Origin of the sequence: Neobacillus niacini, from assembly GCF_023715415.1 — a bacterium.
Taxonomy (GTDB): domain Bacteria; phylum Bacillota; class Bacilli; order Bacillales; family Cytobacillaceae; genus Neobacillus; species Neobacillus niacini_C.
This window is the reverse complement of sequence record NZ_JAMBOB010000004.1, coordinates 57672-288357: the sequence shown is the minus strand read 5'-3', so window position 1 is coordinate 288357 and position 230686 is coordinate 57672. Positions and strand designations below refer to the sequence as shown.

The window sequence follows — 230686 nt, the reverse complement described above, 5'->3', positions numbered from 1 at the left end:
AGATGACATGAAGTTTGTTATTGCTACAAACAATTATCGTGCTTCTTCTCCAATCGTTAATCCAGGCGGAGCTAAGACAATTTACGCATCTGCTGATGAAAGCCGTCAGGTAGTAATGAATTATATTATCAACAATAAGGTAATTAACCCTTCTGCGGATCAGAACTGGAAATTAGCTTCATTGAATGCAAATGTTGACTTAACATTTGAATCAAGTCCATCTGCGAAAACTTTTGCAGAGCAAACAAATAATATTAAGTATGTTGAAACATTAGAGTCTGGGTATGCAAAATACACATTAAAAAACCCAATCGATGTACAACTTTTAGGTATCAATGACTTCCATGGTCAACTAGATACGTTTAGTTCAAGCCTTAATGCAGGTGGAGCTGAATATTTGGCAGCACACTTAAAGCAGCGTGAAGCAACAAACCCTGCTAATACCTTAATGGTTCATGTTGGTGATTCAGTAGGAGCAAGCTCTCCTGTTTCAGCTCTTATCCAAGACGAACCTACAATTGAAATCCTAAACAAAATTGGTTTCGATGTAGGAACGCTTGGAAACCATGAATTTGATGAAGGTGTAAAAGAGATGATGCGCCTAATCAATGGTGGCGCACATCCAGCAACAGAGGCAAAGTACGGGGTATTTGAAGGTGCGAGTTTCCCGTATGTTTCAGCTAACGTTGTTGATGAAACAACAAACGAACCGATTTTAAATCCATATGTAATCAAAGAAGTAAGTGGTGTTCAAATTGGATTTATTGGTGTTACCTATAGTGATACGCCAACAATTGTTACGCCTAGTGGTGTAGCAGGTGTTAAATTCCTTGATGAAGCTGAATCTATTAATAAATATACGAAAGAGCTTAAAGCAAAAGGTGTAGAATCCATTGTTGTTCTTGCGCATAACGCAGTGAAATCAAATACTGATGGCTCAAGTCCTACTGAAGAACTAGTTGATATTGCCAATTTAGTAGATGATGAAGTGGATGTCATTTATGGTGGACATAACCATCAATATGCGAATACTGTAGTGGATGGTAAGTTACTTGTTCAATCTTATGCTTCAGGAACTGCTTTCTCAGATGTAGATTTAACAATTGACCCTGTTACAAAAGATGTCATAACGAAAAAAGCTGAGGTGGTAAATGCAGTCCGTACAATTACTCCAGATGCTGAAATTAAAGCATTGGTTGAAGGCTATTCTGCCGATGTTGCTCCAATTCTTAATGAGGTAATTGGAAATGCACCTGAAGGAATTAGCAGAACAGAAAATGCGGACGGTGAATCACCAATGGGTAACCTCATTGCTGACTCTATGATAGAGCAAACGGGTACTGACTTTGCTTTCATGAATCCAGGAGGAATCCGTGCTGAAATCACGCCAGGAGAAATCCTTTGGAAAGAAGCTTTTACTGTTCAGCCATTTGGTAATGATCTAGTTACAATGACATTAACAGGTGCTCAAATTAAAACATTGTTTGAGCAACAGTGGGGTTCTAAGCCAAGAATCCTTAAGATTGCTGGTTTAAAAGTTAGCTATGATGATTCAAAAGAAAAAGGCAGCCGTATGGTTTCTATTAAGAAGACTGATGGTACAGATCTCGTAGACACCCAAGAGTACACAGTAACAGTTAATAACTTCATGGCAGATGGCGGAGATGAGCTGTCTATCTTGAAGGAGGGCAAAAACCGTGTTACTCATGTAACGGATTTAGATGCATTAATCAATTTCATTAAAAAGTATGAAACCATTAATCCTAAAAACGAAGGCCGTATTACCAAAGTGAATAAATAACCTTGAGCCAAAAAAGGGCAGACTCATAAATTTGAGTCTGCTCTTTTTTTTTGTTTAGGAACTTATCGTGCCTTGATTTTCCAGTTTCACTGAATAAGATAGGTTTTTGAAAGTTATACTCAAATGTAACAATTATTTAACTTTATAGTTACAGAAATTTAATCAAGTAGTAAAATAGACTTTTGGGATAAATCCATGTCTATTTTTTTTCCAAAACAAGCAAATGAGTTACTAAATATTCAAAGAATGTCTCTTTGCGCTTTGGAAGAATAGGGCGAGAATAAAAATCTGATAACCAGGTACATCTTTGAAAACAATAACCCTGATGGGCAACCGCCATTTGGTCAAATGAGAGAGGTAGAAAAATGACGAAAATTTGGAGAAGGATCACGATTAGTCTTATCGTTTTAGTTTCATTAGTTTTTATTGGTTTATGGATGAAGCCTCACTTCATTAATAAACCAATCAACAATACGCCGAATAAAGTTGGTTCAGTAGAACCTTCTAAACCCTCACAGGATCAACTCTTATTAAACAAAGATTTTAATGTAATTGCGTTTTCTAAGAATCATCAGTTGAAACTTGAGAAGGTAGAAAAAAAGACAATGTATGGTGTACATGATGAAAGATATTTTCTTACAATCGAGAAAAGTGCAAATGAGGAAGCCGGATCCGCTATAGTTACTTTTCGTAAGGTCCCAACGAATGACGTATTTGTTTTCGTCCACGTTGATTCAGAAAACGCAAACATAAATCTTACGCTGCAACAAAGTTTTTCAGGGAATTCGTATGAAAAAAGGGAGCTAGATCTACCTACTTCCGAAGTATATCCTAACAGAAAAGAATATACTGATCCGACTTCCAACAACTTTACGTATCTAGAATTTAATGATAAGGATAAGAAGAGCGGCAGTGTTTTTATTGGAGGTCAATATTTATTTAAAAAACTAACACATACCTATCCAGATACGGGAAGGACAAGTACCGTGTATGGGCTTTTATCGGAAGACAGAGACTTCAAATATGAACAAAATAACAATCATTACAATTTTTCTTTAACAACCAATGCTAACCAAAGTTCAGGAGAATCGTGGTATTTGATGAGTCGCACTCCATTATTTAATAATGAAGACGAATTTACATTGGCCCAGAATATTGGAATTGATGAATACAAATGGCTTACCCCAACGGATGTGATTTCAAAAGGTGTCGATTCGATTTTTCCTAAACCAGAAATTGGCTTTGCCCGTTCATTAGTCCGACAAAGTGCTAAAAAATCAATCATTGCCTTTGAAGACATAAATAATCGATTCTTCGAGAATATTAACTGGAATTCGTTTGTTCAGCTCGAACAAATTAGAGACACTGATGGATTATGGTATTCTAACTATACAAGTACATGGTTAGAATCAACATATGGTATTCGAACACATTATGTTGATTCTAGACATAATGATAATCTGATTCGAGCTCAGGATAGAAGAGCGAAGAACCTTGGGATTACTGAGTACAAAGATAGTTATAAAGTATATGCCGATTTCCTCAATAATAAAATGGATGAAGGCTTTGTTATTAAAACAGTGAATGGAAAATTTCTTGTCGATTATTATTCAGACGAAAGTCTTACGCACGTTTCATTAAATCATGCGTTAAGTTTAATGAATTATTTATACTATGCATTCCAAAAATCCTCAGATGAAAAATACCTAATAGCGGCAGATCAAATGTATCAAGCCTTAAAGGATACGGGGGAAGCCTGGATTAATCCTGAGGGGAATTTATTTTACCAGTTAAACCTGGATGGGACCTATCAAGACAATGATTATAAATTGGTAACTTATTACGACCTTTTATATACAAGGAAGCTGTTACAAGAAATCAAAGGAGAAACAAGTCCAATCATTGAAAAGTTAATCGATAGTAAAATAAATTACCTTGAAAAAGCGGGCGTCGACATTAACGTTGATATGGAAAAAATTGAAGATTACGTTGGAATAATTGAGTAAGATTTTTGGAGGTCAGACAACGGTCTGACCTTTACTTGTGTTTATGGAAATTATTTATTTCTAGACCTGTTGATAACCTTCACCTGAGTCGTGATTTAAGTAACGTTTGAGATTTTGTTCCTAGAAAGAAAACAGCCTAAGGTGTTCTTTTTACAAATATTTTGATATCATTTAAAGGGTTGAAGTATATCGATGTTAACTCGGTGCATTGAATATCCATATGGAGGTTTATATGAAGAACCAGATAAAGGTAATGACAGTATTTGGAACCAGACCTGAAGCTATTAAGATGGCGCCATTAGTAAAAGAATTAGCAAAAAATGATGATAAAATAGAATCCATTGTGGCTGTTACGGCACAGCATAGAGAAATGCTGGATCAGGTGTTGAAAATATTTGATATCCAACCTGATTATGATTTAAATATCATGAAGGATCGTCAATCCCTGATTGATGTAACGACTAGAAGCTTGGATGGATTAAATAAAGTATTTCAAGAGGTTAAGCCTGATATTGTGCTAGTACATGGTGATACAACCACTACCTTTGTAGCCAGCCTAGCCGCTTTTTATAACTCTATCCCGATTGGGCATGTTGAAGCGGGCCTCCGGACATGGAATAAATATTCCCCTTATCCTGAAGAGATGAACAGGCAGCTTACGGGAGTTTTAGCAGACTTGCATTTTTCGCCAACAAGTCAATCAAGAGAAAATCTTCTAACTGAAAATAAGCCGGAAGAATCCATCTTTGTTACAGGAAACACGGCTATTGATGCCTTGAAAACAACGGTAAAAACCAGTTATTCTCACCCTGTTCTTGATAAGCTTGGGGATGACCGATTGGTATTAATGACGGCACACCGTCGTGAAAACACAGGAAAGCCAATGGAGAATATGTTCCGTGCGATAAGAAGGTTAGTAGAAGAGCACGAGGATATTCAGGTGGTTTATCCCGTACATATGAACCCCGTTGTTCGAGAAATTGCGAATAGAATACTTGGAGAAAATAATCGTATCCATTTAATCGAGCCGTTAGATGTAATCGATTTTCATAATTTCGCCTCTAGAGCTTATATCATTCTAACAGATTCTGGCGGCGTCCAAGAGGAAGCACCGTCACTGGGAGTTCCGGTCCTCGTGTTAAGAGATACAACTGAGCGTCCTGAAGGGGTAAAAGCAGGAACATTAAAGCTTGCTGGTACCGAAGAGGAAACCATCTTCCAGCTTGCGAATGAATTATTATCAGATAAAGTAGCTCATGATTTGATGGCGAAAGCTTCAAACCCATATGGTGATGGACTAGCTTCGAAGAGAATTGTGGAAGCGATTCTTTACCACTTTAAACATACTGATGAAAAACCAATGTCCTTTGGAGGTTTTTAGAAACCTGCTTATGAAAGTTAACTCTAAGTATTACAGGGTTGGCTTTCTTTGCGTTTGGAGCACACTGAAGGGTATACTAATAAAAAAATTATTTAAAGGGGTTGTCCTATGAATGAAGGGTATCAATCATCTGGTTTCCAACATAAAACCTTCTAAAAGTGGATTATTATTAGCTTTAACAGCCAGCGCATTTTCTCTATTCACCCTCATAATAATAGAAGTCATACACAGAGGTTCGTTTGCCGCATTTTTTAATTGGGCAGATGAAAGTACCGTATCTTTTGTGATGACATTTTTATTCCTCTTCTTTTTAGTAGGGGCGCTGTTTTTTTTACCCACAATCCTTTTTATTTCCCTTATAGCAATAGAAGTTATTTTTTGGTTTATTTTATCCCTTGGAAGCTTTATTAAGTACCAATTAAGAGGAGAGTTTTTCACACCAGCAGATTTATATGCCCTAAATGAAGGGGCAGATATTTCTACATTAATGAACGATTTAATTAGCTGGAAAGAGATCGTTGGTTTTGTGGTCACGTTACTCCTTCTTGTCGTTTTCAGCCTTTTCTTTATTCGTTTTAAAAAGAGGGTAGCTTTTCGTAAGCGGTTCATTTTTTCTGTTATTTCTATTATTGGTTTAGCCATTATTAGTACGCAGCCGTCATTATTCACGTTTAGAAGCTTTTCAAAAAATGTGCCGACAGTTGAAAGCTATAATAAATTTGGCTTTATTGGAGCCTATTTAACATTGGTAGAGAAAACGAATATTGCAGTCCCGGATAATTACGATAAAGAAGAAATCAATAAAATTGTTAAAAGAGTGACGGAGACATCGACCGAGGATGTAGTAGACCCAGATTTTCAACCCAATATTATTGTGGTCCTTGCAGAAGCGATGTGGGATCCATTATTGTTGAAGAATGCGAACTTTAAAGAAGACCCGCTGCCATACTTCCGGTCATTAATGGAGAATTATTCCTCTGGGAGCATGGTGACCCATGTGTATGGCGGAGGCACGTTTAATACGGAACTAGAAGTTTTGTCAGGGCTATCAACGCGTTTTTCTCCTGAAGAGATTTACTATAATCAAGTGAATCGGCCGATTGATTCTTTAGCGTATGTACTAAGAAAGCAAGGCTATCATGCCACGGCTATACATAACTTTAAAAATTGGTATTATACCCGTAGAGATATCTATGAGCGGATTGGTTTTGAAAGATTTTTCAGTATGGAATTTTTCAATAATCCAAGTTATATTGGCCCCTATATCGATGATAGAATATTGATGCAACAGGCTCTGGAAGAATTACAAAAAACAAAGGGTCCAGATTTTTTAAATGTGGTTACGGTAGCGAGCCATGGTCCCTATAATGATATTCGTTATAAGGATTTACCAATATTAGCAACAAGCGATAGGAAGATGACAGAGTTATCTAAATATATCCTTAACCTTTATACCAATTTGTTAAAAGACTTAGATGACTCCATTCGTCTTTTATTTGAAGGTGTAAAGGAAATCGATGAGCCCACAATGGTTGTTATCTATGGAGATCATTTACCGTTTTTAGGAGAAGAATATGCGGTTTATCGGGAATTAGATTACTTCCAGGGTGATTTAAACAATTACCAGGAATACAAAAAAATGTATCAAACACCATTATTGGTTTGGGATAATTTCGGAGGAGAAACGAAAAAAGAAGATTTAAGGATGACTCCTAACTTTTTAGGATCCTATATATTGGCCCATGCCAAAAAGGAAATGTCACCGATCTTCAGCCTCAGCCGTGATCTCTATCAACAGGGGAAAACTGTTATTCCAAAACAGACTTTTTATAAGCAAGAAGGAGTGAAAGAAGCAGAGTTAAAAGATTATCAACTACTTCATTATGATGTCATAAGGGGAAGACAGTATAGCTACGCTAACAGAAAACTTAAACCATTTGAGGGTTATGTACTAGGAAATGGTAAAATAAAAATCAATTCGGTTCAGGTTGAAAAAAACCAAAAAGGAACATATAGCTTAGAAATCCACGGTGAGAATTTTGTTTCTGGATCAACCATCTTTATTGATGGGAAAAAGAAAAAGGTCAAATTCACAAATGAGAACGAAATCTCAACGACGATAAAAGGAGATTCAATCAGTGACTCGTCATCCCATGAAGTTCGTGTTGCCGTACTTGACGATGATGGAAAAACCGTCATAGAAGAATCAAATTCGAAGACAATAAAATTAAAATAAAAAAAAGAGGCTTTCTTTATTAGAAAGTCTCTTTCTCATCCTTTGTGGAGGCCAATTGTTTCACTAAGAAATTCTCTACTTGCGCTAATAATTTTTCATTATTAGCTCTAAGTGTTTCAGCTGTTTGTACATAGTTTTGAGAGGCAAACTGTTTAACCATCCAATCATTCGTATCCATAAAGTAATGTGAGCCATCCATGTAGTTAGTTACGTTGAAGGTAATTTTACTCTCAGCTTGAAAATCATGAATCACCACGTTTTTTAAATCTTTAACTTGGTTATAAATGTATTCCTTCATCTTTAAGCGGTCTATAAATGCTTGTTGGCTGCGATTATAGTTAAAAATATGGTATGTGATTGGATAGGGCGTGTAGTACAGTGTAAATGCCTGTTCTGGATGTTGTTTGATTGCAGGTAAAATATTTACATCAAAGTTATCTTTCATTTTTTGAAAAGATACTTCTTTAGGAACAGGATTATTATTTTTCTTTGTTTGAGTCTCTTTATATTTCTCTGTAGTCATGGCTGGAATACCAAAACCAAATTTATAAACATTGTATGGCGTACGCAGAGGCTGGTTTTGCTTTTTAGCCTCGAGTCGATCAAAGTAGATTTCTCCAGCGTAATAACTGAAAAGGTATTTAAAGTCATCCAGAGGATAGGTATTGTATAAATAGGTTGGGAAAGTACCTGATTCCTCGTTTACGCGATCTAGGTCACCATGAAGGGAATCGAAATCAAGATCCCAATAAACGTTCTTTAGGTTTTTGTGTGTCGCATTGGCTAGTTGATAAATATAACTTTGTTCCTTTGCCGAGGAAGCAGATAAAGCTGCATTAAAACTTTTGACATTAAGTTTTCGATCAATCAATGTTTCATTGAAATTTTGACTCATCGAGGGTCCGATGAAAATGGTGTCGTAATCTAAATTTTTTATAAAGGCTGGCAGTTGGTAACGCCCATTTACACTGTAATAATGACTTTCTTTCTTTAAATGATAGTAGCCTAGAGGGTCTATCTGATAAATTAAAAATGAATAAAGACCAGAAAAGATTAGTGTGGATGCCAGTAAATAAATTAAGAACTTTTTATAACCCATCAAGCGTACTCCTTATGTTTTAGAAATTGAAATATAAAAATTCACTTACTTTCGATAGTGATAGAATAGATGCCACTGTTATTATGGATAGGACAATGACTTTCCCAACGTTCATGTTAAACTCATTCATTCGTTCCATTGTATTTTTAGAGAATATAACGATGACTAAAAAGGCCAACAAAACTATTGAGTACTTTAATATATCTGGGCTGGTGTATAGTATTTCAACATTGATACCAATATTGAAGGGCAGTATTTTATTGATTGCATTTGCGATTGATGGGAACTCAATACCGTTAAGTCCAATCATTCCTTTCAGAATTGATAAAGCTTGGCTCATCGTTTCTGATCTAAAAAGGACCCAGGCTGAATTAACAAATAGAAAAGTAAGGAGCCAGGCCGTCCATTTAGGAAGACTGATATTTGTCGTTTTCCAAGCACGATAAATCATTGAGGCTAATCCATGGAGTACACCCCAGACAACAAACGTCCATCCTGCACCATGCCAAATTCCGCTAATGAAAAAAATAATAAAAATGTTAAAATAGGTACGATATTTTCCAACCCGACTTCCGCCCAGAGGAAAGTAAATATATTGTGTCAAGAATCGGTTTAAGGTTATATGCCATCTGCGCCAGAAATCTTGAATGTTTAGTGCCTTATAAGGCGAATTAAAGTTTAGTGGAAGTTTAATATTGAATAGCAGTGCAGCACCAATGGCCATGTCGCAATATCCACTAAAATCAAAATATAATTGCATCGTATACGAAAGTGAAGTAATCCAACTTTCAAAAAAGGATAGAGCTCTTTCAGCCCCGTAGCCCATGTTGGCTACAGTTGCAAAATTGTCAGCAATTAATACTTTTTTTCCAAGCCCTAGAATGAATATATAGGTCCCTAAGGCAAAGTTTCTTGCGTGTAACCTAGCATTATCATTCTCCTCAAATTGCGGCATCATTTCTTTGTGATGAACAATGGGTCCTGCAATTAATTGTGGAAAAAAAGTAACAAATAAGCAGTACTCAAAAAATCGATAATGCCTAGTTTCTCCTTTATAGGAATCAACAATAAAAGCTATTTGCTGAAAGGTGAAAAAGCTTATTCCAAGTGGTAAGATTATTTGTTGAAGGATAATATCTTTATCGATAAGATAATTTAAATTGTTAATAAAGAAATTTGTATACTTATAATAACCCAATAAGGAAACATTAAATAATATCCCAAGTGTTAACAAAAGCTTTTTGTGGTTTTCAAACCTAAGCATTAATTTACTAAATCCGAAGTTAATAATGATTGAACTGATAATTAGGTATAAATATTTTGGTGTCCAATAACCATAGAAAAATAATGACGCTAATACTAACCAGATCATTTTGGTATGAAGAGAAGTCTTTCTTAGTACGAAAAAATATCCAATAATCACGATTGGAAGGAAAATAAAGATAAATTCATAGGAATTAAATAGCACCCAAAGCACCTCAGTAATGATTAATAGTATATATATTCTACTCTAATTAATGAGCTTAATTAATTGAGCGAAAATTGTCAAATGGTGCTTTAGGTAAGTGTAGGTTATTGGTATAATAATTTGAATGATATCCCGTTAAAAACACTCTCTTGAATAGTTTCAAAAAGAGGAAAGGTTGGAATAAGAAATGAAAAATGTGAAAAAAGCAATAATTCCAGCTGCTGGACTTGGAACAAGATTTTTACCAGCGACGAAGGCAATGCCCAAAGAAATGCTGCCAATAGTTGATAAACCAACGATTCAATATATTGTGGAAGAAGCGATTGAATCTGGAATTGAAGACATCATCATTGTTACCGGAAAAGGCAAAAGGTCTATTGAGGATCATTTTGATAATGCATTTGAACTTGAACAAACGTTATTGGAAAAAGAAAAGTTCGAGTTATTGGAAACGGTTCAGGAAGTATCAAAAATGGTTGATATTCACTATATTAGACAAAAAGAACCAAAAGGCCTTGGACATGCGGTCTGGTGTGCACGTAATTTTATTGGAAATGAACCGTTCGCCGTTTTACTTGGGGACGATATCGTACAAGCAGAAACTCCTTGTTTGAAACAATTGATTAATGAGTATGACAGAACTCATTCTTCTGTCATTGGGGTTAAACAAGTCCCAGAAGATGAAACGGATCGGTATGGAATCATCGACCCTATTGATCAGTTTGATCGGTCATTCCAGGTTAGGAACTTTGTGGAAAAACCAAAAAAAGGCACTGCACCATCTAATTTAGCCATTATCGGAAGATATATTTTCACACCGGAAATTTTCTTGTTCTTAGAAAAACAAGAAATTGGAGCCGGTGGTGAGATTCAGCTGACAGATGCCATACAAAAACTAAACCAGATTCAGCGTGTGTTTGCCTATGAGTTTGAAGGGAAAAGATACGATGTTGGGGATAAGCTTGGGTTTATTGAAACAACGATTGAATTTGCTCTTCAAAAAGAAGAGCTGCGGGATGATTTACTAAAATTTATGTCAAAAATGCTTGAAAAGTAATGATAGAGTAAATGAAGATTTTAATTTGATTTAAGACAGGAGTGAGTTTCCCTTATGGCAATTTTAGTAACAGGCGGGGCCGGATATATTGGTACCCATACTTGTGTCGAATTATTAAATAGTGGTTATGAGATTGTGGTTTTAGATAATCTCTTAAATAGTAAACCAGAAGCGTTGAAACGAGTTAAAGAGTTAACAGGTAAAGATTTTAAATTTTACGAAGTGGATTTACTGGAACGAGTTAAGGTTGAAGAAGTGTTTGCGGAAAATAACATAGAGGCTGTTATCCATTTTGCTGGACTCAAGGCAGTAGGAGAGTCTGTTTCTATACCTCTTCATTATTATCATAATAATATCACTGGCACACTGATTCTATGTGAAGTCATGAATAAGTTCGGAGTGAAAAATCTAGTATTCAGTTCTTCTGCAACCGTTTATGGTATGCCTGAACGGATGCCGATTTCAGAGGAGGATCCACTCAGTGCAACCAACCCGTATGGTAGCACGAAGCTAATGATTGAGCAAATCCTACGTGATTTATATGTATCCGACGCATCTTGGAGTATTGCATTACTTCGCTATTTTAACCCTATTGGTGCCCATGAAAGCGGGCGAATTGGGGAAGATCCTAATGGTATCCCTAATAATTTAATGCCATTCATCACACAAGTCGCTGTAGGCAAGCTTGAGAAGCTGCGTGTTTTTGGAAATGAATATCCAACCGTTGACGGCACTGGAGTACGTGATTATATACATGTTGTCGACTTGGCTAAAGGTCATCTAAAAGCCCTTGAAAAAGTAACAGGAGCAAGCGGAGTAGAGGCTTATAACCTTGGTACAGGAAATGGCTATAGTGTTTTAGAGATGGTAAGGGCATTTGAAAAAGCTTCTGGAATCAACATTCCATATCAAATTGTAGATAATAGACCAGGGGATATTGCTGTTTGTTACGCTGATTCAACGAAAGCGAAAACGGACCTTGGCTGGACAGCTGAAAAAGGGATTGAAGAAATGTGCAGGGATTCGTGGAAATGGCAAAGTGAAAATCCAAATGGATATGGTAAGTAAATAGTAATAAATAATTTAGAGGGCCTTCCTAATTTTTCTAATGGGAAGGCTTTACTTTGGAGAATAATACATTTTTGTTAGATTTATATGTTGTATTGGGGGATTAGAATGTTTAACATGATAAAAGTTTTTTCATCATTTGCCATTTTTTGCTTCATTATTTTGATTTTTCATGATCGGGTTGCTTCAGCCGAACAGATTAGGATATCTGGCGGGGACAGATATGAAACAGCGGCTAATATCTCTAAAGCAGGGTGGGAAACAGCAGAAACAGTAGTTTTAGCACAGGGGTTGGATTTCCCGGATGCCTTAGCTAGTGTTCCTATGGCCAAAAAATATAATGCACCTATTTTGCTAACGCGGACTGAGGCACTTCCGTCAGTAACAATAGAGGAAATTAAAAGGTTAAGAGTTAGAAATGTCATTATTTTGGGTGGTCCATTGGCTGTTTCTATGAATATTGAAGAATATTTAATGAATACCTTGAATCTCACTGTAAAGAGAATCGGTGGAAAAACCCGTTATAAAACGGCCGAAGCCATTGCTGCCGAAATGGGTCAATATAATCAGGTTTTCATTGTTGATGCGAATAACTTTCCAGATGCCTTAGCTATAGCACCTTATGCAGCCATTACAGGTTCCCCAATCCTCCTAACAAAGTCTGATTTCTTACCTGTGGAAATAAAACAGGCTGCCCAAAAGGCAGAGAAGCGGTATGTAATTGGGGGGGAAGTTGCCGTAAATGACGCAATCCTGTCAGAATTAAATGCGGAGAGAATTGCTGGTGAAAATCGTTATGATACATCGGCAAAAATTCTACATACTTTTTATCAAATACAGCCTCATCTTTATTTTGCTACTGGGGCAGAGTTTGCAGATGCTTTAGCTGGGTCGGCTTTAGCCGCTAAAAATGAGAGTGGTGTAGCTCTTGTAAGACCGAACGCAATTCCTGCTGAACTTCAAGACAGCTTTAAAAATTATCAGTTTTCGAAAACATTTGTCTTAGGTGGTACTCAAGCAATCCAACAGGAAACAGCAGTCGAATTGGATAAGCAGGTCATTTATGAAATTACTGATCGAAGCAAACCAATTATTTTTTATATTCCTCATTCTGATGATGAATTGTTAGCTGCTGGTGCAGGCATTGACAATTTTCTTAACCGTGGATTTGATGTGAAAGTTGTCCTTTTGACGAAGGGGAAGGCTTCTGCGGTTTATAATCAGTTACTTTCTCAATTCCCAGATATGACCCTAGAGGAATTTGGAGAAGCAAGAGTCACAGAGTTTAAAGATTCACTTTCAAGATTAGAAGTGAAAGAGAATAATATATTTGTATATGATTTTCCAGATTCCGAACTAACAGAAGAGGATGTAACAAGTGTCATATTGGATTTTGAAAATCGGTTTCCTAATGCTGAGCACAGGGCCTTTTCATTTGAAGATATTAATAATGACCATCGTGCAATAGGAATCGCTTTAAACGACTTATATTGGAGTGGGAAAGTTAAAAATGCCCGTTTTTATATCTCCCCTTATTTTGATAATCGTTTCATTAAGGGTTTTTATATTAAACCTATTAATAGAAGTAAAGTGATTGATGCCATATTTGCATACAAACTTTTTAACCCCGAGGAAGGCAGATATTCAATAGGTTATCGATCTGTTCCATATATGTTTAATCAATTGGAGGAAAACCCAATTAGTAAGGTTCATTTGCCAGACAAAAACTATATTAGTAGTGAAAGTTAATAATTAGTAATTTCTATGTAAAATATAGAAAAATTTGTAGAAATTACTGTTATAATGTAATAGTCTAAAAATTTTTGTAGAAGTGTGGGAAGGAGTTCGGAATGAATCAAAAGATTTATAGTTTTATAGGAATGTGCATCTTATTCGCTATTTTCCTTTTTCCAGCAGGTGTTTTTGCAGAAAAGATGGTCGTTATTGACCCCGGTCATGGCGGTAAATTCACTGGTACCTGTGGATATACAAAGGAAAGTGGAAAGGACCTTTGTGAAAGGGATGTCAATTTATCCGTAGGATTGAAGGTAAGAGAAGTGCTTAAATCCTCCGGTATTAAAGTATTTATGACACGTGATGCGGATGTTGGGTTTGCCTCCAATTCTGGCGATGACCTCAAAGCTAGAACGAATCTTGCTAACGGATTTGTTAAAGGCAATAACGATAATAGTATTTTTATTTCCATACATCATAATGCTTCACCAACAAGCCCCTATGTAAAGGGCTATGAAACCTATTACTATGATTATCATAACTTGGATCCAATGTATCCATATGATCCACTCCAGGTAAAATACTTAAATGATAGTAAACGATTTGCAGAGGTTATTCACCCAACTGTAGTAAATGCACTTGGATTAATGGATAGAAAAATCCATAATGATCAAAGTTTTTATGTTATTCGCAATACACAAATGCCTTCAGTATTAGTTGAACTTGGGTATATGACCAATCGAGAGGAAGAGAGCAGGATAAAAACAACTGCTTATCAGCAGCAAGCTGCACAAGCACTAGCAAACTCGATAATTTCTTATTTTAAAGTGTTTGAGGTATACCAAGATAATAATAAAAAGGCTACCTACAAAACGAAAAATGAAGCGGTAAATTATGCACAGACACTTAACGGTAACGTAAGAGTGTTTGATAAAGATACACAGCAGGATGTTTGGGAAAATAGTAACTTTGAAGCCTATCACAAATCAGAAGGGCTATTAAAAAGTTTTGCTACTGAACAGCAGGCAATCGCTTATGCAGCTGGTTATGCAAATACAAGAGTAGTAGAGAAGGCAACTGGTGAAACCCTTTGGGCAAATTTCTTTACACAAAGATATATTGTCCAAGATCAAGCAGGAAATAACACCTCGTTCTTTGATTTCAATAAAGCCATTTCGTTTGCAAAAACGAAACAACCGGCAAGAGTGGTTAGAGCCAATACAAACGATGTTATCTGGACAAGTTTTGCAAATGAACAGATAACAAGAAATCTTCAATCTACTAGATTAGAAGGTGCAACACGCTACTTAACATCCGTTTCTATCTCAAAGATGTTACATCCAAATGGCTTTGCTGCAAATTCGGATAAAACCGTTATTTTAACGACAGGAGCAGAACCTGCTGATGCCCTATCGGCTGGTCCATTATCTGCCACTTACGGACAAGCACCGATACTGTTAAATAATAGCAGCAGCTTACTTCCTGAAGTAAAAGATGAACTTAAACGTCTAGGGACAGCAAAGGTCATCATTATCGGAGGACCGATAGCCATTTCTCCTAACGTAGAAGATGCGATTATCTCTCTAGGTATTGATACAGAGAGAATATCTGGTCAAACACGCGTAGAAACAAATCAACGTATTGTTGAAAAGTTAGGTTCCGTTGAGGGAGTATTTGTTGCATCAGCTAGAAGTTTCCCTGATGCATTAGCTTCAGCACCAATCGCAGCTGCTAATAATTGGGCTATCGTGTTAACGGAGCAAAACAATATTTCAGCTGAAGCATTAAACTATCTAAAGGGTAAGAAAACAGTGATTCTTGGAGGACCAGTTGTAGTTTCTGATTCTATTCAAAATCAACTAGTCCAACAAAATGGCACTCAAAATGTAGTTAGACTTGCGGGTTCAAACCGTTACGAAACTCTGGCAAGTATCTTATGGTATTTTAAAGACCAAATGAAATCCGATACGATTAATATTGCTACTGGGGCAAACTTCCCGGATGCGTTAACGGCAGCACCGCTATCCATTCAGAATAAAGCTCCACTTATTCTATTAGGCAGCGGATTATACAAGAATGTAGAATCTTTCCTTTTCCAATACACAGAGGAAAACTTAATCAAGCGGGTTAACGTAATTGGCGGCCCTCTTGCTGTACCACAATCATTAGAATCTGTGATTGTAAATAAAGCAAAATAAGAAGCGAACTCTCCTTGAGTTTGCTTTCTTTTTAGAAAGGAGAAAAAATGATTAGGGTTTTAATCACTGTACTTCTGCTAGTAGGAAGTATTGCGGGCTGTTCACTATTTAATAAAGAAGAAAAGAATAATAGTGAAGAAAAACTAGTGGAATCGAAAAGCCAAGCTGAGGTAGAAAAAAAGGATGAAAAGAAGGATGAAAAAAAGGGTGAAAAGAAGGATTCCGTTGTGAGTCCAGAGTCCGCTAATGATGGTTTAAAGGTTTATCGTCCTAAGGTCGGAGTAAAAAAGATTTTTATTGATCATGAAAATGTTCCATCTCTTACAGAAGAAGTAGTTTTTGATAATGGGGACTATGTTCAGAGCATCATTACAATTGGCCAATCAGCAAGTGTTGTTATTTATAAATGGACAGAAAATGAAATCTCTATTGTAGAGACCATAAAAAATCCAGATGATCCTGATAAGAACTATCTCGAAGGTACCAATGAAGGTACCAATGAAGGAACCAAACAAGAAGTGATGATTTCAAAGATAGATACTTTAGAGGCAGATTGGAAAATTATTAGTCAGAATCAAAGTGTTCAGACACCTTATCAAACCTTTACTAACGTCTATGTGATTCAAAAAATCACAAATGAGGTAGAAGGTGCAGAAACAATATATACCAATTACATTGCACCTGGTATTGGACTGATAAAAGAAACCTTCGAAGTAACTGGTGATCAAGGGTATTCCGCAGAATCCATGCTTCAAAAAATAGAAGAATAGTAAATAGGGAAATCTTACATTCTTCTTGTCTATTGCTGAAATATGTAAATCTATGTATCATATTGTCTAGTAAGTTATTACTATTTCATTTTTATTGGGGGAGAATAAATGAAAAAAGCTATGTTAGGATTTCTTCTATTGCTGCTTTTATTTCCGTTAGCTGTATCCCCGGAAAGAGCAAGTGCAAACAGTGAAGGACCTATTGTATCGGTTAAACTAAACAATTATTTAGGACTACAAAAAAGTATCCAAGTAACTATAAATGGTAAGTACATTGTCGAAGGTGATACAAATACGAATCTCCTTTCTAATCAAAATTTTACTGTGCGTATCGAAAATGGTTCGTTAGCACTATATAAAGATAATAGTCTTGTAAAAAGTTATGGGACTTCTTTTACAATCAGTCCAGAGCAATACGAAAGTCATTACGTTTCAGTAAATGGCAGAAAATATCTGGGTAATATGCAATTTACGGTAACTAATAATTCCATTCAATCTATCAATAAGCTCCCGCTTGAAGATTATTTAAAGGGTGTTGTTCCTTATGAAATGCCAGCTGGCTGGAACGTTGAAGCTTTAAAGGCTCAAACTGTTGCTGCGAGAACGTATGCACTAGCCAGAATTAATAATGTTATTGATGACACGATTTCGTATCAGGTTTATGGCGGTTATATATGGAATAGTCCTGATTATGTAAATTCCAATAAAGCTGTAGAGGAAACAAGAGGACAAGTCCTTAGGTACAACGGTAATTTGATTTCGGCTGTTTACTCATCTAGCAATGGCGGACAAACTGAGTCAAATTCAAACTATTGGGGATCCGCTTATGTGCCTTATTTACCTTCTAAGCCTGATCCATATGATCCACAAATTGCGTGGAAACTTTCAGTTAATAAACAACAATTCTCAACAAATGGTTTAGATTTAGTAAATCCGGGCGCATGGTGGTCAAAGGTTTCTGAGAATCCTAATGACCAGCAGGTAATAAACAATATTAAGAGTTATATTAACAATTATTATTATCCAAATGCACAAATAAAAATCGTTTCCGTTCCTAAGCTTGAAATTACTGAGAAAAATCCTGAAAATGGAAAATCAACAAAAGGGTCTTTAGTTGTTAATTATTATATGAAAAATGCTGATGGCAGTTATGTGATGAATCCAGGCAGTCAGTTACCGGAAAACTATTCCGTAACTTTAGCAGGGAAATCTCGTTATGATACAAGCACAGCAATTGCAAATCAAGGCTGGAGCCAATCTGACGCTGTCGTTCTTGGTCGAGGCGATATACCAATTGATGCCTTGACAGGAACAGTTTTAGCTAAAAAATATAACTCACCATTATTATTAACAGCATCAAATAATGTACCTCAATCCGTTTTAGAAAAAATCAAATCGTTAAAACCATCCACTGTTTATGTATTAGGTGGAAAGCTTGCTATATCTGATGATGTTATCGCACAAATTGAGGAAACCGGGACAAAAGTTAACCGGATTTCCGGTAATACAAGATATCAAACAGCTGTGAAAATTGCTGAACAGATAACGGGTTCAACAGAGCTTATTATTACCAGCGGCAGCAGTGAATCTCCAGATGCTTTATCCATTGCCTCCTATGCGGCAAAAAATCAGATTCCGATATTGGTTACATCATCAAACGGTTTGTCAGAAGATGTTAAGAACTATATAAGGGATCACCAAATTAGTAAAGCATATGTAATTGGAGGAACAATTGCCGTTTCGGAAAATGTTGTGACTGAAATGAAAGCTCTTGGTATAAGCAACATTGAAAGAATTGCTGGGGAGAAACGCTATGATACGAGTGTTGAAATTGCTAAGAGATTTAACTTTGATTTAAATAATGTATTCTTTGCAAACGGAGATTTATTTATTGACGCCTTACCGGGGGCTGCATTAGCTGCCCAGTATAATGCGCCGGTCATTCTTACACAGAAGGATACATTTTCAACCGCTCCAAAAGCGTGGTTGAAAGGCTTATCTGTAAGACCAAAGGTATTCTACCTTGGTGGACCAATTGCCATTACCGAAAAGACTAGAGCGGAAATAAAAAATACCTTCCTAGGTGACATTAAATTATTTACTCTCGAAAAAGAGAATGTAGGTATTGGAACTCTTCGTTCTATTCTTGGGGGAGCATTGTTTAAAAGCTATCATATTTCAAGTGTAGTTAATAATGAAACAACAGTTACCATTAATGGTAAAGGGTATGGCCACGGTGTTGGGATGAGTCAGTACGGAGCAAAAGCAATGGCTGACAAACAAAAATCCTATACAGAAATTCTGAATTTCTATTACCCAGGAACAACTTTAACTAAATAGTAATTTGCGGGATACAGTGGATATTTTCATACTGTATCCCTTTTTATTATTAAACAATTAAGGGCAATAATATCTTACAATATGTTCTAGTATGAAATACTGTCGGAGGGCGACAAAATTCGATATAATGGAAAATAGGCTAAAATGTAATTTTGAAGGGAAGACATACTTGTGATAAATAAAATATGTGTGGTAGGTCTAGGCTATATTGGTCTTCCAACAGCAGTGATGTTTGCGAATCATGGTAAAGTAGTCCATGGAGTAGATATTAATGAAGAAATAGTAAATAAAATCAATCGAAAACAATTGCATATAGAGGAAAAAGGATTAAAGGAAAAGTTAGTAGAGGCAATTGATCAAAAACATTTAACGGTTTCAACTAAGCCAGAGGAAGCAGATGTCTTTATCATTGCAGTTCCTTCGCCAATCAAGAATGATAAAACAGCAAATCTTAGCTATGTGGAAAAAGCAACAGAAGCAATCGTTCCTTATCTGCAAAAAGGTAATTTGGTTATCCTAGAATCAACTGTACCTCCATTAACGGTTGAAAAAGTCATGCTGCCAGTTCTAGAGAAAACAAACTTAGAAATCGGAAGAGAACTTTTTGTTGCTCACTCTCCAGAAAGAGTTATCCCGGGGAAAGTTTTTGAAGAACTGATAAATAATGATAGAATAATCGGAGGGATTAATGAGAAATCCTCTGAACTAGCGGTTGAACTATATCGAACTTTTGTTGTGGGGAATATTCATATAACCGATGCAAAAACCGCTGAGTTAGTAAAGGTAATTGAAAATACCTACCGTGATGTAAATATCGCATTTGCAAATGAACTAGCTAGAATTTGTGATAATCTTAACATTAATGTTTGGGAAGCCATTAAGCTTGCCAACTACCACCCAAGAGTCAACATTCATAGCCCAGGGCCTGGAGTCGGCGGTCACTGTATTGCTGTTGATCCATGGTTTTTAGTAGAGCTCCAGCCAGAGACCGCAAAAATAATTGGGGTAGCTAGGAATATTAATGATTCCATGCCGCATTATACAACGAATAAAGTAATATCTATTATCGATCAACAATCTATTCAGCACGGGAAAGTGGCTGTTTTAGGTTTATCCTATAAAGCTGATATTGATGATACCAGGGAAAGTCCTTCACTAGATGTAATGAGAGCGCTGGAGGAACAAAAAATAGAATACAGTGTATTCGACCCTCATATTAAAGAACAAATTTTTATGAAGCAAACGAAAACGATCGAGGAAGCAGTAGAACATGCTGATTTGATTTTAATTATGACCAATCATCAAGAATTTAAAAAGTTGAATCCAGAAAGCCTTAAGGATAAAATGAGAACGAAAATAATTTATGATACGAAAAAGTGTATCGATGAAGATAAATGGAAGCAAGCTGGATTTGAGGTATACTTTCTGGGTGATTCAAGCTCAAATTAAACCAACGCTTACCATTTAGACAGGTGGTTCTAATGAAAGAAAATCTCCTAGGCGTTAATGTAAATAATGAAACCTATGAACAGATAACAGAAAAACTTTTAGACAGGATACGTCATAATAAAAAATCATTTATTGTCGCGATTAATCCAGAAAAGATTATGAAGGCTCAAAGTGATGCTAAATTATTGGAGCTTCTCAATAAAGCCGATTTTCAAATCCCAGATGGCGTAGGTATTATCCTCGCTTCGAAATTAAAAGGAGGGAAAATACGTCAACGGGTAACGGGTATTGACCTAATGATGCACCTTTGTGAGGCTTTCGCGAAGAATAATAAATCCATTTTCCTTTATGGCGGCCAGCCAGGTGTTGCCGAAAAGGCGTGTGAATGTCTAAAGATACTCTATCCAGATATTAATATTACTGGCGTCTTGAACGGTTATGAAAAGGATGAACAAATCATCAGAAATACTATCAATACTGCAAATCCTGATATTGTGTTTGTTGCTCTTGGCAGTCCTGTACAGGAATATTGGATTGTGAACAATATGGATCATCTCTCAGCCCAAGTGTTCCAGGGGGTAGGTGGTTCGTTTGATGTCATTTCTGGCCGTGTGAAGCGGGCACCATCGGCCTTTAGAAAACTTGGTTTGGAATGGCTGTACCGCCTTTTAAAAGAACCCGTCAGGTGGAAACGTCAAACCATTCTTCCTAAATTTTTAATTAAGGCACTTAAGGAATAATACTATGTCAAAATTGAAGATTTCTGTCATACTGCTCCTGTTATCAACATTGGTTCTAAAATTTTCAAGTATGATCCGGGATTTAGTCATTTCTGGGCTTTATGGAGATTCCTATATGGCGGATGCTTATTTTGCATCGATGACCATTCCTAATACGATCATTCTTTTTTTGTTAACCGGATTGAAGGATGCCTTTCTTCCTAGCTATTATAAATTCGATGTGCTGGGAAAAGGCTTCTCTCATCAGACTAATATCATAAAGAGTACTTTTCTATTCTCGATTGCCATTGCATTTATTGGGACAATTTTGTCCCCTTTTTTAGTTGACCTGCTTTATCCTGATTTTAGTAACTATCAGTACGGGACAAGTATCGCTCAATGGACGATTGCGTTATATTTTCTCTCTGTCGTTTTTGTTGGAGTAAATGCCATCTATGAAGGGTATTTTGATGCTAAGAAAAAGTTTTCTATTTCTACTTTTTCTCAAACCATTGTAGTATTGGTAACGGTTTTGTTTGCACTTTTATTCCACCGGCCATGGGGGATTTATTCCGTACCAATTGGCTATCTTGTAGGGACTATTCTTTCTTTTATCTTGAAGCTCCTAATCATTTCACCAAAGAAATTTCTCTTATGGAAACAAAGAATCGACTGGAAAGAGGTAAATGAATTTTATCTTATTTTCCTGCCAGTTAGGATTACCATTGCCGTTGGACAAATTAATCTGTCTGTTAACATGCTCTTTGCTGCAGGGATGGGTGAAGGTGTGGTATCCAACTTAAACTATGCGTTCAGGCTCATAAGTATCCCGCAGGCCATTTTCGGGGTTACCATTGCCACAATTATCTTTCCTATTTTGGCACAGGCAAAGGCAGAAAACAATCACGATTTGTTTAAACGCGGGATTGAACGGGGCTTGTCTGTTATGCTTTTATTACTTGCTCCGACCATTTCAGGAATGGTCTTATTGATAGAGCCTATTATTCGGATCGTGTACGAACGTGGTGCATTCACTGAGAGTGCAACCATGCTTACCTCGGAATATTCGTTGTTTTATATGGGGTCGGTTTTCTTTTATAGTATTCAAGCTGTCATCGCAAAAGGCTTTTATACATTAGAAAAGGGCCACTATATCATGAGGATTGGACTTCTATCGATTGTTATTAATATTCTATCAAATTATCTATTATCAAAGGTTATGGGGCCAGAAGGATTAGCACTGTCTGCATCCATCGTTGGTTTTATTTATTCTACTCTTACATTTACAACACTTTACCGGATATCTGGTGGTTTTGATTTGAAATACTTATCAAAAGAAGTTGGGAAAATTGGATTGGCGACCTTAGTGATGGTGCTTTTATTAATAGGGATAGAACACTATTTAGGCCTCTCTAAGTTAGGGGATATTCCCAATATCTTAATTAACACGGTTATTGGCGGGCTGGTTTTTGCAGGCGTCTTAGTTGTATTAAGATCTTCCACCTTTTTTGATACCATTTCTATTAAGAGAAGGAAACAATAAGGAACCTATCGACCTTACGATGGAGGCAAGTATTTTACTTGCCTCTTGTTTTATAAAAACGCAAAATATAAAAAAATCGGGTGACAGACATTGAGGAAAAACCGTGTGTTGATCATAAGTAATATGTATCCAAGTGAAAATTCACCTACCTTTGGCATCTTCGTCAAAAATCAAGTAGAGGCCTTAGTAAAAGAGGGGATTCAGGTTGATGTTCTTGCGATTACAAATGCAAGCACAAAAAAACAGGATGTTATTCGTAAATATTTATCATGGCTTTTTAGAGGAATCTTTCTTCTATTCAGAGGGTATCAGTACCAGACCGTTCATGCTCATTACGTTTTCCCTTCAGGATTAATAGGCTTGTTTTTCAAGCTAGTATGGAAGTCGAAATTAGTTGTTACTGCGCATGGCGGGGATATAGATAAAATGGCCAAAAAAAACCGCCTCATTCAAAAGGTCACCACGTTTATTCTAAAAAGGTCAGATTTTGTTATAGCAGTGGGGCAGAGGTTATATCAAGAAATACAGGACCATTATAAGGTAGAATCCAAAAAGCTGCTACTACTTTCGATGGGAGTAAATCGTAACATCTTTAGAAAAGTAGCAAACAAAGAGAAAATGAAGTCTAAATTGAAGATTAATAAAAGTAACCCTATTATCCTTTTCGTCGGGAATATTACTCGTAATAAAGGATTAATTGACTTAATAAAAGCGTTCGCCCTAGTAAAAAAACAAATTGTTCAGGCCGAACTACATATCATTGGTTCAGCGAAGAATAAACCTTTTGTTGAGGAACTTACTTCCATCATAAAAGAAGACTCGTTAGTAGGCATTACCTTCCACGAACCTAAGCCTCAGCATGAAATAGCAGAGTGGATGAATGCAGCAGATATCTTTGTTCTGCCTTCTTATATAGAGGGATTTGGACTGGTAGCACTAGAAGCAATGGCGTGCGGCGCACCAGTGGTGGCAAGTAATGTAGGAGGCCTCTCCTACTTACTAAATAACGGCAGTGGAATCCTCATTCCCCCATCCAACAGCAGTGCCCTGTCAGAAGGAATCAGCCAAGTCCTTAATAAAAAGGAAATAAGAGACATGCTCATTCAAAATGGATTAAAAAGAGCAGAAGAACACGATCAAAAAAATATCATAAACAAACTAAAAGAAATTTATCAAACAAAATAGTTTAGTAATGGTGCTAGGATTAATTTTGGAGCTCCAATCAACAGACCTCAGCCAAAAAAAGCGAAAAGAATTTCTTAACTAAGAATTCTTTTCGCTTTTTATATGATTAAGACTTTGAACGCCTGCGTTTAATCTCGTTCATAATTAACCCATCTTTTAATAAAATCTCAAACAAAATAACGAATGTAATATAGACAAGAACGCCCGCTGCTACTTGTAAAACAGTAGTAAAAATCGACGAACCAAGTGATACACCAATCCATCTTACTACCCCGTACATAATACCTCCAGAAACGAGGTAATACAACGTCTTGGGCATTACCTTTAAGATATGAATATCTTTCCTTACAAAGTACATCTGCGCAAGGGTAACGGCTATTTCCGCAGCCAATGTACCTATTGCTGCTCCTATTGCACCATAAGGTTTAATGAGAATAAAATTTACGATTAAGTTTACGATCGCCCCGACATACAAGGTACTAGTATATTGTTTCATTTTTCCTAATGGAACTAAATACTGTGTTCCAAATACACCACTCCACGCCATTAGAAAAATAGCAGGGCTTAAAATGATTAATACATTAGCACTTAATGTAAACTCTTCCCCCATATACCAAGGAACAAATTCCTGTGCCACACCAGCTAATCCGAACATAATCGGAATCGCTAAAAGGGTGGTAAACTCCAATGATTTTCTGATATATTCATTTGCTTTATCCAGGTCGCCTTTGCCAAACGTATTTGCCATCCGAGGGAGCATTACGATACCTAATGAAGTGACAATCGCTAATGCTATTTTTAGGATTTTATCTGCATAGTCATAAATTCCGACTTCACTAGTTGTTGATAAATAACCAAGCATCGTTTTATTTAATATAAAATAGACTTGTGTTGCGATTTGTGGCAAAAAATAAACAATCGTTGGTTTAAAATGTGAAAAGACCGACTGAAAGGAAATGGAAACAGGGACCACATGTGGTTTAACGTAATACCATAGAACCATGGATCCTAAGAAGAGAGAAAGCCCCATAATAATCGTATAAAGGGTTAAATCACTAGTATCCTTTACAAATAAAAAGATAGCGATTAGACTCAATACCTTGAAAAAGATATTTCTGGTCACAATCTTTTTAAAATCTTCCAAACCGCTAAAGAACCAGGAACAGTCCAAAATAGTTGCTAGAAGTGCAATTCCCTGCAGCAAAGCAATTAATTTATACTCTTCGAAAAAGTAGAATACAAAGACTAAATACAAGGATAGAGAGATGAACGAAAAAAATAATTGCAGAAGAAAAATGCTAAAAAAGGTTCTGCTTAATTCCTTTTTATTATCTCTGGCTATTGCAACCATCTTATTGCCATATGTTCCGATACCAAGCATGGCCAGTAACATGAAGTATTGCACAATGGAATTTGTATAGGCATATATTCCAACACCTTCTGGTTTAAGAACCCGTGAGATGTAGGGGACGGTTATCAATGGCAAAGCCATATTTAACACTTGATAGGCAAGGTTATATAAATAATTTTTTTTAATACTCAAGGATGATCACCTTATTGAACAGCATTTACTGTAGGATTATTTTTTATTGATTTTTCATTTGTTTTGTTAAGATTTTGTATTTAATGAGTTCATTAAATTTCCTGATATGGTATTTTGAAATCAGTAGACTTTTTACTAATTTAGATAATCCGTTAAGATATTGACCTTCCTTCACTTGTCCAACACCTTGGTGGAAAATATCCTCAGCTTCACTATACCTTTGTTTCTCACCAGTTTTTATTTGACCTTCAACTTTGTTTATTTCGTCCTTCACATAGGAATAATCATCTAATTTATTTTTCATATATAGTTTTATTAATTTTCGTGAAATAATAAATTGTTCAAAATTATTACTTTTGGAAATACCGGTGCTTCTCATTCTGTACAATAACAAATTTTCATTTAATTTTCCGATTTTGAAACCTTTAGATAAGGCACGAAGTGAAAAATCATAGTCCTCGCTGTAAGGGATGTCTCTATAGCCGCCAAGCTTCGTATAGACCTCTCTTTTTAAAAACCAAGTTGGATGAAGAGAGATATTCCAGATGCCCATGACCTTTTTAATTTCTTCAGGGGTAAAAGCATTATTATCCCACTCATACTGTTTTTTGTCATTCTCATCGATGACAATCATGCCAGAAAACACAAAATCCAGATTCTTTTCTTCTAAATAACTCTTTTCCTTGCTGAGTCTTTCAGGATCGGAAATATCATCTGCATCCATCCGAGCCACATATTTTCCATTACAATGCTCTAAAGCAGTATTTAAACTTTTTACTAACCCCATATTTTTCGGGTTGGGGATAATTTTTATTCGCGAATCTTTCTTCTGATAATCCTCCAGTAGTAACTTTAATTGCTCATTTTCAGGGTTATCCAACACAATGAGGAATTCAAAGTGACTATAGGTTTGATTCAATATTGAATCGATACATTTCTCTAACCAATCAGGTTCTTCATTGTAGGTACTCATAATAACTGAGACTAAATCTCCCATATTTACCCCTCCTTATAAAAGTGATCTAAACTTCAAATACCCTAACGATCTATTAACTCTTCAATTTCTTCAAGAATCCGCTTTATGTCGAAAAAACTCCTGCGAGTAAGAGCAAGTTCTCCATATTGTTTTCTTTCATCACCGTTTAATAAGAACTGTTTCACGCCTTGATATAGACCTTCCTCAGAATTCTCAACAATCATACCATAACTTCCATTATCTAATAGTTCTACTGGACCGCTGCATCTTGTCGATAATACTGGTTTTCCAAGTATTAAAGCTTCTGCCACAACCAGAGGTAAGCCTTCAGCTCGTGAAGAGCTTACATATAAATCTGCTGCCGCTACATACTTATAGGGATTACTTTGAAAACCAAGAAAATGAACGCTAGTTGAGACCTCGGATTGCCGGCATTGCTGCAGCAGTGATTCTTTCTCTTCGCCTTCCCCGATTAATACAAGATCATGTTCAATCCCTTCTTTAATCAGTCGGGCATGAACGTTTATTAATCGATCGAAGCCTTTTGCCTTGATTAATCTTCCAACTGAACAAACGGTTACTTTTTTGTATTCGATTTTTTCCTCTTTCGCTTTGGCGATTATATCCTCTGCGTCAATTGGGTTATAAATAACACTATGATTCCCTTGGAGCTGGAGAGTAGTCTCGAACCCCTCCCGAGAATCATTTGAGACAAACACGATATCATTAAATTTTTTGTATTGCTGTTTTTCTTCCTCATCACTTTTATAATAATGAACGGTCCAATGGTGATTAGAAAAGTCAGTGTGAACCCAGGCGATTTTTTTTGAAGCAGGATTCGTCGAGCCGGAAATTAACTTTGTTGTACAGCCTTCTAGAAAGGCGATCTCAACATCATAGGTTTCCTTTACATATTTCTTGTAAATTATCTCTGCTGGGAAATACTTAAATAGTTTATAAATAATTTTTCTTAATAAAGTGCTCTTAGGATTGAAAAGATAATTGATTTTCACGTGAGGAGGAACTTCCTTTAAATAAACCCCTTCATTAAATAGTAACAATAATGTAACACGGTATTTGTTCTTATCTAAATTTTTCAAGAGGTTAATAAGGACTTTTTCAGCCCCGCCCCCTCCTAAATTATCTATGGCGATTAATAATTTCTTCATTTATATCCCTTTCCACCAATACAAGATAAAGAGACCCTCTAAACGATTGAGGTGTCTCAATATAATAAATGTATGCAGTTATTTGTTTAGTTTATTGAATTTGATTTCCTATTTTCCAATAACTGATAGGCATAACCGAGAACAATGAAATAATATAGCATAAATACGTCATTTTCTAGAATATTGTAAACGACAGCACTTGTCACACCGCCAAAAAGGAAAAAGAGAAGTAATGGGGAAATAATTGTTCCTTTTCGTAATGCCCATGTCATTCTAAATATACAATAAATAAACAAAGCTACTAAAGCTACTCCAATAATTCCTGTTTCGGCCAAAAGCTGAATGTATTGGTTATCAGAATAAAAATTCCATGCTATTTCATAATCTTTATATATAGGTGAAGAGTAGGTTTGAGTTGCAGATCCACCAAAAGTAGCAAAACCATGGCCCATGATTGGCTTATCTTTAAATACTTCTATTGCTTTTTTGACATAATATACGCGGCCATCTGCATTACTTAGTTCGATATTTTCCTCTGATAATGCTTCTTTAAAACGGTTCAAACCGCCATTTTTTCCTTTTCCGGTACTCTTCTCTCCATCGGTTTCGCTTGGTGCTTTTTCCACAATGACATGTTTATCCATATAATCTGTTAGAGACGCTACGGCAAAGAATGTAATCATCGATGCAGCAACAAGTATGATGACCGACTTGAAATGGTGAATTTTGCGATTAACAATAATATAAGCAATTAAGAATGCTGCGACTGCTAGAACTGCACCCCTTGAGTACGTTAAAAGGAATACAGAGAGCATTAATGTCATTCCGATATAAATGAAAATTTTCGGCTTGCCTTTTGTGATAGCTAATAAATAAAAGCTAACTAAAAATGCAATTAATAAGTAAAGAGCAAGTTCATTTGGACCACTGATTAAGCCATAAATACGTACTTTATTCGTAGGTGATAAATTCATATTTGCCCATAACTCAGGTAAAAGAAGGGTTCTTACAGATATCTTTTCTACTAGTCCATGGATCGATAATACAACCGCTGTAATAAAGGTCGTTAAAGCAAAGTCTCGTATATCCTTCTCGCCAATGTTCAATCTCTTCACAATATAATATAGAAGGAAAAAGACTAGGAATGCTCGTACCTGCATGATAATGGCTATCATTGAAACACCCGTTAGTAAGGCAGAAAGTATTCCAACTACGAGAAAGAGGATATAGGAAATCTCTAGTAAGTTAAATCGGAATAAATTCCGAATATTATTCCTCTGATTATAAATTACCTTTAGAAGAAGGAAAAATATCAGTATGTCCGCGATAAATTTAAATCCGCTATTATACACAATTAAAAATGGCCGAATGGGGACAAATACAATTAAAAAGAGAAGGGCGACTTTTTCATCATAAAATACTACTGCAGCTAAAAGCAGGCAAATAACGATGCCGATAATTGAATTAGGAATAAATAATCCTATGATTACAAGAAAAACTCCTATTAAGATGGATAGAAATCGATTAGATATGATAGTCATTAATAGTACCTCATTTATTTATTATCTTCATTTTCTAAATTGTAAATAGCTAATGTTTGATTTAACATCTTATCAAAGGTCAGGTTTTTTAGAAAAAAGTCCTTCCCGTTATTGGCAATCTTTTTTGCAAAGACCTCATCTTCTAATACCCTAAAGATACTGTCAGCCAGGGCATTTTCGTCGCCATAAGGGACCAAAAGTCCTGTTTCATTATGTCTAATAATCTCAGGTAATCCGCCCACATTGGTTGAAATAACTGGTTTTTCATAGGCCAATGCTTCTATTGCAACAAAGGGAAATGCTTCGTTTTCTGATGGCAAAACAATTAAATCACTATTGATATACACAGTATCCATATTATTTACGAAACCTAGGAAGTTAATGTTAGATAATAGATTTAAATCGTTTGCTAATAAATTTAGTTCATCCTTTAATGGGCCGTCTCCAACGATATTTAACTTCCATTTCAAATGGGGGTTGTTATTTTTTAACTTTGCTAAGCTCTGAAATAGAAATTTATGCCCCTTTTCCTCACTCAAACGACCAATAACAGAGAGGATTTTCTCATTACTTGTTACTCTTTTCGAAGTGTCCACTTTTGGCACTTTTATTCCATTATATATAACCGTAATTTTTTCTTCAGGTATGCCCTTTTGTAATAGTTCCATTTTAATAAAGTTCGCCACTGATATTACCCTATGGTTTAATCTAATCATAGAGCGGTTTAAAATTTTAAATAAAGCAGGCATTGGAACATTGACATGATAGGTCCAAATTACGTTAACCTTAGCACCCATTAATTTTGCTAGCAGTGCAATGTAATTTTCTCTTAAAAATTGAGCATGTATGTAATGAACACCCTCCAGTTGGCAAATTTTCTTTATCTTCCTTGCTGCTTTTAAGTCAAATGGCCCGTTCATGGTAACTTGGTAGGATGGTAAGCCCAATTCTTTAAATTTGTCTAAAAATGGACCATTTTCAGAGTAAACAAAAACACATCGGTCTTTTCCAAGAGCAGATATTAAATTTAAAACATATTTCTCTGTTCCCCCATCACCAGGATAGTTGAGGATATACATAATTTTTTTCATGCTGGATATCAATCCCTTTATGTGCAAGTTAGGTGTATAAAGGTTACAATTCATAAAGATGTTTAACGCTTAAAGTATATTTTATGGAAGGTAACACGTCAAATACAACCGCTTAACTACCATCTATACATAATATATAGACTACGCTTAAACTCTTTTCAGTTCAAACATATTTGTCATTAATAACCCAATAGAATATAATGATTTCTGGAGAACTATTAAAAAGGGCATTTCATGTAACCAGTTTTATAACTGTATGGAGTATTTGGAGATGAAATAATGAAAGAAGAAAAACATAAAGTAAAAATATTGAATGTTTTTTTTAATCATATAACCAAAAGTGTATTAGTGAATAAATTAGTTGATAAAATTTCACAGAATCAAAAAACATTTTTAGTTACCGCAAATCCTGAAATTATTATGTATGCGAATACTGATCAAAATTATTTTTCTGTTGTCAAAAATGCGGATTATACGATTCCTGATGGGATTGGAGTCATTATTGCTTCAAAGATGATTGGTGACCCGCTTTCTGAAAGAATTGCTGGTTATGATTTGTTGGTAGAACTATTAAAGGTTGGGAATGAAAAAGGTTGGTCTGCCTATTTTTTAGGAGCCAAAAAGGAAGTAGTAGATAAGGCAGTACATAATGTGAAGATAAATTATCCTCACCTTACTATAGCTGGTTGGAATGATGGATATTTTGATTGGAATTCTTCCGCCATTTCTGACGAGATTAAGGAAAAGAAACCAGACTTAATTTTTGTTGCCTTGGGATTCCCAAAACAGGAAATTTGGATTTCGGAAAATATTGAGTCCTTTGAAAAGGGACTTTTTATGGGGGTCGGAGGAAGTTTTGATGTCCTTGCTGGTGAAGTAAAAAGGGCCCCGCTTGTTTGGCAGAAAATGAATATCGAGTGGTTATTTCGATTGATTCAGCAGCCAAGCAGATGGAAACGAATGTTGGTTTTGCCTCAATTTGTTTATAAAGTATTTGTTGAAAAGTATGTAAAGAAATCGTATGAGTAATCTTAGGAGCGAACAACGAATGAAAGTGCTGCATCTTAATGCTGGAAATGAAACAGGCGGTGGAATGGTCCATATTTTATCCCTGCTAAATCAATTCAATCGCGAAGAGTTTTATTTAGGGCTGCTTGAACATGGGACTTTTGAGACGAAAGCAAAGGAAATGGGAGTAAATACTCTCGTTTTTGGACAAACCTCCCGCTATGATTTAACTGTGCTTTTTAAAATTATCCAGTATATTAAGAAGAATAAAATCGATATTATTCATACTCACGGAGCCAGGGCTAATTTATATGGATATTTTATTCGGATGGTTACCAAGGCAGTTTGGATGACTACCGTTCACAGTGATCCAAGAAATGACTTCTTGGGACGCGGTCTAAAAGGGAATCTTTTTACTAAGTTAAATCTTGCCGTTTTAAAAAAACCAGATCATTATTTTGCCATTTCTAAGCGTTTTGCCAAAATGATGGGTGATTTTGGTGTTCAACAAAATAAAATTACCACCATTTTAAATGGAATTGATTTTGACAAAAAAAGCACAAATAAAATTTCGTATGAAGAGTTGAAACTAAACCCTCAGGATTTCGTCATATTAATGGTAGCACGTTTTGACCCAGTAAAAAGACATGAATTGGCAATTTTAGCAATGGAAAAAGTGTTAAAGAAATATCCTTCCGCAAAGCTCCTCTTTGTAGGAGATGGACCTGCTCGCGAACCAATGGAAGCGTTGGTGAAAAAAATGAATCTAACGGAAAGTGTACGGTTCTTAGGACATCGGGAAAACGTTGAGGCCTTTTATAATCTTTGTGATATCACACTCCTAACGTCTAAAACAGAAAGTTTCCCGTTAGTGCTTCTAGAATCCTCCAAGGAAAAGACAACGGTCATTACGACTGATGTCGGCGGTGTTAAGGATATGATACCCAATCAATCATTCGGTTTTGTATTAAGTGATGATAAGGTAGTGGATATCAGCAATGCTATTATGGCTGCGATTGAATTAAAAGAGGATGGAAAATTGAAGGAAATGGGAGAAAAATTCTTTACCTTTACATCCCAGAATTTCTCGATTCAATCCACAGCTGATAGTATTTACCAGACATATACGAAGTTTGTTCACGAATAATTGTTTCTTTCAATAAAAGTGTGTGCTATAATCCAATATGGTACATTCTTTATCAAAAATCTACTAATATAGACATATAACGAGTTTGCGGAGGGGCCTGTATGTTGTATTTTTCATTGATTATTAGTTTCATAGCGGCAATACTCCTAACACCAATTGTGAAAAGATTAGCATTTAAAATTGGTGCCACAGATAAACCGAATACTCGTAAAGTTCATCAGAAGATAATGCCTAGGCTAGGTGGTTTAGCGATATTTTTAAGTTTCCTTATTGGAATATTAATTCTACAGCCGCACTACGAGTTGCATTGGGAAATTATACTTGGCAGCTTAATTATTATAGTAACTGGAATTGTAGATGATATTAAGGAGATTTCACCGAAGCTTAAATTATCTGGACAGATACTTGCAGCATTTATCGTAGTTGTTTTGGGTGATTTGAACGTTGAATTTATTAATTTACCTTTCGGTGGTCAAATAAACTTTGGGTTCTTCAGTATCCCGCTTACAATGATTTGGATTATTGGGATTACGAATGCAATCAATCTCATTGATGGACTAGACGGACTTGCTGGCGGAGTTTCTACGATTGCCTTGTTAACCATTGCAGGAATGGCAGCGGTTATGGGAAATCCTTATGTGACAATGATAGCACTTATTGCGGCCGTATCTACACTTGGATTCCTTATTTTCAATTTCTACCCAGCAAAAATATTTATGGGAGATACAGGAGCATTGTTCCTTGGCTATCTCATTGGCGTATTATCACTTTTAGGATTCAAAGGTGTTACGTTTATCTCATTAATCATTCCAATTATTATTTTGGGAGTTCCAATTTCAGATACGTTCTTTGCGATTATTAGAAGATTAGTAAATAAGCAGCCTTTGTCTGCGCCAGATAAATCACATTTACATCACTGTCTATTAAAATCTGGTTTTTCACATCGTCAAACGGTTATATTAATCTACTTAATGGCTGCTATTTTTGGTCTTGCAGCTTTCATTTTCTCGCAGGCTACCGTTTGGGGATCATTAATTATGATACTAACGTTAGTTGTCATTATTGAAATAATAGTTGAAAAGATTGGCTTAATTCGCGATGATTATCAGCCTTTGATTAAGTTCTTAAAGGGGATAAAACCTGTTAATGCTAAGAATAGATAACCTACTAGTCTAAGAAACTATTTATGTTTCTTAGACTTTTTTTATGTGATTGGAAAGTTTATCATGGTGAATTACCGAATATTACTATCCTAATTTTGTTTTTGTTTTGATTATAATGGACAAGATATTTAGTAAGGAGGGTGTTCATGATTTTTTTTACCTTACTAATATGCTTTATGATTTCCATTCTAATAACACCTCTGGTTAAAAAATTAGCCTACAAAATACGAGCAACAGATAGACCGAATAAAAGAAAGGTCCATCAGACTATAATGCCTCGACTAGGCGGTTTAGCCATTTATATCGCTTTTTTAGCAGGGGTCCTTTTATTACAACCTGAAAATCCATTTGCGGCTTCTATCATGATTGGCAGTGGAATTATTGTTATTTCTGGAATTCTCGACGATATTTATGAGTTATCTGCAAAAATAAAACTCCTGGCACAAATTGTTGCTGCAGCTATTATTGTTCTTTATGGCGGATTACAAATTACCTTTATTAATTTGCCATTTGGCGGTCTTTTTGAGTTTGGTTACCTTAGTATCCCATTTACCTTTCTTTGGATTATCGGTATAACGAATGCCATTAATCTAATAGATGGTTTAGACGGACTTGCTGGTGGTGTATCCTCGATTGCCTTAGTAGCAATATCAGGTATGGCGTTTATCATGGGAAACCTATATGTTGTGACGATAGGATCTATCCTTCTGGTAAGTACGATTGGCTTCCTTTACCACAATTTTTATCCTGCTAAAATCTTTATGGGCGATACAGGGGCTTTGTTTTTAGGATTCATGATATCGGTGTTATCACTCTTAGGATTTAAAAACATTACCTTTGTTTCATTTATCGTACCAATTATTATCCTTGGAGTACCAATATCAGATACTATTTTTGCCATTCTTCGCAGAATTATTAATAAGCAGCCACTATCATCACCTGATAAGTCTCACCTGCATCATTGTTTACTCCGGCTAGGTTATTCGCATAGAGAAACTGTGCTAATCATCTATGCAATGGCCGCATTATTTGGTGTAGTAGCTGTTGTGTTTTCACAAGCAAAGCTTTGGGGAGCAATGTTATTAGGTTCTGTATTATTATTCTTCATAGAAATAATTGCAGAAAAGATCGGCTTATTCGGAAGAGAATTTAACCCTTTATTAAAATTATTAAGGAACTTTCGTTTTTCTTTCGATAAAAATCGGAAAAAGGTTTAATCAATAGGATTGGAAAATGGGAATGATGCTGCAAATCACCTCCCATTTTTTGTTTGTTGTAAAACAAGTTAATAAAAAGAAAAAACCTGTATAGAATAAATCTATACAGGTAGAAATTGAGGATTATTCTGTTCCATTTTCGGCTAAATTATTATCTGTATCAGCTGCAGTCAAATCAGTTGTGTTTCCATTTAAATGAGTTTGAAGCATCAGCTTAACATTTTCTAAGGATTGTTCGTCTAGTTGATAATAATATGCTTCATTGATAGTGGAGTCGCTTCCTTCAAGAGCCAATGTTTCAAAGTTTAGGTTCTTATCGTTAATTACATAATTCACAAATGATTTCATATTATTAAAAGTAAGATTCGTCTCCATGTTGCTACCGACTGCACTAATAATACCAGATAGTTTTGTTAGAGAATTGATCGATGTTCCTTTTTTAATGATTGCTTTTAAAATTTCTTGTTGGCGCAGGCCTCTATAAATATCACTATCTTGGTGACGTGTCCTTGCAAGTGCTAACGTTTCTTCACCATTCAGCGTTTGGAGTCCAGGCTTCAGTGTAATCGCATCTGCAAGGTCTTTAGAATCCTGTTCAGTAATTAAATATGGCACTTCTACTTCGACACCGTCTATGGCGTCCACGACATCAATAAAGGCGTCAAAATTCATTTTCACATAATAATCAATGGGAATATCTAAAACTTCTTGAACTGTTTCAATCGCAAGATCTGTTCCTCCAATTGCATGAGCTGCGTTAATTCTGGTTTTATTCTTTTTCCCAGGAATTTTAACGTAGGAATCACGAGGGATACTTAGTAACTTAACAGAGTTATCATCTTTATTAAAGGTAACGACCATTAATGCATCAGATCTTGTTCCTGTGCCAAATTTACGGGTTTCGCTGTCATCAACACCAATTAATAGAAGAGAGACATTATCCATGATTGGATCAACCTTTTCTTCCCTCTTTTGTGTGACTGTTTCCATCGGTTTATAGGACTCATTTACAACCGACTCAGCTTTTTTATATAAAAAGGTTCCGTAGGCAACCGTACTTAATGAAATAACGACTAATGGTACTAGAATCCACGTAAGGACACGCTTTTTCCTTTTTTTCCTTTTATTTTGTTTTCTTATGGTTCTAATATCTTGAGACATAAAGGTTATCTCCTTTTTTTATATCAACATTTATATTCTATTCATAGCTGAGTTACATTTTACTATTTTTTACTGGTTTAGTAAATTGTAATTTTTTGTAGATTTATGACATACCTTTAGATCAATTGATTTTTGCTTCTAAATAGACGTTTTCACCTTTTATAAAGTTACAATTTGCATTTGTTAAATCAACCACCCAATTCATGAACTCATCCACTTGCACTTCATCAACATATACCTCAAAGATAACCTTTTCGAGGTAATGAATGTCTTTAATGGTGTATGATGACGCCCTAAGTTCCTTTTCTATTTTCCCAATCCATGTATAGTCAACAGTCACATGAACGATTTGAACAAGCCTTCTTTCGACAATACCGCCAGTATTTAAGCCTTCCGAAGTCGCCTTCCCATACGCACGAATCAATCCGCCAGCCCCTAGTTTAACCCCTCCAAAGTAGCGGGTAATGACGACTACGGTATCCTTCAGTTTCCTTTTTTTCAGCACCTCAAGAATTGGTACGCCAGCAGTCCCACTGGGTTCACCGTCATCATTGGCTTTTTGAATTTGATCATGTTCACCAATGATATAAGCAGAACAATTATGGGAGGCATCCCAATATTTTTTCTTAAGTGTTTGAATAAATTCCTGGGCCTCTGCTTCCGTTTCAGTTCTTTTGATATGGGCAATAAATCGTGATTTTTGAATATTTATTTCATGTTCACATGCTTCCTTTTTAACCGTGAAATACCGAGATAGCATAGTTCTCCCTCCATAACTTCCTTTTAGATAATATAAAAAAAACATTGGTGTAATATAACTTTAATATAGAAGTAATTTTCCCGTGGTATAATAAATAATGTTTCAATGGTGTAAAATCTATTTTTTTACTATAGTAGTTTAGCTATCAAATATTATACTACTTATGGACTAGAAAGTTGGGAAAATTTCATGTTTAATGCATAGATATAGTAAAAAATTCCAATATGCGTTAAACTTGAAAAAAGGTCTCTGGAGGAGAGCATGGCGAAAATTCAGAAGATTAATGTGAAATCAATTGATGAAATCCGTGAAGAGATGATTGAAACTGTCACAAGCAGTAAAAGCGATATCTTTCAAATAAGTGAGCAATGCCGAAAAGATTACGATAATATGACAAATGAACTAAGAACCATTAGAGATATGATGGTGAAGCTGTTAGCTGAAGAGGAACGCCTTGAAGAACAGGTACTTAAGGCGAGGTTAACACTATCAGAGCTTAGTATGAATTTTAAAGACTATTCTGAAGCTGAAGTCAGGGAAGCATATGAAAAAGCACATCAGCTGCAAATGGACCTGTCCATTAATTGGCAGTACAAAAAACAGCTATTGGAAAAGCGAGCAGACCTCGAGCGCAGGTTATTGGGGCTCGATGAAACGATAGACCGTGCTGACCAGCTTATTTCTCAGATATCAGTAGTGATGAATTATCTAATGAGTGACCTGAAGCTTATGGGTGAAGAATTACAGAATGCAAAGGCAAAACAAGACTTTGGTTTGAAAATTATCGAGGCCCAAGAGGAAGAAAGAAAAAGGCTATCAAGAGATATTCACGACGGTCCGGCACAAATGTTGGCAAATGTGATTATGAGATCTGATTTAGTGGACCGTGTCTATCGTGAGCAAGGACCTGAGGAAGCCTTTAAGGAGATTGGCAGCTTCAAAAAAATGGTCCGCGCCGCTCTTTATGAGGTCAGGAGAATTATTTATGACCTTCGTCCGATGGCTCTTGATGATTTAGGCCTAGTTCCGACCCTCAGAAAATATCTTCAAACCATCGAAGAATATCATAACAAGTCGAAAATTGAATTTACTAACATTGGTTTAGAACGCAGGCTTCCAGTGAAATATGAAGTGGCACTATTTCGTTTGATTCAAGAATCAGTGCAAAATGCACTAAAGCATGCAAATGCCTGTGGAATACAAGTAAGGCTTGAAATGACAAAGAATGAGCTAACCGTTCTCATTAAGGATAATGGGGTAGGTTTCGATACCACCCAAAAAAAGCCCGAGTCATTTGGGATTATCGGAATGAGAGAACGGGTAGAGCTGCTTGAAGGAAATATTGCGTTTGAATCTAAAATAGGAAAAGGAACTTCTGTTTTTATCGTGGTTCCAATACCGTCTTAATACAAAAATAAAACGATTTTATGCGGAGCAGGAGGGGAAATAAATGATGACTAAGATTGCAATTATCGATGACCATCAGCTATTTAGAGAAGGGGTTAAACGAATTCTTGAATTCGAAAAGGCATTTCAGGTTGTTGCCGAAGGTGATGACGGAAGTGATGCGGTAACCATTGTTAATGCTTATAAACCGGATGTAGTGATTATGGATATTAATATGCCTCAGATGAACGGGATTGAGGCTACACGTGAATTATCAGAGAAGTTTCCAGATACAAAAATTATTATCTTATCTATCCATGATGATGAAAACTATGTTACTCATGCACTTCAAACAGGTGCAAGAGGGTATTTGCTAAAGGAAATGGACGCTGACGCATTGATTGAGGCAGTCCGTGTAGTGGCTGAGGGCGGATGTTACTTACACCCAAAGGTAACTCATAACCTAGTAAATGAATACCGCAAGCTGACAGCAGGACGTTCAGGCGGCGGTGCTTTTGTTCAAACACTTGAATTGCGTCGTCCGTTACATCTGTTAACGCGCCGGGAATGTGAAGTATTACAAATGCTGGCTGATGGAAAAAGTAACCGTGGAATTGGTGAAGCTTTATTTATCAGTGAAAAAACAGTGAAAAACCACGTGAGTAACATTTTACAAAAAATGAACGTTAATGACCGTACGCAAGCGGTTGTTACGGCAATTAAAAACGGCTGGGTTGAAGTTCGTTAATATAAGATTTACATGAGGGCACGCGACTTGGATATGGGCGTGCCCTCTATTTTTTTTATTGTTTTTCAGATAGAATAGAACAAAACATAGTTTAAGGATGGTTTCAATATGAAAACGGCCGTTGTAAGTGATAGTACAGCATACATACCGAAAGAAATACGCGAAAAATGGAATATACATATGATCCCGCTAAATGTCATTTTTGGCAATGAGGCTTATCAGGAAGAAGTTGATATTACAGCAGAACAATTTTATATGCAAGTGAAGGAGAAGGAACTTCCAACCACCTCACAGCCTCCGATTGGCCAGTATGTGGAGTTGTTTGAAACATTGTCTAAAGACTATGACGCTGTCATTAGTATTCACCTTTCTAGTGGTATCAGTGGCACATTTGCTGGTGCTGTCACAGCTAGTACGATGGTAGAAAATATCAAGGTGTATCCATTTGATACAGAGGTTAGCTGTATGCCACAAGGCTTATATGCTATTGAAGCAGCCAAAATGGCTCAAGACGGCGTCGAAACAGAGAAGATTATGTCACGCCTTGAGGAACTGAAAAAAACTGCACGTGCCTATTTTATGGTGGATGACCTTTCTCATTTACAACGAGGCGGCCGTCTATCAAGCGCCCAAGCGATTATTGGCAGTCTGCTGCAAGTGAAACCACTCCTACACTTTGAAAACAAGGTCATCGTTCCCTTTGAAAAAATCCGCACTCGGAAAAAGGCAATGAAACGAATTGCCGACCTATTAGGAGAAGACGCCGCTTCAGGTGAACCCTATCAAGCTGTTATTATCCATGCCAACCGCAAGGAAGAGGCAGTGGAATGGCAATCTGAGCTTGAAAGCTTGTATCCAAATGTAGAATTCTCGCTCAGCTACTTCGGCCCCGTCATAGGTACACACCTAGGAGAAGGTGCCATGGGTCTTGGCTGGATGAAAAAATAAACTTTATTAATTGGGAGCTAGGCAAGAGCCTGGCTCTTTCTCTAGTTAAAATCATTCGACATCTTGCAGGAATTTTGGCACATCGTGTAGAAATGTTACTGAAATAAAAAGGGAGTGATCATGTATTGTTTACTAATAAAACAAAAAAACGAATCTACTATCAACCTGTGAAGGGATGTTATTCCCATGCGTTTTTACATTAAGGATAAATACTTGGTGCCTCATTTAGGAGAAGGCTCTCTTCCAATCTCCAAAATTCAAACCATTCCACAGCCACCATTAAACCCTGACTTTTCCTTCAACCCAGACCTTCAACTTCTTCTTACCGGTAAACAGCTCATACTTGATGACCTGCCTTTCCCTCACGATGAAATCCAAAAACATTATGAAAATGGTTATGTTACCTATCGAAAAGGAATGGAATATAACAGAAGTCAACCTACCTGTTCTCGGTGCGGCAACAATAAAGAAAATTGGTTTGCTCAATTTCCCTGCTCGCGGTGTGGAGAAATCTGTCATTATTGCCGTAAATGCTTGATGATGGGGAGAATCAGCGCTTGTACCCCTTTACTTGGCTGGAATGGACCAGCTCCAGAACAACCTTTGCCGAAAACTATCCTTGAGTGGAAAGGGAGGTTATCGGAGGGGCAGCAAGCAGCATCCAATCAGGTAGTTCATGCGGTGGAGTCCAATAAAGAGCTGCTCGTTTGGGCAGTCTGTGGTGCAGGGAAAACGGAAGTTCTTTTTGAAGGAACTGAATCAGCACTCACAGCGAGAAAGAGAGTCTGTATCGCCACACCCCGAACCGATGTTGTCCTTGAATTAACGCCCAGACTGAAAGCTGCCTTTCCGGGAATTACGGTTGCTTCCCTATATGGAGGGAGCGAGGACCGCCATCTTTACGCACCGCTGACGATTGCGACTACCCACCAGCTGCTCCGTTTTTACCATGCCTTCGATACGGTTATTTTAGATGAAGTCGATGCCTTTCCTTATACAGTGGAGGAATCGCTTCAATATGCCGCAGTACAGGCAAGGAAGCCGGAATCGGCAATGATTTACCTAACAGCGACCCCAAATGAAAAATGGCAAAGAGAGTGCCGCACAGGAAAACGAGCCTTCACCACAATCCCAGCTAGATTCCATCGTCACCCACTGCCTGTACCTCACTTTACATGGTGTGGCAACTGGCAAAAGCAATTGAAAAAAGAAAAGCTGCCAGCAAATATCCTCCACTGGGTAAAAGAACGACTTAAAAACAAAAAACAAGCATTGCTTTTTTTTCCTCATATAGGACTAATGGAAAAATTTCTGCCCATCCTACGACAATTAACTCCCAATATAGAGGCTGTTCATGCCGAGGATCCAGACCGGAAAGAAAAGGTTCAAAAAATGCGAAACAAAGAAATTCCTTTATTACTGACCACAACAATTTTAGAACGAGGTGTTACCTTTTCCAATATTGATGTTGCCGTTATCGGTGCTGAGGATAATATTTTTGCAGAAAGTGCTCTTGTTCAAATTGCAGGGAGAGCTGGAAGGAGCAAGGATTATCCCAAAGGTGTGGTGACATTTTTTCATTATGGAAAAACAGAGGAAATGATAAAGGCGCGAAAACAAATTACAGCAATGAACCAAGAAGGAACCAGAAGGGGGCTACTTGATTCATGAAACTCTTCCCCGAGGCTCAATGTTTAATTTGTCATGAAAAAATCATACCTGTCATTGGGTGGACAGAAATCTTTTCAGAGGAAAAAGAGCTCATTATTTGCTCCATTTGTAAGAATAAATTCGAAAGGGTGGAAGGAGAAAAATGTAAGCTGTGCAGCCGCCCTTTTCAATTTTTAGAAGAAAATTTTCGTCGTGGAGATTTGTGTTATGACTGTGAACGGTGGGAGGAGGACATTGAATGGCATGGATATCTTCATGCAAATCATTCTATTTTCCTCTACAATGATTTTTTTAAGGAGGTTATGGCAAACTATAAATTCCGCGGTGATTATGTCTTGGCAAAAATATTTGCTAATTGTGTAAAGGGATTTCTGAAAAGGATACAGTCAGATTTGCTTGTGCCTATTCCATTAAGTGATGAGCGGCTCTATGAGCGCGGGTTTAATCAAGCTGAGGCACTAATTGTGGAGTCAGGATTTACCCCAGCTAAGCCTCTAACTCGTATACATTTGGAAAAACAATCAAAAAAATCACGATCGGAGCGAATTCATATTCCGCAGGTTTTTCAGATTAATTCCCAAGTTGAAATAATAGGAAAGGAAATCTTGTTAATCGATGATATTTATACAACTGGTTCCACTCTTAGGCATGCTGCCAAGCTATTAAAAGAATCGGGAGCAGAAAGGGTACAATCCTTAACACTCGCACGATGACCTTCATTGGGAGCGTTCATTATTTTTACACTTTTGCAGGCTATTGTAAGACATAAAAGTGGTAATTTGGCCCTAACCATAATAGACTTAAGGTGTAAGGACTATTAAATAAGCATAATTTGTATAGAAATTGGTTATCACTATTCCCCCTGTGATTTTGTCAAAATTTCGACAAAATTTTTATTCTGATTTAGCAGGATAATCATAGGGTAAAATAGAAATGTATTTACATAGGAATATAAAGGAGGAGTCCACAAATGAATTATAACGTTCGTGGTGAAAACATTGAGGTAACTCCAGCAATTAGAGAGTATGTTGAGAAGAAAATTTCTAAATTGGAACGATATTTCACTGAAGCACCTGAAGCAAATGTAAATGTGAATTTAAGATTCAATCAAGATAAAACTTCTAAAGTAGAGGTAACCATTCCTCTGCCAAATCTAGTTCTTCGTGCAGAAGAAACAAATGTGGATATGTATGCTGGCATTGACTTGATTTCAGACAAGCTTGAGCGTCAAATCCGTAAGCATAAAACAAAGGTTAATCGTAAATTCCGTGAAAAAGGTGATTTCCCGGTTACGTTTGCAACTTCTGAAAACGCAGAAGTGCTAGAGCAGGATGAAGACGATTTAGAACTAGTTCGTACGAAGCGCTTTGACCTTAAGCCTATGGACAGTGAAGAAGCGATTCTACAAATGAACCTGTTAGGACACAGCTTCTACGTGTTTAACAACGCTGACACGAACCGTACAAATGTAGTTTACAAGCGTAAAGATGGAAGATACGGTTTAATTGAAACACATTAATAATATTCAAAACGCAGTTTTCGAGAAATCGGAGCTGCGTTTTTTCTGAAATGAAGGAGGTTTTTTATGACATTTTCAATCGTAGGCTTTGACCCAATCGAAAAAGAATGGGGCATTGCTGTTCAATCAAAATTTTTAGCTGTTGGTGCAGTGGTACCTTGGGCAAAGGCGGGGGCAGGAGCGGTCGCAACCCAATCTTACGCTAATACCGCATATGGCCCGAAAGCACTAGAATTAATGGAACAGGGGAAGTCTGCACAGGAAACACTCGAACTGTTAGTAGCTGAAGATCCAGATAGAGAAATGCGTCAGGTCGGTTTGATTGATGCCTCAGGAAATCCAGCGTCCTTCACTGGGAAAGCTTGCTATGATTGGGCTGGAGGGGTGACTGGAAGCCACTTTGCTGCCCAGGGTAATATTTTGGTGGATGAAGAAACCGTACAAGCAATGGCGCGAGTATTCACAGAAACCAAAGGAACGCTCGCAGAGAGGCTGTTAGCTGCGTTAGATGCAGGGCAAGAAGCTGGGGGAGATAGCAGAGGTAAGCAGTCTGCTGCGCTGTATATTGTTAAAGAAAAAGGCGGCTACGGCGGGTTTAATGACCGTTATATTGATTTAAGGGTTGATGACCATCCAGATCCAATAAAAGAGTTGATTCGAATCTATCAGCTTCAGCAATTATACTTTGCACCCTCAAACCCTGAACGAATTGCATCGATTGAAGGTGAAGTTAAAGAGGATTTGATTCATCATTTGTCTAGATTATCCTATCTTAGCGGTGAGACTCCGAGCAAGGAAGAAATATTCAAGGCACTGACAGCATATATTCACACTGAAAACTTCGAAATGAGAGAACAAAGCGTTGGTTTTATAGACTTAGAAATTCTTGAATATATGAAAAAGTCATAATAAGCTACCTCCTATGCAGATAGGAGGTTTTTTATGACAAAAACCCTATTTATATAATGGTAATATTGTAAATTAATTGAAATATAGTATAATAGTTGTAAATTTGAGAAAATGGGGGTAGGTAAATAGTGGGAAAGGCGTATTTAAAAGTAGCAACTGTTTATTTTACAATTGGGGTTTTGGCCGGTTTAACAATGGGAATTATTCATGATTTCCGTTTTACATCCGTACACGCCCATGTTAATTTACTTGGCTGGGTATCTATGGCATTATTCGGACTTATTTATCACTTTTATCCAAAGGCAGCAAATTCAAAACTAGCAAAAACTCAATTCTGGTTACACAATATTGGGGTGCCTGTCATGTTAGGCGGGATTGCGCTTCAAGTATTGGGTGTTTCCGCAGCTCTTGCACCAACAATTATTGGTTCAATCGCAGTGGTTCTAGGCGTTATTTTATTTATGGTCAATGTATTTAAGTATGTAGGAAAAGATTCAAGCTACAATTCAGATAATAACGTATCACTTTAAAAACATTATGCGCCGATGATTTCTCTTGGAGATCATCGGTGCATTTTTTATTACCAATCATATTCACCTTCCTTTTTCACGTCTGTTTTTGAAAAATAAAGAGGAGAATACGCTTTGAAGAAGGTCTGAGAACCCTCCATTACAAATCCTGCTGCAAAGGTTGGGTCCTGTGTCTGCCATTTGCCGTTTATCTTTACTTCATTCCATGCATGGCCCTCTCCAAAAACCACCTTTGCTTCAATTCCTTTAGCTCGATGCAGAGCCGCATTCAGTCTGGCGAATCCCATGCACATTGCCAGTTTAGAATGAAGAACCTCAACGGCATCAGGATGATCAAGATAGAAATATTCATTATTGATTAAGGTATCCATGTCATAGGTGATATTTTGGGCGACCCAGGTGAAGATTGCTTTTGATTGTTCCAAAGTGCTATCCTTCCCCGCAGTTAAACTTTTGGCAAGTTCTACTATTTGAGGGTTCTCGCTCTGAATGGGCTGACTTGGCAGCAGATAGGGACTTTTCTCTGCAAGCTCAATCAATGTGTTAGCAAATACATTTCGGTACGGATTGATATCCGTTCTAACTAGGCTTATTTTTGAGGATAGAGGCCCCACGAGACTGATGGTAGTCGGTAAAATCCCTAATGCAACGACAATCATTAATAAAAGCAAAAAAACTTTTCTCAACGCGCTCTGCCTCCTGCCAACTAAAATTAAAAAATCAACTATAAAACTAATAATAATTTTAATATTCAAATTATTCAAACATAAAGCTTGAATAATGAAATATTTACGTATAATCCATCCTAATCCGTCAAAAATGGTACTATTAATTTAATGATATTAGATACATAGAGGAAGAGAGGGCGAGAAGTGATGACAGAGGCTATTGGTCGGAATGAACCTTGTCCATGTGGGAGTGGAAAAAAGTATAAGAAATGCTGTGGCGTTAGGGAAGCTGTCTCGATTACACATGTAATTGAAAGTGAAATTGATGATCTTCAAAAGAAACTGCTTCACTTTGCACTTAATTACTATGAAAATGAAATATTTGATGGCTTTGAGGAATATCAAGATTACTTCGATATTGAAGAGGACGAGCGCCAGTTTTATGAATTTGTTTACACAATCTGGTTCTCACTATTTAATACATTGGAAGATGGGGAAACCATTTTAGAACACTTTATTACTGCAGAGGTTGGGAAAATTAAACGCCCAAAATTGAAACAGATTCTTCAATCATGGACCGAAGCTAGAACGATTGCAGGCGAAATAGTAAGTGTGGAAGATAATTCACTTATAGTGGCAGATGGATTTACCGCTGAAAAATATGAGGTAATTTTAATAAATAAACAAAAGGCCTTTGAAGCAGGATCATTTTTTATCGGTATTCTTCTGCCATTTGATCAAAAGTATGTCTTTTTTCCGGCGCCATTCGATTTGCCGGAATTACCAGTCAATCAAGCAAAAGACTTTATAGAGACAAAAAGTAGAGATGCTGGTTATCATTCACCGCAAGAATTTTTAATTGAGTATTTTATGGAGATAATGAAAGACCTTACTAGGATTGGCGGTATGGTTGATATTGATAGTATGGAGTGGCAAAAGCCAGTATATAAGGAAGTGGCAGAGCTATTAAAGAGAAAGCTTGAGTCACTAGATGAAATGCCCTCTACTGTCGATATAGGCATTATTCTGTGGTTTAAATTTTGTGAAAAAAAGCAAAAGAATATTCGAAAACCGAATCTATATGCAGCCTCTATGCATTATTTACTCACATTGTTTAACCATATGGTTTCCCCGCTTACCCAAAAGGAAACCGCTAAGCTATATGATGTAGCTGTAGGCTCCCTTTCTACTACATATGCAGAATTGGATGACATATTAGAGGAAGATATTAGATCGATTATTGACATGTCATATGAAGAAGAAAATGAAAAGCCATTAATGACGATGCCAGTTAAATCACTCCAGGGACCGATGCCGACAGAACAAGCTATGCAGGAAGTATTGGCAGAAATCCAAGATGGAAATTTTGAAACAATCGATGAAATAAATGAATTTTTGAAAAAGAAGCTCCTTAACCCTGCTCCTATAAAGGAACCGAAAACGAATAAGGAACGTGCTCAAAGATTGATATACGATGCAATGGAAGTACAAGGAGCTAAACGGTATAAACTTGCTGAAGAAGCACTAAGCATAGATCCTAATTGTGTCGATGCCTATGTTATTCTTGCAGAAAATGCTTCAACCCCTGAAGAAGCTATGGTGTTATCTAAAAAAGGAATGGAAATTGGGCAAAAAGTACTTGGAAAAGCATTTTTCAAGGAAAACGGAGGTCATTTTTGGGGGATGCTTGAAACAAGACCATACATGCGTGCCAAGGCAAATTATGCAGAAACTCTATATGAATTAGAACTAGAAGTAGTGGCAATAAAAGAATACGAGGAACTTCTTGAACTTAATCCAACTGATAACCAAGGTATACGGTATAGGTTGTTTCCGATTTATTTGGAAACAGGTAATTTGGTAAAAGCAGAAAAGTTGTTGACACAGTACGAAGAGACAACAGCACATGGACTATATAATACGCTTTTACTCGATTTATATAAAAATGGTTTTAGTTCAAAAGCTGTTAAGTTATTAAAGGATGCAAAAAAGGAAAATATTTATGTGGTTTCATACCTTACAGGGAAAAAACAAATTCCTATGTATCTTCCAGACCATTACGGCTGGGGAGATGAAAACGAAGCTATCATCTATGTAGATGAACATCTCCCCTTATGGGAGAAGATAGAAGGTTTACAGGAGTGGCTGAAGAAACATTAGTCGAGAGGGGGAATCCTCTCGATTTTTTTAGGTTTATTGTGACCAATAACAGAAGTGAGTATGAATTTGGGTAACTATAGGAGGCATATAGTGACCGAAAGTTGAGGTGGTTAGGAGTTTGGGTAACTATAGGAGTCTTATAACGATGGAAGTAAACTGCTAGAAAATGAAGAGGAGGAATACAAACAAATTAAAGTGTTCAAAGAAGTTATAGAGTGACGATTCGGTTTACATGGGGGGAAGGGGAATGCAAAGAATCATTTTTTGTATTTATTTATTATTTACAAGTTTTTCGATTGGAAGTATACAAGTAGCAGCGACTAGTTGGGTCGTATTAGAACCGCAAGAAGTAGTTAGTAGGGCTGAGGTTGTAGTAATAGGGAAATACGACTTTTCAAGCAATACTGTCCCAGGAGGGGGGCAATCCATATTTGATGGTGTTAAGTTTGAGGTAACAAAGGTTTACAAAGGTGAAAACATACCATCCACCATTACCGCAGGAATCGATAATTTCGATAATGGCTGGGTGGATGAATTTCAACAGAAAGGAGGAGAAATGCTGCTTTTTTTAGAAAAAAAGGATTCAAAATTCCTGACACCAGTGGGCGGCCCTAATGGAATGATTCAAATTAACAATGGGCAGGTTATAGACCACGAAGAAAAAATTAGAATCTTTTATGATAACTATCTGAAAAAGGAACCGAAGGAGCCCCTATCCGAAGAAATAAATCTTGAGGGAAGTAACAATCATATTCCGAAAGAGGAAAAACAAGCATTTCCAATCCAGATTTTATTGTTAGGAATAGGAGTTTTGTTTCTTATACTATTCGGGGTTATTCGTTATAGAAATAGAAATTAGCGGAAGAGGATTGACCTAGCGCCGGTCCTCTATTATTATATTCAAGGTTTTGATTACCGCTAAGCAGAATATGTACCTTAAAGGGAATCAAAAACTTACTTTGATTACCGTTAAGCAGCATATTTAGCTTTGAAGGGAGTCAAAGACGAGCTTTGGTTACCACTAAGCAACATTTTCATCTTTCAAGGTAATCAAAAATATTTTGAGTACCTCTAGCCACGAATTTCTTCTATGAAGGGAATCAAAGTTCTCCTAAGAAAAGTCAAATAGGAAAGTAAAAAGGGCTAGCAAAATTTGCCGGCCCTTCAATTTATTCTATTTCCCTGCGCCATGGCAGTTTTTATATTTTTTCCCGCTTCCACAATAACATGGATCATTGCGGCCAATGTCGATTTGGTTTACTTTTGGTTTCTTCTTAACGGCTTCTCCGTCTTCTTTCGGATTGACAGCCTGGCCTTTTGCGACTTCTTGGCGCTCAAGATTGTTTCTGATTTCAGCCTTCATGATATACATAGAGGCTTCTTCTTCAATCGAGAGAATCATTGACTCGAACATCGCGAAGCCTTCATGCTGGTATTCACGAAGCGGGTCAATCTGTCCGTAGGCACGTAGATGAATCCCTTGGCGAAGCTGGTCCATCGCATCGATGTGGTCAATCCACTTGCTATCAACCGCACGCAGCGTAACGACCTTTTCGAATTCACGCATTTGCTCTGGAGAAAGAATTTGTTCTTTTTCGCTGTAACGTTCCTTCACCTTTGCGAAAATAGTATCGCTGATTTCCTCAGGATCCTTACCGCTGATTTGCTCAAGCGTAATGTCTCCTTCATGAAGGAGATTTGCATTTACATAATCGATAATGCCGTGCAAGTTCCATTCTTCTTCATCCTCATGCTTATTCGCATGGGCGTCAACATTTCGCTGGATCGTAGAAAGAATCATTTTTTCTACAATTTCACGCAGGTTTTCTGATTCTAATACTTCGTCACGCTGTGTATAGATGATTTCCCGCTGTTGACGAAGAACATCATCATATTGTAAAAGCTGCTTACGGGCATCAAAGTTATTGCCCTCTACACGTTTTTGTGCAGATTCAACCGCTTTTGAAACCATTTTACTTTGAATAGGCTGAGAATCATCCATACCCAGTCTTTCCATCATTGCTTTCATGTTATCAGAACCGAAACGGCGCATTAGTTCATCTTCCATCGATAAGTAGAACTGGGTTACCCCAGGGTCTCCCTGACGTCCGGAACGTCCACGCAGCTGGTTATCAATCCGTCGGCTTTCGTGGCGCTCTGTACCAATAACTGCAAGACCGCCCAACTCAATAACACCTTCACCAAGTTTGATGTCCGTACCACGACCTGCCATGTTCGTTGCGATTGTAACAGAGCCTTTATGACCTGCTTCAGCAATAATTTCTGCTTCACGTTCATGGTTTTTCGCGTTTAAGACATTATGCTTGACCCCTTTTTTCGACAAATACTTCGAGATCAATTCAGATGTTTCAATAGCGACCGTACCAACAAGTACAGGCTGCCCTTTTTGATTGCGCTGAGCAATATCCTCGACAACCGCACGGAATTTACCATCCATAGAAGAATAAATTAAATCTGCACGATCATCACGAGAGATAGGTCTATTCGTCGGAATAACAATAACGTTCATATTATAAATGTTGCGGAACTCTTCTTCTTCTGTTTTCGCCGTACCCGTCATACCTGCAAGCTTTTCATACATTCTAAAGTAGTTTTGGAAGGTAATCGTCGCCATTGTCATACTTTCGTTTTGTACTTCTAGGCCTTCTTTTGCCTCAATTGCCTGATGGAGCCCTTCACTATAGCGGCGGCCCTTCATGAGACGACCAGTAAATTGGTCAACGATAATAATTTCACCATCTTGAACAACATAGTCAATATCCAGGTGCATGCTGACATTTGCCTTAAGGGCCTGGTTAATATGATGGTTCAACGTAACATGAGACATATCAAAAAGATTTTCTATTCCAAAAGCACGTTCTGATTTACTGATGCCTTCCTCAGTCAGCATAACGCCTTTTGTTTTCTCATCATAGGTATAATCGGTATCTTTTGTCAGTGTTCGAACAAATGCGTTTGCTTGAATATAAAGAACAGCAGACTTCTGGGCAGATCCAGAAATAATCAATGGTGTACGCGCTTCATCAATTAAAATCGAGTCAACCTCGTCAATTACTGCATAAAACAGTGGACGCTGTACTTTTTGTTCCTTATAGAGGACCATGTTATCGCGTAAATAATCGAAACCAAATTCATTGTTTGTCCCATATGTAATGTCACAAGCATAGGCTTCTTGTTTTTCTTCCTTAGACATACTGTTTAAGTTTAACCCAACAGTTAGTCCAAGAAATTGATAGAGTTGTCCCATTTCGTTAGCATCACGGCTTGCCAAATATTCATTGACTGTAACAACGTGAACACCTTTCCCAGAAAGGGCATTCAAATAAACCGGCATGGTAGCGGTTAAGGTTTTACCTTCACCTGTCTTCATCTCCGAAATATTCCCCTCATGAAGAGAAATCCCTCCCATTAACTGAACATGGTACGGATATAAGCCAAGCACACGGCGGGCACCTTCACGGACGACTGCAAAGGCTTCTACAAGTAAATCATCTAGTGATTCCCCTTTTTGGTAGCGAAGCTTAAACTCTTCAGTTTTTTCACGGAGCTGATCGTCGCTAAGTTTTTCCGTTTCAGCAGCTAACACGTCAATTTGTTTCGCCATTTTGTCCAGCCGTTTTAGCTCGCGCTTATTGAGGTCGAACACTTTATTTAAAATCCCCATCATATGATGAAACGCTCCTTTATATCTGATTTATCCTACTAAATAAATTCGCTCTAAATTACTGAAAATCCTATCAAAAATACACTTAAATATCCTTTATATCTTACCACTTCCATTTTAGGGTGACAACATTGTTACCGTTATAGCCACATTTTAAAAAAATGAACTTTCTGGTCTATCCGTTTGAGGAAAACCTATTTTATCAAAATTGTCAATTTTTTGTATGCAATCTAGTTCCTAAATAATCAATAAAACTAGTAGTGAAAGTGAATAAATATTTCTATTTATGTATAAAAATTAATTTCTATACACATTTACAATCTGTGTGTGGTAATAACCCAAACCTTTAATTATCAACGTTTACAAGTTGTTTTTAGGAAGAAGGTCCTGGAGAGCCACTATGAAAAAATATTCACAAATTGTACATTGGAAAATACTTTTGCAATGTTAGATACTACCATTAGAGAGGTTAAACTTAGATAAATAGAGAGAGAGAAAAATCAAAAATGGGAAGGGTGAGTCATGTGGCTTTTTGGGGGAAGAAAAATAAAGAGAAACCCGAATCTAGAGAGAGTAAAAAGAAGCCTGGACTATTTCGTAGACTTTGGCAGAAATTTAGAGACATAGACTGGAAGGACCCAGTTACAAGATGGAAAGCATTATTTGTCGCCCTAATCGGGTCTATTGTTATTTTTGGGGGAGGATACGGAGTAATTTCTTTCACCAACTCTCCATCATTCTGCTCTAGCTGTCATGAAATGGCGCCAGAAGTAACAACTTTTACAGCAAGCGCTCACAGTGAAATTACCTGTGTTCAGTGTCACATCAAACCTGGATTTATTAACATGATGACCCACAAAGTTATTTCATTAAAAGAAGTATATCACCATGTAATGGGGATACCGGAACAAATCGTTCAAACTGAGCATGAAGCAGTTTCAGATGAAAACTGCTTACAGTGTCACTCTAAGAATCGTCTTGTTTCAGCATCCGGTGACTTAATTGTTAACCATAAAGGACACATAGAAGAAGGTGTCCCGTGTATAAGCTGTCATGCGGGAGTAGCACATGCGAAAATCGCAGCACGCGGAATCAATACAGAAGAAGTTCGAGGGCACTGGACAGATGAAGTTGCCCAACAAATGATGGAAAAGAAATACTTGGCTCCAAACATGGGAACATGTATTGACTGTCACGATAAAGTTAATAACGGTGAAAAGCCATGGCAGGATGTAGCTTATCTAGTGCCGCCAAATCCAGAGCATCTTGAAGCAGCAGCTAAGGAAACTTCAAATGAAGTAAAGCATGATGCAAAAACTGAGGAAGAAGCAAAAGAAGCGGTAGCTGAACATGACGAAAAGACACAAAAGATTATCCTTGAAGCACTTGGAAAGCAACAGAATGACGTTAAGCTTTCAATGGCATGTGAAACTTGCCATGAACAAGTAAAAATTCCAGAAGATCATAAAGTCGCAGATTGGAATCAAAATCACGGCACTAATGCACTTAATAAACTTGATCAGTGCGTAGACTGTCACCAAGATTCAAAATGGTTTAGAGATATACCAAAAGAAGACTTAATCTCTCTGCTAAAAATGGCAGAGGTTACTGAAGCAGATAAAGATCATCATTATCAACCAAATATTACTGTCGTAAGAGAACAGTCAAGAATCAATAAATTCTGTAGTGCTTGCCACTCTGAACGACCTAATAGTCACGGTGAAAGTGATCAGTACTTAACCTCACATGCAAACAATGCGAAAACCGCAGAACAAAAAGCAGAATGCTTCGTCTGCCATGATCGTGAAGAGCCAAAAACTGACTCAACAGATGTTAAAGCACCAACCGATGTTTATTGTCAATACTGCCACAGAACTGGCTTTAAAGATGATGTGAAAAACTAAGAATAATACTCTGGAGGGACGCCTTTTATGGATGAAGAACAAAAACAGCTGTCGAACCCTCCCCGTTCTCGCCTTAGATTATATAAATTAATGACACTAACAGTGTTGTTTCTAGCCCTTTTCTTCTCCCTCGGAGCGTTCGGGCTAGAAGCAACGTCAAGCTCTAAGTTCTGTTCATCATGTCATGAGATGCAACCTGAATATTATACGTGGAAGGCTTCCTCGCATAGTGAAGTTGATTGTGTTAATTGTCATACGGAACCAGGGATTAAGCAGACAGCGAAAGATAAAGTAGATTTAATTGTAAAGGCAGTAAAGAAAAACTATAACGAAAGTGCTGCACCAATACGTATGCCAAAAGAAATTCCAGATAGTGCATGTGAAAAGTGCCACAATGTTAATCAGCGGGAATTCACTGTTTCGGGAGATATCATTATTCCTCATGATAAACACAAAGACAAAGACATCGAATGTATTCAATGCCATAACGGTGTTGTTCATGGTGAAATTGCTGACCGAAAAATGACCTATCAAACGGATTATGGCAAATGGGATAGTAAAACGGGTGCTATGGCGATGTCGGATTTGAAATTCACCAGCCCAGACATGGATACTTGTATTGATTGCCACAAAGCTCGCAAAGTAACTACTGAATGTTCAGCGTGTCATTCAACTGGAATGGTACCAAAGAGCCATATAAAAGAGGACTTTAAATTAAAAACCCATGGAAAGCAAGCAGTTGAAGAATTAGAAGAGTGTCATCAATGTCATAAAGACATGTCAACAGAGTCGCTGGAAGGATACGATGAAGTATCGGTCTTAACGAGTTTCCTTAATGAAGAAAAACCACAATCAACACAAAAAAACCATTTTGACTACGCAAGAGATAATACTTTTTGCCAAGACTGCCATAACAAGCGTCCGGCAAGTCATGACAGTAAATTCTTTGGCAACCATGGATCCGTTGCAAATAAAAATCAAGAATCATGTCAAGCATGCCACGATGTGAAAAAGTCAAGTAATCCTGGCGAAAATCAAGTGAATTGCTCATCATGCCATCCAAGTAAACATAGTCAAAAGCAAAATTGGAAGGTAAACCATCCTATTTCATTAGATGGTGTAAAGAAACCGTCTGAGACATGCTACACATGTCATGTTGAAAAAAGCTGTAAAACCTGTCATAAGTAATACCGTATATTTTACCCATTACACTACTAAATACCTTTGATTTGGAGCTTTATAGGATTTTTCCATTTCCAACAAATCTATCTGAGGTTATTCAGAAAAAACTAATGAAATTCGAGGTGGATATATATGGAGGCCAGAGAGCTGCCAATCAATCCAGAACCGGAAAAGAGCGAAAGAACAAAAAATCTAAAGGAAAGGAATAAGTATTTTACGAAATTACAAGCTTTTATCCTAATAGCCGCTACTTTAATCGTATGTGTAGGCGGAGGCTATTATATAAGCGATCAATATTTATGGTCCAGTAAAGACCAGGATAGGATTGAGGAACAACTAGATTACTATAAAAACTTAGTAGATGCAGAACCTAATAATCCAGAGCACCGAGTAAATTTAGGTTACACCTATTTTGTAACAGGTGACAACGAAGAAGCTATTAAACAAATGAAAATGGCCACGGATCTCGATAAGAAATACTTTGGTGCCTATTTTAATTTAGGACTTGTGTATATCGATGAAGAAAGATTCAACGATGCTTTAAAGCAGGCACAAAAAGCAGTCGAATTAGGACCAAAGAATTTCAAAGCACATTTATTGTTGGGTATGGTATATCGTGAATTAGATATGTATAAAGATGCCACAGTGTCGCTTAGAGAAGCTCTTACATTAAATAAAACAAACACTGATGTTATCACTGAAATTGGCAGAGTAGAAGAAGATCAAGGCAATTATAAAGAGGCAGAGAAATTTTTCAAAGAGTCTTTAAGCTATGATCCACTATATAAACCTGCTTCTGAAGGATTAGAGAGAATTGCTGGCAAAGACAACAAATAGAAGGAGTTGACCACATTTGAAAAAGAGAAATGTTTATTTAATTATGAGTAGTATTGTGGCACTTTCCGTTGCCTTTTTTGCAGCAATCTATTTCTTAAATTTAGAATCTAAAATAAAACCGATAGTTGCAAAAGTGGATCAAGGCGGAACGCCGGTTTTTACAAATGCTTTATATGGAGACTTCAACCAACCCCTTTCTAAACCAATGGACGTAACAAAAATTGATGAATTAATTTATGTAAGTGATACAAGCAATAAGCAAGTGCAGGTTTTTGACCAATCTGGTACCCCTATTTTGAAATTTGGAAAAGAAGGTACAAAAGAAGGCGAATTTAAATTTCCCTATGGAATTGCAGGCGATAAGGAAGGAAACATTTATGTAGCCGACCTATACAATGCAAATATTTCTATATTTGATTCAAAAGGCAAGTTTATTAAATACTTTGATGATAAGGAAAAAGCCCTCAAATCACCTGGAGGGTTACGCATAGTGAATAATAAGCTATATGTTACGGATATCAAAGCAAATAAAGTGTATGTCTTTAATCTAGATGGAAAGAAAGTAATGGAAATTGGCGGCCCTGGTGCTGATGAAGGGAAATTCATTGCACCGAATGCAGTAACGGTAGATGATGATGATCGAATTTATATTACAGATTCAGGAAATAATAGAGTTCAAATTTTTGATAAAGATGGAAAGTTTATCAAAATTATTAATGGATCAGAGGATGGAAAAGGCGCATCTACCTTCCTAAATCCAAGAGGAGTCGCTGTCGATTCAAAAGGGAATGTTTATGTAGTAAATAATCTTGCACATAATATTTCAGCTTTTGATAAGGATGGAAAACCATTATTTGAATTAGGTGGAATGGGAACTGAAAATGACAAGCTTTACCTTCCAAATGGTCTGTTTATCGACGATAGAGACACATTATTTGTGACAGATACAATCAATCAAAGGGTATCGGTTTTTTATTAATTCTCCTATCTTCTGAAGGAGGTGATTGCAGTAATAACTAGTCACGCATTTATTCAACAAGGAAAATCAGAAAGTAAAAAGAGAGAGAAAAAGAGAGAGAAACCTTGGGAGGTTTTAAGAAATGAGCAAGTTAAAAATTAGCTTTTCCACTTTGTTAATGCTTATTTTAGTAGGTATGTTTGCTACTTTTGCTTCTGCAGAAGGGGAATTCAGCCCTACTTCTACTCACCCAGCAGAGGTGAAGGATGCAGATGGTAATGTCACTGGCATTTTTGTTGGAGATGTTGATAACTTTGGTAACCAAAGTACACACAGAACACATGGTAACTTCCAAAATAACACAAACTCATGTGCGAACTGTCATAGTACGCATAATGGGGAAGATGCAATGTTGTTAATGAAAGAAGGCGAGTACGATCTTTGTATGTCATGCCATGATGGAACAATGGGCTTTTATGATGTTACAGAGGCAAGCGGCGCAGGAACTTTTGACGATTCACACTTAAGTTCTTCTATGCACAATGTTGATTCAGGAATACTAGTTGGAAGTGCTCCTGGTAAATATCTTAATACTTCCACTGCTGAGTTGGAATGTTCTAGCTGTCATAACCCACATGGTTCAGCAAATGATCGATTATTAAAAGAAACTATTGTCGGAACAACTCCTTTTGCTTTTAACCCTACAACAAAAGTACCTGTTCCAGTTGGCACTAAAACTATCAATCTTGCATTTACAGAAGATCTGGATTTTGCAGAAATTAACGCAGTAACAGGGACTGGTGGTTTGAAAATTACAGAATCAATTGGACCAAAAGATAGTCTTGATAAACAATACTATTCTCAATTTTGTGGAGCATGTCACGATGATTATTTAGCAAAGAGATCTTCGGGCCGACCTAGTAATGCAGCAAAAACAGATACACATGATTACCTGTATTCACATACGACTAACTCTACTTCTACAGGAAGAAACTGTGCGGCCTGTCACTATGCCCACGGAACAGATGTAACAACCATGGTTGATGCACTAGGAAATAAAGTAGCTGACTATACTAAGTCGGTTGAAGATGGCGGAAAAGGCTGGGAACAAGCAAAAGCTGAATCCTACATGAAAGATGTAAGTGCTAAAGGTTCTGCATTGAAGAAATACACAAACATGTCAGTATGTTTTGCTTGTCACGCAACTAGTATTACAAATCAAATTGACCCAACTTTAATCGGTCCAGATGGCCGTTTTATTGGCAGAGGAAAAATTAGATAACAATTAACAAGCAAATAGTAGAAATGTTTATTTTTAACAAGGTAGCAATTGTTTTATTGTTACCTTGTTTTAAATGATTTCGATCACCATAAAAATGTTTGATAAATTGTTCAAATTGCCTAAGACAGAAACAACCCCAGATGGTTTGTTTCTGATAACATATTCTTTTTTTAAACCACAGAAATTCACTAGATATATTAATGATCCTTTAAGGGGGTGGTCAGAAGAGAAAAATCATAATCTGTTTTATATTACATTAAAAGAGAGAAAAAGAGAGAGAAGAAATTTGGGAGGTTTTTAGAAATGAGCAAGTTGAAAATTAGCTTTTCTGCTTTGTTAATGCTTATTTTAGTAGGTATGTTTGCTACTTTTGCAGCTGCAGAAGAACCGCCATTTACACCTACATCAACTAACCCGGCACCTGGTATTAATGTTGGGGATGTTGATAACTTTGGTAACCAAAATACACATAAGACCCACGGTAATTTCCAAAATAACACTAACTCTTGTGCTAACTGTCATAGTACGCACAACGGAGAAGACGCAATGTTGTTAATGAAGGCCGGTGAATATGAACTTTGTATGTCTTGTCATGACGGAACAATGGGATTCTATGATGTTACAGCAGCAAGTGGCGCTGGAGTCTTTAATACATCACATGAAGATGCTACTATGCACAATGTGAGTTCCAACTTGGCAATCGGAAGTGCACCTGGAGCTGCAGTTAATACTTCTACTGCTGAACTAGAATGTTCAAGCTGTCATAACCCACACGGTTCTGCTAATGATCGTTTATTGAATGAAACTGTATTAGGTAAATCATATTCTTACGATGTTACCGGAAAGATGGGTTCATCACATGGGCCAAGCTTTACTAAAGATACCGCCAGCCCTATTCTTTTGGGACAACAAGCTATTAAGCTAGTACTAAAAGAAGATCCAGCATTTGCAGAAATCAACAATGCAACAGGACTTTCTGGATTAAAGATTACAAAATCAATGGGTCCTGATGGAGCAAGAGACAGAATGAACTACAGCAACTTCTGTTCAGTATGTCATGATAATTACTTAGCATCAAGAACAGCTAAGAAGCCAAATCTTGATAATAATGGTAAAGAAGAAGGAGTTTATACACATACTACCAACAGCCATAAAGGCGGTAGAAACTGTGCTTCTTGTCACTACGCCCACGGAACTGATAACACTACATTGATGGACTCATCAGGAAGAACAGCTACTGAGTTAGTTGCAGATGGAGTTATCACAGCAGATAAAGCCGAAAGCTACATCAAGGATGTAAGTGTAAAAGGATCTGCCCTCAAGAAATTCACTAATATGTCTGTATGTTTCTCATGTCACGCAGGAGAAGGTGAAAGCTTAGGCGGACCAGATTCAGCCGGCAAAAATGCAGCTGGCGCACCTGATACTCCACTTTACAAGTACACTGCACCAGATGGTTCACAACCTGGATGGGATGGAAATAACTGGAGAACAGCAACTTACGATCCTGCATTTGCTGAGGAACTTCAACATATAATCGAAGCGTATGATGCCAAATATGGTAATTAAGAACTAATTTTCAAAACAAGGAAACAACAACACTAGTTGTTGTTCCTTGTTTTAATATAGTTAAAGAACGGGTTTCAAATAATACTAAGTGAAATTATGAACATGTAAAAATAAGAGATCATTAAAATCGAATAATAACAAAAATGACCCAACTTACTCCCACTGGTTCGTTTTTGATAGATAGAGTAATTTAAACAGAATGAAGGTTCTAGAGAGAGAAGGATATAATTCCTACCGTTAGGGGGTGGTTAATAAAAGAAGTATTATATTAGATTTTTAACCACATTAAAAAGAGAGAAAAAGAGAGAAAGAAATTTGGGAGGTTTTTTAGAAATGAGAAAGTTTAAAATCGGCTTTTCGGCTTTATTAATGCTTATTTTAGTATGCATGTTTGCTACTTTTGCTTCTGCAGAAGAGTTCCCACCACCTAATGTTGGAGAAATTGATAATTTCGGAAATCAGAATACTCATAAAACTCATGGTAATTTCCAAAACAACACAAACTCTTGTGCAAACTGTCATAGTACGCACAACGGGGAAGATGAAATGTTGTTAATGAAGAGTGGAGAAAAAGAACTTTGTATGTCATGCCATGATGGTACAATGGGCTTCTATGACGTTACTGCAGATAGTGAAGCTGGTGTAATTGATTCTCATGAAATGAGTGCTTCTATGCACGATGTTGATTCAGAATTAGCAGTAAAAGCGGCTCCTGGTGCATTAAAGAATACAACTACTGCTACATTTGAATGCTCAAGCTGTCATAATCCACACGGTTCAGCTAACGACCGTATATTAAATGAAACAGTTGCTGGAAAAACGTATGCTAATACTTACAAGGTAACAATTGTTGGCTATACTGAGACGATTGAAAAAACTCCACTTGCTGTAGGAAATAAAGCAATTAAACTTGATTTAGTAGAAGATCCTGATTATGCAGAAATCAACAATAGTACTTCTTTGTCTGGTTTAAAAATAACTAAATCAAAAGGTATTTATAATGCTGCAACTGCTGAAGTAACAAAAGAACAAATGTATAACTACAAATTGAATTACTCTGAATTCTGTGCAGCCTGCCATGACGACTACTTGAAAAATAGAGAACATGGACCTAGAGAAGCTAAAACGGCTGATGGTCATGACTTATATACACATACAACAAACAGCACTAAAGCAGGTAGAAGCTGTACAGCATGTCACTATGCTCACGGTACTGATATTAACTTATTACGAGACACTGCTGGTAAAACAATTGCTGATTTGCAAAAGCCAGTTGATCAAGGCGGTAAAGCTTGGACTGAAGATCAGGCTAAAGCTTACATGAAAGATGTGAGTAAAGATGGTTCTGACTTAAAGAGATTCACAAACATGGCTTCATGTTGGGCTTGTCACCAATCAACACATGCTATTGTAAATACTCCAGGTACAAGCACATATCCAGCTTCTGGAGCAGTCCCTGGTGGAGATTATTCTGGAAAAGCTTTAATCAAGTAATAAAAAATGCTAACAAATAGCCTCACTACTTGTTAGCCAAAACAAATTCCATATTAAACAAGGTGACAATATCACTATTGTTACCTTGTTTTATTATTGCACCTAGTCAAAAAAATGTCAAAAAACGTTAACTTAACGACGATAATTAATGTTAATTCAGTTGATATAATTAAATAAAAAAAGCTTATTTTCTTTTTAAGCAAATAGAAAAGGATGAATAACGTGAAACGGATGAACTTCAAACGGAAATTAATTGCATGCATTGTCATATGGAGCGTTATATTTGGTTCCCTCCTTTCCTATTCACCTGAAACACAAGTTTTTTCGGCAACTGGTGTACCAGAATTAACACTGATAACTCCTGTTAGAGAAGCAGTGTTAGAAGTTTCAAAGGTTGAGTTGAATGCAAGAATATCAGATGATTTAACTGCTCCAGATAAACTTTTAGTAAAGATTTTTGAGCACACTAATGATTCAGAGCAGCCCATTGATATTACGAATGTTGGAACGCTTAATCTTAATTCCAAGGAACAATACGCGGAGTTTTTTTATACCAAGGAATTTAGCGAAGGTGTTCATAAGCTAACCTTTGTAGTTACTGATGGAGATGGCTTAAGCACTAGTTTAGAGACATCATTTACTGTTCAACTCTCTGTAAACGACCAGAAGATAGAGAGCCCTGTATCAACTGAAAATACTGATACAACATCAACTCAATCATCCACTGGAGGAATTGAGTCAACCGAGAACTCTGTTGTGACAAGTGCCTTAGGTGTAACAAATATTAGTACGCGGGCATACATGGTAAATATGTATCTAATTCCACAGGGTTCAGAAGATCAATATCAGGCCGACAACGACAAGGTTCCTAACAGCTATCTTCTTGCTGAAGATATGACAAGGGTACCTTTGGATTATAAGATTTTATTAGATATCAGAAGTGCTGAAGCATTCAACCCTACACAACCTTTAATAACTATTTTTGGAGATAGTACGGGGAAAGAAAAACTGGTAAAGACGATTGATTTAGATGGTGGAATCAAATCTTATATTTATACCTTTACACCGGATAAAGAGTTGCTTGACCCAGCTAAATCGTACTTTGTTTATCTAAATCCAAATTTACTTGTTCCAAGGTTTCTTAAATTCACGACTGTGGGTGCAAATTATGAAAGTTACCAATTTGAAGGTGCCAAAGGGAACGAGGTTAGAGAGAAGGACTATATACATGGTCCATATTCGATTGTAACCAATACATGTGCTTTCTGTCATAGCACTCATAATGGAAGCAATCTTACTCTTGAGGGCGGTAAATTTGGAACTGATACAAATAATTTGTGTATGGCTTGTCATGATGGAACGAATGGTTCACCTAAGCTAGAAACCAGCACTTCTACCAATAAGCATAATCAAGATTCAAGTGTTTCTTGTTCAAGTTGCCATGACCCGCATAATCCAGGGACGAAAGAAAATCCAAATAGTTTCCACCCTAATAAGGCTGATGATGCGAACATTAATCCTTTCTTAACCTATAAAAAAGCCAGCACTGCAACAGGTGAAACAAATGATTTTTCATTATGTTTTAGCTGTCATAACGGTATAGCAAAGGATAAAAACGGTAATCTAATCTCAAATATTGAAAAATATTATAAAGATGAAACCTACACTGCCCAATCAGGTCATAATATTACAGCAACAAATGATAGTGGTAGTCAGTTAAATGGACAAATTCCATGTGCAGAATGTCATGAAACCCATGGATCTAAGAACATCAAGATGTTACGTGGAAACTTAGGGAATATTAAACTAGATGATACTAACCTTTTATATGAGTCTAAGAGTGAAAATTGGGATGCAACAGAAGAACGTAATTTCTGCTTAAAGTGCCACAACAACACAACAGAAATTTATGGTAAAACGGGTTCACTCAAAAATAAAAATGATGCGGGAGAGACTATAATAGGGCATCAAGCTGATGATGTTCAGAGCTGTTCTTCTTGTCACGGTGGTGAAACTAAGTCATATATTGACGCAGCCCACGCTCCTACAAAAGGGATTCATGTTCCAAAGCAAATTATTCCATAGAGAAAACGAGAGGAAATTTCCTCTCGTTTTCATTTTTGTGGATAAGTAGATGATTAAATATTAAAACACTGAAAATTGTAGATAAGTCCTGTCGAATTTGTATATATGTGGATAGAATAATTATATTTTCAAAAAAGTCATGTAGATAACTAAACTTATCCACATGAAAATCGTGTTTATTGAATCTATCTTCAACTTACTGTTGATAAGTTGTGTTATCCACAACATTTAATATAGTTTAGCTTTTGACATTTTAGCTTAAAAAAGTTCAGTTTTGAAATTTCCCCTCTTTACAGGCTATAATGGAAAAGGAACAAACGAACGACTGAGACATAGACTACAAACAGACGTAATTTTTATAGAGGTGACGAAAATGGAATTAGCAGAAATTCGAAATGAACTTGAAAAATCAGCTAAGAAATTAGTGGACTTTAGGGGGTCTCTTTGACCTTGAAAATAAGGAAGCGCGCATAGCTGAACTGGATGACCAAATGCTTCATCCTGATTTCTGGAATGACCAAGAGAAGGCCCAAACCGTTATTAGTGAAGCTAATGCCTTAAAGGATCAGGTAAATGAGTTTAGTGACTTATTTGAAACATTTGAGAATCTTGAAGTAAGCTATGAGCTTGTAAAAGAAGAAAGTGATGCGGAACTCCAAGCAGAGCTTGAGGAAGAGTTAATTAAACTGACCTCAAGATTAAATGAATTTGAACTCCAGCTGCTGCTAAGTGAAGAATACGATAAACATAATGCGATTTTAGAGCTGCACCCAGGTGCTGGCGGGACAGAGTCACAGGACTGGGGCTCGATGCTACTTCGTATGTACACACGTTGGGCAGAGAAAAAGGGCTTTAAGGTTGAAACACTTGATTATCTGCCTGGTGATGAAGCGGGGATAAAAAGTGTAACCCTGGCGATAAGAGGTCATAACGCATACGGTTATTTAAAGGCGGAAAAAGGCGTACATCGTTTAGTCAGGATTTCACCATTTGATGCTTCTGGCCGCCGTCATACCTCCTTTGTATCCTGTGAGGTTATGCCTGAATTTAATGATGAAATTGAAATCGAAATCCGTACTGAGGATCTAAAAATAGATACGTATCGTGCGAGCGGTGCAGGTGGACAGCATATCAATACCACTGATTCAGCTGTGAGGATTACCCATATGCCAACGGGGGTTGTCGTTACCTGTCAGAATGAGCGCTCACAGATTAAGAACCGTGAGGCTGCGATGAAAATGTTGAAAGCCAAACTGTATCAACGTGAAATCGAACAACAGGAAAAAGAGCTACTAGAAATTCGCGGTGAACAAAAGGAAATCGGCTGGGGAAGCCAAATTCGCTCCTACGTCTTCCACCCTTACTCTATGGTAAAGGATCATCGGACGAGTGCGGAGAGCGGAAACGTTCAGGGTGTTATGGATGGAGATTTGGATCCATTTATTGATGCTTACCTGCGTTCTAGAATTTCATAATCTATATTAAAAGCCTTTGCCCTATGAGTGGCAAAGGCTTTACTATTTGGACTTTTTACCGCTCATGGTGGGATGATTGAGGATTTTGTGGAGAGCTAGTTACTCTGATATTATGTCTACCTTTTTCCACTTAGTTCCTCAGAAACCAATTCAAACATTCTATCGTGATGGTCGAGTTTTCCTTCTATATGCCTAAAATGGCTCCTGAAATCAGTAGCGTTATTTTCGACAGTTTCCTGAAGAGATTCAATTTTCGATTCAACATGATCAAATCGAATGTCAATCTTATTAAATCGTTGATCCATAGCATTAAATCGATTATCCATAGCATCAAACCGTGAATCCATTACATCAAACCGCTTATCAATAGCATCAAACTTTTTATCAATAGCATCAAACTTTTTATCAATTGCTTCAAAACGATGACCCATTTTTTCAAACTGTTTATTCATTTGCTCCATCATTTTCATTAATTGCTGCTCCATGTTTTCACCTCCTCTATTCGACAATTATACCATTTTTAAAATAAATAATCGTATTCTTAGAATTCCTCATGAAAACTATTCTAATGACAAATACTAAATAATATTTAATCCTTTAATGCGTTATCTCAATCCCATTTACAGCAAATTATTGCCATGCTATACTCACTTTCGGTTGAGGTTTGAAAATATAGCAAAAAGGTAATATAAGAGGGGAATTGCACTATGAATAAAAGAAAAAGTAACCAGACTGCACCTAGATTTGAAAGTGCTTTAGAATACATAAACGTTATCGTTGGATCAGCGATTATTGCGCTTGCCTTTAATGTTTTTCTGCTGCCGAATCAAATTGCTTCAGGAGGCGTCAGCGGAATTAGTACGATATTATTAAGCGTGCTCGGATGGGAACCTGCTTATGTACAGTGGGCGTTTAATATTCCATTGTTCATAGCTGGAGTTATTCTACTAGGGAAACAATTTGGGGTTAAAACCCTTGTCGGTACATTATTCTTACCTTTTGTTGTTTTCTTAACAAAGGATATTGAACCGTGGACGAATGACGCCTTACTGAGTGCTTTGTTTGGCGGGATAGCAGTAGGTCTTGGGCTTGGAATTGTTTTTAGAGGAAATGCTTCAACAGGCGGAACCGACTTAGCGGCACAAATTATTACAAAGTATACCGGGCTAACACTAGGAACGAGTGTTGTGCTGATTGATGGACTTATCGTCATTACAGCTGCTCTTGTGTTCGATATTGAACGAGGCTTATATGCACTTATTGCTTTATATGTAACAAGTAAAACGATAGATTTGGTTCAGGTTGGTTTTGGCAGGTCAAAAACAGCAATGATTATTACGAATAAGCAAGAGGAAGTCCGCGCTGGAATTCTTAATAAAATCGACCGAGGCGTCACAAAACTATCCGCATATGGCGGTTTCACCGATAATGAACGTCCTGTACTTATGTGTGTCGTTGATCAACGTGAGTTCACAAAATTGAAACAATTGGTTAAAACCCTTGATCCGACTGCATTTGTCGTCGTTATGGATGCTTCTGAAGTCCTGGGTGAAGGTTTCAAAAGGGCGTAAGACTGTTATACTATTTTCGTATGGTAATTTTTTCATTAAGGGGGAGAAACTATGAAGAAAAAACTTCTAACGATGTTATTAGGAACAGCTCTTGTTATGGGGCTTGCTGCATGTGGCGGCGGGGACGACGAGGGTGGCGACACAGCACAAGCTGGGGATGCTGAGAAAGTTTATTCACAAAAATGCTCAAGCTGCCATGGCGGTGACTTAAAGGGTGGTATGGGACCTGACCTGACTGCTGTTGGCGCTAGCAAATCAAAGGATGAAATCGCTGCTATCATCAAAGATGGTACGAATGGTGGAATGCCAGCCGGTCTTATTGAAGGCGATGACCTTAATAAGGTTGCAGATTGGCTTTCAACTAAAAAATAAAGAATGTAAACGTTCTGTGGTTTTTGGCAGAACGTTTTTTATTTTTACAAAAACTTAATATTTTTATAGAAAAATTATGATTTTGTCGAAAAATATAGGATATATATAACAGTTTATGTAGGTTTTGAAAAGAAACTGTAATATTTTTACCGCTTTTATTACGTGTATAGAATGTTATAATGGATTTATGCGAAATCCTGCAGTATTTTGTCTAGGATTTTGTTTTCGTGCAAGAAAATAAGCGGTTAATGTCGAATCTTATTGTTTCGAAACTAACTTATAAAGGTGATCTAAAATGATAGAATTGCAGGATGTGTTCAAGAAGTACCCAAATGGGGTTACTGCCATAAATGGTATAGACGTGCGGATTAACCAAGGAGAGTTTGTCTATGTGGTTGGTCCAAGTGGTGCAGGGAAATCTACGTTCATTAAAATGATGTATCGTGAGGAAGTTCCAACCTCAGGTACAATTACAATGAATGGTGTTAACCTGGCTAAATTAAAGAATAAAAAGGTTCCTATTTTCAGACGGAATCTTGGTGTGGTCTTTCAAGACTTTAAATTACTACCTATGAAAACTGTATATGAGAATGTAGCTTTTGCACTTGAGGTTATTGAAGCCCAGCCGAAATACATCAAGAAGCGTGTAATGGAAGTCCTGGACCTTGTTAACCTTAAGCATAAAGCTAGAATGCTTCCAACAGAGTTATCTGGAGGCGAGCAGCAGCGTGTTTCGATTGCCCGTTCGATTGTTAATTCACCAAAGGTAGTAATAGCAGACGAACCTACAGGCAACCTTGATCCAGAGACATCTTGGGAAATCATGAATATCTTTGAAGAAATTAATAATAGGGGTACTACGATTGTAATGGCTACCCATAATCGTGAAATCGTCAATACCATTAAACATCGGGTAATTGCGATTGAGGCAGGTAAAATAGCACGTGATGAACAAAGAGGTGATTACGGTTATGAAAATTAGAACTCTTGGCCGTCATGCGCGTGAAAGCTTTAAGAGTATTGGAAGAAATGGCTGGATGACGTTTGCCTCAGTAAGTGCTGTTACGGTAACGCTCATTTTAGTTGGTGTCTTTTTCGTTATTATGATGAATCTCAATAAAGTGGCACAGACCATAGAAGAGGACGTGCAAATTCGCGTTCACATCGATGTTGCAGCAAATGATGAGGATCAACAAAAGTTAAAAAGTGCGATTGAAAATATCTCAGAAGTACAAAGTGTGAAATTTTCATCCAAGGAGCAAGAGCTTAAAGATTTAATAAAGAGCATGGGGGAAGATGGACAAGCATTTAAACTTTTCGAGCAAGACAATCCACTTAACGATGTATTTATCGTAAAAACGAAAAAGCCACAAGATACAATGAATTCCGCAAAGGAAATTGGCAAGCTAGAGTATGTTACGAAGGCTGTATACGGTAAGGGAACAGTTGAAAAATTATTTAACTTTATCAAAGCCAGCCGAAATGTAGGAATTGTATTAATAGCAGGATTATTTTTCACTGCTGTATTCTTAATATCTAATACGATTAAAATTACGATTATTGCAAGGCGTAGAGAAATTAAAATTATGAGACTGGTAGGAGCAACGAATAACTTTATTAGGTGGCCATTCTTCTTAGAAGGATTATGGCTTGGCATCCTTGGTGCCATCCTGCCAATTATTCTTATATCGATTGCATACTATAACGCTTATGAATATCTAGCACCAAAGTTAATAGGGAATTTCATTCAAATTCTTCCATATAGCCCCTTTATGTATCAGGTTTCTGGACTTCTTCTATTAATGGGAGGCTTAATCGGAGTTTGGGGCAGTGTGATGTCAGTTAGAAAGTTCTTAAAGGTTTAATTTTGTCAGGAAGGGCAGTGTAAAATGTCCTTCCTGATTTAAATAGTAGGGAGATAACGATTTTCCCTTACATAAATGTATAAGTGGGGAGGAGAACTAGGTCTTGAATAAATCATTTGTAACGTTTGCTGTTGCAGGAACATTCATTGTAAGCAGTATTTTTGGAGGAATCGCAGAAGCGGCTTCTATTTCAAGCTTACAAAAACAGCAACAAGATATTCAACAGAAAAATTCAGAATTATCTTCTGATATCAATACTGCAGATCAACAGATTAATAGTTTGAATGCACAGCAGGCTGATGTTAAAGAAGAAATGACTCGTATTGATTTATCAATTGGTGAAACACATAAAAAAATAAGAGAGAAAACTGCTAAACTCGAAGAAACAAAGGTAGAAATTACTAGACTCCAAGAAGAAATTAAGGTGACAAAAGAGCGAATTGATAAGCGAAATGAGCTTTTGAAAGATCGTGCTCGAAATTATCAAAAAACAGGTGGAATGGTCAGTTATCTTGACGTGTTAATGGGTTCAAAGAACTTTAGTGATTTTATTGACCGAGCAAGTGCTGTGGCAACAATCATGCAGGCAGACCAGGATATTCTAGCGCAACATGAAGCGGATAAAAAAAGTCTCGAGGAGAATCAAGCCAAGCTGGAAGTAGAGCTAGCAAGTGTTCAAACCATGCTGGCTGACCTAGAGAAAATGAACCAACAATTGAATGCGCAGAGAGCTGAAAAGGATAGGTTATTAGCTACTCTAGAAGAGCAGGAAGATGAAATTCATGAGCATAAAATGGAGCTTCAGGAAGAGGCACAAATTCTAGCGGGACAATCAGCAGCCATTCAAAAAGCCATTGAGCTTGAACAACAACGCCAAGCAGCTGCGGCTGCGGAAGCTAAAGCAGCCGCCGAAGCAGCAACCGCAGCAGCCGCTGCTGCGAACAACAATAATGCTGGATCTGGCAGTGGTGGAGGGGAGAGTACCCCGACACCACCGTCTCCACCTGTCTCTAGTGGAGCATTCACAATGCCAGCGAATGGTACTTTTACATCAGGTTTTGCTCCTAGATGGGGCTCATTCCACTATGGTATAGATATAGCTAATCGTGCAGCAAATGTACCAATTTGGGCAGCAGCTGATGGTGTTGTTATACAATCCTACTATTCTAGCAGTTATGGGAATGTTATTTTTATCGCTCATTCTGTTAATGGACAAACGTATACAACGGTTTCTGCACATATGGAAGCGAGATTGGTCAGCTCAGGAGCAGTTGTAAAAAAGGGCCAGCAAATTGGAATTATGGGTAACACCGGTGATTCAACGGGTAAACATTTACATTTTGAACTTCATAGAGGGCAATGGAATGGCAGTAAGAGTAATGCAATTAATCCTGTGGGAATTGTGCCAATGCCGTAAAATATCTAAGGGAAGAAGCCATGCTTCTTCCCTTTCTTATGGTTAAAAAACGTTATAAGGGGACCTCCATATTTCTGGCATAACTCGTCCATTCCTTACATAATAGTTAATAAACACAGCGGGAAAGAGACTCATTTTTAATTGAAGCTGCACATGAGGGGGAACAGGATGAAAAGTAAGTGGATTGCCCTGTTGATGGTGGGTTCGCTTCTTACGGGAGCGGGGGGCACATATGCTGGAATGAATTGGTATGAACAAACAGAGGGGAAATCAGCTCTTGAACAAACATTAATGAAAAAAGATACAGTCGTTACGAATCAAATTGATATGGAGGAGCTCGCTAAGGTAAATCAGGCATATGAACTAATCCTAAGCCGATATGTTGAAAAGGTAGATAATGAGATGCTTGTGGAGGGAGCCATTCAAGGAATGCTCACTGTCTTAGATGATCCTTATTCCGTTTATATGAATAAGGAAACAGCCCAGCAATTCAGTCAAGCTTTAGAATCTTCTTTTGAAGGTATCGGTGCAGAAGTAGGGATGGAGAATGGAAAAATCGTCATTATTTCTCCTTTTAAAAATTCACCAGCTGAAAAAGCAGGATTAAAACCGAATGACGAGATTCTGAAGGTAGACGGAAAAAGTGTGGAGGGTCTAGATTTAAATAAAGCAACTTTAAAAATACGCGGTAAAAAAGGAACAAAGGTCCAATTAGAAATCGCACGAAAGGGCTTAAAGGAACCTCTAACGATTGATGTTACACGCGATGAAATTCCACTTGAGACCATACATGCTTCTGTGAAAAAACAGGATGGAAAAAAGATAGGGTATATTGAAATTACTTCGTTTTCTCAAGAGACAGCGGCTGATTTTAAAAAGGAGCTAAGTGTGTTAGAGAAAAAGGATATAGATGGCTTACTTATCGATGTCCGTGGAAACCCTGGCGGCTTGCTCGTTAGTGTTGAGGATATCTTGAAAGAATTCGTAACGAAAGAAAAACCATTTATTCAAATTGAGAAACGAAATGGAGAAAAGGAAAGGCACTTCTCCAATCTTACCGAGAAAAAGAAATATCCAGTGGCAGTCCTCATTAATAAAGGCAGTGCATCGGCTTCAGAAATCTTAGCAGGGGCATTAAAAGAAGCGGCTGGCTACCAATTGGTTGGGGAAACGACTTTTGGTAAGGGAACGGTACAGCAGGCAGTTCCGATGGGAGATGGCAGCAATATTAAGCTGACGCTCTTTAAATGGCTGACACCTGATGGAAACTGGATACACAAAAAAGGAGTAAAACCCGATGTTGAAATCAAACAGCCTGCTATCTTTGATACACATCCACTTCAAATTGAAGAACCGCTTAAAGAGGATATGAACAATGAGCAAGTCAAAAATGCTCAAGAAATATTATCTGGTTTAGGCTTCGCTCCTGGACGAACAGATGGTTATTTTAGTAAAGAAACAACAACTGCAATTAAAGCCTTCCAGCAAAACAACAACCTGCAGCCAACTGGAAAAATTGATGCAAAAACAGCAGCAGTTCTAGAAGAACAGGTAATAAAAGAAATGAAAAAAGAGAAAAACGACATCCAGCTTCAAACCGCTTTAAGACTAATTGCAAAATAAAAGGGATACAGAGGCAGCTGCCTCTGTTTTTTTACGTGCGACAAAACAGGCTAAGTATGATTGTGATATGCCAAGATTTCCGTGGAAATATTTGTTGAAGCCTAATGAAATAACACGAATTACGCAGATGCGTGTAAGTGGAATCTTGATAAATATATAAAAATTCGACATTTTTTTGTTTTTTCAAGAATCTAGCAATAGGTTTTATCCTTCCATTTTGGTAAAATAATCATTAGAGCTAGAATAGTAGAATTTAATGATAGAGGCAGGTGGCAGGAATTGGTGCAATTATGGCTTTTTGAGCTATTGAAAGGGACTGGTAGACTTTTTCTACATCCGGTTTTTTACTATCTCATTTTCCTTTCAGGAATACTGGGAGTTTCAAGAGTTAAACGTGAGCGGAAAAATTTCCATACACGAACATTTGATGCTTATTTTGAACTACGTCAGTTATTACCTTTAGGATTATTACTGGGTCTAGTACTTACCATTGTCACAATCATTGCTGGGTTAACACTTCCATTTGCAGCCATCCTTTTAATCGCTGTCTTTACGTTAGTATGGAGTGTAACAACTAATATTAGGTTTATGTCGCCAGTTTACACGGTAGGCGCAGCTTTTTTTGCGATTACTCTAATCACTGAGTATGAATGGACTATACCACTTTTTAATCATACATTTCAGTCTTTAGAAGAAAAGGTATATCCTTCTTTAGTCATCTTAATGGCACTTTTATTAATTTCAGAAGGAATTCTAATTACTAGAAATGCAACTAAAGGAACCTCTCCAAAGTTGGTAAAAAGCAGGCGTGGACAAAATGTTGGAGCCCACGAAGTAAAGCGACTCTGGCTGTTGCCTATGTTTTTACTAATTCCTGGGAAGGTGTTGACTCTGCCATTCGAATGGTGGCCGGTCTTCACTTTAGGTACGGAATCATACTCGCTAATCCTGGTTCCGTTTGCAATAGGTTTTAACCAGCAGATACAGGGTATGCTGCCAAAGCAATCAATCCAGTTACAAGGGCGTAGAGTTACAACACTCGGTGTATTGATACTGATTTTGGCGGTTATCGGCTATTGGTACCCGTTAATCTCCATAGGAGTAACAGCCTTGGCGATAATCAGTCGGGAATTAATTTCCTTAATGCAACGATTGAAAGATGATAATTTACCATTTTACTTCTCGAAGAAAAACAACGGCTTAATGATTATTGGCATTATACCCGAATCACCTGCAGATAAAATGGGACTACAGGTCGGCGAAATAATTTCAAAAGTTAATGGAGTCATCATAAGGGATGAACATGTATTTTACGAGGCTTTACAAAAAAATCGAGCCCATTGTAAACTTGAGGTCCTCGATATAAATGGTGAGGTTCGTTTCGTTCAACGTGCATTGTATGAAGGTGATCATTATGAGCTTGGAATACTTTTTGTACAGGACCAAAGAAAATTTGATGAAAGAATTGGATAAAGGTTAAACCTGAGAGAGTTAGAAAACTCTCTCTTTTAATTTGTTTCTCTAAGGAAATTATCAGTATATTTGAGTGTCTGCGTGCGAAACCTAAATGGGAAATTTATTTCCAAGAAAGGTGGTTTAGTCATATGGTAAGCTTTTTAGATTTCAATACTCCAATTAATGTAAGCTTTGAAGGAGTTTCTGCGGTTGTTTTTTATTTCACAATCTATTCTTTGATTGGCTGGCTGTTAGAAAATAGCTACAGTTATGTTACGAAGCGTCAATTTTTTAAACCGAATTTTTTTCATGGTCCCTTTAAGCCTATGTATGGCTTTGCCCCTGTACTTTTGGTTTATTTAATTGGTCCAGAAACAAATTGGGGAATCATTCTTTTGCTCTGCTTTTTCATTCCTACCTTTATCGAGTATATAAGTGGTACACTGCTTCAGAAGTTTTTTCAACGTCAATGGTGGGATTATTCCGATATGCCCTTGCAGCTACACGGACATATATGTCTGCCATTTTCGCTTTGTTGGATTCTGCTTTCCTTAGCATGTATAAAATGGGTTCATCCTGCAATTGTTACTGTTTATGGGACAGTCGAAATACTTTGGGCATGGATTTGGCCAGCGGTTATCTTATATTTCATTGCAGAACTTGCTTTATCCATAAGAAGACACACTTCCCAAATGTTAGAAGAAGCAAAATCACCAAATCCAATTCAATAAAGTTACAAAACTCTTTCTGGGTAAAAAAGAAAGAGTTTTTTATTTTTTAAAAAATAAAAAATGTTTGACATTCAAATCTTTATTTGAATATCATATAATCAAATAAAGATTTGAATGTATGAGGTGATGGAATGAAGAATCGCGATATTTGTGAAGTTACATGTGTAGACAGCCACAAAACCACTAAACTGCAGCCTTTAGTTGAAAATAGAAATATTATTGAGGTTACAAAGCTTTTTAAAGCCTTATCCGATGAAACACGAATGAAAATTGCCTATGCTCTCACACTCGAAGATGAACTCTGTGTTTGTGATGTGGCCAATATTGTCGGTGCCACAACGGCAACGGCTTCACATCATTTGCGCCACTTGAACAGTCTTGGACTTGCAAAATACCGTAAAGAAGGAAAGCTAGTCTATTATTCTCTCGATGATGATCATGTAAAACAACTCATTCACATTGCTTTTGAGCATCAAGAAGAAGTAGCAGATCGAAAGGAAAGTATGGAAGAACGTATCGTAAAAAAGAGATAAGAAAAAACTAATAGCCAACTCTTGTTGGGGGAGGAATAATATGGGACATCATCATCACCATGGACACTCTCATGGTCATTCACATGGAAATGGTCACGGTCATTCACATACAAGTAATAAAAAGGCACTACTCAGTTCATTTATTTTGATCGCTGCTTTTATGGTGGTCGAAGTTATTGGTGGAATCTTAACAAACAGCTTAGCACTCCTGTCTGATGCCGGGCATATGCTTAGTGACGCTGCAGCGCTGGGACTTAGCTTTTTCGCCATTAAGTTAGGAGAAAAACAAGTATCTCAGGAAAAAACCTATGGATACAAACGGTTTGAAATTATTGCTGCTGCTTTGAATGGAATTACCCTAATCGTCATTTCCTTATATATTTTTTATGAAGCCTTTCAGCGTTTTTTTGCGCCTCCTGAAGTTCAAAGTACAGGAATGCTAATGATTTCTGTTACAGGATTAGTGGTGAATATTATCGCTGCTTGGATATTAATGAGTGGTGACAAGGATGATAATCTTAATGTCCGAAGTGCCTTTTTACACGTATTAGGTGACATGCTTGGATCTGTCGGTGCCATTGTTGCAGCATTACTGATTATGTTCTTCGGCTGGACGATAGCAGATCCAATTGCCAGTGTCATTGTTGCTGTATTAATTATTATTAGTGGTTTTCGAGTTACAAGAGATTCTTTTCATATTCTAATGGAAGGTGCTCCAACGCAAATTGACATCCAGCAGGTTAAAGAAGCACTTAGTAAAATTCCTCTCGTGAAGGAAGTCCATGATTTACACATTTGGACGATTACCTCTGGGTATCCAGTATTGAGCTGTCATATTACCATAGTAGATGAAGCCATCCATGATGAGATTCTTGCTCGCTCTCAAAAAATTCTTCATGATGAATTTCATATCGAGCATAGTACTATACAAGTAGAAAAGGCTGAAATTGGCTGTCCAAGTCCGCATGGGACATGTAACTAAAGATTTTTTCATGATAATTCCACTTATTACATTAATATTTAGTTGAAATTAATCTTCAGCACCTATAGTATTTATAGGTGCTTTTAATGTGACTTTAATTTAATTATCTTTATTCTTTATAATAAACTAAACATAGGAGGTCTTGGTATGAAGATTGAACTATTCCTGCAAATGAATACAATCTTTATAAGTATTTTAATAGAGGCCTTTCCTTTTATCTTATTAGGGGTATTAATTTCAGGGATTATCCAGATTTTTGTGTCTGAAGAAATGATGGCTCGGATTATTCCGAAAAATAAAATCTTGGCTGTTTTTTCTGCGGCCATAATAGGAGCTATTTTTCCTGCTTGCGAGTGTGGAATTGTTCCTATTACTCGGCGATTGCCCATCATGACAGCTAGAGACGATACTGTTCCGCTTCCAGCTTCCAAGAGGGATTTTGCAGGCAGATAGGTTTGTACAAATGCAGCTAAAAAAGCTCCCATAACTAGGTACTTACCCATATCAAAAAACTCATCAATGGAATGGGTTAACATCGACCAAAATTTTGTTAAAAAAGATTCCTTTTTTGTGAATGTGTCTGAAGATCTTGTATGAATAGAAGACTTTAATTGATTTCCTTTAAAAATGATGCCGACAACCAATGCCACCATCAAAGCGACAAAAAAACCTAACCCCATCCTTAATCCTGCAATCTTAAAATCGTTTCCAAATGCCATATAAGTAGAGGCAATCACAATTGGATTAATTAATGGACCTGTTAACATAAAGCCAATAGCAGCAGGTATGGGTACTCCTTTCCCGATAAGACGACGGATAATAGGAACAATACCACATTCACACGCTGGAAAGAGGGCACCAATAATACAACTCATGATAATCGCTAAAACCTTATTTTTGGGAATCCAGCGTTGAATATGTTCTTCGGTTACAAATATTTGAATCACACCCGCGATGAGGACTCCTATTAAAACAAATGGCAGTGCCTCTATTAATATACTCAGAAATATCGTGTTTAGATTTAATAAAGACGGAGGTATATCATATGAGATTTTGAAGCTAGTACTTAAAGAAAGCAGTGATAGTGCTAAAACAATGATAATAATACCTGTAAATTCTATGATATTGCTGCGAACTATCCGGTACATAAATACCTCCTGTTTCTATTAAATTAATTTGTACATTTAATAGAGTATGAATAAGAAACTTTAAAAATACCTATTGCTAGATATGTAAAGGGAAACCCGGCCACAATAAATGGCAGGGAAAAGTCTAATATTGTTAGTCATTTAAAGCTTTTTTTATCGTTTCTAAATTCTTCCTCATGATGCTGAAGTAATCGTCTTTTTGTTTAATGTTTTCTTCCGTTACAGCCTCTAGATTATGGAGAGAAAGAGACTTTGCTCCTATTTCTTCTTGGATGATTTTTGCTATTTTTGGTGAAACATTCTGCTCGAAAATCACATAATGAATATTGTGCTCTGTAGACTCCTCAATGATTGCTTGCAGTTCTTTCTGAGTTGGTTCTTGTGTGGGTGATAAACCTGTTATGGCAATCGTTTCTATTCCATATCGTTTTTCCCAATATCCATAAGCAGCATGCGAAACTAATAAATTCTTCGTTTTTGAACTCTCAATCGTCGTTTTAAATTCTTGATCCAGGTTTTCCAGCTCGTTTTTTAGCTGTTTAAAATTGGCTTCAAACTCTGTTGCGTGTCCTGGCATTAATTCACTCAAAGAGTTTTTGATGTTATTCGCAAGGTCAATGGATAGTATAGGATCCAACCATACATGGGGATCTAAATCACCATGGTCATGTTCTTCTTCGTCATGGGCTTCAGATTCTGTGTGTTCATTTTCATGGACCTCAGATTCCGCGTGTTCATCTTCATCCTCATGGTGCTCATTCGAATGAGTAGACTCCATGAGTTCAATACCTTCAGCGGCTTTTAAAACTAGTACATCTTCTTTGTTTAAGGTTTCAGCAGCTTTTTCTGCAAATCCTTCAATTCCAGCACCTGTATAGATAAATAAATCTGAGTTAGCTAGAGCTATCATTTCTTTTGTTGATGGCTCGTAGGTATGAGCGTCCACGTTGGGAGGATAGATACTCTGAACATCCACAAACTCACCGCCAATTTTTTTGGTGAAATCCTGAAGCGGGTAAATGGTTGTATAAACAGTTAATGTTTCTTTATCTTTTTCTGCATTTTTATTTACAGTTCCTGTTTTTGCACATCCAGATAAAATAAGACCAAATGCGAGAACAGAAAACGAAACTAATTGAGAAATCTTCATTTTTTTAAACTCCATTCTAATTTAAGTATAAATCGTAATTGTTTCGTTTTACATCATAAAACATGTCTATGAGTTTGTAAATAAAAATATGAATCTTTTAAACACTAGTATTGAACAAATTAAAAAACCTTAGGAAGTAACCTAAGGTTTCATTTATTTTGTTTAATGGCATATATAGCGAGTTGGACACGATTTTCTAGCTCTAGTTTTACTAATAAATTTTTAATATGATTTTTCACCGTATTTTCAGAGATAAATAATTGATCAGCAATTTGTTTATTGGAAATACCTTCACTGATTAAGTGAAGGATTTCCTTTTCCCTCTTAGTAAGTGATTTGGTTTGGGAAGAATTCTGCAAGTCTTTCTCCCTAAATTGGTAGAGAAGCTTCCCAGCCAATCCGCGGGTTGTATCACTTTTTCCTTCAACAATAGAGTGTAGATATTGGAGCCATTCATCGGGGTCCATATTTTTCAGAAGGTACCCTTGAGCGCCATATTGAATAGCAGTAAACAAATCGGCGACATTATCAGAAACACTTAAGATAATTACTTTAATATAAGGGGATTTGTCCTTAATTATTTTTGTTGCTTCTAAACCATTTAAAACAGGCATTTCAATATCCATTAAAATTATATCTGGATGAAGCTGCTGACTCATTTCCACTGCTTCTTTCCCATTATGGGCTTGTCCGACAATGTCGAAATAGGAATCATCCTCAAGCATTGTTAATATCGCTTTCCGAGCATGTGGATGGTCATCCGCAATTACTATCCTATATGGATTTATCATATTCCTTATTACCTCGCAAAATGATTTTTGTTCCTCGATTCAAATGTGAAACAATCTCTAAGCTGCCGTTCAACTTTTCTGACCTCTCCTTTAGCATAGCAAGTCCATAATGATTTGACCCAATTTCGTTTATGTTGAAGCCTCGCCCGTTATCTTCTACATTCAGCTCCCATTCATTATTACGGGTATGGAACTTGAGGATAACAGTATTAGCTTCCGAATGCTTTCTAATGTTTATCAAAGCCTCCTGAACGACTCCAAAAAGCTGCACTTCTTCTGCACTAGTAAAATACCCATCATTTAATTGAATATCAGAATCTATGTCAATTCCTGATACCGTAATCCAGTCTTCTAACCAATTATGGAGTCTGTTTGAAAAATGAACGTGTTCAGCTGGGTTCATCCGTAAGTTGAAAATTGCTTGCCTTAATTGGGTATCGATTGAATTAACGAGGGAAGCAGCTTCTTCATTTTTCCCCTTTTTTAAATAGACTTTTAGTAAAAATAGAGTTTGTGCAATGCTATCATGTAATTCTTTTGCTAACCTTTCCCTCTCTTCATATATTGCCCGCATTTCCCTTTCGGTTGTTATTCTTTGGTTTTTCAGTCCAATCGTTTTAAACATCCACGAAGCAAAGGCATAGGAGATGATCAAAGTTAAGATTGTGATTAAATAGTTCCCAGTTTCCATTGAGAGATGATGATGAATCACACTATGACGAAAGAATTCAAATCCGCCAATTAGAAGAGTTGGTATTAAAACAGTGAAAAGCTTCATTTTTCGATATGACAAAGTGTTTATCTCCTTTAATATATTGCTTTATCATTCTACAGGATATATATCCATCACTGTGACAGTTCTATGAACATTTTAGTCTAATATTAAAAAAATAGCCCCTAAGGGTCATATAAAGAAGGAGTAAGAATCTTTAATTTTATAGGTAAGGAACTTATTAATGTAATTAAATATTTTTAAAGAATGGAGATATTAAAATGAAAAAATTATTAACTTCACTGGTAACAATGATTGTAGCTTTATCTCTTTTTTCTGGGGTAGCTAGTGCTCATGTTACCGTTGGACCAAAGGAAACGTCACAAGGAAAATATGAAATGTTTACGGTAAAAGTTCCGTCAGAAAAAGAAGATGTTCTGACAACAAAAATTGAAGTACAGATCCCTGAAGACGTCAATATTACTCGTTTTGAACCGAAGCCAGGCTGGACCTATGAAATTCAGAAAGATGACACAAGTAAAATAACATCAGTTACCTGGACAACTGAAGGAGAAGGACTATCGGCGACTGAATTTGGTCAGTTTAACATGAATGGAAAAGTAGGCGACAAAGCAACGGAAATCATTTGGAAAGCGATCCAAACCTATTCGGATGGAAGTGTTGTAGAATGGGTAGAAGCAGAAGAGGCAAATTATCCTGCTTCTGTAACATTCGTAAATCCAGCTGATGCTTCTGCGCACGGCCATGGAGAAAAAACAACTGATAAAGATGCTTCATCAGGAGAAAAAGTAAAGGAAGAAGTTAAAGACAAGGAAGAAGTTGAAGAAACCGGTGCATCAAACACACCGCTTTATCTTTCAATCGCAGCCCTAGTGGCAGGATTAATAGCTTTAGGAATATCTCTTAAAAAGAGAGGATAATTGCTTCCGAAGACAAGAGTTGTAAATCTCTTGTCTTTTTTCTTGCAATTTTGTGAATAAATTTCTAAAATTAATAAACAGAAATGAATAAATGAGGTGGACCCATTTTGGAGATGGTTATTAGATATTTGTCTGCACTTATTTTGCCAGGTTTACTCGTGTTGCTATTTACCCGAGTCACATATAATCGGCTTATCGGTCTTGCTCTGACCGTCGGGCTCATCGCTGCCTCTGCTTTTAAAGGGTATACAAACAGTTTTCCGCTTATCGTTGTAGATGCCTTTTCGCTTACAGCTGGTTTCTGGCTCGCAGCAAAAATGAAGCATAGAGTGTTCAAAAAAACATAGCTCTCACCGTAGATGTAAAGTCTGTCAACCAAATGACAGGCTTTTTTGCTATTATATCAAAAAAACGAATGTTCGTTCGCATATTAGTGGTTTGTTTTTGGGGAATTGTGTTAGAATGATAATATTAGAATTTTAGGGATACATTTTCTAGCACCATCCCGGACCACTTGCATGTTTTTTGCTAGAAAATGATTATATAGCGGGAGGAAAATCAGTGAAGGATCAATTTGAATTAGTTTCGAAATATTCACCGCAGGGCGATCAGCCGGAAGCGATTCGACAGTTAGTTCAGGGGATTAATGAGAACAAGCGCTATCAGACATTGCTTGGTGCCACTGGAACAGGTAAGACATTTACTGTTTCAAACGTGATAAAAGAAGTAAACAAACCGACTCTCGTCATCGCTCACAACAAAACCCTAGCGGGGCAGCTCTACAGCGAATTTAAGGAATTTTTCCCAAACAATGCTGTTGAGTATTTTGTTAGTTACTACGATTATTTTCAACCTGAAGCCTATGTTCCTTCGACAGATACATTTATTGAAAAAGATTCAAGCGTCAACGACGAAATTGATAAGCTCCGTCACTCGGCGACCTCATCGCTGTTTGAGCGAAAAGATGTTATCGTCATTGCCAGTGTATCGTGTATTTATGGTCTCGGTTCACCGGAAGAATACCGAAACATGGTGCTATCCCTTAGAAAGGGAATGGAAATTGAACGCAATAAATTGCTGCATCGGTTAGTTGACATTCAATATGAACGAAACGATATTGACTTCAAGCGCGGTACTTTCCGTGTGCGCGGCGATGTGGTTGAGATTTTTCCTGTTTCCCGTGATGAACATTGCCTCCGGGTTGAGTTATTTGGTGATGAAATCGACCGAATTCGTGAAGTTGATGCCCTAACAGGAGAAATTATTGCTGAGCGTGATCATGTGGCAATCTTCCCGGCATCCCACTTTGTTACCGGCGAAGAGAAACTAAATAAAGCCATTGAAAACATTGAAAAAGAACTAGAAGAACGGCTTGCTGAGCTTCGGGAAGATAATAAATTACTAGAAGCACAACGCCTTGAGCAGCGAACCCGTTACGATCTTGAAATGATGAGGGAGATGGGATTTTGCTCTGGCATCGAGAACTACTCCCGGCACTTAACACTTAGGCCTGCGGGCTCCACGCCCTATACATTGATTGATTACTTCCCAGAAGATTTTCTAATGGTTATCGATGAGTCACATGTTACCCTGCCGCAAGTAAGAGGGATGTTCAATGGTGATCGAGCCCGGAAACAGGTGCTTGTTGACCACGGTTTCCGTCTGCCGTCAGCGCTTGATAACCGGCCGTTGACCTTTGATGAATTTGAAAAGCATATTCATAATGCTGTCTTTGTTTCAGCGACACCTGGCCCATATGAGCTAGAGCATACGCCAGAAATGGTTCAACAAATTATTCGGCCTACTGGATTACTTGATCCTACGATTGAAATTCGCCCTATCGAAGGGCAAATCGATGATATTATCGCTGAAATTCAAGAACGCATAAAAGTTAATGAACGTGTGCTTATTACGACTTTAACAAAGAAAATGTCAGAGGACTTAACGGACTATTTAAAAGAAATAGGCATTAAAGTCCAATATTTGCATTCCGAAGTGAAAACACTTGAACGGATTGAAATTATTCGCGAGCTCCGGCTTGGCAAGTATGATGTCCTCGTCGGAATCAACCTGCTTAGAGAAGGACTGGATATACCTGAGGTATCGCTGATTACGATTCTCGATGCCGATAAAGAAGGCTTCCTTCGTTCGGAGCGATCATTAATCCAAACTATCGGTCGGGCAGCTCGTAATGCCAATGGTCATGTCATTTTGTATGCAGACAAAATAACGAATTCAATGGAGATTGCGATTAATGTAACGAGAGAACGTCGCAAAATCCAAGAAGAATATAATAAAAAGCATGGCATTACACCGATGACGATTCAAAAGGGAATTCGTGAGGCTATTCGTGCCACCCATGCTGCCGAAGAACAAGAAGATTACAAACCAACAGCATCCTTCGGTAAGATGTCGAAGAAGGAAAGAGATAAGTTGATTGCTACCATGGAAAAAGAAATGAAAGCAGAAGCAAAAGCGCTTAATTTTGAACGTGCAGCTGAGCTTCGTGATTTATTATTAGAGTTAAAAGCGGAAGGATGACGTAACCATGGCGATGGATAAATTGATTGTAAAAGGCGCCAGAGCCCATAACTTAAAAAATATAGATGTCACCATTCCGAGAGATAAGCTTGTTGTAATCACAGGACTTTCTGGTTCTGGAAAGTCCTCCCTTGCTTTTGATACGATTTATGCGGAAGGTCAGCGCCGCTATGTGGAATCATTATCTGCATACGCCCGACAATTCTTAGGGCAGATGGATAAACCTGATGTTGATTCCATTGAAGGATTATCTCCTGCGATTTCAATTGACCAGAAAACAACAAGCAAAAACCCACGTTCAACAGTGGGGACGGTGACAGAGATTTATGATTATTTGCGACTACTTTTTGCACGTGTCGGCAGACCAACATGTCCCATCCACAATATCGAAATCTCGTCACAAACGATTGAACAAATGGTAGACAGAATCATGGAATACCCAGAGCGAACCAAAATGCAAATCCTTGCTCCGGTCATTTCCGGGCGAAAAGGAATGCATGTTAAAGTATTAGAAGATATAAAGAAACAAGGTTTCGTACGAGTTCGTGTCAATGGAGAAATGCTTGACCTTGGTGATGATATCACTTTGGATAAGAACAAAAAGCATTCTATTGAAGTAGTGATTGACCGTATAGTCGTAAAGGAAGGGGTTACTGCAAGAATTGCGGACTCTCTTGAAACGGCCTTACGTCTAGGCGAAGGAAAGGTTATTGTGGATGTTATCGGAGAAGAGGAACTTCTTTTCAGTGAAAACCATGCCTGTCCACATTGTGGTTTTTCAATCGGTGAATTAGAACCGCGAATGTTTTCCTTTAATAGCCCTTTTGGTGCCTGTCCTGAGTGTGATGGACTAGGTTCGAAGCTCGAGGTAGATGTGGATCTTGTGATACCAAATAAGGAATTATCCTTAAGACAGCATGCGATAGCTCCATGGGAGCCAACAAGTTCCCAATATTATCCCCAGCTTCTTGAAGCGGTTTGCAATCATTATGGGGTAGATATGGACATGCCTTTTAAAGACATCCCTCCCCACCTTTTAGAAAAAGTTCTTTATGGTTCTAAAAGTGATAAGATTTATTTCCGCTATGAAAATGATTTTGGTCAGATCCGTGAAGGAAATATTGAGTTTGAGGGTGTCATACGTAATGTAGAACGCCGTTATAAAGAGACCAGCTCTGATTGGATTCGAGAGCAAATGGAGAAATACATGGGCGAGCAGCCATGCCAGGTTTGTAAAGGTCATCGATTAAAGAAAGAAACCTTAGCTGTGCTCATTTCAGGACGTCATATCTCCCAACTAACAGAGTTATCGATTGAAGAATCCTATCATTTTTTTAATGAATTAAAGTTATCGGATAAAGAAATGCAGATTGCCAAATTAATTTTTCAAGAGATACATGAGCGCCTTGGATTCCTTATGAATGTTGGACTTGATTACTTGAGCTTAGGACGAGCGGCAGGTACCCTTTCTGGAGGAGAAGCACAGCGGATCCGTTTGGCTACCCAAATTGGTTCTAAGTTAACAGGGGTTCTCTACATATTAGACGAACCATCGATTGGCCTTCATCAACGTGATAACGACCGCTTAATTGGAACACTGCAAAATATGCGTGATATCGGAAATACCTTGATTGTGGTTGAACATGATGAAGATACAATGTTGGCAGCGGATTATCTAATCGATATTGGTCCTGGAGCAGGAATCCACGGCGGAGATGTCATTGCTGCGGGAACCCCCGCCGAAGTAATGGCACATCCTGATTCTTTGACTGGTCAGTATTTATCTGGTAAAAGGTTTATTCCACTCCCGATAGAACGTCGTAAGCCAGATGGCAGGTATATCGAAATAAAAGGTGCTGCCGAAAACAATTTACGAAATGTAAATGTGAAAATTCCCTTAGGCATGTTTATCGCTGTGACGGGTGTTTCTGGATCTGGGAAAAGTACTTTAATCAATGAAATCCTCCTTAAAACACTATCCCAGAAGCTTAACCGTGCTAAAACAAGGCCTGGTGAACATAAGGATATCTTGGGTATTGAGAATTTAGATAAGGTAATCGACATCGACCAATCTCCAATTGGCCGAACACCACGTTCTAATCCGGCAACATATACGGGAGTATTTGATGATATCCGTGATTTGTTTTCGACAACGAACGAAGCGAAGGTCCGGGGCTATAAAAAAGGGCGTTTTAGCTTTAATGTCAAGGGTGGTCGTTGTGAAGCCTGCCGTGGCGATGGAATTATCAAAATTGAAATGCATTTCCTGCCTGATGTCTATGTTCCATGTGAGGTTTGTCATGGCAAGCGCTATAACCGTGAAACACTAGAAGTGAAATACAAAGGGAAGAGCATTTCTGAAATTCTTGATATGACCGTCGAAAGTGCAGTAGAATTTTTTGAAAATGTTCCTAAAATCAGCCGAAAGCTGCAAACCATCAAGGATGTTGGTTTAGGTTATATAAAACTTGGTCAGCCTGCTACCACCCTGTCCGGTGGGGAAGCACAGCGTGTGAAGCTAGCGTCTGAACTCCATAAACGTTCAAACGGTAAATCCTTCTACATTTTGGATGAACCGACAACAGGTCTTCATGTTGACGATATTTCTCGATTATTAGTCGTCCTTCAGAGACTCGTTGAAAATGGCGACACTGTACTCGTAATTGAGCACAATTTAGATGTCATTAAAGCAACTGACTACATTATTGACCTTGGGCCAGAGGGTGGAGACAAGGGCGGTACGATTGTGGCAACAGGAACACCTGAAAAGGTTGCTGAAGCGCCAGGATCTTATACAGGTAAATACTTAAAACCAATCCTCGAACGAGATGGGTTACGAATGAAAGAACAAGTACATGAAAAAGAAACGATTGGAAAAAGCTAAAACCTCGCGTTTTAGCTTTTTTTATAGAGAGAATGAAACTTTCATATTCCCCATACGTAAATATTCAATAAGGGGGAGTGATTACGAATGGATACTCGAAAGGTTCTTTCAGGATTGTGTTACTTTAGTATTTTCTTTGCAGGAATTCTGTTTCCGCTTGTTGTCATGCTTGCTTCTGGAGACGACGTAACGAAAAGTCATGCAAAAAAAGCATTGTTATCGCATTTAATCCCACTTATACCTGTACCGCTGCTTATTTTTGCTATTTTTAGTGATATTAATGTTATAAACAATGATACCATCCCTTTATTCACACTGATTTCGGCCGGTATTTTAGTCCTAGTTAGTCTAATTGTCACCATCTGGAATGTGATAAAAGGCGTAAAAGCTTTAATGATGGAATAGGATTTAATGAATACATTTATTGGAGTGGATAACGATGAAGGAAGAACGGAAAAGAATACTAAAAATGGTTGAAGACGGAAAGCTTAACGTTGATGAGGCCTTAACTTTACTAGAAGAGCTTGAAAAATCTGGGCAAACGATGGATCAAAAGCAGGAACAAATTGCACAAGAAATCTCGACTGCCTTTAAGTTTGAGGAAGCAAAGAAAGAAGAGTCTACACAAGGAAAAGTTCATTCAGCAAAGGATAAAATCTTTGATTTTGTCGATAGTGCCTTGAAAAAAATTAAAGACCTTGACTTTGATTTGAATTTCGGTCAGTCGGTGGAAATCTCACATATCTTTCATCAGGGCGATGTATACTTACGCGATATGGATATTGACCTTGCTAATGGCTCCCTAAAGCTGGTACCTTGGGATCAAAACGATGTTCGGATTGAATGCCAGGCAAAGGTTTATCGTGTAGAGAACTCAGACCAAGCCCGGGAAAACTTTTTGAAAGATGTCCTCTTTGCGATCGATGGACAAAAACTGCGATTTATGACTCAGCAAAAATGGATGAAGGTTGATGCGGTGGTCTATGTTCCACAGGCTGAATATGAACGCGTTCGTGTTAGAATGTTCAATGGTCCTATATCAGGTGAAGAATTAACGATAAGTGATTTGCGTATGAAAACAGCTAATGGGAAAATTGACCTCACCCGTTTAAACGGGAAAAGGGCAGAAATTGAAACAGCCAATGGTCATATTACCCTTCAAACAAGTGTAATTGATGCCCTTGAGGTAGAAACAATTAATGGTGCCATTAAGCTCGATGGGGACTTTAGAAAAGTTGAAACGCAAACATTAAACGGAAATACAACCTATAACCTAACAGGAAATCGATGTGAATTAATTGCGGCTAAAGCGACGACAGGCGGGATCGATTTGTATATTCCTGATGGGGTGGCTTCAAGTGGAGAGTTAATGACAAATCTTGGCGGCTTTAATATTAAGCTTGATGGAATTCAGGTTCTTGAAGAGAAAAGTGAAATGATTCAAAAGATGCTTCGCTTTCAATCGGTTAATCATCCTGACCGAACGTTAAAGATCTTTGTCGATACAAAAACTGGATCGATTACTCTTCACAAATCGGATGAAGCTAACAAATAATAGGAGAATTGATAAATGAAATGGTTGGTTGGAATACTAATAAATGCTGTTTTGTTCATAGCAATTGCCGGCTACTTCTCTGAGAGTTTTATTCTGGAGGGCTTTGCCGCTGCGATTGGCGCAAGCTTCCTCCTTTCTATCATAAATATTATTGTTCGCCCGATTCTAGTAATTTTAACCTTACCTGCTACAATTTTGACATTAGGTCTCTTCTTATTTGTAATTAATGCGATCACTCTTGAGATAACTGATTATTTGATGGGTGACGCATTTGAAATTGCAGGATTTGGAATGGCATTATTAGCCTCGATTATCATGTCAATCGTCACACTGGTCCTAGATAAAACGCTTCTGAAGCCAACAGCAAAAAACTAGCGCATCCATCTTGCGCTAGTTTTTTGCTGTTAATCAGTGAAAATAAACGCTTGGTATCCTTTGGCTTTTAAGCGTGCTACGAGATCCTCTGCATTTTTTCGTTCGGAAAAAGCACCAGCTTGTACTTTGTATAAACCATCAGTAAAGACAAATGCTGCAAATCCATCGGATTTTAGCTTTCTAACGTGCGCATCTGCATTACTCTTTTCGGAAAAAGCACCAGCTTGAACTTTATACAAACCTGATCGAACAGGTGGCTGTGCAGGATTACTTGGTGGGGTAGGTGTAGGAGGTTGTGGTGTTGGTGCTTGAATCTTGGTTAAATTATATTGGGCTGCAAGTGCATTGACAATCGCTTGAGCACATTTTCTTTGGTAATCATCTGTGCGCATTAAAGCTGCTTCATTTCTATTGGTCATAAAGCCACATTCAACAAGAATGGCAGGCATTTTCGTTTCACGAAGAACGTGGAAATTTGCTGTTTTAACGCCGCGACTTTTTAGACCTGTTAACGAGACCATATTGTTTTGAACCTTTTGTGCTAATTGATAGGTCTCCTGATGATTCGTCGTATATACGTAGGTCTCAATTCCATTAGCATCATTCCAGGTTGACCCAAAGGCGTTCGCATGAATGGACACATACGCATCGACATTTAGGCGATTGGCGGCATTAGTCCGCTCCTGCAAAGGAACATCTCGGTCATCTGAGTGGGCGAAATAGACGGTAACATTTTGATAGGAAGCTAACATATCTCTTGCGAAGGCTGCTACCTTTCTGGTGAATTCGTATTCCCGCATACCATCGAATGATCTTTTCCCAGCTGTGTTAAAGCCGTGCCCGGCATCGAGCATGAATTTCATTTTAATCACTCTCCTTATTAATGAATTTTTAGCTCACTATTATCATATGGGTTAAAAGCTAAATGGGACATTGAATAGGAGGATTTTGTGAAAAATAAAGCAATTGACCTATTGGGGTCAATTGCTTTTAGCGTTTCATGGTATGAATAAAGCGATATCGGTCTGCGCGGAATGTGGATTTTACTAATTCAAAGGGTATTCCCTCTTGCAGATATGAAATCCGCTCTATCAAGAGGATGGGGTCCCCGATATTAATTTCCAAAGTTTCGGCGTCAAGGTGATCAGCCGTGGAGGCTTCAATTTCTTGAGTCGCTTCACTTATCGATAAAGCAAGATTTTCCTCAATATATTGGTAAAGGGAAAGGTTGCTGTTTTCCTCTGTCAGTCCAGGAACAATTTTGACTGGGATATAGGCCGTTTCTAGTGCCATTGGGGCACCATCTGCTAAACGAATCCGCTTGATTATATAAACAGAATCTTCTTCTTTTATCCTAAGAGCAAGAGCTGTTTTTTTGTCAGCTATGGTGATTTGAAAGGATAACAAGATGCTGCTGGGGTTCATTCCCCTTGAGAGCATGTCCTCGGTAAAACTCGTCATTCCCTGTAATTCTTGTTCGACCTTTTTCTTCGTAACAAACGTGCCTCTACCTTTATGTCTTTTTAAATAGCCTTCAGAAACCAAATTATTAATGGCCTGTCTCACTGTCATTCGGCTAATTTGGAACATTTCTGCATATTCCCGTTCTGAGGGAATTACACTTTCTTCCACTAAAGCGCCATTCTCAATTTGGTGTTTAATGTACTCTTCTAATTGATGATAAATGGGAACGGGTGAATTTTTGTTTATCATTTAAACACCTCCTTCGAGAAAGTACTAGATATATTTTAATGCATCTTTATCAGCGATGACTGTTACATTTTTATGGTACTTTAGTGCAGAGGCAGGGAATTGCTCGCTTATTTCGCCATTTACAAACTTGTTTAACGCTTCGGCTTTTCTTTCTCCAGAAACCAGCAGGAGAATTTCCTTGCTATCAAGGATGGAGGCGATTCCCATCGTAATCGCATGTGTAGGTACTTTTTCAAGAGAGTTAAAAAACCTTGAGTTCGCTTCCCTTGTGTTTTGAGCTAGAGTCACGATATGAGTCCTGCTACTAAAAGCTGTCCCTGGTTCATTAAAACCAATATGACCATTTTGTCCGATGCCAAGAAGTTGAAGGTCAACTCCTCCAAGATTTTTTATGAGCTGTTCATAACGAAGACATTCCTGTTCTAGAAGGTTTGCAGCTCCATTTGGAATATGTGTATGATTTTCGTTAATATCTAAATGGCAAAATAAATTTTGATTCATGAAATAATGGTAGCTATTTGGGTCCTGTGCAGAAAGTCCGATATATTCATCTAAATTGACGGATTTCGCATTTGTATACGTTGTTCCATTCTCCTTATGATTGTGGATTAAATAATCATAAACACCTTTAGGGGTGCTGCCTGTTGCCAATCCAAGCGTAAGGTTTGGGTTGGAACGTACTCTGTCAACGATGATTTTTCCTGCCTCAAGGCTCATCTCTGCATAATTTTCTGTCCGAACTAGTTTCATGTTATTACCCCTTTTTGTATGCAATTTCTCCACGGCAGATGGTCATTTCTACTTGATATTCCTTTGATAAAATCGTTATATCTGCGTCCTTTCCTGCCGAAATGCTTCCTTTTTTGTCATAGACTTTCAATTGTTTGGCAGGATTCACACTTGCCATTTGAACAGCATCAGATAGTGAAATCTCTGCTGCTTCTAGGATATTTCTTATTGAGTCGTTCATTTTTAAAATACTGCCTGCAAGTGTTCCGTCAGCGAGAAGAGCCTTTCCTTCAGCAACGGATACATCTTGTCCGCCAAGGTCATAAACTCCGTTTTTTAGACATTTTGCCCTCATTGCGTCTGTAATTAAAATCATGCCCTCTGTTCCTTTAGCATTAATGACGAGCTTCATTACTTCAGGACGAACATGAATCCTATCTGCAATTAATTCCACCATTAATTCTTTAAAAAGAAGAGCAGAACCGGCTACCCCAGGTTCACGATGGTGGATTCCTCTCATGCCATTAAACAAATGTGTTACCTGTTTTGCACCTGCCTTAACGGCCATTTCCATTTCTTCGTAAATTGCGTCAGAGTGGCCGATCGAAGCAATTACATCATTTTCATGTAGGTAGGCAACAAAGTTTGTCCCGTTTTCAAGTTCAGGTGCTACGGTTACTAATTTAATACAACCCTCTGCAAGTTGTTGCCAATGCTTAAATAATTCAATATCAGGATCGATAATATATTCCTTCGGCTGTGCGCCAGCTCGTTTAGTATTGATAAATGGTCCTTCTAAATGAACGCCGAGGATCTCTGATTTACCACAGTCATTGTGTTCTTTTAGGTAATGTGCTGCATTTTTTAGGGCATTTTCGATATTTTCATGTTTCTGGGTTATAGTAGTGGCTAAAAAACTTGTCGTTCCTTCAGCCGGAAGAGCTTTCGCCATTGTTTCTAGCGCTTCTATCGTCGCATCCATGGTATCTGCCCCTGCAGCTCCATGAATGTGGACATCAATAAAACCTGGAACAACATGTTGTTCTTCAGAGATTTCTATACTTTCAATATCCTTTAAATGGAAAGGAAGTGCATCAAGAGGACCAAGCTCTTTAATTTTTCCGTGTTCAATATAAATATAGATAGATTCTGCTACTTCATTTTCTAAGACTGCCTTGCCGTGAACCAGTAAAAGTAGGCTCAAAATCTTCATCTCCATTTCAAAAATAGTATCTTTATGAATTTATTATAGCTTCAAGTGGAATAGTTGTCTATACCAGTTGTAGAATTCATTCTTTATTATTTTTCCATAAAATGAAGATTGTATTAAAAACTTTATAACTTCCATTTGGTTATGAAAATTAATTAAATAGTGCTAAAATAAGAAGAAAATTAAATAGTAGGTTAGAACTGTTTAGCAGCAGCGCTAAAGTGCAATTCTGCTTTTCGAAAATAAGGAGGAAGACTTTTGCCAAAGGTACGCACAAAGGATATTCATGAAAGATTTCATTTGGAATTAGTTAGCGGGGAAGAGGGAATTAATCGTCCAATCACTACAAGTGATATTTCCAGACCGGGGATTGAATTGGCTGGATATTTTGAGTATTATCCTGCTGAACGAATCCAACTATTAGGAAAAACAGAGCTATCCTTTTTTGAGAAATTATCAAAGGATGAACGAACCATAAGAATGGAACGGTTATGCACAGACATTACACCTGCCATTATTGTTACAAGAGGACTAGATGTTCCACAGGAGCTTATTGAAGCCTCTGAACGTGAATCCGTTCCACTGCTGCAATCGAACATGAAAACAACACGTTTTTCAAGCCGATTAACTAACTTCTTAGAGAGTAAGCTTGCACCTACCACTGCCGTACATGGTGTGTTAGTCGATATCTATGGAATTGGTGTATTAATTACCGGAAAAAGCGGTGTTGGTAAAAGTGAAACAGCATTAGAGCTTGTTAAACGCGGGCACAGACTTATAGCAGATGACTGTGTAGAGATTCGCCAGGAAGATCAAGATACACTTGTTGGAACCTCTCCAGACCTTATTGAACATTTACTAGAAATTCGCGGACTAGGCATTATCAATGTCATGACTCTTTTTGGAGCTGGAGCCGTTCGCAGCAATAAACGAATTACGCTGGTTATAAACCTGGAAATTTGGGATGCTGCTAAGCAATATGACCGTCTTGGTTTAGATGATGAAAAAATGAAAATCATTGATACGGAGATTACAAAAATCACCGTTCCGGTCCGTCCTGGACGAAACCTGGCTGTTATTATTGAAGTAGCCGCAATGAATTTCCGACTAAAAAGAATGGGCGTCAATGCTGCACAACAATTTACAGAACGCCTATCTGATGTTATTGAGGATGGAGAAAACGAGGATTAATTTACTAAAGGAGAAATGGTATGAATTCAACTATACAACCGCTTGATCCCATTGCATTTTCCTTAGGACCGATTTCAGTACATTGGTACGGTCTTATTATTGGTTCCGGTTTAGCATTGGCACTTTTTCTAGCGATTAGAGAGGGTGAAAAAAGGGGATTACCCAAGGATACCTTTGCAGACCTAATGCTATGGGCAATCCCCATTGCTATACTTTCAGCGAGATTATATTACGTGATTTTTGAATGGGGCTATTATTCACAGCATCCAGGTCAAATCATTCAGATTTGGAATGGCGGCATTGCAATCCATGGAGCTCTAATTGGTTCTGTTGTCACAACCTATGTTTTTGCTAAAAAGCGCGGGATATCGTTTTGGAAAATTGCCGATATTGCTGCACCGAGTATTATTTTAGGGCAAGCCATCGGTCGCTGGGGAAATTTTATGAATCAGGAAGCACACGGAGGCGAAGTCACTAGAACTTTCCTCGAAAACCTCCAGCTGCCTGAATTTATCATTAATCAAATGTATATTAATGGTTCCTACTATCATCCGACCTTCTTATATGAGTCCATTTGGAATATCGTCGGATTTGCTCTATTAATTATGCTTAGACGTGTGAACCTTCGTCGCGGGGAGCTATTCCTATCTTACGTGATTTGGTATTCGGTTGGTCGTTTTTTCATAGAAGGCTTACGAACAGATAGTTTAATGCTGGGCGGCCTAAGGATGGCACAATCCATCTCAATTGCTTTAATTATAGGTGCTGTGTTAATCCTGATTTACCGTCGAAAGAAGAATCTAGCGAATGACAGATACTTAGATAAAAACAATCAAGCGTTAACGAACTAAGAAGGAGAAATCGGAGAAATGATTAACTCGATTAAAAAGGGTACTCAGGTGGGGATTAAAACAACATGGACCTTGGGGAAAATTATTTTTCCAGTAACCCTAATTGTGGCATTGCTGCAGTATACCCCTGTCTTACCGTGGGTCATAGAGTCGATTGCACCAATGATGAACTTGCTTGGCTTGTCAGGTGATGCTGCCATTCCACTCGTCTTGGGGAACTTCCTCAATTTATATGCGGCGATAGGCGCTATCCTAACCCTTGATTTTACGGTAAAAGAAGTATTTATTTTAGCTGTTATGCTCTCATTTTCTCATAATTTAATTGTCGAATCGGGCGTTGCGATGAAAGTAGGCGTAAAGCTTTGGCTTGTACTGGTTACTAGACTGGGACTAGCGTTTATATCTGCGATTGTTATCAATTTAGTTTGGCAGGGGGGCAGTGAGACTGCCCAATATGGCCTGATTCAAGCACAAAGTGATGAACAAGTTTCGGGAATTGGTTCCATTTTACTCGCAGCGGTTGAAAAAGCAGGACTAGGAATCCTCCAGTTAGCGATGATTGTCATTCCGTTGATGATTGTTATTCAAATTTTAAAAGACCTGCAGTATCTAAAGAAGTTTTCAAATGGGATGTCACCTGTCACTAGGAGTTTAGGGATGAATGAAAATACTTCTACGACAATGGCAGCTGGTTTGTTATTTGGGCTCGCCTATGGTGCAGGGGTTGTAATTCAGGCAGTGAAGGAAGATGGAGTGAGTAAAAAAGATTTAACGCTCGCTTTTATTTTTCTAATGGCCTGCCATGCAGTTGTGGAAGATACACTTATCTTTATCCCTCTGGGTATCCCGGTATGGCCGCTCTTTTTAATTCGGATTGGTGTGGCTATTGCACTGACATTGATTGTCGGGTTTATTTGGAAACGGTCAGGCATCTTGAGTAGAAAGGAAGTAAAACCAACCTATGAAAAGTAAAATAAATACGATTCTATTTGATTTAGATGGAACGTTAATCGATACAAATGAGCTAATTATTTCTACTTATTTACACACACTTGAAAAATACTTTCCAGGCAAATATTCACGAGAAGATGTTCTGCCATTTCTAGGCCCTACTCTTCATGAAGTTTTTGGGAAAATGGACCCAAATCGAGTGGAGGAAATGATTACAGATTATCGTACCTATAATATTGCCAATCACGATGCGCTGGTAAAAGAATTTGTCGGTGTTATGGAAACCATAGAGACATTAAAAGAGAAGGGGTATAAGCTTGCAATCGTGACAACGAAGCGTGAGGATGTTGCTTTTAAAGGACTACGTTTGATGAAACTGGATCCGTTCTTTGATGTTATGATTGCGTACGATCATGTGAAAAAAGTGAAACCAGATCCCGAACCGATATTCTTAGCACTTGAAAAATTAGGTTCAAAGCCTGAGGAAACCTTAATGGTAGGCGATAATTTTCATGATGTGCTTGCCGGAAAAAACGCTGGTACGAAAACAGCTGGTGTCGCTTGGTCCATAAAAGGCAGAGAGTATCTGGCAAAATATGAACCTGATTTCATGCTAGAAAACATGACGGATTTATTAAGTATTCTCGGAGAAGAATAAGAATGAGGAAGACCACCCGCTACCCTGTTGAGGGGGCAAACTCTCTTTGGCATGTATACAAAACGGTTCCCTTTTGGAAGGTTGTAAAAAACTTTATTGTGATTCAACTGGCCCGATACACCCCGTTTCTTGGAATGAAGAATTGGCTTTATCGTACATTCTTAGGACTGAAGGTCGGTGAGCAAACCTCCTTTGCCTTAATGGTCATGCTTGATGTAATGTTTCCTGAGAAAATCAGCGTCGGACGCAACACGGTGATTGGATACAATACGACCATCCTTGCCCACGAATATTTGATAAAGGAATACCGCCTTGGACCTGTTGAAATTGGCAGTGAAGTCATGATTGGAGCCAATTCAACCATCCTTCCCGGGATAAGTATTGGTGACGGAGCCATCGTTTCCGCTGGAACACTCGTTCATAAAGATGTACCAGCAGGTGCATTCGTCGGCGGCAACCCAATGCGGATCATTTATTCAAAAGAAGAAATGGAAAAACGCTGGGCTGAAGACCCGATATATGGGAAAAATAACGAATAACTAAAGCTGGGTTTCTGAACCTGGCTTTTTTTATAATAAAGGTTGACGGAATTTTCCCAAAAAGGTAAACTTTAATTTATTAGCACATTAGCGAACTAAAGGATTATGAAAATAAAGGATGATTTGGATGAGCCGTTTATTTATGTTTGAAAAGCCTTTAGGCATGAGAGATACGCTTCCAGAATTATATGAAAAGAAGCAGCGTGTTCGGTCCTTGATGGAAGACGCAATCAAGCAGTGGGGATATCAATTTATTGAAACACCTACCTTAGAATATTATGAAACCGTTGGAACCGCCTCGGCTATACTTGATGCGGAGCTGTTTAAATTACTTGATAAAGATGGGCACACACTCGTGCTCAGGCCAGATATGACGGCACCGATTGCCAGGGTGGCAGCTTCGCGCCTTTTAGAAAATGATCTCCCGCTGAGACTTGCCTATGCGGGGAAGGTATACCGCGCACAGCAGAGGGAGGGCGGCAGACCAGCTGAATTTGAGCAAATCGGTGTGGAATATATTAACGATGACACTGTTTCAAGCGACGGAGAGGCAATCGCACTGCTTGTATCTTCTCTAAAAAAAGCAGGGCTGAGTCAATTTCAAGTATCCGTAGGACATATTGGTTTTGCCCAAGAATTATTCATGCAAATTTTAGGAACCAATGGACGTGCCACCGCATTAAGACGGTTTTTATATGAAAAGAATTTTGTTGGTTACCGTGAGCAAGTAAACTCTTATACTCTATCCTCGATTGATAAACAGAGGCTGCTTCAGCTTCTAGAATTAAGGGGCGGCTCTGAAGTCATTGGTCAAGCGCTCGATATCATCGAAGACGGCTATGGAAAAGAATCGCTTTTACAATTGAAGGAATTGTGGGAGGTCATTACGGACTACGGTTTAAAGGACTATGTGAAATTTGATTTTACCATTGTCAGCCATATGAGTTATTATTCCGGAATTTTATTTGAGGCCTATGCTGGAAATGTCGGTTTTCCAATTGGAAATGGCGGACGTTACGGATTAATTGAGAAGTTTGGTAAAAAAGCAAGTGCCACTGGTTTTGCCGTTCGGCTCGATAAACTTCTTGAAGCGATGGGTCCGCAAGAGCTCACGAGTAAAGTGGAGTGTATTTTTTTCAGCCAGGAAAGACGAAAGGAAGCCTTTCAATTGGCTGAAACCATGAAGGCAGAAGGAAAGAAAATCGTCCTGCAAGACATTAATGGTGTAAAGAATCTCGATGCTTTTACAAAGAAGTTTGCCATTACCACCTTTTTAATTGGGGGGGCTTAAGATGAATACGAAATTAACGATTGCAATGCCTAAAGGGAGGATTTTTGAAGAAGCGTTAGACTTACTCCGGAAAGCAGGCTACAACCTGCCGCCAGAGTTCGATGATTCCCGAAAATTAATTCTAGATGTTGAAGCTGAGAATATGCGCTTTATTCTGGCAAAGCCTATGGATGTAGCTACCTATGTCGAGCATGGGGTTGCAGATGTTGGAATCGCAGGTAAGGATGTTTTGCTTGAAGAAGAACGAGATGTTTACGAACTGCTGGATTTACGAATAAGCGCCTGTTATCTGGCTGTTGCCGGCCTGCCAGGGACAGCGATGAATGATGTTGCACCAAAAGTGGCAACGAAATATCCGAATGTGGCGGCCGCTTATTTTCGTGAGCAGGGTGAACAGGTAGAAGTCATTAAATTAAATGGTTCAATCGAGCTTGCGCCCTTAATCGGATTAGCGGATCGAATTGTTGATATTGTTTCAACAGGCAGGACACTTGTCGAAAATGGCCTCGTGGAATTTGAAAGAATTAAAGATGTGACATCTAGGCTCATTGTCAACCCTGTAAGCTATCGAATCAAAGATGAACGAATTAACGAATTAGTTACAAGGCTAAGCAGCGTTGTCTCCTTGGAGGTAAACTAGGATGAAAATAGTGAATGTAAATGACCTTGTTTCCATTAAACGGTCCATTGAGTCGGGAACAACGGAGCAGGTAGCTGTAGTGAAAAAAATCATTTCGGACATTCGTTCTACCGGTGATGAAGCATTACGGTTTTACACAGAAAAATTTGACCGGGTCAGATTAGAATCCTTTATTGTTACTGAAAATGAAATAAATGAGGCATATGGTCAAGTAGATTCTGATTTTATTTCGATTGTAAGAGAGGCTGCTAAAAATATTAGAAGCTTCCATGAAAAACAATTGCGTCCTTCATGGATGACGACTGAAGAAAACGGCAGTATACTTGGCCAAAAAATCACCCCTCTTGACTCTGTTGGAGTATACGTACCAGGGGGAACGGCGGCCTATCCTTCCTCTGTCCTTATGAATGTCATTCCTGCAAAAGTAGCAGGAGTGAAGAGAATCGTGATGGTCTCACCTCCTGAGCGCGAAGGGAAACTTCCAGCAGCTGTGCTCGTTGCAGCGAAGGAAGCGGGAGTGGAAGAAATTTATAAAGTCGGCGGGGCTCAGGCCATTGGTGCATTAGCGTATGGAACTGAATCAATTCCCCCTGTTGATAAAATTACAGGACCAGGTAATATCTACGTTGCGTTGGCGAAGCGCGAGGTTTTCGGTGATGTTGATATCGATATGATCGCAGGTCCAAGTGAAATAGCGATTATCGCTGATGATTCTGCACGGGCGGATGAAGTGGCTGCTGATTTGTTATCTCAGGCAGAACATGACCCACGTGCATGCAGCGTCCTTGTTACTCCTTCTATGGTTTTAGCAGAGGCAGTGGCAGTCGAGGTGGAAAAACAACTGGCTTTACTGCCGCGTAAGGACATAGCCTCGAAGTCGATTGCGGATTTTGGTGTCATCTATGTGACTTCATCGATTGAGGAAGCCGTTGAAACGGTGAATCAGCTAGCACCAGAACATCTTGAAATCCTGACCGAAAATGGAATGGAGCTGCTTGGGAAAATTCGACATGCAGGTGCTATTTTTATTGGCCGCTATAGTTCAGAACCAGTAGGTGACTATTTTGCAGGACCAAACCATGTACTGCCAACCAATGGGACAGCTAGATTTTCAAGTCCGTTGAATGTGGATGATTTTCAAAAGAAATCAAGTGTCATTATATATAGTGAAAAAGCGTTAAGAGATAATGGAGAGAAAATCGCAAAATTTGCGCGCATGGAAGGTCTTGAGGCCCATGCACGTGCAGTAGAGTTGAGACTTAAAAATCAATAATTATTTGCTAGGGGGCCCTTCCATGGAAAGATACGCAAGCGTTGAACGAATTACAAATGAAACCCAAATCAGCTTATCATTAAACATTGATGGCGAAGGAAAATCCGAACTGGAAACAGGAGTTCCATTCTTTAGCCATATGCTTGATTTATTCACGAAACACGGACAATTTAACCTTTCTGTTGACGCAAAAGGTGACATAGAAGTAGATGATCATCATACAACAGAGGATATTGGCATTTGTATTGGACAGGCATTACGCGAAGCTCTTGGTGACAAAAGGGGAATTAAACGTTATGGAAATGCCTTCGTCCCAATGGATGAAGCATTAGCCCAGGTTGTGGTTGATCTTAGTAACCGCCCGCACCTTGAAATGCGAGCGGAGTTTCCTAGTTCAAAGGTTGGTACATTTGACACGGAACTCGTTCATGAATTTTTATGGAAGCTTGCTCTTGAGGCGAGGATGAACCTTCATGTAATTGTGCATTACGGACACAATACTCACCATATGATTGAGGCTGTTTTTAAAGCCCTTGGCCGGGCACTTGACGAAGCAACAACCATTGACCCTCGCATCAAAGGAGTTCCGTCGACGAAAGGGATGTTATAAATGATAGGAATTGTCGATTATGGCATGGGCAATCTCTTTAGTGTCAGTAAGGCACTTGAGCGATTGAATGCCGATTATTTTATATCAGGAGACAATGAGGAGCTACTAGGTGCTGATGCGTTATTGCTCCCTGGTGTTGGTTCATTCCGAGATGCAATGGAAGTTTTGCAGGTAGAAACCATTAAGAAGTTTGCTGCCACAGGGAAACCTTTACTTGGAATTTGCCTTGGCATGCAGCTTTTGTTTGAGGATAGCGATGAGAATGGTTTGACGGAAGGGCTTGGGTTATTGCCTGGAAGTGTACGCCGTTTTTCTGGCAAAACCCCGGCGGGTGAAACATACAAGGTCCCGCATATGGGCTGGAACAAACTTGAATTCGTTCAATCTTCTCCACTTTTGAAGGGTTTAGAAGAGGATTATGTATATTTTGTTCATTCGTACTATGTAAGTGCAGAAAATTCAGAGGTGCTGCTGGCAAAAGCTAATTACCATGAAGAAGTATCTGCAGTTGTTGGTAAGGATAATATATTCGGAATGCAATTTCATCCTGAAAAAAGCAGTAAGCTTGGAATGGCCCTGCTGAATAACTTTTTGAAATTAGTTGAAGAAAGGAAGGCGGTACGATGACACTCACGATTTATCCAGCGATTGATATGCGCGGCGGGAATTGCGTGCGCCTTCTCCAAGGTGATTATGATAAGGAAACGATTTATGGCGATTCACCTTTTGATATGGCTCGGACGTTTGCAGCAGATGGTGCAGATTGGATACATATGGTTGACCTCGACGGAGCAAAGGATGGCAAACGGATTAATGATCGCTTCGTCATTGAAGCAGCCCAGCAGTTAAAGGTAAAAGTCCAAATTGGCGGGGGGATACGCTCTGAAGAAGACATCCTTCATTATTTAGAAAATGGCATCACTCGTGTTATCATTGGGAGTATTGCTGTTTCTAATCCTGAATTTGCGATTGAGATGATTAAGAAGTACGGTGAACAGATTGTTGTTGGTATCGATGCTAAGAATGGTTATGTGGCAACACACGGATGGCTGACTACTTCGGAAGTAAAAGCCATAGACCTAAGTAAACGCTTTGCTGATGCGGGTGCGGGGACATTTATTTTTACAGACATTGCAACGGATGGTACGCTTTCGGGCCCTAATATTACTGCTGTTTGTGAAATGGCAGAGGTTACTGGAAAAACAGTGATAGCCTCTGGCGGCGTGAGCAGTTTAGCTGATTTGAGTGCTCTTCATGCGGAGGGTGTGAAAGGGGCAATTGTTGGGAAGGCCCTTTATGAAAACCGATTCACATTAAAGGAAGCACTTGCAATTGGCGGGGTGAGAAAATGACATTAACTAAACGAATCATTCCTTGCCTTGATGTAAAAGAAGGAAGAGTTGTCAAGGGTATTCAATTTGTTCAGCTTCGGGATGCTGGCGATCCTGTTGAATTAGCAAGATTTTATGATGAGCAAGGAGCAGATGAGCTTGTTTTCCTTGATATATCAGCTTCTGTAGAAGGACGAAAAACCATGGTCGAAGTAGTTAAGTCTGTTGCTTCTGAGCTTGCGATTCCTTTTACAGTGGGCGGCGGAATTAATTCTTTAGAGGACATGAAAAGGATTCTCCGTGCGGGTGCTGATAAGGTGTCATTAAATACGGCCGCTGTATTGAATCCTGAATTAATTTCTGAAGGAGCTGGCTTCTTTGGAACACAATGTATTGTGGTTGCTATTGACGCAAAGTATGATGAAGAGCTCGGAACATGGCGTGTGTATACACATGGAGGCCGTAAACCAACGGACCGTAGAGTAATTGAATGGGCAAAAGAAGCGGCTAAACTAGGTGCGGGTGAAATATTACTGACTAGTATGGATTGCGATGGTGAGAAAAATGGCTTTGATCTCAAGCTGACAAAGGCAGTGAGTGAAGCTGTGACGATTCCGGTGATTGCTTCTGGCGGTGCTGGAAACGCCAGACATTTTGAAGAGGCTTTTGTAAAAGGGAAAGCAGACGCAGCCCTTGCTGCTTCGATTTTTCATTATAAAGAAACCTCAGTTCATGAAGTGAAAAGCTATTTGCTAGAGAAGGGAGTGAGTGTCAGGTGAATATTCGTTTTGATGAAAAAGGATTGGTACCTGCCATCGTACAGGATGCCGATACGAAAGAAGTATTAACATTAGCTTATATGAATCAGGAATCACTTACAAAAACACTAGAAACAGGGGAAACATGGTTCTTCAGCCGCTCTCGTCAAGAGCTTTGGCATAAAGGAGCGACAAGCGGGAATACGCAGTCTGTCGTAAGTGTGAAATACGACTGCGACCAAGATACTGTTCTTGTACTTGTAGAGCCAAAAGGTCCTGCCTGTCATACAGGAGCTGTTAGCTGTTTTACTGAAGGCGTTGTTTCGGAAAGGGCGTCTTCCAGCCTAGCGGACTATCAAATCTTACAATCTTTAGAGAGACTGATTATCGAACGAGAAAAAGAGCGTCCAGAAGGGGCATATACCACATACCTTTTCGAAAAAGGTGTCGATAAAATCTTGAAAAAGGTCGGAGAAGAAGCCTCCGAAGTCATCATCGCAGCCAAAAACCGCGACAAAGAAGAACTAAAATGGGAAGCCGCCGACCTTCTCTACCACCTGCAAGTACTATTAGTAGAACAGGAACTGCCGTTTACAGAAGTATTGAAGACGCTAGAGGAAAGACATAAGCGATAACAATGGTGACAGGCACCAAATATACAAAAACACGCTGTTATGCAGCGTGTTTTTGTATATTTGGAGAATCTTCCAATATGCTCCAAACAATTCAATCCCTTCTCGTACGGGCTTTGGTTGTGGTATACTACATAAGTTAGTTTATTGTGTATAGATGGAGGTCTCCATGGTTAAAGACTCGAAAGCAAGAATTCAAAAGGGAAAGATTCTGTCATTTGTTCCGAATGGGGAATATTATTTCACGAAGGGTATTAAAGCATACCATCGCCGTGATTTTAAAAAAGCAAAGAAATATCTTCAACGGGCGATGCAGCTGGAGCCGGGTGAACCGATGATAACCTGTCAGCTTGCCATAGTATCAACCGAACTTGGTGAGTTTGAAAATTCTAATCGACTCTTGCATTTAATCCTTGAAGATCTTGATGAAGAAATGGCTGAATGTCACTATTTTTTAGCAAATAATTATGCCCATATAGGTTTCTTTAAAGATGCGTATCACCATGCCAATATGTATTTGGAATTAGACCCAAATGGTGATTTTAGTGAAGATACAGAAGACCTTCTCGAGCTCCTATCATTTGAGGCGGAGGGCTTAGAAGATGAACTTTATGAACAAGACGATCTGATTATTAAGCAGGAGCAGGCCCGTGATTTACTGGAGTCTGGATATTTTCCGAAAGCGATTGAGCTCTTAAAGGATGTCGTTGAAGCATACCCAGAATATTGGTCTGCCTATAACAACTTAGCTCTCGCCTATTTTTATTTAGGGAAAACCAAAAAAGCAGAATCTATTCTCGACGATGTATTGGAAAGAAATCCAGGAAATCTGCATGCCTTGTGCAATCGACTTGTTTTTGCCCATTATCAAGGAAAGACAAAAGCTGTCACACGCTTAATGGATTCCTTAAGGAAAATTCAGCCGATGATGATTGACCATCAATTTAAATTGGGGGCAACCTTTGCCTTAATTGGTGAATATGAGTCTGCGTATTTTTGGCTAAAAAAGCTATATAAAAACGGTTTTGAAGGTGACGGTCCTTTTTATTATTGGCTTTCGTATTCCGCTTATTATACAAATCACGAGAATTTCGCACGAAGTATTTGGAAAGTAGCTCTTGAACATAACCCTGATAAAGAAGGATTCGAGCCTTGGAATGTGGAAAGACCGGTTGCGAATGGCTTTGAGGATCATGCTGGGTCTATTTTTCAAAAATTAGAAAGTGATTATATTGAAGAACGTTTATTTGCTATATTTTTAGCTTCGGTATCAGGAAAAACAGAAGAAATCTTCACTTCTAAACGTTTTTACCAAAATCAGAAGCTTACCATTATGGAAAAAAATTATGTTTCTTTGGTAAGGTCAGGAACGCCTTCCTTCATAAAGGACGCACAGGAAATTGCTGAGGTCCTGTATGAAAAACATCAGCCAATCGGAACCATTGAGTCAGGATTATATTTAATGTGGTTTTCTGTGTTTGTAGAAATTACCAAGTCACAGATTAACTTGAATAACAAACGTGCATGGGCCGGAGCAATGGAATATGTCTGGTATAAGAAAAGCAATGAAAAGGTGTCACAGCAAGAAATTGCCAAACGCTATGATATCTCACCTGCAACCATTGGGAAATATGTTAAGATCGTGACTCAACACCTGAATTAAGCAGATTAATGGACTTCAATCCAATTGTTTTATACGATTAAGTAGGTAATACTATACTTAATCGTATTTTTTTATATATGGAGGTTGAACCTGATGTCTGAGGAAAAAATTTATGATGTGATTATTGCTGGTGCTGGTCCTGCTGGGATGACAGCTGCTGTTTATACATCTCGTGCAAATCTTTCTACACTTATGATTGAACGCGGTATGCCAGGTGGTCAAATGGCCAACACAGAGGATGTTGAAAACTATCCGGGTTTTGAAAGTATCCTGGGACCAGACTTGTCCACAAAAATGTTTGAGCATGCAAAAAAGTTTGGTGCAGAATATGCTTATGGCGATATTAAAGAAATTATCGACAATGGTGACACCAAAACGGTTGTTGCAGGTTCAAAGCAATATAAAGCTTATTCTGTAATTATTTCAGCTGGTGCTGAATACAAAAAGGTAGGAGTTCCAGGGGAGAAGGAGCTAAGCGGACGCGGTGTATCCTATTGTGCGGTTTGTGACGGAGCCTTTTTTAAGCAAAAAGAATTGTATGTCATCGGTGGAGGGGACTCAGCTGTTGAAGAAGGTGTTTATTTAACACGATTCGCTTCTAAAGTAACGATTGTCCATCGACGTGACGAACTCCGTGCTCAAAAGATTCTTCAAGACCGTGCCTTTGCAAATGAAAAAATTGATTTCATTTGGAATCATACCATTAAGTCGATTAATGATAAGGATGGAAAAGTGGGCAGTGTAACCCTTGTTTCCACTCAAAATGGTGAGGAGCAGGAGCTTCCTGCAGATGGTGTGTTTATTTATATCGGAATGATCCCTCTTTCAAAACCATTTTCGAACCTTGGTATCACCAATGAAAATGGCTATATCGAAACAAATGAACGTATGGAAACAAAAGTAGCTGGGATTTTTGCGGCAGGAGATATCCGTGAGAAAACACTAAGACAAATTGTTACTGCAACGGGTGATGGCAGTATTGCCGCACAAAGTGCCCAGCACTTTGTAGAAGAACTCAAAGAAGAGTTGAAAATAAAGCAGTAATTTACAATTCTTTATAAAACGTAATCCTGTTTTAATTCTGTTGTAACAATGGTGAAATATTAATAAGGTAGAATGTAAGTAAGAATTGACCCCCTTTAAAATATTCACTTGGTGCACAGGCTTTTAAAGCCTGTGCTATTTTTTTACATATTTTTAACAAAATTAAGAAATCTGATTTCATTGTGACCGCTTACCAAAAGGAGTATAATAAGAGGAATAAATATGCGCATTTTACAATATTACTGAGCATGTACTATATAAAGGGTGAGTGTTGTGCAGCGAGTCACCAATTGTGTGTTAATTAGAGATAATCAAGTATTGATGTTGAAAAAACCGCGCCGAGGCTGGTGGGTGGCACCAGGCGGCAAAATGGAACCTGGTGAATCTGTTCGTGACTCCTGTATTCGTGAGTACCGGGAGGAAACTGGAATCTACTTAAAAAATCCCCAATTGAAGGGTATTTTTACGTTCATAATGAAAGAAAATGATCAAGTGCTATCTGAATGGATGATGTTTACTTTTTTTGCAACCGATTCTGATGGAATGCAGGTGGATGAGTCAGAGGAAGGGAAGCTTGAATGGCAGCAGCTTGATCAACTAAAAAACCTGCCAATGGCGGCAGGAGACTATCACATTATCGATTACATGATTCATGGGAATGGAATTATTTACGGTACTTTTACTTATACAAAAGATTTTCAACTAATCAGCTATCGATTAGATCCAAGTTAAGCTTTGAAGGGGGAATAGTGAATGAGTACCGGAGCTACAAATGAAACGCAAATGGTCATCATTACGGGGATGTCTGGAGCTGGAAAAACAGTTGCTATCCAAAGTTTAGAGGATTTAGGCTTTTTCTGCGTGGACAATCTGCCACCGACTCTACTTCCAAAATTTCTTGAACTTATGAAGGAATCTGGGAATAAAATGAATAAAGTGGCATTGGTTATGGATTTAAGAGGAAGAGAGTTCTTTGATCATTTATTTAAAGCACTCGATGAACTTGCAGAAACCTCATGGGTAAGCCCGCAAATCTTGTTCTTAGATGCAGATGATGCTACTTTAGTTCGAAGGTATAAGGAAACAAGAAGATTCCATCCGCTTGCACAATCTGGTTTACCGTTAGAAGGAATCAAATTGGAGAGGGAGCTTCTTGATGAATTAAAGGGCAGGGCACAGCTTATTTATAACACATCGCAAATGAAACCACGTGAATTACGTGAAAAGATTATTACTGAATTTACTTCGAATAACCAATCAATTTTTACTGTCAATGTCATGTCATTTGGATTTAAGCATGGAATTCCAATCGACGCCGATCTTGTTTTTGATGTACGTTTCCTGCCTAATCCTCATTATATTGATCACATGAGACCTAAAACAGGTTTAGACGAGGATGTTTCTAGTTACGTTTTAAAATGGAATGAAACGCATAAATTCTTAGAGAAGGTTACAGATTTACTCAGCTTTATGCTTCCCCACTATAAGCGGGAAGGAAAAGCGCAGCTTGTAATCGCAATAGGCTGTACCGGCGGACAGCACCGCTCCGTTACGCTAGCGGAATATCTTGCAAAACATTTTGAAAGTGACTATAAGACACTTGTTTCACATCGTGACATTGAGAGGAGAAAGGATCAAACGACATGAGCGAGTTAGGACAGCCAAGAATCGTCATCGTTGGCGGTGGAACAGGATTGCCTGTATTATTACGGGGATTAAAACAATTTCCAGTTGATATTACCGCCATTGTGACGGTTGCGGATGATGGCGGAAGTTCAGGAAGGCTTCGTGATGACCTGCAAATTCCACCGCCTGGGGATATCCGAAATGTGTTAGCTGCTTTATCGGATGTTGAACCGCTTGTCGAAGAGATGTTTCAACACCGCTTTAAGACCTCCAATGAATTATCGGGACATTCACTTGGTAATTTGATTTTGGCGGCAATGACATCGATTACCGGAAACTTTGTTCACGCAATTCAAGAAATGAGTAAGGTATTAAATGTCAGGGGGAAGGTCCTGCCTGCAGCAAATCAGAGTGTTGTTCTTCATGCAGAAATGGAGGATGGGACAGTCGTATCAGGAGAATCGAAAATTCCCTATTCTGGCAAAAAAATAAAAAAGGTTTTTCTAACACCTGAGGTAATTACGCCACTGCCAGAATCGATTCAAGCCATTAGACAAGCGGATTTAATTATTATAGGACCAGGCAGTTTATATACGAGTATCTTGCCTAATTTACTTGTACCAAGGTTAGGTGAAGAGATTTGCAGGTCATATGCAAAAAAAGTGTATATATGCAATTTGATGACACAAGCGGGCGAAACACACGGGTTCACTGCGAGTGATCATGTAAAGGCCATTTATGATCATATGGCCTGTGCATTTATGGATTTCATTCTAATTAATGACAAAGAAATTCCTGAAGATATACAACTTCGCTATAACGAGGAGCTGGCGAATCCTGTCAATTATGATTTGGACCGTATTTTTGAGCTTGGACTTGAAGTGGTTCATGCAGACATTGCGATCCAGGAAAATGGTGCACTAAGACATGATCCGAAAAAGGTGGCAAAAATTTTATATAATTTGCTATTAAGTGAAACTAAAAAGAGATATGAAGCGTAATAATAGTATCCGGCTTAAAAACCCGGATAAAAGGGGGTGAAGGGATGTCTTTCGCTTCGGAAACGAAAAAGGAATTAACAAATTTGGAAATAAAGCCATGCTGTATTCGCGCTGAACTCTCTGCTCTCATACGGATGAATGGCTCTATGTCGTTTTCCAATCGTAAGTTAATTGTAGATATTCAAACTGAAAATGCAGCGATTGCTAGAAGGATTTATACATTAATTAAAAAGAGCTATGATGTTCCAGTAGAACTGCTTGTTCGAAAGAAAATGAGATTAAAAAAGAATAATGTTTACATTGTCCGTTTATCACAACGGGCTAAGGAAATATTGGAGGATATGAAAATCCTAGGTGACGGATTTACCTTCATCCACGATATATCGAGTGAGCTTGTGAAAAAGAAATGCTGTAAACGTTCTTATTTACGTGGTGCATTCCTTGCTGGAGGCTCCGTTAATAATCCGGAAACTTCATCTTATCATTTGGAAATTGCTTCGCTATATAAGGAACATAATGCTTCCTTATGCGAGTTAATGAATAAATTTGGGCTTAATAGCAAAACGCTAGAACGAAAAAAAGGCTATATTACTTACTTAAAAGAAGCAGAAAAAATTACCGAGTTCTTAAATATTGTCGGTGCAGTCAATGCTCTTCTACGCTTTGAAGATGTGCGGATTGTAAGGGATATGCGAAATTCGGTTAATCGACTGGTTAATTGTGAAACAGCGAACTTAAATAAGACGATAGGCGCTTCCATTCGTCAGGTTGAAAACATTCGCTATATTAATGAAACCGTCGGGTTAAATATATTGCCAGATAAGTTAAGAGAAATTGCTGAACTCCGTCTCCATTACACAGATGTGACCCTGAAAGAGCTAGGGGAGATGGTTGCTGGTGGTACAATTAGTAAATCGGGAATTAATCATCGGTTAAGAAAAATTGATGAAATCGCTGATAAATTGCGCATAGGTGAAATGGCTACAAGAAAATAGAGGAAAATTATGAGGAGGATTTTGTAATGGTAGAGAAACAAGTAGAAGTTAAATTGAAAACGGGTCTTCAAGCACGACCTGCAGCATTATTTGTTCAGGAGGCAAACCGATATTCAGCTGATATTTTTTTAGAGAAAGATGGTAAAAGAGTAAATGCAAAAAGCATAATGGGCTTGATGAGCTTGGCTGTCGGCTCAGGAGTTGTAGTTAATATCGTTGCAGATGGTGATGATGAAGAAAGAGCAGTGGATGCATTGTCTAATTTTGTTCAAAATGAAAATTAAAAAAAGAGTTTGACCAAAAATTGGTCAAACTCTTTTTTTCTAGTCCAATAAAAAGCAGCCGGATGTATCACCGGCTGCTCCCTTTTATTTTTCTTTCTTTTCTTCTGCAAGGCTTCTTGTGATAATATGGTCAACTAGGCCATATTCTTTTGCTCTTTCAGCTGTCATGAAGTTATCGCGGTCAGTGTCTTTTTGGATGACTTCTAGAGGCTGGCCAGTGCGCTCTGATAGGATTCCATTCAATTTTTCACGAAGGAATAGAATACGCTTAGCGGCAATTTCAATCTCAGTCGCTTGACCTTGTGCTCCGCCTAATGGCTGGTGAATCATTACTTCGGCATTTGGTAACGCATAACGTTTACCCTTTGTACCAGCTGCAAGTAAGAAGGCACCCATTGAAGCTGCCATACCGATACAAATCGTTTGTACATCTGGCTTAATGAACTGCATTGTATCGTAGATGGCCATCCCAGCTGTAATACTACCGCCAGGGCTGTTAATGTAAATGGAGATATCCTTTTCAGGATTTTCCGCTTCTAGGAATAATAATTGTGCAACAATGCTGTTCGCTACATGATCATCAATACCACTGCCAAGCATGATAATACGGTCTTTTAAGAGACGAGAATAGATATCGTATGCTCTCTCTCCGCGGTTTGTTTGTTCAATAACTGTAGGAATCAAGTTCATTTTTCTTCCTCCTTTAAGTATGAAAAGTTTTAATATGTATAGTTAATGATACACTGATGGTCAATTAAGGTCAAACAATTCGCCTTTATATTTGTTCGACAATCTTCACTAATCCATCATAACCAATGAGGGCATTTTTAAACCTATCAGACTTGCAAAGTTTCGCAAATTGGCATATAATATGTAAGTCGTCAATTTAGCGCTCGTGGTGCAACGGATAGCACGTAAGATTCCGGTTCTTAAAATGGGGGTTCGATTCCCTCCGAGCGTGTTAAATCAAACAGAGTTTCTACGCTTTAATAGTGTAGAGGCTTTTTTTCGTATTGAGTTGTGGATTTAACCATGAATAAAGCACCTCCCCTTAAGGGAAACTTTCAAATAGAACTGAAAAAGGAGGCTTTCATTGATGGTTAAGCACAGTATTAGGTTATCTAGTGCGGAGATTGGGAGTTTGTGGGCAGCCTTTATACAAGATAGTATGACGATTTGTTTAGTAAAGTACTTTCTTCATCACAATCAAGATGAAGAAATTAAACCTCTTCTGGATAAAGCACTTAAGAATGCTGAAGGTCATATTCAACAAATATCTGCTATTTTTACAAAAGAGAATATCCCCATTCCAGATTCATTTACAGATAAGGATATTAATTATTCGGCGCCGCCTTTGTTCTATGATATGTTCGGACTGACCTTTGTTTATATGATGAACAGGCTGGGAATGATTAACGCAGGTTTTTTGACTGCGAATGCTGCCAGAGAAGATGTACTGAATTTTCACCTAACTACCTTGAATGAAGCATCCCTATTATATAAAGCATCTACAGAACTCATGCTGTCAAAGGGTGTATACGACCGATCTCCAATGATTCCCTATCCAAAACAGGTAGAATACATTGAGAAACTTTCCTATCTAAACGGGATGATTAAGAAAAGACCATTAAATGCAATTGAAATAGCAGAAATCTTTTTTAATATTGAACGTAATTATTTTTCTATGCTTCTATGTACGGCGTTACTCCAAGTTGTTGATGACAAAGAAATAAAAGAATTTATTAAAGAGGGAAAGGAAATTTCTGAAAAGCAAATTAGGGTATTTCAGGAGATTTTAGTAAAGGAACAACTTCTTGGCAATACTTCAACCTCCATGGAAGTAACCGATTCAACTGTACTTCCTTTTTCGAATAAACTTATTGTTAATTTATTTCACTCATTAAATAGCATTGATATAACATTACTTGGCCATGCGATTTCCGTTTCCATGCGAACAGATTTGGTTGCTAATTATCAAAAATTCATAGCAGAAATTTTGATTTATGCTGGTAAAGGGTTTAATTTATTGGTTGAGCGTGGATGGTCTCAGCAGCCTCCTATGGCACCGAATCGAAGAGAACTTGAAAATATAAAATGAGGAGAAAAGGCTTGTCTACATGAAGGCCTTTTTGATTTTTATTGTCCTTAAATGTAGGAATAACCCCAAAAAGTAAATTCATCCAGATTTTTTCCATTCACCAATACTCTATTATCCTGTAAAATAGAAAAAGGGGGGTTAGGAAATGGACTTAAAAGCAGGTTTATGGCAGCAACAAACGTTGAAATTGGCAATGACACAGGAATTGACCCAAGCAATTGCACTTTTACAATATTCAGCCCAGGAGCTTTCTTCTTTTTTAGAAAACAAGGCGCTTGAAAATCCCCTTCTCCAAGTTGAGAATAACAACATTCAGCCTATCAACCCATTAATAGACCGCAATCGGCGGAAACAAACAAGAAATACTGAGAACGAGTGGATTGAACAAATTGCAGCGAAGTCATCCTCCATTGAAGAACATTTGCTAAATCAGCTCAATCTTCATAAATACTCTAGTATTCAATTAAAAATAATTAGACATTTGATTCAGAATCTTGATGTAAACGGATACTTAACCTCTGAACCAGAGGAAATTGCCCATCAATTAGGTGTCAATCTGGAACTGGTGGAGGAGAGCATTATTGTGATACAGGCTTTAGAGCCTGCTGGAATCGGGGCCAGAGACCTTCAGGAATGCTTGATAATCCAGGTCGAACGCGAAAACCTAAAAGATGATTTAGCGCTAAGAATTCTAACGGACTACTTCGTACTGTTTGCAGAAAAGAAATGGAAGCAAATTGCAAAAGAATTAGAAACCTCCTTACAAAAGATACAAGAAGTATTTGATACTATACAGCAGTTGAATCCAAGGCCTGGCGCACTTTTAGACCAGGAAAATGCATCCTATATTATCCCGGATGTTATTATTGAAAGGGTTGGCAATAAGTTTTCCGTACGACTATGTGATGACATCATCCCTAAAGTTAGCTTTAACGATCACTATTACCAAAAGTTTAATGCAACCGGGGATTCACAGGTTGGCCGATTTTTACAGGAAAAGCTACAGGATTATCAGTGGATTCTAAAAAGCATAGAGCAGCGAAAAGAAACCTTAACAAGAGTGGCAGGGGTAATGGTCGAAAAGCAGAATCTTTTTTTTCAAAAAGGGCGGGAATATCTTGTTCCGATGACCATGAAGGAAATCGCAGTAGAGCTGGATATTCATGAATCAACTGTAAGCCGAGCAGTAAAAGGTAAATACGTTCAGACCCCAGCTGGCACCTTTTCGTTGAAGTCCTTTTTTACAAGTACCATTCAAACGGTTTCAAACGAAAATACTTCCTCTAGCCAGGTGAAAGACGCTATAGCCGCCATGATTGAAAAAGAAAACAAACAGAGGCCATTATCCGATCAAGAAATAGTGGAAAGACTAAAGAGTACCCAAGGAATCGTGGTTTCAAGGCGAACCATTGCGAAGTATCGAGATCAGTTGGGAATTTACTCCTCATCGAAAAGAAAAAGGTTTGATTGAAAGGAATTGAACAATGCAGCAAACAGTAATTACTTTTTATACACGAAAAGGCTGTCCACTTTGTGAGAAAGCAAAAAAAATAATTCTTGATTTAAAGGAAGAGTGGAATTTTACATTAGAAGAAATTAATATTGATGAAAGCGATGAATTAACGGAGGCTTATGGAATCATGATTCCCGTTGTTCATATTAATGGAGAAGAAGTTGCCTTCGGAATTATTAACAAAATCGACATAAGTAACCGTTTACAAGAAAAATCAAAAAACTTTTAAGTTGAAATAGGTTTTCACTCCTGTTAGAATGAAATTTGTTAGCAGGGGTGATTTTTTTTCGATGATGTGGGACATAATTTGTCTAGGGTGGACATTTTATGACCAGTTACATATAATAAAGGAGCAAGATGTTATGCAATCACTCATCGATATCCAAAAAAGATTATTACCTGATCTCCTTCAAGTGCTACATAAACGGTATTCTATCCTTAGACATATTGGTTTTATGCAGCCCGTTGGAAGAAGAAGTCTAGCTAACAATCTTGGTTATACTGAACGAGTCCTTCGCAGTGAAGTAGATTTTCTAAAGGAACAAAATCTCGTTTCCATTAACAATATTGGAATGAATTTGACTCCTGAAGGGAAAAATTTGCTAGAAGACTTAGAGGAAATGATACGCGAATTAATCGGTATTGATGTAATGGAACTGGAGTTGAAGCACCGCCTTAAAATTCGTAAGGTAGTGATTGTTCCAGGTAACAGTGATGAGTCCTTAATGGTGAAGGATGACCTCGGTAAGGCCAGTGCGATTTGCATTAAAAATAACTTATCAGGGAAAAATATTATCGCTGTAACTGGCGGCTCAACTATGGCAGCTGTCGCAAATGTACTTACACCAGAGCTTGGTAAAAAGGATCTTCTTTTTGTTCCTGCTCGTGGCGGCATAGGTGAGGATGTTCAAAACCAGGCAAATACGATTAGCTCGATTATGTCAAAGAATACAGGGTCCAAACATCGTGTATTCTATGTTCCTGACCAAGTTAGTACCGAAATTTATGAATCCCTGATTAAAGAACCGGAAATCCATGAAGTGTTAAATTTAATTAAATCCGCAAGCATGGTTCTTCACGGTATAGGGGACGCTATCACAATGGCTGAAAGAAGAAAGTCAAAGCCTGAGGTTAAGCAAAAGCTAGAGAATCAAGAGGCAGTAGGGGAAGCATTCGGCTATTATTTTAACGAAATAGGTGAAATTGTCCATAAGGTTTTAACGATTGGACTTCAACTAGAAGACCTAGCACAGATTCCAAATGTGATTGCTGTTGCAGGCGGAGCATCAAAGGCAAAAGCAATAAAAGCATACATGAATAAAGCACCATCCTCGACGATATTAATCACGGATGAAGGTGCAGCAAGAAAGTTATTAAAAGGTTAATCCCTTTTTAAAATAAAAAAACCTTTTTTCAATACAAGGAGGAAATTACAATGACAGTAAAAGTTGGTATTAATGGATTTGGTCGTATCGGCCGTAACGTTTTTCGTGCGGCATTAAATAATTCAGAGATGGAAATCGTAGCAATTAACGATTTAACAGATGCAAATATGCTTGCGCATCTTTTAAAATACGATACAGTCCATGGAACTCTTCAACAAGATGTAACAGTTGACGGTTCATACCTTGTAGTCGGCAACCAAAAGGTAAAAGTACTTGCTGAACGCGATCCAGCTCAATTAGGCTGGGGAGATCTTGGTGTTGATGTAGTTGTTGAATCAACTGGACGTTTCACAAAGCGTGAAGATGCAGCGAAACACCTTGAAGCAGGTGCGAAGAAAGTTATTATTTCTGCTCCAGCTTCTAACGAAGATATTACAATTGTTATGGGTGTTAATGAAGATAAATACGATGCGGCTAACCACCACGTACTATCAAACGCATCTTGTACAACTAACTGTCTAGCTCCTTTTGCGAAGGTTTTAAATGATGAATTCGGAATTAAGCGTGGAATGATGACTACTATCCACTCTTATACAAATGACCAACAAATCCTTGATTTACCACACAAGGACTACCGTCGTGCGCGTGCTGCTGCAGAAAACATGATTCCAACTTCAACAGGTGCAGCGAAAGCAGTTTCTTTAGTTCTTCCAGAACTTAAAGGCAAATTAAATGGTATGGCTGTACGTGTGCCAACTCCTAACGTTTCTATCGTAGATTTAGTTGCTGAATTAGAGAAGAATGTAACAGCTGAAGAAGTAAATGCAGCATTAAAAGCAGCAGCTGAAGGTCCATTAAAAGGAATTTTACACTATAGCGAACTTCCATTAGTTTCTACTGACTATAATGGCAGCCCTGCTTCTTCTTCAATCGATTCATTATCAACTATGGTTCTTGAAGACAATATGGTAAAAGTTTTATCTTGGTATGACAATGAAGTTGGTTACTCAAGCCGTGTTGTTGACCTTATTGGATATATCGCTCAAAAAGGTCTATAATCTTTAATTGGCTGAGATTGGAATATATTTCATCAAAAAGCTATAATGATTTAGGTATTCAAAGGGGAGCGGGGAACATTCCCCCTTCCCTTTTTTTGTTGGATATGCTGTCAATACATAAGGAGGCTTTTCGCATGAACAAGAAAACATTAAAAGATGTTGATGTAAAAGGGAAACGCGTTTTCTGCCGAGTTGATTTTAACGTTCCTATGCAAGAAGGGAAAATTACCGATGAAACAAGAATTCGCGCCGCACTGCCTACCATCCAATACTTAATGGATCAGGGTGCTAAAGTTATTTTGGCTAGTCATTTTGGACGTCCAAAGGGTAAGGTAGTCGAAGAAATGCGCTTAACTTCAGTAGGTGTAAGACTGTCTGAGCTTCTTGGAAAGAACGTGCAAAAAGCAGATGAAGCCTATGGTGATTCTGTTAAATCTTTAATTGACTCCATGAATGAAGGCGATGTTCTTCTTCTTGAAAACGTTCGTTTCTATCCAGGTGAAGAAAAGAATGATTCTGAGCTGGCGAAATCCTTTGCAGAACTTGCTGATGTCTATGTAAATGATGCATTTGGTGCAGCACACAGAGCCCACGCTTCAACTGAAGGTATTGCACACCATCTACCTGCTGTATCTGGTCTTTTAATGGAAAAAGAACTTGATGTACTAGGGAAAGCTTTGTCAAACCCTGAGCGTCCGTTTACTGCGATTATTGGCGGTGCAAAGGTGAAAGACAAGATTGGCGTTATTGATAACCTATTAGAACAGGTGGATAACCTAATCATTGGCGGTGGACTCGCCTATACATTTGTTAAAGCGCAAGGCCATGAAATTGGTAAATCCCTTCTCGAAGCTGACAAAATCGATTTAGCGAATTCCTTTATTGAAAAAGCAAAGGAAAAAGGCGTTAATTTCTATATGCCTGTTGATGCAATTGTAGCAGATGATTTCTCAGCTGATGCAAATACGAAGGTAGTAGCGATTAATGAGATTCCTGCGGATTGGGAAGCTCTTGATATCGGACCAAAAACAGCTGAAATTTACCGTGACGTGATTCAAAAGTCAAAACTAGTGATTTGGAATGGACCTATGGGTGTGTTTGAAATCGATAAGTTTGCTGGTGGAACGAAAGCAGTTGCACAAGCACTTGCTGAGGCAGAAGGTACATATTCAGTAATTGGCGGCGGAGACTCTGCAGCAGCAGTAGAAAAATTCGATTTAGCAGAAAAAATGAGCCATATTTCAACAGGCGGCGGCGCTTCACTTGAATTCATGGAAGGCAAAGAGCTTCCAGGCGTTGTAGCTTTGAATGATAAATAATATTTTTAACTTGTAGTAAGAAAGGAAGTGCCCCAATGCGTAAACCGATTATTGCAGGTAACTGGAAAATGAATAAAACACTAGCTGAGGCAAAAAGCTTTACGGAAGAAGTAAAAGGCCTTGTCCCTCAAGCAGACAAAATCGATTCTGTCATTTGTGCTCCGGCATTATTTTTACAAAATCTTGTTGAAATTACAGATGGCACAGAAGTGAAAATTGGTGCTCAAAATATGCATTTTGAAGAAAGCGGAGCGTTTACCGGCGAAATCAGCCCGAAGCCTCTTTCTGAAATTGGTGTTCAATATGTGATTATTGGGCATTCTGAGCGCAGAGAAATGTTCAATGAAAGTGATGAGTCTGTAAACTTAAAGACACTTGCAGCCTTTAAATATAACCTAACACCAATTGTTTGCTGTGGTGAGACACTAGAACAGCGTGAAAATGGCGAAACTATGGATTTTGTAGGGTCTCAAATTCAAAAAGCGCTGGCTGGTTTAACGGATGACCAAGTGAAACAAACCGTTATTGCCTATGAACCTATTTGGGCAATTGGAACTGGTAAATCATCTACTTCACAAGATGCGAATGATGTATGTGCACATATTCGTCAGGTAGTTGCCCAACAGTTCAGTGAAGATGTTGCTAATGCCGTTAGAATTCAATATGGCGGTAGTGTGAAACCGGAAAATATTAAAGAATATATGGCACAGCCAGATATCGATGGTGCACTTGTAGGCGGAGCAAGCCTTGAAGCTCGCTCATTCTTGCAGCTATTGGAGGCAGGAAGCTATGAGTAAGTCTCCCGTTGCCCTCATCATTCTAGATGGATTTGGATGCAGGGATGAACAAAAAGGGAATGCAGTTTTTCATGCAAAAAAACCAAATTTTGATCGGTATTGGAGTCATTTCCCCCACTCACATTTAACTGCTTCTGGTGAGGCCGTTGGGCTACCAGAGGGACAAATGGGTAACTCAGAAGTGGGTCATTTAAATATCGGAGCGGGTCGAATTGTATACCAAAGCTTAACTCGAGTCAATATTGCCATTCGTGAAGGTGAATTTGAAAAAAATGAAACCATCTGCAGTGCGATGGAGCATGTTAAGAAAAATGGAACAAACCTCCACTTATTCGGTTTATTATCGGATGGCGGTGTACACAGCCATATTAACCATATGTTTGCATTATTGAAGATGGCGAAAGAGGAAGGCGTAGAAAAGGTTTATATTCATGGCTTCCTTGATGGACGTGATGTTGGTCAGAAAACAGCGGCAACATATATTCAGCAGACATTGGATAAAATGAACGAGTATGGCGTTGGTGAGTTTGCTACTATTTCTGGACGCTATTATTCAATGGATCGTGACAAGCGCTGGGAGCGTGTCGAAAAGTCATACTGCTCCATGGTTTATGGCGACGGGCCTGCGTACACAAATCCGTTAGATGTTGTAGAGGATTCCTACCAGCATGGAATTTTTGATGAATTCGTCATTCCATCCGTAATCACTAAGGAAGACGGGAAGCCGGTTGCGACCATTCAGGACAATGATGCAGTCATTTTCTATAATTTCCGTCCTGATCGTGCCATTCAAATTTCTAACGTATTTACAAACGAAGATTTCCGTGCTTTTGACCGTGGTGATAAGCATCCAAGAGATTTATTCTTCGTATGTTTAACCCATTTCAGTGAATCGGTAAATGGATATGTTGCGTTTAAACCTTCTAACTTGGATAACACATTAGGAGAGGTATTAGCGCAAAATGGATTAAAGCAGCTAAGAATTGCCGAAACGGAAAAATATCCACATGTTACTTTCTTTATGAGCGGCGGCCGTGAAGATAAGTTCCCAGGTGAAGAACGAATTTTAATCAACTCACCGAAGGTTGCAACCTATGATCTCCAGCCAGAAATGAGCGCCTATGAAGTGACAGATGCACTTCTTGCGGAAATTCAAGATGATAAGTTTGATGCGATTCTTTTGAATTTTGCAAACCCAGATATGGTTGGACATTCTGGAATGCTTGAACCAACTGTTAAGGCAATTGAAACGGTGGATGAATGCTTAGGGAAAATTGTTGACTTAATTCTTGAACAAGGTGGTACAGCTATCATTACAGCTGACCATGGTAATGCAGATGAAGTAATCACGCCTGAAGGTAATCCGATGACCGCTCATACAACCAATCCTGTTCCTGTAATTGTTACAAAGAATGGTGTAGAGCTACGGGACGGCGGTATCTTAGGAGATTTAGCTCCAACGATTCTGGACCTTCTTGGAGTACAGCAGCCTGCTGAAATGACAGGAAAAACTTTAATTAAATCATAATTTTTATATTAAAAGGAGAGAAATTAAATGCCATTTATTGTAGACGTATATGCACGTGAAGTTTTAGATTCCCGCGGTAACCCAACAGTTGAAGTTGAAGTTTTTACTGAATCAGGTGCTTTTGGCCGTGCTTTAGTTCCAAGTGGTGCATCTACTGGTGAATACGAAGCAGTAGAACTTCGCGATGGAGATAAAGAGCGTTACCTTGGTAAAGGTGTATTAAAAGCAGTTGACAACGTAAATGAAATTATTGCTCCACACCTTGTTGGCGAGGAATTTAGTGTTCTAGACCAAGTTTCTGTTGACCAAGCATTAATCGAGCTTGATGGAACTGAAAATAAAGGTAAATTAGGTGCGAATGCAATCCTTGGCGTTTCTATGGCAGTAGCGCATGCTGCAGCTAACTACTTAGATATTCCTTTATATCAATACCTAGGCGGATTCAATGCGAAACAGCTTCCTGTTCCTATGATGAACATCGTAAACGGTGGAGAGCATGCGGATAACAACGTTGATATTCAAGAATTCATGGTAATGCCTGTAGGAGCTCCAAACTTCAGAGAAGCCCTCCGTATGGGTGCTGAAATTTTCCACAGCTTAAAATCAGTTCTTAAAGAAAAAGGACTTAACACAGCTGTTGGGGATGAAGGTGGATTTGCTCCAAACCTTGGATCTAACGAAGAAGCACTTCAAACGATTGTTCTAGCAATTGAAAAAGCTGGCTACAAGCCTGGTGAAGAAATATTCTTAGCAATGGATGCTGCATCTTCAGAGTTTTATAACAAAGAAGATGGAAAATACCACCTTAAAGGTGAAGGCGTCGTTAAGACTTCTGCAGAAATGGTTGATTGGTACGAGGATATGGCTACTAAATATCCAATCATCTCTATCGAAGACGGTTTAGATGAAAACGATTGGGAAGGCCACAAGCTTCTAACTGAGCGTCTTGGTAAAAAAGTTCAATTAGTTGGTGATGACCTATTCGTTACAAATACTAAGAAGCTTTCTGAAGGTATTGAAAAAGGAATTGGTAACTCAATTCTAATCAAGGTTAACCAAATCGGTACATTAACTGAAACATTTGATGCGATTGAAATGGCGAAGCGTGCTGGTTACACAGCAGTTATTTCTCACCGTTCTGGTGAAACAGAAGATAACACAATTGCTGACATCGCTGTGGCAACAAACGCTGGTCAAATTAAAACAGGTGCTCCTTCACGTACTGACCGTGTAGCGAAGTACAACCAATTGCTTCGCATTGAAGACCAATTAGGTGAAACAGCACAATACAACGGATTAAAATCTTTCTATAACCTAAAAAAATAATCATTTTTTCTAAGGCACTCATTGACGAATGAGTGTCTTTTTATCTGGAGTGACCGAAACATAGTTAGAAAAGGGTAATCGGTCAATGCAGGGGTACTGGAGTGACCGAAGCATGAAAAAAAATGGTACACGGTAACTCCAGCCAGGCTTTAGCTTAGAATGACCTACATCTCGCGGAATCTCCTAAAAGCTGACACAACACCAGTATTGTTAAAAGGTCAATAATATGGTACATTAAAAATACTGTGAAATGTACGAACTAACAGGAGGTGGCTTACATGCATGCATTGGTTGTTACATTATTAGTAATCGTTAGTATTGGACTTATTCTAGTTGTTTTATTGCAATCAGGTAAAAGTGCTGGACTATCTGGCGCCATTTCAGGTGGAGCTGAAACATTATTTGGTAAGCAAAAGGCACGAGGACTTGATTTAATTCTACATCGTATTACCATCGTTTTAGCCGTTCTTTTCATTATCCTTGCGGTATTGGTTGCATACTTCGAAGTTTAATAAAGAGTGCTCAAAAACCTGGCTATAATGTCAGGTTTTTTTTATGCGCAAAATCAGAGGCTTATTTCTGGAATGTTACCCAATTCTTTGCTTAAACTAAGATAATGGACTTTATCGAACTGAAGGAGTTTTAACTATGAAAATTGCTGTACCGAAGCCCTTTACCTTTATAGGTGGAAAACGAGCCGTTCTTTTACTTCACGGATTTACAGGAAATTCGGCTGATGTCCGGATGTTGGGACGCTTTTTAGAAAAAAGGGGATATACCTGTCATGCACCGCACTATAAAGGACACGGTGTCCCACCAGAGGAGTTAGTGCACACTGGCCCTGAAGATTGGTGGCAGGACGTTATAAATGGCTATAATTTTTTAAAAAATCAGGGATATGAAGAAATTGCAGTTGGTGGACTTTCGCTTGGCGGCGTATTTTCCTTGAAATTGGGTTACACTGTACCTATAAAAGGTGTATTTCCAATGTGTGCACCCATGTATATAAAAAGTGAAGAAGTGATGTATCACGGAATTCTTGAGTATGCACGCGAGTATAAGGAACGAGAAGGAAAAAGCGAAGAACAAATTGAAATAGAAATGAATGAGTTTTCGAAAACACCGATGAATACCTTAAAAGCTCTGCAAGAATTAATTGCTGATGTCCGCAATCATGTCGATATGATTTATGCGCCAACCTTCGTTGTTCAAGCACGTCATGACAAAATGATAAACACAGATAGTGCAAACATTATCTACAATGAAGTGGAGTCCGTCATGAAAGAAATCAAATGGTATGAGGAATCAGGACATGTGATTACGTTAGATAAAGAACGCGATCAGCTTCATGAAGATGTTTACGCCTTTTTAGAAAAATTAGATTGGAAGAATTAATCCTTTGAGGAGGGATTTTATTGGAAGATAATATTCAACTGCACGTTGACAAGCTATTACAATATATGAAGGATGAGGCTTACAAGCCTTTGACTGTTCAAGAACTAGAAGAGGCCTTTGGTATTTCTGATTCTAGCGACTTTAAGGAATTTGTCAAAGCACTTGTGCAAATGGAAGAAAAGGGACTAGTTGTCCGTACTCGCAGCAACCGTTATGGCTTGCCGCAAAAAATGAACTTAATTCGCGGGAAACTAACAGGTCACGCAAAAGGATTTGCCTTTGTGATTCCTGATGAGCCAGGAATGGATGATATTTTCATTCCGCCAAATGAAACGAATACAGCGATGCACGGAGATACGGTACTTGCCCGTATATCATCAGAAAGCTCGGGACAGCGCCGAGAAGGCAGCGTCATCCGCATTCTAGAGCGTGGAGTACAACAAATTGTTGGTACCTATGTAGAAAGTAAAAGCTTTGGTTTTGTTATTCCTGATGATAAAAAGTTTGCTAGTGATATTTTCATCCCCAAATCAGCATCTAAGGGTGCGGTCGAAGGTCATAAAGTTGTCGTTAAATTAATCACCTATCCAGAAGGCCGGAAAAGTGCTGAAGGTGAAGTCATTACGGTCCTTGGCCATAAAAATGACCCAGGTGTAGATATTCTCTCTGTTATTCATAAACATGGTCTGCCGATGGCATTCCCTGATGAAGTCTTAAAGCAGGCAAATGAGACTCCTGATACAATTGATGAAAGTGAACTGGCGAACCGCCGCGATCTACGGTATGAAATCATTGTTACAATAGATGGAGCTGACGCCAAGGATCTTGATGATGCGGTTACGGTGACGAAGCTTGAAAATGGCAATTATAAGCTTGGCGTACATATTGCGGATGTTAGCTATTATGTGAAAGAAGGAACGCCTATTGACCTTGAGGCCGAAGAACGGGCAACGAGTGTATACTTAGTAGACAGGGTTATTCCGATGATTCCACATCGTTTATCAAATGGTATTTGTTCGCTCAATCCAAAAGTAGATCGTTTAGTACTGTCATGTAATATGGAAATCAACGATGAAGGTCAAGTTGTAAATCATGAAATTTTTCAAAGCGTGATTAAAACGACGGAAAGAATGACCTATTTTGATGTAAATAAAATTTTAGTGGATAAAGATGAAGAAACACGGAGTCGATACGAGTCTCTTGTTCCGATGTTTGAGCAAATGGAAGAGCTTGCACAAATCTTGCGTGAAAAGAGAATGAAGCGCGGGGCTATCGACTTTGATTTTAAAGAATCAAAGGTATTGGTAGATGAAGAAAGTAAACCGTTGGATGTAGTGCTTCGGGAACGTTCAGTAGCAGAAAGATTAATCGAAGAGTTTATGCTAGCTGCAAACGAAACCGTTGCCGAGCATTTCCACTGGATGGAAGTACCGTTTATTTACCGTATTCACGAAGATCCAAAAGAAGATAAACTAAGAAGGTTTTTTGAGTTTATTACTAATTTTGGATACATTGTCAAAGGAACTGCCAATGATGTTCATCCTAGGGCCCTTCAAGAAATTATTGAAGAAGTTCAAGGAAAGCCGGAAGAGATGGTTATTTCGACTGTTATGCTTCGTTCTATGCAACAGGCGAAATATGACCCAGAAAGCCTAGGGCACTTTGGATTATCAACAGAGTTTTATACTCATTTCACCTCACCAATTCGTCGATATCCTGATACCATCGTTCATCGCTTAATCCGGACGTATCTTATTGAAGGAAAGCTTGATGAGACAACACGGGAAAAATGGAATGCCAGATTGCCTGAGATTGCTCAGCATTCATCTAAGATGGAGCGCCGTGCAGTTGATGCAGAACGTGAAACGGATGAACTTAAGAAAGCTGAATACATGGAAGACAAGATTGGTGAAGAGTATGACGGTATTATTAGCTCAGTGACCAATTTTGGAATGTTTGTTGAGCTTCCAAATACCATTGAAGGTCTCGTTCATGTCAGCTACCTGACCGATGATTACTATCGTTTTGATGAGCGCCATTTTGCGATGATCGGCGAGCGGACAGGGAATGTATTCCGAATTGGTGATGAGATTACCGTTAGAGTAGTAAAGGTTAATAAAGACGAACGTTCGATTGATTTTGAAGTCGTCGGCATGAAAGGAACTCGCCGCGAGCGTCCAGAAAACACGAGAGTATTTAAAACAGGCAGTGACACGAAAAAGCCGCGCCGCAATAAAACAGAAGGTCGCGGTGGTCAAAAGTCTGAAGGTTCTACTCAAGGCTCAGGTACGAGGAAGAAAAAGAAGTTTTACGACAATGTACCGAAGAATAAAAGCACTAAGCGGAAAAATAAGAAAAGATAATTTTGAAGAGGGTCTCTAGCGGGGCTCTCTTTCAATTGTTATGAATACGGTTTTCTGCTAAAATTAACCCATAATGAGGTGAGAGACATGCCAAAAGGTATAGGGAAAGTGGTTGCGCAAAACAAAAAAGCATACCATGATTACTTTATAGAAGAAACATACGAGGCTGGAATTGTTCTTCAAGGAACAGAAATCAAGTCCATTCGTGCTGGGAAAGTGAACTTAAAAGATTCTTATGCGAGAATTCATAACGGTGAAATGCATTTATTAAACATGCACGTAAGCCCTTATGAACAAGGGAACCGTTTTAATCATGATCCTTTGAGACAAAGAAAGCTTTTGCTCCATAAGCGGGAAATTAACAAGCTTTTTGGAGAAACGAGAGAAGCAGGTTATGCACTAATACCATTAAAGATTTATTTGAAAAATGGATTTGCAAAAGTTTTATTAGGATTAGCAAAAGGTAAAAAGAATTATGACAAACGTGAAGTACTTAAGCAAAAAGAGGCTAAGCGCGATATCGAACGAGCATTCCGTGATCGACAAAAGATGTAATTACAAATATTTACAATTGAAAAATGCGCACAGTGTGTTATAATAAGTTTGTCGCTAAGAAGCGATGAGAAACTTTTGCTCAAACTATTGTTGAGCATCCTACGCTTGCTAAAATCTTTAACTAGATTTGAGCACATTTTATAATGGGGGCGCTAAGGATTCGACAGGGGTAGTTCGAGCTTAGGTTGCGAGTCGAGGGGATCGGCCTCGTTAAAACGTCAACGCCTATAACTGGCAAAACTAACAACAACCTAGCTTTCGCAGCTTAATAACTGCATAGCTGTTCGCCCCTCCATCGCCTATGTGGTAGGGTAGCGGACTCACTCTAAGTAGGCTACGCCGGAGTCCACCGTCTGAGGGCGAAGGAAGAGAACAACCAGACTAGCTGACCGGCCGCCTGTCGGCAGGCAAAAGGATCAGCGAAGCGCCAATATGTCGACTACACTCGTAGAAGCTTAAGTGCCGTTATCTTTGGACGCGGGTTCGATTCCCGCCGTCTCCACCATACATAAGGTGGATAACAAGATCAGCTGATGCTGGTCTTTTTTATTTGTGAAAAAAGCTATCCCTTCATCAAGAAAGGATAGCTTTTTCAATTTAATGCGGCATATTGTTATTCATGTTCATATTGTTATTAGGCATTTGTGCTTGGCCCATATTTTGTCCCATAGGTTGACCCTGTGCAGGTGCAAATGAATTTCTATAAGTATTCATATCCTGCTCAGCAAGCTGCGGTACCTGGTAGTAATGATGTTTATTTTGATAAACGGATAGTTCGTAACCCATCTCAATGCAATTTGGAATGGAATCTGCCAGCACACGGCGGACAACTGGATTCGTTGTTTCAAGTGCTGCCATCGTTTTCATCGAAGCACTAGATTTGCAGGAAGCCAGCATACAGCTTGAAATATACTCATCATTGATTTCTGATACCGATTGCCAAGGTTTCTTTGGCTGAGCCGGCTTCATCCCATAAATGAAGTCATTCCCTTGGTTCATCATATATCTTGAAGTAGGGTGGGAAGGATTTTGTCCGGTTTTAAAACATTCTGCAGTGATGTTGTATTCGTCCTGAATAAATTTATATTGGCGATCAAGAATATCCAGTAATTCTGGATCCTTAACGTGTTGGCGTAATAACATGTAAGAATTCATTGTGCCAATAGCTGCACCTAAAACTGTACTTAAGTCAATTACCTCATGTCCTCCATGATTCAGTTGCGGAGGGACATTACCCGTATGCATATTCTGGTGCATTTGCCCTTGTTGCCCTTGCTGGTTTTGCATCATATTCTTCTCCTCCTAAAAGATTAATTTTAACCATAGTTATTATGTATCAATTGGCCGGAGTTATTCACTTTAACAATTTGTTCAAAAGATTGTAACGTAAAGGTTTTAGAAAAAGAATTCAACGTCAATAATGACAGGTAGTGAGTATTAGGAGGTGCGGCGGCAGTGCAAGAGGAATTAAAGATTTTCTTTCATATATTTACAACCACCAAAGATGCAATTGAAAAATTTATGGATATGCTCGACCCAGTCATTCAAAATGCTACCGATGAACATGAGAGACTTTATTACCACCATATTTATGAAGAGGAAGAACAGCGGCTTTCTCGTTTAGTTGTCCTGATTCCGCTTATTAGTAAATTTCAACAAGTGAAGGATGAGAAAGAGTTTTCTCCGACCAACAATGAATTTAACCGACTTTTACAGGAACTTAATCTTGAAAAATTCGGATTACATAATTTCGTCGAACACTTAGATTTAGCACTATTTCGCTTTACAGATGAAGAGCGAAGCAGCTTGTTAAAAAGCTTAAGGGAAGTTTCATATAAGGATTATCAGCAGGTAAAACAAATGTTAATGGAAATTAACAGTCGATTTGATACCAATTATGTAGACCCACATGCCCATCACGATGAGGATCATGACCATTTAGACCGAACAGGAGCTCAAGCAGTGGTTAGTCATGCTCCCCAGACTAAACAGAGAAGGGGCTTTACGGTGGGAAGCCTAATCTAAGGAAATGAGAGGATAAACCATGAACAAAATACAATTATACCCGGATTCACCATTATCAAATCAAGAATTTACTCAATTGGATCAGACTGTTGTTGATGCAGCAAGAAGGCAATTGGTCGGGCGTCGCTTTATAGAACTATACGGTCCACTCGGAAGGGGCGTTCAAAGTATCTTTAATGATATTTTTGCAGAAAATTTAGAAGCAAAAATGGATTTTCAAGGGTCCTTCGATACGGATATTGAGACTAGTAAAAGGGTAAACTACACAATTCCTTTGCTATATAAAGACTTCGTATTATATTGGCGTGATATAGATCAGGCAAAAGTATTAGATATCCCTATTGATTTTTCAGCCGCAGCCAATGCAGCCCGTGATGTGGCGATTCTTGAAGACCAAATGATCTTCCATGGTACCAGGGAATTTGATATTCCTGGTTTAATGACTGTCCCTGGCCGTTTAACACACTTAATTGGCGAATGGTTTGAATCTGGGAATGCTTTTCAGGATATTGTCGATGCAAGAAATAAGCTGCTTGAGATGAATCACAATGGACCGTTTGCGCTTGTATTATCACCACAATTATATTCACTTATCCATCGTGTCCACCGTGATACAAATGTATTAGAAATTGAACATATTCGTGAATTGGTTACCGATGGGGTGTTCCAATCTCCTGTATTAAAAGGAAAATCTGGAGTGCTGGTTAATACAGGGAAAAATAATTTAGACCTTGCTATATCTGAGGATTTTGATACAGCTTACTTAGGTGTAGAAGGGATGAATCATCCTTTCCGTGTGTATGAAACAATCGTTTTACGGATTAAACGCCCTTCAGCCATTTGTACATTGGAGTCAATGGGTGACTAATGAATAATCGCATATTTACAGTCGGTTCACTCATACCAGGCAGGCTGATGGTAAAACCTCAAACACTAATACAGACTGAAAGGAAAGAAGTCAAGATAGAAGAAATCATTGTCGAGCAAAACGGCAGCAAAATCGAAATTCTCCCTGTAAAAGGAATGCTCTTGGACGCAGCTTTGAATCAAGGGAAGCAAATCAATTATAAATGCCGCAAAGGAACTTGCGGACAGTGTACAGTAAAAGTAATTAAAGCACCTGGACTATCTGCTCCTAATGAGCTGGAACAGAAAAAGCTGAAGAATGAACTAACAAACGGATACAGATTGGCATGCCAGGCAGAAATTATTTAAGAGTATTAAATAACACCCAACAAAAAAACGAGGTCCCTTTTAACAGGACCTCGTTTTACTATGCGAATTTAATAACTTTTTCTTCAACTGGGAATGGAAGTGAGAAATTGTGCTTTTTTAATTCATTCAAACTAATATCCTGAACAAGTCTTAATGCTTCTTTTTTAAAAGTTTTTGTAACAAAACCAGCATTTACTTCACATAATTTTTGTAAATATTGTAATGTATCACGAACCAGCATTTGTTTAATATAGGCGTTATTTAGCTGGCAAATTAATTTATGTTCTAATCCTTTAATAACCGCAATTTGGTCCACATGGGCAATGATGTTTTGTCCCTCTTCATCGATAAAACCAACAGAAACATACTGTCCTTTTGAGAAATCAACATTAGTAAACACAGGGTTTAAATAGGTTTCACCGGAAGATAGACGGATAGAGTCTGCTTCTGCTGCACCACCGATTTTACGTTGATTGGCAATAACCGTGTGAATATCCTTTAACCCAAATAACATGTTAAACATATTGTTAATCCCCCATTTCCGAAGTTGTTTATATGGATGATTCTATAGATAATGAGAATCATTGTCAATGGAGGTTAATGTCTAATTTTGACGTTTATATGAAATTCCCACTGGGAAATCAATCCAATCCTTTATACTTAAACAGTTAACGTTATAACCCAGGTATGCGCTAAAGAAAGGAGTGCGAGAAATGTTAAACTAACCATAATCGAAAGAGCACACTTCAAACCTGCTTTACGAATAAACGGAAAAAGAAAGGAGGCTAGTAAGCTGAACCATCCGATAACGGAAACGATAATAAAGCTGTCCAGGACGATATGTGCTGGTTGTCCTAAATAAAAGAGTCCTCCCAATAATGTACTTACCAATAGTGGAATGAATAAATCCTTACTCTTGCTTAATACTGCAACGCTCTCAGGTTTAAGGTGACTTTTCGAGAGGAGAGGATATATAAAATAAGGCAATACGAATCCAAAGGCTATTCCCGTTCCTAATCTCCGAGGATTATTCGAATCAAATAGGTGTGAGTAGGAACCTAAACCGTCAATGATCAAAGGAACTATGAACAACAGAAGTAAAAAGCTTACTTTTATAGTAGGAATCGTAATACACTGTTTTCGTTTTGAAAAATGTAAATAAATGAGTGTAGAAAAAATACCTATATAAATACCAGTATCTCTTGCACAAACTGCCAATGCCTTACCAGACACTTGTAGTGATCGCTCTCCTAATTGATGACATATCGCCCCGCCAAAAAAGTGCAGAATTTCATGCAGCAACTTCTATCACTCCCGTATTCGAAAAAAACCCAATTCATTCGAAAGAATTGGGTTTTTGTTAGGATGTTAATACGTCATAAAGGCCGGAATTATGGACAATGCAGAAGCAGCGAACCAGCAAATACAACTAAGGACAATTGCAACAATACCAATGATTAAACAAGTTTTTCCAATGGCTTTTTTGTCTAAATCCTGATCATTCATCCATACAATCCCTAAAATGATTCCAACTACAGGAATGAAAAAAGACAAGATGTATAAAAGTGCTTTTTGACCTCCTGACAACCTCAATCCCCTCCAATTATAAACAAGATATATCATGCTCTTTGAATATGTATGAGAAGGGGAAGGATAATTTGCCTGTCTAGCTGCTAGAAATTTCTTCTAGGTCTTTAGAATGAATCTTTTTTATAAAAAGATTCAGACTTAAAAGTAACAATCAGATACTTATTTGTTATAATAAAGTTAATACATAGTTATTAGGACATAAAAAATGGGGTTTGGTAAATTAATATGATAAATAATCTACTTAAAAGCAGCGGTTTTAAAAGAATTTCTATTTTTGTCTTACTTGCACTGGTTCTTTATGGACTAAAAGATATGATCAATTTAATCTTATTTACGTTTATCTTCACATTTCTAATGGACCGATTGGTTATTTTCTTATCTAGAAAAATTCCACTAAATCGGAAAATCCTTGTAGTTGCTTCCTATTCTACGATTGTAGGGTTGCTCTCCTATGGTCTTGTTAAATACCTGCCAATGATAGTTGGTGAAATAACGGCATTAATTAAGCAAATCACCGCATTCTATACAAAAAAACATGACAATATTGTCTTAAATTATCTAGTTAGCCGTCTTGAGGAAATACAAATATCAAGTTATTTGGAGAGAGGTTTTACCTTTGTCATTTCCTATTTTTCGGATATTAGTACATTTAGTCTACAATTATTAATTGCTCTTTTAATGAGCCTGTTTTTCTTGCTAGAAAAACCTCGTTTAATAGAATTTACAAAAAAATTCAAAACGAGTAAGATTGCATCTATTTACGCAGAAATAGAATTTTTCTCTGGGAAATTTGTTGGTACCTTCGGAAAAGTAATTGAAGCACAATTAATCATTGCAGTTGTTAACTGTGTACTTACAACAATCGCCCTTTGGATATTTGGATTTCCACAGTTAGGTGGACTTTCCATTATGATTTTCTTCTTAGGATTAATTCCTGTTGCTGGGGTAATTATTTCTCTGATACCACTTGTCATCATTGGTTATAGCATTGGTGGAATCATGACAGTCTTATATGTCTTTATTGCCATAATGATTATCCATGCCATTGAAGCATATATATTAAATCCGAATTTAATGTCTTCCAAAACAAATTTACCTGTTTTCTATACCTTCCTTGTATTAATTTTTTCTGAACACTTTTTTGGAGTTTGGGGCTTAATAATAGGTATTCCAGTCTTTGTTTTCATCTTGGATGTATTAGAAGTAACAGATAATAAGAAAGTATAGAAGGTGATCACTATGAGTGAATGTAAACTGGACCACACAAAAGAAGATGTAAGAAATAAGTATGAATCACAAGCAGGATTTCTACCAGAAGAAATGAAGACTTTATTTAATCAATTTTTTTCCGAGGAGCATACCCAGGACCTATTGAATGAAGTGTTTCATCTGTTGAAAAAATATGATTTAGCTTCTGATGAAGAAAGAAATACAAGAAATAACCGACTGCTTTTAGTATTGAAGAACTTATAAAGTAGTGAAAACCCCCATGGATGATGGGGGTTTTCTATTTAGCAAATGGCCGTTTTCTTCTTTATACCGATTTTATCTCTCTCGGCAATTTTATTGATATATTGTGTTGCTACTGGTACTTTACATGCGGTGTTACCGACATTTACATGGACTTTCCCAATCTTGTCTGCAACTAAGATTGCTTCTTCATGCAATTCCTTCACATATGCTCCTACACCAATAACAAAGTTATTCATTGCATAACGAACACGGTTCCGCTCCTGGTGAATAGTTGATTCTATTTGCTTTAGCCTGCTTCGAATTTCATCAATGTCCAACTTTTCATCAGGATTTATCGAAAGATAGTTTGAATATGTATTCCAGCCGCATACTGCTGTCATTTCTTCAGGTGAATCCATCCATTCTCGTGCAAGTTCAAGGGCATATTCACTTTCTGCTGCAACCCCTGCAACCGTATATTCGGCAAGCATATACCAATATGCTTTTTTAACCCAATTCTGTAGCGTTTCCTTTTTGATCAATTTCGGATCTACAGAAAGTCCAGCTAAGTACATGGCATCATGATTCCCTGTATTATAAAGTGCCAGTGCAAGTTCATAGTCCTTTTTCACATACTTTACGAGCTTCTTTAAATCGCCTATTTTAACTCCAAAGAAAGGCTCCTGTACCCCATGGTTCATATAGATATTTTTCGTTTGCTCTGACCCCAGTTCCTCAAGCTTACTCATCACTTCTTCTACCTTCATTCCCATCCTCCTCAACAATCAGTATATCCCTTTGTATTACTTATTCTACCAGCAATTTTATCAATTGGGAAAAATTCACTAAATAGGAAGGGAGCTATTTTCATGAAAGTATCTTTTTTTGAAAATAGTAAAGATATCTAAATGCGTGAGAAAGTAGGGGTATAATGGGAGAATTATTTAGATTATTACGAAAAGGTAATAAATCAGCATTGATTGCAGCAATCGTTAATACAGTCATTTCCATCGCTAAAGGTGTTGCCTATATGTATACGGGTAATGTTGCGATGTTTGCGGAAACGATGCATAGTCTAGGAGATGCGGCTAACCAGTTTTTTGTTTTTATTGGTTCTGCCCTAAGTAAGAAGTCACCAACCGACCGATTTCCAAATGGCTTTGGCCGATTGGTTAACTTAGTCTTATTAGGAGCAGTATTAATCGTTGGAATTATGGCGTTTGAGACCATCCAAGAAGGTTATCACCATATCTTACATCCGGCACAATCAGAGGGATTCTTAATAAATATAGGAGTTCTGGCATTTGCCCTGATACTTGAAATGTACGTTCTTTATAAGGCAATGAAGGAAGTGATGCATGAGGTCGGAGAAGAAGTAAACGGTCTTAGTGTCATAGTAAGAAGTTTCACCCATTTAGGTAGAGCTAAGCCGGCAACAAAGCTTGTTTTCATGGAAGATTTAGTGGCAACGGGAGGCGGCCTGCTGGCGATCATTGCAGTCATAATTTCCCATTTCACTGGAATTCTTTGGGTTGAGGGGGTTGCTTCGATCCTTATTGGCGTAATGATGTTCTTTGTTGTCGGCCGAGTCTTTTTGGATAATGCAGCGGGTGTTCTCGGCAGGGCGGATGAGGAAATGGAAGAGAAGATTGGTCAATTAGTGATGTCTGATCCTGATGTTAAAGATATCCAAGACCTTGCGGTTATAAAAGAAGGAGAAGATTTACATGTGGAATTGGAAATTGAAATAGATCCTAGTCTTACGATAGCAGCAGCAGATGATATTAAAGACCGGTTACAGGAGAAAATCATGGCAGAAAAAGGCGTCGTTGATGTAACGATTGAGTTTGATGAAGAAGATGGAGTGAGGACGTGGAACGGTAGTCCTGCGGTCAAAAAATAAGATAGGCTAGCTAAAAAAGCAGCCTATCTTCATTCCCAAGGTTTTTCGGTTGTAAAATAACTTGCGAGTTCTTTACTGTTTTTGCGGTGCTCTTTCCGTTTTTCGGCTCTAGCTTTTCCTGTTTCAAACAGTTTTTTTTCTTCTTCCGTTTCGGGAAAAATCTCAGGAACCTTACTTGGTTTTCCATCTTCATCCAAAGCAACAAAGGTTAAAAAAGCAGTAGCAGCAATTTTTCGATTACCTGTCATTAAATTCTCTGCAATTACTTTGACGAAAACCTCCATTGAACTGGTCCCAGTCCAGGTAACGAAAGATTCAATACAAACAGAGTCTTGTTGCGTAATCGGACTTAAAAAATCTACAGAGTCTGTTGAGGCGGTAACAACTTCTTTTCTTGCATGTCGGACAGCCGAAATGGAGGCAATCATGTCCATGTCACTCATTAACCTGCCACCAAATAAGGTATTATGATTGTTTACATCATTCGGAAAAATTCTGCCTGTCCTAACCACTCTTGATTCATTACAAGTTTTTGGGTTCATTTTATTCCTCCATAATCTGTGATAGCTTATTTTGAGCTGAAAACCAATTCTATAATCATATCATTTGTTGAGGCAGGGAGTAAGATTTTAAGAAAAAATTAAATAATTATGGTAAATTACTTATTAGCATATAAAAAGATTGGAGGTTTAACTAGAAACCATGCAAAAAGAAATTATCCAGACTTTGAATGTAAAACCTGATATTAATCCTAAGGAAGAAATAAGAAATCGAATCGACTTCTTAAAAAGCTATTTGTTAAAAACAAAGGCGAAGGGGTACGTTCTAGGAATTAGTGGAGGACAGGATTCAACACTTGCAGGACGGCTTGTACAATTAGCGGTTGAAGAACTTCGCCAAGAAGGAAACGATGCTATATTTATCGCTGTTCGTTTGCCATATGGGGTCCAGCGGGATGAGGACGACGCAGTCAAGGCAATGAAGTTTATCCGGGCAGACCGGGAGTACACGTATAATATCCAAGATGCGGTTGATGCTGTTCAATCCCAGTATAATGCTGCTAATCCAGCCGATTCATTAAGTGATTATCATAAAGGCAATGTGAAGGCAAGAATGAGAATGATTGCTCAATATGCTTTTGGAGGAATGGAGAACTTGCTCGTTATTGGCACCGACCACGCTGCCGAAGCGGTTACAGGTTTCTTTACAAAACACGGTGACGGAGGAGCGGATGTGCTGCCTTTAAGCGGATTAACGAAACGTCAGGGCAAGGCATTGCTTAAGGAGCTAGGGGCAGAAGAAAGCCTCTATCTGAAAGTGCCAACAGCGGATTTGCTTGATCAGAAGCCTGGTCAAGCGGATGAAACAGAACTAGGGATTACTTATGATGACATCGATGATTACCTAGAAGGAAAACCGGTTACACAAGAAATCGCAGAAAAAATTGAAAAACGCTATCTTGTAACAGAACATAAGCGACACCTTCCTGCGTCCATGTTTGACCAATGGTGGAAATAAAAAAAGGGGATTTTCCCCTTTTTTTTTATTAAAAGATTCATAAAATTGATATAATTTGACCGATTATATTTACACTCCTCTTTTATAATTAGATTTAAACAAATCATGATAAAAGGGATGTGGAAAATATGAATAGAAAGATGACGGAAACTAAATTCCTCCTCTATACAGTAAGTGCCATTTTTCTACTGATGATGGTTCGTATTTTCTTATCACAAATTTATACCGTTTATGACACCAAAAACTATGTAGGTATACACTCCGTATTAGAGATAACCTGTATTGCTATTTCTATAACTATCTTTCTGTATGGACTGAAAATGTTCAGTGCCACGAAATCACTTCGTTTGCTGCTTTTATCTTTCACCTTTTTAACAATCGGAATAATTGATTTACTCCATACCCTCTCATACAATGGAATGCCTTTTTTTATCACAGCCAGTTCTGTCCAAAAAGCAACCTGGTTTTGGATTACGGCCAGGGTCATCCAATCGATATTGATGTTAACGTTAATTCTCCTTCCTGATAGGAAAATAAAGAAAGATTATCGATTTTTATCCGTCACCTTAGGGTTATTACTTGCAAGCACCTTCGGATACATAATAATTGCCTATGAGAACGTTCTCCCCTTGCTAGTAATAGAAGGTAAGGGTACTACCTTATTAAAAAATGGTCTGGAATACGGTGTAAGTTTTATATTATTTATCTCACTGATGGTTGCCTTATATCAATATTACCTAGACAAAAAGGAAGACAAATTATTTTTCGGGTTAGCTTTTGTCTTTTTGCTTCTTACCGAACTCATTTTTACAATCTACCAAAGTGTGTTTGATCTGGATAACTTTTTAGGTCATATTTATAAAGTCTTTGGTTTTTACTTTATCCTAAAAGGATTTTATTTCTCTGAGTATGATAAAGAGGAAAAATCCAATTCTATGAGTGACCAACCAGGGTTATTTTTTTGTTTGAGGAAAATTGGAGCACGGTTTGTTTGTATGAATATTGATGGTGAACTGCTCAAGGAATTTGCCTATTCACAAAAAGAATTGGCAGGAGTACCGATTTCGAAAATTCTGCCAGCACTGGATGCATACATTAGTGACTATTGTCATTTATCAAAGAAACTTCAAGAAAGTGTTACCTTTGAAATACAATGTCAGGATAAAGTATTATTAATTTCCATAAAACCAACTGTTGACGAAATTGGCCAAGATGTTATACTAGGAACGGCGATGGACATCTCGGGAGTATTTCCCCGAAAGTTCAATTCAAAGCAAATCAGGCAAGAAGAAAATACAAATGTAAAAATAGTAATGTAATCATATTAAAGGATTACCTTGCTATTTTTTTTATTGGTTAAGTATTTCTGTGTGATATATTTTCCATTGACTATGGTGACATAGCCTTTTATAATTATTTTGCTAATATAATAATTATACACTTTTGTAGTTTTTTATAAAAATATGCACCAAATCTCGAGTAGGAGGTTACATCTTGGGGAATTCAAATAAATTAGGTTTTTGGGTCTTAACGGCACTTGTTGTTGGTAACATGGTCGGTTCAGGTATATTCATGCTTCCACGCTCTTTATCAGAAGCCGCCAGCCCTGCTGGAGTAATGTTAGCTTGGCTTTTTACTGGAATAGGTGTACTAATGATTGCACTTGTATTCGGAAACCTTGCAATTCGGAAACCAAATCTGACGGGTGGACCACAAATATATGCAAAAGAACTATTTAAACCAGGATCAGATAGCTCTATCCTATCAGGATTTATGGCTTCTTGGGGTTATTGGATTGGAAACGTAGCTGGAAACGTTGCGATTATTACTACGTTTGCTGGATATTTATCAACCTTCTTTCCTGTCTTAACGAGCCAAGCGGAATGGTTTACAATTGGCGGATATTCCTTGAAAGTGGGTAATGGGTTAACCTTTATTGTCTGTACCATTCTCTTATGGGGTACACATTTTATCATATTACGAGGATTAGAAAGTGCTGGAAAGTTAAATTTTGCTGCCACAGCAGCAAAGGTGACGGGATTCTTACTATTTATCATTGTAGGGCTTTATACCTTTGATAAAACAAACATCTTACCAATGGTTGAAACTAGATTAGGTGATTCAGGACAAACATTTGGTTTAATGTCACAAGTGAACAATGCGGCATTAGTAACGTTATGGGCTTTCTGTGGGTTGGAATCAGCGGTAGTATTTGCGTCACGTGCGAAAAGGAAAATTGATGTAAAGCGAGCTACGATTGTTGGACTTTTTATCGCTTTAGGTATTTATATTGGGATTAGTACACTCGTAATGGGGATGTTAGATCAAAATACTCTTATCAGTTCGGAAAAGCCATTGATTGATGCGATACAAACCGTTTTAGGACCGGTTGGCGGGAAAGTATTAGCGGCAATTGGATTGGTTAGTTTATTTGGTTCCACAATTGGCTGGGTGATGTTAAGTGCTGAAGTGCCTTATCAAGCGGCAAAGCAAGGATTATTTCTTCCAGCTTTCTTAAAAGAAAACAAAAAGGGCCTTCCAATCTTTTCACTAGTATTGACAAATGGTATCGCTCAGATTTTTATTTTCTCAACCGTATCTAAATCGATTTCAGGCGCTTTTGATTTTATCATAATCATTGCAACTTTAGCTTATTTAGTTCCTTATTTTATTGCTTCTGTTTATCAGTTGAAATTGGTTATTAAGGGTGAAACCTACAATAATAATAAGTCAAGAATGATTGATGGGATTATTGCAGCAGTTGCAACCATATATTCGGTTTGGGTTATTGTATCAGGAACCTCCGATTTAAAAACCTTTATATTAGGGATTGTCCTTTTATCTAGTGGAATCTTCTTTTATGGTTCGCTTAAGAAAAAGCGAGCTAGGGAAAAGGAACAAAAAGCGTTATTATCTGCATAAACATTGCACCTGTCAGTTCTTCTTAAAGGGATTCCTTTAAGAAAACTGACAGGTGTTTTACATTTTAATGAGTAAAAAGGGAACGATAATTTTAAGGAGTATCTGTATGGTCTAACTTATATAGGAGGTAACCGACATGAAGAAACTTTTGGTTGTATTTGCACTACTACTCAGCCTTCTTTTGCTTATGTCAGCTTGTGGTAAAGATGATGAGGCGAAGAAGGATAATAAAGAAAACAATAAGACAGCAGAAAAGGCAGATGATAACGATTTACTTGCAAAGGTTAAGGATGAAGGCAAGCTACTAATCGGGACAGAAGGTACATATGCACCATTTACTTTTCATGATGAGAGTGGAAATCTTACCGGATTTGATGTGGAAATCTCGAGAGAAGTTGCAAAGCGCATAGGAGTTGAACCTGAGTTTAAGGAAACACAATGGGATGCCATATTTGCCGGGCTCGATGCCAAGCGGTTCGATATGATTGCGAACCAAGTTGGAATTAGGCCAGATCGACAGGAAAAATACTCTTTCTCCGATCCCTATATAACATCAGCTGCAGTTTTGGTTACACACAAAGATAATGATAAAGTAGAGGCTTTTGAAGACATAAAAGGTTTAAATGCCGCACAATCATTGACAAGTAACTATGGAGAGATGGCTAAAAAGTATGGTGCAAATTTAGTCAGTGTCGAAGGCTTTACACAATCAGTGGAACTTCTTGCTTCCAAACGTGTGGATGTTACGATTAACGATCGGATTTCGTTTTTAGATTATACAAAGCAAAGGCCAGATGCACCGATTAAAATTGCCGCGACAAGTGAAGATGCATCTGTAAGCGGACTTATGTTTAGAAAAGACAGTGATACACTAGTAGATGAGGTTAATAAGGCATTAACTGAAATGATAGAGGACGGCACCTATAAAAAAATCTCTGAGAAATGGTTTGGTGAAGATGTACTTAAGTAGTATTTTTGCTGACCCAGAGAGAACGGCTCGATTAATTGACATAGCTCAAAGTTCCTTTCTGCCCCTTTTGAAAGGGGCTATTTTTTATACAATTCCCTTAACCATTATTACTTTTATTGTTGGCATGGTATTAGCGATAGTAACTGCCTTGGCCAGAATTTCCCATGTGAGGATTTTTCAAATAATCGCAAGAATCTATGTTTCGGCTATCCGCGGGACGCCGTTATTGGTACAACTATTCATCATTTTTTATGGGCTTCCAACTTTAGGAATTATTATTGATTCCTATTTAGCGGCAGTGATTGGATTTTCTTTAAGTGTCGGAGCCTATACATCTGAAATTATTCGTGCAGCAATCCTTTCGACACCAAAGGGACAGTGGGAGGCCGGCTACTCCATTGGAATGAGTTACTCCCAAGTGTTAAGAAGAATTATCCTGCCACAGGCAGCAAGAGTTTCCCTTCCGCCGCTTTCAAACTCTTTTATTAGTCTCGTGAAAGACACTTCTCTTGCATCTCTTGTACTTGTATCTGAGATGTTTCGTAAGGCACAAGAAATTGCAGCGAGCAATTATGAATTTTTATTGGTCTATTCTGAAGCTGCGCTAATCTATTGGGTCATTTGCTTTATCCTTTCCGTTATTCAACAAATGTTAGAAAAGAAACTAGACCGTTACGTGTAATAGAAGGGAGGGTCCTTAAAGGTGATTTCCATTCAAGGATTATATAAGCAATTCGGAAAGTTAGAGGTTTTAAAAGGGATTGATTTAGAGGTGGAAAAGGGCAATGTAGTAGTGGTGATTGGGCCATCTGGCTCGGGGAAAACAACCATGCTTCGTTGCTTAAATATATTAGAAACACCAACGAAAGGCGTTATTTCCATTGAGAGCCAAACACTTGATTTCTCAGGTACTGTACCGAAGAAAAACATTGCAGCGTTTCGCCGCTTAACCGGTATGGTGTTTCAAAGCTATAACTTGTTCCCTCATAAAACTGCGCTTGAAAATGTGATGGAAGGACCTGTAATTGTAAAAAATGAGAACAAGGAAAGCGCTCGTAAAAAGGCTCAGACCTTATTAGAAAAGGTAGGGCTCGGGGATAAAATCGATTATTATCCTGTACAGCTCTCAGGGGGGCAGCAGCAAAGGGTTGGAATTGCGAGAGCATTGGCCATGGATCCTAAGGTAATGCTGTTTGACGAACCCACTTCAGCTCTTGACCCGGAGCTTGTGGGTGAAGTGTTAAAAGTCATGAAGGACCTTGCGAATGAGGGGATGACGATGATTGTCGTAACACATGAAATGCGCTTTGCTAGAGAGGCTGCAGATGAGGTTATTTTTATGGATCAAGGTGTTGTGGTCGAAAGAAACAAACCTGAAGAAATCTTCACTAACCCAAAAGAGGAACGGACAAGGAAGTTTTTAAATATGATTCAATAAGTGCTATGGCAAATGTCATAGCACTTTTTTCATTATTTTGATAAAATTTTCTTATAAATGTGAAACTTTTCCATTATTGGAACGTATTAAAGTTGCATACATAAGGAAGGGAGTGGTGCCGATGGAAGTATTCAATCTGCCATTAGAAACGATTTACTTATATGGATTAATTGGTTCAGGTATTTTAACCATTTTGTATGTATTCTTTGCTGACGTTATTCATTTTGACGGACCAGATTTTCTTAATCCCGTGATTATCTTTGCATTTGTCACTATTTATTCGGCAAGCGGGTATTTATTTGAGAAGCTTACTGCACTACATTATCTAGCAATCTTAGGAATTTCAGCAATTATTGCCTTAATACTTGTAACTTTTTTGAACGTTTTCATTCTAGTACCCTTGTCGAATGCCGAAGAATCACTCGTTTACAAAGAAAGTGATTTAAGAGGCAGGATTGGAACCGTAATTACAGCAATTCCAGAAGATGGTTATGGTGAAGTAATAATTGAAAGTATAAGCGGAAGAATTGCAAAACCAGCGACAAGCTTCGATCGTGTTGAGATTGCGAACGGCACGAATGTGCTTGTGGTTGATATAAAAGATGGGGTGCTTCAAGTGAGCTCTCATCAAGAAATAGAGACATATTTACTTTAGGGGAGGTTGGTTAGATGGAATTAAGTTTTTGGATTGTTATTGGGATTGTTGCATTTATTTTAATCGCTTTAATTGGTGTTTTTATCACGAAGTATCGGACAGCGGGGCCGGATGAGGCACTGATTGTTACGGGAAGTTTCTTAGGAAACGGCAGTGTACATGTGGATGAATCAGGCAATAAAATCAAAATCATTCGCGGCGGCGGTAGCTTCATTTTACCGGTGTTTCAACAGGCAAAACCGCTGAGCTTACTTTCAAGCAAGCTTGAGGTAACAACACCTGAAGTGTATACAGAGCAAGGCGTACCTGTTATGGCAGATGGTGTTGCCATCATAAAAATTGGCGGCTCGATTAGTGAAATTGCCACGGCTGCGGAACAATTCCTGGGTAAGGCAAAGGAAGACCGAGAAAATGAAGCCAAAGAAGTTCTTGAGGGCCACTTACGTTCTATCCTTGGTTCGATGACGGTAGAAGAAATATATAAAAACCGTGATAAATTCTCACAAGAGGTTCAAAGAGTTGCTTCACAGGACTTAGCGAAAATGGGATTAGTTATCGTTTCCTTTACCATTAGGGATGTTCGCGATAAAAACGGATACCTGGATTCTCTTGGTAAACCTAGAATTGCCCAGGTTAAACGAGATGCTGATATTGCAACGGCTGAAGCTGATAAAGAAACTAGGATTAAAAGAGCAGAAGCTGCAAAGGAAGCAAAGCGTTCTGAATTAGAGCGTGCTACTGAAATTGCGGAAGCAGAAAAAATTAATCAGTTAAAAGTTGCAGAGTTCCGCCGTGAGCAAGACAGTGCGAAAGCACGGGCTGACATGGCCTATGAGTTGGAAAGTGCAAGGTCAAAGCAGGAAGTGACGGAGCAGGAAATGCAAGTTAAAATTATTGAAAGACAGAAACAAATCGAACTAGAAGAAAAAGAAATTCTACGTCGTGAACGCCAATACGATTCTGAAGTGAAGAAAAAAGCGGATGCGGATCGATACTCCGTTGAACAGGCGGCAGCAGCAAATAAAGCCAAACAAATTGCAGACGCTGAAGCAAATAAGTATCGGATTGAAGCAATGGCAAAAGCTGAGGCAGAACGAGTTCGACTTGATGGTTTATCCAAAGCGGAAGCCCAAAAAGCACAAGGTACGGCAGAGGCAGAAATTATTCGTCTGAAAGGTTTGGCAGAAGCAGAAGCGAAGGAAAAGATTGCAGAAGCCTTCGAACAATTCGGTCAAGCAGCGATTTTAGATATGATCATGAAAATGCTTCCTGAATACGCGAAGCAGGTTGCCAGCCCGCTTGCGAATATTGATAAAATTACTGTAGTAGATACAGGTGGTTCAGGTGAGAATGGAGGAGCCAATAAGATTACCGGTTATGCCACAAATCTTATGGCTACACTTCAGGAGTCTCTAAAAGCCTCAAGTGGTATTGATGTGAAAGAACTAATCGAGAACTACTCAGGAAAAGGAAACGTAAAACGAAGCATCGAAGAACTCACAGAAACAATCAAAAAAACCGACGACTAAACAGTAAAGATCCTTATCCAAATGGTAAGGATCTTTTTTCGTAAAGGCTGTGTTAATGTATACTGTTGCTTTTAGAACCTGTTGATTTGAGCGGAAGGCGCTCGACTCCTCGAAAATGCTATCGCATTTTCTTCGTGCGTGGGCAGATTCGAGGATGTAAATCAATGTCCTGCGGGATGAACGAGCTGAGTGAGACCCCGCAGGCGCGAAGTTGCGAGGAGGCTCACCGGCGAGCCCGCGGAAAGCGTAGCGCCTGGAGCGCAAATCAACAGCCTAGTTTAACACGGCCATCGTAAAAAAATTAGGGCTCCCAAGGGGGAACCCATATGTAAAAAAGAGAGATTAAAATTGGGAGGAGCAAGTTGGTTAATACCATGTATAAACCTAAGAGAATTAAGAACTCTTTCATTGCTACAGGTACATCTTATCGAGAAATATTGTAGATGTTATGAAGAAGTTGTGATGAATTTGTGAAGATGAAAAAAGCGATTCCCCAACATGATATATTATAGTTAAGGGGAGTGAGAACGATGAAAATATTACTAGTTGATGATGAAAAAAGAATACTAGAAGTTCTCGAAGCCTATCTCGAAAGAGAAGGTTATGAAATTCATTGTGCTGATAATGGAATAGACGCCTTAAAAAAGGCGAAAACAATAAATCCAGATTTAATTGTATTAGATTTAATGCTTCCGGATATTTCCGGTGAAGAGGTATGCCGCCTAGTAAGAAAAGAATCGGATGTTCCGATTCTGATGCTGACGGCCAAGTCTGCGGAGGATGACCGCATAAACGGAATTGTTATGGGTGCAGATGATTATCTAACAAAGCCATTTAGCCCGCGGGAAGTAGTGGTAAGGGTGCAGGCCATCTTAAGAAGAGTGAAGAAAACTGAGAAGGTTGAACGAATTGAATTTAATAACAAACAACTGAAAATTGACCTCAGTAAAAAAGAAGTTACGGTTAAAGGCCAGGATGTTATTTTGACACCAATCGAATATAAACTGCTTACCAATATGGCACTTAATCCGGGAAGAGTATACAGTCGAATGGATTTGCTTGAAAAAATCCAGGATGAAGGAATGTATTACGAAGGCTATGAGCGTAGCGTCGATACCCATATTAAAAACCTTCGAAAAAAAATAGAGTTGGATTCTAGGCAGCCGCTGTTTATCCTAACCGTATTTGGGATGGGGTATAAATTTGGAGGGGTGCTAGATGTTTCAAACACTGCGGTCTAAAATTCTCTTTTATCTTCTTCTCAGCTCGATGATTGGAATACTCTTTGTCAGCTTTTTTATGCAGTGGGGGTTCGAAGAGAGTTTTAAGAATTATTTAGATCGTAATCGTGATAAGAAAATTGATAGAATCATTACAGAGATTGAAAAGGGCTATCAGAAAAATGGACATTTTACTAGGGATCCGGTTTTTGGTTTCCTTCATGAGCATGCAATGACCGACCAGCTTTATTTCGATTTGTATGATAACCGAGGTCAATTGCAAATGGGGACCTCAAATATTGTTGGTTACTTGAATAGCCTAGGGTTGACCGAACCCGAGCCAAATGAAGAGGAGTGGCATTCTGCCTCCTATACTCTCAGAGTAGACAATAAAGTGATTGGTAAACTTGAAGCTATTTACCCGGTAGGCTTAATTGATGATGAGTACAATTTTTTACAAACGATACAGTTATACATTTATGCAGCTGTTTGTTTAACGATATTATTATCAATCATATTTAGTATGTTATTTTCTAAAAAGTTAACCTCCGGATTAAATAAAGTTTCTTTTGCAGCGAATGAACTTCAGCAGCATAATCTATCGATTCGTATTCCATTATCTGGATTACCCACAGAGGTTAAGCAGCTTGCGATTTCATTTAACAATTTAGCAGAATCCTTGGCAAAGGGTGAAATGTTAAGAAAACAATTTACTGGCGATTTAGCTCATGAACTTCGGACGCCGCTTGCCACGTTAAGAAGTCAAATCGAGGCCTACCAGGATGGGATTTGGGAGCCAACACCAGCACGATTACAATCAAGCCATGAAGAACTCATGCGATTGGTAAGGCTAGTGAATGAGCTAGAGAAGCTGCTCGCAGCCGAAAATCCACAAATTAAATTGGACAAAGTAGAGGTAGAGGCAGGTAATGTTCTTTTAGCATTATGGGAAATGTTTGTACCTCTGTTTAAACAAAAAGGTGTACAGCTTCATATCGAAGAGCCCGAGAAGGAACTGTTTTTCCCTGCTGACAAGGATCGTTTAATGCAAATTCTCTCTAACGTGTTGAATAATGCCCTAAAATATACGCTAGAAGGAAAGAACGTCACCATCTCCGTATTAATGGAAAAGGAAGGGTATGTTGGTTTTAAAGTCGAGGATGAAGGGTCAGGGATGGCTGAAGAAGACATTCCGCATATATTTGAGCGCTTTTATCGTGGGGATAAATCACGTGATCGAAAAACAGGAGGCGCTGGTATTGGACTTTCAATCGTGAAAGCATTAATGGAGGCTCATAAAGGGGTCATTAAAGTTAAAAGTAGGGAAAATAAGGGTACAAGTATCATCCTTTGGTTTCCGGAAGAAGACGATTAAGAGAAAAGCTGAAGCGCCTTGGCGCTGAAGCTAGACAAAAGGGCCGCTATCTCATTAGGGATAGCGGCTTTTGGTTGTTAGAGTGTAAGGGATAGAATTTCTTCCATTCATTTAGGAAAGGAGAAGTCTCTGAATTGGGATGTTCAAGGACTCTCTGGGTAGGTCCATACTGCTTGATTTCGCCCCTGACGATAATCGTCAGAGTATTTGTTAGATAATTGATTTCCATCAGGTCGTGACTAACGAAGGCAGTTGTCGTTCCTGAACCTTCAATAATTCCTTTAAAGTCATCCATTAATTTAATTTTTGTTGGAAAATCTAGTGCTGAAAAAGGTTCATCAAGGAAAAGTATTTCTGGCTCAACAATCATTGCTCTTGCAAGGTTTACACGCTGCGCCTCACCGCCTGAAAGGAAATGGGCATTTTTTTTTGCAAGATGGCTAATTTGAAATTGATCCATCCATAAAGCAACCTTTTCCTTAATGACTGCTTTTGGAACCTTTCTAAGCTTTAAACCAATTGCAATATTTTGAAAAACAGAGCCTTCTAATAGTAGTGATTGCTGTAAGGCGACTGAGAATTTCCTCCGCAATTCAAGTGAGGGAGTTCCATTTGGAACAGCTTGCCCGCGGTATAAAATCTCACCACCACTTATACTATCAAGCATGGCCATTACTTTAAGCAAGGTACTTTTGCCAGCACCATTAGGACCCATGATTCCAAGAAATTCACCCTCTTGAATCTTAAAATGAGGGATGGCTAGAATACTTTTTGAATTTGCCTGATAGCTAATGTTTCTAAGCTCAATCAATGGATTCATGATATTCCCTTCCTTTGCTGTAAAAGTGTTAGAGCTGCTGTTATTAATAATGCAACACTTAATAAAATGAAGGATATCGCAAGCGCGACATCAAAGTTCCCTTTGGATACTTCCATGACAATAGAAGTAGTTAGTATTCGTGTATCTCCTTGAATATTTCCTCCTACCATCATTGCTGCTCCAACCTCAGCGATAACACGGCCAAAGCCCGCCATAATCGCAGCAACAATGGCAATCTTCGTTTGTTTTAGAAGCAGCGCTATCGTTTGGATTTTCGTAGCACCGAGTGCTTTTATTTGTAAAAGCATTTTATCGTTAATCTGTTGAAAAGCCGAGCTTGTTAAGCCTGTCACGATTGGCAGGGAAACTAGCACTTGTGCCATGACAATCGCCGTTGGAGAATAAAGCAATTGTAAATGTCCCAGCGGACCAGAGCGCCACAGAACAAGAGTAATCCATAACCCAGCAACAACCGGGGGTAAGCCCATGCCAATATTAATGAGCACGAGGATTACTTTTCTGCCTTTAAACTTTGTAAGACCAAGCAGCATTCCCAGCGGCAAGCCAATCAGGGAACTAATCAAGATGGCCATAAAGCAAACTCTAAGAGTCAGCCACGTTATTTCGAGAATCTCTTTATCGCCCGTAAGAATCATCTCGATTGCTTTACGTAATCCATCAATAATTAGTTCCATCCTGCCCTACATCCTTCCGCAGCCTATTCTGTATATTTAAAGAATAAAGATTGGCCGTAATCTTCCTTACCGAAACTTTCAATTACATCTTGCGTTTCACTATCAATCATAAATTCTACAAACTTTTCTGCGTCAGAGCTGTTAACCATGTCGTGCTTTTCTGGATTAACCTGCATGACATGGTAAATATTCATTAAGTCTTTACCACCTTCAACAACAATTTGCAGGTTTGTTAAGTTCTTCTCTTGAGCTAACCATGTCGCACGGTCGGTTAAAATATACCCATTCTTTTCGTTAGCAATTTGTAAAGAAGCCCCCATACCTTGACCAGTCGAGATATACACATCGCCAGCAGGTTGGATATTTACTGCAGTCCATATACCAAGTTCTTTTTTATGTGTACCAGAGTCATCGCCGCGAGTGACAAAATTAGCTTTTACCTCTGAAATGGTTTTGAATGCTGCGTTAATATCCTCACCGCTAACATTTGCGGGATTATCTTTTGGTCCTACTAAAATGAAGTCATTGTACATAACTCGCTTACGATTGACAGCGTCACCACTAGTCACTAGTTCTTCCTCTGATTTAGGTGCATGAACTAAAAGGACATCAGCCTCACCTTTTTTACCCATTTCTAATGCTTGACCCGTACCGACTGCAATCGTTTTTACTTTTACATTGTTTTCTTCTTCAAAGATTGGCAGTAAAACATCTAATAAGCCGCTGTCCTGCGTGCTTGTAGTTGTTGCAAGGATTAATTCAGTTGGTTCTGCCTTTGGTTCTACCTTCTTCTCTGGAGTGGATTCCTGCTTCGTTTCTGTGTTCCCGCATGCTGCTAGGAAAAGAAGTATGAATACAAATAGTGTAGCAAAAAAACGATTTTTTAACATAGTGTTTCCTCCATTTTACTAGTTTTAAAGATTACAGTACCTAAGTCTTCGATAGTATAGCCTTCTAAATCCGTTAAACTGCTTTTGAATTCAGGTGACTGCAGGTAGTTAATTATGTTAATAAGATTTTGCTTGTTTTCATTTGTAAACCGGAACACTAGGTCAAATTGTTCCTTTGCAATTGGAATGAAATCAAGTCCAAGATGGCTTGCTGCTGATTGAATTCCGAAAGCGACATCCGCCATCCCGCGGCTAATATAAGAAGCCGTAGAAAGGTGGTTCCATTCCTCATTACTGTAGCCGTTTATATTAGTTGGAACGATTCCATTTTTTGCAAGCATAGAATCTAAAAGAAATCTTGTCCCAGCGCCTTTTTGACGATTAACGAACTGTACATCTTTTCTAGTGAGATCAGTAAAGCTTTCAATCCCTTTTGGATTACCCTTTGCGACAATAAAGCCTTGCTCCCTTGAGACAAACCGGATAACGGCAATGGATTCATAAACAAAAAGTTGATGAATAAATGGGAGATTGTATTCCTGAGACGCTGGATCTAATAGATGGATGGCTGCGATGTCAGATTGACCACGATAAAGCATCATTAACCCTTCAAGGCTGCCTATGTAGGTTGGCTGAATTTGCAGCTGCAGGTCTTGGGCAGCTTGTTTTACTAAATGCTCGACTAGAAAGTCATGGCTTCCGGATAGCGAGATAGGTTGGGAAGTCTGTGTATTTGGCAAAGGGTCCTGCATTTTTTTTGTAGGAGCCTTTGTGCTCTCCTTGTATCTTTCAATCTCTGAATGTTCAATCCTCATTTTATTTCCAACTTTAAAAGCCTGAAGGTCGCCCCGTTTAATTAGTTCATAAACCGTATGTTTAGAGATTTGGAAGAACTGAGCAACCTCGTCTGGTGTATATGCTTTTCCTTCCATTCTTCGTACCTCCTTCCTAATGGCAGTTTTAATATAAGGCAATTATATAATGTAGACTGTGATTATTGTTAAGTTTTGTTGAGTTCCGTTGAGTTTTATTTAGAATTGTCACTTTTTGTTCATTTTCACTATAAAAAGTTCACACTTTTTTCATAAACGTCACTCTTTGTTCATTAGTGAACAAGGGAGTTTGTTGTACTATATGTATAGACGAAAAAATATTAAAAGGGATGGGGATTAAATGTCTAAACTTCTATACATTACCGTTAACCCGAAAAATGATATAAAGCTTTCAAAAGGGATGCAGCTTGGCGAGGCTTTTCTTGAAGAGTTTAAAAAACAAAAGCCTGAAGTCGAAATTGAAAATATGCACTTATATGATATGGATATCCCGCAAATTGATATGGATCTATTATACGCTCGTGCAAAATTATCCTTTATGGGCAAGACCTTTGATGAACTTACAGAGGGAGAACAAAAACAAATTACAGCGATGCATGCTTTAGCAGACCGCTTTATTGCAGCTGATTATTATGTATTTGTTACTCCAATATGGAACTTTGGTTCACCTGCCATTTTAAAAGCTTTCCTTGATAATTTATTTATTGTGAACAAGACCTTTGTTAATACGCATGAAGGTGCAAAGGGATTACTTACAAATCGTAAAGCACTTCATATTCAAACACGCGGTGGAATTTATTCAACAGGCCCAATGACCGAATTTGAATTCGGCGATCGTTTCTTAACGAAAGTACTTGGATTCTTAGGAATGGAAGTAATGCCAACCGTATACGCTGAAGGAATGGATCACTTCCCGAAACAAGTACCTGAAATTATGGCAAAGGCCAAAGAACAAGTCATCGAAGCAGCAAAAGAAATGGCGAAAGAAACCGTTACCGTTTAATACAACAAAAATGCGACTCGAGAAAATCGAGTCGCATTTTTTTAGAATTTCCCTGTAAATTGGAAAAACAATACCGCAATGCCCAATATCCAGACATAAATGGCAAAAGGTTTTAAGGAGTGCTTCTTTAAAAATCCAATCATCCACTTTACTGCAAAATAGCCGAAAAGGGCAGACGATAGGATTCCAACAATCAACGCAGATAATGAAATCTCTTCACCTGCACCGCTAAATAAATCCAATGATTGAAGAACGACTGCCCCCGCAATGGCGGGTGTTGATAACAGAAAGGAGAAATAGGCAGCTGTTTCACGGTCTAACTTTCTCCATAAGGCTGCCACAATCGTGAACCCGGAGCGTGATATCGCAGGGAATATTGCAGCGGCTTGAAAGGATCCAATGATCAGGGCATCTGTATAACTAATATCATCCATCTTTTTATAGCCGTTTTTTGCTGAATCGGCAATCCAAAGAAACAAACCAGTTATCAAAAATTCCCAACCAATAGTAACTCCAGTCTTCGAAATCTCCTCAAAGTAATCCTTAAAAAGCAAACCAATCACAACAGCTGGGATGGTTCCAACGATTAACAGGAAGGTAAGCTTGCTAAAGGGATTTTTAATTATCTTAACAAACTCGTCCTTATAGAAGACAAAAACAGCCAGCAAAGTACCAACATGCAGCATGGTATCAAGTAATAGTCCGGCTTCCTGTAATCCAAATAAATTGCGTCCTAAATACAAATGTCCCGTACTGCTGATTGGCAAAAATTCAGTTAACCCCTGAATAATCCCTAATATGAATGCTTCTAATTTACTTAACATATCCATCCTCTCTTTCCGCAGCAAAAGCCTGTACATTGTAAAGATATGCATGGATTCCAACAAATAGCCAAGAAAATTTTATAGATTACGAAGTCAAAAATAGTGCAAAAGGGGCCGAATCTCCCATAAAATAGAGATAAGTACTTTGGAGAGGAGCTGCAAACTTGAAGAATAGCCATCTACATTTTGATACTTCAATAGGAGTAAAGAAACCAGAAAGTATAAGAAATAAACAGCAGGCATGCCCTTTTTGTGCGCGCGAGGAGTTAACAAATCTGATTGAAGTAGATGGACCTATCATTCTTTTGAAGAATAAATATCCTGTATTAGAGAATGCCTATCAAACGGTATTAATCGAAAGTGATGATTGTCATGGTGAATTATCTACCTATGAACTTCCATTTCTACATAAACTGCTCCAGTTTGCCTTAAGGAATTGGCTGGAATTAGATAAAACGGGAAAATATGAATCCGTGATATTATTTAAAAATTATGGACCATTGTCAGGGGGGACCATCGCACATCCCCATATGCAAATAATTGGTTTACATGATATTAACTATAAGGAAAATATAGCGGAGGAAGTGTTTGAGGGGATTGTTATCGAGGAAAAAGATGGGGTCAGTTTGACTTTATCGACAAAGCCTAAGGTCGGCTTTTATGAATTTAATATCGATATGGATGATTCCAGCTACAATGAAACCTTTGGAGAGCATCTTCAAAAATCGGTTCATTATATTCTAAATAACTTCCCATTTAAAGCCAGCAGCTATAATCTCTTCTTTCATCATTATAATAGAAGAATTTATGTTAAAATTGTCCCCAGGTTTGTCACGACCCCTCTTTATATCGGCTACGGGATACCGCAGGTTCCTAATAATTTACATTGGATGGCAGATGATATTAAAAGTAAATACTTCTCTGACAGTGGAAGTGCCTAAAACTAGGCGCCTCCACTTTTTTGCATATGTAAATTAAACCAATCTTAGGTTATAAGTTGTACTTTGAACTTTTAAAAAATATAATGAGATAATGTACAAGTTCCTTTTGAGGCTGTGACATTAAGGAGTGTGAATGATGACATCATCTACTAATACAACTTCAAAACTTGATTATAGTCTTGTTTTTATATTAATTTTATTATTTCTAGCTAGCTGTGCATCGATTTATAGTGCACAGGCAAGCGGTCAATACGACAGTAACTTCCTTATAAAGCAAATTATCTTTTATGGAATTGGGTGTGGAATTATAGCAGCCGTAATTAGGCTCGACTCCGACCAGTTAAAAAAGTTAACCTGGTATGCTTACGGAGTAGGAATATTTCTACTTGTTCTTTTAATTATTGCGCCAGAAAGCATTGCCCCGGTGATCAATGGAGCGAAAAACTGGTTTAAGGTACCTGGGATTGGTTCACTTCAGCCCTCAGAGTTTGTCAAAATTTTTATTATTTTAGCGTTAGCAAAAGTCATTGAGGATCATCACCAAAAGAACCCAGTTAAAACGATTGCTACTGATTTTTGGCTGCTCATAAAGCTTGGCATCGTCACCATGGTTCCCTTAATACTTATTATTAAGCAAGATTTAGGGACATCGCTCGTATTCTTAGCGATTCTTTTAGGAATGATTTTTATTTCCGGAATAACATGGAAAATATTAGTACCAATATTTTCAGTTGGGACGGCCCTTATTTCGGTCATTTTTTATTTTGTATTGCTAAAGCCAGAGATTCTTGAAAAATATTTAGGTGTGAAGCAGTATCAATTTAGCCGTATTTATTCCTGGCTGGATCCCTATAACTTTCAAAGTTCAGCGGGTTACCAGCTGACACGATCACTCTTAGCCATTGGCTCCGGTCAAACGGGTGGTAAGGGATACGGGAATAGAGAAGTGTATCTGCCTGAAAGCCATACCGATTTTATCTTTAGTGTAGTGGGAGAAGAGTACGGCTTTATTGGTGCAAGTGTGCTCGTGAGTTTGTTTTTCTTGTTGATTTATCATATTACTAAGGTTGGCATGGAAACAAAGAATAATTTTTATACGTACATTTGTGTTGGCGTCATCAGTATGATTACCTTCCACGTCTTCCAAAATATTGGAATGACGATAGGAGTTCTGCCAATAACGGGTATACCATTGCCGTTTATCAGTTATGGTGGAAGTTCGTTAATGGGGAATATGCTGGGGCTGGGATTAATCTTCTCAATTCGCTACCATTATAAAAAATACATGTTTTCAACATCTGCATAAAAATAGCGCAGGGACTGAGGTCCTCGCGCTATTTTTATTATAAATTTATTTCTTTAAGAAGATTTTTTCGATATCATCTAACATTAAGTTGGCTGCAAGTACACCGCCAGCGGTATTCCAAATGGTGTCACTAACTTTGTGAACTTCACCTTTTTTGGCTACTTCAAGGTTTTTGAATAGTGGGTCAGCAATCCATTCTTTTTCTAGCTCAGAGCCTTTTCCATCACCTGTTTCGTAAGTGAAGTAGAAGAGGATATCACCTTCCATTGCTGGAATTCGTTCTTTGGTTACATTTCTTTCAGCAAAATCATCGACATTTTGACTTTCAGGACGGGCAAATCCAAGGTCGCCTAAAATAACACCAGAGAAAGTATCTTTGTGATAAATACGGACTTCACCTGCCATAAAACGAACCATTGAAACCTTCATATTTACTTTATCACCAAGCTGATCTTTTAAATCAGCAATTCGGTTATTGTACTTATCCAATACTTCTTTCCCTTTTTCTTCCTTGTTCAAAGCTTTTGCGTAGAGTTCGAAGTTTACTTTCCAGTCACCGCGAAGTGTCTCGGCAAATACAGTCGGGGCGATGGCGTTTAATTGATTATAGATTTTTTCTTGTCGCATTTTATTCCCAATAATCAAGTCAGGCTTTAATGCAGCAATGGCTTCAACATTTACTTCACTTTCAACCCCAACTACTTGCGTGTCTTTTAATTGATCCGCAATATGATCATACCAAGGGTCACCTGTAAAGGATTTTACTGCACCAACAGGAGTAACTCCCAAAGCTAAAAGGGCTTCCGTTCCTTCATTTGTTAAAATGACTACTCTTTCAGGAGTACCTTTAATCGTTGTTGATCCCATGACATGTTCAATTGTATAACTGGTTTCTTCTGTTGTCTTTGGTGGTTCTTCCTTTTCCGTTGTTTTCTCTTCCGTTCCACCGCATGCCGCCAATAAGAAAAGAGCGATGATGGAAAGGAAAGTTAAAAGCGTTTTTACGTTTTTCATTTGAGTATGTATCCTCCCTGTTTTTAAATGTTAATGATAATCATTTTCAATTACAAATTAATAATAAAATGGATATAGGATGTTGTCAACGATTTCAATACAAATGATTTTCAAAATTAATGACACTCTTTAAGATATATGGGGCAAATAAATGAAAATGGTTATCAGCCTCATTGACAATCATTATCAATTGCATATAAACTTAAGGTAAAAGTAAAGCGCATTTATTCATTAAATATGTTCAGAAAGGTTTTAAACAAATGCTTTTAAAAAATAGTGCATTAAGATGGGGTGGATTACTAACCTCCGTCCTCTTATTGTTATTCTTCATGTGTGCTAGCATCATTTTTGGCTATACCGAAACAACATTACGTACGGCTATCGATGCCTTTACCCATTATAATGGCTCAAATGAACATATTATTATTCAAACCGTTAGACTTCCACGAGCCCTTATTGCTGCTGCTGTGGGTGCAAGCTTGGCGATTTCAGGGGTATTAATGCAAACGCTAACCAAAAATCCGCTGGCCTCTCCAGGTATATTTGGGATTAATGCAGGTGCAGGCTTTGTAGTCGTGGCAGCTATCACTCTTTTTTCTGTTTCAAGTCTGCAGGCATTTAGTGGACTCGCCTTTCTAGGAGCAGCGATTGCTGCATTAAGTGTCTACGCCATTGGGTCCGTTGGCCGTGAAGGGTTAACACCAATGAAACTGACATTAGCAGGTGCAGCGATTGCCGCAATGTTTTCATCGTTTACGCAAGGATTACTTGTGATTAATGAGGCTGCACTTGAGCAAGTATTGTTTTGGTTAGCAGGCTCTGTTTCTGGACGCAAACTAGAGACACTCGTTTCTGTTTTGCCTTATTTGGGAATAGGATGGATTTCTTCCATATTGATTGCCGGGAAAATGAATATCCTCTCAATGGGGGAGGATGTAGCAAAAGGACTTGGTTTAAAAACTGGACTTGTAAAAATTTGTGTTGGCGTGATTGTTATATTACTTGCAGGCGGAGCAGTATCTGTTGCAGGTCCAATTGGTTTTGTCGGAATTGTTATTCCTCATATAACTAGGTCTATCATCGGCATAGACCATCGCTGGGTCATTCCATTATCAGGAATCCTAGGAGCTATTTTACTAGTAGCAGCTGATATTTCAGCGAGATATGTCCTTATGCCCTCTGAAGTGCCAGTTGGGGTCATGACAGCTATCATCGGAACTCCATTCTTTATTTACATAGCAAGAAAGGGGTTCAACGCACGATGAGTAAATACAAAAGTATTCGCTTTATTAATGGAAAAATATCCTTTTTACTTGATCGTAAAGCGGCCCTTACCTTTTTTGCACTCTTTTTAGTTGCTTTTACACTGTTTGTTGTCAGTACTGCAATTGGGGAAATGAAAATAAATCCACTTACCGTTTTAAAAGTATTTGCAGGCAGTGGACCTGAGATGGAAACACTAATCATAACTTCCTTTCGTCTGCCCAGAATCATTATCGCATTAATTGTTGGAATTTCATTGGCAGTTGCAGGTGGAATCCTACAGGGGATGATTCGAAACCCTCTGGCATCACCGGACGTACTGGGTATTACCGGAGGGGCAAGTGTAGCAGTAGTCGCTTTCCTTGCTCTTTTCTCGGATGAAAGTAATGCGTTAACGGTAAGTATTAATTGGCTGCCCTTAGCAGCGTTTTTAGGTGCTGGAGTTGTTGCTTTTTTAGTTTACTTTCTGGCTTGGAAAAATGGGGTATCCCCAATAAGACTCGTCCTAATTGGGATTGGAATTTCAACCCTGATGCAAGCGTTAACCACGTTAATGATGATTATGGGACCGATTTATCAGGCAAGTCAGGCAAATATTTGGATAACGGGTACAGTTTATGGATCCAATTGGAATAATGTCGTCACATTGCTACCATGGGCAGTCGTGTTTCTAATTATTGCTTTTGCTGCCGCTAGAACGATTAATATCCAAGAACTCGGGGATGAGGTTGCGACAGGTTTAGGTAGTAAGATTCAAAGACAAAGATTCTTCTTATTGATGATCAGTACTGCTTTAATCGGCGGATCAGTTGCTTTTGCGGGAGGAATTGGATTTGTCGGATTAATGGCGCCACATATGGCAAGAAGATTGGTTGGGTCCTCATTCGGAGCATTACTTCCGGCAGCGGCATTAATCGGCGGAATTCTCGTCATGCTCGCTGATTTAATAGGCAGAACGCTGTTTTCCCCACTGGAAATTCCTGCAGGCGTTTTTACCGCAGGAATTGGTGCACCTTATTTTATATACTTACTTTTTAAAACTAGAAATGCTTAAGAATAAAGCTAAAGGGGTTGGGAACATGAAGAGTGTAATTGAAACGAAAAATCTGTCACTTTCTTATGGGGAGACACTGATAATTGATGAGTTGAATTTAAAAATTCCTCAAGGTGAAATTACCGTGTTTATTGGAGCAAATGGCTGTGGAAAGTCGACTCTTCTTCGTTCGATTGCCCGCCTCCTTAAGCCTAAGTCGGGTGCCGTTATACTAGAGGGAGAAGCCATTGCTAGGCTTTCCACGAAAGAGGTAGCCAAGAAAATGGCGATTTTGCCACAGTCACCGACAGCACCGGAAGGGTTAACCGTTCTTCAGCTTGTAAAACAAGGACGCTATCCGCATCAATCATGGTTAAAGCAATGGTCAGAGGAAGATGAAAGAAAGGTCACTGACGCCTTAAAGGCTACCAGACTAGAGGACTTGAAAGAGAGAACGGTTGATTCTCTTTCAGGCGGTCAAAGGCAGCGTGCGTGGATAGCGATGACCTTGGCACAGGATACAGATGTGATTCTTTTAGATGAACCAACGACCTATTTGGATATGGCACACCAAATTGAAATTTTGGACCTTCTTTTTGAACTCAATGAAAAGAGAAAAAGAACGGTTGTAATGGTCCTGCATGACCTTAATTTGGCCTGCCGCTATTCACACAATATTGTTGCCCTAAAGAGTCAGAAGGTATATGCCCAAGGAAAGCCTGAGTACGTAATCAACAGCAGCACTGTCAAAAATGTATTTGGCATGGATTGTGAAGTGACAATGGATCCTTTATTCGGAACACCTCTTTGCATTCCTTACGGAAAAGGAAGAAGTATCCTTCATAAGGCGGCCGTGTCCAATGGGTAATATCCTAGTAGAAAATAATCTGAGTGCATTACAGAAATATAGACTTAGACCTGAGACAAGTAAATCATTTAACGTTGGAAAATTAGTTGATAAGGCTTTTGCAATTGACTTCATGAAAAATTTAGCTTTAACAATTGGTGCGCCTTCAGAAAGAACAGCTGCCTCCATTTTTATTAAGCGATATGCATTTATAGCCGTTATTTCCCTTTATGCAATGACGACAGCTAATAGAAAACTGAATTTATCTTTGGACAATATTGAAATGGAAGAGGCGGAAAGCGGGAAAGACTGGCTGCCAATGATTTCATTAAAGGATCCTTCCGTCGAAGAATGGAATGGTGAAGACCGGAATGAATGGCGAAAAGGTGTTTATCGTGACCTGTTTGCTAATAATATCTATCCCCTCATCGAGCATTTTGAGAAAACATTTAAGGTCTCGAAACTAATTTTGTGGGAAAATATCGCTGTCTATCTTTTCTGGCTTTATGAGACAGAGTTAAAGGATAGCGAAAATCCAAATGCTCAAAGTGATTTCAGTTTCTTAATCATGGAAGCGGAAGGTAACCTGTTTGGAAGCTACCACCTAAATCCGATTACAAAGTATTATTCCGAAAAGAATTATCCAGCTGAGATAAGAATCAGAAAAACATGTTGTTTTACCTATCAGCTTGGGTCAAAACGCTGTAAAACATGTCCTTGTACGCATATTGCTAAGGATGGAGTGTGTTATGATGGAGAAAATATTTGCGGAGCAGTTCGAAGCATTACTTGAAAAATATAGTGAACTGCTTGTGGGGGAGTCTAGTGAGCAAACGAAGGAAAAAGTAAAAATCTGGGCTTTATATACCCATATAGCAAAGTCAATGCCTGCATTGGCGAAGCACTGGAATGAACTCTATCCAGAGGCTAAGCAAGAAATGAAAGAAATCATCAGTGAAATAAAAATCCTTAATGAAAAACATAGACAGTCAAAATGATATACAATGAAATGAATAATTATACTAATTTAGGTCGCCTTTTTAAACAAGGTGGCCTTTTTTATATATAATTGTAGAAAACGCTTTCTTTTTTATATACATAAAATATTCGAAAAATTTAATTAAACATGTTGTCAAAAATAATTTTTCACACTATAATAAATTCAATGTTAGGAAACGTAACATGAAAATGGGAGGAGAAATAACATGACTGAAGCTATTCTTTCAAATGTTAAAAATCAATCTGAAATGGTTCAACAAATCAAAGAAGTAATAAATAATAAATGTGTAGAACTTCTGCACTTACAATTTGTAGATATTGAAGGAATCTTAAAACACGTAACAGTAACGAGTGAGCAGTTGGAAGATGTTGTTGATGGAAAAATCATGTTTGATGGATCTTCTATTAAAGGATTTTCACCGATTAATAAATCCGATTTATATTTACTTCCAGATTTAACGACCTTCGCCGTGTTACCTTGGACGGTAGAAGACGGATATTCTGAAGCTCGTTTTCTATGCTCTGTAAAAAATCCAGATGGAACATGGTTTGAAGGCGATACAAGAAATGTATTAAAGAAAACAGTGGAAAGAGCTGCAGATAAAGGTTTTACGATTTCAGTAGGTCCTGAGCTTGAATTTTTCCTGTTTAAAACAGATGAAAATGGATATCCCACGCAGCAGCTTAGTGACAAGGCTGGGTATTTTGAGCCGTCACCCAAGGATCTTGGCGAGCGAGTGCGTTTAGAAATCTACCGTGCATTAAAAGCAATGGGCTTTACCATTGAAGCGTCTCACCATGAAGTGGCTGAGGGACAGCATGAAATTAATTTTAAATATGCAGATGCATTAGGCGCTGCAGATCTTGCGACTACATACAAATGGGTTGTTAAAACCGTTGCAAAGAAATATGGACTGCATGCTACGTTTATGCCTAAACCTGTTTTTGGAATTAATGGTTCTGGTATGCATGTCAACATGTCATTCTTTGAAGGTAATGAAAATGCCTTTTTTGATCCGACTGATGAATTACAGCTGTCGAATAAAGCTTACCAATTTATTGCCGGATTACTTGAAAACGTTAAGAGTTTCACAGCTGTAACCAATCCGCTTGTAAACTCCTATAAACGATTAGTACCTGGATATGAGGCACCTTGTTACATTGCTTGGAGTGCATCAAACCGGTCTGCGTTGATTCGAATTCCAGCAAAAAAGGGGATGGCTACTCGTGTTGAGTTAAGATGTCCTGACCCGTCTGCAAATCCATACTTAACCTTTGCGGTTATTGCCTCCGCAGGATTAGATGGTATTGAACAAGAATTAGCAGTGCCGTTCCCAATCAATGAAGATATTTTCCATATGACGGAAGAGCGCCGCGAGGAATTAGGTATTGAAAGCCTTCCTGGAAGTTTAGCAGCAGCGGTACAGCAGTTAGAGGATGGAGAGATTGGATGTAAAACATTAGGGAAACATGTTTATGATGAGTTTGTTTCTGTGAAAAAAGCAGAATGGGATAGTTATCGTACAGCTGTTCATGCATGGGAAATCGAAAACTATCAAGCTAAGTTCTAATAATATAACGAAGTCAAGCAGGCTGAATTTATTCAGCCTGCTTTTTTACCAGCTCTTGGGAAAGTTTATCTTTTATACTGATTATTTTGGCTGTTAACTTTGTTTTTGTCGGCTTGTTCTCCGCCAGGACCAGCGTTTCCTTGAACGCTAGCGGCACTTACGCCTCTTTTAGATGGGTCTTTTTTCATTTTTCCCATACTTCATCACCTCGGGTTTAGGTTGCCCAATTCCACTTTTTTAATAGTACAAACATTTACAAAAAAAAATATTAATTTTCCACGTTTATTTATTGCGCAAATTTTTGAAATATTCTATAGTAATAATTAGCAGAACTCATACATTTTTGAATTTTTTTTGACTGAAAAATGAATGAGTGTTCATTCAAAGCCTATGAAGGGGGAGACAATGTTGAACCAACTAATTAAAAAAGCAGCTGTTCTAGGATCAGGAGTAATGGGATCAGGGATTGCAGCCCACCTAGCAAACATCGGTATACCAACATTATTATTGGATATTGTACCTCGGGAGTTAAACGAGGATGAAAAGGCAAAAGGTCTTACACTAGAACATAAACAAGTCCGTAATCGAATTAGCAGCCAATCTATTCAAAAATTATTAAAACAAAAACCTGCTCCACTAGCCGTAAAGAGTAACTTAGCCCTTATTGAAGCAGGTAACCTAGAAGATGATTTAGTTAAATTAAAAGATGTGGACTGGGTAATTGAGGTTGTCGTTGAAAATCTAAATGTAAAGAAACAGGTCTTTGAAAAAGTTGACCAATATCGAAAACCAGGAAGCATTATTAGCTCTAACACATCTGGAATCTCAGTTGAAGCAATGGCAGAAGGCAGATCAGAGGATTTCAAAAAGCATTTCCTTGGCACCCACTTCTTTAACCCGCCGAGATACTTAAAATTACTTGAAGTGATACCTACTCAATATACTAGCCCAGAAGTCATTTCATTCATGAAAACCTTTGGTGAAGATGTATTAGGTAAAGGCGTTGTTCTTGCAAAAGACACACCAAACTTTATTGCAAACCGAATTGGAACCTATGGACTCCTTATCACTGTACAAGAAATGCTTAAAGGCGGTTATAGTGTTGGGGAAGTAGATTCTGTAACTGGACCATTAGTCGGTCGGCCTTCAAGTGCAACTTTCCGTACGCTTGATGTTGTTGGCTTAGATACCTTTGCTCACGTTGCCGGTAATGTTTATGAAAAAGTAACCGGAAAAGAAAAAGAAGTTTTTGAAGTACCTGCCTTTATGAAAACCATGCTTGAAAAAGGCTGGCTCGGAAGCAAGTCCGGTCAAGGATTCTTCCTGAAAAAAGGAAAAGAGATTCTTGAACTTGATCCTGCCACATTAGAATATATACCTCGTAAAAAGCTGAAAACATCAGCAACAGAAATCAGTAAGCAGGAGAAAGGTACTGCAAATAAATTGAAAGCGCTTGTATATGCGGAGGACCGTGCTGGTGAACTTTTATGGAACATCTTTAGTCCGGTTCTTGTATACTCAGCACAGCTTTTAGGCGAGATTGCAGAGACAATTGTTGATATCGACCGTGCAATGAAATGGGGCTTCGGCTGGGAAATGGGTCCTTTTGAAACATGGGATGCCATTGGTTTAGAGAAGTCTATAGAGAAGTTGAAGAATGATGGTCAAGAAATCCCTGCTTGGGTGACAGATATGCTTGCTAAAGGTCAGACATCTTTCTATTTAGAAGAAAATGGAGAACGATTCTTCTACAACAATGGTGAATACCGCCTTGTTGAAAGTAATCCTAAAGCAATTGATTTGAAAAAATTGAAAAAGCAAAAAGGTGTTATTAAAAAGAATGGTGGAGCTAGCTTAATTGATTTAGGCGATGGAGTAGCGCTCCTAGAGTTTCATTCTCAGAGTAATGCCATTGGTCTTGATATTATCCAAATGATTAACTTTGCTGTTGATGAAGTCGAAAAAAATTATAAAGGACTCGTCATCGGTAACCAAGGAAAGAACTTCTGTGTTGGTGCTAACCTGGCGATGATGTTAATGGAAGCACAAGATGACAATATCTACGAGCTTGATATGGTTATACGCCAATTCCAAAATGCGATGATGAAGATTAAGTACAGTGCAAAACCAGTTGTCGCAGCACCTTTCGCAATGACCCTTGGAGGTGGAGCAGAAGTCTGTTTACCTGCAGCGCATATTCAAGCATCTGCTGAAACATATATGGGGCTGGTTGAAGTGGGTGTAGGTTTACTCCCTGGCGGCGGCGGAAATAAAGAGCTCTATATTAAGCATTTAGAAGGTATGCCAAATGGCGTTCCATTTGACCTTCAAAACGTTGCGAATAAAGTGTTTGAAACCATCGCTATGGCAAAAGTATCGACCTCAGGAAGAGAAGCACGTGAGAATAATTTCTTAGGATTAGCTGATGGCATTAGTGTCAACGGAGATCACCAATTGTACGATGCTAAGCAGGCGGTTCTCGCTTTACATGCACAGGGGTATGTACAAAGGATGCGCAAAAAGGTACCGGTGGTGGGTGAAACAGGCTACGCTACATTGCTGCTTGGGGCAGAATCAATGTTCTTATCTGGATATATTTCAGAGCATGATTTGAAAATCGCCAAAAAGATTGCCTATGTGCTGGCTGGCGGAAAAGTACCATTTGGTACTGAAGTAGATGAACAATATTTATTGGACTTAGAAAAGGAAGCGTTCTTAAACTTAATAAGAGAACAAAAAACACAACAACGCATGCAGCACATGCTTGTAAAAGGTAAGCCTTTAAGAAACTAGAAAAGCGAAAAGTGCCTAGGCACAAGGAAGCTAGAAAAATAGATTGCTAATATAAGAAGAAAGAGAGGGAACGAAATGAGAGAAGCGGTAATCGTTGCCGGAGCCCGGACCCCGGTAGGCAAAGCAAAAAAGGGGACGCTTGCCCATGTTCGCCCTGATGATTTGGGAGCATTGATTGTAAAAGAAACATTAAGACGTGCAGGAAATTATGAAGGAAATATAGATGATTTAATCATTGGCTGTGCCATGCCGGAAGCGGAGCAGGGAAATAATATGGCTCGTAATATTGGAGCCTTAGCAGGTCTGCCGCACACAGTGCCAGCCATCACTATTAACCGTTTTTGTTCCTCAGGTCTGCAGGCGATTGCGTATGCAGCACAAGGAATAATGCTCGGACATACCGATACGGCGATAGCTGGCGGGGCAGAATCGATGAGTCTAATTCCAATGATGGGGCATGTGGTACGTCCAAATGTAAAGTTGGCAGAAACAGCTCCAGAATATTATATGGGGATGGGTCATACAGCCGAACAAGTAGCCAAGAAATATGGAATTTCTCGTGAAGATCAAGATGCATTTGCTGTCCGCAGTCATCAAAAAGCTGCCAAGGCCATACAAGATGGGAAATTTGTAGACGAAATTGTCCCAGTTGAGGTTACTCAGCGTACCGTAGGAAATGACAATAAGTTAGTCGAAAGAACGATTCTATTTTCTCAGGATGAAGGCGTTCGCCCTGATACAAACGTACAATCATTAGCCAAACTTCGACCCGCCTTCTCAGTGACTGGTTCGGTTACAGCTGGAAATGCTTCACAAACAAGTGATGGGGCAGCGGCTTTAATGATTATGGACCGCGAAAAAGCAGAAGCACTTGGCCTAAAGCCATTAGCAAAATTTAGATCCTTTGCAGTAGGCGGCGTACCGCCAGAAATTATGGGAGTGGGCCCTGTTGTTGCAGTACCGAAGGCTGTTAAACTGGCTGGATTAGAATTGTCAGATATCAATCTGTTTGAATTGAACGAAGCCTTTGCATCACAATCCCTGCAGGTAATCCGTGAACTTGGACTAGACGAAGAAAAAGTAAATGTTAATGGTGGTGCGATTGCCCTAGGTCATCCGCTTGGATGCACAGGTGCAAAACTTACCCTAACCCTAATTCATGAACTAAAGCGCCGCAACCAACAATTCGGAGTAGTAACCATGTGCATTGGCGGCGGAATGGGCGCAGCAGGAGTATTTGAACTTTTATAAAAAGATTAGGAGGAAAATATAATGACACAACAAACTGAAAAAATCATTAAAGGCGGAAGCTTTTTAATCGACGATATTTCCTACGACCGTATCTTAACACCAGAGGATTTTAACGAAGAACAACTAATGATTGCCAAAACAGCAGAAGACTTCATCGAAAAAGAAGTTCTTCCACAGCTAGAACACCTTGAAAATCATGAATTTGATCGTACTGTTAAATTACTGAAGCAAGCAGGTGATCTTGGCTTGCTTGCGGCAGATGTCCCCGAAGAGTATGAAGGGTTAGGATTAGATAAAGTAACCTCTTCACTTGTAACTGAAAAAATGTCAAAGGCTGGCGGCTTCTCACTATCTTACGGTGCCCATGTTGGTATCGGCTCACTGCCAATCGTATTATTCGGAAACGAAGAGCAAAAGAAGAAATATTTACCGGCACTTGCATCGGGTGAAAAAATTGCAGCCTATGCCTTAACAGAGCCTGGTTCAGGATCTGACGCTTTAGGTGCAAGAACAACAGCTAAATTGAATGCAGCAGGTACCCACTATATTCTTAACGGTGAAAAGCAATGGATTACCAATGCTGGTTTTGCAGATGTATTTGTTGTTTATACAAAAATTGATGCTGAACACTTCACCGCATTTATTGTTGAACGAGATTTCCCTGGAGTTTCCACTGGGGCGGAAGAGAAGAAAATGGGAATTAAAAGCTCATCCACTCGTACCCTTATTCTAGAGGATGTGCCAGTTCCTGTTGAAAATTTATTGGGTGAATATGGCAAAGGCCACGTCATTGCATTTAATATTTTAAACATCGGACGTTATAAATTAGCGGTGGGCGGTGTTGGCGGTTCTAAAAATGCATTCGAATTAGCTGTTAAATATGCAAATGGCCGTAAACAATTTAATACACCAATTTCTCAGTTCAATTTAACGAAAGAAAAGTTCGGAACAATGGCATCTAAAATCTATGCTGCAGAAAGCTCAGTTTACCGTACAATTGGACTTTATGAAGATAATCAAGGAAAGCTTACAACTGAAGAGCAAAAGGATATTAAATTAGTAGCAAATGCGATTGCTGAATATGCAATTGAATGTTCTGTTAATAAATTCTTCGCCAGTGAAGTATTAGATTATGTTGTAGACGAGGGCGTTCAGATTCACGGTGGATACGGCTTCATGCAGGAGTATACAATTGAAAGAGCGTACCGTGACTCCCGTATTAACCGGATTTTCGAAGGTACAAATGAAATTAACCGTTTGCTTGTACCAGGAACTTATATTAAAAAGGCTTTCAAAGGAGAACTCCCATTATTCCAAAAAGCGCTTGTCCTTCAAGAAGAAATTATGATGTTAATGCCGGAAGAGCCAAGTGATGAGCCGCTTTCACAAGAAAAACATTTAGTAAGCAATGCTAAGAAAATCGGTTTATTAGCCGCCGGTTTAGCTGCACAAAAGTTTGGTAAAGCTCTTGATAAAGAACAAGAGATCTTATCAAATATTGCCGACATTGTTTCAAATGCGTATGCAATGGAATCTGTTGTTTTACGTACAGAGAAAGCCATCGCAAAGTCAGGTCTTGAGAAAAATAAACAAAAGCTTCTTTATACACAAATCTTCTGTCAAGAGGCCTTTAACGAAATTGAACAGCATGCTAAGGAAACATTGGTTGCAACTGAGCAAGGTGATACTCTCCGCATGCTTGTATCTGCACTTCGTAAGCTTACACGCCACACACCAATCAATGTAATTGGTAAGAAACGTGAAGTAGCAGATGTTCTAATTGAAGCAGAACGCTACATTGTTTAATAAATAGGTGCTAGGCTCCCAGCGTTTGTTGGGAGTCTAAATTTTTCTATTGATTTAGCAGGAATTTCGCAGATTTAGTCGAATTTTTTAAGGGAAGCATTTTTACTATTTTTTCACGTTATGTTACTATTCAAGTGACGAATGATATCATTGATGCTTTGTGCACAGGAGGGTGAAACAGATGTCTCTTACTTTTTACTGGTACCCAAAATGTGGTACCTGTCGAAATGCAAAGAAATGGTTGGATGCCCATCAGCTTTCTTACAAAGAAATACATATTGTTGAAAACCCACCGTCTAAAGCAGAACTTCAGGATTATTACGAAAAAAGCAACCTTGAATTGAAGAAGTTCTTTAATACAAGCGGGCAAAAGTATCGTGAACTGGGTATTAAGGATAAAATACCCACTGCTTCTGAAGATGAGCTGCTAGATTTATTAGCCTCTGATGGGATGCTAATCAAAAGACCATTAGTAACGGATGGGGAAAAGGTAACAGTAGGCTTTAAAGAAGAAGAGTATGAGAAAATGTGGTTATAAGCACATCAATACTTTTCAAAAAGTAAGTAAGGTAAAATCGATTTATGTCGATCAGTGACTTTAGAAAATAATGGAGGGATTTTGTAATGACTACACCAAAGGAATTGCGTTATTCTGAAGAACATGAGTGGGTAAAGCTTGAAGGAGAAACAGTCCGTGTAGGAATCACTCACTTTGCACAATCTGAGTTAGGGGATATCGTTTTCGTTGAACTTCCAGAAGTGGGCGATGAAGTGACTGCAGATGAACCATTCGGCAGTGTTGAATCAGTAAAAACCGTATCCGAATTATATGCACCTCTAAGCGGTAAGGTTGTTGAAGTTAACGAAGATTTAAGTGACAGCCCTGAATTCGTAAACGAATCTCCATATGAAAAAGCATGGATGATTGTCATTGAGCCTTCTAATAGCAGTGAATTGGACAACCTAATGACTGCAGAACAATATGAAGCAATGATTAAAGAAGACTAATAGTACAAAAACACCTTGATGCTCAAGGTGTTTTTTTTATGGGAAAAATTCGCACCTTGTATATTCTAAATCTCGGGGATACTAGAATAAACTTAAATTAAAAGGGGCTCTTGAAATGACATTGAAACAGCAAAAAATTGATGTGACAGATCGAGTGGTTGGTAAAATGAAAAATGGTGAGATGGAATTATTTCTTGATAATACTCCAATTGGAAAGATTCAGCTTCCGGGAGACATGACTTTTCAACTTGATCAGCGATTTGAAGTAGAACAGCGGAAGATTTTTCAGAATGTGACGGTTACGGAGCATCCAGATGCAAAATATACAGATTGTGATGACGGTGGATGGTGTTAGTACACGTACCAATAAGCAAACACCTATTATCAAAAGGTCAATCGTGGTATAGTTAACATATAGACACGTTATTAAATTTATTGAATATGTTAACATCAAACAAATAACTTTCTTTCGTATAGGTGATGAATGATGAATGATACGTATGGTGATAAAGTTCTGATAGTAGAAGGAAAATCAGATAAGAAAAAGGTAAAAAGTATTCTGAAGGAACCGATGGAAATTGTTTGCACAAATGGGACAATCAGCATGACGAAATTGGATGAATTGATTGAAGCACTCGAAGATAAAGACGTCTATATTCTCGTTGATGCGGATGACGCTGGCGAAAAGCTCCGAAAACAATTGAAAAGGGAGTTTCCTCAAGCGGAACATATCTATATTGATAGAATGTATCGTGAAGTTGCAACAGCGCCCGTTTATCATCTTGCCACAGTCCTCTTGGGTGCAAATATCGATGTTCATTCTGAATTTTTAGAGATGGGTTAAAAATGACAGATTGGAACCTTGATGAAGTATCATCATTCTTAAAAAATCATTCATCCGGACTCATTTACTTCTATACTCCTTTATGTGGTACTTGTCAGGTAGCATCTAGAATGCTGCAGGTCATTGAAAAAATGGTTAATGTAGAAATAGGAAAAATTAATTTGAATTATAACTCGGAATTGGCAAAACAATTTCAAATTGAAAGTGTTCCCTGTCTCATTTTTATAAACAATGGTGAGATTGCAGAAACAATCTATGCTTTTCATTCCGTTCCGTTTTTATATGAAAAAATAAAACATCATTTTAACTAAACAGACTTACGTATTTGTCAGGCTGTCGAGAAATTCTCGGCAGCTGTTTTTTTTGAAATCACTTTAGTAATTCACTGCGTTAATATATTATAATAATTTACTTAGCCAGTATGTAAATTATATGTGGCAATCACCAGGTTAATTCTTCCTGGTGATTAATCAATCTAACAGATACTTTTGTATCTGTTTTTTTGCTGTAAAAAACGTAGGTATTTTCTCGTTACAATTTCTAGGAAACTTATCCTAATTTTTCTAAAATATTATTTGACTATTTGTAAAATTATTACTAAACTAAAATAGTACAATAATTCTGAATAATATGAGAGGGAGTGATATATTTATCGCTTTTAGTCATTCGAGATAATATTTGTTTTGCTTTATTTATTCAATTAGGGGGGAAAAGGGTTGAAAATTAAAGGTAGTGTATCACTAGCACTTGCATCGTTGCTAGTATTCTCAAACTCAGCAATGGCTGCTACTGTTAGTAAGCCGGTATTAAAATCAGAAACTGTAAAACCACAAAGGGATTTCGCGAAGTCAATTACCTTCAAAAATGGTCAAAATCTTGAAAAAGAAGCAGGATACAAAAAAAGCGATAAGGTTCGTGTAATTGTTGAAGTAGAAGGTGAACCGGCGATTACATATGCAACAAAGCAAGGCAAGAAATATAATGAATTATCCGCATCTGTTAAAGAAAAACTCCAAAAGGATATATTAAAAGAACAAAATGCTGTTAAATCAAAAATTGCTGCTAAAGCAGTAAAAATGCAATTCAAGCAAAACTTTACTACAGCCGTTAACGGATTCAGTGGTATTGTCGAATACGGTCAAGTTGCTGCACTTAGAAAAGTTGATGGAGTTACAAAAGTAACAATTGCGAACGAATATCAGCGCCCGAAAACTGATCCGGAAATGAAATATAGTAAGGAAATCGTCCAAGCTCAAGCTACTTGGGATGATTACGGAGTAAAGGGCGAAGGAATGGTAGTTGCTGTTGTTGACACCGGTATCGACCCAAGCCACAAAGATATGGTTTTAACTGATGCTTCCAAAGCAGATTTAACTAAAGCAGAAATTGAAACTGTAGTTAAAAATAAGGGAGTTCTTGGACAATACTTTACTGAAAAGGTCCCTTACGGTTATAACTATTATGATGAAAATAACGAAATTCTTGACATTGGCCCAGACGCTTCTATGCATGGAATGCATGTTGCAGGTACAGTTGGAGCAAATGGGAACGAAGCTGAAGGCGGCCTTAAAGGGGTAGCGCCAGAAGCTCAATTACTAGCCATGAAAGTATTTGGAAATGACCCAGAGATGCCTTCAACATGGAGTGACATTATCATCAAAGCGATTGATGATGCAATCCAGCTTGATGCTGATGTTGTTAACATGAGTTTAGGTTCAACTGGTGCATTTGTACTACCTGATGATCCTGAGCAAATGGCTGTTCAAAGAGGAATAGATAATGGTGTGTTAATGTCTATTTCTGCTGGTAACTCCAATCATTTTGGTGATGGATACTTTAACCCGCTTGCAGCAAATCCAGATAAAGGTGTTGTAGGTTCACCAGGTTTATCTACTAATTCCTTACAGGTTGCTTCACTTGAAAATAGTTTTATTGACATGTTCGCAGCAACTTATTCATTTGGCGAAACAGTAGGGAAAGCTCCATTCATGTCTGCAAGTTCTGTTGACCCAAATCAACAAGCTCAAAAGTCATTTGAAGTTCTTGATGCAGGAATTGGGCAACCTTCTGATTTTGCGGGTAAGGATTTCACTGGCAAATATGCATTAGTACAACGAGGTACTCTTACTTTTGTTGACAAAACTCTTAATGCGCAAGCTGCAGGAGCTGCTGGTATCATTATTTACAACAACGTTGATGGGTATATAAGTATGGCGACATCTGCTGATATTAAGATTCCACAGCTAGCTATGTTAAAAACCGATGGATTGCTATTAAAAGCACAAATAGATAGTGGCACACCAGTAACAATCGAATTCAAAGGTGATAAAGTTACAGCAAATAACCCGACTGCAAACCAAATGTCAAGCTTTACATCTTGGGGAGTAACTCCAAACCTAGACTTTAAGCCTGAAATTACAGCACCAGGTGGTAATATCCTTTCTACACTTAATAATAATCAGTACGGAACGATGAGTGGTACATCAATGGCTGCTCCGCACGTAGCTGGTGGTTCAGCTCTTGTTCTTGAACGTGTAGAAAAAGATTTCCCTAGCCTAACAGGTGCAGCTAAAGTAAATATGGCTAAAAATATCCTTATGAATACAAGTAAGGTTGTTGAGGATAAAGGAACATACAATGCAGCATATATGCATAATCCTTACTCTCCACGTCGTCAAGGTGCTGGGTTAATGCAGCTTCATTCAGCATTAAGCACGCCTGTGGTTGTTACAAATGCGAAAACAAATGAAGCTAAAGTTGCATTGAAAGAAATTAAAGATAATAAAGCTACTTTTACATTAAAGGCTGAAAACTTCTCAGACAAAGCAGTAACTTATAATGTAAGTGGTAATGTTCTAACAGATTTAAACATTAACGGAGTAGACCAATTAGAGTCTCAAGGTATTTACAAAGCAGGTACAATTTCTGAAGCTGCTCCATGGGTTGGAGAATTCCCAATTTCCTTTAGTACAGAACAACTAACAATTCAACCAAAAGGTAGTGCAACTGTTGAAGTGACGGTTGACTTAACAGATACGGTTGAATGGGGTTACAATGCACCATTAGAAGACCTATTTGAAAATGGCTATTTTGTAGAAGGATTCGTAACGTTAACAGATGTTAATGACGAGAATCCAATTGTAAATGTACCATATGTAGGCTTCAATGGTGATTGGAATAAAGCACCTATCATGGACACAAGCAGATATGATGAAAACTTTGAAGAAAAGTATTTCTATGGCTATACAGGAATGGTGACATCTGCTGGAGATAATAATTACAATTACCTAGGATATAATCCTACTGAAGATTCATTCAAGGCTGAAAACATTGCATTCTCTCCAACTGGTGACGGTGTAAGCGATGATGCAATGCCAATTCTATCATTCTTAAGAAATGCTAAATCAGTAGAATACAAGATTGTTGATAAAGACGGAAATGTTCTTCGTAAATTAAATTCTGAAGAATTAGTTCGTAAAAACTTCAACGATGGTAACAGAGGCGCTCAATATTATATTAAGACCGCTGCAGCGTGGGACGGAAAAGTGAAAAACAAATTAGTAGCAGATGGCGAATATTTCTATGAAATCTCATCTACTATTGATTTCGAAGGTAAAGAACCACAAAAAGTTACGTTCCCAGTTAAAGTTGATACTGTAGCACCAAAAGTGACTGCAAGCGTTAAAGGGGACAAGCTGACTTTAAGCGGAACTGATGAAAAAGGTTCAGGCGTAGCTTACTATGATATTCTTGTAAATGGTAAATCCGTGTTTGGTGAGAAGGATCTTCCATTAGCTGGTACTGCTACTGAATATACATTTGCAAAAGCTCCAGTAGGCGGTACGGTAGAAGTTGTTGCATATGACTTCGCTGGAAACACTACTAAAGCAGTGGTAGAAGGTGCTAACGACTCTACTATTCCATTCATTCATGTAACATCGATTGGTGCAACAAATACCTACACTTCTCACGAATTACCTGTTGCTGGTTATTTAACAGATGATTCAAAGGTTACAGATTTTGCAGTTAATGGTAAATCAGTTGAGCTAGTTTGGAATGATGAAACATCTCGTTATGAATTCAGTACAACAGTTACTTTTGAAGAAGATGGTGTACAAGAAGTCAGAATTTCTGGTAAAGACGCTGCAGGAAATGCAATTAATTACCTCGTTCGCGACCTAGTAGTTGATACTACAGCACCAGAACTTAAGGTTGACGTTCCATCAAAAGTAAAATCAAATGTTGATAAAGTAACTCTAACAGCGGTGATCTCTGATAATTTCGAAGAACTACAATATAAAGTGGATGGTAATGAAGAATTCAATCACCAATTCCAATTTGAAAACTTCGTAATGAATAGCATTGAGAAAACTATAACAACAGAGCTTACCTTAGAACCTGGAAACAACACATTCACACTTGAGCTTGAAGACGTTGCAGGTAACAAAACAACGAAGGAAGTAAGTATTTACCGTGGTGATACTCAAGTTGACCGTATCGCTGGATTAACTCGATATGCAACTTCTGCAGCAGTGAGTCAAAAGGGCTGGGAAAAATCAGATGTAGTCGTTCTTGCTCGCGGTGATGAATATGCAGATGCTTTAGCTGGTGTACCACTAGCAGCTAAATATGACGCACCACTATTATTAACAAACTATAACTACCTAAATGCTGAAACAAAAGAAGAGATTGCTAGACTTGGAGCTAAGAAAGTATATATTCTTGGTGGAGATGTAGCTATCTTACCTGCAGTAGAAAAACAAATTAAAGATTCTGGTGTTGAAGTAGTTAGGTTGTCAGGCACAACTCGTTATGACACGGCTGCAGCAATTGCGAAAGAAGTTGCACCAAATGGATCAGACAAAGTTGTTGTCGTAAACGGCGAAAACTACCCAGATGCATTGTCTGTAGCGTCTTATGCTGGAGCAGAAGGATTACCAATTCTATTGGCGAATTCATCTAAATCTCTTCCGGCTGCTACTAAAAAAGCGATTGATTCATTAGGCTCAAAAGAAACATTAGTTATCGGTGGAAAAGAAGTAATAACTGATGGTGTTGCTTCAACCTTACCAAAGGTAACCCGCTTAAGCGGTACTACACGATTTGATACTAATATTGCTGTTGCGAAACACTTTGGTACAGCATCTAATGTTGTCTATGTAGCAACTGGTTACAATTTCCCTGACAGCTTAGCTGGAGCTGCATTAGCTGCTAAAGATAAGGCTGGTATTGTATTAGTTTCTACCAATTTACCAGAGGCTGCTAAAGCTTACTTGGCATCTTTAGAAATAACACAAGTAAACGTTTTTGGTGGAGAGGAAGTTGTTTCTCCTTCAGTAATTTCTGAGATTAGTGATTTGCTTAAGTAATTCAGCGGAAAACGAGGGTGGACTTATTCACCCTCGTTTTTTTCGCTAAACTAGAAAGGTAGTTTACTAAAATACTTTCTAAAGCTATTGAAGATTTTCATGATTTAGTGTATCATTCTTTTAAAATATTCAATTTATTAAACAATTCAATAAATTCTTATCCAGAGAGGCGGAGGGACTGGCCCTGCGATGCCCAGCAACCGGTTTGACAACACACACGGTGCTAATTCCAGCAGAGTTACTACTCTGGCAGATAAGAAGAGAGACCCCCTCTTCTTAAAGAGGGGGTCTTCTGTTTTTATATTATCAAAAAAATGGAGGAGTGTTTAGTATGGGGGAAAATCAAAAAAATTATCGTTTTGAAACGTTGAGTGTTCACGGTGGATTGGCACCAGACCCAGTAACAGGAGCACGAGCCGTACCGATTTACCAAAATAATGCCTACCAATTTAAAAATACCGAACATGCAGCCAATCTTTTTGCGTTGAAAGAGTCTGGATACATATATACTCGAATCCATAATCCAACAACTACTGTTTTCGAAGAAAGAGTTGCATTGTTAGAGGGGGGAGTAGGGGCTCTTGCAGTTGCAAGTGGAATGGCTGCGATTACCCTGGCAATCTTAAATATTGCTGAAGCTGGTGATGAAATTGTTTCAGCTTCTACTTTATATGGTGGAACGTACAATTTATTTGCCGTTACACTTCCGAAATATGGAATCAAGGTTAAATTTGTTGATCCCGAAGATCCAGAAAATTTCCGCTCAGCAATCAATGAAAAAACAAAAGCTGTATTTGCTGAAACGATTGGTAATCCATCATTAAGAGTTCTTGATATTGAAAAAGTAGCAGAAATTGCACATGAAGCAGGAGTTCCATTAATAATTGATAATACCTTTGCCACACCTTATCTATGCAGACCAATAGAATATGGGGCAGATATTGTTATCCATTCAGCAACGAAATGGCTTTTAGGGAATGGGACATCAACTGGAGGGGTTATTGTAGACGGTGGAAAATTCGACTGGAATTCACCTAAATTCCCAGGTTTTACAACTCCAGATCCTAGTTATCATGACCTCGTTTACGCAGAAGCATTAGGTGCTGTCGCTTATATTATCAAAGCTCGTGTGCAATTATTACGTGACTTAGGGCCTTCTTTAAGTCCGCAAAATGCGTTTCAATTCACTCTTGGTCTTGAAACCCTGCATGTCAGAATGAAGGAACATGTTGCTAATACCAAGGAAGTAGTGGATTATTTATTAAAGCATCCTGCAGTAGAGTGGGTATCTTATCCTGGCCACACTTCACATCCTGATTATGAATTGGCAAGTAAGTATTTACCTAAGGGTGCAGGATCTATGATTGTTTTTGGTATAAAAGGTGGAAGAGATGCAGGAGCAAAATTAATTGATTCGATTACACTTTTCGCCCATGTAGCGAATGTTGGGGATGCAAAAAGCTTAATTATCCATCCTGCCAGCACTACTCACCAGCAGCTTGATGCAGAAGGTCTAAAGGCTGCAGGTGTTTCTGAGGATTTAATTCGACTTTCCATTGGCATTGAGAATGTGGAGGACCTAATCGAAGATTTAGAGTCAGCGATAGAGGCTGCTACTGGTGTTTCTTCCTTAAAAGCAAAAGCATAAGTAAGATAAAAAGTTTATTCGAAATATGAAGAAAATTTGTTTGACACTACTTTTTTTCCATGATAAGATTACTTTCGTACCAAAATGATTGCTTTAATCCGTGAACGTGTTAATTAAATATAGAATGCTATAGCTCTTATCAAGAGAGGTGGAGGGATGTGCCCGATGAAGCCCGGCAACCGTCAATATTTTATTGAAATGGTGCCAATTCACACAAAGCGAGTGCTTTGGAAGATGGGAGAAAGGTTTTTATTTATGATGCCTTTCTGCCTTATGCAGAAAGGCTTTTTAATTTTCTAATATAAGAATGTTTTTCTGAAAACAGTCAAACCCTATATTTGAGCGGTACAATCTAGTTGGAATTTTTGCAATTCATTTTTAATTGGATAAAAGTAGGTGATGGAATGATTTCGATAAAAGATGTCCAAAAAGTCTTCCCTTCTAAACAAGGACAGCTTAAAGCAGTCGACGATGTGAATTTAGATATACAAGAAGGAGAAATTTTTGGTGTAATCGGATATAGCGGTGCCGGTAAAAGTACCTTAATACGAATGCTTAATGGACTAGAGCTTCCAACCTCAGGGTCTGTGACAGTAGCTAAAAGGGTTATATCAAAGATTAGAGGCAGTGAGCTCAGAAAGGCACGCCAGGAAATTAGTATGATCTTTCAGCATTTTAATCTGCTTTGGTCAAGGACAGTTAGTGAGAATATCGCATTTCCTTTAGAAATTGCTGGGGTTAATGGACCAGAAAGGAAAAAGCGGGTAAATGAACTAATCAAACTAGTTGGTCTTGAAGGAAGAGAAAATGCTTATCCTTCACAGCTTAGTGGAGGTCAGAAACAACGTGTAGGAATTGCACGGGCACTCGCTAATAATCCCAAAGTACTGCTTTGTGATGAAGCAACGTCAGCGTTAGACCCGCAGACTACAGATTCCATCTTGGATTTGTTAGTCGATATCAATAAAAGGCTGGGATTAACCATTGTATTAATTACACATGAAATGCATGTTATTCGTAAAATCTGTCATCGAGTCGCTGTTATGGAAAGTGGTAGAATCGTAGAGCTTGGACAGGTGTTAGAAGTGTTTAAAAATCCACAGCAGCCAATTACGAAACGTTTCGTTCAACAGGTTACTGAGCCTGAGGAAACAAAGGAAACGGCAGAACATTTGCTAGAACGCTATCCATCAGGTCTAGTCGTTCAATTGTCCTTTATCGGCGATTCAGTCGAGCAGCCATTAATCACTAACTTAATCCGTCAAAATAATGTAACAGTCAACATTTTGCAGGGGAAAATTTCGCAAACGCAAAGTGGTTCCTATGGTACTCTCTTTATTCACCTTGATGGCAACGAAGAAGAAGTTCATAAGGCAGTAGACTACATTCGCTCCCAGCAAGTCGGTGTGGAGGTGCTTAGTAATGGATAACTTTCTGGAGATGGTAAAGTGGATTCAATTATTAGAAGCTACACGTGAAACTCTTTATATGACTTCCGTTTCCGTCCTTACTACATTTATTTTGGGACTCGTGCTTGGTCTGCTGTTATTTCTAACGGGTAAAGGTAATATGTGGGAAAATAGAAGTGTAAATGTTATTATTGCTGGATTTGTTAATGTTTTCAGGTCCATACCCTTTATTATCTTAATTGTACTATTAATTCCTTTTACTAAATTATTGGTTGGAACCATGCTTGGTGCAAATGCAGCTCTGCCTGCCTTAATTATTGGCGCAGCTCCCTTTTACGCAAGAATGGTGGAGATTGCTCTTAGGGAAATCGATAAAGGTGTTATTGAAGCATCACAATCAATGGGAGCAACACATGGACATATTATTTTTAAAGTATTAATACCGGAATCTTTGCCAGCATTAATTTCAGGGCTTACGGTTACAGCTATTTCACTAGTAGGCTTTACAGCAATGGCCGGGGTAATTGGCGCAGGGGGACTTGGGCATTTTGCCTATCTTGAAGGCTTTCAGCGCAATAGACCAATTGTAACGTTAGTTGCAACGATTGCCATTTTAATTTTGGTATTTATCATCCAATTTATTGGAGATTATTTTACAAAAAAAACAGATAAACGATAACAGGAGGAGTTAGATGATGAAAAAAGCATTTGGTTTAATTATCATTGCGTTAGTAGCACTTGCCCTTGCAGCTTGTGGCGGCGCTAAAAACGATACTGCAGATAACGCAGGAGAAAAAGGAAACAAAACGTTAGTTGTGGGAGCATCTGCTGTACCGCATGCAGAAGTGTTAGAGGCTGCAAAACCTTTATTAAAGGAAAAAGGAATTGATCTAGAAATCCAAGTTTTTCAAGATTATATCCTGCCAAACGTAGCGTTAAGGGATAAAGAACTCGATGCAAACTATTTTCAAACACCAGGGTATTTAGAACTGCAAATGGATGAAAATAAGGATTTTGATTTTGTAAGTGTTGGTGGAGTTCATAAGGAACCAATCGGTATTTATTCTAAAGAATACAAAAGCTTAAATGACCTTCCAAAAGGTGCGAAAATTATTATGAGTGATTCACTAAGTGACCATGGACGTATTTTGCCTATTTTTGAAAAAGAAGGATTAATTAAGCTTAAAGAAGGCGTTGGAGCGAATGCAAGAGTAGAGGATATTGTCGAAAATCCAAAGGAACTTGATTTCTCAACGCTAATCGAAGCAAAACTATTAGCTTCTTCTTTCGAAAGCGGTGAAGGTGATGCAGTCGTTATTAATACGAACTACGCATTAGAAGGCGGAATTGACATTGGAAAGTACGGAATTGCATTTGAAGGCGATGACGTAGTACCAGCAAACCTTGTTGTTGTTCGCGCTGAGGACAAAGACCGCGAAGAAATTAAAACACTTGTAGAGGTTTTACAATCAGAGGAAATTAATAAATTCCTACAAGAAAAGTACCAAGGTGCTGTAATACCAGGAGAATAACCTAATTAATAGGAAGAAAACAGGGAGCCAGTGATGATGATTCACTGGTTTTTCTTTTTATAGATACATGAATACGGGTAGGATAGGTAAAAATAGGTAAGAAATAATAATGAGGAACTCTTGGCAAAATAGATATAAGTACGTTATGATTTTATTCGTATGTGAATACATAAAGCGGTCACATGTTGTAAAATTCTGAATTTATTATAGTACAAATACATCTTTTCAACATAATCATTCTCAATTGGTTTGTGTTTAGTGAAAATAAACTTTCTTAACTTTTCATAATTGTTAATACTGTTTATAAGTTGCTAACACATACGATTTGTTATAAGATTGTAATGAGAATAAAGTGAGAATAGAATTTTGGGGCCGGCGTTAGAGGCTACAAGATACAAAATTATCTTTGCGGAGGTATATATATGGCTGGATCAACATTAACGATCAAAGATTTACATGTAGAAATTGATGGAAAAGAAATTTTAAAAGGTGTAAACCTTGAAATAAAAGGTGGAGAAATCCACGCAATCATGGGACCAAATGGTACTGGTAAATCTACTTTATCTTCTGCTATTATGGGACATCCAAAATATGAAGTAACGAGCGGAAATATTACTCTAGACGATCAAAACGTCCTTGAAATGGAAGTAGACGAGCGAGCTCGCGCGGGCCTATTTTTAGCGATGCAATACCCAAGTGAAATTAACGGGGTTACAAATGCAGATTTCTTGCGTTCTGCCCTTAACAGCCGTCTTGGTGAAGGTAATGAAATTTCACTAATGAAATTTATTCGCAAAATGGATAAGCAGATGGAATTCCTTGAAATGGATCTTGATATGGCACAACGTTATTTAAATGAAGGATTCTCAGGTGGAGAGAAGAAGCGTAATGAAATTCTCCAATTAATGATGCTTGAACCGAAAATCGCCATTTTAGACGAGATTGACTCAGGATTAGATATTGATGCGCTTAAGGTTGTCTCAAAAGGAATCAATCAAATGCGTGGAGAAGAATTTGGCTGTTTAGTTATTACTCACTATCAACGACTTTTAAATTATATCACTCCTGACTATGTGCACGTTATGATGCAGGGACGCATTGTGAAATCAGGCGGACCAGAACTAGCACAACGCTTAGAAGCAGAAGGATATGACTGGATCAAGCAAGAGCTCGGAATCGAAGATGAAACAGTTGGGCAAGAAGCGTAAGAGTTTGCGTTAGGAGGATAATCATGACAACAGAAACGAATTTATCATTTGATAAAGATTTTGTTCGTTCCTTTTCAAAAGAAATGAACGAGCCCGCTTGGATGGAGGAATTTCGTGTAAATGCATTTGAGCTAAGCGAAACCCTTCCAATGCCAAGACCAGACAAAACAAAGATTGATAAGTGGAATTTCACTCAATTTGATCATCATACTGTAAAAAGTGAAGCCTTCACATCAATTGCTGTGCTTCCTGAAGAAGTAAAAGCATTAATAGGTGATGAGTCTGCGACTAAGAACTTATATATTCAGCGAAATCAAACACCTGCGTATATTTCTTTGTCAGAAGATCTAAAGGCGCAAGGTGTTATTTTCACCGATATCATTACTGCCGTTCGTGAACATAGCGAGCTTGTGCAAAAATACTTGTTAACAGAAGCTGTTAAGACAGATGAACATCGCCTAATTGCCTTCCACGCAGCACTTATAAATGGTGGAGCATTCTTATACATTCCTAAAAATATTGAAATTAAAGAACCAATTCACTCTATTTATTTACATGATGATGCTGATACGAACCTATTCAATCATGTGATTGTCGTAGCAGACGATAATAGTTCTGTAACGTATGTAGAAAACTATCTGTCAACGCTTGAATCTGCCAATGGCGTTTTTAATATCGTGACGGAAGTGATTGCTAAGGCTGGTGCCAAGGTACAGTATGGTGCTGTTGATACCCTTGCAAAGGGTGTAACCACATACGTGAATCGTCGTGGATCTGCTGGAAGAGATGCTCGGATTGATTGGGCACTTGGCTTAATGAATGAAGGAAATACCATTTCAGAAAATACCACTAACCTTGTTGGTGATGGTGCTTATGGCGATACCAAAACTGTTGTTGTTGGACGTGGCGAACAAACACAGAACTTTACAACAAAGGTTGTTCACTTTGGCAAAAACACTGAGGGTTATATTTTAAAGCATGGTGTCATGAAGGACAGTGCTTCTTCTATTTTTAATGGAATTGGTCATATCCTGCATGGTGCGTCTAAATCGAATGCAGAACAGGAATCACGTGTCCTTATGCTTAGCGAAAAAGCGCGTGGAGATGCGAATCCGATTCTTCTTATTGATGAAGACGATGTAACAGCAGGTCATGCTGCATCAGTCGGCCGTGTGGATCCTGTACAGCTTTACTACTTAATGAGCCGTGGAATTCCGAAAAAAGAAGCAGAACGTCTGGTTATTCATGGTTTCCTAGCGCCGGTCGTTAATCAGCTTCCAATTGAAGGAGTTAAACAGCAGTTAACTGCTGTTATTGAAAGGAAAGTACGATAATGAATGTCCATGATATTCGTCGTCAATTCCCTATTTTAGATCAAGAAGTAAATGGAAAACCGCTCGTCTATTTGGATAGCTCAGCTACCTCACAAAAGCCGATTCAGGTTATTGAGACAGTGGAGAAATATTATAAAGAAATCAATTCCAATGTCCATCGTGGTGTCCACACACTTGGTACACGGGCAACAGATGCTTACGAAGGCGCACGGGAAAAGGTTCGAAAGTTTATTAATGCAAAATCAACGCAAGAAGTCATCTTTACCCGGGGCACAACAACAGCTTTAAACACTGTTGCGGCAAGTTACGCAGCTGCAAACTTAAACGCTGGTGATGAGATTGTCATTACGTACATGGAGCACCACAGCAACATCATTCCTTGGCAGCAGGTGGCTAGGCGTACAGGAGCAGTGCTAAAGTACATTCCGCTTCAAGAAGATGGTACGATTTCACTTGATGATGTTCAAGCGACTGTAACAGCCAATACCCGTGTCGTATCTGTCATGCAGGTATCGAATGTACTTGGTGTCATTAATCCCGTTAAAGAAATTGCAAGAATTGCCCATGAAAATGGAGCTATTATGGTAGTCGATGGGGCGCAAAGTGCTCCCCATATGAAAATAGATGTTCAAGATCTAGATTGTGATTTCTTAGCTTTTTCTGGACATAAGATGTGTGCTCCAACTGGTATCGGAGTTTTATATGGCAAGAAGCATTTGTTAGAAAAAATGGAACCAATTGAGTTCGGCGGAGAAATGATTGATTTTGTACATTTACAAGAATCAACATGGAAAGAACTGCCGTGGAAGTTTGAAGCCGGAACACCGATCATTGCAGGTGCAATTGGTCTTGGTGCCGCAATTGATTTTTTAAATGAGATTGGCTTAGATAATATTGCACAACACGAGCATAAGCTTGCAGCATACGCATTAGAAAAAATGTCTTCTGTTCCTGGAATGGCGATTTATGGACCATTAGATGCTGCGAAGCGTGCTGGTCTGGTTACTTTTAATATTAGCGATGTACATCCGCATGATGTTGCTACTGTTCTCGACGCAGAAGGCATTGCTGTCCGCGCAGGACATCATTGTGCACAGCCGTTGATGAAATGGTTAAAGGCATCTGCAACTGCTCGTGCAAGCTTTTATTTATACAACACAGAAGACGATATTGATAAGCTGGTTGAAGGACTTGTGAAAACAAAGGAGTATTTCAGCGATGTCTTCTAATTTAGATGCACTTTACCGTCAAGTGATTATGGATCATTATAAAAAACCACGGAACCGCGGACTTCTAGAGGATGGCAGTCATACCATTAATATGAACAATCCTACTTGTGGCGACCGGATTCAATTAACCTTTAAGGTTGAAGATGGAATCGTTAAGGATGTACGTTTTGAAGGGGAAGGCTGTTCCATTTCTATGTCATCTGCTTCGATGATGACACAAGCGATAAAAGGAAAAAAAGTAGAGGAAGCTATCAAGCTTTCAAAGATTTTCTCCGATATGATTCAAGGTAAGGATTATGACGAAGATATTGACCTAGGTGATATTGAAGCACTTCAAGGGGTATCTAAATTTCCAGCCAGAATCAAATGTGCTACGCTTGCGTGGAAGGCAATGGAAAAAGGGTTAACTGAAGAGGACCAACAATAGAAACAATAAGGGATCTTTCCCTTTTTGTTTATGAAATGGAGGAACAGGTCGATGGCGAAAAAAATGCCAGAAATCGGGGATTATAAATATGGATTTGCCGATAAGGATGTTTCTATATTTCGATCAAAGCGTGGTTTAACAAGTGAAATTGTAGAAGAAATTTCAAAGTTAAAAAACGAACCACAGTGGATGCTAGACTTCCGTTTGAAATCACTCGAGCATTTCTACAAAATGCCGATGCCACAATGGGGCGGAGATTTAGGCTCTTTAAACTTTGACGAAATCACTTATTATGTAAAACCATCAGAGAAATCAGAAAAGTCTTGGGATGAAGTTCCTGAAGAGATTAAAGCAACATTTGATAAGCTTGGAATTCCTGAAGCTGAACAAAAGTATCTTGCAGGGGTATCTGCTCAGTACGAATCTGAAGTAGTATACCATAACATGAAGGTAGAACTTGAAGATTTGGGCATCGTTTTTAAAGATACTGATTCTGCACTAAGAGAGAATGAAGATATCTTCCGTGAGCATTTTGGAAAAACGATTCCGCCGACAGATAACAAGTTCGCAGCACTTAACTCTGCAGTATGGTCAGGTGGATCTTTTATTTATGTACCGCCAGGTGTTAAAGTAGATACTCCATTACAGGCGTATTTCCGTATTAACTCTGAAAACATGGGACAATTTGAGCGTACCTTAATCATTGTGGATGAAGGCGCACATGTTCATTATGTAGAAGGCTGTACAGCTCCTGTTTACACAACAAATTCTCTTCATAGTGCGGTTGTTGAGATTGTTATTAAAAAAGATGCATATTGCCGCTATACAACGATTCAAAACTGGGCAAACAATGTCTTCAATCTTGTTACAAAGCGTGCTGTTTGTGAAGCGAATGCGACAATGGAATGGATTGATGGTAACATTGGTTCTAAATTAACGATGAAATACCCTGCTGTTATTCTTAAAGGTGAAGGTGCTCGTGGTATGACATTATCCATTGCCATTGCTGGTAAAGGTCAGCACCAGGATGCTGGAGCAAAGATGATTCACTTAGCTCCAAACACTTCTTCTACCATTGTTTCAAAGTCAATTTCGAAACATGGTGGTAAAGTAACGTATCGCGGTGTCGTTCACTTCGGACGTAAAGCCGATGGTGCACGTGCGAATATCGAATGTGATACATTGATTATGGATAATCAGTCAACTTCTGATACCATTCCATACAATGAAATCTTAAACGATAATATTTCACTTGAGCATGAAGCTAAGGTATCTAAAGTTTCAGAAGAGCAGCTCTTCTACTTAATGAGCCGTGGTATTTCACAACAAGAAGCGACTGAAATGATTGTAATGGGCTTCATTGAACCATTTACAAAAGAATTACCAATGGAATACGCCGTTGAAATGAATCGTCTCATCAAGTTCGAGATGGAAGGTTCTATCGGTTAATAATTATCTTGTCCGCTTGCCACATTGGCAGGCGGATTTTTGCGTTTACGAGAAATACTTGTGGATGTGGGAAAATACTTGCGGATGGCGGAAAATACTTGCGGATGGCGGAAAATACTTGCGGATGGCGGAAAATACTTGCGGATGGCGGAAAATACTTGCGGATGGCAGAAAATACTTGCGGATGGCGGAAAATGCTTGCGGATGGCAGAAAATACTTGCGGATGGCAGAAAATACTTGCGGATGGCAGAAAATACTTGCGGATGGCGGAAAATGCTTGCGGATGGCAGAAAATACTTGCGGATGGCAGAAAATACTTGCGGATGGCAGAAAATACTTGCGGATAGCGGAAAATAGAATCTAGGGGTATATTAATAATAAAGGTGCGAGGTGATAAAGTTGATTTACATTGGTGTTACAGGTTGGGGCGATCATGATAGCTTATATCTAGACCAAACCCCGCCCCGAGATAAGTTAAAACAATATGCTGGCCATTTTCCGACAGTAGAAGTGGATACTGCTTTTTACGCCATCCAGCCCATAAGGAATGCAGTAAAATGGGTTAATGATACACAGCAATCATTTCAGTTCATTGTTAAAGCCTACCAAGGTATGACAGGTCATCAACGCGGTGATGTCCCATTTGCGACCAATCAAGATATGTTTCAAGCCTTTAAAGAATCGCTAGAACCATACATAGAAGCAAATAAATTAGCCATGGTGCTTTTTCAATTTCCGCCTTGGTTTGATTGTAAACGGGAAAATGTTGAATATTTAAGATGGTGTAAAGCACAAATGGGAGAGATCCCCTGTGCGCTTGAGTTCAGGCACCAATCCTGGTTTACACCTCGGTTTCGCCAGCATACCCTTGATTTTATGAAAGAGGAAAAGTGGATACATAGCATCTGTGATGAACCACAATCAGGTGCGGGGTCCATACCAGCGATAATAGAGGCTATCAATCCTGAAAAACTTCTTATTCGGTTTCACGGTCGTAACGTCCATGGATGGCAAAAACAAAAACGTAATGCGGAGGATTGGCGTGAGGTTCGATATCTTTATCGCTACAATCAACGAGAACTTCAAGAATGGGCAGACATAATCCGGAGATTATCCAAGGAATCGCAAAACGTCTATGTTCTATTTAACAACAATTCCGGCGGAGATGCGGCAGATAATGCGAAAGAAATGATGAGCCTTTTAGATATTAAATATGAGGACCTTGCTCCTAGACAACTAGATTTATTTTAAAATAGAGGAGAAAGAAGATGGAATGGATTGTTTTAATACTGATAGGAATTGCAGGTAGTTCCTTAGGGAGCTTGATTGGATTAGGTGGAGGTATCGTTATTGTTCCAGCCTTACTCTTTTTAGGCTCTCTATCTGCATTTGGTTATATCTCTCCCCAAACAGCTGTGGGTACTTCGCTTTTCACCATGATTTTCACCGGGCTTTCGTCTACGTTAGCGTATATGAAGCATAAAACAGTAGACTATAAAAGCGGGTTAATTTTTCTGATTGGCAGTGGACCAGGGAGTATTTTAGGAGCATGGGTTACTGAAATATTAAATTTAAAATCCTTCAATTTATTTTTTGGCATTTTTATTCTTTTTGTTTCGTGTATTCTCTTATTAAAAGATAAACTAAAACCGATTCCCTACCAGAAGGATAAGGGAATTTTCAGGAGTTTTACGGATAACTCAGGAAAAGTCTTTGAGTATGGCTTTAACCCTGTAATGGGAGTACTTATTGCATTTATTGTTGGATTTTTATCAGGAATTCTAGGCGTTGGCGGCGGCTCCTTAATGGTTCCGACCATGATTCTGCTTTTCTTCTTTCCACCCCATGTAGCAACAGCTACATCTATGTTTATGATTTTACCAACATCCATTCTTAGTTCCATTACCCATATCACGCTTGGAAATGTGGACTGGCTGCTTGCGTTGGCATTAGTACCAGGAGCATGGATTGGTGCAAGGGTTGGTGTCTATTTAAACATCAAACTAAAAAGCAAAACAATTGTTTTATTATTAAGAACCATCTTAATCGTGGTTGGCATACGATTAATTTATCAAGGTATTATTGGATAAGAAGGAAGCGAAACATCCATGGAAATGATCCATATCTATCATACAAATGATCTGCACAGCCATTTAAAACGATGGCCGCGAATTCAGCAGTTCTTAAAGACCCAAAGAACACATCATGCAGAAAATGGAGAAGACTTTTTCCTTTTTGACATAGGTGACTTTATTGATCGCTGGCACCCACTTTCAGAGGGGACTGGGGGACAGGGGAATATAGAATTGTTGAATGAAAGCGGCTATAGTGCTGTGACCATTGGTAACAATGAAGGAGTCAATTTTCCTTATGAAGTGCTAAATCATCTGTATGACAAAAGTAAATTTGATGTTTTAGTCGCTAATCTCTATGACAAAAATAATCAGCATCCAACATGGCTGAAACCTTATAAAATTTATCAAACAAAACAGGGGACACGGATTGGTGTTATCGGTGTAACTGCCTACTTTTCGGTTCTTTATAATCTGTTAGGCTGGCATTTGACTGAGCCGATTGAGGAGTTGGGAAAGTGGTTACAACCATTAAAGGAGCAATCTGATGTCATTATTCTGCTCTCCCATCTTGGCCTTACCCCTGATGAAAGAATTGCTATGGAATATCCAGATATAGATGTCATTCTTGGCGGTCATACCCATCATACCCTTCCTGAAGGAAAGCAGGTTGGGCAGACATTACTTGCTGGAGCTGGTAAGCATGGCAGATTTGTCGGCCATGTAACGCTCCAGATAGATGATAACAAGATTTCCAGTAAACAGGCGAAATTGTATAACGTAATGGAGCTCCCGGCTATAGAGGATGAGAAAGCAATTTCTAAGGAGCTTTACCGAAAAGGGAAGAAGCTGTTAAATCAAAAAGTTACTTACCTGTCTATGGAATACGTCCATGACCCCTTTCAAGCCACAGAGCTGTCTCAAATACTTTGCCAAGCGTTGAGAGAATGGTGCGATGCGGATTGTGCCTTTATTAACGCAGGTCTTATTTTGGGTCCGTTATCAGGGAGTGTTACCTCCTATGATTTACTGTCGATTTGTCCTCATCCAATCAATCCATGTAAAATTCAACTTACTGGCAGGGAATTACAAGAAGTATTAATGGAAACAAAGTCTGATGACTGGGCCGAACGCCATGTCATAGGGCTTGGCTTTAGAGGGAAGGTAATGGGGGCTAGTGTGTACGATCGGGTTAGTTTTAATGAAAAAAACGAAATCTATATTAATGGTATTGAACTGGATCTAAATCAAACCTACTCTCTTGCTATTCCAGACATGTTTACCTTTGGACACTTTTTTAAAAATGTTTTTCCGAATAAAGAAAAAGAATACTTCCTTCCTGAGTTTTTGCGAGATTTATTAAAATGGAAATTGCAAAAGTAGTCCTAAAGGAGGATACACGCTTTTTCTTTCACTTTCATAAATTGTTAGTGAGGAAAGGAGTGTGTAAATTGATTGAGCTATCACCGGTAGAGATTAATGGTCACACGTTCTTGGCTGTTACTGTCTTACTACCAAAAACAACATTGCTTACTGTAAGCAATGATAAGGGATATATTATGTGCGGTGCCTTAGATGTCGGTTTGTTAAACGAAAGGCTTAAGGACCGAAAAATCGTTGCCGCTAGAGCGGTAGGAGTAAAAACCATTGAACAGCTCCTTAATGCACCAATGGAGTCAGTAACAACCGAGGCAGAAAACTTAGGAATAACAAAAGGAATGCTTGGGAAGGATGCCTTGTTAAAAATGATTTAAAAGCTTGCACAGTTTGTGCAGGCTTTTTCTAATGCTACCTCTCATAAATTTATAGGCTAGTTCATCTCTTTCATGCATACATATAGCATGTAAGGGGGGATTATTTTGGCAAAGTTTCGTGTACGTCCCAGGAAACGAGGACCGTTACCTTTCCGATACGTTATGTTATTATCGTTTGTTTTTTTTCTTTTGTCTACAGCATTGGGTATATGGATGGTTAACAAGGGGATTGAGCCTTCCCTGATGAGATATGCGGAATCGAAAACAAAACAAATTGCCTCACAGGTCATCAATAAGGCGATTAACAAAAAAACGGTAGAAGTAGGGGATGTTATTGCCGTTGAAGCTGGTCAAAATGGCGCACAGCCAAGCGCTAGTTTAAAAACAGAAGTGATAAACCAGAAGCTATCAGAAATCACCAATGAAATACAGAAAAACTTAAATGCTGCAGAAAAAGGTGACCTAGAATCCTTAGAGAAATTAACGGATGTGGATATTGAGGTAAATACAGAGAAGCAGGATGGAATTGTTTGGAATGTCCCGCTTGGTCAAGCAACGAATATGGCTTTGCTCGGAAATCTAGGCCCAAAAATACCTGTAAGGTTTCATGCAATTGGTGAAGTACGACCAGATGTGAAAATTAATCCTAAACCGATGGGAATTAATAATACATGGATTGATGTAGCAATTCATTTAGAGGTTTCTGTGCAAATCATTACCCCGTTTGCAACGGAAATTACAAAGTTAGAACAGAATATTCCAGTGGGTGGAAGATTAATACAGGGAGAAGTGCCACAATTTTATAATAATGGTGGTAATGGAATTACACCATCAATCCAGATACCTCAGCGAGAAAATTAAAAGGACTGTCGCAAGAGACAGTCCATCCTACTTACTATTCTTTAATGCTTGTCTTTCCTGCTGTTTCCACAATCTTAAATGTGGTGTGGGGTCAAAAGACCATTCTGTATAGCCATTATCTTTGTACATTCCATAGTGAAGGTGAGGAGGGAATTTGCCTGATGTCCCAGGAGGCCCATACCCAGAACTGCCTACACCGCCAATTAACGTTCCTGGTTCAACGATTTGGCCAACTTTTAAATCTTTAGCAAAACCGCTAAGATGAGCAAAATAATGATACGTGTTATTAATGTCACGAATGCCAACTCTCCAGCCGCCGAACTTATTCCAACCCTTCATTTCTACTATGCCGTAGTTAGTAGCACGCACAGGAACCCCATAGCCAGCAAAAATGTCGGTACCTTCATGCATTCTTCTGCCGCCCCAGCCTCTTGCATCGCCCCAGGTACTGCGATAGCTATGATTGCTTCGTAATGGCAGTGGAAAGACATGTTTATCTAATTCTAACCGGCCGAAATGCCGGTACACTTTTGCCTTGTCAGCAATAATGCCAACTGTTTTATCACGATGATAATAATCCCATAAACCGATTTTTATATTATCATGGTCTGTTCCATACGATAGAAGATAATTGGCAAAAGAATATAAGACATCTTCGTCGCTCTTCAAACTGGCTTTACCATCTCCATCCCCGTCCACACCCATACCACTAAAAAATTGGATAATTGCAGGGTTTTCTTCAGAAGGATTTGGATTGGTTGGTCCAGCCCATTTCTCTGGAGTAAAATAGATGCCAATCACACTTTCCGCTTTTGGTAGGTCTTTACGCACCGCACGGATATTCCTTTCGTATTGATCAATAGCTGCTAAATAATACCAAGGAATTTGTGTGACTGTTTCCACCTTCTTGTATAGCTTCATTCTTTCCTGATACTCATCAGGACCATTTGCATGAGCATCCCTGGGAGATATGCTGCTCATTAATAAGAGGAAAGTTCCAATTATCAGAAATGCCCGCACAGGAATCCTCCTTCCGATTATTGTACGTTTTTAGTTTATGATTTCTAAGCTATTTCATAATGGTCAATAATTGGAAATAGTGGTTTACACGGTTTACAGAGTTGGTCTGCTTGTTGTTGTTACAAAAAGTATGGTAAAGTGACTAGGAGCAAACTCATTTATAGGGGTGGAAATAGTGAGCAGAAATGCAGAATACTTAAGAAAACCGGAATGGTTGAAAATAAAATTAAATACGAATGAGCACTATACAGGCTTGAAAAAGATGATGCGTGAAAAAAATCTACATACTGTATGTGAAGAAGCGCGATGCCCTAATATTCACGAATGCTGGGCGGAAAGAAGAACAGCTACCTTTATGATTCTCGGTGATACTTGTACACGTGCATGCCGATTCTGTGCGGTTAAAACAGGATTACCAACAGAATTAGATTTGCAAGAGCCAGAACGTGTAGCGGACTCCGTGCAATTAATGAACTTAAAGCATGTCGTGGTAACGGCGGTAGCACGGGACGATTTAAAAGATGGTGGTGCAGCTGTATTTGCGGAAACGGTTAGAGCGATAAGAAGAAAGAACCCATTTACAAGCATTGAAGTTCTTCCATCAGATATGGGCGGTAAGGAAGAAAATTTAGCTCTGCTAATGGATGCAAAACCCGACATATTAAATCATAATATTGAAACTGTGAAAAGATTAACACCGAGAGTTAGGGCAAGAGCAAAATATGACCGCTCACTTGAGTTTTTAGGAAGAGCGAAAGAAATGCAGCCAACTATTCCAACCAAATCTAGTTTAATGGTCGGCCTAGGTGAAACAAAAGAAGAAATTATCGAGGTAATGGACGACCTCAGAGCAAATAATGTGGATATTATGACGATAGGTCAGTACCTGCAGCCATCTAAGAGTCACTTAAAGGTAGAAAAATACTATCATCCAGATGAATTTGCTGAGTTACGTGAAATTGCTCTCACAAAAGGATTTAGTCACTGTGAAGCTGGGCCGTTAGTTCGTTCATCTTACCACGCAGACGAACAAGTTAATGCAGCAGCAAAGCATAAACAACTACAAGGCGAAACCGAAGCCAAGGAAGCGTAATAAATATAAAAAAGAGTTCAGTCTATCGGCTGAACTCTCATTTTTTATCTATTTTTCGTATTCATTCCATCCTCTTTTGTTGCTCCATTTTCATCTTCACTATCACTCATTCGATTTCCTTGTGGTGATTTCTTCATTTGTTTAACTAACCCATTAACCAAATTTCTTGCATTTCTGCTTGTTGAGTCTAAATTTGCGAGATTTTCCACATCACGCATTAAATTTTTATTATCTGAAACATAGACATGGTAATATCTTGGGACAACAGACATGGCTGTTCTTTTAACTTGGTCTGCAGTATGATTACGGTCCTTGGAATCTGTACTATAGGAAACAAGAACCTCCTGGTCGGTTACCAACGTGGCTACGTCATTCACATTTGGAATATCTGTACTTAGCTGGCTAATAATATTTGCTACTTGTTCACGATCAATCGCGGAATAGTGTTGTGTTCCACCCCGGTCTCCCTGGATAGGACTTTTTTGATGACGGACAAAGCCATAATTATCGCTTACCTTTCGAACGCCTTGGCCACCGCCTTCATTGTACAGTTCTTCTCTTTTATTATTGACATTTATGGTATCTCCGCTTTCTTCATAAACGTCACGACCCGCCATATCCTTTGAGCAGCCAGCTGCGCTCAGGAGTAAACAAAAACCAATAAGTATCGACCAATTTTTCATTTAAAGCACCTCCTTTTTTTAGAATAGCCAAATAACTGATTTTTTTTCTTAGTAATTGATGGTGAATCGGTTATAATGAAAGAAAGATTGACTGGTAAAATTTGAGGTGATTACATGATCAGTATTAATGGCTCCACCTATGAAATCGTGCAGGAACACAGAGAGGCCTTCAATGAGGAAGCCTTAAAGGCGAGATATAGTGATATATTATCGAGATATGATTATATTGTCGGGGATTGGGGATATGGGCAGCTCCGGTTAAAAGGCTTTTTTGAAGATCAGAATCAAAAAGCTACCTTTGATACCAAAATCAGTACATTGAGTGAATATTTGTATGAATACTGTAATTTTGGCTGTGCCTATTTTGTCTTGAAAAAGGTAAAAAAATAAGAAAGCCCGCCTTTGTGGCGGGTTTTCTTATTGGGTATAAGGAGGCTGCTCATCAGTGTTTGGGTCATCGTGTGTAGGATGAGCCCCATCCATTTGTCGCGGAATGTTTTGATGAAACGTTTTATCCTCGTAATTGAAGTTACTATAATAACGCTGTCCTTCCTGCCAGGGAGTACTTTTATTTTCAACAGGCTTGTCTTTTCCTATTGGTGAACCAAAAGGACCTTCAGGGAATTCCTCTGCAGTTAGGAAGTTTTTTTGTTTTTCAACATTTGAAAGATCAAAATAGCTTCTCTTCTTTTCTTCGGACATACTACCACTCCTTTTTAATAGTATGTAACGGCAGTGATAAAAAATTATAGTAATTCTAACAAAAAGGAACGTAATTCTTCTGCATCCTCTTCGTTTAATTGAAAAGCGTATTCTAAATACCCTTCCTCTTTTAAGTCGTCTTCACCAATAATCGCAAAGCGACTCCCTTGTAAATCAAGTACAAGATGTTTCCCAAAATGACGATCGGTTTTAACAATTGCCAAATCAAAGCGTTGGTTGTCACCGACAAAGCTGACAAATCTTGTTTTTGTATCCTCTGTATCATCGTATAAGAAAAAACGTTCTTTCATGTGTTCTGTGCTCCTTTAAGTAAATTCTCCATCCTCTTTATATTACCAAATAATGAGTCGTGGAGGGAACTTTGGGAGTTAATCGAATATTGTTAAAAATTTACTAAATGAAAAACCGGATTCTGTCAAATTGTGTTACAATATATTTAATATTGTCGTATGTTGCTTTTTGAGAGGGATGGAATCCATGGACTGCCGTTACATGAATAAAGTTAAGAATGTAATCCAATGGGGAAAGATCATTCTGCCTCTTTCGTCCATCCGCTATTACCCACCACAATTTACCTTGCGCAATCCTTTGATAGAAGGTGTTAGTAACGCTTTTCGTGCGGGGCATGAGGTAGTAGTAATTGTTTTCAAATTAAAAAACCAAAAGGATATCATGGAACAAACTGAAGTCCGGCAGCAGTCCAAATTAATAAAAACGATGAAGAAGATTTTTCAAATCGTCATAGAACAAGAGGTTAACTCCAAGGAAGTAATTGCCCTCCATGATTATTATGGGGAAGGCATCACGCTGTTAATTACGGTTGATCATGATCGCCATTCAATTTCTAATATTGACCTAATGATGAAGAAGATAACAGAAGTAGTGGCACAAAGGTTCATTAAACTTTACCCTAATGTGTATCCGACTTTTGAAGAAGGATATATGTTCGTCGATAAATATGACTATTCTATCCAAGACTCCATATTAAGGGCACACAGACAAGCCGTTGGTATAGCAGAGAAGCGAGAACAGCTGGAAATCAATGAAATGCTGTTAGCCATTAACAAAATTATTACAAAGAAGAATATTACATTATTTGCCCAGCCTATTATTGATGTGGCAACAGGTGAGATACGGGCTTGGGAACTGCTTACTCGTGGACCAAAAGGGACTGGTTTAGAAGCTCCGTTACAGCTCTTTTCTGTTGCAAGGCAAACTGGCCGGTTGTATGAATTAGAAATGATTGTATTGGAAAAAATGCTACAGCAAGTAAAAGCATCCCGTTGCCGTCAAGATGTTTTTGTTAATTGTACGCCCTTAACTCTAGGGAATATTAGATTTACCAGTGATATAAAAAAGTTGTTACAGAAGTATAGAGGCATTTCACCGAAACAGATTACCTTTGAAGTGACTGAACGTGATTCAATCGAGGGTTTGAAAAACTTTGCCTTTAATATTAATGTTTTGCGATTAATGGGTTTTAGGATTGCGGTGGATGACACGGGAGCAGGCTATTCTAGCTTAAATACGATTACTGAACTTATGCCTGACATCATTAAAATTGATCGTTCTGTCATTGAAAATATCGATAAAAACTCGGTCAAAGAGTCAATGTTAAAAGGGTTGCTCCTTGTTGCCAGGGAAGCTGGCTCATTAGTTGTGGCGGAGGGGATTGAAAACCAAGAAGAGGCTTCCGTTCTAACAAGAAATAATGTTGACCTTGCACAGGGTAATTATTATGCACGTCCAACAAGGTTTTATGAGGAAATTGCAACTTAGGTATTGATTATTATAGAGGAAGTGGATGACATGTATTTTGTAGACCGTGATAAGTTAGAGACAACTTTGGTTTTTCTAGAAGAGCAAATCAGTCTATTTTCTAGTCAGGATCAATGGTCAACTAGAATAGAAAAAGCAGCTTTGGAACGGATTACGCATCTCATGATTGAATCGGTTTTAGATGCGGGTAACGCAATGATAGACGGGTTTATTATGAGAGACCCTGGCAGTTATGACGATATTATTGATATATTAATCGATGAAAAGGTTGTTAGTGCCCAAACAGGTAATAGCTTAAAAACTCTAATTCAGCATCGAAAGGTTCTCGTCCAGCTGTATACGGAGATTAATCATAGTGAGCTTCATAAACAGTTCTCCTCCCATCTAAAAACATTAGTTTTATTTCCGAAAAATGTCCGGGACTACCTACAGAATGAACTTGGCCCAGTATCAGCATTTAATTAATCATAAATCCATGACCGCATTTGCGGTCCTTTTTGCTTATGTCTATGATACATATAGGAGTGATTTCACATGAAAAAGTATAAAGGTTATTTAATTGATCTTGATGGAACGATGTATAAAGGGTCAGAAAAAATTGAAGCGGCAGGAGATTTTGTGAAAAAATTAAGGGATGCAGAGATTCCGTATTTATTTGTAACCAATAATTCATCACGAACACCAGCCCAAGTTGCAAAAAAGTTAAGGGACTTTGATATCCCTGCAGAAGAAGAGCTTGTCTTTACCACAAGTCAGGCAACCGCTAATTATATCTATGACCAAAAGAGGGATGCGTCCGTTTTTGTAATAGGGGAAGAAGGTATACGTACGGCTTTAGAGGAAAAAAGGTTTACCTTTGCTGGTGAAAATGCCGAATATGTTGTCATTGGGATAGACCGCGAAATTAGCTACGAAAAATTAACCATCGCATGCCTTGCAGTCCGTAATGGTGCAATCTTTATCTCAACAAACGGAGATATTGCAATACCAACAGAAAGGGGGTTAATCCCTGGAAATGGTTCGCTTACATCTGTGATTGCCGTATCCACTCAAACTAATCCAATCTTTATTGGGAAGCCCGAATCAATTATTATGGAGCAGGCACTAAAGGTTTTGGGAACTTCTAAAGACGAAACCTTAATGGTGGGCGATTATTATGATACCGATATTCTAGCAGGGATGAATGCGGGGCTTGATACGCTATTAGTTCACACTGGTGTTACAACGAAGGAATTACTAGCTGGTTATGACCGCAAACCAACTTATGCCATTGATTCATTAGATCAATGGGAGCCGTAAAAAAAGGATGGATAGATTTCCATCCTTTTTACTGCTTTTTATTCCACATGTGCTGCACGATGTGCCAATCTGCTTGATGCAGCTGCAGCAATTGCACCGATGATATCGTCTAGAAACGTATGACATTCACCAGTTGATTTATCATTTAAACGGGCTAAAATGCCAGGCTTTTGCTTATCAATATAGCCATAGTTCGTAAAGCCGATGGACCCATACACATTCACGATGGACAATGCTAAAATTTCATCTACGCCGTATAGACTTTCGTCCGTTTTAATAATTGATTGAATAGGTTCCTCCAGCATGTTCTTTTCGGCGAGCATATCGAGCTGGATCCCCGTAATGATGGCATTTTGAACTTCTCGTTTAGCGATTACACGCTCGACATTTGCGATACAGTCTTCCATTTTTAAATTTTCATGGTATTTTTCCTGTAAAAAAAAGACTAGATCCGCAATATCCTGAATTTCTACTCCTCTTTCTTTAATCCATCTACGTGCTGTTTCCTCTGTTAAATCCATTTTTTTAGCCTCTGCCATCCATTTATCACCTTTTCTTTTGGAATTTTCACTATACTTAATTCATAACATATGCAAGCTGATTTGAATAGGAACGAATGAACCAATACCCTCCTTACAGATTTCTCCTATAATGTTTTTCTTATACTTTTATTACGTAAGAAGACAACAAGTTTTTTGGGCTACTACATATATATGACATAAGAGAAGAAAAGAGAAGAGGTGGAAGCGTGCTTCAAAAATTACTTGAAAATAAATATGGTATCCAAGTAGAGGAATATGTAAAGCTTGATTCCTATGACGCACTTAGAAGTAATGGATGGTTTTATTTAGTTGCCAATTCTGACGGAAGAGAAGCGAATGATATTGCTGAACTCGAGAAAATTGCTGAGCATTTAAGAAAAAATGGAGATTCCCATGTTCCAGCCTTTTTACAATCTAATGAGGGGAGCCTCATTACCACTTGGGAGGACCATCAATATTGTGTATTGGCAAATCGGCAAACCGACAAACAGGTAAAAGTAAAAGTAGGAAGAAAGTTAGCTAAATTTCATGAGCGCGGAAAAACAGTGCCATTTAAAATCGAGAGGACTAGCCGAATTGGGCAATGGAAACAATTATGGGAAAAGCGGCTGGACCAAATTGAGAAGGTATGGAGTGAGCTCTTGTATCAAACACCTGAGGATGATTTTGAACGAATGTTTATTGATTCATTTCCCTATTATATTGGACTAACGGAAAATGCTATCCAGTATTTGGTGGATACCGAGCTGGATGATGAACCAAAGGAATCGGATAGTGGAACTGTATGCCATGAACGTTTTACAAACGGTTCGTGGGGGGCGAATTATTACATTAAGGACCCTTTTGATTGGGTTTTTGATCATCGCAGCCGTGACCTTGCAGAATGGACGAGAGAGCGATATTTCAGAAATACGCAAACCTATGAAATTGATGTAAGACAGTTTTTTGTTGAATATCAAAGCATTGCCCCTTTAACCTCTTTTTCGTGGCGTTTACTGTTTTCCCGTTTATTATTTCCGCTTCACTATTTTGAGTGTATTGAAAATTACTATATCACTCGTTCGGAGCAGGAAAAGAAACTTCTAGAAGAGCAGTTAAATAAGATGTTAAATCAATCAACAGAATATGAACGTTTTCTAAGCAATTTTTATCATACTGTCGGAGCTCCCTTGAAACCATTAAATATTCCACAATTAGACTGGTTAACCAAGAGATAATAGAAAGAGCGATTGCCAGGGCAGCAATCGCTCTTAATCTTTATTAAAATACTTGTTCTACTTCAACAACGCCAGGAACTTCCTCTAAAAGTGCTCTTTCAATTCCTGCTTTTAGGGTAATTGTTGAGCTCGGGCAGCTTCCGCATGCACCTAGTAAACGAAGTTTCACAATACCATCCTCAACATCAACTAACTCACAATCTCCTCCATCGCGAAGAAGAAATGGACGTAATTTATCTAATACTTCCTGAACCTGCTCAAACATTTCTTGTACTTGTTCTGCCATATTTTATCGTCTCCTTCCTACCTTATATTATAATGTCATTGAAGGGAAAAATCCATTCTCATGAAATGGGAAATCGCACATTTCCAACCATATTCTTATGTTTAATAGTTTAAATGAGGTAAAATAAAAGAAAAAGGCAGGATTGATGGAATGACTACTACTACAGTTGAAATTATCCTCTATGGTGCAGAACAGCTATGTCCAAGTTGCGTGAATTTACCATCCTCAAAGGAGACATTTGAATGGCTAGAGGCAGCTATAGCTAGGAAGTTCCCGGAGCAGCCATTCAAAATGACCTATGTTGATATTTATCAACCACCTAGTGACAGTGAAAAAGAGAACTTTGCCAAACGAGTCATTGAAGAAGATATGTTCTATCCAGTAGTTGTCATTAAGGATAAGATTGTCGGTGAAGGCAACCCACGACTAAAAACAATTTTTAATGAATTGGAAAAGTACGGGTACAAAGCGATATAAACGAAGCATTCCAGATTATGCTGGAATGCTTCGTTTTAAAATCAACCGTTATGATATTTGTAGAGCCAGAGTATTCCTGATTTTAACAGACGGGCAACCCGGCCGGTAATCGCTCTGTCGGCCATCATCCCAAAACCATGTTTCTTACCGAGAGAACCTAGAACCCCTTTTAATTTAATCGTTGGGAAATCAACTGGAGGTTCCTCGCCATTCCAGCGCTTTTTCAACACTTCGACGATTTGCTCCGCTTGTCCCTCTGCTAATTGAGCACTTGGGGCATGAGGGAGACTTGCGCAATCTCCTAGAATAAAAACGTCCTCATCATTTGGTAAATGATGACGGGGTGTAATAATGAGCCTGCCTGAGCGGTCCATTTCTTCCCCTAATTCCCGAACAACCTTATTCGCCTGGATACCTGCGGTCCAAACAATCACATCACAAGGAATTGGCTCATCATGGTTATAAAGTAGATTTTCCTCCACCTTTGTGATATTAGAGTTATTAATAATTTCGACATTATTTTTATGAAACCAATTTTCTACATATTTACTTAAGCGGTCAGGAAAGGCAGGAAGAATGTGCTTGCCACGATCAAATAGTTTAATTTTGAGATCGTTACGGCTTTCGCTCAATTCACTGGCAAGCTCTACACCGCTAAGCCCAGCACCCACGATACCCACAACAGAACCAGGTCCTAAATTGTTTAGTACTGAATAGGTCATACGGGACTTTTCAATACTCTGAATGCTGTAGGTGTATTGATCTGCACCTGGTACACCATGATACTTGTCCTCACAGCCTAGACCAATGATTAATTCGTCATAGTTGATGGGCTCGGAATCTTTGATCAAGACCTTTTTATTGTCTTTTTCAATTCCGGTAACTTCTCCATATTTAATTTCTAATTGTGGATGTTCTGGAAAAGAAACGCGCAACTCCTTATCAGAAACTGTCCCAGCCGCTAAGGCATAATATTCCGTTTTTAAACAATGGTAAGGAACGCGGTCAACTAGTGTAATTCTTATATCCTCAGGTAAATTGTTTGGAAGAAGTTCACTCAAAATCTTCATTCCACCATATCCGCCACCGAGAATTACAAGGTTTTTCATTTTTTATTTCCCCTTTTTGTACACCAGTAATTATGTGTTAATTTTTAGTTAAAAATGATAGTAATATAGTCTTTAAATCCATTAAAAGTATAGCTGAATTATGACAAAATAACAACACATATGACAATTCTATTGACATTTCTACATGAAACATGGTATTTGACGTGGCTAAAGAAAAATAGTAGGATAATATGTTGTGGAGAGGTGATAGCCATGTTAATGCCAATTATTGAATTTTGTATGAGTAATTTAGCCAGTGGTGCCCAAAAGGCCTTGGAAAAGTTAGAAAGAGACCCAAATCTTGATATCATTGAATATGGATGTCTTGGATATTGCGGAAAATGTGCCTCCACCCTTTTTGCACTTGTAAACGGTGAAGTGGTAACTGGGACAACACCTGATGACCTTGTGGATAATATTTACAAATATTTAGATGAGAATCCTATGTTTTAAATAGATAGTTGTACGAAAGGGGAGCGTATATCGCTTCCTTATTTTAATCTAATCATATAATACTCATTAGGAACGTATTAGTTGAGTCATGAAGATACAGTGTATATACTAATAAGAAAGACCTCAAAAAAGGGAGGAAGAAATCTATGAGTAATGATGCAGTTATTATAACGGAAGCCGCAGCTCTTCAAATAAAAGAAATGATGAAACACAATGAAGAAGAAGGTGCCCTATTACGAGTTAGTGTAAAGGGCGGCGGCTGCAGTGGTTTGTCATACGGTATGGGTTTTGATCATGAGGTGAAGGAAGAGGATCTCCATTTTACACAGCATGGAATTCAAATTCTTGTGGCTAAAGAGGATGCCCTAATCCTGAATGGGACAAAAATTGATTATAAGCAATCGATGATGGGCGGCGGATTTACCATTGATAATCCAAACGCCATTGCCTCATGCGGCTGTGGCTCATCCTTCAGGACGGCAACAGCAACAGGTACACCAGAAGAATGTTAATATAATATTAAAAGGCGCCAAAACGGCGCCTTTATCTATTACTTTCCAAACATAGACGAACTGTGAAGAGGCTGGATTTTTGCTTTTGGATCGATAAATGCTTTCGCATTGTTAACAGCCGTTGGAGCTTCACCAAATCCACAGGCAATTAATTTTACTTTACCTTCGTATGTGCAAATATCTCCTGCAGCATAAATACCTGGAATAGCTGTTTCCATTTTGGAATTTACCACGATAGAATTCTTCTCGATTTGTAAACCCCATTCTTTAATTGGACCTAGAGAGGAGACGAAACCATAGTTACAGATTACCGCATCCACATCAATGGCTTCTCTGCCTTCACCATTAACCCCTGTTAGGACAACTTGCTTAATGCCGAGATCATCGCCAATTAATTCTGCAGGCACAAAAGGAGTTTTTACATTCACTTTTGAGTTATGCAAGTTCTCAACACTATGCTCGTGAGCTCTAAATTTATCTCTGCGGTGGACAAGTGTTACTTCTTTGGCAATAGGTTCTAACATTAATGCCCAGTCTACAGCTGAATCTCCGCCGCCGAAAACGACAACCTTTTGACCTGCAAACTTGTTAAGATCATCAATAAAGTAATGAAGATTTTTACGCTCATATTGTGCAGCGCTTTCAAGTTCTAAACGACGTGGCTGGAACGCACCATTACCTGCTGTAATAATAACTGTTTTAGAGTAGTGAACTTCCGAATTGGTTGTTAATTTGAAGGTTCCATCCTCTTGTTTTTCCAATTTCTCGACGGATTGCTCGAGTGCAACGGCTGGCTCAAACTTTGCCATTTGTTCTTTTAAATTATCAATTAATTCTTGTGCACGGACTTTTGGAAATCCTGCAACATCGTAAATGTATTTTTCCGGGTATAGTGCTGATAATTGACCGCCTAATTGTGGTAAGCTTTCAATAATTTTTACTGAAGCTTGTCTCATACCGCCATAAAAAGCAGTAAATAGACCTGTAGGGCCGCCCCCGATAATGGTTATGTCATAAACTTTTTGATCCTCTTGCACCATGTATCCCCCCAACTTATGTAGTGACAGACTCCATTCCTTATAATATCACATAAATATAAAATCCTCACAACTTTTGGGGAATATTCAGATAGTTAAAAAAATCATTCCATTTTTTAAAAATAATCATTTACCTACTTGAAATTGTGAAGTGTTTAGCATAATATGTATTGAGGATAGATGTTAAATTTTTGTGACAAAAAAGGAAAACTTTTGTGTCGTTGTACGTGAATTATATCACATACTTTTTTCCTCTAAACAAAATAAAAACCACAAAAGCTGAGGAAGCTAAGAACAAGTATATTACTCAAAAATAAAAAAGGTGGAAGTGATCACTTTGAGAAAGCCGAAAATTGTTATTGTTGGTGCGGGATATGGCGGGCTTATGACAACTGTCAGATTGCAAAAGCTTGTTGGAGTGAATGAAGCAGATATCGTTTTAATAAATAAAAATGATTACCATTATGAAACTACATGGCTGCATGAGGCTTCTGCAGGCACACTTCATCATGACCGTGTACGTTATGATATTCGTGATGTTATTGATAGAAGTAAAGTTGACTTTGTCCAGGATACGGTTGTTGAAATCAAGAAAGACGAGAAAAAGGTAATTTTAGAAAAGGGCGAGGTACAGTATGATTATCTCGTTATAGCTCTTGGTGGCGAACCGGAAACCTTTGGTATCAAAGGGTTAAAGGAGTATGCTTTTGGGATTACAAATGTAAATTCATCTCGCCAATTACGTGAGCATATTGAATATCAATTCGCCACTTATAATATGGAAGAAGAAAAGAACGACAATCGTTTGGTTATCGTTGTTGGCGGTGCAGGCTTTACTGGTATTGAATTCTTAGGTGAATTAACCAACCGAGTACCTGAGCTATGCCATGAATATGATGTAGATTCTCACAAAGTAAAAATTCTTTGTGTCGAGGCAGCTCCGACTGTTCTTCCGGGCTTCGATCCGGAGCTTGTTAACTACGCTGTATCAACATTGGAGCGTAAAGGGGTAGAATTCTTAATTGGAACAGCGATTAAAGAATGTACACCTGATGGTATCATCGTAGCAAAAGGTGAAGAAGAACCACGTGAAATTAAAGCAGAAACGGTCGTTTGGGCTGCGGGTGTACGTGGAAATTCTATTATTGAGAAATCAGGCTTTGAAGCCATGAGAGGCCGTGTAAAGGTACAACCTGACCTTCGTGTACCAGGATTTGATGATGTGTTTATCATTGGTGACAGTTCACTTGTTATCAATGAAGAAATCAATCGTCCTTATCCTCCAACTGCACAAATTGCTATGCAGCAGGGAGAAGTCGTTGCGCGTAACTTGGCTGCTTTAATTCGCAACAAGACCGACCTTGAGACCTTTACGTTTGATAATAAAGGTACCGTATGCTCACTTGGTCATGACGATGCCATTGGCGTTGTCTTTGGTAAAAAGGTATTTGGTGGAAAGGCGTCCTTTATGAAAAAAGTAGTCGACAATCGTTCTTTATTCATGATTGGCGGAGCTGGTCTTGTATTGAAAAAAGGTAAATTTAACGTATTCTAAACCGAAAAGCGGAAGTGCCTTGAACAGGGAAAAATGCAGTTCAATTTTTCCTAGGGGCGACAGGCATAAGACGAGCCGGCGAGAAGGTTGTTCTTTAACCTTTCTGACGGATTGGCTTAGACCTGAGAGCCCCTAGGCGCTGGAGCTAGACATAAATATATTTAAAAAAAGGGGCAGAGCTATCTGTCCTTTTTTTGTTACTATATATTTAACGGTATGGTGAGGGGGATCATAATGAGTAAAAAAGAGAAACGAGGCAAGGTTTGGTTAGCGGTTGCGGGTTTAGTCAAATCATCTGAGGGGCATTGGCTGGTTGTTAATAAGCGGTACGGTGGTCTAAAGGGAAAGTGGTCACTCCCTGCAGGTTTTGTTGACGAAGGAGAAACGGCTGATGATGCTGTAATAAGAGAAGTGAAGGAAGAAACTGGTATAAATTGCGTTGTAAAGGGATTGATAGGACTAAGAACAGGTGTCCTTTCAGAAGAGATTAGTGATAATTTACTTGTCTTTGAGCTCGAACCACTAAATGAAGAGGGAATACGACACCAGGAAAATGAGCTTTATGAGGCAAGGTTTATCGCACCTGATGAGCTCCTTCAAGAAAAAGAAGCATCGATTATGCTGCACTATCTAATCAATCAAAGTGATTGTGTTACTAAGCCAGGATTTGATGGACTAAATCCTGGAGACCACTTTAATTATAGTGCCTATAAATTATTTTTTTAATTTTTTGAAAATTTAAGTAACATTTAGGAAATGGAAGAAAAATTGGGTTGTATCCGTTTTCTTACCTATTTTCGGTTGAATTTCGTCCTTTTCATTTCGTCAGATTCTTGATATATTATCAGAAAATTTAAATAATATTTTAGGAGCTGATTTGAATGAAAACAACTAGCTTAGATACTAAAAACTGTGATTATTGTTCAGGTACTGGATATTTCCAATTATTGCTTGGGGGTTCTGAAACATGCACCTGCTGCGAGGGCTCTGGTAAGAAACAAGAAAAGTATTAAGTAGAGTTTATATGGTTAACTAGAGCTGCTTCCACGAAAATCTTCGGGAAGCTATTTTTTTTGTAGTTTTTCCCATGTATAGATAACTAGTGTGTTAGGATTGACTCCCCAATGGACATTAAGTAAACTTATTAATGATGTGTAAAGGGGGTAATTCCATGCAGATGAGCATTGTTGTATTAATTATTTCGATATTGTTATTCTTTGTGTTATTTTTTGGAATTGGTTTTATACTAAATATGCTTTTGAGAATGTCTTGGATCATGGCATTCATATATCCGATTATTGCTATTTTTATTGTTGATAAAGTTAAATTCATTGAATACATTACAAATAGTAAAGTGGCGTTTGGGGAGCTTGGACAAAAGCTGGGCTCATTAGCGACGGCTGATATCCTCATATTGCTGAGTGGTTTAGCTGGCGCAATTGCTGCTGGTATTACAATTAAGATGTTAAGGAAAAATGGATATCAAATGTTCTAAGGCTTTTTACCTGGGTTAATCACCTTTTTAGATTAACTTAGGTAAAAAGCTTTTTTTGTATATAGGTTTTTACTCCTTTTTGAATAATTCCGGGCATGTTGGGAAATGAATATTTTGGGAGGAGTGAAAATTAGTAATGAATAAAATCAATAATTGGACAAAGCGTTTTGCAATGACTGTTCTTTTTCTGCTTGCCATTCTAATGACTGTTCAATCTATTACAGGAATAGATATCAAATTATTTATTAAACAAATGGTAGAAGTCGAAGCGCATGCAGCTTCCTCCGAATCAGAAGCTGTGACACCGCCATTAGAGGATGCCTTTGACTGGTCTAAGTACCCGAAAAAAACAGTAATTGCAACAGGATATACAGCAGGCTTTGAATCCACAGGTAAAAATGAAAACCATCCTGAGTACGGAATTACCTATTCAGGTGTAAAAGTAAAACGAGATTTATATTCGACTGTAGCTGCAGACTTATCGGTTTTTCCGATTGGTACGATTCTGTTCATTCCCGGGTATGGGTTGGGCGTGGTAGCAGATAAAGGCGGGGCGATTAAAGGAAATAAAGTCGATCTATATTATGAAACCGTTGAGGATGTTTATAACAAATGGGGTAAAAAAGAAATCGAAGTATATGTCGTAGAGCAGGGAAATGGAAAACTTACAGAGGCAGAGTTACAAGCATTAAATGAAGACAAGTCCATGCAGGTATTCCGTCAGCAGTATATTGGTTCAGAGAGAAAATAATGCAGGCATAGAGCCTGCTATTTTTATTGTATTGGAATGAAGATATTTAGAAAGTCGAAATATTCGCCTATTTCTTATATAATGAATAGGTAATTTATTTGGAGGTGGAAACATGTTTGAGGTTAAAAATGAAATTGACTTCACAGCAGCTCATGAAGGTTTACTGATCGGACTTTTTGACAAGCCTGAGAAATTCAGCGGAATTCTTGAGAAACTGGATGAGAAATTCGAAGGTCAATTAACGGAACTTGTTAAAGCTGGTGATATTTCAGCCAAGTTTAAAAATATTAGCAAAGTACATAGTTTTGGTAAAATCGCTGCAAAAAGAATCTGGTTTGTAGGTCTTGGAAAGGAAAAGGAATTTAACTTCGAAAGGCTAAGTGAGGCTTTAGGGAAAGCATATAAAGCGATAAAAGGAAGTAAGCTTCAAGAATGTGCTGTCCTATTGGATTCCCTTACAGCAGATTCAGTAGATGGACTAGAAGCAGCACATGCTGTAAGTGAAACATACGCATTAGCTAGCTACCAATTCCGCGGCTACAAGCAAAAATCGAATGAACCTGAAAAAAGAGTAGAAAAAATAACGGTATATAGCGAAAAGAATGATTTAGAGGATATCAAGGCTTCGCTAACGGTGGGGCTTGCTTTTGGAAACGGTACGAACTCTGCTCGTACACTAGTAAATATTCCTGGTAACCTTTTAACTGCAAAGGATATGGCGGAATATGCGCAACAGCTTGCTGCCAAATATGACTTTGAGGTCGAAATCCTTGATAAGGAAGAGATTGAAAAGCTGGGAATGGGGGCTTTCCTTGCTGTTAACCAAGGTTCTACTGAGCCACCGAAGATGATTGTTTTAAAGTATCAAGGGAAAGAACAATGGCAGGATGTTATTGGATTGGTTGGAAAAGGAATCACCTTTGACACTGGCGGCTATTCGATCAAAACAAAAGCTGGCATTGTTGGGATGAAGACTGATATGGGCGGAGCTGCGGCTGTTCTTGGTGCGATGGAAATCATCGGGGAATTAAAGCCGGAACAAAATGTAGTTTCAGTTATTCCTTCAACAGATAATATGATTTCTGGTAACGCCTTTAAACCTGACGATGTGATCACCTCTATGAGTGGGAAAACCATTGAAGTGTTAAATACAGATGCAGAAGGCAGACTTGTTTTAGCAGACGCTGTTACCTATGCCAAGCACCATGGAGCAGAATATTTAATTGATGTTGCAACCTTAACCGGCGGGGTAATTACAGCGCTAGGACTTCATACAACAGGTGCTATGACGAATCATGAAACCTTATATGAACAAGTCTTAGAAGCATCAATGGAAGCAGGGGAGCCAATGTGGCAGCTGCCATTGTTCGAAAAAGACAAAGAGCGGGTTAGAAACAGTAAGGTGGCTGATTTAAACAACTCTCCTGGCAGTGAGGGGCATGCGATTGTAGCAGGTGCCTTTATCGGGGAATTTACAGAAGGTACTCCTTGGGTACACTTAGATATTGCAGGTACTTCAACCACTTCTAGAGAGCACGATCTGGGGCCTGCAGGGGCAACAGGTGTGATGACCCGAACCTTAGCTTTATTTGTGGAACGCTTTGAACCAATTGAAAAATAGTAATTTGCCCAACCCATCTCCTCAATACTCGCATATGAAGTAATGTAGGCAAGTATAGTGAATAGGAGGTTTGGCTGCATGTATTATTATCGAAGCTCGTATCCTAAACATAACCAACGATTTATTGGCTTTGGGCTGCCATTTTTGGGTGGTTTAGTTGGCGGATTGTTAGGTAGTGCTTTATTTTATCCTCGGCCATTTTATGGGTATCCTCGCCCGTTTTATGGTTATCCTGCTTATGGTCCTCCAGTCTATGGTTACCCAGGATACGGAGCACCTTTTTATTATTAGCTTAATTGTAAAAAACAGCTTTCGCAGCTGTTTTTTCTTTTGCGTTAAAGGAAAATCTTATTACCATAGAGAATATAACAACAAATGAATTCGAAAGGAGCAGGAGGTATGATCAAAAACACGTTAATTGAAACGTTAGGTATTGAAATCACACACTTGGAAGCTGGAAAAGTAATTGCAACGATGCCTGTTGATGAAAGAACCCGCCAGCCATTTGGATTGTTACATGGCGGTGCTTCGGTAGCATTAGCAGAAACCGTCGCAAGTGTCGGTGCATTTGAATTGGTCGATAAAGAAACAGAAGGTGCTGCGGGATTAGAGATTAACGCAAATCATGTGCGGCCAATCACAGAGGGAACTGTCACTGCTGTTGGGACAATCCTTCATAAAGGAAAGTCCACAATGGTTTGGGATATCAAAATAACCGATGAACAAGACCGTCTTATTTGCATATCAAGATGTACAATCGCTGTAATTAAATTAAAAAAGGAATAAATGAAAAGATGGAAATTATTCCATCTTTTTTTTAATACAATTGAAAAAATATTTAAAAAATTCATGTCAATTTCGTGATATAATGTAAGAAATATAGAGAATTAGTACAATACTTTGTACATGTTTCTTTATATAATGGTAGTAAGAAAGTGTCAAAAAGGTGGTGAAAAAATAAATGAAGGAAAAGAGACAAACTATCTTTATTGATTTTGAATTTACAATGCCTGAACGAAATGTTCGAATGAAGAATTTTTTCGCAGAAATTATTGAGGTGGGACTCGTAGCAGTGGTTGATGATCAAATAACAGAGCAATTCTCCTCCTATATAACACCACTTAAATTCCCAATCTTAACTGAACGCTGTAAATCATTCTTACATATTTCACAGCAGCAGGTTGACCAGGGAATTTCATTTTATGAACTCATCCGAAAGTTAGGTGAATTCAATAATCAGTATGAAACTACCATCGTCACTTGGGGAAATATGGATATGAAGGTTCTTCGGCATAATTGTTTAGAAGCGGGTGTGGCATTTCCCTTTAAAGCCACAGAGTTGGATTTATCTATGGAATATAAGCGGTTTTTTGGCGATCAAAATCAAACAGGATTATGGAAGGCTGTACAGGAATATGGTAAAGAAGGAACAGGAAGACATCACAGGGCACTGGATGATGCGCTGACTACTTATAATATATTCCGGCTTGTTGAAAAGGATAAACGCTATTTAGAAAAGCCCAAACCAACTACGATTGGTGACCGCATTGATTTTTCAAAGCTATTAAATGAATTTGCATAAAAGGCCAAATCATTCAAACTGATTTGGCCTTAAATTATTTATTTGAAATAATCTTTTTCTAAAGATGCTATACTTTTTAAACTCATCTCCGCCCAAGGGGTTGCATTTTCTGTAAGCTCTGTTTTCATTTTATCAACTGCTTGTCTTAAGGATTCGAGATAGTCTGGCACTTCTTCCTTGAAAGGTTTTACCATTTGTTTTGGGATATTGGCCTGCTCACGATAGGATAGAGCTTTCCTCTCATGAAAAATTTGTACGTCGGCTTCTTTTGGATTATGTAAATCACCTTGCATGGGATGTTTGACAACCGCTAATACTCTTACTAAATAATGCTGGTGACGAACCTCGGTTATTTCCCCAATATATTTTCCTGTTTTATAAATTCCTGTAACTACTTCGCCAATCTGCAATTCAGACATTAAGCTTTCCTCCTCACTCTATTACCTCTATTATATAAAAAACAAAGTGCAAAAAACAAAATTATCGGTTAAATTAATTAAATGGAGGGATGATAAATGAGAAAGAATTTGCAATTATTAGTACTGTTAATCATTGGATTTCTTGTCTTGGCAGGTTGTGGGACAAGCAAGGAGAAAGAGGAAGCAGCACCAAATAGTACTGCTCCAAAAACAGAGGAAAAGGAAGGGAGCGATCAAGTGGCAAACGCAGTTTATCCTCAACTATCAAATGAGGTTTCTGAAAATGAAAAACTCGTTGAAATAGAAACGACGATGGGAAACATAAAAATTAAATTATTCCCCGAATATGCTCCAAAAGCAGTAGAAAATTTTCTCGAGCATAGCGAAGAAGGGTATTATGATGGTCTGATTTTTCACCGGGTTATTAATGACTTCATGATTCAGGGTGGTGACCCTAATGGAGATGGAACAGGTGGGGAAAGTATTTACGGTACGCCATTTGAGGATGAATTCTCAAACAATCTTTTTAATTTATATGGAGCATTATCGATGGCTAATTCAGGAGCAAATACGAATGGAAGTCAATTCTTTATCGTACAGAAAAAATCAGTGGATCCATCAATGAAAACAGAAATGGAAAAGGCAGGCTTTCCAAGTCAAATCATCGAGGCCTATGAGGAAAGAGGAGGCACTCCTTGGCTAGACAATCGCCATACCGTTTTTGGACATGTGATAGAGGGTATGGATATCGTTGATAAAATTGCCGAAACTCCTGTAGATCCTAAGGATAAACCAGAAAAAGATGTAATCATTAAAGGGATTAAGGTATTGAAATAATTTGTGAAATTCAATTTATGGCAGGATACACTTTTTGTTGCTATAATTAATTATTAGTGACATTCCTTTATAGAAAGGGAGAGAAAAATGTTTCAGCCATTTGTATTATCATTATTTCTATACTTTCCTGAAGATAAATCCGAGTATGGCCCAGCTGCCATTACGTTTACAATCTTTTTAATCGGTGCCTTTTTAACCATGCGGTACATTATCAAAATCTCTAAGCGTGAAGCGATGAAAGCAAAAGAATTAGAAGAAAAAATAATGTCAGAGCAGCATAGTCAAGGAAACAGTGAACATTAAGCTGTTTCTTTTTTTTTACATAAAATTTTCGCCTCAAGATGATACTATGACAAAATGTCTATTTTGGGGGGATACGTATGAAAAGAGTTTGGATGATGATTCCGCTTATCCTGCTCACGGGGTGTTTGGAAAAGGATATTACTAAACTCGATGTAAAAATGGTAAATGCTAAGGGAGATTCTGTTGGGAAAGTTAAACTCCAAGAGGTATCAAGTGGAATAAAATTAACTTTTGATTTAAAGGGACTTCCTTCTGGTGAGCACGCAGTACACATTCATGATAAAGGTGAATGTAAAAAGCCTGACTTTAAATCGTCTGGAAAAGACCTAAACCCCGATGAAAAAGAACATGGTCTTTTGCATCCGAAAGGCTCACACGCCGGAGACCTTCGTAATATAATTGTCGAGGATGACGGGACCGTAAAGGCAGAAATAATGGCTGCGAATTTAACCTTAAAAGAGGGGAAGAAGACGCTTATTAAAAAAGATGGTACGACCCTTGTCATACATGAGGAAAAAGATGATGGCATGACCCAGCCAGAGGGAGATGCTGGTGATAGGATTGCATGCGGTGAAATCTCAAAGGAAAAATAATAAACAAAAAAATAAGTAAGAAAAATTAGACCTGACAAGCCTGTTTCTTCATAATTGAGGGGACAGGTTTTTTAATAAATTTAATTGGGAGTTAACAAGCATGGAAAATAAAATATTTTATCAAGACGCTTACATAAAATCATTTACTGCTCAAGTAATGAACCAAGGAAAAGACAGTGATGGAAAGTATTACATAGTGTTGGATCAAACTGCTTTTTACCCAACAGGTGGAGGGCAGCCGCATGATATGGGAACCATTGAAAACATTAAAGTACTTAATGTGGAGGATGCTGAGGGAGAAGTACGTCACTACCTCGAAAGCGACTTACAGGATGTTAGCTCTCCCGTTTATGGTGTTATTGATTGGGATAGAAGATATGATCATATGCAGCAGCATGCTGGACAACATATTCTTTCAGCTGCTTTTGAACAACTATATGGATATAAGACCATCGGTTTCCATCTAGGAAATGAAATGCTAACCATTGATTTAGAAACAGCTAATCTTTTGGAATTAGAAGCTGTGAAAGTAGAGGAACTAGCCAACCAGATTATTTTAGAAAATCGTCCAATCGAAACGAAATGGGTAACAGAAGATGAACTAGTCCATTATGATTTGCGAAAAGAAACAAAGGTTAAAGAGGATATTCGGCTTGTTATTATTCCAAACTTTGATTATAACGGCTGTGGTGGAACGCATCCAAAAGCAACGGGTGAAGTCCAAGCAATAAAAATAGTAGACTGGGAAAGACAAAAGAAAAAAGTCCGCGTACAATTTGTTTGTGGAAATCGTGTGGTGAAACAGTTTGCTCAAAAAAACAAGGTGCTTATGGAGCTAACCAAACTGCTTAATGCTCCTGAAAAAGATATGGTGGAGGCAGTGACCCGGCTTCTAGAGAATAGTAAATCAATGGAGAAAGAATTAGAACAATCACGTGAGTCCCTGCTGCACAACGAAGCAAAGAGTTTATTAGAAAAGGGTAAAAGTGAGAACAGAATTGTCAGTGGTGTATTTCAAAACAGAAGTATTCAGGAGCTGCAAAAATTAGCACGAATCATTATTGCGGAGGATGAAGAAACGATTGTGTTAATCGTATCTCAAAATGAAAATAGGTTGCAGCTTGTTTGTGCACGAGGTCCGGCAGAAACAGCAAGTATGAAAAAGGTAATGGGAAATGCACTTTCTACCATTAATGGTAAGGGAGGTGGTAGTGATGCGTTCGCACAAGGAGGAGGAGAAGCGCTAATCTCAGGTGAACAAATGCTTCAGCATTTGTTGGAGTTAATCCAATAGTAATGGTTGTAAATAAAAATTTTATATATACTAATGTTAGAAAGTAGCAAGGAAGGGTGTGGGTTTAATGGGATTTTTTGATGGTATGATGGGAAATGCCGCAGAGGTAAACCCTGCAGATGCACAAAGGGAATTCGCTAGAATACTTGCTGTGAATGAAAAAATTGAAAAGGCGTATAAGTTAATTAGAGATTTATTTATTTTTACCAATAAACGGCTGATTCTAGTGGATAAGCAGGGGTTAACAGGAAAGAAGGTTGAGTACCATTCCATTCCCTATAAAAGTATTACCCATTTCAGTATTGAGACGGCGGGAAGCTTCGATTTGGACGCAGAATTAAAAATCTGGATATCAGGCAATGCGCTCCCACTTCAAAAACAATTTAACAAAAACCTAAATATCTACGAACTCCAAACAGTACTAGCGGAATACGTCCTGAAATAGAAAAGCTACAGCGCCTTGCCCCGAGCCACTAGGCGCTGCAGCTAGACAAATAGAAAAGCAGGGGGAGACCAATGGAAAGTAAAATGAAAACGAATTTGCAATTTGTGGACCTATTAAATGAATGGGACCCTTTCGAGATAAAGAATGGTAATTATGACCCGGAGATTGCTGATACCATCCAAGCCATTCATGAAATAGACAACCCAGAGGCATTAGCAGCCAGAATACAAAGTATATATGAATTTTCCTTTGAGAGAATCATACCAATACAACAGTGCTTGAAAATTGCTAATGAACTGCTGTTGATAAAGGATAACGACTCATGTACAGTATAAACGACAGCAAAGGCTTAAAGATATCTTTAAGCTTGCTGTCGTTTTTTTAGGCCAGGAATTGTTTGATATGCTGAAAAACATCCTCAGGACGTTCCTCAGGAACTAAATGACCCGTTTCCCTTAAAATAACCAGTTCAGATTCTCTTAAGTCATTGTTTAAGCGCTTTCCGACAGTTAAAGGGACAACTTTGTCATACTCACCCCAAATTAATAAACATGGATGGGCAATTTGTTTAAGTACTCCCGTTGAGAGGTCGCCTTCATGGTCGCGAATCATTCTTGTTAAGGCAAAGAAAATTTCATCCTTTAAAAAGGGCTGTAAATAACCAAACAGCATCTCATCACTGATTAGGGAGTGGTCATGAACGACATTTTGAAGGTTTTGCATGATACCTGAACGAGCGAGAAAAAACTTTACATATAAATGAAAATAGGGAATGTAACTGCCAATAATCAATGGCAGTTTTGAACGTTTGGAATAGGATGAACTACAAAGCAGGACTGCCTTTTGTGCTAACTCGGGCTGTTGATGCAGGATATTGAGGACAATTTGTCCGCCCATAGAATGGCCAATAAGAGTAACTTCTTCTAAACCTAGTGTAGAAATGAGCTGAATAACCGTTTGAGCTAGGTTACGATAGGAATAAACAAACTTGTTACTCTTCCCGCTCTTGCCAAAGGGAGGGAGGTCAATGGAAACGACTTGATATTCTTTATTTAAAAAAGGAATCAATCTTCGATAGCTAAAAGTGGAGGAAAGAAATCCATGAAGCAGGACTAGTGTCCTTTTGGAATTAGGATTTGGGTAAAATTCATAATAAATATTAATATCATTCACTAGCTGGTTACGGTAATAAACCTTCTCTTCCACGTAGGCAACCCACCTTCTACTGATTGTTCGTTATCATAATTTCTCCAGTTGGCTCTTTTTTCACACGTATTCTTACATTTTTTTCAAAAAAAAAAGAGGACACACCTTATTAGGCTGTCCACTTCAAAAAGGGGGGAATACTAGAAAGCTTATAACTAAATGGTTTCCCATTTTTGCTTACTTTATACAATCATAATATAAATTATATGTGTTTATCGAGTTGGTCTAAAGAAAGTTCAGAAGCTGGGATGTCGAGAACGGTAGATAATTTTAAAAGTGTTTGAGTACTTGGAATTTGTTCGCCAGATTCATACTTTTCGAGCGTATGAATCCCTACTCTAATTTTTTGCGCTAGTTCCCCTTTTGTCATTTTCAAGTGTTCTCGATAAGTTTTGATCGTACTGCCAATTGTATTCACTCATGATCACCTCTCCACACCAGATATTATCTCATTTTCATTCTAACATAAATTTCTTTTTTCTAGAAAAAAACCTATTTGAACATTATGTTAACGTTTTCCTTTCCTTCCTCTTGGAAAACCTCTTTTGATTAAATGTTTACAGTGTGCTATAATTTCTTATTGCGTATATAGAAGATAAAATAATTATTTTTTAGGAGTGTTTTCATGACAGAAAAGATCGAAACTGGAAGTATTGTAGCAGGTAAAGTAACTGGAATTCAACCATATGGTGCGTTCATAGCATTAGATGAAAATACACAAGGTCTTGTGCATATTTCAGAAATCACACATGGTTATGTAAAAGATATTAACGACCATCTTAAAGTTGGAGATGAAGTTAAGGTAAAAGTATTGTCAATTGATGAAAATGCTGGAAAAATTGGTTTATCAATTCGTGCAACGGAAGAAGCTCCTGTTCAACAGGCTGTTGCTAAACCAAAGAAACCTCGTAAGCGTCAAGCGGCTGCTATCGTGCCAGAAGTTGATGGACAACAAGGCTTTAACACATTAAAAGATAAGCTGCAAGAATGGATTGACCAATCTCAACGTGAAGATCTAATCAAGAAATAATAACCATGAAAAACCTAGCTCCTTGCTATCAACTAGCAGGGAGCTAGGTTTTTATTTATATAAAAAAGATTTTTTACATAATTGTTCATTCTTTTTACAGGCTCGGCTACAATAGGTATGTACATAGCTCACCATTGAAACGGAGGAAAAGTTTAATGGCAGTAGAAAAGAAATCGAAAGGCTTAATAGAACAAACTGAAAAATACGGAGCACATAATTATCACCCGCTTCCAATTGTTATCTCTCGTGCGGAAGGAGTTTGGGTAGAGGACCCAGAGGGAAATAAATATATGGATATGTTAAGTGCATATTCTGCAGTTAACCAAGGCCATCGTCATCCAAAAATTATTCAAGCATTAAAGGACCAAGCAGATAAAGTAACGTTAACTTCGCGTGCTTTTCATAATGATCAATTAGGTCCATGGTATGAAAAGATTTGCAAATTAACAAATAAAGATATGGCGCTTCCAATGAATACAGGTGCTGAGGCAGTCGAAACTGCGATTAAAGCTGCACGACGCTGGGGTTATGATGTAAAGGGAGTAGCTGAGAACCAAGCAGAAATTATTGCTTGTGTAGGAAACTTCCATGGCAGAACGATGACGGCCGTCTCCTTGTCCTCCGAAGCTGAATATAAACGTGGATTTGGACCGATGCTTCCTGGAATAAAACTTATTCCTTATGGCGATTTAGAAGCCCTAAAATCTGCTATTACCGTCAATACCGCAGCATTTTTAATTGAACCCATTCAAGGCGAAGCAGGAATTGTTATTCCACCTGAAGGCTTTATGAAAGCGGCCTTTGACTTATGTAAAGAAAATAATGTTCTTTTTATTGCAGATGAGATTCAAGCTGGCTTAGCTCGCACCGGGAAAATGTTTGCCTGTGAATGGGAAGATATAGAGCCTGATATGTATATCCTTGGTAAAGCACTTGGCGGCGGTGTTTTTCCCATCTCATGTGTAGTAGCAAATAATGATATATTAGGTGTATTTAATCCTGGTTCTCATGGTTCTACTTTCGGAGGAAATCCACTTGCATGTGCAGTCTCAATTGCAGCGCTGGATGTTTTAATGGATGAAAACCTCTCCGATAAATCATTGGAATTAGGTCAATATTTTGTAAGCAAATTAAAAGAAATTCATAATCCGAGGATTAAAGAAGTACGTGGCCGCGGCTTGTTTATCGGGGTAGAATTAACAGAGCCAGCACGGAAATATTGTGAAGAATTAAAGGAGAAAGGGCTTTTATGTAAGGAAACGCATGATACGGTAATTCGTTTCGCTCCTCCTCTGATTATTACGAAGGATGAATTAGATTGGGCAATAGAACGTATTAAAGAAGTGCTTGCCTAAATGAAAAAAACTGAGGTGCCAAAATGGGGAAGAATGATGTAACAAACACTGCATGGGAAAATAATAAAGAGGAAGAGAACTTAAATCTTCTTACCTCCACGCAGATTGTTATTCATGATGCTTTAAAAAGACTTGGATTTACAGAAAATGCGTTTGAAATCTTGAAAGAACCTATCAGAATGTTGGTTGTAAGGATTCCGGTTCGGATGGATGATGGGTCTGTAAAAGTTTTTACTGGCTATAGAGCTCAACATAATGATGCAGTGGGACCAACGATAGGCGGTGTTCGTTTTCATCCCAAAATCACTGAAGATGAGGTAAAAGCATTGTCAATGTGGATGAGCTTGAAATGCGGAATTGCTAATCTACCCTTTGGCGGTGGAAAGGGAGGAATTCTTTGTAATCCAAGGACCCTTTCATTTGGTGAACTCGAACGCTTAAGCCGGGGATATGTTCGTTCTATTAGTCAAATTGTGGGTCCGACCAAAGATATCCCGGCACCGGATATGTATACCAATTCTCAGATTATGGCTTGGATGATGGATGAATATAGCCGCCTCCGTAAATTTGATTCCCCTGGCTTTATTACAGGAAAGCCTCTTATTCTGGGAGGCTCAGAAGGCAGGGAAGAAGCAGGGGCACTTGGAGTAGCCATTTGTATAGAAGAAGCAGCCAAAATACAAGGTCTTCCCATTAAAGGGGCTCGGATCATTATTCAGGGATTTGGTAATGCTGGCAGTTACATTGCAAAGTTTATGCACCAATCTGGAGCCATTGTCGTGGGGATTTCTGATGTCTATGGTGCCCTTTATGACCCAGATGGCCTAAATATTGCGTATTTACTTCAGCGTCGCGACAGTTTTGGTACGGTAACCAGCCTTTTTGATGGAACCATCACCAATGAGGAATTGCTTGAACAAGAATGTGATATTCTTGTACCAGCAGCGACCTCCAATCAAATTACAGCTAAAAATGCTCAAAATATTAAGGCCAAGATAGTAGTGGAGGCTGCCAATGGCCCCACAACTGGAGAAGCGACAAGGATTCTTTCTGAACGAGGCATACTGCTTGTTCCGGATGTTTTGGCAGGAGCTGGAGGAGTGACTGTTTCTTATTTTGAATGGGTACAGAATAAGCAAGGCTATTATTGGGACGAAAAAGAAGTAGCAGATAAGTTACGTGAGAAGATGGTCAGTGCATTCCAACAAATTTATACCCTTTCAAAAAACAACAATGTAAATTTACGTGTTGCCGCTTATATGGTTGGAGTTAGAAAATTGGTAGAAGCCTCAGAATTTAGAGGATGGATATAAAAAAATCCTTGCGATACCACTGCAAGGATTTTTTTATACCTTTATCTTGTCGTTTCTGTTTCTGGTTCCCTAACATGTGCTTCATTTGGCTTGAAGAGAAGTCCAAGATTAATAAGTCCAGCAATTCCCACTAAGCCATAAATGATTCTTGATAGTGCTGAATTATCACCAGTAATAGCTTCCACTAAATTAAATCCAAAAAAACCAATTAATCCCCAATTAATAGCACCGATGATCGTAAGAATTAAAGCAATTCTTTGAATCGTACTCAAGCAGGATTCCTCCTATCAAATTTTTTGTTCACTATTAGATTGTAGATAAATGTATATAAATATTCATATCAGTATCTTTGCAAAAAATATTTTTTTCAATAATAATAAAAGGTGAAAGGATGGTGCATTTCATGCAAAATTTTACATTTTGGAATCCGACCAAATTAATTTTTGGTAAAGGACAGCTTGAGCAATTAAAAAAGGAAATCCCTCTTTATGGACAAAAGGTATTAGTGGTGTACGGCGGCGGCAGCATTAAACGCAGCGGTCTTTATGACAAAGTGATAAACCTGCTTAAAGAAATCAATGCACAGGTTTTTGAATTACCAGGGGTAGAACCGAATCCTCGAATTACAACGGCACGTAAAGGCGTAGAAATATGTAAAAAAGAAGGCATTGATGTCCTTTTAGCCGTTGGCGGCGGCAGTGTTATTGACTGTACGAAGTTAATAGCAGCAGGCGCAAAATATGACGGAGATGCATGGGACCTGGTCACAAAAAAAGCAGCCGTAACAGCTGCGCTTCCTTTTGGAACGGTTTTGACCTTAGCGGCAACAGGTTCAGAAATGAACTCCGGATCCGTTATCACTAATTGGGAAACGAATGAGAAATACGGCTGGGGAAGCCCACTTACCTTTCCAAAATTCTCGATTTTAGATCCAGTACATACTTTTTCTGTTCCGAGAGATCAAACGATATATGGAATTGTCGATATGATGTCCCATGTACTAGAGCATTATTTTCATTTGGAAGAGAATACATTATTCCAGGATCGCATGTGTGAATCCTTACTGATTACAGTAATGGAAACCGCACCTAAATTGCTTGAGAACTTAGAGAGCTATGAACATCGAGCAACCATCCTTTATAATGGAACAATGGCTTTAAACGGTATTTTAAATATGGGTTATCGTGGTGACTGGGCTACACATAATCTTGAACATGCCGTTTCAGCTGTATATGACATCCCGCATGGCGGAGGTCTTGCGATTTTATTTCCGCACTGGATGAAACATAATCTTAAAGTTAAACCAGAGCGCTTTAAACAGCTAGCCGTCAGAGTGTTTGGGGTTAATCCAGAAGGGAAAAGTGCAGAGGAAGCAGGACTTGAAGGAATTCAAAAATTACGTGAGTACTGGAATAGTATAGGTGCACCTGCGCGTTTAGCAGACTATAAGATTGATGACAGCAAAATTGACTTAATGGCTGACAAAGCGATGGTTTACGGTGAATTCGGCAACTTTACGAAATTGAATAGAGAAGATGTTGTAACAATTTACCGTGAGTCACTGTAAAAAATAACGGGCATTTTTAAATGCTCGTTTTTCTTTTTCGACAAATTCTTTAACATGTAAAAAATTTGGCGAAAATGGGTACGCTTACAAGGAAAGCCTATTCTTGATAATCTGCCAGGCATTCGTTAAAGTGAGAGTTGAAAATAAAATTTTTGGAGGATTACATACATGACACACATACGTTTTGATTATTCAAAAGCGTTAGCCTTCTTTGCAGAACATGAGATTACATATTTGCGGGACGCCGTGAAGGTCGCACACCATTCACTACATGAGCAGACAGGAGCAGGAAGTGACTTTTTAGGCTGGATAGACCTTCCGACAAATTATGATAAGGAAGAATTCTCTCGTATTAAAAAAGCGGCAGAAAAAATTAAAGCCGATTCAGACGTACTCCTTGTAATTGGTATTGGTGGATCCTATTTGGGAGCAAGAGCGGCAATTGAAATGCTTCAGCATAGCTTCTACAATGCCCTGCCAAAAGAAAAGCGTCAAACACCACAAATCATTTTTGTTGGTAATAATATTAGCTCCACCTATATGAGAGATGTTATGGACCTTCTTGATGGAAAAGACTTTTCTATCAATGTTATTTCAAAATCTGGAACGACAACGGAGCCAGCAATTGCCTTTAGAATTTTCCGTAAGCTTCTTGAGCAAAAATATGGTGCAGAAGAAGCAAAGAAGAGAATTTATGCAACAACAGACAAAGCAAGGGGCGCTTTGAAAACCTTGGCAACTGAAGAAGGCTATGAATCTTTTGTGATTGCAGATGATATAGGCGGACGTTATTCTGTTTTAACAGCAGTTGGCTTACTACCTATTGCTGCAAGTGGTGCGGACATTGATAAGATGATGCAGGGGGCTGCTAAGGCACAAGAAGACTACAGTCATTCTGAGCTAGAAGAAAATCCTGCTTATCAATATGCTGCTGTTAGAAATGCTCTTTATAATAAAGGGAAAACAATTGAAATGCTAATCAATTATGAGCCAGGGCTTCAATACTTTTCTGAATGGTGGAAGCAGTTGTTTGGAGAAAGTGAAGGAAAAGACCAAAAAGGGATTTACCCTTCTTCTGCGAACTTCTCAACGGATCTCCATTCTCTAGGACAGTATGTACAAGAAGGTCGCCGTGATTTGTTTGAAACAGTCATTAAGGTAGAAAAACCTCGACATGAATTAACAATAGAAGAAGCTGAAAGTGATTTAGATGGTTTAAACTATCTTGCTGGACAAACCGTTGATTTTGTAAACAATAAGGCATTCCAAGGAACAATGCTTGCACATACAGACGGCGGAGTGCCAAACCTAATCGTATCCATCCCAGAACTTGATGAATACACATTCGGCTACCTTGTCTATTTCTTCGAAAAGGCATGTGCAATGAGCGGATACCTGCTCGGAGTAAATCCATTCGACCAGCCAGGAGTCGAAGCATACAAAGTAAACATGTTCGCTTTACTAGGCAAACCAGGCTTCGAAGAGAAAAAAGCTGAATTAGAAAAAAGACTTTAATAAATAAAAAAGTAGAGTACTGACAAAATCAGTACTCTATTTTTTATCTTTTTTGGGAAAACTAATAAATAATGATAATAAGGGGGCGAAAAGATTGATTGAAATACCATCAACTATAGAAGGTAAACAATTTGATTTGTATAAGCTAGAACAAAAATTAAAGCCAATCGGTTATTCAATCGGCGGTAGCTGGGATTATGACCATGGTGCCTTTGACTACAAAATTAATGATGAAGTGGGCTATCAATTTCTAAGGCTGCCATTTTCAGCTATTGATGGGCAGTTAGACGCAAGAAACTGTACAGTGGAGCTTGGCCGACCATTCCTATTGTCTCATAAGTATCAAATAGGACTTGATGACCATATAGGTGACGCAGGCACTTTAAATCAATTTTCTGAACCAGTTGATAAGGACGCTAGTTTTCCTGAACAGTATATTGAAACAGGAAAGACCCTTGTAAAGGAACTTGAATCTATATTAAGTACAGAATAAACCAATAGTGAAATTGTACTAGTATAATGTTCACGAATGATACAATTATTTTTAATAATTCTACTTGTATTATATTGTTAAAATTAATAAATTAAGGTTAATAATATAAATATGGTATAAACGTGAAAAGAGGTTGGAGCTATGGAACTAAGCCTGGACTATTTGTTATCTGATATTGAAAAAACGAGGTTAGAAATGATTGATCTAGCGGAACAATATGGATACTGTAACCCAAATGTTGTTCAATGCAGCCAAAAGCTCGACACTCTTCTAAATGTATACGATACTATACAATTAAAACATTAAATCAAAGTAAAAATAACCTTTCGTTCATTCGGAAGGTTATTTTTTATCTAGAGTAGTGCTTAAAGGGAGGAAAACAATTGGTTAAAAGGAATAATTTCCATTCACTATGCAAACTTTATTAAATGTAGGGTCATATAAAGGACACAGGTTTACGAGGTGTGAATGAGTGTACAGAGATTCGAAAAAAGAGCTGAGGTTCATCCTTTTTGCTTTGCTAATTCTAACAATATATCTTTCCCCACTTTTTATTCTCCAAGAGAATGCTCATATCCGTGTTCATGATAACTTGGATTCGAATTTAGCATGGTATAAAGTTCTAGCCAAAAGCGGTCAAATGTTTGGAGATGTAAATGCGGTGATTCCCCAAATTATTAACGGGGTGCCAAGAAATGCATTTGGAACGGAATACAGCATCATTGTATGGCTCTATGCGCTGTTTCCAACCATGATTGCATATGGTCTCAGTCAGACGTTAACCAGAATAGTCGCATTTATAGGGATGTATTTACTATTAAAAAAACATTTCCTTGCAGGTGATAAATGGACTTTCCTACAGATTGGAACAGCACTTGCCTTTAGTTTAACCCCGTTTTGGCCATCAGGAATGCTAAGTACCTTGGGAATGCCGCTCGCACTGTGGGCTTTCCTTAATATTCGAAACGGAGAAGGAACGAAGAAGGATTACATAGTCCTAACGCTCATCCCATTTTATGCAAGTATCGTTCTCGGTTTTTTCTTTTTTTTAAGTGCGATGGGAATCTTTTGGCTCTTGGATGGTATCAGGAGCAAAAGATGGAATCTGCGTTTCTTTTTTGCTATTGCCTATATGACTTGTATTTTCATGCTCGTTGAATACCGACTAATCTATTCTTTTTTATTTTCCACTGAATTAAACAGCCGTGACGAATATTTCCATGCTTATTTACCCTTATGGAGGGTAGTACGGTTAACACTGAAAAATTATGTTTTAGGACATACGCATGTAATGACGGTACATGGTTTATTTATTTTACCTGTAACGTTAATTGCCCTTTATTTTGTTTATTCAAAAAAACTTTGGAAACAGGAAAAGCTCTTTGTTTTTTTATTTGTCTTAAATTTTGTGTTATCTCTCTGGTATGCTTTTTGGTTTTATAAAGGCTGGTTACCATTAACGAAAGTGTTTCATTTTATGGATACCTTTAATTTTGCCCGTTATCACTTTTTAAGGCCAATGGTCATATATGCTGGATTTGCTCTGGCATTGAAGATACTCTCTCTTCAAGGGCATAGCTGGTCTAAAACCGCAAAATGGTTTGCCATCCTGCAAATTCTATTATTGTGTTTATATAACGATGAGATTATCTATCAGAAAAAGCCAACGGTAAAAGAGTTTTATGCAGAGGAATTATTTGCAGAGATTAAAGAGCATATCGGACTAGATCAAGAAAACTATCGGGTGGCTAGTATCGGAATACATCCTGCCATTTCCCAGTATAATGGCTTTTACACTTTGGATACCTATAATAACTTCTATCCATTAACCTATAAGCACAAATTCAGACAAATAATAGAGTCGGAATTAGCAAAAAATAAAAATATTCGGAAATATTTTGACCAGTGGGGCGGCCGGTGTTATATCTATACGGCCCAGCTAGGGAAAAAATATATGGTCAAGAAGGACTCAAAAAGGAAATTAAAAAACCTGCAATTAAATACGTCAGTATTTAAAGAGATGGGTGGTACATATATCCTATCAGCATTGCCTATAACAAACTCAGAGGAAAACCACCTGTCACTAGATAAGGTATTTGAATCGAAAAGTTCCGCATGGAAAATCTATTTATACAAGACTTTGTAAACATCGGGGGTTATTACAGATGGAACCTGTCCTGACAATAGTCGTGCCTTGTTATAATGAAGAAGATGTTTTACCTGAAACCATTCACCAATTGTACCAGTTTGTTAAACAGTTAGTGAGCGAACAGCTTGTTTCAGATAAAACCAAGATTTTGTTCGTCGATGATGGAAGTAAGGATCGAACATGGGAAATCATTTATAAAGCAGGATTAAGAAATGAGCATGTCCGCGGTATAAAATTATCAAGAAATGTTGGACATCAAAACGCATTGTTAGCAGGATTGTTTGCAGCAAAGGACTCTTCAGATTGTGTTGTCTCTATAGACGCAGACCTACAGGATGATATTCAAGTCATTCGGGAGTTTATCTATAAATTTAATGAAGGAAATGAGATTGTTTATGGTGTTCGGAAGCGAAGGGATACTGACACAATTTTTAAGCGGAGTACGGCTCAAGGTTTTTATAAGATAATGAGAAAATTAGGAGTAGACCTTGTTTATAATCATGCAGATTTTCGTTTAATGAGTAAACGAGCTTTAATGGAGTTAGAAGGATTTAAAGAAGTAAATCTTTTTTTAAGGGGAATTGTGCCGCTTCTCGGATTTCGTTCGGATATCGTCTACTATGACCGTAAAGAAAGACAAGCAGGTGAAACAAAGTACCCCTTAAAAAAAATGCTGGCCTTTGCCTTTGATGGAATTACCTCCTTTTCTGTTTCACCGATTCGCTTTGTTTTAATGATTGGCTTCGTTTCCTTTTTCCTTAGCCTGTTATTTGGCTTATATTTTTTAATGTTAAAAACATTAGGGGAAACACAAACTGGCTGGACGTCACTTATTACTTCTATCTGGTTAATTGGCGGCTTGCAGCTAATTGCGATTGGATTAATTGGAGAGTATGTAGGGAAAATTTATAAGGAATCGAAGCAGCGTCCCAAGTTTATTATAGATATTGATACCTTTTCAATGCCAATTCCTCGGCGTCATCTAATTAGAAAAAATGAGGAGGAGGAGTTTTATAAAACCAACTAATTCATTCATTCGTTTTCTCCTTGTTGGGGTTATCAATACATGTGTTGGTTTATTTATCATCTTCTTTTTACTAAATGTACTACATCTTTCGTATTGGGTTTCGACCTTTGTGGGGAATTTAGCTGGGGCTTGTATTAGTTATCTATTAAATCGATCTTATACCTTCAATAGTACGGTCTCTATTCAAAAGGGGCTGCCAAGATTTTTGACGATTATACTCATCTGTTATTTTGGCGCATATTTCTGCAGTGAAAAGCTAATGATTTGGTTCACCTCCTTTCATTTTGAAAATACAGCTGTAGAACAAAATGGAGCTGTGCTTTTGGGAAGTGTGCTTTATACAATAAGTAATTACCTAGGGCAAAAATATTTTGTATTCAACACTGTAAAGACGGCTTAAGGAGTGTTCTTACCTAAAGAAGACTCTCTTTTTTTTGAAAATAATGTGGTACAACCCCTTTTTCCTGAATAGAAATTGATAGACAGGCTTCTATTTAAATTCAGGGAGAGATTGTGATGAATATATTTTTGAGTTATATTTTACTAGGATTGTCGCTGGCGGCTCCTATTGGCCCCATTAATGCCGCGCAAATTGATAAGGGGATAAAATTTGGTTTTATGCATTCATGGCTTATAGGGGTCGGGGCGGTCGTAGCTGATGGAGTCTACATGATGATTGTTTATTTTGGAGTGGTTCACTTCCTAGAAACTCCTTTTATGAAAACCTTTTTATGGTTATTTGGCTGTTTTGTCTTAATTTATACTGGAATTGAAACCATGCTTTCTGCTAATAGGTTGAAAATAGGAGAGAAAAGAAAGGATGAACATTTAGTAAAGTCTTTTTTATCTGGTTTCTTTATGTCTATATCTAACCCATTAACGATTTTATTTTGGCTGGGTATTTACGGCTCAGTACTTGCCAAGACTGCAGCAACCTATGAAACAAGTCAATTAATCCTTTACAGCAGTGCCATATTTATTGGATTACTTATTTGGGATTTCACGATGGCTGGGATTGCGAGTAATTTTCGGAAATATTTAACATCAAAGCTGCTTGTGGGAATATCGCTTCTGTCTGGAGTATCCCTAATTGGGTTCGGAATTTACTTTGGCTTCCAAGCCTTTAATGTATTATTTGGATAACAACAAAAGCCAGCGAATATAGACGCTGGCTATCAAGCGGTTGGCCAAGGACTAAGTACTTTGCCCTTTTTCTTTTTCTTTTTCCACTTAAGATTCATAATTAATGTTATGCAGCCTATAATCCCAATGAAAGCCAGGCTAATGAAGAAACCAGGCCGGCTTGTGCTATGAAATAAGGTTCCGCTAACAGCGATAAGAATGAACAGGATTCCTATGGAGTATTTTATTTTATCTTTTGCTGTTACCTCTAATAATTTCCATGATGATGCTAAAATAAAAATCCAGTTGTAAAGGAGCATGAGTCCTGCAGCTGTCGTAATGTATTCATAAACATGACCAGGCATTAAAAGCGCACAGACAATGGAAGCAGATATTCCTAAAACGGTAATGAGTAAAGTGGGAATAGGAACTTTTAGTTTACTTTGTCTGCAAAACAATCCTGGTGCATCCCCTTCTTCAGAAAGTGTTACAAGAATGCTGGTAACTGCAAAAAGGGAGGCAACCATTGTCGAAAATCCCGCAATAATTAATGCTCCATTAAAAAGATGTGGAATAAATGTTAAATTGTAATTGTTTAAAGCATTAACGAATGGACTTTTCTCGCCATTAAATTGATTCCATGGAACCATTATAACGGCAAGACCGATGGAAAGCATGTAGATAACCATTAGAGTGACCAGCATTACTTTTCCAGCCTTAGGAGCTTCCTTTGGATCCTTTAATTGGGTAGCCATTAAGCCAAGGATTTCAATTCCTCCAAAGGCATAGAAGGCAAAGATAACCCCGGACCATAACCCTAGTACACCATGAGGGATTAAATCCTTTTTGCTGTCTGGATATTGAATAGGCCGGTCTCCATCAATTACTCCGAATATCGCCAATAAAGCAATAATAATAAACATTAAAATGGCCGCTATTTTTATGACGGCAAGAATATTCTCCAATTTGTTTAGTATACTTACACCGATTAGGACGACGACTAGTCCCAGAAGAGCATAAACACCAGCAAACGCCCAAAGTGGAATTTTTGGGAACCAAAATCGTGAAAAGATAGAAAGAGCGGTCATTTGACTGCCCATAATCAATACCTCCGACATCCAATAGACCCAGCCGCTGCTAAAGCCTGCCCACCTGCCGAAGGCTTTTTTCGCATAGGAACGAAACCCGCCCTTAAGTGGTTCTTGTGCAGTCATTTTTGCAAGTGCATCAAAGACCAAGTAGGTTCCTGCCGCTGCAAGGATGAAGGCGATAAGAATCGCAGGTCCAGTCATTTTGATGGCAATACTGGACCCGAGGAAGAACCCTGTACCGATTGTACAACCTACTCCAAATAATGAAAGCTGCCACCATTTCATATTTTGTTGTTCGTTTTCCCCGCTACTCGATTTGCCCATTTATTTTTCTCCCAGTTGCTCCTACGGATTTCTCTGTATTGTCCTGGTTATTATATTCAGGGTCATTCTTGCCGCGTTGTTGGTTAGCGCCGCCCAAGTATACACCTTGGTGGTGCTCCTGTTCTTTTTTGAACTTATTAAAATTTTCGTTTACCATTGAAGTCCCCTCTTTTCTTTTTCTAATATCGTTCTATATGTTAAGATACACGCACGCCAAAAACTTATTCAGCTTGTTCAAAAGTACAATTAGGTTTTTGTTGGAATCACGAAATTCATTACATAATCAACGACCAAATCAATGAAAATAAAAAGGTACTGAAAAAGGTGAAATTAACTGGGCGATATAGATGAGCAATAAGCCTTGAAAGGGGTTTACTATGTTAACGACAGAGCAGCTTGCTGGTTTTCGTTTGCAATTACTAAAGGAAAAAGAGGAAATAGAAGAGCGTCTCGAACAAAATGACCATTATGGTTTAGAACGAGGTCATTTTCATGAATCGATGGGTGAGTTATCAAGTTATGATAATCATCCTGCAGATGAGGGTTCAGAGTTATATGAACGTGAAAAGGATATCGCATTAAATGAACATACTGATTTGCAGCTAAGAAATATTAATAAGGCTCTAGAAGCAATGGAAAATGGTTCATACGGAAAATGTGAAGTGTGTGGAAACGAAATTTCTTATGAACGATTAGAAGCATTGCCAAATACAACCTATTGTAAAGAACATAGTCCAGATCAAGTTGTTTCGCAAGATCGACCGATTGAAGAGGGGGTATTGATGCCGCCGTTTGGAAAATTTGATATGGATTCAAAGGATGAAAATGTAGCATTTGATGCGGAGGACTCCTGGCAGATTGTAGAGCAATGGGGAACCTCCGATACACCTTCAGATTTAGCTTTTCCACAAGACCACTACAATGATGTTGGTATTGAACCAGATGAAAATGAGGGGTATGTTGAGGATTATGAAAACTTTGTAGGTAATGATATGTATGGAAACAATATCACGGTTTATCCAAATGCACAACACGAACGCTATGAGCAGTCATTAGATGAAGACGGCATCATGACAAGCTTTGGAGACCTTCCGGCATATGAACATGATCCATATGTGGATGACGATAAATAAACAGAAAAACAGCTTTCGCGTTTTGGAAAGCTGTTTTCTCTAATTTTACTTGTCTAGCTTCAGCGCCTAGGGGCTCGGGGTCATAAGTCAATCCGTCAAGAAGGTAAAAACCAACCTTCTTGACGGCTCGTCTTATGCCTGTCGCCCCTGAGCAAGGCGCTTACGCATTTCTATTCGTTTCTGTATGGCTTTTGTGCAATCGGGAGATCCTTTGCATTTAAATCGTCATCGGTGGATGTATCGATTTCCCCCTCCATATAGGTGTCACTTACCTGTTCATGTGTGGTAGCTAACCCTGTAGACATCACATCATTTTTTTGATAATCACTTGTTTCATACGTCCGTCCAGCGAGATCAGTGCTGTTGTTTGTAGCGTTCTTTTTATCCATGCTGCACACTCCTTTAGTTAATTTGGTACAACCGTATTTTCTACGTTTTATTCTAAGATTACTCATACAAAAATCAAGGAGCTGATAAGTTATGAACAAAGATAAGTATCCATCAAGGGAAGAATTGGATGAGGCTTTTCATTTTCTGCATGATGCGATTAACAGAATCACGGTCGAAGAAGAAGTGGAAGAAATGAAGATGGAGGTTAATGGGAATAATCAAGTGGAGAAGTAGAAATTTTTTTTGAGGTGGACTAGATAGATGAGGGAATCCTTAGCGAAGAAAATTGCCTGGATTAGTGTGATTAGTAATATTCTCTTAACATTAGGAAAGCTTTTCATAGGTTGGTATGGAAATAGTGACGCTGTTTTTGCGGATGGTATACATTCTGCAGCAGATGTATTTGCCTCTGTTATTGTCTTACTGGTTATTAAAATCTCCAATAAACCGGCTGATAAGGAACATCCATATGGTCACGGAAAAGCAGAAGTAATTGTTTCTGGAATCGTAGGAATTTTACTTTTCCTTGTTTCCATCTATGTGGTCTATGAAGGAATCGCTGGGTTTTTCCATGAAGTAGAAACACCAAGTTACTTAGCGATGTGGGTAGCAATTATTTCCTATATTACTAAGATTATTTTGTATCGTTCATCATTAAAGGTGGCTAAAGAGCATAATAGTAAGGCAATTGAAGCCATCGCCCTTGACCACAAAGCAGATATTGTGGCTTCGATTGCTGCAGCGATTGGGGTTCTTCTCTCAATAATGGGCGAACGTTTTGACATTTTTATCTTACACTATGGAGATAAAGCAGCCAGCATCTTTGTAGCTTACTTAATTTATAAAATCTCTAAGGAAATGTTACTAGAAGCTTTCGATATCTTACTTGAACGTAATATTGATGCTGCAACATTACAAGAATATAGGAATGTAGTGAATGAATTTCCTGAGGTAAAGAGGATTGATCGGATTAGAGCGAGGGAACTTGGTCATTATGTATTAGTGGATCTAAGAATATCCATTGACCACTATAAAACCATTAAGGAAGGTCACGACCTTGCAAAGCTGATCAAAGGGAGAATGATGGAGAGATACGACAATATTGAAGAAGTATTAATTCACTTAAACCCTTATTTTCCTGAATAAATTCTTGTTTGTACTTTTTTAATTTTGGGTTTATGATAATGAAGTAATTATATGATTTCTAGGAGTTGATATTTTTGAGTTATGCAATAGACCCGGACCCTAGTAGGAGCGGGGAAGTCAGTGTTATCTTTGAATTGGATTCTTCAGGAATATCAGCTCTAAAGAAGGTAGTTTGGCTTCCTCGAACAATGTAGTGAGGAGGTTTTATTATGTTGGAGATTTATAAAAGCAGTGAAACAAGAGTGCTTGAACAGGTAGAAAAAATCTCAAAGGGCTGCTGGATTAATATGTACGCCCCAACCGAAGAAGAAATTAACAGGGTTACAGCTGAAGCTAACATCTATGTAGACTTTATCAGAGACGCCCTAGATGACGAAGAACGTCCAAGAATTGAGCGTGAGGATGGCCAGGTTTATATCATTGTGGATTATCCGTATATTACTCATGATGATGCTGGCTTTCCCATCTATGAGACCATCCCAATTGGAATCGTATTAACTGAAGAGTGTATTATCACTGTATCCTTAAAGGATACTCCCATCTTAGAAGTTTTTAAGAATAATAAGATAAAAGAGTTTTATACCTTTAAAAAGAACCGATTTGCTCTGCAAATTCTTGCTATTATTACATCCTATTATCTGCGGTACTTGAAACAAATTAACAAACGAACAAATGAGATTGAACGCGAACTTCATCAATCAATGAAAAATAAAGAACTGTATGCTTTTCTTGCTTTAGAAAAGAGCCTTGTTTATTTCACAACGTCCCTAAAATCCAATAAAGTCGTATTAGATAAAATTCTTCGTTTTAGTTATATAAAAATGTATGAGGAAGATAAGGATTTATTAGAAGACGTAATGATTGAGAAAATCCAGGCAATTGAGATGGCTGAAACGTACAGCTCGATCCTTAGCGGCATGATGGATGCTTTTGCATCGATTATTTCCAATAACGTAAATATTGTCATGAAATTTTTGACATCCTTTACCATCATACTTTCATTCCCAACCATCGTTTTCAGTTTTTATGGGATGAACGTGGACCTACCGATGCAAAACAGCCCACATGCCTTTTGGATATCAATCGCTGTAGCTAGTATTTTATCTACCTTAACAGCATTAATTTTTTGGAAAAAGAAATATTTCTAATGTCATACAAGAAAAAAGAAGGAGGCTCTGGAGAAAATCTTCAGGGTCTTTTTTTGTGGAAACGAAAAATTTCCCAACTTTTATAGGTATTTTTTCATTTACATATTCTGAATATTCTAAATAAAATTGAGGAACAGGTCCAAGCCTGGAGTAGATAAGGTAGGGGTGAATGTGAATGAAAAAGAGAAAAGTAGTAGGAGCGTCAGTACTTAGCTTTGTAATGGGAGTATCCATGTTTGCAACAGGGGCTTTCGGTCAGCAGCCAAACAGCCAGGAGGAACCGCTTCGGGTTATTATTCAAGGTCCATCCGCTGATAAGGCACAGGCAAAGAAAACTGTTGGGGTTCGTTGGGATTTTGGGGCAGAGGGTTTTACAACCACGGTTAACAGCAAACAATACCAAGCGCTATTGAAAAATAAAAACTTAAGTATTGAAAGAGTTGAGGAAGTCCAGTTGGCACCAAATAAAGAGGCGGCCGCTAAACCTGGTGGTTCTGCCAATTCTGGTCCAAGTGATCGAACACCATGGGGAATTCAAGCAATATATAACGATTCTGCTATTCAGTCAACCTCTGGTGGCGCTGGAATTAAGGTGGCAGTACTTGATACGGGGGCTAATACGAGTCACGCAGATCTAACGAATAGAGTGGAGCAATGTAAAGATTTTACTCAAAACAAATCACCTCTTATAGAGGGCAGTTGCTCCGATGGAAATGGTCATGGTACGCATGTAGCAGGTACCGTACTTGCAGACGGCGGAACGGGCCAAGGGATATATGGAGTGGCACCAGAGGCTGATTTATGGGCATACAAAGTGCTAAATAATCGGGGATCTGGTTATTCAGATGACATTGCTTCAGCCATTCGTAAAGCTGCGGATGAGGCAACTAGGACAGGTTCAAAAGTAATTATCTCCATGTCATTAGGTTCTAGTGCAAAGGATTCCCTGATTTCAAGTGCTGTCGATTATGCCTACGGTAAAGGTGTATTAGTTATTGCAGCGGCTGGGAATGATGGTCCATCAAGCAATACGATTGGGTATCCAGGCGCACTAGTCAACGCTGTAGCAGTAGCAGCATTGGAAGATGTTCAGCAAAACGGTACATATCGTGTAGCTGATTTCTCTTCTCGAGGCAATCCTGCTACAGATGGTGATTATGTCATTCAAGAGCGTGATGTAGAGGTTTCTGCTCCTGGGAGAGCAATCGAGTCTACATGGTACGATGGTTCTTACAATACAATCAGCGGAACATCAATGGCTACGCCTCATGTATCGGGATTAGCAGCCAAGATATGGGCTGAAAGTCCTTCGTTATCACACACCCAGCTTCGTAAAGAGCTTCAGGACAGAGCAAAACTTTATGATATTAAAGGCGGAACAGGAGCTGCAACTGGCGATGATTATGCATCAGGCTATGGATTTCCAAGAGTAAGATAATAGGAAAAAAGCCATCTGATTATTTTTACAGATGGCTTTTTTACCCTTTATGTCATTATTTTTTAAATAGTCTGAAACAAATAAGTGGAAGAGGTGATAGTGTTGGTATAAAATAGGGGAAAACGGAAGAGCTTCTAGAGGGTGGTTATTTTATGGAATTTGGACCATTGATTAAGTACTACAGAACTCAAAAGGGGATTACACAAAAAGAACTTGCTGCTGGAATTTGCTCTATCCCTCATTTAAGTAAGATTGAGAATAATTCAAAAGATGCGAATGAAGAAACCATTTCCTTATTGTTAGAGAGACTTGAAATAAGCTATGGAGACATGGAAGAAAAAGAAGAGTTAATAAAAAGTCTATTAAAAGATTTTGGCGAAAAAATCAACTTCTATTTACGAGAGGAAATTGAAATAATCTATAAAAGGCTTAAAGAATTAGAACATGTTATCCCTTTTTCTGCTCAAATGTATTCATATGAATTATATAAATATCGCTATCTATTATTCAAAGGATTACTATCAGATGCTGAGGAACAAAGGGATTTATTACATAAACAAAAGAAAAATTTTTCCCAACATGAAAGGTATTTATTTCGCTATTATAATGCTGTATTTTTAATATTAAAGGGTCAGTATAGAAGTGCTGATGACCTGCTAGAAGAATTATATGTGGACAACGATAATGAAACAACAAATGGAGAATTTCTCTATCATCGTGCTCTCGTTAAGACCTCGCTTGAACACTCAGGACATGCCATTCATTTTGGCAAGCTGGCACTGCAAATCTTTATGAACCAGCATAATTTTTACCGTATACTGCACACGTTAATGCTATTAGGAATTAACTATACTCATTCAAATATTTATGAGGAAGCATTAGTTTGTTTTAGGCATTTAATCCGAAACGCAGAATTATTAAAGGAAGAAAAGATGTTGCCGCAAATCTATCATAATATGGGCTACTTACATAAAAGAATGAATAATGAAAAAGAAGCATTAGCCTTTTATGAAAAAAGTCTGGCACTTCAACCTGTAAAAGATATAAACTATCTTGTAACGCTCTATACGATTGGAGAACTACATTGGTCTAGTCAATCCTATGACAAGGCAGAAGAGTGTTTCCAAACAGTTAAATCTCTATCTAAGGAGATTGCTGTGAAAAAATACAAGCTTTTGGCAGAGTTTTTTCTAATTCATATGACTTCACTTGAAAAAGGTATTAAATACTTAGAATTAAAGGTAATTCCTTACTTTGAGGAAACAAAAGAACATAAAGATGATCTGACCCGTTTTTACAAAATGCTATCAGACTACTATAGTACACAAGGGATGTATTTAGAGGCAGTAAAATATTTTACAAAGCTCAATTGAGGAGGAAGATTATGAAAAAGGCAATAATAGTAGGGATTTCACTTTCACTTCTTATCCTATTTTCACCCATTAAGAACAATAGTAGCCAATATACTTCTACCGTTGCCATGGCTGAGTCAAGTACGAATATTAATGTTCACCCTATTTTACCACCAGTTGGGTGAATCTAAAAGATCCTTCATGATAGGAGCACCTATCTCGAAGGATCTTTTTATTTCAGTTAATATTAATTAAAATTTATTATTAGGGGAAAAATAGTTTATATGTGTTAACAAGGAGGAGAAGAATATGAAATCGTTTGTTGTAGGTTTTCATCAAGAAGACAATGTGGATTCAATGCAGATTCAAAAGCTAAGCCAGGAGGACTTTGAAAAAGCAACAGAAGGTGGTACAAGACATCTATTTGATTTAGATACGAACATTGGCTTTTTTGTCTTTTTCGACGCAGAAGATGCCGATGGGGATGTGTCATACATGGTGCTTCAATATGAAGATCCGACAGGAGAGGATGGAAGTGAAGACCCAGTGGGCTGCTATTCCTTCCAATTGAAGGATTTTTATGAGTTTACAGCTCTTTATCTAAATGATCTTGAATTTAATGAAGAGGTAAGTGAAGAGGAAGAAGACTATGGGCCAATACACCACCTAGCACATCTCTTATTCCATATTGTTGAAGAGGGAAAAGATCTAGAGGTATGAATTTATTACAAAACCCCCAAATAAATATGGGGGTTTTGATTTTTAAATTATGCTTTTAAGACATCATGGTCGACATAGCGTTCGCCATTCAATACACTAATTACATTAATTGCAACCTTTGCACCGTCACCAGCAGTAACGATAGTATGTACGCTCACACCAGCCACAGTACCGGCTGCCCATATGCCATCGATATTTGATTTACCTTCCGCATCTACATCAAGGATCGTTTTTACTCTAGGCTCAGTACCAGGCTTGGTAGTTAAACCCGCTTTTTCAGCTAAGTCTACAAGGAAACCTGTAGCAACGATTACATGCTTTGCATCATAGTCACCGTTTTCGGTTTCCACCTTAAAGCCTTCTCCAACTTTGCTAATATTCGTAACTGTAGCCTGGACGATCTCTCCGCCAAATTTACTTACCTGCTGTTTACCAATTTCAACGAGGTCTGGTCCAGAGATTTCCATCACGCCATAATGGTTTTCAACCCAAGCACGCTTTGTAACTGTCTTATCATTATCAAGCACCAAAGTTTTCTTTCCTGCTTTAGCAGTCAATAAGGCAGCACTTGCTCCTGCAGGTCCAGCACCAATCACTACAACATCAAACATGTAAAAACCTCCATTCGAAAAAATAACATACAAAAAAAGTGTACCCTAATAAATTGGAAAAGTAAAAATCATTGCTTATGGCGTAAAAAAGAACCATCTAAATAAATGATGGTTCTAGATATTATTGCTCATTTACTTTTAAATGTTGCTGGCGTGTCATTTTTGGTTTTCGAACTTGCAAGAAGTAGTAAAGAAGTGCTCCGATAAGAATGTAGAACGAACATAGGAAGTACAAAGAGCTAAAATCCATTTTTGCTGCGATTAACCCCACCAAGAATGAACCGAGTGCAATGCCAATATCGTAGATTGATAGGAAAGTAGCAGTAGCTAAACCACGTTTTCTAGGTGCAGCGTTCTGAATGGCAATGGTTTGGAAGGTTGGAAAAAGAGTACCCCAACCTAAACCGATCATTCCGGCAGAAACGAGAAACGTAATCGCTCCGTTGCTTTGACTCAAGACAAACATACCAAAGGCAAACAAGACGATGGAAGGGAATACAATCACGTTAGGACCATATTGATCCAGCCACCTTCCTGTAAAGGGTCTAGACATTAATAAAATGATCGCATACACCACAAAGAATAGACTTGAGACCTCGCTAACATGTATTTCATTTGCGTAGACAGATACGAAGGAAAGTAGGGCAGAATATACAATCGCTAAGAAACTGCCTACAATGGCAATCGAAACTGAAGAAGGTTCAAAAAAGCTCTTCAAGGAGAAAGCCGGAACAATAACCTTGCGATTAGGTTCTTCAATATTTGTTAATTT

General features: G+C 38.3%; 230 protein-coding genes, 1 tRNA gene, 1 other RNA gene, 2 pseudogenes and 2 riboswitches (2 of these 236 only partly in view). Of the genes and pseudogenes, 183 read left to right on the top strand and 51 right to left on the bottom strand.

What is annotated here, in order from left to right; all coding sequences use genetic code 11:
* From M3189_RS10710 to M3189_RS10695, 4 genes are all read left to right on the top strand, one after another.
* Nucleotides 1-1801, top strand: the 3' portion of a protein-coding gene (locus M3189_RS10710; protein WP_251634039.1) for a bifunctional 2',3'-cyclic-nucleotide 2'-phosphodiesterase/3'-nucleotidase. 2495 nt of this gene lie to the left of the window's left edge; only the last 1801 of its 4296 coding nucleotides appear in the window; the start codon falls outside the window, past its left edge; it ends in the stop codon at nt 1799-1801.
* Between the two features lie 365 nt (nt 1802-2166).
* Nucleotides 2167-3807, top strand: a complete 1641-nt coding sequence (locus M3189_RS10705; protein ID WP_251634033.1) for a hypothetical protein — start codon at nt 2167-2169, stop codon at nt 3805-3807.
* A gap of 232 nt (nt 3808-4039) precedes the next feature.
* Nucleotides 4040-5188, top strand: coding sequence for a non-hydrolyzing UDP-N-acetylglucosamine 2-epimerase (gene wecB / locus M3189_RS10700; RefSeq protein WP_251634031.1), 1149 nt, complete (start codon nt 4040-4042; stop codon nt 5186-5188).
* 112 nt (nt 5189-5300) lie between these two features.
* Nucleotides 5301-7424: an LTA synthase family protein gene (locus tag M3189_RS10695; protein ID WP_251634029.1), complete on the top strand. Its 2124-nt coding sequence runs from the start codon at nt 5301-5303 to the stop codon at nt 7422-7424.
* Nucleotides 7425-7443: 19 nt separating this feature from the next.
* On the opposite strand, the gene M3189_RS10690 is transcribed toward M3189_RS10695, so the two are convergent.
* Together M3189_RS10690 and M3189_RS10685 are read right to left on the bottom strand one after the other, a co-directional pair.
* On the bottom strand, nt 7444-8523 hold the full coding sequence (locus M3189_RS10690; RefSeq protein ID WP_251634028.1) for a hypothetical protein: 1080 nt from the start codon (nt 8521-8523) through the stop codon (nt 7444-7446).
* A 19-nt stretch (nt 8524-8542) separates the two neighbouring features.
* Nucleotides 8543-9991, bottom strand: coding sequence for an MBOAT family O-acyltransferase (locus tag M3189_RS10685; RefSeq protein ID WP_251634275.1), 1449 nt, complete (start codon nt 9989-9991; stop codon nt 8543-8545).
* A gap of 187 nt (nt 9992-10178) precedes the next feature.
* Between M3189_RS10685 and galU the strand changes: the two genes are divergently transcribed.
* From galU to M3189_RS10635, 10 genes are all read left to right on the top strand, one after another.
* Complete coding sequence (galU, locus tag M3189_RS10680; RefSeq protein WP_251634027.1) at nt 10179-11048, top strand: UTP--glucose-1-phosphate uridylyltransferase GalU; 870 nt, start codon at nt 10179-10181, stop codon at nt 11046-11048.
* 54 nt (nt 11049-11102) lie between these two features.
* Nucleotides 11103-12116: a UDP-glucose 4-epimerase GalE gene (galE, locus tag M3189_RS10675; protein WP_251634026.1), complete on the top strand. Its 1014-nt coding sequence runs from the start codon at nt 11103-11105 to the stop codon at nt 12114-12116.
* Between the two features lie 108 nt (nt 12117-12224).
* Nucleotides 12225-13865, top strand: coding sequence for a cell wall-binding repeat-containing protein (locus M3189_RS10670; protein ID WP_251634020.1), 1641 nt, complete (start codon nt 12225-12227; stop codon nt 13863-13865).
* 101 nt (nt 13866-13966) lie between these two features.
* Nucleotides 13967-16048, top strand: a complete 2082-nt coding sequence (locus tag M3189_RS10665; protein WP_251634017.1) for a cell wall-binding repeat-containing protein — start codon at nt 13967-13969, stop codon at nt 16046-16048.
* Nucleotides 16049-16095: 47 nt separating this feature from the next.
* Nucleotides 16096-16818, top strand: coding sequence for a hypothetical protein (locus tag M3189_RS10660; protein WP_251634015.1), 723 nt, complete (start codon nt 16096-16098; stop codon nt 16816-16818).
* Nucleotides 16819-16926: 108 nt separating this feature from the next.
* Nucleotides 16927-19158 (top strand): SpoIID/LytB domain-containing protein, encoded by a 2232-nt coding sequence (locus M3189_RS10655; protein ID WP_251634013.1) that lies wholly within the window; start codon nt 16927-16929, stop codon nt 19156-19158.
* A 171-nt stretch (nt 19159-19329) separates the two neighbouring features.
* Nucleotides 19330-20607: a nucleotide sugar dehydrogenase gene (locus tag M3189_RS10650; protein WP_353057416.1), complete on the top strand. Its 1278-nt coding sequence runs from the start codon at nt 19330-19332 to the stop codon at nt 20605-20607.
* Between the two features lie 32 nt (nt 20608-20639).
* A complete protein-coding gene (locus M3189_RS10645) occupies nt 20640-21347 on the top strand; it encodes a WecB/TagA/CpsF family glycosyltransferase (RefSeq protein WP_251634012.1) in 708 nt (235 codons plus the stop codon).
* 4 nt (nt 21348-21351) lie between these two features.
* A complete protein-coding gene (gene murJ / locus M3189_RS10640) occupies nt 21352-22869 on the top strand; it encodes a murein biosynthesis integral membrane protein MurJ (protein ID WP_251634011.1) in 1518 nt (505 codons plus the stop codon).
* 90 nt (nt 22870-22959) lie between these two features.
* Nucleotides 22960-24054 carry a glycosyltransferase gene (locus M3189_RS10635; RefSeq protein WP_251634006.1) on the top strand — a complete coding sequence of 365 codons (1095 nt, stop codon included), beginning with the start codon at nt 22960-22962 and terminating at the stop codon, nt 24052-24054.
* A 106-nt stretch (nt 24055-24160) separates the two neighbouring features.
* On the opposite strand, the gene M3189_RS10630 is transcribed toward M3189_RS10635, so the two are convergent.
* The 5 genes from M3189_RS10630 to M3189_RS10610 form a co-directional block, all read right to left on the bottom strand.
* On the bottom strand, nt 24161-25597 hold the full coding sequence (locus M3189_RS10630; protein WP_251634005.1) for a flippase: 1437 nt from the start codon (nt 25595-25597) through the stop codon (nt 24161-24163).
* 43 nt (nt 25598-25640) lie between these two features.
* Entirely contained in the window at nt 25641-26594 is a 954-nt protein-coding gene (locus tag M3189_RS10625) for a glycosyltransferase (RefSeq protein ID WP_251634004.1), read from the bottom strand.
* 41 nt (nt 26595-26635) lie between these two features.
* Nucleotides 26636-27742, bottom strand: coding sequence for a glycosyltransferase (locus tag M3189_RS10620; protein ID WP_251634003.1), 1107 nt, complete (start codon nt 27740-27742; stop codon nt 26636-26638).
* Nucleotides 27743-27828: 86 nt separating this feature from the next.
* Entirely contained in the window at nt 27829-29283 is a 1455-nt protein-coding gene (locus M3189_RS10615) for an O-antigen ligase family protein (protein WP_251634002.1), read from the bottom strand.
* 14 nt (nt 29284-29297) lie between these two features.
* Nucleotides 29298-30374, bottom strand: coding sequence for a glycosyltransferase family 4 protein (locus M3189_RS10610; RefSeq protein ID WP_251634001.1), 1077 nt, complete (start codon nt 30372-30374; stop codon nt 29298-29300).
* A 279-nt stretch (nt 30375-30653) separates the two neighbouring features.
* Between M3189_RS10610 and M3189_RS10605 the strand changes: the two genes are divergently transcribed.
* The 4 genes from M3189_RS10605 (at nt 30654) to M3189_RS10590 (ending at nt 34909) form a co-directional block, all read left to right on the top strand.
* The gene (locus tag M3189_RS10605) at nt 30654-31403 is read left to right on the top strand and encodes a WecB/TagA/CpsF family glycosyltransferase (RefSeq protein WP_251634000.1); all 750 of its coding nucleotides are present in this window, start codon (nt 30654-30656) and stop codon (nt 31401-31403) included.
* Nucleotides 31404-31422: 19 nt separating this feature from the next.
* Nucleotides 31423-32529 carry a glycosyltransferase gene (locus tag M3189_RS10600; protein WP_251633998.1) on the top strand — a complete coding sequence of 369 codons (1107 nt, stop codon included), beginning with the start codon at nt 31423-31425 and terminating at the stop codon, nt 32527-32529.
* Nucleotides 32530-32630: 101 nt separating this feature from the next.
* Nucleotides 32631-33692, top strand: coding sequence for a glycosyltransferase family 4 protein (locus M3189_RS10595; protein WP_251633996.1), 1062 nt, complete (start codon nt 32631-32633; stop codon nt 33690-33692).
* A gap of 146 nt (nt 33693-33838) precedes the next feature.
* Nucleotides 33839-34909, top strand: a complete 1071-nt coding sequence (locus M3189_RS10590; RefSeq protein ID WP_251633994.1) for a glycosyltransferase family 4 protein — start codon at nt 33839-33841, stop codon at nt 34907-34909.
* A gap of 123 nt (nt 34910-35032) precedes the next feature.
* Here M3189_RS10590 and M3189_RS10585 read toward each other — a convergent pair whose 3' ends face one another.
* Complete coding sequence (locus M3189_RS10585; protein WP_251633992.1) at nt 35033-36070, bottom strand: LCP family protein; 1038 nt, start codon at nt 36068-36070, stop codon at nt 35033-35035.
* 121 nt (nt 36071-36191) lie between these two features.
* The gene (locus tag M3189_RS10580) at nt 36192-36830 is read right to left on the bottom strand and encodes a YigZ family protein (RefSeq protein WP_251633991.1); all 639 of its coding nucleotides are present in this window, start codon (nt 36828-36830) and stop codon (nt 36192-36194) included.
* Between the two features lie 261 nt (nt 36831-37091).
* Between M3189_RS10580 and M3189_RS10575 the strand changes: the two genes are divergently transcribed.
* The 8 genes from M3189_RS10575 to M3189_RS10540 all read left to right on the top strand — a co-directional run bounded on the left by M3189_RS10575 (nt 37092) and on the right by M3189_RS10540 (nt 44541).
* A complete protein-coding gene (locus M3189_RS10575) occupies nt 37092-38237 on the top strand; it encodes a sensor histidine kinase (protein WP_251633990.1) in 1146 nt (381 codons plus the stop codon).
* Nucleotides 38238-38280: 43 nt separating this feature from the next.
* Nucleotides 38281-38964 carry a response regulator gene (locus tag M3189_RS10570; RefSeq protein ID WP_435368076.1) on the top strand — a complete coding sequence of 228 codons (684 nt, stop codon included), beginning with the start codon at nt 38281-38283 and terminating at the stop codon, nt 38962-38964.
* Nucleotides 38965-39072: 108 nt separating this feature from the next.
* Nucleotides 39073-39912, top strand: coding sequence for a DegV family protein (locus tag M3189_RS10565; RefSeq protein ID WP_251633989.1), 840 nt, complete (start codon nt 39073-39075; stop codon nt 39910-39912).
* Between the two features lie 186 nt (nt 39913-40098).
* Nucleotides 40099-41583: a DEAD/DEAH box helicase gene (locus M3189_RS10560; RefSeq protein ID WP_251633988.1), complete on the top strand. Its 1485-nt coding sequence runs from the start codon at nt 40099-40101 to the stop codon at nt 41581-41583.
* Complete coding sequence (locus M3189_RS10555) at nt 41580-42296, top strand: ComF family protein (RefSeq protein WP_251633987.1); 717 nt, start codon at nt 41580-41582, stop codon at nt 42294-42296. The genes M3189_RS10560 and M3189_RS10555 overlap by 4 nt, the downstream gene beginning before the upstream one ends.
* Nucleotides 42297-42553: 257 nt before the next feature.
* Nucleotides 42554-43102 carry a ribosome hibernation-promoting factor, HPF/YfiA family gene (gene hpf / locus M3189_RS10550; RefSeq protein WP_251633986.1) on the top strand — a complete coding sequence of 183 codons (549 nt, stop codon included), beginning with the start codon at nt 42554-42556 and terminating at the stop codon, nt 43100-43102.
* A gap of 66 nt (nt 43103-43168) precedes the next feature.
* The gene (locus tag M3189_RS10545) at nt 43169-44011 is read left to right on the top strand and encodes a DUF1028 domain-containing protein (RefSeq protein ID WP_251633984.1); all 843 of its coding nucleotides are present in this window, start codon (nt 43169-43171) and stop codon (nt 44009-44011) included.
* Between the two features lie 128 nt (nt 44012-44139).
* Nucleotides 44140-44541 (top strand): cbb3-type cytochrome c oxidase subunit I, encoded by a 402-nt coding sequence (locus M3189_RS10540; protein WP_251633982.1) that lies wholly within the window; start codon nt 44140-44142, stop codon nt 44539-44541.
* A gap of 50 nt (nt 44542-44591) precedes the next feature.
* Here M3189_RS10540 and M3189_RS10535 read toward each other — a convergent pair whose 3' ends face one another.
* Entirely contained in the window at nt 44592-45227 is a 636-nt protein-coding gene (locus M3189_RS10535) for a transglutaminase domain-containing protein (RefSeq protein WP_251633980.1), read from the bottom strand.
* A 189-nt stretch (nt 45228-45416) separates the two neighbouring features.
* On the opposite strand from M3189_RS10535, the gene M3189_RS10530 reads away from it, so the two are divergent.
* Nucleotides 45417-47369 carry an SEC-C metal-binding domain-containing protein gene (locus M3189_RS10530; RefSeq protein ID WP_251633978.1) on the top strand — a complete coding sequence of 651 codons (1953 nt, stop codon included), beginning with the start codon at nt 45417-45419 and terminating at the stop codon, nt 47367-47369.
* A gap of 247 nt (nt 47370-47616) precedes the next feature.
* Entirely contained in the window at nt 47617-48228 is a 612-nt protein-coding gene (locus tag M3189_RS10525) for a hypothetical protein (protein WP_251633976.1), read from the top strand.
* Between the two features lie 315 nt (nt 48229-48543).
* Here the strand turns inward: M3189_RS10525 and secA are convergent, their stop codons facing one another.
* On the bottom strand, nt 48544-51057 hold the full coding sequence (secA, locus tag M3189_RS10520; RefSeq protein ID WP_251633975.1) for a preprotein translocase subunit SecA: 2514 nt from the start codon (nt 51055-51057) through the stop codon (nt 48544-48546).
* Between the two features lie 503 nt (nt 51058-51560).
* Between secA and M3189_RS10515 the strand changes: the two genes are divergently transcribed.
* The 9 genes from M3189_RS10515 (at nt 51561) to prfB (ending at nt 63840) form a co-directional block, all read left to right on the top strand.
* On the top strand, nt 51561-52958 hold the full coding sequence (locus tag M3189_RS10515; protein ID WP_251633974.1) for a cytochrome c3 family protein: 1398 nt from the start codon (nt 51561-51563) through the stop codon (nt 52956-52958).
* A gap of 27 nt (nt 52959-52985) precedes the next feature.
* Entirely contained in the window at nt 52986-54146 is a 1161-nt protein-coding gene (locus M3189_RS10510) for a NapC/NirT family cytochrome c (protein ID WP_251633973.1), read from the top strand.
* A gap of 126 nt (nt 54147-54272) precedes the next feature.
* On the top strand, nt 54273-54977 hold the full coding sequence (locus M3189_RS10505; protein WP_251633972.1) for a tetratricopeptide repeat protein: 705 nt from the start codon (nt 54273-54275) through the stop codon (nt 54975-54977).
* A 16-nt stretch (nt 54978-54993) separates the two neighbouring features.
* Complete coding sequence (locus M3189_RS10500) at nt 54994-55956, top strand: 6-bladed beta-propeller (RefSeq protein WP_251633971.1); 963 nt, start codon at nt 54994-54996, stop codon at nt 55954-55956.
* 121 nt (nt 55957-56077) lie between these two features.
* On the top strand, nt 56078-57217 hold the full coding sequence (locus M3189_RS10495; protein WP_251633970.1) for a cytochrome c3 family protein: 1140 nt from the start codon (nt 56078-56080) through the stop codon (nt 57215-57217).
* A gap of 303 nt (nt 57218-57520) precedes the next feature.
* On the top strand, nt 57521-58786 hold the full coding sequence (locus tag M3189_RS10490) for a cytochrome c3 family protein (RefSeq protein WP_251633969.1): 1266 nt from the start codon (nt 57521-57523) through the stop codon (nt 58784-58786).
* 333 nt (nt 58787-59119) lie between these two features.
* On the top strand, nt 59120-60280 hold the full coding sequence (locus M3189_RS10485; protein WP_353057415.1) for a cytochrome c3 family protein: 1161 nt from the start codon (nt 59120-59122) through the stop codon (nt 60278-60280).
* A gap of 231 nt (nt 60281-60511) precedes the next feature.
* The gene (locus M3189_RS10480) at nt 60512-62365 is read left to right on the top strand and encodes a cytochrome c3 family protein (RefSeq protein ID WP_251634272.1); all 1854 of its coding nucleotides are present in this window, start codon (nt 60512-60514) and stop codon (nt 62363-62365) included.
* A 373-nt stretch (nt 62366-62738) separates the two neighbouring features.
* Nucleotides 62739-63840, top strand: a protein-coding gene (prfB, locus tag M3189_RS10475) for a peptide chain release factor 2 (protein ID WP_251633965.1) whose coding sequence is annotated in 2 segments (ribosomal slippage) — nt 62739-62810 and nt 62812-63840 — 1101 coding nt in all. Because the reading frame shifts where the segments join, the coding sequence is not laid out codon by codon here.
* Nucleotides 63841-63956: 116 nt separating this feature from the next.
* Here prfB and M3189_RS10470 read toward each other — a convergent pair.
* The gene (locus M3189_RS10470) at nt 63957-64325 is read right to left on the bottom strand and encodes a hypothetical protein (protein WP_251633963.1); all 369 of its coding nucleotides are present in this window, start codon (nt 64323-64325) and stop codon (nt 63957-63959) included.
* 222 nt (nt 64326-64547) lie between these two features.
* Between M3189_RS10470 and M3189_RS10465 the strand changes: the two genes are divergently transcribed.
* From M3189_RS10465 to M3189_RS10410, 12 genes and pseudogenes are all read left to right on the top strand, one after another.
* Nucleotides 64548-65411 carry a YitT family protein gene (locus tag M3189_RS10465; protein ID WP_251633961.1) on the top strand — a complete coding sequence of 288 codons (864 nt, stop codon included), beginning with the start codon at nt 64548-64550 and terminating at the stop codon, nt 65409-65411.
* 51 nt (nt 65412-65462) lie between these two features.
* Nucleotides 65463-65783, top strand: coding sequence for a cytochrome c551 (cccB, locus tag M3189_RS10460; protein WP_251633960.1), 321 nt, complete (start codon nt 65463-65465; stop codon nt 65781-65783).
* 295 nt (nt 65784-66078) lie between these two features.
* Nucleotides 66079-66765 carry a cell division ATP-binding protein FtsE gene (gene ftsE, locus M3189_RS10455; RefSeq protein ID WP_251633957.1) on the top strand — a complete coding sequence of 229 codons (687 nt, stop codon included), beginning with the start codon at nt 66079-66081 and terminating at the stop codon, nt 66763-66765.
* Entirely contained in the window at nt 66755-67648 is an 894-nt protein-coding gene (gene ftsX / locus M3189_RS10450; protein ID WP_251633955.1) for a permease-like cell division protein FtsX, read from the top strand. Before ftsE ends, ftsX begins: the two co-directional genes overlap by 11 nt.
* A 103-nt stretch (nt 67649-67751) precedes the next feature.
* The gene (locus M3189_RS10445; RefSeq protein WP_251633954.1) at nt 67752-69065 is read left to right on the top strand and encodes a murein hydrolase activator EnvC family protein; all 1314 of its coding nucleotides are present in this window, start codon (nt 67752-67754) and stop codon (nt 69063-69065) included.
* A gap of 168 nt (nt 69066-69233) precedes the next feature.
* Nucleotides 69234-70688, top strand: coding sequence for a S41 family peptidase (locus M3189_RS10440; RefSeq protein WP_251633946.1), 1455 nt, complete (start codon nt 69234-69236; stop codon nt 70686-70688).
* On the top strand, nt 70678-70848 hold the full coding sequence (locus tag M3189_RS10435) for a hypothetical protein (RefSeq protein ID WP_251633944.1): 171 nt from the start codon (nt 70678-70680) through the stop codon (nt 70846-70848). Before M3189_RS10440 ends, M3189_RS10435 begins: the two co-directional genes overlap by 11 nt.
* 119 nt (nt 70849-70967) lie before the next feature.
* Entirely contained in the window at nt 70968-72161 is a 1194-nt protein-coding gene (locus M3189_RS10430) for a PDZ domain-containing protein (RefSeq protein ID WP_251633942.1), read from the top strand.
* 131 nt (nt 72162-72292) lie between these two features.
* Entirely contained in the window at nt 72293-72874 is a 582-nt protein-coding gene (locus M3189_RS10425) for a putative ABC transporter permease (protein ID WP_251633940.1), read from the top strand.
* Between the two features lie 131 nt (nt 72875-73005).
* On the top strand, nt 73006-73407 hold the full coding sequence (locus M3189_RS10420; RefSeq protein WP_251633938.1) for an ArsR/SmtB family transcription factor: 402 nt from the start codon (nt 73006-73008) through the stop codon (nt 73405-73407).
* Nucleotides 73408-73447: 40 nt separating this feature from the next.
* Nucleotides 73448-74389, top strand: coding sequence for a cation diffusion facilitator family transporter (locus M3189_RS10415; protein WP_251633936.1), 942 nt, complete (start codon nt 73448-73450; stop codon nt 74387-74389).
* 147 nt (nt 74390-74536) lie between these two features.
* A pseudogene (locus tag M3189_RS10410) lies at nt 74537-74773 on the top strand (permease); the annotation flags it as partial.
* Here M3189_RS10410 and M3189_RS10405 read toward each other — a convergent pair.
* From M3189_RS10405 to M3189_RS10390, 4 genes and pseudogenes are all read right to left on the bottom strand, one after another.
* A pseudogene (locus tag M3189_RS10405) lies at nt 74758-75537 on the bottom strand (permease); the annotation flags it as partial. The pseudogenes M3189_RS10410 and M3189_RS10405 sit on opposite strands and share 16 nt — an antisense overlap.
* A 133-nt stretch (nt 75538-75670) precedes the next feature.
* The gene (locus M3189_RS10400) at nt 75671-76687 is read right to left on the bottom strand and encodes a metal ABC transporter solute-binding protein, Zn/Mn family (RefSeq protein ID WP_251633934.1); all 1017 of its coding nucleotides are present in this window, start codon (nt 76685-76687) and stop codon (nt 75671-75673) included.
* Nucleotides 76688-76836: 149 nt separating this feature from the next.
* Nucleotides 76837-77475, bottom strand: coding sequence for a response regulator (locus tag M3189_RS10395; protein ID WP_251634270.1), 639 nt, complete (start codon nt 77473-77475; stop codon nt 76837-76839).
* Nucleotides 77462-78271 (bottom strand): sensor histidine kinase, encoded by an 810-nt coding sequence (locus M3189_RS10390; RefSeq protein WP_251633929.1) that lies wholly within the window; start codon nt 78269-78271, stop codon nt 77462-77464. The genes M3189_RS10395 and M3189_RS10390 overlap by 14 nt, the downstream gene beginning before the upstream one ends.
* Before the next feature lie 200 nt (nt 78272-78471).
* Here M3189_RS10390 and M3189_RS10385 point away from each other — a divergent pair, with 200 nt between their 5' ends.
* From M3189_RS10385 to M3189_RS10355, 7 genes are all read left to right on the top strand, one after another.
* Complete coding sequence (locus M3189_RS10385) at nt 78472-79131, top strand: YcnI family copper-binding membrane protein (RefSeq protein ID WP_251633927.1); 660 nt, start codon at nt 78472-78474, stop codon at nt 79129-79131.
* Nucleotides 79132-79244: 113 nt separating this feature from the next.
* Nucleotides 79245-79478, top strand: a complete 234-nt coding sequence (locus tag M3189_RS10380) for a DUF2198 family protein (protein WP_251634269.1) — start codon at nt 79245-79247, stop codon at nt 79476-79478.
* 214 nt (nt 79479-79692) lie between these two features.
* Entirely contained in the window at nt 79693-81672 is a 1980-nt protein-coding gene (uvrB, locus tag M3189_RS10375; protein WP_251633925.1) for an excinuclease ABC subunit UvrB, read from the top strand.
* Nucleotides 81673-81679: 7 nt separating this feature from the next.
* Nucleotides 81680-84556, top strand: coding sequence for an excinuclease ABC subunit UvrA (gene uvrA, locus M3189_RS10370; protein ID WP_251633916.1), 2877 nt, complete (start codon nt 81680-81682; stop codon nt 84554-84556).
* An 87-nt stretch (nt 84557-84643) separates the two neighbouring features.
* Nucleotides 84644-84961: a DUF4870 domain-containing protein gene (locus M3189_RS10365; protein WP_251633914.1), complete on the top strand. Its 318-nt coding sequence runs from the start codon at nt 84644-84646 to the stop codon at nt 84959-84961.
* Nucleotides 84962-84995: 34 nt separating this feature from the next.
* Nucleotides 84996-86111, top strand: a complete 1116-nt coding sequence (locus M3189_RS10360; RefSeq protein WP_251633912.1) for a DUF4097 family beta strand repeat-containing protein — start codon at nt 84996-84998, stop codon at nt 86109-86111.
* A 15-nt stretch (nt 86112-86126) separates the two neighbouring features.
* Nucleotides 86127-86486, top strand: a complete 360-nt coding sequence (locus M3189_RS10355; RefSeq protein WP_251633910.1) for a phage holin family protein — start codon at nt 86127-86129, stop codon at nt 86484-86486.
* Between the two features lie 29 nt (nt 86487-86515).
* On the opposite strand, the gene M3189_RS10350 is transcribed toward M3189_RS10355, so the two are convergent.
* The 4 genes from M3189_RS10350 to nagA all read right to left on the bottom strand — a co-directional run bounded on the left by M3189_RS10350 (nt 86516) and on the right by nagA (nt 90132).
* Nucleotides 86516-87349 carry an N-acetylmuramoyl-L-alanine amidase gene (locus M3189_RS10350; RefSeq protein WP_251633908.1) on the bottom strand — a complete coding sequence of 278 codons (834 nt, stop codon included), beginning with the start codon at nt 87347-87349 and terminating at the stop codon, nt 86516-86518.
* Between the two features lie 127 nt (nt 87350-87476).
* Nucleotides 87477-88199 (bottom strand): GntR family transcriptional regulator, encoded by a 723-nt coding sequence (locus M3189_RS10345; RefSeq protein ID WP_251633906.1) that lies wholly within the window; start codon nt 88197-88199, stop codon nt 87477-87479.
* A 24-nt stretch (nt 88200-88223) separates the two neighbouring features.
* On the bottom strand, nt 88224-88949 hold the full coding sequence (nagB, locus tag M3189_RS10340) for a glucosamine-6-phosphate deaminase (RefSeq protein WP_285889549.1): 726 nt from the start codon (nt 88947-88949) through the stop codon (nt 88224-88226).
* Nucleotides 88950-88953: 4 nt separating this feature from the next.
* On the bottom strand, nt 88954-90132 hold the full coding sequence (nagA, locus tag M3189_RS10335; RefSeq protein ID WP_251633898.1) for an N-acetylglucosamine-6-phosphate deacetylase: 1179 nt from the start codon (nt 90130-90132) through the stop codon (nt 88954-88956).
* Nucleotides 90133-90396: 264 nt separating this feature from the next.
* Here nagA and hprK point away from each other — a divergent pair, with 264 nt between their 5' ends.
* The 20 genes from hprK (at nt 90397) to M3189_RS10235 (ending at nt 107476) form a co-directional block, all read left to right on the top strand.
* Nucleotides 90397-91329 (top strand): HPr(Ser) kinase/phosphatase, encoded by a 933-nt coding sequence (gene hprK, locus M3189_RS10330; RefSeq protein ID WP_251633890.1) that lies wholly within the window; start codon nt 90397-90399, stop codon nt 91327-91329.
* Nucleotides 91330-91349: 20 nt separating this feature from the next.
* Nucleotides 91350-92180, top strand: a complete 831-nt coding sequence (lgt, locus tag M3189_RS10325) for a prolipoprotein diacylglyceryl transferase (RefSeq protein ID WP_251633888.1) — start codon at nt 91350-91352, stop codon at nt 92178-92180.
* 18 nt (nt 92181-92198) lie between these two features.
* Entirely contained in the window at nt 92199-93152 is a 954-nt protein-coding gene (locus tag M3189_RS10320) for a nucleoside recognition domain-containing protein (protein ID WP_251633886.1), read from the top strand.
* A complete protein-coding gene (ppaX, locus tag M3189_RS10315) occupies nt 93142-93789 on the top strand; it encodes a pyrophosphatase PpaX (protein WP_251633884.1) in 648 nt (215 codons plus the stop codon). Before M3189_RS10320 ends, ppaX begins: the two co-directional genes overlap by 11 nt.
* Before the next feature lie 2 nt (nt 93790-93791).
* Nucleotides 93792-94328: an acyltransferase gene (locus M3189_RS10310; RefSeq protein ID WP_251633882.1), complete on the top strand. Its 537-nt coding sequence runs from the start codon at nt 93792-93794 to the stop codon at nt 94326-94328.
* 127 nt (nt 94329-94455) lie between these two features.
* Nucleotides 94456-95619, top strand: a complete 1164-nt coding sequence (locus M3189_RS10305; RefSeq protein ID WP_251633879.1) for an ATP phosphoribosyltransferase regulatory subunit — start codon at nt 94456-94458, stop codon at nt 95617-95619.
* Nucleotide 95620: 1 nt separating this feature from the next.
* Nucleotides 95621-96259 (top strand): ATP phosphoribosyltransferase, encoded by a 639-nt coding sequence (gene hisG, locus M3189_RS10300; RefSeq protein WP_251633877.1) that lies wholly within the window; start codon nt 95621-95623, stop codon nt 96257-96259.
* A 1-nt stretch (nt 96260) separates the two neighbouring features.
* On the top strand, nt 96261-97532 hold the full coding sequence (hisD, locus tag M3189_RS10295) for a histidinol dehydrogenase (RefSeq protein ID WP_251633875.1): 1272 nt from the start codon (nt 96261-96263) through the stop codon (nt 97530-97532).
* Between the two features lie 22 nt (nt 97533-97554).
* On the top strand, nt 97555-98142 hold the full coding sequence (hisB, locus tag M3189_RS10290; protein WP_251633874.1) for an imidazoleglycerol-phosphate dehydratase HisB: 588 nt from the start codon (nt 97555-97557) through the stop codon (nt 98140-98142).
* Nucleotides 98143-98769 (top strand): imidazole glycerol phosphate synthase subunit HisH, encoded by a 627-nt coding sequence (hisH, locus tag M3189_RS10285; RefSeq protein WP_251633872.1) that lies wholly within the window; start codon nt 98143-98145, stop codon nt 98767-98769.
* Complete coding sequence (gene hisA, locus M3189_RS10280; protein ID WP_251633870.1) at nt 98766-99494, top strand: 1-(5-phosphoribosyl)-5-[(5-phosphoribosylamino)methylideneamino]imidazole-4-carboxamide isomerase; 729 nt, start codon at nt 98766-98768, stop codon at nt 99492-99494. The genes hisH and hisA overlap by 4 nt, the downstream gene beginning before the upstream one ends.
* Nucleotides 99491-100252: an imidazole glycerol phosphate synthase subunit HisF gene (gene hisF, locus M3189_RS10275; protein ID WP_251633868.1), complete on the top strand. Its 762-nt coding sequence runs from the start codon at nt 99491-99493 to the stop codon at nt 100250-100252. The genes hisA and hisF overlap by 4 nt, the downstream gene beginning before the upstream one ends.
* The gene (gene hisIE, locus M3189_RS10270; RefSeq protein WP_251633866.1) at nt 100249-100866 is read left to right on the top strand and encodes a bifunctional phosphoribosyl-AMP cyclohydrolase/phosphoribosyl-ATP diphosphatase HisIE; all 618 of its coding nucleotides are present in this window, start codon (nt 100249-100251) and stop codon (nt 100864-100866) included. The genes hisF and hisIE overlap by 4 nt, the downstream gene beginning before the upstream one ends.
* A 166-nt stretch (nt 100867-101032) precedes the next feature.
* Nucleotides 101033-102526 carry a tetratricopeptide repeat protein gene (locus tag M3189_RS10265; RefSeq protein ID WP_251633864.1) on the top strand — a complete coding sequence of 498 codons (1494 nt, stop codon included), beginning with the start codon at nt 101033-101035 and terminating at the stop codon, nt 102524-102526.
* A 93-nt stretch (nt 102527-102619) separates the two neighbouring features.
* Nucleotides 102620-103570: a thioredoxin-disulfide reductase gene (trxB, locus tag M3189_RS10260; RefSeq protein WP_251633862.1), complete on the top strand. Its 951-nt coding sequence runs from the start codon at nt 102620-102622 to the stop codon at nt 103568-103570.
* 273 nt (nt 103571-103843) lie between these two features.
* A complete protein-coding gene (locus M3189_RS10255; RefSeq protein ID WP_251633861.1) occupies nt 103844-104302 on the top strand; it encodes an NUDIX hydrolase in 459 nt (152 codons plus the stop codon).
* Nucleotides 104303-104323: 21 nt separating this feature from the next.
* Complete coding sequence (gene rapZ, locus M3189_RS10250) at nt 104324-105217, top strand: RNase adapter RapZ (protein WP_251633859.1); 894 nt, start codon at nt 104324-104326, stop codon at nt 105215-105217.
* The gene (locus M3189_RS10245) at nt 105214-106197 is read left to right on the top strand and encodes a gluconeogenesis factor YvcK family protein (protein WP_251633857.1); all 984 of its coding nucleotides are present in this window, start codon (nt 105214-105216) and stop codon (nt 106195-106197) included. The genes rapZ and M3189_RS10245 overlap by 4 nt, the downstream gene beginning before the upstream one ends.
* 44 nt (nt 106198-106241) lie before the next feature.
* Nucleotides 106242-107192, top strand: coding sequence for a DNA-binding protein WhiA (gene whiA / locus M3189_RS10240; protein ID WP_251633855.1), 951 nt, complete (start codon nt 106242-106244; stop codon nt 107190-107192).
* A 26-nt stretch (nt 107193-107218) separates the two neighbouring features.
* Nucleotides 107219-107476, top strand: a complete 258-nt coding sequence (locus tag M3189_RS10235; RefSeq protein ID WP_251633854.1) for an HPr family phosphocarrier protein — start codon at nt 107219-107221, stop codon at nt 107474-107476.
* An 84-nt stretch (nt 107477-107560) separates the two neighbouring features.
* Here M3189_RS10235 and clpP read toward each other — a convergent pair whose 3' ends face one another.
* Nucleotides 107561-108166: an ATP-dependent Clp endopeptidase proteolytic subunit ClpP gene (gene clpP, locus M3189_RS10230; RefSeq protein ID WP_179156507.1), complete on the bottom strand. Its 606-nt coding sequence runs from the start codon at nt 108164-108166 to the stop codon at nt 107561-107563.
* A 199-nt stretch (nt 108167-108365) separates the two neighbouring features.
* Here clpP and M3189_RS10225 point away from each other — a divergent pair.
* The 15 genes from M3189_RS10225 (at nt 108366) to ssrA (ending at nt 123318) form a co-directional block, all read left to right on the top strand.
* A tRNA-Arg gene (locus M3189_RS10225) sits at nt 108366-108437 on the top strand.
* A 135-nt stretch (nt 108438-108572) separates the two neighbouring features.
* A complete protein-coding gene (locus M3189_RS10220) occupies nt 108573-109574 on the top strand; it encodes a DUF3231 family protein (RefSeq protein ID WP_251633852.1) in 1002 nt (333 codons plus the stop codon).
* 145 nt (nt 109575-109719) lie between these two features.
* Nucleotides 109720-111045, top strand: a complete 1326-nt coding sequence (gene rpoN, locus M3189_RS10215) for an RNA polymerase factor sigma-54 (RefSeq protein ID WP_251633850.1) — start codon at nt 109720-109722, stop codon at nt 111043-111045.
* Nucleotides 111046-111058: 13 nt separating this feature from the next.
* Nucleotides 111059-111316: a glutaredoxin family protein gene (locus M3189_RS10210; RefSeq protein WP_251633849.1), complete on the top strand. Its 258-nt coding sequence runs from the start codon at nt 111059-111061 to the stop codon at nt 111314-111316.
* 133 nt (nt 111317-111449) lie between these two features.
* Nucleotides 111450-112472 (top strand): sugar-binding transcriptional regulator, encoded by a 1023-nt coding sequence (locus M3189_RS10205; protein ID WP_251633847.1) that lies wholly within the window; start codon nt 111450-111452, stop codon nt 112470-112472.
* 50 nt (nt 112473-112522) lie between these two features.
* On the top strand, nt 112523-113530 hold the full coding sequence (gap, locus tag M3189_RS10200; protein WP_251633846.1) for a type I glyceraldehyde-3-phosphate dehydrogenase: 1008 nt from the start codon (nt 112523-112525) through the stop codon (nt 113528-113530).
* Between the two features lie 134 nt (nt 113531-113664).
* Nucleotides 113665-114849 carry a phosphoglycerate kinase gene (locus M3189_RS10195; protein ID WP_251633845.1) on the top strand — a complete coding sequence of 395 codons (1185 nt, stop codon included), beginning with the start codon at nt 113665-113667 and terminating at the stop codon, nt 114847-114849.
* A 35-nt stretch (nt 114850-114884) separates the two neighbouring features.
* Nucleotides 114885-115646 (top strand): triose-phosphate isomerase, encoded by a 762-nt coding sequence (tpiA, locus tag M3189_RS10190; protein WP_251633844.1) that lies wholly within the window; start codon nt 114885-114887, stop codon nt 115644-115646.
* Nucleotides 115639-117174, top strand: a complete 1536-nt coding sequence (gpmI, locus tag M3189_RS10185; protein ID WP_251633843.1) for a 2,3-bisphosphoglycerate-independent phosphoglycerate mutase — start codon at nt 115639-115641, stop codon at nt 117172-117174. The genes tpiA and gpmI overlap by 8 nt, the downstream gene beginning before the upstream one ends.
* A 27-nt stretch (nt 117175-117201) precedes the next feature.
* Nucleotides 117202-118500, top strand: a complete 1299-nt coding sequence (gene eno / locus M3189_RS10180; protein ID WP_251633842.1) for a phosphopyruvate hydratase — start codon at nt 117202-117204, stop codon at nt 118498-118500.
* A 278-nt stretch (nt 118501-118778) separates the two neighbouring features.
* Complete coding sequence (gene secG, locus M3189_RS10175) at nt 118779-119012, top strand: preprotein translocase subunit SecG (protein ID WP_095246682.1); 234 nt, start codon at nt 118779-118781, stop codon at nt 119010-119012.
* Nucleotides 119013-119148: 136 nt separating this feature from the next.
* The gene (locus tag M3189_RS10170) at nt 119149-119895 is read left to right on the top strand and encodes an alpha/beta hydrolase (RefSeq protein ID WP_251633837.1); all 747 of its coding nucleotides are present in this window, start codon (nt 119149-119151) and stop codon (nt 119893-119895) included.
* Between the two features lie 20 nt (nt 119896-119915).
* Nucleotides 119916-122258, top strand: coding sequence for a ribonuclease R (gene rnr, locus M3189_RS10165; RefSeq protein ID WP_251633835.1), 2343 nt, complete (start codon nt 119916-119918; stop codon nt 122256-122258).
* 87 nt (nt 122259-122345) lie between these two features.
* Complete coding sequence (gene smpB / locus M3189_RS10160) at nt 122346-122813, top strand: SsrA-binding protein SmpB (RefSeq protein ID WP_133369083.1); 468 nt, start codon at nt 122346-122348, stop codon at nt 122811-122813.
* A 145-nt stretch (nt 122814-122958) separates the two neighbouring features.
* Nucleotides 122959-123318: a transfer-messenger RNA gene (gene ssrA, locus M3189_RS10155) on the top strand.
* Between the two features lie 92 nt (nt 123319-123410).
* Here ssrA and M3189_RS10150 read toward each other — a convergent pair.
* Nucleotides 123411-124103, bottom strand: a complete 693-nt coding sequence (locus tag M3189_RS10150; protein WP_251633833.1) for a spore coat protein — start codon at nt 124101-124103, stop codon at nt 123411-123413.
* A gap of 165 nt (nt 124104-124268) precedes the next feature.
* On the opposite strand from M3189_RS10150, the gene M3189_RS10145 reads away from it, so the two are divergent.
* The 3 genes from M3189_RS10145 to M3189_RS10135 are packed head-to-tail and all read left to right on the top strand — an operon-like array spanning nt 124269 to nt 126053.
* Nucleotides 124269-124838: an IMEF encapsulin system ferritin-like cargo protein gene (locus M3189_RS10145; protein WP_251633831.1), complete on the top strand. Its 570-nt coding sequence runs from the start codon at nt 124269-124271 to the stop codon at nt 124836-124838.
* 19 nt (nt 124839-124857) lie between these two features.
* Nucleotides 124858-125706, top strand: a complete 849-nt coding sequence (locus M3189_RS10140) for a family 1 encapsulin nanocompartment shell protein (RefSeq protein WP_251633829.1) — start codon at nt 124858-124860, stop codon at nt 125704-125706.
* A complete protein-coding gene (locus M3189_RS10135; protein WP_251633827.1) occupies nt 125706-126053 on the top strand; it encodes a 2Fe-2S iron-sulfur cluster-binding protein in 348 nt (115 codons plus the stop codon). Before M3189_RS10140 ends, M3189_RS10135 begins: the two co-directional genes overlap by 1 nt.
* A 58-nt stretch (nt 126054-126111) precedes the next feature.
* Here M3189_RS10135 and M3189_RS10130 read toward each other — a convergent pair whose 3' ends face one another.
* The 3 genes from M3189_RS10130 to M3189_RS10120 form a co-directional block, all read right to left on the bottom strand.
* Nucleotides 126112-126576, bottom strand: a complete 465-nt coding sequence (locus M3189_RS10130) for a hypothetical protein (RefSeq protein ID WP_251633826.1) — start codon at nt 126574-126576, stop codon at nt 126112-126114.
* 137 nt (nt 126577-126713) lie between these two features.
* Nucleotides 126714-127355 (bottom strand): DUF2085 domain-containing protein, encoded by a 642-nt coding sequence (locus M3189_RS10125; protein ID WP_251633824.1) that lies wholly within the window; start codon nt 127353-127355, stop codon nt 126714-126716.
* Between the two features lie 66 nt (nt 127356-127421).
* Complete coding sequence (locus M3189_RS10120; protein ID WP_251633822.1) at nt 127422-127640, bottom strand: hypothetical protein; 219 nt, start codon at nt 127638-127640, stop codon at nt 127422-127424.
* A gap of 222 nt (nt 127641-127862) precedes the next feature.
* Here M3189_RS10120 and M3189_RS10115 point away from each other — a divergent pair, with 222 nt between their 5' ends.
* Together M3189_RS10115 and M3189_RS10110 are read left to right on the top strand one after the other, a co-directional pair.
* A complete protein-coding gene (locus tag M3189_RS10115) occupies nt 127863-128870 on the top strand; it encodes an AI-2E family transporter (RefSeq protein WP_435368082.1) in 1008 nt (335 codons plus the stop codon).
* Between the two features lie 12 nt (nt 128871-128882).
* Nucleotides 128883-129116: a group-specific protein gene (locus M3189_RS10110; RefSeq protein ID WP_251633818.1), complete on the top strand. Its 234-nt coding sequence runs from the start codon at nt 128883-128885 to the stop codon at nt 129114-129116.
* Between the two features lie 38 nt (nt 129117-129154).
* Here M3189_RS10110 and M3189_RS10105 read toward each other — a convergent pair whose 3' ends face one another.
* Nucleotides 129155-129862 (bottom strand): DNA alkylation repair protein, encoded by a 708-nt coding sequence (locus M3189_RS10105; RefSeq protein ID WP_251633815.1) that lies wholly within the window; start codon nt 129860-129862, stop codon nt 129155-129157.
* A 164-nt stretch (nt 129863-130026) separates the two neighbouring features.
* Between M3189_RS10105 and M3189_RS10100 the strand changes: the two genes are divergently transcribed.
* Nucleotides 130027-130998: a cation diffusion facilitator family transporter gene (locus tag M3189_RS10100; protein WP_251633814.1), complete on the top strand. Its 972-nt coding sequence runs from the start codon at nt 130027-130029 to the stop codon at nt 130996-130998.
* A gap of 29 nt (nt 130999-131027) precedes the next feature.
* Here the strand turns inward: M3189_RS10100 and M3189_RS10095 are convergent, their stop codons facing one another.
* Nucleotides 131028-131540: an acyl-CoA thioesterase gene (locus tag M3189_RS10095; RefSeq protein WP_251633812.1), complete on the bottom strand. Its 513-nt coding sequence runs from the start codon at nt 131538-131540 to the stop codon at nt 131028-131030.
* Nucleotides 131541-131700: 160 nt separating this feature from the next.
* On the opposite strand from M3189_RS10095, the gene nadE reads away from it, so the two are divergent.
* The 10 genes from nadE to M3189_RS10045 all read left to right on the top strand — a co-directional run bounded on the left by nadE (nt 131701) and on the right by M3189_RS10045 (nt 142625).
* Nucleotides 131701-132516 carry an ammonia-dependent NAD(+) synthetase gene (gene nadE, locus M3189_RS10090; RefSeq protein WP_251633810.1) on the top strand — a complete coding sequence of 272 codons (816 nt, stop codon included), beginning with the start codon at nt 131701-131703 and terminating at the stop codon, nt 132514-132516.
* Nucleotides 132517-132644: 128 nt separating this feature from the next.
* Nucleotides 132645-133835 carry an MASE3 domain-containing protein gene (locus tag M3189_RS10085; RefSeq protein ID WP_251633803.1) on the top strand — a complete coding sequence of 397 codons (1191 nt, stop codon included), beginning with the start codon at nt 132645-132647 and terminating at the stop codon, nt 133833-133835.
* Nucleotides 133836-134010: 175 nt separating this feature from the next.
* Nucleotides 134011-135438 (top strand): amino acid permease, encoded by a 1428-nt coding sequence (locus M3189_RS10080; protein ID WP_251633802.1) that lies wholly within the window; start codon nt 134011-134013, stop codon nt 135436-135438.
* 136 nt (nt 135439-135574) lie between these two features.
* A complete protein-coding gene (locus tag M3189_RS10075) occupies nt 135575-136408 on the top strand; it encodes an amino acid ABC transporter substrate-binding protein (RefSeq protein WP_251633800.1) in 834 nt (277 codons plus the stop codon).
* Nucleotides 136395-137090: an amino acid ABC transporter permease gene (locus tag M3189_RS10070; RefSeq protein ID WP_251634268.1), complete on the top strand. Its 696-nt coding sequence runs from the start codon at nt 136395-136397 to the stop codon at nt 137088-137090. The genes M3189_RS10075 and M3189_RS10070 overlap by 14 nt, the downstream gene beginning before the upstream one ends.
* Before the next feature lie 21 nt (nt 137091-137111).
* A complete protein-coding gene (locus tag M3189_RS10065) occupies nt 137112-137846 on the top strand; it encodes an amino acid ABC transporter ATP-binding protein (protein WP_251633798.1) in 735 nt (244 codons plus the stop codon).
* Nucleotides 137847-137967: 121 nt separating this feature from the next.
* Nucleotides 137968-138501, top strand: a complete 534-nt coding sequence (locus M3189_RS10060) for an NfeD family protein (protein ID WP_251633797.1) — start codon at nt 137968-137970, stop codon at nt 138499-138501.
* Between the two features lie 14 nt (nt 138502-138515).
* Nucleotides 138516-140030: a flotillin family protein gene (locus M3189_RS10055; RefSeq protein WP_251633796.1), complete on the top strand. Its 1515-nt coding sequence runs from the start codon at nt 138516-138518 to the stop codon at nt 140028-140030.
* Between the two features lie 530 nt (nt 140031-140560).
* On the top strand, nt 140561-141271 hold the full coding sequence (locus M3189_RS10050; protein ID WP_251633795.1) for a response regulator transcription factor: 711 nt from the start codon (nt 140561-140563) through the stop codon (nt 141269-141271).
* Entirely contained in the window at nt 141249-142625 is a 1377-nt protein-coding gene (locus M3189_RS10045) for a HAMP domain-containing sensor histidine kinase (RefSeq protein ID WP_251633794.1), read from the top strand. The genes M3189_RS10050 and M3189_RS10045 overlap by 23 nt, the downstream gene beginning before the upstream one ends.
* Before the next feature lie 46 nt (nt 142626-142671).
* Here the strand turns inward: M3189_RS10045 and M3189_RS10040 are convergent, their stop codons facing one another.
* The 4 genes from M3189_RS10040 to M3189_RS10025 are packed head-to-tail and all read right to left on the bottom strand — an operon-like array spanning nt 142672 to nt 145962.
* Nucleotides 142672-143445, bottom strand: coding sequence for an ABC transporter ATP-binding protein (locus tag M3189_RS10040; protein WP_251633793.1), 774 nt, complete (start codon nt 143443-143445; stop codon nt 142672-142674).
* Entirely contained in the window at nt 143442-144140 is a 699-nt protein-coding gene (locus M3189_RS10035) for an ABC transporter permease (RefSeq protein ID WP_251633792.1), read from the bottom strand. The genes M3189_RS10040 and M3189_RS10035 overlap by 4 nt, the downstream gene beginning before the upstream one ends.
* Nucleotides 144141-144163: 23 nt before the next feature.
* Complete coding sequence (locus M3189_RS10030) at nt 144164-145030, bottom strand: substrate-binding domain-containing protein (protein ID WP_251633790.1); 867 nt, start codon at nt 145028-145030, stop codon at nt 144164-144166.
* The gene (locus M3189_RS10025; RefSeq protein WP_251633788.1) at nt 145024-145962 is read right to left on the bottom strand and encodes a substrate-binding domain-containing protein; all 939 of its coding nucleotides are present in this window, start codon (nt 145960-145962) and stop codon (nt 145024-145026) included. The genes M3189_RS10030 and M3189_RS10025 overlap by 7 nt, the downstream gene beginning before the upstream one ends.
* A gap of 241 nt (nt 145963-146203) precedes the next feature.
* Here M3189_RS10025 and M3189_RS10020 point away from each other — a divergent pair, with 241 nt between their 5' ends.
* Nucleotides 146204-146866: an FMN-dependent NADH-azoreductase gene (locus M3189_RS10020; protein WP_251633786.1), complete on the top strand. Its 663-nt coding sequence runs from the start codon at nt 146204-146206 to the stop codon at nt 146864-146866.
* Nucleotides 146867-146907: 41 nt separating this feature from the next.
* On the opposite strand, the gene M3189_RS10015 is transcribed toward M3189_RS10020, so the two are convergent.
* The gene (locus M3189_RS10015; protein WP_251633785.1) at nt 146908-147690 is read right to left on the bottom strand and encodes an undecaprenyl-diphosphate phosphatase; all 783 of its coding nucleotides are present in this window, start codon (nt 147688-147690) and stop codon (nt 146908-146910) included.
* 164 nt (nt 147691-147854) lie between these two features.
* Here M3189_RS10015 and M3189_RS10010 point away from each other — a divergent pair, with 164 nt between their 5' ends.
* On the top strand, nt 147855-148631 hold the full coding sequence (locus M3189_RS10010) for a DUF4931 domain-containing protein (protein WP_251633784.1): 777 nt from the start codon (nt 147855-147857) through the stop codon (nt 148629-148631).
* Nucleotides 148632-148767: 136 nt separating this feature from the next.
* Nucleotides 148768-149937 (top strand): FtsW/RodA/SpoVE family cell cycle protein, encoded by a 1170-nt coding sequence (locus M3189_RS10005; RefSeq protein WP_251633783.1) that lies wholly within the window; start codon nt 148768-148770, stop codon nt 149935-149937.
* A gap of 45 nt (nt 149938-149982) precedes the next feature.
* On the opposite strand, the gene M3189_RS10000 is transcribed toward M3189_RS10005, so the two are convergent.
* Complete coding sequence (locus M3189_RS10000; RefSeq protein ID WP_251633782.1) at nt 149983-150951, bottom strand: ABC transporter substrate-binding protein; 969 nt, start codon at nt 150949-150951, stop codon at nt 149983-149985.
* Nucleotides 150952-151211: 260 nt separating this feature from the next.
* On the opposite strand from M3189_RS10000, the gene M3189_RS09995 reads away from it, so the two are divergent.
* The 6 genes from M3189_RS09995 to glnA all read left to right on the top strand — a co-directional run bounded on the left by M3189_RS09995 (nt 151212) and on the right by glnA (nt 156664).
* On the top strand, nt 151212-152216 hold the full coding sequence (locus M3189_RS09995) for a FecCD family ABC transporter permease (RefSeq protein ID WP_251633781.1): 1005 nt from the start codon (nt 151212-151214) through the stop codon (nt 152214-152216).
* Complete coding sequence (locus M3189_RS09990; RefSeq protein WP_251633780.1) at nt 152213-153268, top strand: FecCD family ABC transporter permease; 1056 nt, start codon at nt 152213-152215, stop codon at nt 153266-153268. The genes M3189_RS09995 and M3189_RS09990 overlap by 4 nt, the downstream gene beginning before the upstream one ends.
* A 25-nt stretch (nt 153269-153293) precedes the next feature.
* Nucleotides 153294-154115, top strand: a complete 822-nt coding sequence (locus M3189_RS09985) for an ABC transporter ATP-binding protein (RefSeq protein WP_251633779.1) — start codon at nt 153294-153296, stop codon at nt 154113-154115.
* Nucleotides 154108-154887, top strand: coding sequence for an IucA/IucC family C-terminal-domain containing protein (locus M3189_RS09980; RefSeq protein ID WP_251633778.1), 780 nt, complete (start codon nt 154108-154110; stop codon nt 154885-154887). Before M3189_RS09985 ends, M3189_RS09980 begins: the two co-directional genes overlap by 8 nt.
* On the top strand, nt 154847-155092 hold the full coding sequence (locus M3189_RS09975) for a DUF2573 family protein (protein WP_251633776.1): 246 nt from the start codon (nt 154847-154849) through the stop codon (nt 155090-155092). The genes M3189_RS09980 and M3189_RS09975 overlap by 41 nt, the downstream gene beginning before the upstream one ends.
* A gap of 207 nt (nt 155093-155299) precedes the next feature.
* Nucleotides 155300-156664, top strand: a complete 1365-nt coding sequence (gene glnA / locus M3189_RS09970) for a type I glutamate--ammonia ligase (protein WP_251633774.1) — start codon at nt 155300-155302, stop codon at nt 156662-156664.
* Nucleotides 156665-156729: 65 nt separating this feature from the next.
* Here glnA and M3189_RS09965 read toward each other — a convergent pair whose 3' ends face one another.
* Nucleotides 156730-156861 (bottom strand): YuzL family protein, encoded by a 132-nt coding sequence (locus M3189_RS09965; RefSeq protein ID WP_133369132.1) that lies wholly within the window; start codon nt 156859-156861, stop codon nt 156730-156732.
* Between the two features lie 211 nt (nt 156862-157072).
* Between M3189_RS09965 and M3189_RS09960 the strand changes: the two genes are divergently transcribed.
* The 24 genes from M3189_RS09960 to yunB all read left to right on the top strand — a co-directional run bounded on the left by M3189_RS09960 (nt 157073) and on the right by yunB (nt 184659).
* Nucleotides 157073-159457: a 3-hydroxyacyl-CoA dehydrogenase/enoyl-CoA hydratase family protein gene (locus tag M3189_RS09960; protein WP_285889541.1), complete on the top strand. Its 2385-nt coding sequence runs from the start codon at nt 157073-157075 to the stop codon at nt 159455-159457.
* 75 nt (nt 159458-159532) lie between these two features.
* A complete protein-coding gene (locus M3189_RS09955; RefSeq protein ID WP_251633772.1) occupies nt 159533-160708 on the top strand; it encodes an acetyl-CoA C-acetyltransferase in 1176 nt (391 codons plus the stop codon).
* 21 nt (nt 160709-160729) lie between these two features.
* Nucleotides 160730-162514, top strand: coding sequence for an acyl-CoA dehydrogenase family protein (locus tag M3189_RS09950; RefSeq protein ID WP_251633770.1), 1785 nt, complete (start codon nt 160730-160732; stop codon nt 162512-162514).
* Between the two features lie 181 nt (nt 162515-162695).
* Nucleotides 162696-163052: an arsenate reductase family protein gene (locus tag M3189_RS09945; protein ID WP_251633768.1), complete on the top strand. Its 357-nt coding sequence runs from the start codon at nt 162696-162698 to the stop codon at nt 163050-163052.
* An 86-nt stretch (nt 163053-163138) separates the two neighbouring features.
* Nucleotides 163139-163522, top strand: a complete 384-nt coding sequence (gene gcvH / locus M3189_RS09940; protein WP_133369137.1) for a glycine cleavage system protein GcvH — start codon at nt 163139-163141, stop codon at nt 163520-163522.
* Nucleotides 163523-163637: 115 nt separating this feature from the next.
* Nucleotides 163638-163877, top strand: a complete 240-nt coding sequence (locus tag M3189_RS09935) for a YusG family protein (RefSeq protein ID WP_251633767.1) — start codon at nt 163638-163640, stop codon at nt 163875-163877.
* A gap of 132 nt (nt 163878-164009) precedes the next feature.
* The gene (locus M3189_RS09930) at nt 164010-164366 is read left to right on the top strand and encodes a toprim domain-containing protein (protein WP_251633766.1); all 357 of its coding nucleotides are present in this window, start codon (nt 164010-164012) and stop codon (nt 164364-164366) included.
* Nucleotides 164367-164368: 2 nt separating this feature from the next.
* Nucleotides 164369-164677 (top strand): thioredoxin family protein, encoded by a 309-nt coding sequence (locus tag M3189_RS09925; RefSeq protein WP_251633765.1) that lies wholly within the window; start codon nt 164369-164371, stop codon nt 164675-164677.
* Nucleotides 164678-165082: 405 nt separating this feature from the next.
* The gene (locus tag M3189_RS09920) at nt 165083-169735 is read left to right on the top strand and encodes a cell wall-binding repeat-containing protein (RefSeq protein WP_251633764.1); all 4653 of its coding nucleotides are present in this window, start codon (nt 165083-165085) and stop codon (nt 169733-169735) included.
* 154 nt (nt 169736-169889) lie between these two features.
* Nucleotides 169890-169995: riboswitch (SAM riboswitch) on the top strand.
* 71 nt (nt 169996-170066) lie between these two features.
* On the top strand, nt 170067-171383 hold the full coding sequence (locus tag M3189_RS09915; protein WP_251633763.1) for an O-acetylhomoserine aminocarboxypropyltransferase/cysteine synthase family protein: 1317 nt from the start codon (nt 170067-170069) through the stop codon (nt 171381-171383).
* 133 nt (nt 171384-171516) lie between these two features.
* Nucleotides 171517-171624: riboswitch (SAM riboswitch) on the top strand.
* Nucleotides 171625-171787: 163 nt separating this feature from the next.
* Entirely contained in the window at nt 171788-172813 is a 1026-nt protein-coding gene (locus tag M3189_RS09910; RefSeq protein ID WP_251634266.1) for a methionine ABC transporter ATP-binding protein, read from the top strand.
* Nucleotides 172806-173471, top strand: coding sequence for a methionine ABC transporter permease (locus M3189_RS09905; RefSeq protein WP_251633762.1), 666 nt, complete (start codon nt 172806-172808; stop codon nt 173469-173471). The genes M3189_RS09910 and M3189_RS09905 overlap by 8 nt, the downstream gene beginning before the upstream one ends.
* 16 nt (nt 173472-173487) lie before the next feature.
* Nucleotides 173488-174324 carry a MetQ/NlpA family ABC transporter substrate-binding protein gene (locus M3189_RS09900; protein WP_251634265.1) on the top strand — a complete coding sequence of 279 codons (837 nt, stop codon included), beginning with the start codon at nt 173488-173490 and terminating at the stop codon, nt 174322-174324.
* A 422-nt stretch (nt 174325-174746) separates the two neighbouring features.
* Nucleotides 174747-175532, top strand: coding sequence for a Fe-S cluster assembly ATPase SufC (gene sufC / locus M3189_RS09895; protein ID WP_179156431.1), 786 nt, complete (start codon nt 174747-174749; stop codon nt 175530-175532).
* Nucleotides 175533-175555: 23 nt separating this feature from the next.
* Entirely contained in the window at nt 175556-176866 is a 1311-nt protein-coding gene (gene sufD / locus M3189_RS09890) for a Fe-S cluster assembly protein SufD (RefSeq protein WP_251633761.1), read from the top strand.
* On the top strand, nt 176866-178095 hold the full coding sequence (locus M3189_RS09885; RefSeq protein WP_251633759.1) for a cysteine desulfurase: 1230 nt from the start codon (nt 176866-176868) through the stop codon (nt 178093-178095). The genes sufD and M3189_RS09885 overlap by 1 nt, the downstream gene beginning before the upstream one ends.
* Nucleotides 178085-178522 (top strand): Fe-S cluster assembly sulfur transfer protein SufU, encoded by a 438-nt coding sequence (gene sufU, locus M3189_RS09880; RefSeq protein ID WP_251633757.1) that lies wholly within the window; start codon nt 178085-178087, stop codon nt 178520-178522. Before M3189_RS09885 ends, sufU begins: the two co-directional genes overlap by 11 nt.
* Before the next feature lie 51 nt (nt 178523-178573).
* A complete protein-coding gene (gene sufB / locus M3189_RS09875) occupies nt 178574-179971 on the top strand; it encodes a Fe-S cluster assembly protein SufB (protein ID WP_251633756.1) in 1398 nt (465 codons plus the stop codon).
* Nucleotides 179972-180010: 39 nt separating this feature from the next.
* The gene (locus M3189_RS09870; RefSeq protein WP_251633754.1) at nt 180011-180319 is read left to right on the top strand and encodes a hypothetical protein; all 309 of its coding nucleotides are present in this window, start codon (nt 180011-180013) and stop codon (nt 180317-180319) included.
* A gap of 52 nt (nt 180320-180371) precedes the next feature.
* On the top strand, nt 180372-181223 hold the full coding sequence (locus tag M3189_RS09865) for a DUF72 domain-containing protein (RefSeq protein ID WP_251634264.1): 852 nt from the start codon (nt 180372-180374) through the stop codon (nt 181221-181223).
* 17 nt (nt 181224-181240) lie between these two features.
* Nucleotides 181241-182062: a sulfite exporter TauE/SafE family protein gene (locus M3189_RS09860; protein ID WP_251633752.1), complete on the top strand. Its 822-nt coding sequence runs from the start codon at nt 181241-181243 to the stop codon at nt 182060-182062.
* An 18-nt stretch (nt 182063-182080) separates the two neighbouring features.
* The gene (locus tag M3189_RS09855; protein WP_251633751.1) at nt 182081-183427 is read left to right on the top strand and encodes a bifunctional metallophosphatase/5'-nucleotidase; all 1347 of its coding nucleotides are present in this window, start codon (nt 182081-182083) and stop codon (nt 183425-183427) included.
* Between the two features lie 68 nt (nt 183428-183495).
* Nucleotides 183496-183798, top strand: coding sequence for a YunC family protein (locus M3189_RS09850; protein ID WP_251633749.1), 303 nt, complete (start codon nt 183496-183498; stop codon nt 183796-183798).
* A 105-nt stretch (nt 183799-183903) separates the two neighbouring features.
* A complete protein-coding gene (yunB, locus tag M3189_RS09845; protein ID WP_251633747.1) occupies nt 183904-184659 on the top strand; it encodes a sporulation protein YunB in 756 nt (251 codons plus the stop codon).
* Nucleotides 184660-184686: 27 nt separating this feature from the next.
* Here yunB and M3189_RS09840 read toward each other — a convergent pair whose 3' ends face one another.
* Entirely contained in the window at nt 184687-185679 is a 993-nt protein-coding gene (locus M3189_RS09840; protein ID WP_435368075.1) for a M23 family metallopeptidase, read from the bottom strand.
* A 175-nt stretch (nt 185680-185854) separates the two neighbouring features.
* Here M3189_RS09840 and lipA point away from each other — a divergent pair, with 175 nt between their 5' ends.
* Nucleotides 185855-186772 carry a lipoyl synthase gene (gene lipA / locus M3189_RS09835; protein ID WP_251633746.1) on the top strand — a complete coding sequence of 306 codons (918 nt, stop codon included), beginning with the start codon at nt 185855-185857 and terminating at the stop codon, nt 186770-186772.
* Nucleotides 186773-186816: 44 nt separating this feature from the next.
* On the opposite strand, the gene M3189_RS09830 is transcribed toward lipA, so the two are convergent.
* The gene (locus tag M3189_RS09830; RefSeq protein WP_251633744.1) at nt 186817-187455 is read right to left on the bottom strand and encodes a YhcN/YlaJ family sporulation lipoprotein; all 639 of its coding nucleotides are present in this window, start codon (nt 187453-187455) and stop codon (nt 186817-186819) included.
* Between the two features lie 114 nt (nt 187456-187569).
* On the opposite strand from M3189_RS09830, the gene M3189_RS09825 reads away from it, so the two are divergent.
* Complete coding sequence (locus tag M3189_RS09825) at nt 187570-187845, top strand: YutD family protein (protein WP_251633743.1); 276 nt, start codon at nt 187570-187572, stop codon at nt 187843-187845.
* Between the two features lie 27 nt (nt 187846-187872).
* On the opposite strand, the gene M3189_RS09820 is transcribed toward M3189_RS09825, so the two are convergent.
* Entirely contained in the window at nt 187873-188157 is a 285-nt protein-coding gene (locus M3189_RS09820; RefSeq protein WP_251633741.1) for a cytosolic protein, read from the bottom strand.
* A 44-nt stretch (nt 188158-188201) separates the two neighbouring features.
* Nucleotides 188202-188468: a DUF3055 domain-containing protein gene (locus M3189_RS09815; RefSeq protein ID WP_251633739.1), complete on the bottom strand. Its 267-nt coding sequence runs from the start codon at nt 188466-188468 to the stop codon at nt 188202-188204.
* A gap of 202 nt (nt 188469-188670) precedes the next feature.
* Here M3189_RS09815 and M3189_RS09810 point away from each other — a divergent pair, with 202 nt between their 5' ends.
* The 3 genes from M3189_RS09810 to M3189_RS09800 all read left to right on the top strand — a co-directional run bounded on the left by M3189_RS09810 (nt 188671) and on the right by M3189_RS09800 (nt 191256).
* Entirely contained in the window at nt 188671-189957 is a 1287-nt protein-coding gene (locus M3189_RS09810; protein ID WP_251633738.1) for an EAL domain-containing protein, read from the top strand.
* A 30-nt stretch (nt 189958-189987) separates the two neighbouring features.
* Complete coding sequence (locus M3189_RS09805; RefSeq protein WP_251634262.1) at nt 189988-190422, top strand: DUF86 domain-containing protein; 435 nt, start codon at nt 189988-189990, stop codon at nt 190420-190422.
* A 69-nt stretch (nt 190423-190491) separates the two neighbouring features.
* Complete coding sequence (locus M3189_RS09800; RefSeq protein WP_251633736.1) at nt 190492-191256, top strand: TIGR01457 family HAD-type hydrolase; 765 nt, start codon at nt 190492-190494, stop codon at nt 191254-191256.
* 38 nt (nt 191257-191294) lie between these two features.
* On the opposite strand, the gene M3189_RS09795 is transcribed toward M3189_RS09800, so the two are convergent.
* On the bottom strand, nt 191295-191795 hold the full coding sequence (locus M3189_RS09795; RefSeq protein WP_251633735.1) for a phosphatidylglycerophosphatase A family protein: 501 nt from the start codon (nt 191793-191795) through the stop codon (nt 191295-191297).
* Nucleotides 191796-192004: 209 nt separating this feature from the next.
* Here M3189_RS09795 and yutH point away from each other — a divergent pair, with 209 nt between their 5' ends.
* On the top strand, nt 192005-193015 hold the full coding sequence (yutH, locus tag M3189_RS09790; protein WP_251633733.1) for a spore coat putative kinase YutH: 1011 nt from the start codon (nt 192005-192007) through the stop codon (nt 193013-193015).
* A gap of 43 nt (nt 193016-193058) precedes the next feature.
* Here the strand turns inward: yutH and M3189_RS09785 are convergent, their stop codons facing one another.
* Nucleotides 193059-193301 (bottom strand): NifU family protein, encoded by a 243-nt coding sequence (locus M3189_RS09785; protein WP_034674824.1) that lies wholly within the window; start codon nt 193299-193301, stop codon nt 193059-193061.
* Nucleotides 193302-193451: 150 nt separating this feature from the next.
* Here M3189_RS09785 and M3189_RS09780 point away from each other — a divergent pair, with 150 nt between their 5' ends.
* Nucleotides 193452-193778: a YuzD family protein gene (locus M3189_RS09780; protein ID WP_251633731.1), complete on the top strand. Its 327-nt coding sequence runs from the start codon at nt 193452-193454 to the stop codon at nt 193776-193778.
* A gap of 41 nt (nt 193779-193819) precedes the next feature.
* Here M3189_RS09780 and M3189_RS09775 read toward each other — a convergent pair whose 3' ends face one another.
* Nucleotides 193820-194887, bottom strand: a complete 1068-nt coding sequence (locus M3189_RS09775; RefSeq protein WP_251633729.1) for an NAD(P)/FAD-dependent oxidoreductase — start codon at nt 194885-194887, stop codon at nt 193820-193822.
* Between the two features lie 213 nt (nt 194888-195100).
* On the opposite strand from M3189_RS09775, the gene M3189_RS09770 reads away from it, so the two are divergent.
* Nucleotides 195101-195340 (top strand): YuzB family protein, encoded by a 240-nt coding sequence (locus tag M3189_RS09770; protein WP_251633727.1) that lies wholly within the window; start codon nt 195101-195103, stop codon nt 195338-195340.
* Nucleotides 195341-195486: 146 nt separating this feature from the next.
* On the top strand, nt 195487-195852 hold the full coding sequence (locus M3189_RS09765) for a HesB/IscA family protein (RefSeq protein WP_251633725.1): 366 nt from the start codon (nt 195487-195489) through the stop codon (nt 195850-195852).
* 38 nt (nt 195853-195890) lie between these two features.
* On the opposite strand, the gene M3189_RS09760 is transcribed toward M3189_RS09765, so the two are convergent.
* Entirely contained in the window at nt 195891-196889 is a 999-nt protein-coding gene (locus M3189_RS09760) for an NAD(P)/FAD-dependent oxidoreductase (protein ID WP_251633723.1), read from the bottom strand.
* A gap of 337 nt (nt 196890-197226) precedes the next feature.
* Here M3189_RS09760 and M3189_RS09755 point away from each other — a divergent pair, with 337 nt between their 5' ends.
* The 9 genes from M3189_RS09755 (at nt 197227) to kapD (ending at nt 203893) form a co-directional block, all read left to right on the top strand.
* Nucleotides 197227-198444 (top strand): NAD(P)/FAD-dependent oxidoreductase, encoded by a 1218-nt coding sequence (locus tag M3189_RS09755; protein ID WP_251633721.1) that lies wholly within the window; start codon nt 197227-197229, stop codon nt 198442-198444.
* 234 nt (nt 198445-198678) lie between these two features.
* Complete coding sequence (locus M3189_RS09750; RefSeq protein WP_251633719.1) at nt 198679-199170, top strand: NUDIX domain-containing protein; 492 nt, start codon at nt 198679-198681, stop codon at nt 199168-199170.
* A 155-nt stretch (nt 199171-199325) separates the two neighbouring features.
* Nucleotides 199326-199457 (top strand): YuiA family protein, encoded by a 132-nt coding sequence (locus tag M3189_RS09745; protein ID WP_179156405.1) that lies wholly within the window; start codon nt 199326-199328, stop codon nt 199455-199457.
* A gap of 158 nt (nt 199458-199615) precedes the next feature.
* A complete protein-coding gene (locus tag M3189_RS09740) occupies nt 199616-199939 on the top strand; it encodes a YuiB family protein (protein WP_251633718.1) in 324 nt (107 codons plus the stop codon).
* Between the two features lie 136 nt (nt 199940-200075).
* Entirely contained in the window at nt 200076-200690 is a 615-nt protein-coding gene (locus M3189_RS09735; RefSeq protein ID WP_251633716.1) for a 3D domain-containing protein, read from the top strand.
* A gap of 112 nt (nt 200691-200802) precedes the next feature.
* Complete coding sequence (locus M3189_RS09730; protein WP_251633714.1) at nt 200803-202311, top strand: leucyl aminopeptidase; 1509 nt, start codon at nt 200803-200805, stop codon at nt 202309-202311.
* A gap of 78 nt (nt 202312-202389) precedes the next feature.
* Nucleotides 202390-202602: a hypothetical protein gene (locus M3189_RS09725; protein WP_095248359.1), complete on the top strand. Its 213-nt coding sequence runs from the start codon at nt 202390-202392 to the stop codon at nt 202600-202602.
* A gap of 108 nt (nt 202603-202710) precedes the next feature.
* Nucleotides 202711-203097: a hotdog fold thioesterase gene (locus tag M3189_RS09720; protein WP_251633713.1), complete on the top strand. Its 387-nt coding sequence runs from the start codon at nt 202711-202713 to the stop codon at nt 203095-203097.
* Between the two features lie 175 nt (nt 203098-203272).
* Nucleotides 203273-203893, top strand: a complete 621-nt coding sequence (kapD, locus tag M3189_RS09715) for a 3'-5' exonuclease KapD (RefSeq protein ID WP_251633711.1) — start codon at nt 203273-203275, stop codon at nt 203891-203893.
* Between the two features lie 38 nt (nt 203894-203931).
* Here the strand turns inward: kapD and M3189_RS09710 are convergent, their stop codons facing one another.
* Nucleotides 203932-204312 (bottom strand): kinase-associated lipoprotein B, encoded by a 381-nt coding sequence (locus tag M3189_RS09710; protein WP_251633709.1) that lies wholly within the window; start codon nt 204310-204312, stop codon nt 203932-203934.
* A gap of 96 nt (nt 204313-204408) precedes the next feature.
* Between M3189_RS09710 and M3189_RS09705 the strand changes: the two genes are divergently transcribed.
* The 6 genes from M3189_RS09705 to M3189_RS09680 all read left to right on the top strand — a co-directional run bounded on the left by M3189_RS09705 (nt 204409) and on the right by M3189_RS09680 (nt 208119).
* On the top strand, nt 204409-205149 hold the full coding sequence (locus tag M3189_RS09705; RefSeq protein ID WP_251633707.1) for a peptidylprolyl isomerase: 741 nt from the start codon (nt 204409-204411) through the stop codon (nt 205147-205149).
* A gap of 87 nt (nt 205150-205236) precedes the next feature.
* Nucleotides 205237-205452 carry a hypothetical protein gene (locus M3189_RS09700; RefSeq protein ID WP_251633705.1) on the top strand — a complete coding sequence of 72 codons (216 nt, stop codon included), beginning with the start codon at nt 205237-205239 and terminating at the stop codon, nt 205450-205452.
* A gap of 77 nt (nt 205453-205529) precedes the next feature.
* On the top strand, nt 205530-206045 hold the full coding sequence (locus tag M3189_RS09695) for a superoxide dismutase family protein (protein WP_251633704.1): 516 nt from the start codon (nt 205530-205532) through the stop codon (nt 206043-206045).
* Nucleotides 206046-206145: 100 nt separating this feature from the next.
* Complete coding sequence (locus M3189_RS09690) at nt 206146-207339, top strand: alanyl-tRNA editing protein (RefSeq protein WP_251633700.1); 1194 nt, start codon at nt 206146-206148, stop codon at nt 207337-207339.
* Between the two features lie 67 nt (nt 207340-207406).
* Nucleotides 207407-207784 (top strand): PH domain-containing protein, encoded by a 378-nt coding sequence (locus M3189_RS09685; RefSeq protein ID WP_251633698.1) that lies wholly within the window; start codon nt 207407-207409, stop codon nt 207782-207784.
* 71 nt (nt 207785-207855) lie between these two features.
* Nucleotides 207856-208119 carry a DUF1871 family protein gene (locus tag M3189_RS09680; RefSeq protein WP_251633696.1) on the top strand — a complete coding sequence of 88 codons (264 nt, stop codon included), beginning with the start codon at nt 207856-207858 and terminating at the stop codon, nt 208117-208119.
* A 46-nt stretch (nt 208120-208165) separates the two neighbouring features.
* On the opposite strand, the gene M3189_RS09675 is transcribed toward M3189_RS09680, so the two are convergent.
* Nucleotides 208166-208990: an alpha/beta fold hydrolase gene (locus M3189_RS09675; protein ID WP_251633695.1), complete on the bottom strand. Its 825-nt coding sequence runs from the start codon at nt 208988-208990 to the stop codon at nt 208166-208168.
* A gap of 202 nt (nt 208991-209192) precedes the next feature.
* Nucleotides 209193-209408, bottom strand: a complete 216-nt coding sequence (locus M3189_RS09670) for a helix-turn-helix domain-containing protein (RefSeq protein ID WP_251633693.1) — start codon at nt 209406-209408, stop codon at nt 209193-209195.
* Nucleotides 209409-209615: 207 nt separating this feature from the next.
* Between M3189_RS09670 and yugI the strand changes: the two genes are divergently transcribed.
* The 3 genes from yugI (at nt 209616) to M3189_RS09655 (ending at nt 212688) form a co-directional block, all read left to right on the top strand.
* Entirely contained in the window at nt 209616-210020 is a 405-nt protein-coding gene (gene yugI / locus M3189_RS09665) for a S1 domain-containing post-transcriptional regulator GSP13 (RefSeq protein WP_251633692.1), read from the top strand.
* 155 nt (nt 210021-210175) lie between these two features.
* On the top strand, nt 210176-211375 hold the full coding sequence (locus M3189_RS09660) for an ornithine--oxo-acid transaminase (RefSeq protein WP_251633690.1): 1200 nt from the start codon (nt 210176-210178) through the stop codon (nt 211373-211375).
* Between the two features lie 23 nt (nt 211376-211398).
* Nucleotides 211399-212688, top strand: a complete 1290-nt coding sequence (locus M3189_RS09655) for a Glu/Leu/Phe/Val family dehydrogenase (protein ID WP_251633689.1) — start codon at nt 211399-211401, stop codon at nt 212686-212688.
* A gap of 41 nt (nt 212689-212729) precedes the next feature.
* Here the strand turns inward: M3189_RS09655 and M3189_RS09650 are convergent, their stop codons facing one another.
* Nucleotides 212730-212960 (bottom strand): DUF378 domain-containing protein, encoded by a 231-nt coding sequence (locus M3189_RS09650; protein WP_251633687.1) that lies wholly within the window; start codon nt 212958-212960, stop codon nt 212730-212732.
* Between the two features lie 131 nt (nt 212961-213091).
* Here M3189_RS09650 and M3189_RS09645 point away from each other — a divergent pair, with 131 nt between their 5' ends.
* From M3189_RS09645 to M3189_RS09610, 8 genes are all read left to right on the top strand, one after another.
* Nucleotides 213092-214255, top strand: coding sequence for an iron-containing alcohol dehydrogenase (locus M3189_RS09645; protein ID WP_251633685.1), 1164 nt, complete (start codon nt 213092-213094; stop codon nt 214253-214255).
* A gap of 168 nt (nt 214256-214423) precedes the next feature.
* Nucleotides 214424-215770 (top strand): glucose-6-phosphate isomerase, encoded by a 1347-nt coding sequence (locus M3189_RS09640; RefSeq protein ID WP_251633683.1) that lies wholly within the window; start codon nt 214424-214426, stop codon nt 215768-215770.
* A gap of 94 nt (nt 215771-215864) precedes the next feature.
* Nucleotides 215865-216263 carry a YugN-like family protein gene (locus M3189_RS09635; RefSeq protein ID WP_251633681.1) on the top strand — a complete coding sequence of 133 codons (399 nt, stop codon included), beginning with the start codon at nt 215865-215867 and terminating at the stop codon, nt 216261-216263.
* A gap of 141 nt (nt 216264-216404) precedes the next feature.
* On the top strand, nt 216405-216569 hold the full coding sequence (locus M3189_RS09630) for an aspartyl-phosphate phosphatase Spo0E family protein (protein ID WP_251633680.1): 165 nt from the start codon (nt 216405-216407) through the stop codon (nt 216567-216569).
* A 166-nt stretch (nt 216570-216735) separates the two neighbouring features.
* The gene (locus tag M3189_RS09625) at nt 216736-218409 is read left to right on the top strand and encodes a DUF6044 family protein (RefSeq protein ID WP_251633678.1); all 1674 of its coding nucleotides are present in this window, start codon (nt 216736-216738) and stop codon (nt 218407-218409) included.
* Between the two features lie 19 nt (nt 218410-218428).
* Entirely contained in the window at nt 218429-219439 is a 1011-nt protein-coding gene (locus M3189_RS09620) for a glycosyltransferase family 2 protein (protein WP_251633677.1), read from the top strand.
* The gene (locus M3189_RS09615; RefSeq protein ID WP_251633675.1) at nt 219408-219839 is read left to right on the top strand and encodes a GtrA family protein; all 432 of its coding nucleotides are present in this window, start codon (nt 219408-219410) and stop codon (nt 219837-219839) included. Before M3189_RS09620 ends, M3189_RS09615 begins: the two co-directional genes overlap by 32 nt.
* A 116-nt stretch (nt 219840-219955) precedes the next feature.
* Nucleotides 219956-220582 (top strand): LysE family transporter, encoded by a 627-nt coding sequence (locus M3189_RS09610; RefSeq protein ID WP_251633669.1) that lies wholly within the window; start codon nt 219956-219958, stop codon nt 220580-220582.
* Nucleotides 220583-220614: 32 nt separating this feature from the next.
* Here the strand turns inward: M3189_RS09610 and M3189_RS09605 are convergent, their stop codons facing one another.
* On the bottom strand, nt 220615-221976 hold the full coding sequence (locus tag M3189_RS09605) for an amino acid permease (RefSeq protein WP_251633667.1): 1362 nt from the start codon (nt 221974-221976) through the stop codon (nt 220615-220617).
* Nucleotides 221960-222133 carry a hypothetical protein gene (locus M3189_RS09600; protein ID WP_251633666.1) on the bottom strand — a complete coding sequence of 58 codons (174 nt, stop codon included), beginning with the start codon at nt 222131-222133 and terminating at the stop codon, nt 221960-221962. The genes M3189_RS09605 and M3189_RS09600 overlap by 17 nt, the downstream gene beginning before the upstream one ends.
* Before the next feature lie 220 nt (nt 222134-222353).
* Here M3189_RS09600 and M3189_RS09595 point away from each other — a divergent pair, with 220 nt between their 5' ends.
* Complete coding sequence (locus M3189_RS09595) at nt 222354-223109, top strand: TraR/DksA C4-type zinc finger protein (RefSeq protein WP_251633664.1); 756 nt, start codon at nt 222354-222356, stop codon at nt 223107-223109.
* Between the two features lie 170 nt (nt 223110-223279).
* Here the strand turns inward: M3189_RS09595 and M3189_RS09590 are convergent, their stop codons facing one another.
* Nucleotides 223280-223498, bottom strand: a complete 219-nt coding sequence (locus M3189_RS09590; RefSeq protein WP_251633663.1) for a YozQ family protein — start codon at nt 223496-223498, stop codon at nt 223280-223282.
* Between the two features lie 91 nt (nt 223499-223589).
* Between M3189_RS09590 and M3189_RS09585 the strand changes: the two genes are divergently transcribed.
* The 7 genes from M3189_RS09585 (at nt 223590) to M3189_RS09555 (ending at nt 229303) form a co-directional block, all read left to right on the top strand.
* Entirely contained in the window at nt 223590-223733 is a 144-nt protein-coding gene (locus M3189_RS09585; protein WP_251633662.1) for a hypothetical protein, read from the top strand.
* Between the two features lie 27 nt (nt 223734-223760).
* Nucleotides 223761-224645: a cation diffusion facilitator family transporter gene (locus M3189_RS09580; protein WP_251633661.1), complete on the top strand. Its 885-nt coding sequence runs from the start codon at nt 223761-223763 to the stop codon at nt 224643-224645.
* A 209-nt stretch (nt 224646-224854) separates the two neighbouring features.
* Nucleotides 224855-225793, top strand: coding sequence for a magnesium transporter CorA family protein (locus tag M3189_RS09575; protein ID WP_251633660.1), 939 nt, complete (start codon nt 224855-224857; stop codon nt 225791-225793).
* A gap of 175 nt (nt 225794-225968) precedes the next feature.
* Nucleotides 225969-227231 carry a S8 family peptidase gene (locus M3189_RS09570; protein ID WP_251633659.1) on the top strand — a complete coding sequence of 421 codons (1263 nt, stop codon included), beginning with the start codon at nt 225969-225971 and terminating at the stop codon, nt 227229-227231.
* A gap of 152 nt (nt 227232-227383) precedes the next feature.
* On the top strand, nt 227384-228604 hold the full coding sequence (locus M3189_RS09565) for a tetratricopeptide repeat protein (protein ID WP_251633658.1): 1221 nt from the start codon (nt 227384-227386) through the stop codon (nt 228602-228604).
* Between the two features lie 11 nt (nt 228605-228615).
* Nucleotides 228616-228768 carry a hypothetical protein gene (locus M3189_RS09560; protein WP_251633656.1) on the top strand — a complete coding sequence of 51 codons (153 nt, stop codon included), beginning with the start codon at nt 228616-228618 and terminating at the stop codon, nt 228766-228768.
* Nucleotides 228769-228892: 124 nt separating this feature from the next.
* Entirely contained in the window at nt 228893-229303 is a 411-nt protein-coding gene (locus tag M3189_RS09555) for a hypothetical protein (RefSeq protein WP_045519128.1), read from the top strand.
* A gap of 47 nt (nt 229304-229350) precedes the next feature.
* On the opposite strand, the gene M3189_RS09550 is transcribed toward M3189_RS09555, so the two are convergent.
* Both M3189_RS09550 and M3189_RS09545 read right to left on the bottom strand, forming a co-directional pair.
* Entirely contained in the window at nt 229351-229914 is a 564-nt protein-coding gene (locus tag M3189_RS09550; RefSeq protein WP_251633655.1) for an FAD-dependent oxidoreductase, read from the bottom strand.
* A 121-nt stretch (nt 229915-230035) separates the two neighbouring features.
* Nucleotides 230036-230686, bottom strand: the 3' portion of a protein-coding gene (locus M3189_RS09545) for an MFS transporter (protein ID WP_251633653.1). It continues 552 nt past the right edge of the window; 651 of the gene's 1203 nt are visible here — the last part of the coding sequence; its start codon lies beyond the right edge, outside the window; the stop codon is at nt 230036-230038.

Bases quoted from the DNA above. Each gene is read 5' to 3' on its own strand.
- M3189_RS10705 (WP_251634033.1), top strand. From the start codon at position 2,167: ATGACGAAAATTTGGAGAAGGATCACGATTAGTCTTATCGTTTTAGTT.
- wecB (WP_251634031.1), top strand. From the start codon at position 4,040: ATGAAGAACCAGATAAAGGTAATGACAGTATTTGGAACCAGACCTGAA.
- M3189_RS10695 (WP_251634029.1), top strand. From the start codon at position 5,301: ATGAAGGGTATCAATCATCTGGTTTCCAACATAAAACCTTCTAAAAGT.
- M3189_RS10690 (WP_251634028.1), bottom strand. From the start codon at position 8,523: ATGGGTTATAAAAAGTTCTTAATTTATTTACTGGCATCCACACTAATC.
- galU (WP_251634027.1), top strand. From the start codon at position 10,179: ATGAAAAATGTGAAAAAAGCAATAATTCCAGCTGCTGGACTTGGAACA.
- galE (WP_251634026.1), top strand. From the start codon at position 11,103: ATGGCAATTTTAGTAACAGGCGGGGCCGGATATATTGGTACCCATACT.
- M3189_RS10670 (WP_251634020.1), top strand. From the start codon at position 12,225: ATGTTTAACATGATAAAAGTTTTTTCATCATTTGCCATTTTTTGCTTC.
- M3189_RS10665 (WP_251634017.1), top strand. From the start codon at position 13,967: ATGAATCAAAAGATTTATAGTTTTATAGGAATGTGCATCTTATTCGCT.
- M3189_RS10660 (WP_251634015.1), top strand. From the start codon at position 16,096: ATGATTAGGGTTTTAATCACTGTACTTCTGCTAGTAGGAAGTATTGCG.
- M3189_RS10655 (WP_251634013.1), top strand. From the start codon at position 16,927: ATGAAAAAAGCTATGTTAGGATTTCTTCTATTGCTGCTTTTATTTCCG.
- M3189_RS10645 (WP_251634012.1), top strand. From the start codon at position 20,640: ATGAAAGAAAATCTCCTAGGCGTTAATGTAAATAATGAAACCTATGAA.
- murJ (WP_251634011.1), top strand. From the start codon at position 21,352: ATGTCAAAATTGAAGATTTCTGTCATACTGCTCCTGTTATCAACATTG.
- M3189_RS10625 (WP_251634004.1), bottom strand. From the start codon at position 26,594: ATGGGAGATTTAGTCTCAGTTATTATGAGTACCTACAATGAAGAACCT.
- M3189_RS10620 (WP_251634003.1), bottom strand. From the start codon at position 27,742: ATGAAGAAATTATTAATCGCCATAGATAATTTAGGAGGGGGCGGGGCT.
- M3189_RS10615 (WP_251634002.1), bottom strand. From the start codon at position 29,283: ATGACTATCATATCTAATCGATTTCTATCCATCTTAATAGGAGTTTTT.
- M3189_RS10610 (WP_251634001.1), bottom strand. From the start codon at position 30,374: ATGAAAAAAATTATGTATATCCTCAACTATCCTGGTGATGGGGGAACA.
- M3189_RS10605 (WP_251634000.1), top strand. From the start codon at position 30,654: ATGAAAGAAGAAAAACATAAAGTAAAAATATTGAATGTTTTTTTTAAT.
- M3189_RS10600 (WP_251633998.1), top strand. From the start codon at position 31,423: ATGAAAGTGCTGCATCTTAATGCTGGAAATGAAACAGGCGGTGGAATG.
- M3189_RS10595 (WP_251633996.1), top strand. From the start codon at position 32,631: ATGTTGTATTTTTCATTGATTATTAGTTTCATAGCGGCAATACTCCTA.
- M3189_RS10590 (WP_251633994.1), top strand. From the start codon at position 33,839: ATGATTTTTTTTACCTTACTAATATGCTTTATGATTTCCATTCTAATA.
- M3189_RS10585 (WP_251633992.1), bottom strand. From the start codon at position 36,070: ATGTCTCAAGATATTAGAACCATAAGAAAACAAAATAAAAGGAAAAAA.
- M3189_RS10580 (WP_251633991.1), bottom strand. From the start codon at position 36,830: ATGCTATCTCGGTATTTCACGGTTAAAAAGGAAGCATGTGAACATGAA.
- M3189_RS10575 (WP_251633990.1), top strand. From the start codon at position 37,092: ATGGCGAAAATTCAGAAGATTAATGTGAAATCAATTGATGAAATCCGT.
- M3189_RS10570 (WP_435368076.1), top strand. From the start codon at position 38,281: ATGATGACTAAGATTGCAATTATCGATGACCATCAGCTATTTAGAGAA.
- M3189_RS10565 (WP_251633989.1), top strand. From the start codon at position 39,073: ATGAAAACGGCCGTTGTAAGTGATAGTACAGCATACATACCGAAAGAA.
- M3189_RS10560 (WP_251633988.1), top strand. From the start codon at position 40,099: ATGCGTTTTTACATTAAGGATAAATACTTGGTGCCTCATTTAGGAGAA.
- M3189_RS10555 (WP_251633987.1), top strand. From the start codon at position 41,580: ATGAAACTCTTCCCCGAGGCTCAATGTTTAATTTGTCATGAAAAAATC.
- hpf (WP_251633986.1), top strand. From the start codon at position 42,554: ATGAATTATAACGTTCGTGGTGAAAACATTGAGGTAACTCCAGCAATT.
- M3189_RS10545 (WP_251633984.1), top strand. From the start codon at position 43,169: ATGACATTTTCAATCGTAGGCTTTGACCCAATCGAAAAAGAATGGGGC.
- M3189_RS10530 (WP_251633978.1), top strand. From the start codon at position 45,417: ATGACAGAGGCTATTGGTCGGAATGAACCTTGTCCATGTGGGAGTGGA.
- M3189_RS10525 (WP_251633976.1), top strand. From the start codon at position 47,617: ATGCAAAGAATCATTTTTTGTATTTATTTATTATTTACAAGTTTTTCG.
- secA (WP_251633975.1), bottom strand. From the start codon at position 51,057: ATGATGGGGATTTTAAATAAAGTGTTCGACCTCAATAAGCGCGAGCTA.
- M3189_RS10515 (WP_251633974.1), top strand. From the start codon at position 51,561: ATGGGAAGGGTGAGTCATGTGGCTTTTTGGGGGAAGAAAAATAAAGAG.
- M3189_RS10510 (WP_251633973.1), top strand. From the start codon at position 52,986: ATGGATGAAGAACAAAAACAGCTGTCGAACCCTCCCCGTTCTCGCCTT.
- M3189_RS10505 (WP_251633972.1), top strand. From the start codon at position 54,273: ATGGAGGCCAGAGAGCTGCCAATCAATCCAGAACCGGAAAAGAGCGAA.
- M3189_RS10495 (WP_251633970.1), top strand. From the start codon at position 56,078: ATGAGCAAGTTAAAAATTAGCTTTTCCACTTTGTTAATGCTTATTTTA.
- M3189_RS10490 (WP_251633969.1), top strand. From the start codon at position 57,521: ATGAGCAAGTTGAAAATTAGCTTTTCTGCTTTGTTAATGCTTATTTTA.
- M3189_RS10485 (WP_353057415.1), top strand. From the start codon at position 59,120: ATGAGAAAGTTTAAAATCGGCTTTTCGGCTTTATTAATGCTTATTTTA.
- M3189_RS10480 (WP_251634272.1), top strand. From the start codon at position 60,512: ATGAACTTCAAACGGAAATTAATTGCATGCATTGTCATATGGAGCGTT.
- M3189_RS10470 (WP_251633963.1), bottom strand. From the start codon at position 64,325: ATGGAGCAGCAATTAATGAAAATGATGGAGCAAATGAATAAACAGTTT.
- M3189_RS10465 (WP_251633961.1), top strand. From the start codon at position 64,548: ATGAATAAAAGAAAAAGTAACCAGACTGCACCTAGATTTGAAAGTGCT.
- cccB (WP_251633960.1), top strand. From the start codon at position 65,463: ATGAAGAAAAAACTTCTAACGATGTTATTAGGAACAGCTCTTGTTATG.
- ftsE (WP_251633957.1), top strand. From the start codon at position 66,079: ATGATAGAATTGCAGGATGTGTTCAAGAAGTACCCAAATGGGGTTACT.
- ftsX (WP_251633955.1), top strand. From the start codon at position 66,755: ATGAAAATTAGAACTCTTGGCCGTCATGCGCGTGAAAGCTTTAAGAGT.
- M3189_RS10440 (WP_251633946.1), top strand. From the start codon at position 69,234: ATGAAAAGTAAGTGGATTGCCCTGTTGATGGTGGGTTCGCTTCTTACG.
- M3189_RS10425 (WP_251633940.1), top strand. From the start codon at position 72,293: ATGGTAAGCTTTTTAGATTTCAATACTCCAATTAATGTAAGCTTTGAA.
- M3189_RS10420 (WP_251633938.1), top strand. From the start codon at position 73,006: ATGAAGAATCGCGATATTTGTGAAGTTACATGTGTAGACAGCCACAAA.
- M3189_RS10415 (WP_251633936.1), top strand. From the start codon at position 73,448: ATGGGACATCATCATCACCATGGACACTCTCATGGTCATTCACATGGA.
- M3189_RS10400 (WP_251633934.1), bottom strand. From the start codon at position 76,687: ATGAAGATTTCTCAATTAGTTTCGTTTTCTGTTCTCGCATTTGGTCTT.
- M3189_RS10385 (WP_251633927.1), top strand. From the start codon at position 78,472: ATGAAAAAATTATTAACTTCACTGGTAACAATGATTGTAGCTTTATCT.
- M3189_RS10380 (WP_251634269.1), top strand. From the start codon at position 79,245: ATGGTTATTAGATATTTGTCTGCACTTATTTTGCCAGGTTTACTCGTG.
- uvrA (WP_251633916.1), top strand. From the start codon at position 81,680: ATGGCGATGGATAAATTGATTGTAAAAGGCGCCAGAGCCCATAACTTA.
- M3189_RS10365 (WP_251633914.1), top strand. From the start codon at position 84,644: ATGGATACTCGAAAGGTTCTTTCAGGATTGTGTTACTTTAGTATTTTC.
- M3189_RS10360 (WP_251633912.1), top strand. From the start codon at position 84,996: ATGAAGGAAGAACGGAAAAGAATACTAAAAATGGTTGAAGACGGAAAG.
- M3189_RS10355 (WP_251633910.1), top strand. From the start codon at position 86,127: ATGAAATGGTTGGTTGGAATACTAATAAATGCTGTTTTGTTCATAGCA.
- M3189_RS10350 (WP_251633908.1), bottom strand. From the start codon at position 87,349: ATGAAATTCATGCTCGATGCCGGGCACGGCTTTAACACAGCTGGGAAA.
- M3189_RS10345 (WP_251633906.1), bottom strand. From the start codon at position 88,199: ATGATAAACAAAAATTCACCCGTTCCCATTTATCATCAATTAGAAGAG.
- nagB (WP_285889549.1), bottom strand. From the start codon at position 88,949: ATGAAACTAGTTCGGACAGAAAATTATGCAGAGATGAGCCTTGAGGCA.
- lgt (WP_251633888.1), top strand. From the start codon at position 91,350: ATGAATTCAACTATACAACCGCTTGATCCCATTGCATTTTCCTTAGGA.
- M3189_RS10320 (WP_251633886.1), top strand. From the start codon at position 92,199: ATGATTAACTCGATTAAAAAGGGTACTCAGGTGGGGATTAAAACAACA.
- ppaX (WP_251633884.1), top strand. From the start codon at position 93,142: ATGAAAAGTAAAATAAATACGATTCTATTTGATTTAGATGGAACGTTA.
- M3189_RS10310 (WP_251633882.1), top strand. From the start codon at position 93,792: ATGAGGAAGACCACCCGCTACCCTGTTGAGGGGGCAAACTCTCTTTGG.
- M3189_RS10305 (WP_251633879.1), top strand. From the start codon at position 94,456: ATGAGCCGTTTATTTATGTTTGAAAAGCCTTTAGGCATGAGAGATACG.
- hisG (WP_251633877.1), top strand. From the start codon at position 95,621: ATGAATACGAAATTAACGATTGCAATGCCTAAAGGGAGGATTTTTGAA.
- hisD (WP_251633875.1), top strand. From the start codon at position 96,261: ATGAAAATAGTGAATGTAAATGACCTTGTTTCCATTAAACGGTCCATT.
- hisB (WP_251633874.1), top strand. From the start codon at position 97,555: ATGGAAAGATACGCAAGCGTTGAACGAATTACAAATGAAACCCAAATC.
- hisH (WP_251633872.1), top strand. From the start codon at position 98,143: ATGATAGGAATTGTCGATTATGGCATGGGCAATCTCTTTAGTGTCAGT.
- hisA (WP_251633870.1), top strand. From the start codon at position 98,766: ATGACACTCACGATTTATCCAGCGATTGATATGCGCGGCGGGAATTGC.
- hisF (WP_251633868.1), top strand. From the start codon at position 99,491: ATGACATTAACTAAACGAATCATTCCTTGCCTTGATGTAAAAGAAGGA.
- M3189_RS10265 (WP_251633864.1), top strand. From the start codon at position 101,033: ATGGTTAAAGACTCGAAAGCAAGAATTCAAAAGGGAAAGATTCTGTCA.
- trxB (WP_251633862.1), top strand. From the start codon at position 102,620: ATGTCTGAGGAAAAAATTTATGATGTGATTATTGCTGGTGCTGGTCCT.
- rapZ (WP_251633859.1), top strand. From the start codon at position 104,324: ATGAGTACCGGAGCTACAAATGAAACGCAAATGGTCATCATTACGGGG.
- M3189_RS10245 (WP_251633857.1), top strand. From the start codon at position 105,214: ATGAGCGAGTTAGGACAGCCAAGAATCGTCATCGTTGGCGGTGGAACA.
- whiA (WP_251633855.1), top strand. From the start codon at position 106,242: ATGTCTTTCGCTTCGGAAACGAAAAAGGAATTAACAAATTTGGAAATA.
- M3189_RS10235 (WP_251633854.1), top strand. From the start codon at position 107,219: ATGGTAGAGAAACAAGTAGAAGTTAAATTGAAAACGGGTCTTCAAGCA.
- clpP (WP_179156507.1), bottom strand. From the start codon at position 108,166: ATGAACTTGATTCCTACAGTTATTGAACAAACAAACCGCGGAGAGAGA.
- M3189_RS10220 (WP_251633852.1), top strand. From the start codon at position 108,573: ATGGTTAAGCACAGTATTAGGTTATCTAGTGCGGAGATTGGGAGTTTG.
- rpoN (WP_251633850.1), top strand. From the start codon at position 109,720: ATGGACTTAAAAGCAGGTTTATGGCAGCAACAAACGTTGAAATTGGCA.
- M3189_RS10210 (WP_251633849.1), top strand. From the start codon at position 111,059: ATGCAGCAAACAGTAATTACTTTTTATACACGAAAAGGCTGTCCACTT.
- M3189_RS10205 (WP_251633847.1), top strand. From the start codon at position 111,450: ATGCAATCACTCATCGATATCCAAAAAAGATTATTACCTGATCTCCTT.
- gap (WP_251633846.1), top strand. From the start codon at position 112,523: ATGACAGTAAAAGTTGGTATTAATGGATTTGGTCGTATCGGCCGTAAC.
- M3189_RS10195 (WP_251633845.1), top strand. From the start codon at position 113,665: ATGAACAAGAAAACATTAAAAGATGTTGATGTAAAAGGGAAACGCGTT.
- tpiA (WP_251633844.1), top strand. From the start codon at position 114,885: ATGCGTAAACCGATTATTGCAGGTAACTGGAAAATGAATAAAACACTA.
- gpmI (WP_251633843.1), top strand. From the start codon at position 115,639: ATGAGTAAGTCTCCCGTTGCCCTCATCATTCTAGATGGATTTGGATGC.
- eno (WP_251633842.1), top strand. From the start codon at position 117,202: ATGCCATTTATTGTAGACGTATATGCACGTGAAGTTTTAGATTCCCGC.
- secG (WP_095246682.1), top strand. From the start codon at position 118,779: ATGCATGCATTGGTTGTTACATTATTAGTAATCGTTAGTATTGGACTT.
- M3189_RS10170 (WP_251633837.1), top strand. From the start codon at position 119,149: ATGAAAATTGCTGTACCGAAGCCCTTTACCTTTATAGGTGGAAAACGA.
- smpB (WP_133369083.1), top strand. From the start codon at position 122,346: ATGCCAAAAGGTATAGGGAAAGTGGTTGCGCAAAACAAAAAAGCATAC.
- M3189_RS10150 (WP_251633833.1), bottom strand. From the start codon at position 124,103: ATGATGCAAAACCAGCAAGGGCAACAAGGGCAAATGCACCAGAATATG.
- M3189_RS10140 (WP_251633829.1), top strand. From the start codon at position 124,858: ATGAACAAAATACAATTATACCCGGATTCACCATTATCAAATCAAGAA.
- M3189_RS10135 (WP_251633827.1), top strand. From the start codon at position 125,706: ATGAATAATCGCATATTTACAGTCGGTTCACTCATACCAGGCAGGCTG.
- M3189_RS10130 (WP_251633826.1), bottom strand. From the start codon at position 126,576: ATGTTTAACATGTTATTTGGGTTAAAGGATATTCACACGGTTATTGCC.
- M3189_RS10110 (WP_251633818.1), top strand. From the start codon at position 128,883: ATGAGTGAATGTAAACTGGACCACACAAAAGAAGATGTAAGAAATAAG.
- M3189_RS10105 (WP_251633815.1), bottom strand. From the start codon at position 129,862: ATGAAGGTAGAAGAAGTGATGAGTAAGCTTGAGGAACTGGGGTCAGAG.
- M3189_RS10100 (WP_251633814.1), top strand. From the start codon at position 130,027: ATGGGAGAATTATTTAGATTATTACGAAAAGGTAATAAATCAGCATTG.
- M3189_RS10095 (WP_251633812.1), bottom strand. From the start codon at position 131,540: ATGAACCCAAAAACTTGTAATGAATCAAGAGTGGTTAGGACAGGCAGA.
- nadE (WP_251633810.1), top strand. From the start codon at position 131,701: ATGCAAAAAGAAATTATCCAGACTTTGAATGTAAAACCTGATATTAAT.
- M3189_RS10085 (WP_251633803.1), top strand. From the start codon at position 132,645: ATGAATAGAAAGATGACGGAAACTAAATTCCTCCTCTATACAGTAAGT.
- M3189_RS10075 (WP_251633800.1), top strand. From the start codon at position 135,575: ATGAAGAAACTTTTGGTTGTATTTGCACTACTACTCAGCCTTCTTTTG.
- M3189_RS10070 (WP_251634268.1), top strand. From the start codon at position 136,395: ATGTACTTAAGTAGTATTTTTGCTGACCCAGAGAGAACGGCTCGATTA.
- M3189_RS10060 (WP_251633797.1), top strand. From the start codon at position 137,968: ATGGAAGTATTCAATCTGCCATTAGAAACGATTTACTTATATGGATTA.
- M3189_RS10055 (WP_251633796.1), top strand. From the start codon at position 138,516: ATGGAATTAAGTTTTTGGATTGTTATTGGGATTGTTGCATTTATTTTA.
- M3189_RS10050 (WP_251633795.1), top strand. From the start codon at position 140,561: ATGAAAATATTACTAGTTGATGATGAAAAAAGAATACTAGAAGTTCTC.
- M3189_RS10045 (WP_251633794.1), top strand. From the start codon at position 141,249: ATGTTTCAAACACTGCGGTCTAAAATTCTCTTTTATCTTCTTCTCAGC.
- M3189_RS10040 (WP_251633793.1), bottom strand. From the start codon at position 143,445: ATGAATCCATTGATTGAGCTTAGAAACATTAGCTATCAGGCAAATTCA.
- M3189_RS10035 (WP_251633792.1), bottom strand. From the start codon at position 144,140: ATGGAACTAATTATTGATGGATTACGTAAAGCAATCGAGATGATTCTT.
- M3189_RS10030 (WP_251633790.1), bottom strand. From the start codon at position 145,030: ATGTTAAAAAATCGTTTTTTTGCTACACTATTTGTATTCATACTTCTT.
- M3189_RS10025 (WP_251633788.1), bottom strand. From the start codon at position 145,962: ATGGAAGGAAAAGCATATACACCAGACGAGGTTGCTCAGTTCTTCCAA.
- M3189_RS10020 (WP_251633786.1), top strand. From the start codon at position 146,204: ATGTCTAAACTTCTATACATTACCGTTAACCCGAAAAATGATATAAAG.
- M3189_RS10015 (WP_251633785.1), bottom strand. From the start codon at position 147,690: ATGTTAAGTAAATTAGAAGCATTCATATTAGGGATTATTCAGGGGTTA.
- M3189_RS10005 (WP_251633783.1), top strand. From the start codon at position 148,768: ATGACATCATCTACTAATACAACTTCAAAACTTGATTATAGTCTTGTT.
- M3189_RS10000 (WP_251633782.1), bottom strand. From the start codon at position 150,951: ATGAAAAACGTAAAAACGCTTTTAACTTTCCTTTCCATCATCGCTCTT.
- M3189_RS09995 (WP_251633781.1), top strand. From the start codon at position 151,212: ATGCTTTTAAAAAATAGTGCATTAAGATGGGGTGGATTACTAACCTCC.
- M3189_RS09990 (WP_251633780.1), top strand. From the start codon at position 152,213: ATGAGTAAATACAAAAGTATTCGCTTTATTAATGGAAAAATATCCTTT.
- M3189_RS09985 (WP_251633779.1), top strand. From the start codon at position 153,294: ATGAAGAGTGTAATTGAAACGAAAAATCTGTCACTTTCTTATGGGGAG.
- M3189_RS09980 (WP_251633778.1), top strand. From the start codon at position 154,108: ATGGGTAATATCCTAGTAGAAAATAATCTGAGTGCATTACAGAAATAT.
- M3189_RS09975 (WP_251633776.1), top strand. From the start codon at position 154,847: ATGGAGAAAATATTTGCGGAGCAGTTCGAAGCATTACTTGAAAAATAT.
- glnA (WP_251633774.1), top strand. From the start codon at position 155,300: ATGACTGAAGCTATTCTTTCAAATGTTAAAAATCAATCTGAAATGGTT.
- M3189_RS09965 (WP_133369132.1), bottom strand. From the start codon at position 156,861: ATGGGAAAAATGAAAAAAGACCCATCTAAAAGAGGCGTAAGTGCCGCT.
- M3189_RS09955 (WP_251633772.1), top strand. From the start codon at position 159,533: ATGAGAGAAGCGGTAATCGTTGCCGGAGCCCGGACCCCGGTAGGCAAA.
- M3189_RS09950 (WP_251633770.1), top strand. From the start codon at position 160,730: ATGACACAACAAACTGAAAAAATCATTAAAGGCGGAAGCTTTTTAATC.
- M3189_RS09945 (WP_251633768.1), top strand. From the start codon at position 162,696: ATGTCTCTTACTTTTTACTGGTACCCAAAATGTGGTACCTGTCGAAAT.
- gcvH (WP_133369137.1), top strand. From the start codon at position 163,139: ATGACTACACCAAAGGAATTGCGTTATTCTGAAGAACATGAGTGGGTA.
- M3189_RS09935 (WP_251633767.1), top strand. From the start codon at position 163,638: ATGACATTGAAACAGCAAAAAATTGATGTGACAGATCGAGTGGTTGGT.
- M3189_RS09930 (WP_251633766.1), top strand. From the start codon at position 164,010: ATGAATGATACGTATGGTGATAAAGTTCTGATAGTAGAAGGAAAATCA.
- M3189_RS09925 (WP_251633765.1), top strand. From the start codon at position 164,369: ATGACAGATTGGAACCTTGATGAAGTATCATCATTCTTAAAAAATCAT.
- M3189_RS09915 (WP_251633763.1), top strand. From the start codon at position 170,067: ATGGGGGAAAATCAAAAAAATTATCGTTTTGAAACGTTGAGTGTTCAC.
- M3189_RS09910 (WP_251634266.1), top strand. From the start codon at position 171,788: ATGATTTCGATAAAAGATGTCCAAAAAGTCTTCCCTTCTAAACAAGGA.
- M3189_RS09905 (WP_251633762.1), top strand. From the start codon at position 172,806: ATGGATAACTTTCTGGAGATGGTAAAGTGGATTCAATTATTAGAAGCT.
- M3189_RS09900 (WP_251634265.1), top strand. From the start codon at position 173,488: ATGAAAAAAGCATTTGGTTTAATTATCATTGCGTTAGTAGCACTTGCC.
- sufC (WP_179156431.1), top strand. From the start codon at position 174,747: ATGGCTGGATCAACATTAACGATCAAAGATTTACATGTAGAAATTGAT.
- sufD (WP_251633761.1), top strand. From the start codon at position 175,556: ATGACAACAGAAACGAATTTATCATTTGATAAAGATTTTGTTCGTTCC.
- M3189_RS09885 (WP_251633759.1), top strand. From the start codon at position 176,866: ATGAATGTCCATGATATTCGTCGTCAATTCCCTATTTTAGATCAAGAA.
- sufU (WP_251633757.1), top strand. From the start codon at position 178,085: ATGTCTTCTAATTTAGATGCACTTTACCGTCAAGTGATTATGGATCAT.
- sufB (WP_251633756.1), top strand. From the start codon at position 178,574: ATGGCGAAAAAAATGCCAGAAATCGGGGATTATAAATATGGATTTGCC.
- M3189_RS09860 (WP_251633752.1), top strand. From the start codon at position 181,241: ATGGAATGGATTGTTTTAATACTGATAGGAATTGCAGGTAGTTCCTTA.
- M3189_RS09855 (WP_251633751.1), top strand. From the start codon at position 182,081: ATGGAAATGATCCATATCTATCATACAAATGATCTGCACAGCCATTTA.
- M3189_RS09830 (WP_251633744.1), bottom strand. From the start codon at position 187,455: ATGAAAAATTGGTCGATACTTATTGGTTTTTGTTTACTCCTGAGCGCA.
- M3189_RS09825 (WP_251633743.1), top strand. From the start codon at position 187,570: ATGATCAGTATTAATGGCTCCACCTATGAAATCGTGCAGGAACACAGA.
- M3189_RS09820 (WP_251633741.1), bottom strand. From the start codon at position 188,157: ATGTCCGAAGAAAAGAAGAGAAGCTATTTTGATCTTTCAAATGTTGAA.
- M3189_RS09815 (WP_251633739.1), bottom strand. From the start codon at position 188,468: ATGAAAGAACGTTTTTTCTTATACGATGATACAGAGGATACAAAAACA.
- M3189_RS09810 (WP_251633738.1), top strand. From the start codon at position 188,671: ATGAATAAAGTTAAGAATGTAATCCAATGGGGAAAGATCATTCTGCCT.
- M3189_RS09805 (WP_251634262.1), top strand. From the start codon at position 189,988: ATGTATTTTGTAGACCGTGATAAGTTAGAGACAACTTTGGTTTTTCTA.
- M3189_RS09800 (WP_251633736.1), top strand. From the start codon at position 190,492: ATGAAAAAGTATAAAGGTTATTTAATTGATCTTGATGGAACGATGTAT.
- M3189_RS09795 (WP_251633735.1), bottom strand. From the start codon at position 191,795: ATGGCAGAGGCTAAAAAAATGGATTTAACAGAGGAAACAGCACGTAGA.
- M3189_RS09785 (WP_034674824.1), bottom strand. From the start codon at position 193,301: ATGGCAGAACAAGTACAAGAAATGTTTGAGCAGGTTCAGGAAGTATTA.
- M3189_RS09780 (WP_251633731.1), top strand. From the start codon at position 193,452: ATGACTACTACTACAGTTGAAATTATCCTCTATGGTGCAGAACAGCTA.
- M3189_RS09775 (WP_251633729.1), bottom strand. From the start codon at position 194,887: ATGAAAAACCTTGTAATTCTCGGTGGCGGATATGGTGGAATGAAGATT.
- M3189_RS09770 (WP_251633727.1), top strand. From the start codon at position 195,101: ATGTTAATGCCAATTATTGAATTTTGTATGAGTAATTTAGCCAGTGGT.
- M3189_RS09765 (WP_251633725.1), top strand. From the start codon at position 195,487: ATGAGTAATGATGCAGTTATTATAACGGAAGCCGCAGCTCTTCAAATA.
- M3189_RS09750 (WP_251633719.1), top strand. From the start codon at position 198,679: ATGAGTAAAAAAGAGAAACGAGGCAAGGTTTGGTTAGCGGTTGCGGGT.
- M3189_RS09745 (WP_179156405.1), top strand. From the start codon at position 199,326: ATGAAAACAACTAGCTTAGATACTAAAAACTGTGATTATTGTTCAGGT.
- M3189_RS09740 (WP_251633718.1), top strand. From the start codon at position 199,616: ATGCAGATGAGCATTGTTGTATTAATTATTTCGATATTGTTATTCTTT.
- M3189_RS09735 (WP_251633716.1), top strand. From the start codon at position 200,076: ATGAATAAAATCAATAATTGGACAAAGCGTTTTGCAATGACTGTTCTT.
- M3189_RS09730 (WP_251633714.1), top strand. From the start codon at position 200,803: ATGTTTGAGGTTAAAAATGAAATTGACTTCACAGCAGCTCATGAAGGT.
- M3189_RS09725 (WP_095248359.1), top strand. From the start codon at position 202,390: ATGTATTATTATCGAAGCTCGTATCCTAAACATAACCAACGATTTATT.
- M3189_RS09720 (WP_251633713.1), top strand. From the start codon at position 202,711: ATGATCAAAAACACGTTAATTGAAACGTTAGGTATTGAAATCACACAC.
- kapD (WP_251633711.1), top strand. From the start codon at position 203,273: ATGAAGGAAAAGAGACAAACTATCTTTATTGATTTTGAATTTACAATG.
- M3189_RS09710 (WP_251633709.1), bottom strand. From the start codon at position 204,312: ATGTCTGAATTGCAGATTGGCGAAGTAGTTACAGGAATTTATAAAACA.
- M3189_RS09705 (WP_251633707.1), top strand. From the start codon at position 204,409: ATGAGAAAGAATTTGCAATTATTAGTACTGTTAATCATTGGATTTCTT.
- M3189_RS09700 (WP_251633705.1), top strand. From the start codon at position 205,237: ATGTTTCAGCCATTTGTATTATCATTATTTCTATACTTTCCTGAAGAT.
- M3189_RS09695 (WP_251633704.1), top strand. From the start codon at position 205,530: ATGAAAAGAGTTTGGATGATGATTCCGCTTATCCTGCTCACGGGGTGT.
- M3189_RS09690 (WP_251633700.1), top strand. From the start codon at position 206,146: ATGGAAAATAAAATATTTTATCAAGACGCTTACATAAAATCATTTACT.
- M3189_RS09685 (WP_251633698.1), top strand. From the start codon at position 207,407: ATGGGATTTTTTGATGGTATGATGGGAAATGCCGCAGAGGTAAACCCT.
- M3189_RS09680 (WP_251633696.1), top strand. From the start codon at position 207,856: ATGGAAAGTAAAATGAAAACGAATTTGCAATTTGTGGACCTATTAAAT.
- yugI (WP_251633692.1), top strand. From the start codon at position 209,616: ATGACAGAAAAGATCGAAACTGGAAGTATTGTAGCAGGTAAAGTAACT.
- M3189_RS09660 (WP_251633690.1), top strand. From the start codon at position 210,176: ATGGCAGTAGAAAAGAAATCGAAAGGCTTAATAGAACAAACTGAAAAA.
- M3189_RS09655 (WP_251633689.1), top strand. From the start codon at position 211,399: ATGGGGAAGAATGATGTAACAAACACTGCATGGGAAAATAATAAAGAG.
- M3189_RS09645 (WP_251633685.1), top strand. From the start codon at position 213,092: ATGCAAAATTTTACATTTTGGAATCCGACCAAATTAATTTTTGGTAAA.
- M3189_RS09640 (WP_251633683.1), top strand. From the start codon at position 214,424: ATGACACACATACGTTTTGATTATTCAAAAGCGTTAGCCTTCTTTGCA.
- M3189_RS09630 (WP_251633680.1), top strand. From the start codon at position 216,405: ATGGAACTAAGCCTGGACTATTTGTTATCTGATATTGAAAAAACGAGG.
- M3189_RS09620 (WP_251633677.1), top strand. From the start codon at position 218,429: ATGGAACCTGTCCTGACAATAGTCGTGCCTTGTTATAATGAAGAAGAT.
- M3189_RS09615 (WP_251633675.1), top strand. From the start codon at position 219,408: ATGAGGAGGAGGAGTTTTATAAAACCAACTAATTCATTCATTCGTTTT.
- M3189_RS09610 (WP_251633669.1), top strand. From the start codon at position 219,956: ATGAATATATTTTTGAGTTATATTTTACTAGGATTGTCGCTGGCGGCT.
- M3189_RS09605 (WP_251633667.1), bottom strand. From the start codon at position 221,976: ATGGGCAAATCGAGTAGCGGGGAAAACGAACAACAAAATATGAAATGG.
- M3189_RS09600 (WP_251633666.1), bottom strand. From the start codon at position 222,133: ATGGTAAACGAAAATTTTAATAAGTTCAAAAAAGAACAGGAGCACCAC.
- M3189_RS09595 (WP_251633664.1), top strand. From the start codon at position 222,354: ATGTTAACGACAGAGCAGCTTGCTGGTTTTCGTTTGCAATTACTAAAG.
- M3189_RS09590 (WP_251633663.1), bottom strand. From the start codon at position 223,498: ATGGATAAAAAGAACGCTACAAACAACAGCACTGATCTCGCTGGACGG.
- M3189_RS09585 (WP_251633662.1), top strand. From the start codon at position 223,590: ATGAACAAAGATAAGTATCCATCAAGGGAAGAATTGGATGAGGCTTTT.
- M3189_RS09580 (WP_251633661.1), top strand. From the start codon at position 223,761: ATGAGGGAATCCTTAGCGAAGAAAATTGCCTGGATTAGTGTGATTAGT.
- M3189_RS09575 (WP_251633660.1), top strand. From the start codon at position 224,855: ATGTTGGAGATTTATAAAAGCAGTGAAACAAGAGTGCTTGAACAGGTA.
- M3189_RS09570 (WP_251633659.1), top strand. From the start codon at position 225,969: ATGAAAAAGAGAAAAGTAGTAGGAGCGTCAGTACTTAGCTTTGTAATG.
- M3189_RS09565 (WP_251633658.1), top strand. From the start codon at position 227,384: ATGGAATTTGGACCATTGATTAAGTACTACAGAACTCAAAAGGGGATT.
- M3189_RS09560 (WP_251633656.1), top strand. From the start codon at position 228,616: ATGAAAAAGGCAATAATAGTAGGGATTTCACTTTCACTTCTTATCCTA.
- M3189_RS09555 (WP_045519128.1), top strand. From the start codon at position 228,893: ATGAAATCGTTTGTTGTAGGTTTTCATCAAGAAGACAATGTGGATTCA.
- M3189_RS09550 (WP_251633655.1), bottom strand. From the start codon at position 229,914: ATGTTTGATGTTGTAGTGATTGGTGCTGGACCTGCAGGAGCAAGTGCT.